This is a genomic window from Kribbella sp. WER1, assembly GCF_054189145.1.
Window position 1 is genome coordinate 5,895,002 of the sequence record NZ_CM135186.1, and the last position, 221,757, is coordinate 6,116,758.

Below are 221,757 nucleotides of genomic sequence, written 5' to 3' on the forward strand. Positions count from 1 at the left end.
ACGCGCATCGCGCCGGCCTGGCCGTCCAGGTCTGGACGTTCCGTGCCGAGCGGCGCTTCCTGCCGACGGCTACCGACTTCCCGACCGAACTGACGCGTTTCGCCGCGTTGGGACTCCAGGGCGTGTTCTCGGACCACCCGGACCAGGCGGTCGCCGTACTGCGTAAACCGGCGCTGAACGTGTAGCAGCGGAGTGACCGCTGCCCGCGATCACTCCGCCCGAGGTGCTGCGCCCGCCAGCGGCGCAGTCGTCCTCACGCCGCCGGCGGCTTGTTGTTGGTGTCGTCGTAGATGCGGGAGGCGATGTCCTGCTCGGTGGTGTCCTGGTGGTTCTGGTTCACCGACTGCTGGACGTTCTGCCAGACGGCCTTGCCGTCGGACTCGGGGATCACGATCCAGGCGACCGCGTAACCGATCATGGCGGCGCCACCGGTGATCAGCGTCAGGCCGACCCAGCCGAGACGGACCAGGGTCACGTCGATGTTCAGGTACTCGGCGATGCCGCCGGAGACACCGGACAGCATCCGCTGGTTGGCGGAACGCCGGAGGACCTTGCCGGAGAGGTTCTGGAACGGTGCGTTGGAGTTCGTCATGGCTCTACTCTCCCGCCCGGGCACCTCCGCGCACATCAGGATCGGTACCGACCGGCCCCTGACCCGACCCCGACGACTTTCGTGGAACCCCGCCCGTCCGCCAGCCTGTCTCTAAGGGTGAGGAGGGGGAATGGACGAGTTCACCGAGTACGTCACCGCCCGCTGGCCGACGCTGGTCCGGTCGGCGGTCCTCCTCGGCTGTACGCCGTCCGAGGCCGAAGACCTCGTGCAGTCCGCGCTGGAGCGCTGCCTGCTCAAGTGGAACCGGGTACGCGTCGCCGAGGACCGGGACGCGTACGTACACCGCGTACTGGTCAACTGCTTCCGCTCCTCCCGCAGACGCCGCTGGCACGGCGAACTGCCGTCAGAAACGCTCCCCGAGAGCACAGGCGCCGACCAGACCACAAACGTCGACGACACCGACGCCGTAATGCGCGCACTGGACGCCCTGCCCGGTGACCAGCGCACGGCCGTCGTACTGCGCTACTACGCGCACCTGAGCGAACAACAAATGGCCGCCGTCCTCGGAGTAGCCGCCGGCACCGTCAAAAGCCGCCTCTCCCGCGCCGTGAAGGCCCTGTCCCAGGACCCCCACCTGGCAGAACTGCGAGCACCCCAATGACCAACCTGACCGACCTCCTGGAACGCACAGCCACCAAAACGCCCGTAGGCCCACCCCCACTGGAAGCCCTGCACGCCGGCGTCAAACGCAGACGACGCCGCACGGCGACCCTCATGGGAGCCACCTTCGCAGTCGCCGGCACCGTCATCAGCACGGCCACGCTCCTCACCGCGCCTCCACACACCCCACCGGCCGCCGCGCCCCCGACCCGTCTGGTGGGTCTCGGACACGTAGCCATCGCCGTACCAGCCGATTGGCCGCGGAACCGGAGCGCGTGCGGTACGCCGCTGGAGAACACCGTGCAGGTCGACGACCCGAGCATGACGCGCGAATGCCTTGTCGGCCGGCCGCACGACGTGGACAGCGTCCAGGTGAGTGACGCACCCATTGTGGGCTTCCAAGCCGACGAGAAGCTCGTCATCGACGGTGTGCAGGCTGAGCGCCAGCGGACGAGCTGTCTCGACAGCGCGATCGGCAGCAGCGTGTGCACGGGTGCGGTGGGTGTCCCGTCTCTGGGGGTCTGGTTCCGCGCGGAGTCCTCGACCAGCGCGGACGTCGTCGACCGGTTGCTCGCCCGGATCCGGATCGTGCCGGACCAGGCCGGCGTACCGAGCCCGTGGTCGGTGACCGGCCCGCCGACGGGGCCGCTCGTGGACGGCTACCTGCCGCGGCTCATCGCCGTTGGGCTGAAGTTCCAGATCAAGCAGGTGAAGTCGCCGAGCTATCCGTCCGGCACGCTGCTCGGGGTGTCACCCGCGGCGGGCACGATGCTGCCGATGGGAACGACGGTCGTGGTGTCTGTTGCGAAGTAAAGAACTGTCGGTGCGGGCGCCTAGCGTCTGGGGGTATGGATGCGGCGGCGGTGGTGAAGGTGATGGCGGGGTTGCCGGGGGCCGAGGAGCAGGAGGGGTGGGCGGGGCAGCCGGTGTTCAAGGTGCGGAACAAGAGCTTCGCGTACCTGTCCGAGGACCAGACCCGGATGCACCTCAAGGTGGCGCGGGAGGAGCAGGAGGCGCTGGTGGCCGAGGACCCGGCGGTGTTCACGGCGTCCTGGGGCGATACCTGGGTGCTCGTCGAGCTCGGGCCGGCCGATGCCGAGGAGATCGGTGAACTGATCACGGAGGCATGGCGGCTGAGCGCTCCGAAGTACCTGGTCGCGCAGCTCGGCAGTTGACGGTCGGCTTGCACTCGTTTGGGGCGAGTGCTAATACTTGGTTAGCACTCCAAGGGCGAGAGTGATAAGTGCTCGTGCCCGGCCGGGTGTGCAAGAAGACGGCCTCGATGAGGTGCCTGGTCGCGACGGGACATGAGCGTCGCGGGTCTTGGTGCCGTCCGTCGCGGGCATCGGAGCCGGCTGAACCACAAAGACTCGACGCGGGAGGACTCGCGGAGAATGCCCAAGCTGATTGCTTTCGATGAAGAGGCGCGCCGCGGTCTCGAGCGGGGGATGAACACCCTCGCCGATGCCGTCAAGGTGACGCTCGGCCCGAAGGGCCGCAACGTCGTGCTGGAGAAGAAGTGGGGCGCACCCACGATCACCAACGACGGCGTCTCCATCGCCAAGGAGATCGAGCTCGAGGACCCGTACGAGAAGATCGGGGCCGAGCTCGTCAAGGAAGTTGCCAAGAAGACCGACGACGTCGCGGGTGACGGTACGACGACCGCCACCGTGCTGGCCCAGGCCCTCGTCCGTGAGGGGCTGCGCAACGTCGCCGCCGGCGCCAACCCGATGGGCCTGAAGAAGGGCATCGAGAAGGCCACCGAGGCGGTCAGCGAGCAGCTGCTGTCGCTGGCCAAGGACGTCGAGACCCGGGAGCAGATCGCCTCCACGGCCTCGATCTCCGCCGCCGACACCCAGGTCGGCCAGATCATCGCCGAGGCGATGGACAAGGTCGGCAAGGAAGGCGTCATCACCGTCGAGGAGAGCAACACCTTCGGCCTCGAGCTCGAGCTCACCGAGGGTATGCGCTTCGACAAGGGCTACATCTCGCCGTACTTCGTGACCGACACCGACCGGATGGAGGCCGTCCTCGACGACCCGTACATCCTGGTCGTGAACAGCAAGATCGGCAGCATCAAGGACCTGGTCCCGGTGCTGGAGAAGGTCATGCAGACCGGCAAGCCGCTGGCGATCATCGCCGAGGACGTCGAGGGCGAGGCCCTGGCGACCCTGGTCGTGAACAAGATCAAGGGCACCTTCAAGGCCGTCGCCGTCAAGGCGCCGGGCTTCGGTGACCGCCGCAAGGCCATGCTGGTCGACATCGCGGTGCTGACCGGCGGTGAGGTCATCTCCGAGGAGGTCGGCCTGAAGCTGGACACCGTCGACCTGGAGCTGCTCGGCCAGGCCCGCAAGATCGTCGTCACCAAGGACGAGACGACCATCGTCGAGGGCTCGGGCGACGCCGACCAGATCACCGGCCGGGTGAACCAGATCCGCGCCGAGATCGAGAAGTCGGACTCCGACTACGACCGCGAGAAGCTGCAGGAGCGTCTGGCCAAGCTGGCCGGCGGTGTTGCGGTCATCAAGGTCGGCGCGGCCACCGAGGTCGAGCTGAAGGAGCGCAAGCACCGCATCGAGGACGCCGTTCGGAACGCGAAGGCGGCCGTCGAGGAGGGCATCGTCGCCGGTGGTGGCGTCGCGCTGCTGCAGGCGTCGGTTGCGGCGTTCGAGAAGCTGGAGCTCGAGGGTGACGAGGCGACCGGTGCGCAGATCGTGCGCCAGGCCGTCGAGGCGCCGCTGAAGCAGATCGCCGTGAACGCCGGCCTCGAGGGTGGCGTCGTGGTGGAGAAGGTCCGCAACCTCGAGCCGGGTCACGGTCTGAACGCCGCGACCGGTGAGTACGTGGACCTGATCAAGACCGGCATCATCGACCCGGCCAAGGTGACGCGCTCGGCGCTGCAGAACGCGGCGTCCATCGCGGCTCTGTTCCTCACCACCGAGGCCGTCATCGCCGACAAGCCGGAGAAGGCCGCGGCCGCTCCGGGCGGCGCGCCCGACATGGGCGGCATGGACTTCTGATCCAGTAGTCCGGCAGCACACGCAGTACACGCAGTACCCAGAGGTCCCGGGCCGAGGCCCGGGACCTTCTGCGTTCCCGCATACCTCGCCACACGAGGGGATATCCCCTGGACGTGTGGGTTCTCCCCTCTAATACCAGGGGAGAACCCACAACGGGAGGGGATATCCCCTCCCACGCCGACGGCGGGTTGGGCGGTGGGGCGGTGGGGCGGGTAGTACCTGGTGGTTAGGTGCCGGTGAGTAGGTGGTGGGCTAGGAGGGGGGAGAAGGTTCGGGTGGGGAGGGTGGGGGTTAGGCCGCAGGGGCCGTCGGACTGGCCGGGGGTGCGGAGCCAGAGCTGGAGGTCTACCGGGGCTGCCCCCGGGCCAGGGGGCGTGCCCAGTTTGCGGGCGGGCGGGTTGCAGGAGCTGCCGTCGGAGCCGTTGCCGTTGCGGCTGGTGTCGACGACGTAGTGGGCGCCGCCGCCGAGAGCTGCCAGGATCTCGGTGCCGCGGGTGATCGACTGCTCGGTGGTGAAGTAGTTCGCGGTGTTCAGCGCGAACCCGCGGATCTTCCCGACGTCCGCGAGCCGCAGCCGGCGGGCGATCTCCTTCGCGTCACCCGACGTCACGTTCCCGGCGTCCAGGTACGTCCAGGTGTTCGGGTTCTTCGCCGCCAGCACGCCGACGGCGTACTTCAGCAGCGCGATCCGCGCATTCCACTCCGACCTCGGGTAGCAGTCGAGCCGGGCGAGCGCGTCCGGCTCCAGCACCACGACCGCGGGCCGGGTCCCGATCCCGTCCGACACCGCCGAGATCCAGGTCCGGTACGCCGTGTCCGACGCGGCCCCGCCGCCGATCCCGCACTGCCGGCCCGGCAGGTTGTCCGTGACCAGCACCGGCAGCTTGTCCGCCTTCGCGGCGGCCGTCGTGTACGTCGTGACGTCCGCCCGCACGTCTCCGCTCCACGCGCCGATCCAGCGAGCCGACGGCTGACCGGCGATCTTCGACGCGAGCGCGGTGTCCTCGGGGTGCCGGCGGGCGTACGCCGCCGCGTCCGAGGCCGGGTCGACGTACAGGCCGTGGGTCAGGGTGAGCGGGTCGCCGGTCGCTTCGGCCAGCCCGGACGCGGGCCGGCCGAAGGCGAGCAGCGCGGCGGTCAGCAGCAGGCCGGCGGCCACGGGACCGAGAGGGTGTCTTGGAGCTCTGCGCCTACTGCGCGGCACTCGGCGGGCACCTCGCCGCACTGGAGGAAAGGGCACGATGCTCCGCATCGAACCCTTCCCTCCAGCACGCCGAGGCACTCCGCCGAGCACCTGCTCGCTACGGCGCAGAGCTCCAAGACACCCTCTGAGAGTCGGCATCGTGAACAATCCTCCAGATCACTCAACGTGCCGACCACATTACCGTCAGCTGTTCTCGTCGACCTCGCAGAACGAGGAGTAGTGGTCGCTCGTGTAGTAGACGTGCACCGGGGTGGTCTTCGCGCCGCCGCCGATCAGCCGGCGGGCGCCGCGGTCGGGGGAGCCAGGTGTGATCACGGTGTACTCGTGGTAGTAGCCGGACGACTCGGACGGGAGGATGCCCTCCCGGTTCGAGAAGACGGTGCCGTCCTGCTTGTACGGGAACGGCCCGCCGGAGTGGATCAGCTTGAGGGTGTCGCCGGCCTGCGACGGCAACGAGCTGAGTGCGCAGGTGTTGATCGTGGAGGGGGCGGTTGGGGCGGCGTACGCCGTGGACCCGAGGACAGCGGTGGATGCCAGGGTCACGGCAGCGATGAGGGTTCTCATGCCCGGTTCTTTCCCCGCCGCGGCGACGCCGGTACATCCCAGCTGTGAATAACAGGTGGACTATGACCTCGCCGGGCCTCTAGAGTCTGGCCCGGCGAGTGAGTCCCCGATGCGGAAAGGAGCGACCGATGAACACACTGATCTGTTTCCCGGCGCGTCCCGACCGCTCACACAGCTCGCACTGAGCGGAGCGCGCCTCCTGCTGGAGGTTTTGTGAACATCCGCACCACCGTCGAGTCCGACCTCGACACCATCCTTGCTCTGATCGAGCAGAAGTCCGTGAACACCGTCACCACCGAGCGGTACCGCGAGTACGTTGCCGCCGGCTACTACCGGCACGACTGGACCTGGGTCGCCGAGGAGAACGGCGAGATCCGGGCGCTGGCGATCTGGTGGGGCGTCCCGGACGAGCAGCACCCGTACAGCATCGACGGCCTGTACTACGCCGGCGACGGCGACCCGGTGCCTGTCTGGACCGACTTGCTGAAGCACGCGGTCGCGTCCCGCCCGGACGGCCAGGAGCCGCCGGAGTACCACTTCTTCCTGGACAGCGACTGGGAGGACAACCCGGACGTGGTCGCGGCGCTCGAGCCGCGGTCCGAAGCGGCGGCCGCGGTCGGGATGACCAGCGTCACCGACCGGCTGCGGTACGAGTGGAAGCCGGCGTACGGCCTGCCGCCACGGTCGACCCGGCTGCGGTTCGAGCCGGCCGGCGACGAGGCGTTCGTCGACGTGTTCATGCGGGTCAGCGAGGGCAGCCTGGACGCCGCGACCGCCCGGGAGATCGCGCGGCTGGGCGTCGAACAAGCGGCCCGCGAAGAGCTCGCGATGTACAAGTCGATGCCGGGCGACCGGGACCTGTGGCGGGTCGCGTACGTCCGGGGCGGTGGGGCGGGGAAGGAATCGAGCGGAGCCGACGAGCTCGTCGGATTCGCGATGCCGTCGGCGAACGCGGGCGGGCCGGTCGTCGGGTACCTGGGCGTCGTGCCGGAGCACCGCGGGCGCGGGCTGAGCGACGACCTGCTCGCGGAGATCACCCATCTGCTCGCGGAGACCGGCGCCGAGCAGATCCGCGCCGACACGGACTTCGGGAACGTGCCGATGGCGAACAGTTTCGAGCGCCTCGGGTACCGGAAGTTCGCCGTCCGCCGGGTGCTGTCGTTCCCGGAGAACTGATCGGCGCGAGCTAGAGACGTGCCGGGCGGAGATCCCTATGCTCCCTGACATGTCAGGAGGGTTGGGGAGCCGCGATGCGTGACATCGCGTTGATCCTGCATGTCTTCGCGGGTGTCGTCGCCGTACCGTTCGGCCCGTTGGCGGTCGCGCTCACGTTGCGCCGCCGCGGGCTGAACTGGGCCGGCGAGGTCTACCACTGGGCGATCGCGCTGGTCTGCCTGACCGCGCTGGTGATGGTGCCGTACGACTGGGGCCGGCTCTGGTACTTCTGGCCGATCACGGTCGCGTCGTACCTGTTCGTGTACTTCGGCCAGCGCGCGGCCGAGGCGCCCGGCGGGCTCTGGTATCGCGGGGTGCTGCGCGGGTACGGCGGCGGGTGGATCGCGCTGTGGACGGCGATCGCGATCGTGGGGCTACCCGAGCAGCCGTGGGCGTGGGTGATCCCGATCGTGGCCGGGACGGCGCTGATCGAGTGGCTGTGCGTCCACCCGGCGAAGGGCTGGACCCGGCGGGTCCAGCCCGACGGCTAGGTGGTGTCTGGCAATTCCCCGCCTACTGCGGGGCACCCGGCACGGCGCGGAATTACCAGACACCACCTAGGCCTGGCCGGCCAGCTCTTCCGGGGTGGCCTTGCGGACGACGAGGCGGGTCCAGGCGCCGACGTAGATGCGGTCGTCCGGGTTCAGCTCCTGGCGCTGGCCGGGGACGATCGGCGTCTCCGGCAGCGGGCCGGCCGCGGAGGCGACGTACGTTCCGTTGGAGGACTGCAGGTCCTCGACCCACCAGCGCTGGCCGTCCGTGGTCAGCTGGGCCTGCCGGCGGCTCACGCCGGTGTCGTCGCCGCAGTCGACCTCGGGGGAGATACCGCGGCTACGGGACGGGCGGCCGATCAGCAGGCTCTTCTCGACGAGCGGGATGACCGCAGGGAGGCCGGGGGACGGGCAGGGGTCCTCGCTTTGCTGCACGGCGTACCAGTCGGGGTCGACCCAGCGCTCTACTACCCACTCGGCGGTTGCTGCCGGAGCAGGAGGGGGCGTGGGCGCCGGCCCGGTCGGTAGGTCGAGGGACGAGGCCGGCCGGGGCATCGTCCCGGTGGTGAAGTCGTAACCGCAGCTCTCACAGAACAGGGCGTCCGCCGACGCGGGCTCCGAACAGTTCGGACAGTTCTGACCAGCCGGAGCCGCTGCTGGAGCTTCAGGCGCAGCAGGGGCCGCCGGAGCAGCAGGAGTTGCTGCCGCGGCCTCCGGTGCGGTCATGGGGAGACCGCAGACGTCGCAGTAGTCGGTGGAGGTGCTGGGGTGTCCGCTGGGACAGTTCACGGTCATTTGCGTACCCGGGTCGTCTTGGTGGAGGCCGTGTCGAGGGCCATCTCGTCGGCTTTCTCGACGGTGCGCTTGAGCCGCACCGTACCCGTTTCCTGGTCGTCGATGTCGACAACCTTCCGCAACCGGGTGGTCGCCTCCTCGTTCCCCGTCTGCGCGGCGAGCTGCACCGCACGCCCCAGCTTGGTGGTCGCGGTCGCCGTGTCACCGGCAGCCTTCGCCGACAGCCCGTCCTGGATCGCCTGCGCCAGCTCGGTCTGGCCGGTGTAGTGCGCGACCTCCGGGCTGATCCGCGTGGTGAGCGCGTCGTCCGCCGACCACAGCGCTTTCACCAGGCCCTGCGCGACGGTCTGGTCGCCCAGCACCAGCTGGACCCGCGCCGCGAGTTGCTCCTGCCCGACCGCCTTCGCGGCCAGCCGGATCGCCACGTGGTAGTCCCGCGACTCGTCACCCCAGGACCCGGTCGGGTACGACCCGGTCAGCGGGTTGACCGCCGTACGCCGCGACGTCAGGTCCTCGACCGTCGGCGCGACCTGCCGGACGAACAGCACCTCGGCGCCCTGCGGCGCCCAGACCCGCAGGTCGGCCTGGGCGACACCGCGGCTCATCGCGTTCTGGATGATCTTCGAGAACTCGGCGGCCAGCTGGTCCGGCGCCGGGATGATGTCGACGGTACCGAGCAGCGCCTGCGCGATCCGCCGTACCTCGTCCACCTGCCACGCCACGCCGACGCCGCGGGTGTCGCACTGGAACTGCCCGGTGACCGACTCGATCGCCTGGGTCAGCGCCTCCGGCGTCTCGTGCTGGTTCTCGCCGTCGGTGAGCAGGATCGCGTGCTTCTGCGACAGCGAGGGCACGGTCGCGAACACCCGCGACGCCAGCCGCAGCCAGGTCCCCATCGCGGTCCCGCCGTCGGCGTAGAACCGGGACACGGCGTCCTTGGCGGCCTGCCGGGTGTACGGGTCCATCCTGACCATCACCGGCTCCGCGGACGGCGGGAACGCCAGCTGCGCGCGGTCGTTGCCGGAGATCACCGCGAACCACACCCCGTCGAGGATCTGGTCGAGCGCGGTCTGCGCGGCGTACGCGGCGGCCTGGACGCCGTCGCGGCCCATCGAGCCGGAGGTGTCGACGATGATGATCTCGCCCGCGTCGCCGCTCCCGGACTGCCCGGCCGCACCGGCCCCGGCGCAGGTCACGGTGACGATGGCGTGTACGTCGGTCCCGCCGTCCGGCAGGAACTCGTTCTGGTAGACGGTGGCGGTGAAGTCGGCCATCTCGGGTTCCTCCCTCAAACGCGCGCGAGCGCGACGGTGATGTTGTCCTGGCCACCCTGGGCGTTGGCCCAGTCGACCAGGGCGGACGCGGTGGCCTTCGGCTCGCCGTTGTTGTCCGCAGCTGTCTGACGTACGAGGGCGGCCAGCGGTGCCGCCTCGGAGCAGTAGTTCCACAGGCCGTCCGAGCAGACCAGCAGCCAGCCCGGCCCGTCGACCTCGAGGGTCGTGGTCCGCGGCGTGTGGTCCGGCGCGTCCTTGCCGAGCCAGCGGGTGATCGCGTGCGCGTGCGGCCCGGACTCGGCCTCCTCGCGGGAGATGCCGGTGGCGATCAGCTCGGCGGCCCACGAGTCGTCGGTGGTCAGCCCGACCGGTTCGCCGGCGTCCGGGAACCAGTACGCCCGGCTGTCGCCGACGTTGCCCGCGACCAGCAGCCCGTCCTCGACGACCGCGGCCACGAACGTGCAGGACGCCGGGTTCGGGCTGTCCGGACTGGTGCTGTCGAGTACGGCGTCACTCGCCGCGTCGGCCGCCGCCTTCAGCCGGGCCCCGATCGCCCCGGCCCGCGACGTCTCGGTCCCGATCCCGTGCGCGTGATCGGCGACGAGGACCTCGAGCGCCGCCCGGGCCGCGGCCAGCGAGGCGACGTCGGAGTCCAGCGAGGAGCTGACGCCGTCGCACACCACGAGCAGCCCGCGGCTGCCCGGTTCGGGGTCCGCGCCGAGCGCCATCGCGTCCTCGTTCCGGCTGTGCCGGATGCCGCGGTCGCAGACGCCGGCCACCCAGGACGCGGGCTGCTCGGCGAAGTGGTCCCGCGGCTTCGCGGCCTTGGTCCCGCAGGTCTCGCAGTACCCGTCGGCGCCGACCGTGCCGCCGCAGGACGCGCACGGCCCGACCGGGCCGCCGTCCAGGCTGCCCACGGCCGTGATCTCCACGGTGGGTTCGGTGTCGGTGTCCAGCGCCGGTGTCCCGGGCGCGGCGGCCGCCGGCGTACCCGGCTTCAGCTCGGCGCCGCAGGCCTCGCAGAACAGGTCGGTCTCGGCCACCGGTCCGCCGCAGCTGGGGCAGGCCGTGTCGGTCGTACTCGTCATCGCAGCGTCCATCCTCGAACCTCGTTGGCCTGGTCGACCAGGGCGATCCGTTCCGTCCGGTTCTGCGCCTGCCCGGCCAGCAGCCGGTAGGTGGCCTCGAGCCCGTCCCGTAGGGACGCCTCGGTGGCTGCCCGCCCGTCGATCCGCAGGGCTTCCTGCGGACCGCTCTGCTGGACCTCGGTCAGCGCGGTCCGGAACACGTTCGCGGCCAGGTTGGCCCGGTCCGCCGGGTCGATGGTCAGCGTCGCGATGCTGTTCATCGCCTCGGCGAGCGCGGGAAGGCCACGCCCCGATCCTGCCAGGAGTCCGGCTCGCTGGCGACGCGCCCTGACGTACTCGCCGCTGGTCCGCGGCACCAGGTCGAGCGCGGTGAGCGCTCCGTCGAGGTCGCCGCGCTGGGTCCGGATGTTGGCCAGACCGAACGCGGACGGTGCGATGTAGTTGGCATCGGTACGGGCGCAGGCCAGGTAGAGGCCCTCGGCAACGTTGAACTCGCCGCTGTGCTCACAGGCGATCGCGAGCGCGAGTTTCGGCGCCAGCTCGCCCGGCACCTGGCCGTAGACGGCGTTGAACGCGGACTGCGCGCCCTTGAAGTCTCCACGGGCCATCCCGACCAGCCCGGACATCCAGACCGCGCGCCACTCCCACGGGTCCGCCGTGAGCAGGTCGTTCACCGCGGTGTCGACCATGTCGTACCGCTCCGGGCCGACCTCCAGCGCGGCCTGGGCGATCTCCAGCAATGTCTGCGCCGACTGCTCCGGCGCGTCGACCAGCAGCTCCAGCCGCTTGATCGGATCCGGCACGCTGACAGTTTTCAGCCAGCCGGCCATCTTGTCGCCCTCGTCCGGCGCCAGCGACGGCAGCTGCTGCCACGGTGCTGCAGCATCGCCCAGCCCGCCGGCCTTGTCGCCGGGAGACCCGAAGAGCAACGACGACGCCGAGTGCTGCGCCGCCTTCACGCCCTGCTTCTCCGCAACGACCTCACGCAGTACGCCGAGGAGCTGCACGCGGAACTCGTCCGCCGACTGGAAACGGTCCGCCGGGGACGGCGCGCACGCCTTCGCCAGGAGCCGGTACACCGAGTCGTACTGCTGGAACAGCGGGACCTCGTCCACCGGCGGCAGCGACGCGACGTACCGGCTCTGGTACCCGCGGAACTCCATCGCGAGCACGCACAGCGTCCGGCCGAGCGTGTAGATGTCGGACGCCACCGACGTACCGACCTCGGCCACCTCGGGCGCCTGGAAACCGACCGTTCCGTAGATCGCCGAGTCCAGGTCGTCGATCCGCCGGACGCCGCCGAGGTCGATCAGCTTCACCGCGTCGCCGACCTGGATGATGTTGTCCGGCTTGAAGTCGCAATACACCAGTCCGAGGTCGTGCAGGTACGAGAACGCCGGCAGGATCTCCAGCATGTACGCGATCGCCTGGTCGATCGGGAGCGCGTCGTACCGGCCGTTGTTCGCGGCCATCCGCTCCTTGAGCAGGGTCTTCAGCGACGTGCCGCCGACGTACTCCATCACGATGTAGCCGGCGCCGTCATGGGTGACGAAGTTGTAGATCTCGACGATCAGCGGGTGCTCGACGCGGGCCAGGAACTGCTGCTCGGCGATCGCCGCGGCGACCGCGTCCGGGTCCTCGGAGTTCAGCAGGCCCTTCAGGACCACCCAGCGGTTCGACACGTTCTGGTCCTGGGCCAGGTAGATCCAGCCGAACCCGCCGTGCGCCAGGCAGCCGCGGACCAGGTACTGGCCGCCGACCAGGTCGCCGTCCTGCAGCTTCGGCGCGAACGAGAACCGGCTGCGGCACTTCGGGCAGAACCCCTCGGTCCGGCCCGGCTGCCCGTTGCGGGCGCGGCCGACCGGGTTGCCGCAGCTCGGGCAGTTCCGCCGGTCCTCCGGGACCATCGGGTTCGCCAGGATCGCCTTGCTCGCGTCGATCGCCGGGATCGACGGGACATTCGTCAGCCCGGCGCCGAGGCGGGCGCCGCGCAGCCGGGTGGACGACGTACCGAGTTTGCGGGTCAGCTTCGAACCGGCCTGGGCGGCGCGGGCCGAGCCGAGCGGCGTGGACGCCAGCCGGTTGGACGCGCGGGAGACGGTCGACACCGAGCTGATCGGATCCGGGTCGTCGGCGGGCGCCGTACCGGACGAGGCAGCGGGGGACCCGCAGACGTCGCAGTAGCCGTCGGCGTACGTGCCGGTGCAGCCCGGCTGGGTGCACGCGCCCGTGGCCGGTGCCGCCGCGGGGCTGCTGGGCGCGGCGGGGGAGCCGCAGACGTCGCAGTACCCGTCCACGATCGAGCCGGTACAGCCCGGCTGGGTGCAGGTCGTCATTTCGTTCCCTCCAGGTAGGCCTGGTAGGCCGCTACCAACGCACCGAGCCGCGGCAGATCCACCGGCTCGGCGTCGAGCACGGCGCGGCCGCGCCGGTACAGCTCGGCGAGATCTTCGTTGCCCGCGGCAACACTTGCCGCCTTCACCTGATAGGCGTCCAGCAGCTGGCTCAGCTCGCTCCGGCGTTCCAGCGCGGCGCCGTACGCCGCCTGCGCCTGCCCGAGCGCCCGCCGTACCGCATCCAGCCGGGTCAGGTACTGCGCGAGCTCGGCCGGCGTGTTCGGCACCGGACCGAGCGCGGTCACATCCGGTACGGCGAGCCGCGGGGCCGGGGCGACCGTCCGGACGGCCTTGTCCGCGAGCGCGCGCACCGCCGTCCCCTGGGCCTCGAGCTCACCCCGCACCGTCCGGGCGCGGGCCACGTCCGCGGCGCGCTCCTTACGGGTCGCGGCGCCGACGATCAGGTCCCGCTCGGCCTTCGCGGTGTCCAGCTCCAGCGGGCCGATCATGCCGCCGATGTCCGCGCCCCGTTTGTTGCGGTCGGCAAGGTCCGTCAGCCGGCGGTCCAGGTCGTGGTGCTTCGCGAGCGCGTCGTTGCGGGCTCCTGCCGGCTCCTGCTTGACCAGGTCGCTGATCCGCTCCACCTGGGCGCGCAGCTCCCGCAGCCGCGCGGCCAGGTCGGCGTCCGCGGGGTCGAGCGCCAGCTTCGCGCGCAGGCTGGACGCGAGCGCGTCCGACAGCTTGCATGCCTCAGGCAACGACACCGCGAGCGAACCACCCGCGGCGCCGGCATCCAGCCCACCCCAGACCAGCGACGAGATCCGCTCGATCTCCTGCTGCCCGACACGTCCCGAGTCCCAGGTCACCAGGATCAGCTCGTACCGATCCGAGACCGCCTTCCAGACCGTCATACTGAGCACGACGTCCGAGCTCAGCGCATCACCGTCCGGCGAATGCAGCGCAGCCTGATCCAACTCATCCAGCTCCGCCTTCCGCCGATCCCGCCACTCCCCGAGCGCACCGAGATAGCCGAGCAGCTCGGTCGCCGAAACCCCACTCCCGACCTTCCCCGGCGCCGCCGGCGCCGAGACCGTCGGCGTACGCACCGTCATTGGTGCACCGGAACGCGGCCGTAGACCGGCGTCGGCGCAGCCTTCAACGGACCGAGGTCCGGCGCGAGCCACGTGTTGTACGACGTCATCCAGCTGCCGTCGGCCTTGATCTGCGCGAGGACGCCGTTCACGAACTGGACGAACTCGGGGTGCGTCAGCGAGATCCCGAGGCCGTACGGTTCGTCGCTGAACCGCTCCTTGAGCACCTTCGCGTACGGATCCTGCGCGGCGTCACCGGCCAGCACCGTGTCGTCACCGCTGATGCCCGCCGCCTTACCCTGCTGGAACAGCACCAGGCAGCCGGTGTCGGTGTCGGCGGTGACCGGGATGACCTGCGGGTTCTTCTTCTTGAGGTTCTCCAGGCTGGTGGATCCGGCCGGCGCGCAGATCTTCTGGCCGCTCAGGTCCGCGACCTTCGTCGCCTTCGAGTCCAGCTGGACGAGCGTCTTCTGACCGGAGCGGTAGTACTCCGCGGAGAACGCGATCTGGCCCCAGCGCTCGCAGTTGATCGTCATGTTCCGGGCGACGATGTCGACCGGGTTCTTGGTGTCGCGCAATGACGGGATCCGGGCCGGGCTGGAGATCACCCGCAGCTCGAGGTGGCCCTTCCAGGTACCGAAGATCGCAGTGGCGACGGCCTTGACCATGTCGATGTCGAAGCCCTCGATCTGCCCGCTGATCGGGTTCCGGGCGCCGAGGTGCAGGCTGTCCGCGGACACGCCCGCGATCAGCCGGCCGCGGTCCTGGATCGCCCGCATGTAGGTGCTCGCCGGCATCTGCATCGGAGCCGGCTGGCTCGCGAGCGGGTTGTACGACGCCAACGGGTCCTTGCCGTCGGAGCACCCCTGGTCGGTCGTACTAGCAGGCGCCGTGGCGGTGGACTCCGTCGGCTCCGCCGGGAGCTGGGTGGCTGCGTAGTTGCCGGAGCTGCAGGCGGTCAGTAGGAGGGCCGCGGTGGCGGCGAGTGGGATCAGCTTCTTCATCGGTACTCCTCCAGGCGCTGCGACATGCCCCAGGCGACCAGCAGGGCGGCGGCGATGCCGATCGGTACGCCGAGCCAGCCGATCGGCGGGAGGCCGTTGCGGGCGTCCTTCAGCTTGGACTGCACCGCCGTACTGGCGTCCTGCAGGTGGGCTGCCGACGTCTTGTCGAAGGTGTCGAAGGTCTTGATCGAGTTCGGGGAGGCCACGCTGCCGACCGCGTAGCTGACGGCGGTGTCCCAGTCGCCGCTGTCGTCCTTGGCGCGGACCTGCTGGTGCACGGCCTGGTACTGCTGCCAGGACGCCGGCAGCGCCGAGTCGTTGCCGCCGAGCTTGCCGAGCTGGTCGCGGACCTGGCCGGCCGCGGCGGTGTACGCCTTGTCGAACTCCTCGCCGGAACCGCGGGCGATCAGCGTCAGGCTCTCGTTCGAGCGGGCGTCGTACGCGGCGATCCGGGCGCGGGACAGGGCCAGCGTTCGCTCGTACTCCGAGTTGCGGGTGTCCTTCGCGGAGCTGGACGCGCCGGCCAGGGCGATGCCGCCGACCGCGGTGGTGAGCAGTACGAGAGCGGCGCCCGCGGCGATCGGGACGTTCAGGTAGCGGTGTGTACGGCGGGCGAGCCAGCGCAGCGTGACGCCGAAGACGACCAGGCTGAGCAGACCGCCGACGAGCACCCAGATCGTGCCGTAGCTGATCCCGTCGAACTCGGTGTCGACACGCTTCTCGTTCGCCTCGACCAGCGCCTTCACCAACGGCAGCGAGTCGTCCTGGAGGACGGAGTTCGCGTCCTTCAGGTACTGCGAGCCGATCGGCAGGCCCTGGCGGTTGTTCGCGCGGGCCTGCTCGATCAGGCCTTCGTACGTGATCAAGGTCTTGTTGAGGGCGCCCAGGACGTCACGGTCCGCGGGCTGCGCGGTCGCGGCCTCGGCGATCAGCCCGGCGGCCGCGGCGAGCGAGTCGACGAAGTGCTGGCGCTGCGCCGGCGGTTCGAGACCGCCGACCAGGAAGGCGTTGGTGGCGTCGGCGTTCGCGCTGACCAGGTTGGTGTGGATCGCCTGGATCCGGACCAACTGGGCCGCGTTCGCCTGCGCGCGGTCGAGGGCGCCGTCGGACTGGCTGAACCCCTGCGCCGCCGCGAGCCCGAACACCACGCTCATCGCCGCGGCGAGCAGCAGGAACGCGCGCATCCGGCCCGGCGTACCGGCGAACCACTTCGCGATCGCACCGCGGCGGTTCGCGGCCGGGGCGGCCGGTGCCTGCTGGGGTACGTTCGCGGCCGGGCCCGGCGACCAGGTCGCGGGCGGCGCACTCTGCGTCTGTGTCACGCCTGTTCTCCTTGCTCGTTCGGGTCCTCGTCAGGGTCCTCGTCGGGCGCCTCGGTGAGGTCCGCGGCGAGGATCTGACGCAGTTCGTCGGTGGTCGGTGCCGTGACGTCGCGGAGCCGCCAGGCCTGCCGGCCGATCGCGGCCTCCAGTACGTTGCGCGCGAACCGGCCGTTGCCGAACGAACTGTCCCGCGCCGTCCCCGCGAGGATCGCCTGGAACTCGTCCAGCGCCTCCGGCACCAGCTCGTAGTCCGCGGCGTCGGCGAGTCCGGTGAGGATGTCGGTGAGCTCGGTGTCGCTGTAGTTCTCGAACTCGATCGTGGTCCGGAACCTGCTCGCCAGGCCGGGGTTCGCGGCGATGAACGCCTGCATCGGTTCGGGGTACCCGGCGACGATCACGACCAGGTCGTCGCGCCGGTCCTCCATCTCCTTCACCAGCGTGTCGACGGCTTCTCGCCCGTACTGGTCGGCGCCTGTCCCCGTGACATCAGCGCCCGAGGTCAGGCTGTACGCCTCGTCGATGAAGAGCACGCCACCGGCCGCGGACTCGACCACCTCGGCGGTCTTCGTCGCCGTCTGCCCGAGATACCCGGCGACCAGCTCCGACCGGTCCACCTCGACGAGTTGCCCCTTCGAGAGCAAGCCGAGCGCCTTGTAGATCCCACTCACCAGCCGCGCGACCGTCGTCTTCCCCGTCCCCGGATTCCCCACGAACACCAGGTGCCGGGTGATCGTCGCATTCTTCAGCCCGGCCTCGGCCCGCAGCTTCTCCACCCGCAGCACAGCAACCTGCCGATGCACTTCCTGCTTGACCCGAGCCAACCCCGTCAGCCCATCAAGCTCCCCCAGCAGTTCCTCCACCGACCGAGCCGGCTCCACCTCAACAGCAGCACTGGCAGCAACCCCCACCACACCCGCAGCGCCCGGGCCTGCAGCGTCCGCATCCGCGGCGCCCGAGCCCGCGGCGCCGGAGCCCGCTCGGCCGGCCGGTGTGCTACTCCTCAGGTCGGCCGTCGGCTTCGCCGACGTAAGTGGTGTTGACAGCGTGCGCACGCCTGCGGCTTGCAGTTGTGCGGCAGCTGCAACCGACGCGTTTCCTACCACCCGCATCGTCGGCTCGCCCAACCCGCAAGCCGCCGACGCCAGCTCCGCGAGCGCCTCGGCGTACGCCGTCTGCTCCACCGACCCGCTCGCGATCAGCTCCGTGAGTACTGCGGTCGGCGCACCACGCCACCGCCGTCCACGAACAGCAGCATCGAAGAAGTCCTGCGTCGTACCGCCCGGGACCGCCTTGCCCCAATCCGCGGCCGCGCCCGGCGCCGACTCAGCCAGCGCAGCTGCCAACGCGAGTCCCTCCGACCGAGCGGTTTCCTCGGCGACGCCGGCGCGAGCGGCGACGGTGAGCAGCGACGACAGCGCCTCCGGTAGTCCCCCCGTGCCGCTCATGAGCCTCCTCGTCCAGGTGGTGGTGCCAGTGGTCCGGCCGGTCCGGGATCCGGCGGCGGGGTCGACTCGGTCGGGCCGAGCGCCAAGCCTCCGCCGGTGGAGCCGGTGCCGAACTTCTCCTGCAGGAACCTGCCATGCGTGATCAGCGCCGCCGCGTCCGCCCGGTTCACCGCGTCGAACACCTTGTCCATCGTCGCCGCCAAGAGGTCCAACTGGTCGATGAGCAACATCAGCGAGGTCTTGCCGCGATCGACCGGCCGGGTGTCGGCCCACTGCCGCGGCAGTCGCAGGTACCCGCCGATCGCGTCCGGCAGGTAGTCCGTGCACGTCGCCATCACGGAGTACGCCTGCGCGCTCCCACCGAGGTTCCCGAGCCGCGGAATCGTCTCCCGTACGACCCGAACCACCCGCCCGACCCGCGACGCGACCACAGCCGGTACGGCGCCGCCGGCGACCAGTTGCTCGACCCGGACCAGCGCCGCCAGCAGGTCGTCGTTCGTCGGCGGACCGGGCACCGGGGCAGGCTCGGGCTCCTCCTTGCGACCGGTCAGCCGCGCAAAGAAGTCACCGAGCGCCATACGTCCCCCGTCCTCAGGCGTCGATCAGCGACCGAGGTTGAGGTCGAGGCTGCCGTGTACGACCTGCTGGTTCTGCTGCGCGACCCGGTCGAGGTACGAACGCGACTTGGTCACCTCGTTCTCCAGCGTGCCGATCGTCGCCGCCATGTTGTCCAGCGCCTCGCCCTTGAACGTGTCGATCGCGTCCATGGTCGCGTAGATGTTCGCGAACGCGGCCTGCAGTTGCGGCAGTCCGATGGTGGCGGACGCGGCCTGCTGCTGGATCGCGACCGAGTTGTCCTTGAGCATCTGCGACGTGCGCTCGATCATCCCGCTGGTGGTGCTGTTCAGCGCGGTGATCTGGTCCAGCACGAGCTTCTGGTTGCCGAGCGCCTGCGCGACGATGACGGCCGTCCGCAGCGCCGACACGGTGGTGGTCGACGCGCGGTCGACGCCCTTGATCAGCTCGATGTTGTTCTTGATCACGATGTCGATCGCCAGGTAGTTCTGGATCGACACGGCCAGCTGGGTGAGCAGGTCCTGGTGCTTCTGCCGGACGTAGAACAGCACGTCCTCGCGGAACGCCTTCGCCTTCTCCGGGTTCGTCGCCTCGAGCTCGGCGATCGCCGCGGACAGCCGCGCGTCCAGGCGCTCGGCGACGTACACGTACTGGTTCAGCCGGGTCATCGCGTCCCAGAGCTGCTGCTTCTCCAGGTTCAGCGCGGCGTTGTCCTTGCCGAGCTCGTCCTGGCCGTTGCGCAGGCTGTGCAGGATGCCCTCGAGGTGACTCTGCGCGCTCTGGTACTTGCGGAAGTAGTCCTCGATCTTGTCGCCGAACGGGATCATCCCGAGCAGCTTCTTCGGCCCGGTCGCTTCCTTCGGGTCCAGGTCCTCGACCGTACGGCGCAGTTCGAGCAGCGTCTTGCCGACCGTCGAACCCTCCGACAGGCCGCCGCTCTGCAGCGCCCGCACCGGCGACTGCAGCAGCCGGTTCGAACTCTCGGCGGCGGACCGGATGTCGACGTCGCCCATACTCCGCACGTCACTGGCCTTGGTGGCGAACTCCGGCGACCGCGGCTCGGCCGCCATCAACCCGGTCAGGAACGCATCCACCTTGCTGTCCAGCCCCGGCAACGCGGCCGGGTCGACGGCCGGCGCCATCGTCGGCGCGGCGGTCTCGGCGACCGGCTGTGACGGCGGCGGCGCGGTCAGTATCAATCCCGGCGCGGTGGCCGTCGGCGGCTGCAACGGTGCCGCGGCAGCAGGCTGAGCGGCAGCGGTGTTGTCGGCTTCAGTCATCGTGTTCCCCTCCGGAAGACGCCCCTGGTACTCCCGTGACGCGCGCCCAATCTAGTCGGTTCCGGGCCGATCTTGTGCTGTCGTTGCGTAGTCGTTGCCGGGTCAGCAAGGTGTGTGCCAGACGCCGCGAGGCGATATCCGTGGTTGGGCGAGCACTGGTAGTCCAGGGAGCGCCTGTCCGAGCTGCCACTTTTCCAGATTTTTCCATTTCTTCTGGGGTTGACCTAACGCTGAGTAATCCTCAGACTAAAAGGCTCGCCACGGAACGGCGGGCCTCGGCGGTCGGCGCCGTCCGGGCGGATCGTTTCGTGGAGGGGGAGAAGTTTGTCTGGATCAATCGATGACGCGCGCCTCAATCTGGTGCGGGCCAAAGCGAACGATTGGGCGGCCAGCCTGATCGATCTTGGCCATCGCAATACTCTGCTGCACTTTCGCGATACCAAGACGGCAAGTCTGGACCTATCTGCGGCGAGTCCGCAGCAGCTCCGGTTACTGCTGACAGGTTCGTCGGTCAACTTGCGTGGTTTGTTCGGAGAACCGGACGATCACCGCGACGCTTGTACGCGGGCGAGAAACCTGAAGCGTCGGATCGTGGCGCTGGAGGAGGAACAGGGTATTCAGGCCGGCCGAATCGCGCACGGCCTGATCAAGGTCTCGGCACAGAGTCGGGGTGCTGCGAGGGTTGCCTCCTCGCTCCGAGCGCCATTGTTGTTGCGGGCCGTCGAGATCCAGGCAAAGACGGTGAGCGAGAGCGACTACAGCCTTCGCGCCGGTGATGAGGTCGAAGTCAACCCGGTGCTGCTCTATGCCTTGGTCAGTGAGCATGGCGCCGAGCTCGATCTGGATGTTTTTACTGACGAGCTGAATGGTGCGCTGGCAGCGAACGAGGACCCCGCTGAACAGCTGGAGGCTGTCTTCGCACGACTCCAGAGCGTCCTTGGCGCGCAAGACATCGTGGCGGATCTGGAAGCACGAGTCACCATCGGGCTGTTCAGCTACGAGAAGCTTCCGATGGTGCAGGACCTGCAACGCTCCACTGAGTTGCTGGCGCAGAACGCCGTCATCGCGTCGCTCGCGGGCGACAAGGGTGCCGAACAGGAACTTCTTGTCGAAGGACGATCGGCCTCCGCCGTCGATATCGATCGCATCGAGCCGATGGATGAAGTACTCGTGCAGGATGCCGATTCCTCACAGGAGCTGGCCATCGCAGCTGCGCTTGCTGGCCAGAACGTGCTGATTGAAGGCCCACCGGGTACAGGCAAGAGTCAAACCATTGCGAACATCATCGCTGCTGCTGCATGGCGCGGTCTCAAGGTCCTCTTTGTCGCCGAGAAACGCGCGGCGATCGAGGCAGTAACGCAGCGACTTGCTGACGTCGACCTCGACAACCTGGTCCTGGACCTGCATCAACAGAAGCTGAACAAGCGTCAGCTCGCACAGCAGCTGACACAGAGCCTCGATCGTGCAGCTACCGAGTTGCCGGTTCAGATCGAAGGTCTTGCGTCCGAGTACGCGGGACGCCGGAGTCGGATCATCGCCTACAGCGATGAGTTGCACTCCGTACGCCAGCCATGGGGAATGTCGGCGTATCAAGTCCTGGAGGCATCGTTCACCATCGAACAAGGCGCTGAGACCCGAATCCGGTTTCGCAGCCGGGACCTCCGTGCGCTGGATCGGGAGACGGTCAAGGCAGTCACGCAGGAACTCCGAGACTTCGTCGACTCAGGAGGTGCGCGCGTCTTCCGCGGGGAGTCGCCGTGGTCACACGCGACCGTTCGTACCAACGATGACATCCGGACGGTCCTGGCGGAGCTCGACGAGTTGAATGGCTCGACGCTTCGGCGAAGCACCGATGACATGGAGTGGCTGCTGCGCGAGACGGGCCTGGCCAAGCCGACGTCAATCGCCGAATGGGAGGAGGTTCTGGACCTTCTCGGTGGCATCTCCGAGGCCGTATCGGAGTTCGGCGAGGACATCTTCCAAGAGGACCTGGACTCGCTCTATCTGGCCACAGCAGATCGTGCGGTCCGCAAAGCTGAAGGAGTTCGCATGCCATTCGGTATGCGAAGGAAGCTGATCAAGGCCGTCCGGGTGCGGTCGAGGCGCGGAATCACGAAGCGACGCGACCTGAACAGAGAAATACTGCTGCTTCGTAGCCGGCGTGATCTTTGGCTTCGACTGTCGACCGACCAACGTGCGCCGATGAGTGTCCATGGGCTTGCAGACATCACGACGCACTACCGGACACTTCGAACTCAGCTCGCCGCGGTCGCGTTGTGCACGCGGCTCGACGATCTTGAACAGCGTCCCGCCGAGCACGTAGGGAACACACTCGACGAACTCGATGAAGATCGGGACACGCTGTGGCAGATGCCCAAGCTGACGGGTCTCAAGCAGAAGTTCGGGCAGCTCGGGTTGAGCCGCCTGCTCGACGAGATCATCCAGTCGGACGCGGACGCTGATCAGGCGGCGGCGACGCTGCGGTTCGCCTGGATACGGTCACTGATGGATGAATTCAAGCTTGAGTCACAGGCACTTCGTGACTTCGTGGCCAAGAATCACAGCCGATCTGTTGCTGAATTCGGAGCAATGGACGTCTCTCTCCGAGACGCGGCGCCTCGGCGGATCCGCCGAGAGGTGGCCCGTCGGCTGAGCGAAGCGTGCGATGCGTATCCGGAGCAGAGCCAAACCGTGCGCAAGCAGGCCGCCCGCAAGACCGGTCACATGCCGCTGCGTCGGCTGGTCGAGACCGCACCGGACGTACTCCTCGCCGTGCGGCCGTGCTGGGCAATGTCGCCGTTACTCGTCAGCAAGACTTTGCCGGCCGCTTGCCTATTCGACATCGTCATCTTCGACGAGGCAAGCCAGATCCTGCCCCAGGACGCGGTCACGTCGATTGTTCGCGGTCGCAAGATCGTGGTGGCTGGTGACGATCGGCAGCTCCCGCCGTCGATGTACTTCCAGCGCATGCTGTCCGGGACCGAGGACGACGATGAGGAAGACGACGCAGGCGATCTCGGCAAGTATGAGTCCATCCTCGCCCGTCTGAGCAGTCTGCTCACGGATCGGCACATGTTGAAGTGGCACTACAGGAGTAGGGACGAGCGGCTCATCAGCTTCTCCAACAAGGAGATCTACGGTGGTGAGCTGGTCACCTTCCCGGGGACGCTCGAAGGCCCACCGATCACCTTGGACCTGGTAAATGGGATCGCTCAGCCTGGACAGGACGGTTCGGCGCCGGCTGAGGTTGCAAAGGTTGTCGAACGGATCGTTGAACACGCGCAGCAGCGTCCGGACGAAAGCCTCGGCGTCATCGCTATGAGCCAGCGGCACGCTGACAGGATCGAGATGGCGCTACGTGCGGCGCTGCGAGAGCGGCCTGAGCTCGAGGGCTTCTTCGGCGACAACGGCGGCGCATCGCGGCGCTTCTTCATCAAGAACCTCGAACGAGTACAGGGCGACGAGCGAGACTCGATCATCCTGTCTGTTGGCTACCCGCGCCGGGCAGACGGTCGGGTGTCGCGTAACTTCGGGCCATTGAACCAAGAGGGCGGCCAAAGGCGACTCAATGTCGCCGTGACCCGGGCGAAGCGTCGGATGACGGTAGTGTCATCGTTCTCGGCAGCTGACCTCGAGCCCAGGCTGGACCCTACGGGTGCAGAGCTGCTGCGGCGCTTCCTCGACTTCGCCGAGCACGGCGGTGACCTCGCAAAAGTGGGTCGTCTCTTCGAGACTGGACTGAACGGATTCGAGGACAGCGTTCGGCGGGCATTGATCGAGTCCGAGGTTCCGGTCTACCCGCAGTGGGGGTTCTCTGAGGGTTACCGGATCGACTTCGCACTCGGAGATCCTGACCAACCGGGACGTCTGGTCCTCGCCCTGGAGACGGACGGGGAGCGGTATCACCACGCCCACAGCGCGCGCGATCGGGATAGGCTGCGGCAGTCCCATCTCGAGAATCTGGGCTGGCGGTTTCATCGGCTTTGGTCGACGGCATGGTTCACCGACCCAGATGGTGAGCTCGAACGGATCCTGGAGGCCTGGCGGATCGCGCTCAAGGAGCCAGCCTCGGCAACGGAGACGGTGGATCCGGCCGCGGTCGAGGGGTCGCACGAGTCGATTGGTACTGACCGGCCGGCGCCGATCGAAGTGCGACAGGCACCCAAGCCACGTATCCGACCTGGTTACAAGATCAGCGAATACACGGATCGGGAGCTGACGGCGCTGTTTCGATGGCTGCTGTCGGACGAGTTGTATCTCACGAAGGACGCGCGTCTCGAGCAAGGGCTGCGCGAGCTCGGATTTCAGCGGCGGGGCAAGGTAATCGTCGATCGGCTGACCCGAGCGTTGGAGATAGTCATGGCGGAGAAGGGGGGCAGCAAGTGACGCGGCGGATGCTGGACGACCGGACCATTGAGCGGCTGGCCAAGATCATCGTTGACCAGGATGGACCGTACAACCGGCGCGGATATGAGCTGGAGGGGCTGCTGCGACGCGCGGCCTGGACAGACCCCCCGGAGTACGACGGATCGCAGCGAGTACTCTGGCTCGCAGACCAGATGTCGAACCGAAACGGCACTCTCGACGTCGAGCACCTCATTTGCCGAGTGTGCGACCCCATCGAATACGACGGCGGTGCCGCCGTGGCGAAGGACTTCCTGGATCAGGTCAACAGCGTTCTTCGGGCGGAACAGCTCGTTGTGACTCTCGTCGGTCAGCGCCCGGTCCTCGCTGGGTTGTCGGCGAGCGACGGGGCACCGATGTTCAGCGAGCCGGAGGATCTCGAACGACGGCTCGTGGCGCTCGTTAAGGACGAGGCGGCCCGGACGATGTTGTCACGTCGGCTTGCGGAGACCAGGATCTGTGAAGCCAACGGGGCGTATACTTTTGCAATCATCGGTATCGGCAGCATGGTTGAGGGAATTCTGTTCGCCATTCTGCTGGAGCGCGACGCCGAGTTCCGCGCTGGTAAGGCACTCGGACGCGATCGGAAACCAGTTCGGCTGGATTTCGCATCGCTGGACTTTCTCATCAACCGAGCTCATGCGATGGGTTTCCTGCAATTCGACGCGACGAAGTTCATGCACAACGTCCGTGATTTCCGAAACTTCATCCATCCACGTAAGGAGTTGGCTGAGCAGCCCGACTTCGATCGAGACAGCGTGATGCTCTGTTGGGGTCCCGTCCGGGCGTTGCTTAACGACCTGGAGGAGAGGCTGCTCGGCACAGAATCGGCAGTCTCCAGCTGAGGGTGTTGCTCGCGGGACGTACGCTACGGGATACGTTCCGCGAGCAGCGCTAGCTGCGGCGGTAACTAACGAAGTCGAAGCCGTCGTGGGGTTCGCGGGCTGTCTCGGTCCAGTCCTGCGGGGTGAGGGCCGGGAACATGACGTCGCCGGTGGGGGATTGATGGACCTCGGTGAGTTCGAGGCGGTGGGCGTACGGGAGTGCCTGGCGGTAGATGTCGCCGCCGCCGGCGACGTGCAGGGTGCCGTCGTACTTCAGGGCGTCCTCGAGGGTGTGGGCGACCTCGACGCCGTCCGCGGACCAGTCGGGCTGGCGGGTGACGACCACGGTGCGGCGGCCCGGGAGCGGGCGGCCGATCGAGTCGTACGTCTTGCGGCCCATCACGAGCGTGTGGCCGAGGGTCAGCTGCCTGAAGTGCTGCAGGTCCTCCCGGATCCGCCAGGGCAGGTCGTTGTCCCGCCCGATCACACCGTTTTCTCCGACCGCCGCGATGAGGATGACACTCATACCGCGATGGGCGCCTTGATCCAAGGGTGCGGATCGTAGTTCTCGAGTTCGACGTCCTCGATCTCGTACTCATCAATCGCGCCACGGCGATTGAGCTTCAGGGTCGGCAGGGGGCGCGGCTCGCGTGAGAGCTGCAGCTCGACCTGATCCAGGTGATTCAGATAGATGTGGGCATCGCCCATCGTGTGCACGAACTCGCCGACGTCGAGGCCTGTCTGCTGAGCGATCATGTGGGTCAACAGAGCATAGGAAGCGATGTTGAACGGAACGCCCAGGAATATATCGGCCGAGCGCTGGTACAACTGGCACGACAGGCGGCCATCAGCCACATAGAATTGGAACAGCGTGTGGCAGGGAGGGAGCGCCATGTCGTTGACGTCAGCAACATTCCATGCGCTTACGATGTGCCGCCGCGAGTCCGGATTAGTCTTGATTGACTCAATGACAGCTGAGATTTGGTCTATCGAGCCGCCGTCTGGTGTCGGCCAGGAGCGCCATTGGTGGCCGTAGACGGGTCCAAGATCACCGCAATGATCTGCCCACTCGTCCCAGATCCCGATCCCACGCTCTTGAAGCCAGTGGACGTTGGTGTCGCCCCTGAGGAACCAAATTAGCTCACCGACAACTGACTTGAGCTGTAGCTTCTTGGTCGTGACCGCAGGGAAACCATCGCTCAGGTCGTACCTTGCCTGGTAGCCGAACACACTGAGCGTGCCTGTTCCTGTGCGGTCCGTCTTCTTGGTGCCCTTGGCTCGCACGAACTCCAATAAGTCAAGATACTGGCGCACGCTGCGAGGCTAGCAGGTGGCGAGTCAAGTTCCGCACAGGCTGGCCGCTTGACGGTACGCGTCGTCGCAATCAACAACCTTGTTGGATCGCTCGGCGCTCGTAGAGCGTCAGGTACCGGACAAGATGAGCCTCCGTCGGGGGTCGAACGTCGCTGCCAGTCATCTCGTCGTGGACTTGGTGGTTTGAAAGACTGGCCGCGTGGACTTTGAACAGGTGTTGACGCTCGTCATTCGGGTCGAGAAGAGTGCACGGCCGGCGCAGACGGATGCGTTGGAGACGGCGGCTCGTGCGGTGCTGGCGATCCTTGCGGATGAGCGTTCGTACGGTGCAGGCGAGTGGGCCGCGGCGATGGCGGCCTGGCAGGACAACCGCATCCGCAAGATCACCAAACGTGCCCGGGGTGCCGAATGGCGCCGAGCCGAAGCTCTTCCAGGCATCACGATCACCGGTCACGGGTCCGGAGGCGAGACCGCCGAGGTGCGAGTGTTTCCGCCTACCGGGGTGGATGAGGTGCCGGTGGACCTGTTCAAGTTGCAGGTGAGCGGGACGGACTTCGAGGACACGGAGGAACCTCCGCCGGTGGAGGCCGGCCTACCCGTGCTGTGGGTCAACCCTGCGCTGGAGATGTCCAGCGGCAAGGCGATGGCGCAGGTCGGTCACGCGGCGCAGCTGGCCTGGTGGGTGCTCTCGGACGACGCGCGCAAGGAATGGCAGTCAGCCGACTTCGCCCTGGCTGTCCGCACGGCCACTCCGGCCCAGTGGGCGGAGCTGCTGACCACCGACCTCCCGGTAGTCCAGGACGCCGGCTTCACCGAGATCGCCCCCGGCTCGAAGACCGTGATCGCGGACCACCCTCAGCTCAAGCGGTAGTGCAGGTGGGTGACCCGGTCACCCTCGACGACGCGCGGATTGTCGAGCAGGACGTGCGGACCGACGTAGTCGCCGAAGAACTTCACGCCGGTACCGAAGACCACCGGCACCAGGTTGTACGCGATCTCGTCGACCAGGCCGGCGGCGATCGCCTGGCCGGTGATGTTGCCGCCGGTGATCACCACGTCCCGGTCGCCGGCGTGCTCCCTCGCGCGGGCGATCGTCTCCTCGACACCGTTGACGAACGTGAACGGCGCCTCCGGGAACGGCCAGTCCGTCGGCGGCTCGTGCGTGACGACGAACACGTGGTCGCCGACCGACGGCACTCCCTCCCAGCCGTTCGTGAGGTCGAACAGGTGCCGCCCGATCACGCACGACCGGACGTTCGGCCACGTCGACGTGATGTAGTCCGCGCTCGCCTGTGTCACCCGGAACGGCCGCCCGGGATCGGAGCCGTACACCTCGACGGTGCCGTTGTCGTACCAGTCGAACAGCGCCCCGACCTGGTCCCCGGGGTCCGCGACGTACCCGTCCAGCGACACCACCGCGGTCGCAATAACGTTGCCCATGGCTACTTCACCACCCGGTACGTGAGGTGTTGCGCGGCCGGTGTCGACACCGCGTCGATCAGCTCCACCGCGAACCCGGCGGACGGCTCCGCCGGCCACAGGGGCGTACCCGCACCCAGTACGACGGGAGCGACGTGCAGCCGCAGTACGTCGGCCAGTCCGTCCGCGAGCACCGCGTGGCAGATCTGCCCGCCGCCCATCACCACCACGTCCTTGCCGCCGGCAACCTCCTGCGCCTGCGTGACCGCCGCGGCCGGGCTGCCGACGAAGTGGAAGCGGTCGCCGAGCCGGGGGTTCGCGGGCGGATTGTGGGTGACCACGAACACCGGCGGGTTGATCTCGCCCGTCGGCTTCGCGCCGTACCCGAGCTCGTCGTTCCACCCGTCCGGAGCGTCGATCACGTCGAAGAGGTTCCGTCCCTGCACGACCGCGCCGCTGGCGGTGAACGCCGCGTCCAGGACGGCCTGGTCCGCGTCGGTGCCGTGGAAGACCCACGCGTGCACGGGCTCGCCGCCGTCACCGAGGCCGTTGCCGACGCCGGCATTCGGCCCGGTCACGTACCCGTCCAGCGACACCGAGATGTCGACGACCACCTGGCCCATGATCAGGCCTCCTTCGCGAGTAGTTCGGCGAGCCGGTCCATCGAGTCGTTGACGCCGTCGGCCATGCCGTACTCGATCGACTGGTCGCGGGCCTCGATCGACGGGAACACTGACCGCTGGTGCAGCCGGACGCCCTTCTCGGTCGGCTCGAGCTGCATCTTCTCGATGCAGACCTCACCGGGAGCGCCTTCCCACTCGAAGGTCTGGATGACCAGCTTGTCCTGTTCCACGGTGTGGAAAACCCCGCGGAAAGCGTATTCGCCGTTCGCGTCGCGGTGGATGTAGCGGTACTTGCCGCCGGGCCGTACGTCGTACTCCTCGATGGTCGCCTCGAGGTCGCGCGGGCCGAGCCACTGGGCGACCAGGTCGGCGTCGGTCATGATCCGGAACAGCTGCGCCGGGGTGGCCTCGAAGTCCCTGGTGATCTCGACGAACGGAGTACCTGCGGGGGTGTTGATCGTGGTGCCGCTCATTGTCCTTGCTCCTTGAGTAGTTCTTCGATCCGACGGAAACGGCGTTCTGTTTCGAGGCGGTACTCGTCGATCCAGCTTGTGAGTGCCTCGAGCGCGGCCGGCACCAGGTGGCACGGGCGGCGCTGGCCGTCCCGGGTCCGGGTGATCAGCCCGGCGGCCTCGAGCACCTGGATGTGCCGTGATACCGCCTGCTTGGTGATCGGGAACGGCTCGGCCAGCTCGTTCACCGTGGCCGGGCCGCGCGACAGCCGCGCGATCATCGCCCGCCGGACCGGATCCGCGAGCGCCGCGAACGACCGGTCGAGCTGATCTTCGTCAACCGCCATCTTTATCAACCGTTCCCTTGATCAACCGATACGTTGACTATAGGAGCGGAGCGCGGCCCACGTCAAGGAGTGCTCAGATCGTTTCGAAGCCCGCCATCATCGCCATGTCCTCGTGCTCGAGGTTGTGGCAGTGGATCAGGTACTTGCCCTTGTGTGCGCTGAACCGGACCAGCACCTCGACCACCTCGGCCGGCCGGATGTCCACGGTGTCCTTCCACCCGTGGTCGTACTCCGAGAGCTTGCGCTTCCCGCCCCGGGTGAGTACCTGGAACGGCGCGAGATGGACATGCACGGGATGGTGTACGTCGGTCACGAACGTCCAGATCTCGTACTGGTCGAGCTTCACCTGCGCCTGCATCACCTTGGGGTCGAAGGCCTTCCCGTTGATCGTCCAGCCGCGGTGGCCGCCGGCGTCGCCGCGCCGGAACCGCCACTCGCGCCGGACCACGCCGCTCGGCTGGGGCGTCACGGCGTACGACGAGAGCGTCGCCGGGATGCGGGTGTCGTCGACGGCCCTGCGGGCGATCTTGAAGCGCATGACGTTCGCGTTGCCGTCGAGCTTGTTGACGACCGTGACCTCGTCGCCCGGCCGGTATTGCGAGAAGTCCACGATCACGTCGAACCGCTCGGCCGGCGCGATCACCAGCGTGGCGTGCTCGATCGGCTTGTCGAGCAGGCCGCCGTCGCTGCCGATCTGCACGAACGTCGCGGGGCCCTTGTCGAAGGCGAGCTCGTACCGGCGGGCGTTCGCGGCGTTCAGGATCCGGAAGCGGTACCGGACCGCGTCGACCTCGTGCACCGGCCACGGGGCGCCGTTCACCAGCGTGACGTCCGCGACGACACCTTCCATGTACGCCGGCTCGACGCCCGGGCCGTCCTTCAGCGCCGGGTACAGAAAGGAGCCGTCGGCATCGAACGCACGGTCCGCGATCACCAGCGGGACCTCCCGATCGCCCTTCGGCAGCGGGAGGTTCTCCTCCTCGGCGTCCCGGACGATGTGCAGCCCGAACAGGCCGTGGTAGACCCGCGGGGCGGTGTAGTCCATCGTGTGGTCGTGATACCAGAGGGTCGCGGCGCGCTGGGCGTTCGGGTACGTGTACGTCCGCTTGCCCATGGTCATGTCGCCGCCCGTCATCATGTGGCCCTCGTGGCCGCCGTTCGTGGGCATGATCAGGTCGAGCGGCCAGCCGTCGCTCGGCGCGGGCGTATGGCCGCCGTGCAGGTGGACGACGGTGGACACGTCGAGCTGGTTGACCTGCTCGATCACGGTGGTCCGGCCGCTGCGGACGTCGAACGTCGGCCCGGGCAGCAGGCCGTCGTACCCCATGATCTGGGTCTTCAGGCCGGGCAGGATCTCCAGGTCCGCGGTGCGCTGGACGACCTGGTAGTAGTCGGCCTTCGCGTCCGAGCGCAGCGGCTTCTTGACCGGCGGGATCGGCAGTGGGACCTGGAACGGTGCGGGGAGTTTCGCCTTGCTGCGCAGGAGTTCTCCGGCCTGTGCCGGGCTCGCCTCCTGGCCGCAGCTGGTCAGGGTGAGCGCGGCGCCGGCGCCCCCGGTGACGGCCAGGAAGCCGCGGCGGGACATGGTCATTTCTTCGCCTCCTGGCGGTTCTGGCGGGCGGACCTGCGGAAGGACCAGACCGTCATCCACAGCACGGTGCCGACGATCGCCGTACCGAGCGGGATGTGGACGGCGAAGTTCTGCAGGTAGCCGTAGGTGAGCTGGACGAACTCGGCGATCATCAGGACCGGCGAGAGGATCGCGGGCCAGATCCGGCCGCGGCCGGCCAGCGTGTAGCAGGCGGCGACGATGCTCTGGGTGAACGCGATCATCCAGACCGATCCGCCGATCGTGGCGTGGAAGTTTGTCATCGCGTCGACGTTGCCGGACAGGAAGTAGCCGGCCGCGATCGGCTGCGCGACGATCAGGATCGCGTGCAGGACCAGGACGATCCGCAGGAGCCACAGGCTGACCCGCGGGCGGCGGACGGTGGTCGGCGGTGGTTCGACGACGGTCATGCCGGCCTCCGGTTGATCCAGAAGGCGAACGCCACGATGCTCGCGACCAGCGCGACGCCGAGCGGGATATGAATCGCGAGCTGCCGGCTGTACCCCATCGCCGGCTGCACGACCTCGCCGGCCACGATCAGCAGACTGACCGCGGGCGCCACCCAGCGGCCGCCGGCCCGCCACCAGAACGTTGCTGCCAGCAACTGCACGAGTCCGGCGGCGACCAGCACCTCGGCGGTGTGCTCGTGCATCCGGATGCCGAGCGGCGTGCCGTTCAGGTACACCCCCGCAAACACCGGCTGCAGGCAGACCAGCACCGCATGCAACCCGGCCGCACTCCGCAGTGCGTAGAGAACCTTCATGTAGACAGACAATAGTAGTCTGGCTACATGTAGATCAATCAGGTATCTCCCGGAGGGGTCAGGTCAGGCCTCCCAGGGGTGCGACCGTGATGCCGGCGCGTTCGCAGACCCAGTGCGGGTCGGGGCCGAGCTCGGGCTCGATCCGGAGCTCGTGGTCGTGCAGGTCGTCGCACGCCGTACAGCGCGGCCAGCGGGTGCCGGAGTCGACGAGGCGGTCCTGGACGTCCTGCGCGACCAGGCCGGCGATGTGCTCGGCGCCGTCCGGCCACTGGTCCAGCCACCACTGACGACCGGCGACGGCGTCCTCCAGCAGTGACACCATCACAGCGTCGTCGAAGCCGCGCGCGGCGAGATCGTGCAGCACCAGCGCCCGCGCCGTCAGCAATACCCCAGGCTCACTCATCACCCCCAGCCTGCCAGACCCCACCGACAACCCATCCCCGCCGAAGCGGTCTTTGAGCACCCACCAACCAGTTTTCTGCGGTGGAAATGGTTGGTGGGGGCTCAAAGTGATGGGGTCAGCTGCAGGTGGGGGTGGGGTCGATGCGGTCGGCGAGGCGGACCTCGCGTTCGGCGGCGGCACGGAGTACAGCGCCGATGCGGGCGCGGACCGGCGTCCGCGGTGCGTCGTACGGTTGCTGGGGAGCGTTCGGGAGGGCCGACTGGCTGAGGCTGCGGGCGTTGTCGACCGCGGTGTTGCCGGCGATGAAGTAGGTCATGGTGCTGCTCCCTCCTGAGAGCGTGGTCGATCGCCCCGGGAACCTCGTGGTTCCGGGGGGAAATGTGTGGTTGTCAGCGCCGCGGAGCCGGTCCGCTGCTGGAGCGGACGATCAGCTGGGTCGGCATCAGTTGCTGCCGCTCGGTGGTCGCCGGGTCCAGCAGGATCCGGCCGACCGCGCGGCCCTTGTCCTTGATCGGCTGCCGGACCGTCGTCAGCCCGGCGGCCGCGGCGGCCGGGATGTCGTCGAACCCGGCCAGCGTCAGATCGCGACCCGGGGCCAGCCCCCGGACCTTCATCGCCTCCAGCGCGCCGAGTGCCTGGACGTCGCTGAGCCCGACGATCGCGGTCGGCCGGTCCTGCGAGTCCAGCACGTACTCCGCGCCGCGCAGCCCGGAGGCGATCGCGTTGTGCCCGCCGGAGACGATCCGCAGCCGCGCGTCCGGCATCGCCTTCTGCAGGCCGCGGATCCGCAGCTCGCAGTCGGTGTACCCGACCTCGTCGACGGTCAGCTCCATCGGCCGCCCGCCGGCCGCCTGCGCGTTGTCGACCAGTACGACGACGTCGCGGTGGCCGAGCCGGGCCAGGTGCTCGCCCAGTTGCGCGGCCGCCTCGACCTCGTCGATCGCGACCCAGGACAGGTCCGGGTGGTCGCCCCGGTCGGTCGACACCGCGGGGATGCCGCGGTTCGCGAGGATCTCCAGCGCCGGGTGGCCGCCCGGTACGCAGAAGATCGCGGCCGCGTCGATCGCCGCCTGCTGGACGGCGTTGCTGCCGCCGGCGATGTCGGTCGAGCTGAGCGGCATCAGCAGCAGGCTGGTCGAGAACTCCTCGGCGACCTCCGCGAGCCCGGCGAGGAAGCCGACCGCGTACGGGTCCGAGAAGGCGTAGGCGAGCTTGTCGGTGAACAGCACCCCGACCGCGCCGGCCTTCCCGCTCCGCAGGGCGCGGGCGGAGGCGTCGGGTCCGGCGTACCCGAGCTCCTGGGCCGTCGTCAGGATCCGCTCGCGGAGCGCGGCGGACAGCTGGTCCGGCTTGTTGTAGGCGTTCGAGACCGTCGACGGCGACACGCCCACGGCCTTCGCCACGGTCTTCAACGTCACCCCGGCCATCTCCGCACACCTCTTCTGGATCGTTCTTCTAAATCGTTCTAGAAAAACGATACAGAAGCCCTCCGGAGAGTGCAACCGCAATACTGCGAGATGATGGCGCGCATGGGTTCGTTGCTGGAGATCATCGCGTTGCACCCGGCAGACGCGGAGGCGGCGCAGGAGGGTGGGGCGGACCGGCTGGAGCTGTGCGCCTCGATGGAGGCGGACGGGTTGTGCCCGTCGGTGTCGACGGTGAGCGCGATCCGCCGCGTCACCGACCTGCCGTTGCGGGTGATGCTGCGGCTGGAGAATTCGTTCACCACCGACGGCGCCGGCCTGAACCGGCTGACCGCGATGGCGCAGTCCTTCCTGTCCGCGGGCGCCGACGGGTTCGTGCTGGGGTTCCTGACCCCGGACAACCAGGTCGACGCCGAGTCCGTCGGCCAGCTGGTCAGCACCTTCCCCGGTACGCCGTGGACGTTCCACCGGGCGATCGACGCCGTACTGGAGCAGCAGCCCGCCTGGCGGGCGCTCCGGTCCCTGCCCGGGCTGGACTGCGTACTGACCGCGGGTTCGTCGATCAGCGTCAGCCACGGGCTGGACGACCTGTGCAAGCTCGCCAAGGAGGACCCGGCCGTGGCCGGCGTGATGATGGCGGGCGGCGGCCTGCAGCCGGAACATGTCCCGTGGCTGTACCAGTCCGGCGTACGCCGTTTCCACGTCGGTACGTCGGTCCGTCAGGACGGGTCGTGGACGAAGGCGTACGTGAACTCCCGCTTCGTCCGCTCGTGGCGCAACCTGCTCGACGCCCAGGACGCCCGCGAATGATCTTGATCGACCCGCCCGCCTGGCCGGCCTGGAACCGGATCTGGTCGCACCTGGTCAGTGACGAGTCCTACGAGGAGCTGCACGCGTTCGCGAAGGCCGCGGGCATCCCGGCGCGCGGCTTCGACCGGGACCACTACGACGTGCCCAGCGACCGGTACGACGACCTGGTTGCGGCCGGCGCCGTACCGGTCTCCAGCCGGGAGCTGGTCGAGCGGCTGATCGCGTCCGGGCTCAGACACAGGAAACGGCCCTCAACGGATTGAGGGCCGTTCCTGATCAGTCGAGCAGTTCGGTCACGGTGCCGGCGGCGACCGTGTGGCCGCCTTCGCGGACCGCGAAGCCGAGGCCGACGTCCATCGCGACCGCCTTCTCCAGCTCCACGCCGAGCTCGATCGTGTCGCCGGGCATCACCAGGGCGATCTCACCCAGGTCGATCCCGCCGGACACGTCCGTGGTCCGGAAGTAGAACTGCGGCCGGTAGTCCGCGGCGAACGGCGTGTGCCGGCCACCTTCGGCGGTGGACAGCGCGTGCAGGTTCGCCCGGAACTTCCGGTGCGGTTGCACGCTGCCCGGCAGCGCCACCACCTGGCCGCGACGGACCTCGTCGCGCTTCACGCCCCGCAGCAGCACGGCCGCGTTGTCGCCCGCGTCCGCGGACTCCAGCGACTTGCCGAACGTCTCCAGACCGATCGCCGTACTGGTCACCGTCGGGCCGAGGCCGACCACCTCGACCTGGTCGCCGAGCTTCAGCGAACCGCGCTCGACGGCACCGGTGACGACGGTGCCACGACCGCTGATCGTGAGCACGTTCTCGATCGGCATCAGGAACGGCTCGCCGAGCTCACGGTCCGGTACCGGCACGTAGTCGTCGATCGCGTCCAGCAGCTCGCCGATCGCGGCGGTCCACCGCGGGTCGCCTTCCAGCGCCTTCAGCCCGGAGACCCGCACGACCGGTACGTCGTCGCCCGGGAAGCCGTACTCCGACAGGAGTTCGCGGACCTCCAGCTCGACCAGGTCGAGCAGCTCCGGGTCGTCGACGGTGTCGGCCTTGTTCAGCGCGACCACCAGGTACGGCACGCCCACCCGGCGCGCGAGCAGGACGTGCTCCCGCGTCTGCGGCATGGCGCCGTCCTGCGCGGAGACGACCAGGATCGCGGCGTCCACCTGGGCGGCACCGGTGATCATGTTCTTCACGTAGTCGGCGTGCCCGGGCATGTCGACGTGCGCGTAGTGCCGGGTCGCGGTCTCGTACTCGACGTGCGAGATGTTGATCGTGATCCCGCGCTGCAGCTCCTCCGGTGCCCGGTCGATGCCGTCGAAGGCGACGTACCGGTTCACGTTCGGGTCGCGCTCGGCGAGCACCTTGGTGATCGCGGCGGTCAGGGTCGTCTTGCCGTGGTCGACGTGACCCATCGTGCCGATGTTGAGGTGCGGCTTGGTCCGCACGAACTGGCTCTTGGCCATGAGTTTTCCTTTGCTGTACAGAAGATTCGGGTGAGAGCCAGGACCCTCCGGCAAGCCCGCACAGCGCTGTCACCGCGTGAGGGGGCCGGTCAGAGCCACCCTCCTCCGCGGGTCCTGCTCAGCAGGAGGAGGGTCGGCTTCGGGCTGAATCGACTGCGGCAGCCCGCGTGGGAGCGCCTGGCAGGCACTGGCCTGACAGGTCGAACTCGAGAACCACGCGGAACATGAGCATCACGGTAGATATCAACCGTGCCCGGGGCAACAGAATTCCCGGGGGTCAGTTGAGGGCGAAGAGCCTGGTGCCGTCGGAGAAGATCGGGCGGGCGGCGGCCACCGTGACGGCCGGCTTGTCGCAGGTGACGACCTCGGACTTGGCGACCGCCTGGGCGTTGGGGCCGGCCAGGATCGGCCGGGGCTGGATGCCGTTGGACCCGATCAGCACCGGCGAACAGCGCCCGTCGGCCTGCGGCATCAGCGTGACGACCCGCCCGTCCGGCAGCAGCCCGAACCCGTCCCGCGGGTACTCGGGGTGCTGCAGCTTCGGCGGGACCTGCAGCAGGTGGTGCCACTGCGGCGTACCGTCGGCGGGGCTCGACGCGGACACGTCGTACGTCTGGGGCTGTCCTGAGTCGTTGCCGGTGCGGCAGGTGATCAGGACGAGGGACGCGTGCGTGGCGGCGAGTTGTGAGTCGCAGGACGACGAGCCGAGTCGCGGGCGTGGTGTGCCGGGGACGGGCGACGTCCAGAGCAGGTTGCCGGTGCTGGTGTCCACGGACCACTGGTAGAGCGTGCCGCCGGCCGCACCGGTCCAGAGCAGCCCGGAGACCTCACGGGTGTCCGGTACCGAGACCAGCTCGCCGACCCACGTCGACGGGTCCAGTTCGGCGCTCAGGTCGATCCGGGAGCCCAGGTTGACCTCCCACTTCTGGGCACCGGTCTTGAGGTCCAGCCCGCGTACGACGGCTCCGTTGCCGCCACAGGCGTCCACGACGACGGCCTGGTCGCCGACGAGCGCGCCCTGCGTCACGTTGCAGCGCACCTGCGCCCGCCAGTGCGTCGGGCTGCTCACGCCGTGCGAGACGACGTAGTTGCCTTCCGCCACCAGGAGCTGGTCCGAGTCGACGGCCAGCGCCGTACCGTCCGAGTCGACCTCGGTCAGCACCTTCCCGCTCACGGCGTCCAGTACGGCGTACGTCGGTAGTTTGACGCCAGTGGGTTCCTGCGAGCGTGGGAGGTGTGCGGCGACGACCTGGCCGTCCGACGAAACCACCAGGCCGCGGGAGCCGCTGGACGCAGCGTCCTGTACGTCGGCCCGCGAATACCGCCAGCGGATCTGGCCCGTGGCCGCGTCGGACATCACGACACCGTCCGAACGCAGCTCCGCGACGCCGCCCGCCGTACCGGTGATGGCACCCGTTGCCGGGACCTCCCGGCTCCAGGCGAGCGTCCCGTCGAGCTGTACCGGCTGTTGCGTCGGCTGGATCGTTGTGGTCGTGCTGACCGTGTTGGCGGTCTCCAGCCGTGCCTGCACGAAAGGCTCGCCGGCCGAGACCACGACCCACGCCAGCAACGCTCCACAGACAACCGTGGCACCAATGCCCACCCAACGCGGTGGTGCTTGCGCGTACGCCGGTGCAAGGCGCAGCCGTAGCGCCAGCGCCAGCAACGCACCGGCGAGTACTAGCGCCGCGGACGCGATCAGCAGGTACGGCCAGCGCTCCGACATCGCCGCACCGGGCTGAGCAGCCGGCCAGCGCCACCAGCACACGCCGACCGCGATCAGCCCGACGGCCGCGAAGACGATCGCCGGGACGGTCACCAGCCGCCGCTGCGTCCGGCGGAACCACGCACAGGTCAGGGCGGCCGCAACCGCCGTACCGGCGATCGGGGCCCAGACCGGGAAGCCGCTGACGTCGTTCGGCTCGGCCGGCCACTTGGCCGCCGCTCCGAGACCGCGGCCGAGCAGCACCGAGGACGCGACCACCGCGCCGAGGGCGGCGCCGAAGTAGACGACCGGGATCAGCCCGCCGATCGGCCGGGCTGCCCTAGGGCCCAGGGCTTCGACCTCCCGCGTGAGGTTCTCCCGGGCCGATCTCTCCCATTCCTCGTGACCCCTGGGGGTCGCGTACAGCCGGGTCTCGCTGAGCGCCTGCAGGAACGCCATCCGCCCGCGGGCGAAGTCCCGGTCGGCGACATGGTGGTACTCCTGCCGGATCCCGGCGGCGTACTCGTCGTACCGGGCCTGCGGCAGGCTCAGGATCCGCAGGTCGGCGTCGCACAGCACGGCGCCGTTGCGGTCGTCCGCGGCGCAGTCGTGCTTGGCGGTCAGCCGGACCAGCCGCCCGATCTCCGCGACCCGGTCGGCGTTCACGCCGTACGCCGCGAGTTCGAGCTCGGCGAGCTGGGCCGACACCTCCTCGTTCTCGCCGGGGTCGGCCTGCGGGTCGTAGATCGCGTCGTGGAACCAGGCCGCCAGCCGGACGGTGTCCGCGTCGTCGGCGTACTCGGCCAGCTCGTCGATCGTCGCCAGCACCTCGGTCAGGTGTTGCCGGTCGTGATAATGCCGATGTTGCTCTGCGTAACGAGCCAGCAGATCGTCGCCCAACGGCTGCGCGTGCGGCAGCAGGCGATTCCACTGGTCGCGCAGGTCCATGGCTATGGAGTCTGGCACCCGTTGGGAGTCCGGACGGACGGATCCCGGGATCCCGAATCGGTCCGTGGCCAAAGGGTTATCGGCTTGTCACCTGACCCCCCGGAAGTGCGGTACAGGTCACACTCCGAGGTCGCTGACGTGGGGGTTGCCACCCATTGACTACGTGGAGTCACTAGCGCAGGGCGATCACCGTGTTCGGGCCTGATGTCAGCACGAGGTTGCCGACGGCCCGCGGGTCGCGGCTGCAGACGATGCCGGTCGGTAGCCGGACCTGGCGGAAGCCGGCGCTGTTGATCACATTCGCGACGCAGCCGGTGCCCAGGCGGCTGAGCGACACCACACGGCCGTCGGCGGTCACCGTGACCTTCGCCCGCGGGCTGACCGGGGCCACCGTCTGCCAGGCGGTCAGGCCGGTGTTCGCGTCGATCGCGGTGACCACGGTCCGGCGGCTCTCCACAGTGCTCGCCCCGGGGCAGTCAACGACGATCAGGTACTTCCCGGCGGCGTTCAGCAGCGTGCGGCACGCCCAGTTCTTCGGGACGTCCCAACGCCACCGGATGTCGCCCGTACTCGGCTCGATCGCGGTCAGCGCCACGGGTACGTCGGTGTCGCCGCCGGGCTCGGCCACGACGACCAGGCCGGCCACGACCACCGGGCGCCGGTAGCTGTCCGGTGCGGTCTTGGTCCACAGCTGCCGGCCCGTTTGGACGTCCAACGCGGTCATCTCGTCCGGCTGCTCGTCACAGGTGTGGCTGACGAAGGCCAGCACCGTTTCGGCCGTGGCGATCGCGCCGAGGTCCGTGCAGCTGCCGGACTCGTACGTCCAGCGCTCGTGCCCGTCCGGGTCGACGCCGTGCAGCTTTCCGCTGCGTTCGCCGATCAGGAGCGGTTGGGGCTGCTGGACGAACCTGTCCCGCGTCCGGCCCGGCCACGCGGCCTCACGGCGGCCCGTGTTCGCGTTGAGCAGCAGGTACCCGATGTCGGCGAACTGGGCGAGCACGTACTCGCCGTTGCCGGTGGACGTGATGACGGGCTTCTCGTCGGAGTCGGAGCGGCTGTAACGCCAGCGCAGGGCGCCCGTGGCCGCGTCGAGCATCTCGACCACGCCGTCCGGGCGGGGGATCGCCACGCCGTACCGGGTGCCGATCGCCTCGTCCGCGCCGGTGCCGGCGACCGACTCGCTCACCCAGGCGACCGTTCCGTTCAGTACGGACGGGCTGGCCCGGCCGGCGTCCTGTGGTGAGCCTTCGAGGCGTTCGTTGGACGAGAGCACGTAGTTGCGTGACAGCGGCTGGATGATCAGCAGCAGTACGAGAGCGACAGCAGCGGGTACGGCGAGCCAAGCGAGCTGCTGGCCCAGGTTGCGCGCTGGGAGGTAACGGGCAGTCCGGGTACGGAGTAGGGAAGCCACCAATGCGGCCGCGCTCGCTATGAGCAGCAGGAGCAGGGCTGAGATCAGCAGCGGCACCCGGAGGCCTACGCCCGTGGCTGCGTTGGTTCTAGGTATCTGCGCCCAACCGACGAGCAATCCGGTCACCGCGATGGCCAGTACGGCGCCTGCGATCAGCCGGGCGCGCTGGCTGGCGCTTCGGGCGCAACGGAACAGCACAGGTGCGCTGAAGAACGAAAGCGCGGCTAGAGCGACCGTAGGCCAGCCAACCTCATCGTCCGCAGCTGGGATCTGCCAGGACGCACCAGACGCGGCAATCGCGACCACGGCGGCCGCTACTGCGCCGAACGTCGCCGTAGCCGTCAGCCCGGCCTGCTGCCATCCACGCCAGGGCGCGGGTAGCTCGCTGTCCAGTCCGGCGAGCTCTGACTCCAGGTTGAGCCGTGCGACCTGGCCGAGCCGTTGCCGCGCCAGCTGGGTGCGGTACAGGTGCCCGTCGAGCAGGTCGCGGACGTCGTCGTACCGGTGCTCCAGCGCGGCCTTCCGCTCGGCCGCGTCCCGGCGTACCTCGGCCGTGTGCACGGCGTACCGGGTCGGGTCGGAGGCGAGGATGGCGTTCACAGCATCGAGCAGTACGTCGCCGTTCGCGTCCCGGCGGGGTGGCGCGTAGGAGTCGGGCGGCGGCGCGGCGAGGTCGCCGGTCAGGCGGATCAGCCGGGCGACCTCGGCGATCCGGATCGACGGTACGCCGTACTGCGGCAGCAGTTGTTCGGCCAGCCGGGCCGACGCCTCGGCGTCCTCGGGCGGCGTGCCGCCGGGTTCGTGGACGGCCCGGTGGAACCAGGCCGCGAGCCGGACGCTCGTCGGGTCGGTGGAGAGCTGGATCAGCGAGTCCAGCGCGGTCAGGACGATGGTCAGGTACTGGTCGCGGTACGCGCGGCGGGTGCGGTCGACGTACCTGGCCACCAGGTCGTCGGCCAGCGAGGCAGACCCAGGCAGCAGGTCGTCCCAGCGCGCCCGGATTTCCACCACCGCTTCAGTCTGCCAGCCGCACTACTGCAACCAGCCCACGATCAGCCCACCGCCACCTTGCGGTTGGTTACTGCTTGGCTGACAGCACCCCGGTGAGCAGGCCCGGATACAGGTCCTCGAGGTCGCCGCGACGCAGCAGGCTGACCCGGCGGGTGCCATCGGTGTGAGTGGAGATCACCCCGGCCTCGCGGAGGATCTTCAGGTGGTGGGCCCGGGTGGAGGCGGTGACCGGGAGCTCGATCTCGCCGCAGCAGACGCCGGCCGGGTGGTCGGCGAGCGCCCGGACGATGGTCAGCCGAACCGGCTCGCCCAACGCCTGCAGAACCGCCTCGACGCGGATCTCGTCCCGCTCCGGCTGCGGGAGGACTTTGGTGGCCATGCGTCCATAGTACGACGCCTGTCGAAGTTCGATGATCTTCGTAGTACGATGGCCGTCGAACTAATGAACCTCTCCGGAAGGTCCTCAGATGTCCGCACGGATCAAGATCCTGGCTGGTGATCCAGCCAGGATCTACCTGCTCGGCGCCGGCGCGTTCGCGGTCGGCACCAGCGCGTACGTCGTGTCCGGGGTGCTGCCCGACGTCAGCTCCGAGCTGCACGTCTCGCTGACCGCCGCGGGCCAGCTGGCCACCGCGTTCTCGCTGTCGTACGCGATCGGTGCGCCGATCCTGTCCACCCTGACCGGCCGGTGGGAGCGCCGTACCCTCCTGATCGCCGCACTGGTCCTGGCCGCGCTCGGCAACCTGATCGCCGCGCTGGCCGACACTTACTCGCTCCTGATCGTCGGACGCGTCGTGGCCGCCTTCGGAGCCGCTGTGTACACCCCGGCGGCCACCCTCTTCGCCACCAGCCTGCTGCCGCCCGCGGAGCGCGGTAGGGCAGTGGCCATCGTCTTCGGCGGACTCACGTTCGCCCTGGTGCTCGGCGTACCGGCTGGCACGCTGCTGGGTCCGTCGCTCGGCTACAAGGGCGTCTTCGCGCTGATCACCGCGGTCGCCGTCCTGGTCGCCATCGCCGAGCGGGCCGCGCTGCCGAAGGCCGACGCCGCGCCCGTGGTCAGCCTGCGTGAACGCTTCGCCGGGGTGACCGACCGGCGCGTGCAGATCGTGCTGGCGATGACGGTGCTCGCAGTGCTGGCCGCTTTCAGCGTTTACATCTACATCGTCCCGCTGCTCAAGCACACGGCTGGTCTCACCGGCAGCGTCACCGGTCTGTTGCTCCTGCTGTACGGCGTAGGCGCTGTCGTCGGCAACTTTGTCGGCGGACGCATCACGGACCGGTTCGGCAGCCTCCCAACGCTGGTCGTTCTGATGCTGGGCATCACGGCCGTGCTCGCAACGCTCGACCTGACACTGACGACGACAGCCGGGGCCGGTGTCGCGCTGGTGGTCTGGGGGATGCTGACGTGGGCGTTCAACCCACCGATCCAGAACCTGCTGCTGGAACTGGGTGGCGGCCTGCTGATCTCGCTCAACGCCTCAGCCATCTACCTAGGCGCCGGCTTGTCCGCCGTGGTCGGCGGACTGGTCATCCAAGCCCTGGGCGTCGGCTACCTGCCCGTACTCGCCTCCGCGCTGTCGCTGGTAGTACTAGGCCTGGTCTACGTGCTCTGGCGCGACCCTTCACTGCGACGGGTGGAGCAGCTCGAGCGTGAGGATGACCTGTACGTCACGGCCTCAGCCGACTAGTACCTCAGGCAGGTCTTCGCTGTGTACGACGACCAGTGAGGTGACGGCACGCGTCAGGCAGACGTACAGGCGTCGGAGGCCGGTCCGCTCGTCGGCCTCGCCGGACACGATGCCGGCCGGCTCCACCAGGACGACGTGGTCGAACTCGAGGCCCTTGGCCAGTGACGCCGGCACGACGTCCAGGTGCGCGTCGACGTCGTCTTCGTCGCCCAGCACCGAGAAAGCCATGCCCTGCAAGGCTTTCCGGGTCGCCGGGACCAGGGCGTCCGGGACGATCAGCCCGATCGAGCCGAGCCGCTCGGACGACTCCTGGACGCCGGTAACCGCGGCAGCGAGGCTGTCCGGTACGCGGGTGATCGTCAGCTCACCGCGGGCACGCCGTACGGCGGTCGGCGGCTTGAGGTGTGGGGCGATCGTGGGGAGCAGCCGGGCGGCGTACTCGATCACCTGACCCGGGACGCGGAAGCCCGCGGTCAGCTCCTCGGTGTGGGCGCTGGTCTTGCCCAAATGGGTCAGGGCCTCGTCCCAGGACGGTGTCGCCCACGGTGTGGTGCCCTGGGCGATGTCACCGAGTACGGTCATCGATCCGGTCGAGCACCGGCGGCCAACGGCGCGTAGCTGCATCGCGGACAGGTCCTGGGCCTCGTCCAGCACCACGTGGCCGAGGGACGGCGTACGGTCCACCAGGTCCGCGATCTCGTCGATCAAGGTGGCATCGGCAACGGACCACTTGGCCGCCCCGGGGGAACGCGGCACCTTCTCCCAGATCAGCAACGCCTGCTCGTCGGCGGTCAGGATGCCGTCCGCGTGCTCGGCCAGCAGCTCCGGCTCGGTGAACAGGCGGTACAGCAGCTTGGCCGGATCCACCGCCGGCCACAGGGCCTCGGCGTACTGCTTCACCGGGCGGCTCCGGGCGACCGAGTCCTGCACGCGGTCGTCCGGCGAGTCACCGGCCGCCTCCATCCGGAGCAGCACCGCATGGGCCAGTCGTTGCGGCAGCATCGCCCGGCCGGCGCCGTACCGGATGCCGCGCGTCCGGAGCTCGTCGACGAGCTCTTCGGCCTGGTACGTCGCCACCCGCCAGCGGTGTGCGCCCCGCGGTACGACGAGCGCGTCCTCGGGCCGCCGTACATGCGCCCAGACCGCGCGGTGCAGGACCCCGGCCATCCGGGCGTCGCCCTTGAGGACGTCGACCGGCGCCGGACCCGGCCCGGAGATCTTGACCCGGGCAACCATCTCCTCGACGGTCGTCTGCTTCGCCTCGATCTCGCCGAGGGCCGGGAGGACGTCGCCGATGTAGCGCAGGAAGCTCGCGTTCGGGCCGACCACGAGGACACCGGCGCGGCTGAGCTGGTCACGGTATGCGTACAGCAGGTACGCCGCGCGGTGCAGGCCGACGGCGGTCTTTCCGGTACCAGGCGCGCCCTGGACGCAGATCGTCTCGTCGACACCGGCCCGGACGATGACGTCCTGCTCCGGCTGGATCGTGGCGACGATGTCGCGCATCGGGCCGGAGCGGGGCCGCTCGATCTCGGCGTCCAGGATGTCGCTGTGCTGCTCGGGAGCGTCCCCCGAGGCCAGGTCCTCGTCCTCGAACGCGGTCATCTCGCCGTGCGTGAACCCGAACCGGCGGCGGACGCCGACCCCCATCGGCTCGGTCTTGCTGGCCCGGTAGAACGGCACTGAGATGTCCGCCCGCCAGTCCACCACCAGCGGCTCGCCGAGCGCGTCGTTCACGTGCCGGCGGCCGATGTGGAACGTCTCCGGGGCCGGCTCGAGGTAGTCCAGCCGGCCGAAGAACAGCGGTACGTCGGGGTCGTCCTCCAGTTCCTTCATCCGCTGGAAGATCGCGGCCTGCAGGAACTCCTGGTTGACCCGGTCCGCGCTGTGGATCTCCAGCGAGCCGGTCTTCTCCCGCATCAGCGCCAGCGCGGCCCGGGAGGTCTTCAGGTAGTCCTGCTCCGCCTGAAGCGTGTCGGACGTGTCTGCGGGCATGCTGGAACCTCCGGCGAGTGTGGGGAGCCCAGCCACGTTACTTGACCACTCTGCGCCACGGAACCGAATTAAGAGGGCGTCCGATCACCCCTTCACCGCGCCGGTCAACACCCCCTTCGCGAAGTGGCGTTGCAGGAACGGGTAGATGATCAGGATTGGGACGATCGACACCACCAGGATCGCCATCTGGATGGATGCCTGCGGCGGCAGCAGTTCGGTGCCGAGTTCGGCGCTGCCCAGCTGGGTGTCGTTGATGACGTACGTCCGCAGTACCAGCTGCAACGGCCACAGCTTGGAGTCGTTCAGGTACAGCAGCGCGGAGAAGAACGCGTTCCAGTACGCCACCGCGTAGAACAGCCCGATCACCGACAGTACGGCCTTGGACAGCGGCAGCACGATGTACGAGAACGTCTTCAGCTCACCCGCGCCGTCGATCCGGGCGCTCTCGGTGATCTCGCCCGGCAGGTTCATGAAGAACGCCCGCAGGACGACCACGTTGAACGCGCTGATCATCGTCGGCACGATCAGCGCCCAGATGCTGTCCAGCAGCCCGACACCCTTCACCGTCAGGTACAGCGGGATGATGCCGGGGGAGAACAGCATGCTGAACAGTACGACCAGCAGAATCGGCCGGCCCGCCGAGAACCCCGGCCGGGACAGCGCGTAGGCGAGCAGACACGACACGGTCAGGCTGAGCAGCGTGCCGACGACCGTCACGAAGATGCTGACCAGCAGCGCCCGGGTCACCACGCCGCCGGCGAACAGCGACTCGTACGCCCGGAAGTTCACCGACTTCGGCAGCAGCACCAGCCCGCCGGACTCGTTGATCTGCTTGTTCGGCGCGACGCTGGTCGAGATCACCCCGACGAACGGGACGATCACGACCGCGCAGAAGACCAGCAGCACCAGGCCCTTGAAGGCCCGCATCGGCCAGCCGGGCATCGGTACGCCCTGAACGATCCGCCGGCTCATTTCTGGTACACCCCTTGCTCGCCGAAGATATGCGCCACCTTGTTCGCGGTGAGCACGAGGATGACGCCGACGATGCCCTTCACCAGGCCGACCGCCGCCGCGACGCCCCAGGCACCACCCAGCACGCCGTTGTTGTAGACGTAGGTGTCCAGTACCTCGCTGACGTCCCGCCCGACCGCCTGCTGCTGCAGGACGATCTGCTCGAACCCGACCGTGAGCGAGTCGCCGAGCCGCAGGATGAACAGCAGGATGATGATCCCGCGCAGCCCCGGCAGCGTGACGTGCCAGAGCTGCCGCATCCGGGACGCGCCGTCCACGCTCGCCGCCTCGTACAGCTGCGAGTCGATCTGGGACAGCGCGGCCAGGAACAGGATCGTCGCCCAGCCGGTGTCCTTCCAGATGATCTGCGATGTCAGCAGCACGTGGAACAACTCGGAGTTCCCGATGATGCTGACCGTCGCCAGGTCGTGCGAGCGCAGGTAGTTGTTCAGCAGGCCGCTGCCGCCGAGCATCTGCTGGAACAGCGCGACCACGATCACCCAGGACATGAAGTGCGGCAGGTACAGGATGCTCTGCGCGATCCGCTTGATCCGCTCGGAGAACAGCGAGTTCAGCAGCAGCGCGAGCAGGATCGGCGCCGGGAACACGAAGATCGACTGCAGGCTGGTGAGGATCAGCGTGTTCTTCAGCGCCCGCAGGAACGCCGGGTCGCCGTTGAAGATCACGCTGAAGTTCTCCCAGCCCGACCAGTCACTGCCGCCGATCCCGAGGAACGGCTGGTAGTCCTTGAACGCGATCACGTTCCCCAGCAACGGCACGTAGTGGAACGCGATGATCAGCGCGACACCGGGCAGCGCGAACAGCAGCAGCACCCGGTCCCGCAGCAGCCGCCGCCCGAGACTCAACCGCTGCGGCGGCTTCGAGGCACGGTGCAACATCACTTCCCGCCCGCCGTGGCGAACGCGTCCTGCAGCTCCCCGCGGATCTTCTCACCGCCGGAGGACATGTACGTCTTGACGCCCGCGGCCCAGTCCGACACGGGCTTCTTCCCCTGGACGATCTGGTTCTCCAGGTCGTTCATCGCCTTGACCAGCTGCGCGGACTTCTTCGACGACGTGTCGGAGTACAGGCCGTACGACGCGTCGTACACGAGCCGGTCCGCGACCTTCTGCTGGATCGCGTGCTGCTTCTGCGGTACGTCGGGCTTGCCGGCCCAGTAGAGCGCCAGCGTGGAGTCGCTGATGTACTGCAGGCCGATGCCGGTCTCGACGGTACCGACCTTCGTCGGGACCGGGTCGGTGCCCTGCAGCGTGTAGTGCCGCCCGGCCACGCCGTACTTGCGGAACAGGTACTCCTCGGTGCCGAACGGCGCCGCCATCCAGTTCGCGATCTTCAGCAGCGTGTCCGGCGAGTGCTTGCTGTCCTTGTTGAACGACGTCACGTTGTTCAGCGCCGCACCCATCCACGGCTTGCCCTCACCGCCGGAGAATCCCGGTACGTCGAGCATGTTCACGCCGAACGCCGGGCCGGCCGTGTTGTCGCTGTAGTACTGGTTCCACGCGACGAAGCTGTCGTAGTCGAACGCCGCGATGCCGCCGTTGAACCACTGCTTCCGGGCGCTCGCCTTGTCGTTGAACGCGTCCGGGTTGACGACGCCGGCGGCAACCATCTTGCGGGCCGCCTCGAGCGCCTCGGTGTTCGCGTCCGCCTCGTACACCGAGGTGAACTTTCCGCCGTCCTGCGCCCAGTTGTTGGGCAGACCAAGCATCATCCGGATGTACGACAGCGGGACCCGGGTCCACGCCCAGCGGTTGTCCTTCGCCGAGGTCATCTCCCTGCACAGGTCGAAGAACTCCTGGAAGTTCTTCGGAGCCGGGTCGTTGATGCCCTTCGCGGCCAGCAGGTCGGTGCGGTACAGCGGCAGCGACGTCCGGGACATGCCGCGCGGCACCGGAACGCCGTAGATCGCGCCGTTGAAGACGCAGCCCTTCCAGTACTCGGTCGGGATGTTGGCCAGGAACGGGTACTTCTTCGCGGCGTCGCCGGACAGGTGCTCGGTCAGGTCCATGCACTTGGACTTCACCAGGCCGGGGATCTGCGGGGTGTCGGTCGGGATGTTCAGGATGTCCGGCAGGTCGCCGCCCGCGATCCGGGTCGCGAACTTGTCCTTGTACTCGTCGTTCGAGGCCATGCTGATCTGCAGCTCGGACCCGAGGCGCTTGTTCACCTCCTGCCAGAACTGGTTCTGGCCGGTGGCCGGCGGGATCGCGCCGGGGATGTTCGTCATGAACGTGATCGGCTTGCCGTCGCCGGGGGCGTCGGTGATCGCCTTCACCGGGTTCGCCGGGTACTTCAGGAACCCGTCGAGCACCACGTCGGTGCCGGGCAGGTCCGGCTTCACCTCGCCGTACTTCACGTACGTCGGCAGCTTCACGGCCGCGTTCGCCGCGGCGGTGGTCTTCTTGTCGGACGCGCACCCCGCCAGCAGCGGCGTACCCGTGACCGCGACAGCGGCGGCGGCCAGACCGCCACCGAGGAAACTTCTTCTGCTGACCGGCATGAGGCCTCACTTCCATCGGAGGGCCACACCATGACATAGTACGTCCTATGTCTTCAAGAGTCGGCGCTTCGGAAATCTTCGATCCGGCGGGCAGCGGGTACCACACGTTCCGCATCCCGGCGGTGCTGGCGCGTGGCGACGTCGTCCTGGCGTTCTGCGAGGGACGGCTGCACGGGTCCGGCGACGCGGGCGAGATCGAGGTCGTACTGCGGCGCTCGCTCGACGGCGGCCGGACCTGGCTGCCGCTGCAGGTGGTGTCCGCCGCGCCCGGCAAGACCTGCGGGAACCCGGTGCCGCTGATCGACCCGGGCACCGGCGACCTCGTCCTCGTGACCGTGCAGAACGGCGCGGACGCGGTCGAGATGTCGCTTGCCCGCGGCACCGATCCGGTCGACGGCCGGCGGGTGTTCGTGCAGCGCTCGCCGGACGACGGTGCCTCGTGGTCGCCCGTCGTGGAGATCACCGCGCAGGTGAAGCCGGACGACTGGGGCTGGTACGCGACCGGGCCCTGTCACGGGATCACCTTGCGGACCGGGCGGCTCGTCGTACCGGCGAACCACTCGTTCGTCCCGTCGGCGCCGGTCGAGGACCTGATCCGGCTGAACGGCGGGCACTGCATCTACAGCGACGACGGCGGGTTCACCTGGTCGGTCGGTTTCGTGGACCGCAACGACGGCGCCGAGATCAACGCGAACGAGACCGCCGTCGCCGAGCTGCCCGACGGGCGGCTGTACTTCAACGCCCGCAACCACCAGGGCACCGGCCCCGCCCGCGTGCACGCCTGGTCGGCGGACGGCGGCCGCACCCTGGACGCGCCGTACGCCGGGATCCCCGAGATCACCGCGCCCGGGATCCAGGGCAGCGTGCTGTGCCTGCCGGACGGGAGGCTGCTGCTGTCCACCCCGGTGAACCCGACGTCCCGCCGGGAACTGACCGTTTTCGTCAGCGCCGACGCCGGGGCGTCCTGGAAGCCGGAGCTGGTCGTGCACGAGGGCATGGCCGGGTACTCCGATCTCGTGCTGCTCCCGGACGGTGCCGTCGGCATCTTCTACGAGGCCGGTGAGACCTCCTCGTTCGCGACCTTGCGCTTCGCCACATTCGCCCTTTAGAGGTTGGAGTTGTTTTGACCGAGTCCGCCCAGTTGACCGGCGTCGTACCGCCGCTAGTCACCCCGCTCACGCCCGAGTACGACGTCGACACCGCATCGCTCGCCCGGCTGATCCAGTACCAGCTGGCCGGGGGTGTGAACGGGATCTTCGTCCTCGGCACCTCCGGCGAGGGAACGTTCCTGACGGACGAGCAGCGCCAGCTCGTACTGGAGACGACCGTCGCCGAGGTGGCCGGTCAGGTGCCGGTCCTGGCCGGGGTCATCGACACCTCCACCAACCGCGTCGCCGCGCACGTCTCGGCCGCCTTGAAGGCCGGCGTGGACGGGCTGGTCGCCACGGCTCCGTTCTACGCCGCCACGCATCCCGCCGAGATCGAACGCCACTTCGTGCGGCTCAAGGCGCTGGCGGAGGACACGCCGCTCTACGCCTACGACATCCCGCCGCGGGCCGGCACGAAGCTACCCGCCTCCCTCGTCACCTCGCTGGGCGAACAGGGCGTGATCGCCGGAGTGAAGGATTCGTCCGGGCAGGAGACCTCGCTCCGTGAGCTCGTCATCTCCCGTCGCGAGAAGCAGCTGAACGGCTTCACGATCATGACCGGGTCCGAGGTGACGGTCGACTCGTCGCTGGCTTTCGGCGTCGACGGCGTCGTACCTGGGCTCGGCAACGTCGACCCCGCCGGCTACGTGCGGCTGTATAAGGCGGCCGTCGCCGGGGAGGCCGCGGCGGCGCGCGAGGAGCAGGATCGGCTGTTCCGGCTGTTCGACATCATCAAGGTCCCGGACCGCTCCCGGATGGGCGCGAGTTCGTCGGCGTTGGGTGCGTTCAAGGCGGGCCTCTACCTGTTGGGTGTGATCGACTGCCCGGTCACGGCGTACCCCTGTATTCCTTTGAGCGACACGGAGATCGAGGCGATCCGGCCGCTGCTGGACCGGGCCGGATTAGACTGAGCGGTCCAACCAAGGGAGGCCGGCAGTGACAACGGGTGGGCTCAGCCGGGCACGCGGTGCGGCAGGGAACCAGTCCTTCATCCGGGACGCGATGAAGTCGTACATTCTGGAGCGCGGCCTGAAGGCGGGTGACCCGCTGCCGAACGAGCAGGACCTGATGGCCCAGCTCGGCGTCGGCCGGCACCCGCTCCGCGAAGCGATGAAGGCCCTGCAGGCCGTCGGCATCATCGAGATCCGGCACGGCTACGGCACGTACGTCGGCGAGGTGAACCTGCAGTCGCTGGAGGACGGCCTGGCCTTCCGCATGTCCCAGTCGATGGCCGGCGACCTCCGCGACGTCCAGAACGTCCTGGAGGTCCGCCAGGCCATCGAGGTAGGCCTCGCCGACGACGTCGTCGACCATTTCAAACAGCACGGGTACGAAACCCTCGAGCCCATCGTCGAACGCATGGAAGCCCAAGCTGCCGAAGGCAACTACTTCCCCGACGAGGACTGGGCCTTCCACCAGGCCCTCTACGAGCCCCTCGGCAACGCCCTCGTCATCGACCTACTCTCCGTCTTCTGGCGAACCTTCGCCCAGGTAGACGCCCGCCTCCCCGGCGCCCGCTACACCCCCTCCGACGCCGCCGCCTGGCACCGAGACCTCCTCAGAGCCCTCGAATCCGGCAACCCCACCACCTACGCCACCTCGATGAAGTCCCACTTCAACGGCATCCACACCCGCCTAGGCGAATAGTCCGTTCTGGAACGCCAGCCGCTCGTCCGCGCCCGCCGCCAAACCGTCGAGCACGTCGTCGAGCTGCAGGAACACCTCCCACGCGGTACCACCGATCCGCTCGACGACCAGCTGCTCCAGGTCAGGCACGCGCTTCGCTTTCCACACCTTGTCGGCGAGGCTGACCAGAAGATCCTCGAGCGGGGACTCGGCGCTCCAACTACCGTGCGACCCGGCGAACCGCGCCAGGTGCGGCGGTACGCCGGCCTCGAGCAGCAACTGCTCGCCGACGGCCTCGTGGAGATGTCCTGGCGCGGACAACTCCTCCGGGTGCCGCACCTTGCCGATGTCGTGGGTGGCCGCGCCGAAGCGGACCGCGGTCGCGTCGAACGTGATCGTCGGGTACGCCGTGCCGAGCCAATCGGTCAGCTCGCACGCGACGTCGTGCACCAACTGCAGGTGCGCCACCAGACGTGGCGGTGCCTGCAGTTGGTGCAGTAGATCTGTCGCCTCAGCAGGAAGTTGCCTCAGGCGAAGGGGTTCTCGGCGTCGGCTGATCCCCTCTCCTCCTTCTTTCCTTTGTTTTGGGGTCAGGTGAAGAGGTTTTCGGCGTCGGCTGATCCCCTCCCCTCCTTCTTTCCTTTGCTTTGCGGTTAGGCGAAGAGGTTTTCGGCGTCGACGATTGTGTAGGCGTAGCCTTGTTCGGCGAGGAAGCGTTGGCGGTGGGCGGCGAATTCGGCGTCGATGGTGTCTCGGGCGACGATGGAGTAGAAGCGGGCGGTGCGGCCGTCGCCCTTGGGGCGGAGGACCCGGCCCAGGCGTTGGGCTTCTTCCTGGCGGGAGCCGAAGGTGCCGGAGACCTGGATGGCGACCGACGCTTCGGGCAGGTCGATGGAGAAGTTGGCGACCTTGCTGACCACCAGGCGGGTGATTTCGCCGTGCCGGAACGCGTCGAAGAGGCGCTGGCGTTCGCGGACGGTGGTTTCGCCTTTGATCACGGGGCATTCGAGGCGTTCGCCGAGCTCGTCGAGCTGGTCGATGTACTGGCCGATGACCAGCAGCGGTTCGCCGGCGTGGTGTTCGGCGATCCGGCGTACCAGCTTGGACTTCGCGGGGGTGGAGGCCGCGAGGCGGTAGCGGTCCTCGGGCTCGGCGGTCGCGTAGACGAAGCGCTCGGTCTGCTCCAGGTCGACGCGGACCTCGATGCAGTCCGCGGGCGCGATCCAGCCCTGGGCCTCGATGTCCTTCCACGGGGCGTCGTACCGCTTCGGGCCGATCAGCGAGAAGACGTCGCCCTCGCGGCCGTCCTCGCGGACCAGCGTCGCGGTCAGCCCGAGGCGCCGGCGGGTCTGCAGGTCCGCGGTCATCCGGAAGATCGGCGCGGGCAGCAGGTGCACCTCGTCGTACACGATCAGGCCCCAGTCGCGCGCGTCGAACAGCTCCAGGTGCGTGTAGACACCCTTCCGCCGCGTCGTCATCACCTGGTACGTCGCGATCGTGACCGGCCGGATCTCCTTGCGCGCACCGGAGTATTCGCCGATCTCGTCCTCGGTCAGCGTCGTACGGCGTAGGAGCTCGTCCTTCCACTGCCGCGCGGACACCGTGTTCGTGACCAGGATCAGGGTGGTCGCGGACGCCTGCGCCATCGCGGCCGCGCCGACGATCGTCTTGCCGGCGCCACACGGCAGTACGACGACACCGGAGCCGCCGTGCCAGAACGAGTCGGTCGCCTGCTCCTGGTACGGGCGGAGGTCCCACCCGTCCTTCACCAGGCCGATCTGGTGCGCCTCACCGTCGACGTACCCGGCCAGGTCCTCTGCGGGCCAGCCGAGCTTCAGCAGGGTCTGCTTGAGGTGACCGCGCTCCGACGGGTGCACGAGGACGGTGTCGTCGTCGATGCGTTCACCCAGCATCGGCTTGACCTTGTTGGAGCGCAGCACCTCCTCCAGCACCGGACGGTCGGTCGTAACCAGCACCAGCCCGTGCTGCGGGTGCTTCTCCAGCCGCAGGCGCCCGTACCGATCCAGAGTCTCGGCGATGTCGACCAGGAGCGAGTGGGGGACCGGGTAGCGGCTGTAGCGCAGCAGAACGTCGATCACCTGCTCCGCGTCATGCCCGGCAGCCCGCGCGTTCCACAGCCCGAGCGGCGTCAGCCGGTACGTGTGCACGTGCTCCGGCGCCCGCTCCAACTCGGCGAACGGCGCAATCGCCTTCCGACACTCGTTGGCGTCCGCATGCGCCGTCTCCAACAACAAGGTCTTGTCCGACTGCACGATCAGAGGACCGTCCGTCACCACAGCTCCCATCCACGACACCCGACCCTCCATTGTGCCTGTTCCTGCCAAATACCGTCCGAGCGTGACCGGATGGGGTGGTTGCTGGCCGCTCTGGGGCCACCGAGGCCAACAACACCCAACTGCACACTCAGTCGAAGAACCTCCGCAACCTGGGGCTGTAGGCGACGGCATCCACCTGCTGCTCGATCGGCCAGCTCGCCTGGACCGTGGTCGCGTCCGTCGGCGCTTGGAAGCGGCGTTTGACCCGCTGGATGACGTCGTCGGCCAGCTTGTGCCGTTCACTATCGGCAGTGGCGCGGCGTGAGGTGAGCAGCGGCTCGTCGGCGGCCAGGTAAACGAGGTGGTGCTCCATGCCTTGAGCGCTGGCGAAGGCCTGCCAGCGTTCGCGGTCCCGGTTGGTCGGGTTGACCCAGCTGAGGACCACTAGCGCGACACCGTCAACCAGATGCTGACCGATGCGTGCCTCGGCCTGGCGGATGGTTTCCGGCCATTCGGCGAACGGTACGCCGTCCTCGATGCGGAAGCCTCGTTCGCGGTTGATGTGGTCCAGCTCGACGACCGCGGCGCCTTTCTGTTCCAAGGCGCGTGCGAGGGTCGTCTTACCGCTGTAGGGCAGTCCGGTCAGGATCAGCAGTAGCGCGGGCACTTTTTACTCCACGGGTCGGGCGGCGGAGATTCTGTGGAGGGCGTAGGTGCGGGGGGATTCGGTGTTGTCGTCGTACGCCGTTAGCCAGCCGTCGGCTACTCGGGCTGGTTCTACGATGCGTTCGGAGGCGTGGCCGTTGTGGTCTACGTAGGAGATCCAGGTGCGGGTGTGGGCTTCGGCGGCGTTGGTCAGGGTGGCTATGGTTTCGGCGGGGGCGGCCGGTTCGGTCAGGTCTTCGTCGCCGGGGCGTTCGGCGGCTATGCGGTCGCCGGTGCGGACCTTTTCGATGACGGCTTTGACCTGGTCGTCGGTGAGGTCGAACGCGCTCTCGTTGAAGTCCCGGCTGGTACGTCGGCGTGGCGCCTCACCCCGGCGCGGCGTGCCGGTCACGTGCAGTGCGCCGTCGAACGTCTCCGCGAGCGGTGCCAGGCCGGCGTCCCGGAGGCGGCTGAGCACCATGTCCGGCGGCGACGGCGACACCACGACCGTCGGCGCCAGCCGGCGGAAACGCACGCCGGGGAGGTTCGAGCTGAGCAGCTGCGTCAGTACGTCCTCGTCGTCACACCGCAGGTACGTCGATGCCGTCCCGAGCCGCAGTACGCCGTGCCGCCGCGCCACGTCGTCGATCAGGTACGCCAGCGGCTGCGGCACCGGAGTACGCGAGTGTTCGGCCAGCCACGCATGCAACTGCTCCGCCGTACGTCCGAGGTCGAAAGCGCGCCGCACCGAGCTGTCGCTGAACCGGTAGACGCCGGCACCGCCGTCCGACTCCACGTCGGCCATGGCTGACAGCTCGTCCTGCACGGACCGCACCAGCGGACCAGGAGCGACCGCAGTGAGGTCGGCCTGCAACAACACCTCGGACACCGGCTCCGGCATCAGCGGGCTGATCGCTTCGGCCAGCTCGTCAGCCGTCGGCTCTGCACCGAGCAACGGCTGCGCGTGCTTCGCCAACGAGCCCAAACCGGTCAGCCCGAGCAGGGCGGCCTCGGACACGCTCCACTCGACCAGCTCGTCCCGGAACTGCCCGCCACGCCGGGGGCGGTGCCAAGCCACCCACGTCACCACGGTCTCCGGCGCAGGCGCAATACCCGTGCCCGCCTCGGCCAATGCCTGCAACGCCAGCAGCCGGATCTCCGGAGCCAGCAACCGCTCCAGGTCCGGGGCCAGCGCGTTGATCAGCCGCTCGCGGGCCGTCGCAGTACTGCCCGTGCTGTCGCGTCGTCCGATCAGCCCGATCGCCCTGAGCCCGTTGAACCACGCGACGACCAGCCGCGCCCACCGATGCGCCAGGTCGAGCTCCAGCCAGTCGTCGTACGCACTGGTCGGCAGCCACAGCTCACTGGTACCTACTTCGACAGCAGCGACCAGCCCAGCCGCATACGCCATTTCCAGCACAGCAGCAGCCGTGTGCTCTTCGGCACCGATCTTCCCGGCCAGACTGCGCAGCTCACGCACCCCAACGCCACCAGTACGCAGCACAGGCGGCGGTTCCGTCCCGAGCTGCTCCAACGCACGATCCACCAGCCGCACCAGGTCCAACGCAGCACCAGCCGCCGCACGGTCCGCGATCATGGCCGACACCTTCTTGCCGTCCAACGGCGGCGGCACCGGCCGGGTCGAGGCCAGCACCCGCCCGCCCCGCAGATGCAGCCCGATCTGCCGCGGCAGTACGACGGTGTTCGCGTCCTTCGGTACGACGAGCCCGCGCGCCAGCAGCCGCTCGACCGGTGTCCGCGCGGACGCGATCGTGACCGGCCGGTCCGCCTTCTCCACCGAACCCGTGGGCGGACCCCACGTCAGCTTCTCCAGTACGGCGCGCGCGTCCGGTCCGGCGTCCTCGATCAGCTGATCCAGGTCGCCGAAGTGCCGGGTGGTACTCGGACCGAGCCCGGCCGGTGTCGGACCGAGCAGTTCGTGCACCGCCCGGATCGGCCGCAGGTCGTCCTCCGTGCCCCACACCAGCGCCAGGTCCAGCAGCTCGGCGACCCGCGGCTGGACGACGTCGGCCGACTGCCCGACGCCCTGCGCGAGCGCGTCCAGGCCGACCGGTTCGGGCAGCGCCGACAGCGCCTCCAGCAGGTCCACGCCGAACTCGTCCAGCCGGTTGATCGCCCGCGCCGCCGACGCGTTGCTGGTCGCCCGGGCCGCCAGTTGCCCGGTGTCCGCGGGGATCGGCAGCGCCAGGTCCGGCCGCCGGCGGAGCAGCTCGCCGAGCGCGGCGTCGCCCCAGCCCCGCAGCGCCTCGGCGAGGGTACGGGGGCGGGTCGGCTCGGTGGTGCTCATCCTTCCAAAGGTACGGGATCCGCGCGGAGGTCGGTCAGGATCCGGGTCACCGTCTCGTCGAGCGCGCTGTCCGGGCCGATCACGGTCTGCTCGACGCCGTCCAGCAGGTCGCGTTCGCGGTACCACTCCTGCATCATCGCGGCGTCGACGCCGGGCATGTCCCGGGTCCCGTGCCGTACGACGGTCTCCGCGAACGGGATGTCGAAGTAGTAGTGCAGCGTGGTCCCGCGGTGCTCGGCGGTCAGCTGCCGGAGCATGTCGCCGTACCGGCCGGCGTTCATGATGCCCTCGAGGACCACGTCGTACCCGTGGTCCAGGGCGTAGCGGGCGTTCACGTCGATCAGGCCGATGTTCACACCGCCCGGTACGTCGTGCTCGCGCAGCAGGATGCGGCGCAGGTGGTCCTGCTCGACCCACGCCGTACCGCGGCCGAGGCGCTCCTGGAGCGTACGGGCGGTGGTGGTCTTGCCGGAGCCCGAGTTGCCACGCAGTACGACGAGGCGGGTGCTCGGGCTCCCGGTCACTCTGCTGCCCCGGTGTGGCCGATCCGATGGAAGCCGACGCGCTCGTAGACCGCAGCCACCGCGTCGTCCTCGGCCGAGAGCAGTACGAGGTCCACGCCGTTGTCCAGGGCGTGCTGCACGAGTGTCGTCGTCACCGCGGCGGCCAGACCGCGTCGCCGCATCGCGGGGAGCGTGCCGACGCCGACGATCTCCGAGACCGAGCCAACTGGCTGGTGAGTACCAGCAGCGACCAGGCCGTCGTCCGTGAACGCTCCAGCGCCGACTGACACGCCACGGCCGATCCGGTCGCGTAGCGTCGCCACCATCTCGTCCGCGAGCTCAGCAGCCGCGGTGTCCCGCTCTGCAGGCCCTGCGTTGCCAACTGCCGTACCAGACTCGCCGAAGGCCAGGTTGACGACAGCCCGTGCCTGGCGGACTACGTTCTCGTCAGCAGACAGGACCTCGCAGCGCGCATCAGCCACGGCAGGACGGAAGTCAGCACGCTCCAGGACCAGCAACGGGTGCTGGACGACCTCGAGCCCGGCAGCCGCCGCAGCGTCTCCTAGCGACGGGCAGGTCTCGACGACCCACTCGAAGCTCAGCGGGATCTCCAGCTCGGCGCAGCGCTTCCGCACGAGCTCGACGTCGCTAGGCTCGATCGTGACGCCGCTACCGGGGACAGGGCGCGCGTAGTACGGCCAGATCGTCGTACTACGGAACAAGGTGAACGGACCGACCTGCTCGGCGTCCGCTCCGGACAGCGGTACGGCGTGGAGGTAGTCGTCGACTCTGGTAATCATCGCGAAGCAGTGAACCACCCGGACCGGTCACTCGCCAACGGTTATGTCGAAATCCCGCGGCCGTCTCCGACGTACCGTCCGACAGCAGCCAAGGAGGAACAGATGGAGCATGTGAAGTCAGCGGACGGTACGGCGATCGCGTACGACCGCGTGGGCACCGGGAGCCCGGTCATCCTGGTCGGAGGCGCCCTGTGCGACCGGAACTCACACGGCCCGCTGGCCGAGGCGTTGGCGGACGAGTACGACGTCGTCACGTACGACCGTCGCGGCCGCGGTGACTCCGGCGACACGGCGCCGTACGACGTCCAGCGAGAGGTGGAGGACATCGCCGCACTGCTGACGGCGACCGGTGGTCCGACCGCCATCTACGGGCACTCGTCCGGCGCGGGTCTCGCGGCGATCGCGGCGACCGAGCTGCCGTTCCGCAAGATCGTCCTGCACGAGCCGCCGTACGGTCCCGACGGCGCCGACGCGTCCGACGACGGCGCGCAGGTGATCGAGTCGATCCGCGCCGGCCGGAACCAGGAAGCCGTGGAGCGGTTCCTGCGGATGACGGGCCTGCCGCAGGAGGTGGCGCGCCAGGTCGCCGCCACGCCGGGGCTGGCCGACCTGGCGCCGACGCTTCCGCACGACTTCGCGGTGATGGGCCACGGCCTCGATCAGGGCTCCGGTACGCCGGTCGCCCTGCTGCACAAGGTCACCCCGGATACGCTCGTCCTCGCCGGGACCGCGACCGCGCCGTTCATGATCGACGCCGCACACCGCGTCGCCGACCTCCTGCCGAACGGCAGCTACGCGGACCTCCCCGGCCAGCAGCACGCCGTACCACCCGAGGCTCTGGCCCCGGTCGTCGCCGAATTCCTCAGACGATGACCTCGATCGAGCCCCCAGCCTCGGCGAGATCGGGTCCGAGCGCGCAGGCCGGCGTGTAAGCACCCCGCCGGCCTTCGCCGCGGGCCAGGCGTACGGCGGTCTCGGCGGCCGCGCGCGTGGTGAAGTCCATCGCGTCGTCGGCCCGCAGCCACGCCTCCCGCGTCGTACCGTCCGCCCATCGCACGACCGCATGCCCCCACGAGTGCTCGCGCGGACGCGGCGCGGGCTTGAACTCCAGCGCCGCCATCCGCCGTACGGCGAACCGCTGCAGCGCCGGGATCTTCAGCAGCGCCCCGCCTGCCGGGAGGATCGCGCGAACCAGCGGCGCCGTCGGCAGCAACCCGGTCGTCGCGACGACGTCCGGCGCCCCGCTCGCGAGGTGTGCCGCCAGCAACTCGCCGGTCGGGCCGGCCGCGGACTTCGCCGTCTGACCGTCCGGCAGCGCGTGCGTCCGGGGATCCGCAGCCAGCCGCGCCGGGACCAGAACACCACCCTCGTAGCGCCGGCCGCCGGTCGTCAGCCCCGACACGATCGACTGCGCGAGCGCCTCGCCCAGCTGCCCCGCGGTGATCGCGACCGACGGCAACGCGTCGACCCGGACCTCGACCGGTGCCGGCCGATCCGCGCACAGCCAGGCCACCACGGCCTCCGTCCCGAGGACGCCGAACCCGGCGCCGGTGACGAACGTACTGCCGCCCGCCACCGCCTCGTCGTGCAACGCCAGCAGCCGCGGCATCGCGACCAGATCGTTGGCCAGGTCAACGTAATGCCCGCCCGGCAGACAGGCGCGCGCGATCGGGACCGCGGTCTCGGCGTACCCGCCGATGGTGTTTACCACCACCGCCGGCCGCGCGGCGGCGATCGCGGCGGCCGGATCGGCGGTAGCGACCACCTCGGCGTCGCCGAGCCCGAGGTCCGCGGCGGTCTTCCGGAGCCGCTCCGCACTGCGCCCGACCAGCACCGGCGTACCCCCGCGTGCCGCCACCTGCCGCGCGATCTCCCGCCCGGTCCGGCCGGTCGCGCCCAGAATCCAGATCATCCGAAGCTCCTTATGTCTCACAGTGTCATCACTCACGATAACACTCTGAGACATCACTCTTGCTAGACTGCCCGGATGGCGCGATGGGACCCCGGTGCGGAGCAGCGGCTAAGGAAGGCCGCGCTCGAGCTGTACGCCGCGCATGGGTACGACGCGGTCACCGTCAACCAGATCGCCGAGCACGCCGGCCTGACCCGGCGCTCGTACTTCCGCTACTTCCCGGACAAGCGCGAGGTCCTGTTCGCCGGCTCCGAACGGCTGCCGGCCGCGGTACTCGACGCGCTCCGGGCCGTCGACGCGGACATCCGCCCGTGGCCCGCCGTACTGCAGGCCGCCGTCGCCGTCGGCGAACTCCTCGCCGAGCTGGCCGAGGACACCGAGGTACGCCGGGCCGTGATCGCCGCGAGCCCCGAACTGCAGGAGCGCGAGCGGACCAAGCTCGCCTCGGTCACCGCGGCGTTACGCGACGGGCTCGCCGAGCGCGGGTTGCAGGCCGAGGACGCGACGCTGCTCGCGCAGGTCGGGTCGGCCGTGTTCCAGAACGCGTTCAGCCGGTGGATCGACGGCGGCGGGCAGCAGCCGTTCCGGTCCTGCCTGGACGCGGTCGTCGGGTCACTCGGCCGAGAGCTCGACGACTAGGCACGGCCCGCCGTCGAAGGCTCCGCCGTCGATGCCCAGCACCAGGCCGTCGGCGTACAGGTGCGGGCCGGTCAGGAACTCCGGGTCGATGTGCAGCTGGTCGGCGATGATGCTGTGGCCGTGCACGATCCGCCGACCGCCGAGGTGCTGCAGCATGATCCGCGCGACCTCCGGGCCGCTGTCGCCGCGGAACGCGTACCGCGAGGTCATCCGGCGCCAGATCTCCCACCACACCTCGATGTCGTCGGTGTGCAGCTCGGCGCGGGCCGCCGCGTTGATCTGGTCCAGCGAGTCGCCCCACTCGACGTACTCCGCGGTGTCGGAGTGCATCAGCAGCTGGTCCGCGTCCAGGCCCAGGAATGGCTGGTCGAGCAGCCAGGCGACGTCGTCGTCGGTGAGCAGTTCCTGGTCGCGGTCCTGGCCACCGTTCAGCGCCCAGGAACGCTCGAAGCTGCGCAGTGTGATGCCGTCGTGCGGGACGAACGTGTCGCCGAACTTGTGCATCCCGAGCGCGAGGATCTCGTGGTTGCCGAGCAGCATCCGCACCGCGCCGTCCGGCGCCTGGCCGATCAGCTCGCGGACATAGCGCAGTACGCCGATGCCGTCCGGGCCGCGGTCGAAGAAGTCGCCGAGGAACCACAGCCGGGCGTCCGTACCGGCCCAGTTGCCGTCGGCATCGGTGAGCCCGGCCGCGTGCAGCGCGGGCTTGAGCTTCTCCAGGTGGCCGTGGACATCGCTCACGGCGAACACCCGGGTCACCTCAGCCTCGCACGGTCAGCACGATCAGTACGACGTTGAGGGCCGTGACGGCGGTGGCTACCAGGCATGCGGTGAGAGTAGTCGCCCGGCGGTTGACGAGGTTGCCCATGACGCGCCGGGATGCGGTCAATCTCACCAACGGCCAGAGCGCGCACGGGATGCCGAAGCTCAGCACCACCTGCGAAATCACCAGCGCCCGGCTCGGGTCGATGCCGATCGCAAGCACCAGCAGCGCGGGCGCCAGCGTCACCAGCCGGCGGACGCCGAGCGGGACGCGACGCTGCCAGAACCCGTCCAGGATCACGGATCCGGCGTACGTCCCGACCGAGGAGGACGCGAATCCGCTGGCCAGCAGGGCGAGCGCGAACAGCAGCGCCGGAAGCTGGCCGATCCGCTCGCCGATCGCGCGGTGCGCCGCATCCAGCGAATCCGCACCTGTGCCCTTCAGGGCAGCCGCCGCCAGTACGACCATCGCCAGGTTGACCGCGCCGGCCAGTGCCATCGCGACGGCGACGTCCAGCCGGGTCGCCCGCAGGACCCGGGATTTGCCGTCCGCGGAGCGGATCGACTTCCAGTGCCGGTCCGTGACCAGCGCGCCGTGCAGCCAGATCGCGTGCGGCATCACGGTCGCGCCGAGCATCCCGGCCGCCAGGACGAGCGACTGCGTGCCGTCCAGCCGCGGCACCAGACCGCCGACCACGCCGCTCGCCGACGGGCCGGCCTGTGCCGTCGAGACCACGAAACCGAGCAGTACGACGGCGAGCAGGCCGATGATCGCGGCCTCGAACGGGCGCTGCCCGCGCTTCGACTGATAGATCAGCAGACCGAACGAGACCGCGCCGGTGATCACGCCACCGATCAGCAGCGGGATGTGGAACAGCAGATTCAGCGCGATCGCCCCACCGACCACCTCGGCCAGGTCGGTCGCCAGCGCGACAATCTCGGCCTGCGCCCACAGACCGGTCGAGGTCGAACGCTTGAAGTGGTCACGACACAGCTGGGGGAGCGTCCGCCCCGTCGCGATGCTCGCCTTGGCCGCCAGGTACTGCACCAGGACGGCCATCAGGTTCGCGCCGACGACCACCCAGCAGAGCAGATACCCGTACGAGGCGCCGGCCGCGATGTTGGTCGCGAAGTTGCCCGGATCGACGTACGCAACCGCCGCGACGAACGCCGGCCCGAGCAACAAAAGCCCAGACCGACTCAGTTGCCGCCGCAGCGGCGCCGGTGCGTACATGAAAGCAGTCTCCCTGACCGCACCCCACGCGCAACCCCTGTGCCCGATTTGAGACGCCCGCTACGCCCAGGCGAAGTGCACGTCCAGCGAAACCTCGAGACTGGTGTCGCCGGGCGTGAGGTGGATTTCGGACTCGAACGCGGCCTTGGCCGCCAGCGCGACACCGCGTGCCGGGTGCTGACTGTACGTCTCCGCGACCGAGGTGACGGCGCCGAGCGAGTAGCCGGCCAGCCCGGCGAGTTCCGCGGCCTTCTCGCGCGCCTGCTGGAACGCGAGCTCCCGGGCCCGGGTCAGCAGCGCGGCCTTGTCCTCGACGTCGAAGCGGATCGAATGCAGGTTCAGGCCGTTGCCTGCAGCATCCACCGCGGCGTTCAGCAGCCGGCCGAACCCGGTCAGGTCCCGCGTTGTCACCGTCAGCAGGTGCGCACCCCGGAACGTCCGTGGCCGTCCCGGCTCCTGGTACTCCTGCGAGACCTCCACCTCGGTGGTCCTGATCGCAGAAGCAGCCACGCCCTGCGCACGCAGGGTGGCCGTCACCGCATCCGTCAGCTCCGCCACCCGCACCACGGCCGCAGCAACATCCGGCGCCGAGTGCTCGACCGCCAGCGACATCCGCAACACGTCCGGCTCCGCACTGGCCTGCCCGGACCCGACAACCCGCACCCCAGTCTTCATAACCGCCAGTCTGGCATTGGGGTCAACTTGCGCGGCGGATGATGCGGGCGGGGATGTCGTGGAGGTGGCAGAGGGAGAGCAATGCTGTGCCGTCGATCAGCTGGAGGGGTTTGCCGTTGGCGAACTGGTAGCTGGTCGGGCCGAAGCCGGAGGTGGTGATGAGGATGCCCTTGGTGGCGCCGGCGTCGACGACGGTGCCGAAGAGGTCTCGGACGGCGCTTGGGGGGACTGTGCGGGTCCAGAGCTTGGCCTGGACGACGAACTTGCCGCCGGTGATCGGGCGTGGGTCGTACGCGACGCAGTCGATGCCGCCGTCGGTACCGCGGCGGAACAGTCTGGTTTCCAGGCCCATCCGGGTCAGCAGGTTGTGGACCAGGTGCTCGAAGGACTCGGGGCTGAGATCGAGCAGGTTCGGCCGGGCGTCGATCTCGCTGATCACGTCGACGGCCTCGACGATCCGCGGGTCGGTCAAGTCGAACTCCAGGACCGGTTCGACCGGCTGCAGCTCTTCCGGGTGCCGGGAGACCTCAGCCGCGAAGTAGTGCCGCACGCAGGCCACCGGGTCGAGCTGGTCGAGTACGAGCGCCTGGTACTGCTCCCGGGTCGCCCGTAGCGTGATGAGGCACGGTCGTACGGTCTGGCCGGTCGTGAGGTCTACCGACTCCACCATGCCGTTGAACACGACCGTTTCGACCACGCCGTACCGGTCGCTGCCGAAGACGAGGTGGAGCGCCCGCAACGCCAGCTGGGCGACCAACTGCTGGTACAGCCGCCGTAGCTCGGCAGGGTCTCGCGGAACGGCCTGTACGGCGTCCAACGAGCGGTCATAGCGGTACGACGCCTCGGCAGGTACGACGGTGACGTCAGGCAGGTCCCATTCGACCGCGAGCAGCGTCGACTCGGGCACGTACCCGACCTTGCGGCGCCGCGGGAAGTCCAGCGGCTCCGGGTGGCTGTCGAGCGCCTTCGTGAAGTACCGGGTCACGGCTGCGCGGTCCCGGTTTTCCACGGCGCGTTCGTACGCGTCGATCCGCGCATGCTGTTCCGCGGTCGCCTCGTCGAGTCGGCGTTGGCGTTCGACCTGCTCGCGCAGGGCCTTGGCGACCCGCTCGCGGCGGGTCTCCTCGGCGGCCCGGTGCCGTTCGATCGCCTCGGCGAACCGGTCCTCCGCGTCGGCGAGCCGGCGCGCGAACCGGCGTTCGGCGCCCCACCAGCGGAACGTTCCCGGCGGGTGGGGCACGAACGCATCCCAGACAGGTCCGGGATGCGCCTCGAGATCGGCCGGCGACACGGTCGGGGGTGCCCGCCGCGGCGCCCGTTTCAGGGTCTGCAGATCGGTGCCGTGGACATCGACGGCGAGTGCACCGGCCAGGATGTTCTCCAGTGCCTGGACGTGTTCCCGCACCGCAGCGGTACGTTGCGCCGCCTCGGCTGTGCGCCCGGGCGGACGGTCGCTGCGGGCATGACCTTCGGCAGATCGGCCCATCGCCTCACACCTCTCCACTCCAATGTAACGGTCCAACCACGCTCCGCGACCGAATATGACGGAGAGTTGGAGAGGACATTGCTTGCCGTCCACCCCGCGTTTCCTGCCGCACGTGCACTTGCAGGGGCTTTCGAGTCAGGTGACGATGACAAATATGAGCTTGCCTTCGTACGCATCCGGGGTGTCCGAGGTTCCGTTGCTGGGTGAGACGATCGGGCAGAACCTGAGACGGACCATCAGCGAGTACGGCGACCACGAAGCGCTCGTGGAGGTCCAGACCGGTAGACGCTGGACGTACGACGAGTTCGGTGCGGAGGTCGAACTCGTCGCGCGCGGCCTGCTGGCGCGGGGGATCGCGCAGGGCGACCGGGTCGGCATCTGGGCGCCGAACCAGGCCGAGTGGACGATCACGCAGTACGCCACCGCGCTGATCGGCGCGATCCTGGTGAACATCAACCCGGCGTACCGCACCCACGAACTGTCCTACGCGCTGAACCAGTCCGGCGTCCGGATGCTCGTCTCCGCGACCGAGTTCAAGACCAGCAACTACCGCGCGATGGTCGAGGAAGTGCGACCGAACTGCCCGTCGCTGGAGGAGACGATCTACCTCGGCACCGGCGACTGGGACGCGCTCCGCGACGACGCCTCCCGGATCACCGTCGACGCGCTGAACGCCCGCGAGGCCGAGCTGTCCTTCGACGACCCGATCAACATCCAGTACACCAGCGGGACCACAGGCTTCCCGAAGGGCGCCACGCTCAGCCACCACAACATCCTGAACAACGGCTTCTTCGTCACCGAGACGATCGCGTTCACCGCCGACGACCGGCTCTGCATCCCGGTCCCCTTCTACCACTGCTTCGGCATGGTCATGGGCAACCTCGGCTGCACCACGCACGGCGCGTGCATGGTGATCCCGGGCCCGGCGTTCGACCCGGCCGCGACGCTGCAGGCCGTGCAGGACGAGCGGTGCACGGGGCTGTACGGCGTACCGACGATGTTCATCGCGGAGCTCGGGCTGGCCGACTTCGCGGAGTACGACCTGACCTCGCTGCGGACCGGCGTGATGGCCGGGTCGCCGTGCCCGGTCGAGGTGATGAAGCGCTGCGTCGCGGACATGCACATGGCCGAGGTCGCGATCTGTTACGGGATGACCGAGACGTCGCCGGTGTCCACGCAGACCCGCCGCGACGACGACCTGGACCGCCGTACGTCGACCGTCGGCCGGGTGATGCCGCACGTCGAGGTGAAGCTGGTCGACCCGGCGACCGGCCTGGTCGTCGAGCGCGGCGAACCGGGGGAGCTGTGCACCCGTGGGTACTCGGTGATGCTCGGCTACTGGGACGAGCCGGAGAAGACCGCGGAGGCGATCGACCGGGCGCGCTGGATGCACACCGGCGACCTGGCGACGATGCGCGACGACGGGTACGTGAACATCGTCGGCCGGATCAAGGACATGGTGATCCGCGGCGGCGAGAACGTGTACCCGCGCGAGATCGAGGAGTTCCTGTACACCCATCCGTCGATCGCCGACGTCCAGGTCATTGGTGTCCCCGACGAGCGGTACGGCGAGGAGCTGTGCGCCTGGATCAAGCTGAGGCCGGGCGTGGAGCCGCTGGACGCCGACGCGGTCCGGGCGTTCGCGTCCGGGAAGCTGGCGCACTTCAAGATCCCGCGGTATGTCGTGCTCGTGGACGACTTTCCGATGACGGTCACGGGCAAGATTCGCAAGGTCGAGATGCGGGAGAAGTCCGTCGAACTGCTCGGACTGAACTGACCAGCGCACCGACCCCGAAGGCCGCGCCGAGTACGCAGACGGCGTCCCAGCCGGCCCGTTCGTACAGCGCCGTCGACGCGATCGCGCCGACGGCGCTGCCGAGTGAGTAGAACACCATGTACGCACCGATCAGCCGGCCGCCGGACTCCGGCCGGTAGATCGTGCTCTGGTTGGTGACGTGGATCGCCTGGACGGCGAGATCGAGCAGCACGGCCCCGATCGCCAACCCCACCAGGGAATGCGCCGTCACCAGCCAACTGGTTGCCAATAGCATCGAAGCGCCGACGGTCACGACCGGCCCTCGGCCCCGATCGGCCAACCGCCCCGCCGGACCCGCGGCCAGCGCCCCGGCCGCGCCGATCAATCCGAACGCCCCGATCTCGGTGTGCGACAACCCGCGCTCGCTCAACGGCAACGCGATCGAGGTCCACAACGTGCTGAACGACGCGAAGATGAAGAACGCCCGCGCCGCGCTCTCCCGGAACACGCGCTCCCGCAACAGCCCGACCGTCGACGCCAGCAATTCCCGGTACCGCACTCGCGCCCGGGGTTGAGGGGCAGAGCGAACGAACAAGAACGTGATCGCCAGGCAGGCAGCACACGCGATCAGGTACGTGGCTCGCCAGTTGAGTAGGTCGGTCAAGACGCCCGACACGGTCCGCGCCAGCAGGATCCCCAGCACGATCCCGGTGGTGATCGTCCCGACCGTACGTCCACGCCGACTGCTGAGCGCGGCGCCGTACGCGACGAGCGATTGCGTGACAACGGCGAGCGCGCCGACGGACGCCAACCCGAGCAGGAGCATGACCGCGTTCTGCGCCAGCCCGGTGACGAGCAGCGCGACGGCGAGCAACGTGAACTGCAGGCGGATCAGCCGGCGCCGGTCCATCACGTCGCCCAGCGGCACCAGGAAGAACAGCCCGAGTGCGTACCCCGCCTGCGTCACCGTCACGAACAGCCCGACCGTCGAAGGCGGAATCCCGAGGTCGCCGCCGATCGTGACCAGCAGCGGCTGGGCGGCGTACACGGTCGCGACCGCGATGCCCGCGGCGACGGCGAGGACCAGCGGTCGAGCGTGAAATGGTTGCATCTTGCTACCGTAAGAGAAGTTGGTAGCATGTTGCAACCGGGAGGTGTGGAATGGTCAAACGGACCAGGTTCGACGGCGAGAGCTGCCCGGTGGCGCGCTCGGTGGACGCGGTCGGCGACTGGTGGTCGCTGCTGATCGTGCGGGACGCGTTCGACGGCAGCCGCCGGTTCGGCGACTTCCAGCGCAGCCTCGGCGTCGCGAAGAACATCCTCAGTGCCCGCCTCGGCTCGCTCGTCGACAGCGGCATCCTCGACCACACCGACCGCGACTACACCCTGACCGCCAAGGGCGAGGCCCTGTTCCCGGTCATCGTCGCGCTCCGCCAGTGGGGTGAGACGTTCGCCTTCGCCGCGAACGAGCCGCACTCCCAACTACTCGACCGCCGCGACGGCAAGCCTCTCTGCCCGCTCGAGGTGCGTGCTGCCGACGGCCGCCTGGTCGCTCCGGCCGACACCGAGGTGCACAAGGAGCTGCAGCTCGACAGGTAGTGCACCGGCGAGACGCCGCACGCGCGGCGCGGTCACGCACAGGTGCACTACGGGAGGCCGGGTACCTCCTGCCGAGCGGCAGCTCGCAGGTGGTCGGCGAAGGCGCGGATGGAGGGTGACTCCTCGCCGCGGCGCCAGGTGAGGGCGAGGGCCGAGTCCGGGAATCCGGTGAGCGGGATCGTGGTGATGTCGGCGCGGTGGTTGTTCGTGGCGGTGGGTTCGCAAATCAGCATCGCGCCGCGACCGGCGGCGATCAGCGAGAGGCCTTCCTGGAGCGTGGCGACTTCAGGCCCGCGGTGGATCAGCGCACCGCCCGGGGTCTGCGTCGGTGCCTGCGCCTGCCGCCAGTACCCGGGCGCCGGGCCGGAGTACGCGATCAAGGTCTCGCCGGCCAGTTCCTCGGCGTCGACCGCGTCCCGCCCGGCGAGCCGGTGCTGCTTGCACACCGCGAGGGTCTGCGGGTGCTTCGAGAACACCGGTCCGACGACGAGGTCGTCCTCGGCGACCGGGAGCAGTACGACGGCCGCGTCGACCATCCGCCGCCGGAGTCCGCCGAACGGGTCGTTCAGCGGGAGTTCGCAGACGTTGATCAGGCAGTTCGGGTTCCGTGCCTGGAACGCCGACACCGCGCGGAGGATCTGGTCGTTCGCGGCCCCCTGGAACCCGATCCGCAACGTCCCGCGCGCGGCCGCGGCGTACTCGCGGGCGTTCTCGACCACCCGCTCCAGACCGGCGTACGCCGGCCGCAGGGCGGTCAGGAACTCCTTGCCCAACGGGGTCAGCGCCACCCGCCGGCTGGTCCGCTCGAACAGCTGCCCGCCGATCCGCCGCTCCAGGGACTGCAGCAGCTGGCTGACCCGGCTCTGCGACAGGTAGAGCCGTTCCGCCGTGCGTCCGAAGTGCAGCTCGTCGGCAAGGATGAGGAAGCACTCCAGTTCGCGGACGTCGAGTGCCATGCGGTCCTCCGATCGATGGGCCTGACTAATACAAGCATCATCAGATCGTCGTTGTTCCGCACCGGCTTCGAGCCGCTCACTGGTGACATGACAACAATCTGCGCCGACGCGGTCGAGACCCGCGGCTGGGCCGGGTCCGTCACGATGGCTGCCACCGTCTTCGCGGTGGTGACCGCCGAGATGCTTCCGGTCGGTCTGCTGACGCCGATGAGCGAGTCCCTCCACGTGACGGACGGCGCCGCCGGCCTGGCACTGACCGCAACGGGAGTGACCTCCGCACTGGCCGCTCCCGTCCTCCCGCTCCTGCTCGGGAAACTGGATCGCAAAGCTGTGCTGGGTGGACTGATGGTGCTGCTCGCGGCGTCGGCCTTCGCGGCCGCCAGTACGTCGAGCTTCCTCGTGCTGATGGTGACGAGGGTCCTGATGGGCGTCTCGATCGGCGGCGTCTGGCTGCTCACGGTCAGCCTCGCGCGCCGCGTCGTACCCCCGAACGCCGCCGGGCCGGCCACCGCGCTCATCTTCTCCGGCATCGGGATCGCCTCGGTGCTGGGCATCCCGGCGGGCGCGTACGTCGGCGAGCTGGCCGGCTGGCGCTGGGCGTTCGCCGGGGTCGGCATCCTCGCGCTCGCGCTGGCCGTTGCCCTGAGCATCTTCCTGCCGAGCCTCCCGCCGGAGCGGGTCGTCCGGCTGTGCGACGTGCGGGAAGTCCTCAAGCTCCACCAGGTCCGCGTGGGGCTGGTCCTCGTCGCGCTGATCGTGACCGGCCACTTCGCGGCGTACACGTATGTCCGCCCGTTGCTCGAACCGCACATCGCGCCGGCGCTGATCGGTGCCTTCCTGCTCGCGTACGGCGTGGCCGGTGTCGTCGGCAACTTCCTCGTCGGCGCCCTCCGCCCGACCCGTGCGCTGACGGTTGTTGCCGCCGGCATCGCCCTGATGGCGTTGGCCATGCCAATCATTGGTACGACGGCGCTCGGAGCCCTTGCCCTGCTGGTGATCTGGGGCCTCGCGTACGGCGGAACGACGGTCAGCACGCAGGCGTGGGCGCACGCCGCGGCGCCCAGTGCCCCCGAATCATCGTCCGCTGTCCTGGTGGGGGTGTTCAACGGATCGATCGCACTGGGCGCCTTCGCCGGCGGGCAGGTCGCCGACCGCTTCGGTACGGCGACCGTCACCTGGCTCCCCGCGGTCCTCGCGACCGCGGCGTTGGTGGTACTGCTAGCGGACCGCCGCCAGCGCGGCTGAGTCCTCGTCGCCGAAGGTGTCCTCGAGCTTCTCCGGCGAGTAGTCCAGGTCGATCCCGGCGACGTCCGCGCCGACCGCCGACTCGATCGCCCCGAGCCGGCGGGTGGCGCGGTCACCGGCGTACGTCATCAGCGCGGTCGGGTTGATCTCCGCCGGCAGTTCGGGGGAGTTGTCCATCGCCCACTGGATCTGCGTCAGCGCGTGCGGGAGCAGCTCCTCCATCGTGTCGGTGACGACCTTCCAGTTCGACGCGTCGGCGGCGACGTGCCGGCGGCAGGTGAACGTCCCCCAGGCCATGTGCCGGCGCTCGTCGTCACCGATCCGGCGGATCAGCTCCTGCATCCCGGGCAGTACGCCGCGAGCCGTGCAGAGCAGGTTCCACGCGTGGTACCCGGTGAGCGCGAGCGTCCCTTCGACGACATGGTTGTACGTGACCGACGCGCGCACCTGGTTCGACGGGGACGGGTCGTCGGCGAGCGACTTCAGCGCCACCGGCAGTGCCTCGTAGAAGATCGCGCGGTACCCCGGGTTGTTCTCGACGTAGCGGTGCAGGTCCTCGGTGACGCCGACTGCGTCCAGCCAGAGCCGGAAGACCGCGGTGTGCTTGGCCTCCTCGAAACAGAACTGGGTCAGGTACATCTCGTCGCCGAACCGCCCCTCGGCCGACATCGCCTGCAGGAACGGCTGCAGGTCCTCGGTGACCGCCTCCTCGCCGGCGATGAACTGCGAGCAGAGCATCAACGCGTTGTCCTTGTCGTTTGCGCTCAGCTCCTGCCAGTCCTTCGCGTCCTGGCTGAAGTCGATGTCGCGCGGATTCCAGAACTTGCGGTTGCCCTTGTCGAAGAGCCGCAGCGGTAGCGCGTCCCAGTTCAATCCGCCGGCGCGCAGAGAACTGAAGCCCTGCCTGTGCAGATCGTTCATACGTGCAACCTCCGGGATTCGGCCAAGAAGGGAGAGAGGACGCGAGCCAGTTGCGCCGCCACCACCGCGGGGGGAGGGCCCGGGGTGACGATGTGGCTCAGGACGACGCGCAAGGCGACGTCGACGCAGCTGGTCGCGTCCTCCGCGGGAACCTCCGGCCAATGCTCCCTGACATGGGCATCGAGCCGGAGGTGTGCCAGTTCCAGCACCTGCTGTCCCCGTGTCGTCAGCAGCTGACTGGCCTGGTCCGATCCCGGCTGGCTCAGCGCCGCCTTCACCAGCGGGGTCTCCCCGGCCAGCGTGAGCGCCCGCTCGACCGCGGCCCGGAGGCCGTCGATCGGGTCGGACTCCCCGGCAAGCGCCGCGTTCACATCCAGCAGGAACCGCTCGGTCTCGCGCGCCGCGACGGCCTCCAGCACACCCCACTTGTCGCCGAACTCGTTGTACACGGTCTGCCGGGACACCCCGGTCCGACGAGCCACCTCAGCCATCCGGAGCCCGTCGTACCCACCTGTCTCGATGGCATCCTGCGCAGCGTCCAGCAACTCGTCACGAAGGCGGCGTTTGGTCCGATCGGCAAACGAGTCCATGCCGACGAGGGTTTACAAAAATGCTTCCGATGTCAAGAGGTCGAACAGTGTGTCCTCAATTGTCAAGGGCGGAATAGTGCGAGGCGTCGCCGGTCCGCGGCGTACTGCGGACCCCGTCGACGCTCACCGGGACGTCACCGGCGAGCGTGATCCGGTGCAGCCGGCGCGGCAGGTCGTCGTAGTCGGCGACGCCGAAGTGCTGGGTCGCACGGTTGTCCCAGATCGCCAGGTCGCCGGGCTGCCAGTGCCAGCGGACGGTGTTGTCGTTGTTGGTGACACGGTTCTGCAGCAGGTTGAACAGTGCCGTGGTCTCCGCCGAGCTGAGGCCGACGAAGCGCCGTACGAAATGACCGAGCACGAGCGCGCGTTCGCCGGTCTCCGGGTGCACACGGACCACCGGGTGCTCGGTCTCGAACAGCTTCGACTCGAACTGCTTGTGGTGCTCCTCGTACTTGACGTCCACCCCGCCGATCCGCCCCTCGTCGGCGTGGCCGGCGTAGTCGTACACGTTGCTGTGAACCGCCCACAGCCGGTCGACCAGCGCCTGCAGCGCGCGCGGGAGGTTCGCGTACGCCGTGACTGTGTTCGCCCAGGTGGTGTCGCCGCCGTACGCCGGGAGCGTCACCGCTCGGAGCAGGCTGATCGCGGGCACCCGGTCGACGAACGTGGCGTCGGTGTGCCAGCTGTTCGCCTTGCTGAAGTCGGAGTCGATCGGGAGCACGTTCGCGGCGCCGTCGAGGCTCTTCGAGGTCGGGTGCGCGAGCGTGGGCGTTCCGAGCAGCTTCGCGAAGGCGAGCTGCCCGGCATCGTCCAGGTGGTGCTGCTCGCGGAAGAAGATCACCTTGTGCTCGAGCAGCGCGCCCCGGATCGCCGCCACCGTCTCCGGCGCCAGGTCCCCGCCGAGCCGGACGTTGCCGACCACTGCTCCCAGGGCGCCGCCCACCTTGGCGACGGTGATCTCCGGTGCTTGCAGTTGTGCAGTCATGCTGTCGCTCCCTCACGATCGGTGAAGTTCCATAATCCAATCGAATTAGTAGACTTAAGAGCTGTTTCGGGATGTGGGATCAGGTGCGTGACGGGTCACGTAGTGTTGGGGGCGTGTCGACCGCCGCTCTTGAACCTGCCCCTGATACCGCCGACGTGCCGGAGTTGGTGGTCGGGTTCGATCTGGACATGACGTTGATCGACTCGCGGCCGGGGATCCAGGCGGTCTGGGATCTGCTGGCCGCGGAGACCGGCGTGCCGATCGACTCCGACCTGGTGGTCAGCCGGCTCGGGCCGCCGTTGACCTGGGAGATGGCGAACTGGTTCCCGCCCGAGCAGGTCGACGCGATGGTCGCGCGGTACCGCGAGCACTACCCGGCGCACGCGATCTCGGGCAGCCTGCCGTTGCCGGGGGTGGCCGAGTCGCTGGCCGCGATCCGGGCGCTCCGCGGCCGGACGATGGTGGTGTCCGCGAAGTACACGCCGTCCGTCCGCCTGCACCTGGAGCACCTCGGGCTGGACGTCGACGAGCCGGTCGGTGACCTGCACGGCGCCGAGAAGGGTACGGCGCTGCGCGAGCACCAGGCGACGGTCTTCGTCGGCGATCACACCGCGGACATCGACGGCGCGCACGCGGCCGGTGCGGTCGCGGTATCGGTCGCGACCGGGCCGTTCACCGCGGACGAGTTGCGCGCGTACGGCGCTGACGTCGTACTGAACGACCTCACCGAGTTCCCCGCGTGGCTGGAGGAGTACGTGCTCGAGCAGCGGCTCGAGGCGCTCATGCGACGGCTGTCGTCGTACGACAAGATGGTGGTCGCGTTCAGCGGCGGCGCCGACTCGGCGTTCCTGCTGGCGGCCGCGGCGCGGGCGATCGGCCCGGCGAACGTGATCGCGGCGACCGCGGTGTCGCCGTCGCTGCCGGCCGCCGAGCTCGAGCCGGCCGCGCGGTTCGCGGACAGTATCGGCGTCCGGCACGTCACCCCGCACACGCACGAGATGGAGCGCGAGGGGTATCAGGCGAACTCCGGTGCCCGGTGCTACTTCTGCAAGGCCGAGCTGATCGAGACGCTGCAGCCGCTCGCGGACGAGTACGGCATCACCGCGATCGCCACCGGCACGAACGCCGACGACGCGATCGCCGGGTTCCGGCCGGGGATCCGGGCCGCGTTCGAACGCGGGGCGCTGACACCGCTGCGGGACGCCCGGCTGACCAAGGCGCAGATCCGGACCGCGTCGCGCAGCTGGGGCCTGGAGACGTCCGACAAGCCGGCCGCGGCCTGCCTGTCGAGCCGGATCGCGTACGGCATCCGGATCACGCCGAACCTGCTCGTCCGGGTCGACCGCGCCGAGCAGGTGGTACGCGCGAAGCTCTCGTCGTACGCCGTCGAGAACGTCCGCGTCCGCGACCTGGGCGACAGCGCCTCGATCGAGATCGACGCGGCGTTGCTGGACCGCGTCGACCAGCAGGAACTCGTCGACGCGGTGGTCGCGGAAGGGTTCGCGACCGCGCAGGTGGACCCGCGCGGATTCCGCTCCGGGTCGATGAACGAGCGGCTGCCGGAGCCCGAAAAGTACCGAAACCTTTAAGGGGTGCGGGGATGCTGCCGGATCAGGTAGTTTCCCGGAGGCGTGGTTGCGCAGCTTCACGTACGCTTGGTTTTCGATTCCGACTTTGACGACTGAAGAGGTTCCCGTGCCCGTTGGCAAGGTGAAGTGGTATGACTCCGAAAAGGGGTTCGGATTCCTCAGCAAGGAGGAGGGCGGGGACGTCTACGTCCGCGCCGAGGCCTTGCCGTCGGGTGTGACCAACCTGAAGCCGGGGCAGAAGGTGGAATTCGGCGTCGTCGAGGGCCGCAAGGGCGAACAGGCCCTGCAGGTCCGGCTGATCGACCCGCCGCCGTCGGTCGCGAAGGCGATGCGCCCGAAGCCCGAGGAGATGCAGGTCGTCATCGAGGACCTGATCAAACTCCTCGACCGGCTCGGTGAGAACTACCGCCGCGGCCGGCAGCCCGACAACAAGTCCGCCCGCCAGGTCGCGACCGTGCTCCGCGGCGTGGCGGACAAGCTCGACGTCTGAGCTCAGCCCTCCAGCCGATCGATCCGGGACTGGATGCCGTCCAGCACGGTGTCCAGCCCGAACCCGAACTCGGCCGCGTCGAAGTCCCCGGCGTAGCCCTCGTCCGGCGGGACCTCGAGCGTCGCGGCGATGCCCGGAAACCGGTCCGGCGTGGCGAGCATCGTCAGGCGCTGCGTGTAGAGCCGGTCGGCCTCCTGGATGGCGTCCGGCTCGGTCAGCATGTTCGCGGTGAGTTGCGCCGTACCGCGGACGTAGATGTTCACGAGCAGCATCGCGGACAGCCGGTCCTGCGGCGTCAGCGGCGTACCGTCGAACGCCTGCAGGCCGGCCTCCATCCAGTTCAGCTGGTGCGGTGACAGCGGCGGCTCCTGGATCGGGATCTGCAGGATCCACGGGTGCGCACGCAACCCGTCGCGGAACGCCTCCGCCCAGGCGGTGACCTGCTCCCGCCAGCCGCGCCCCGGGACGAACGCGGGCGGGTCGCCGAACGCGTGCTCGAGCATGACGACGTACAGGTCGTCCTTGGCGTCGACGTACCGGTAGAGCGACATCGTGGTGAAGCCGAGCTCGGCCGCCACCTTGCTCATCGAGAGCGCGCCCAGCCCGCCGGCGTCGGCGAGCTTGATCGCGGCGCGCGCGATGTCGCTGATGTGGAACGCCGGCTTGGGGCCGGGCCGGCTCCGGCCTTCGAAACCCCAGAGCTGCTGCAGGACCCTCGGTAGCTCTTCCATGGAGATCACTCTATCTGTTTACAGCATAGACAGTCATGTGTATGGTCTGTGTATGACGCACACAGTGTGCGGCATAGACAGATAACCGGAGGGGTCGTCATGGGTACGAACGAACGGGCGGGACGCAAGGAGTGGATCGCGCTCGGCGTGCTCGCACTGCCGCTGCTGCTGGTCTCGATGGACGTCTCGGTGCTGTACTTCGCGGTCCCGTTCATCAGCGCCGACCTCGGCGTGAACGCGACCGAGCAGCTGTGGATCTTCGACATCTACGGCTTCGTACTCGCCGGCCTGCTGATCACGATGGGCTCGCTCGGCGACCGGATCGGCCGTCGCAAGCTGCTGCTGTTCGGCGCGGTCGGGTTCGGCCTCGCGTCCGTCGCCGCGGCGTACGCGCAGAACCCGGAGCAGCTGATCGCCGCCCGCGCGATCCTCGGCATCGGCGGCGCGACCCTGATGCCGTCGACCCTGGCGCTGATCCGGAACATGTTCCACGACGCCAAGCAGCGGCAGAAGGCGATCGCGTTCTGGAGCGCGGTGATGATGGGCGGGATCACCCTCGGGCCGGTGCTCGGCGGGTTCCTGCTGGAGCACTTCTGGTGGGGCTCGGTGTTCCTGATCAACACTCCCGCGATGGTGCTGCTCGTGGTGCTCGCGCCGGTGCTGCTGCCGGAGTTCAAGGCGCCGGTGCGCGGACGGTTCGACCTGCTCGGCTCGGTGCTGTCGCTGGCCGGCGTACTGCCGGTGATCTGGGGGATCAAGGAGATCGCCGCGCACGGTGTGTCGGCGCTGCCGGTGGTCGCGATCGTCGCCGGGCTGGTGTTCGGGGTGCTGTTCGTACAGCGGCAGCGGACCGCGGAGCACCCGATGGTGGACCTGTCGATGTTCCGGAACCGGGCGTTCAGCGGGTCGCTGGCGGCGAACACCATCGGCACCTTGGCGCTGGTCGGGAACGCCGTCTTCCTCACCCAGTACCTGCAGTTGGTGCACGGGCTGTCGCCGTTGAAGGCCGCGCTGTGGTCGCTGGCGCCGTCGGTGCTCGTCGGCGGTGCGGCTCCGCTCGCGACCGCGCTGGCCGGGAAGTTCGACCGGGCCTACGTGATCGGCGGGGCGTTCGTCCTCGCGGCTTCGGGGTACGGCGTACTCACCCAGGTGCGGGTCGACTCGTCGCTCGCCGTCCCGCTGGTCGGCGCCGGTCTGCTCGCGGCGGGCCTGGTGATGGTGATGACCCTGGTCACCGAGGCCGTCGTCGGCTCGGTCGCCCCCGAGCGCGCCGGGTCCGCGTCCGCGGTGATGGAGACCTGCTCCGAGTTCGGCGGCGCCCTCGGCATCGCGATCCTCGGCTCGATCGGCACCGCCGTCTACCGCTCCGACGTACCGCCCAACCTCCCCGCCGCCGTCACAACCCCTGTCCGCGAAGGCCTCCCCGCCGCCACCGCCGCAGCCGCCCACCTCCCCGCGGAACTGGCCGACACCGTCCTGACCACCGCCCGCCACGCCTTCACCCACAGCATGAACACAGTCGCCCTGGTAGGCGCCATCCTCCTGCTGGCCACCGCAGTAACCACCACCCTCACCCTCCGCAACACCAAGCCGGCCGAAGAGCCTGCGGCCGAGCAGGCTGACCTGGTCCCTGCTCCCTGACGAGGACGGCTAGCGGGGTGGGCGGCGCGGGAGGCCCCGGCGTTTGGGGTGGTGGCGTTCTTCGGTGGGTTCCTCGGACCAGGGGGCCGGGTCTTCGGCGGTGTTCTCGTCTTCTTCCGGTTGGCCGCTCCACCAGCGGCCGACCGGCGGCTCGGGGGGTGGGGTGCCGGTGCGCCACTCGACGGTCGGCTCGTCCTGGGTGTCGGAGCGGCGGGCGCGGTTGGCGCGTTGTTCGGCGACGCTGAGGATGGTCCGGGACGTGCTGTCAGGGTGCTCGTCGTACGTCGGGTGCCGGTGCGGATGGTGCGGGCCGTCCGTACGCGGGCCGCCGAGGCCGCCGGGGCGCAGCGGGCCTTCGGTCGGGCGCGGCGCGGGGCGCATCCGCAGGACCAGGAAGACCACGATCAGCAGGACCCCGGCGAGGAATCCGAACCCGAGCCGCGGGATCAACGGCAGCACGATCCCGCACCCGCCGCCGATCACCCACGCGAGCTGCAGCACCGTCTCCGACCGCGCGAACACCGACGTCCGCACGGACTCCGGGACGTCGCGCTGGATCATCGCGTCCAGCGACAGCTTCCCGAGCGAGCTGCACAACCCGGCCACCAGCCCGAGCGCGACCAGGATCGGCAACCCGTACAGCACCGCGACCGCGACCGCCACGGCGGCGTCCGCGAGCAGCACGACCAGCACCACACCCTCAGGTTTACGGGCCTTGAGCAACGACCCGAGGAGGGTGCCGAGGCTGTTCCCGATCCCGGCCGCGGCGATCACCGCGCCGGCCGCGACCGCGCCCTTCACCCCGCTGATCGGCTGGTCGCGGAGCAGGAACGCCAAATACATGGTGAGGAACCCGGACACGAACCGCAGCCCGAGGTTGCACCGGATCCCGCGCGACACCGCGGCGGTGATCGCGCGCTTGCGGGCGTTCCGCCCCGCCGTACCGGTGACCTCCTCGTCGGCGGGGGAGTCGACCGCGCTCGGCAGCCGGATCGCGAGGACCAGGCCGACGATGTACACCAGCGCCGCCCAGCGCAGCGACCACTGCGGGCCGATCGCGGCGAACGCACCGGCGAGCCCGGCGCCGATCGCGCCGCCGGCGACGCCGGCGAGCGAGATCCGGGAGTTCGCCGTGACCAGCGTGATCTGTTTGGGCAGCAGCCGCGGTACGGCGGACGCGCGGGTGACGCCGTACGCCTTGGAGGCGACGAGGCAGCCGAGGGCCGCCGGGTACAGCCAGACCGAGTTGTGGCTCGTGATCGACGACGCCAACGCCCACACCAGGAACGCGCGGGCGCCGAGCGTCGCGCCGATCGCCCAGCGCCGGCCGTGCCGGAACCGGTCGAGGATCGGCCCGATCAGCGGTGCCATCAACGCGAACGGCGCCATCGTCAGCAGCAGGAACAGCGCGACCCGGTCCCGCGCCTGGTCGCTCGGGACGGTGAAGAACACGGTGCCGGCCAGCGAGACGGCGAACGCGGTGTCACCGGCCGCGTTCACCGCGCCGAGCTCGATCAGCCGCGACAGGCCGGACTCGCCCGCGCCCTGCGCGTTGGTCAGCCCCCGGATCCGCCGCCCGGTCGCCCGCCCGAAGCGCCCGCCGACGGTCGCCGCCTTCTTCGAGGCGGACGCCACTCCTTCGGCGCCGACCTTCGAGGCGTGCCCGACCTTCTTCCCGGCGCTACCGACCTTCTTGCCCGCACTTCCGACGCGTTCCCGCGCCTCTCCCACGCGCTCCCGGCCCGACTTCCCCGGCCCGGGGCCGTGACCGGTCGTCGCTCCGCGATCCTCGCGGGCGTTCGGGTCGGACGGGTCGGGGGAGTGCATGAGACCATCCTGCCTCCTCCCGGGGACAGACCGCAGGCACGGCGCGTACGAAGCCGGTCGCACGGGCGGTTCGGCGTACGGCAGGCGGCATGCGAGAATGGGCGATTGTGACTCCCGTCAAATCGCCCGAACCGGTACGTGCCAAGCCCGACGCCGTCTGCGTCGCGGCGGTCGAACCGGCCCGGGAGGCCGCGATCGCCCAGGCCGGCGGTGCCCAGGCCGGTGCCGCGCAGGTCGGGGAACACCTCGGTCACCTGGTCGAGGGCGAGCGTCTCGTCACGCACTACTTCGCCTCCGCGCACCCCGGGTACCGGGGCTGGCGCTGGGCCGTCACGCTGACCCGCGCGTCCCGGGCCAAGACCGTCACGATCAACGAGGTCGTGATGCTCCCCGGCGACGACGCGGTGGTCGCGCCGCAGTGGGTCCCGTGGTCGGATCGCGTCCAGCCCGGCGACCTGCGCCCCGGCGACCTGTTCCCGACGCTGCCGGACGACCCGCGGCTCGAGCCCGGCTTCACCGACACCGCGGACGCCCCGGAAGAGGTGCTCACGGTCGTCGAGGAGCTCGGCCTCGGACGCGAGCGCGTGCTGTCGCCGATCGGACGCGAGGACGCGGCCGAGCGCTGGTACGCCGGGGACTTCGGGCCGACGTCCGCGATCGCCCAGGCAGTCCCGTACAAGTGCCACTCCTGCGGCTACTGGATCCGCCTCGCCGACAGCCTCGGCCAGGCGTTCGGCGTCTGCGCCAACGAGATGGCCCCGGGCGAGGCCCGCGTCGTCGCGTACGACTACGGCTGCGGCGCCCACTCCGACGCCACCATCGAGAACACCGACCACCCCACCCCCGAACACGCCTTCGACACCACCGGCTACGACACCCTCGAACTGGCTCCGTCCGAGGACTGACCTTTCAGTCTTCGGTGGCGGGGCGGTGGCCGGCTTGGATGGCGGTCCAGCGGCGTTTGCAGTACCAGAGTCCGATCAGGCCGAGGACGAAGCCGGCGACGGGGACCCAGAGCCACCAGTCGAGGCCGTCGTCCTTCAACTGGCCGCGGAAGATCAGCAGGACGACGAACGCGACCACCCAGAGCGCGATCCCGGTGAGGACGCTCGGGATGCCGGACAGGTCGAGCGGCTTGACCTCGGCGTGCACCAGCTCACCGCGGGCGAGCTGGCTCGTCGGGTCGGTGCGCTTCTTGGATGCAGCCTCCTCCGTCACGCCCCTAGCTTAACGGCAACGGTTTGACGTAAGTGCTCGCAACTGCCCGGTAGGAACTGGCACTATGCGGGTCATGAGCTCGCCCCAGGGCACGAAGGCCCGCTCCCTGTCCGGTCCACTCGACTCGTTCTTCAAGATCAGTGACCGCGGTTCCACGCTCGGGCGCGAGGTCCGTGGCGGGCTGGTGACGTTCTTCACGATGGCCTACATCGTGGTGCTGAACCCGCTGATCATCGGCACCGTCAAGGACGGCTCGGGCCAGCTGATCGGTGGCGGCACGGACCCGGCGGTGTCGATCGCCAAGGTCGCGGTCGCGACCGCCTTCGTGGCCGGCGTGCTCACGATCCTGATGGGCGTGGTGGCGAACTTCCCACTCGCCGTGGCCGCCGGACTCGGCCTGAACGCCTACGTGGCCTTCTCGATCGCGGCGCTGAAGGACATGACCTGGGCGGACGCGATGGGCCTGGTCGTACTCGAGGGCCTGGTCATCCTGGTGCTGGTCCTGACCAAGTTCCGGAAGGCCGTCTTCGAGGCGGTCCCACTGCAGCTGAAGGTCGCGATCAGCGTCGGCATCGGCCTGTTCATCGCGTTCGTCGGGCTGGTCGACGCAGGCATCGTACGGCGCCCGGCCGCGCCGAGCGGACCGCCGGTCGAGTTGGGCGTCGGCGGCGAGCTGCGCGGCTGGCCGGTGCTGGTGTTCGTCGTCGGGCTGCTGCTGATCGTCGGGTTGTACGTCCGCAAGGTGAAGGGTGCGATCCTGATCGGGATCGTCTCCGCGACGGTGCTGGCGATCGTCCTGCAGGCGATCTTCGATCTCGGCTCGCGGGCGGAGAAGCCGGGCGGCTGGGGCCTGAACATCCCGGAGCTGCCGCACACGTGGTTCTCGAAGCCGAACCTCGATCTGCTCGGCAAGTTCAGCCTGTTCGGGTCGTTCGAGCGGATCGGCGTGGTCTCGGCACTGCTGATCGTGTTCACCCTGGTGCTGGCCGACTTCTTCGACACCATGGGCACGATGACCGCGATCGGCGCCGAAGCCGGCCTGCTGGACGAGAACGGCATCCCGGTGAACTCGCAGCGGATCCTGATCGTCGACGCGGTCGCGGCCGGGGCCGGTGGTGCCGCGTCGGCCTCGAGCAACACGGCGTTCATCGAGTCGGCCTCGGGCGTCGGCGAGGGCGCGCGGACCGGGCTGGCGAGTGTGGTGACCGGGATCTGCTTCCTGATCTCGATGGTGATCGCGCCGCTGGTGACGCTGGTGCCGTACGAGGCGGCGACGCCGGCGCTGATCCTGGTCGGGTTCCTGATGATGACGCAGGTGAAGGGGATCGACTTCGACGACATCGAGGTCGCGTTCCCGGCGTTCCTGACGATCGTGCTGATGCCGTTCACGTACTCGATCTCGGCCGGCATCGGCGCCGGGTTCGTCTCGTACGTGATCCTGAAGCTGGTCCGCGGCAAGGCCCGCCAGGTGCACCCGCTGATGTGGGTGGTCTCGGCGCTGTTCGTGGTGTACTTCGCGATCGGCCCGCTGACGGACTGGCTAACCTGAGCAGGGTGGACCCGCTCGAGGACTTCCCCGCCCAATCCGCACGCACCGGCCGCTTCACCCACGGCCTGCCCAAGTCCTTCACCCTGGGTGACGAGCACGTGCTGTTCCTCCGGACCACCGGCCCGGAGGACCGCACCAGTTGCCTGTGGCAACTCACGGCGGACGGCGAGGAACAGCTCGTGGTGGCGCCGGAGGACCTCGACGCCGACGGCGCGGTCCCGGACGCGGAGCGGGTACGGCGGGAACGCACCCGCGAGCACGCGTCCGGCATCGTCGGGTACTCGGCCGACCGGACCGCCCGGCAGCTCGTCTTCGCGCTCCAGGGCGTGCTGTACCACCTCGACGGGACGGCCGCGCTGCCCCGCGAGATCTGGACCGCCGGCCGCGTGGTGGATCCGCGGATCGACCCGACCGGCCGCCGGGTCGCGTACGTCACCGGCCGGGAGCTGCACGTCGTCGATCTTGCTGACGGCAACGACCTGGCGTTGGGCGTGGACGACGACCCCGAGGTCGGCTGGGGTCTCGCCGAGCACGAGGCGGCGGAGTCGATGGGCCGCACCCGCGGGCACTGGTGGTCGCCGGACGGGACCAGGTTGCTCGCGGCCCGGGTCGACCTGACCCCGGTGCAGCGCTGGTGGATTGCCGACCCCGCGAACCCGGACCGCCGGCCCCGCGAGGTCGCCTACCCGGCGGCCGGTACGCCGAACGCGATCGTCACGCTGCACGCGTTCGACCTGACCGGCGGCGCGGTCGAGCTGCGCTGGGACCGAGCGGCGTACGAGTACCTGGCATCAGTGACGTGGGACGCGCACGGGCCGCTGCTCGCCGTACAGTCCCGTGATCAGCGCACGCTCCGGATCCTCGCGGGTGATCCCGGCACCGGCGTGACGAAGCTCCTGCACGAGCAGCGAGACCCGGCGTGGGTCGAGCTAATCCCCGGGACGCCGGCCCGGACAGCGTCCGGCAAGCTCGTGCACACCGTCGACGACGGCGACACCCGGCGGCTGACGGTGGACGACGTACCGGTCACGCCGGAGAGTCTGCAGGTGCGCGGGGTCCTCGACGTCACCGGGGAGCAGGTGCTGTTCGAGGCGAGCGACGAGCCGACCGAGAACCACCTCTGGCTGTACGACGGCACGCTCCGCCGGCTCACCGACGAGCCGGGTACGCATACCGCGAGCCGCTCCGGCGACACGTACCTCGTCGAGTCGAGCACCGAGTCCAGCCGGTCGTACGTCGTCCGCCGGACGGGCCGCCCCGACCGCACGATCGAGTCCCGGGCCGCGACACCGGTCGTCACCCCGCGGATCACCTGGCTGCGGGCGGGCGAGCGCGAGCTACGGACCGCCGTACTGCTCCCGTCCTGGTACGAGGGCGGCACGCTCCCGGTGCTGATGGCGCCGTACGCCGGTCCCGCGATGCAACTGGTGATGCGCCGGTCGAGTGCGGCGTTCGCGACCGGGCAGTGGTTCGCGGAGCACGGGTTCGCCGTGGTGATCGCGGACGGCCGCGGTACGCCGGGACGTGGGCCGGCGTGGGAGAAGACCGTGTACCTCGACAACCTGACGGCACCGCTCGAGGACCAGGTGACCGCGCTGCACGCCGCCGCCGAACAGACGGGTGCGCTCGACGTGACCCGCGTCGGCATCCGCGGCTGGAGCTACGGCGGCCTGCTCGCCGCGGCCGCCGTCCTGCTGCGACCGGACGACTTCCATGCCGCCGTCGCCGGCGCCGCACCGGCCGACCAACGGCTCTACGGCACGCACTGGCGCGAACGGTTCCTCGGGCACCCGGACGAGCACCCCGACGTCTACGACCGCCTGTCGCTGATGACGTACGCCGCCGACCTGCGCCGCCCGCTCCTCCTGGTCCACGGCCTCGCCGACGACAACGTCTTCGTGGCGCACACGCTCCGCCTGTCCGCCGCACTGACCGCCGCCGGCCGCCCCCACCAGGTCCTGCCACTGAGCAACGTCACCCACATGGCAGGCAACGCAGCCGCCGCCGGCCTCATGCGCTCGGAGCTGGCGTTCCTGTCGGCGCACCTGAGTCCCGCAGCGCCAGGTACTCCGTCCGCGCGGTGAAGAGGTCGCGGAGTTCGGTGCTGACGTTGTCGAGGAAGTCGGTGCGGAACGTGTTGTCGGTGAGTAGCGCGATCGAGTAGTAGAGGCCGGTGAAGTTCGCGATGCCGACGGCGACCTTGACCAGTGACGCGCTGAGCAGCAGCGGGTGGTGCATCAGCGTGATGTCGTACGACCAGGAGCCGGGGGTGACGCCCCACTGGTCGTAGACGTGCTTGCTGATCGCGAGCATCCCGAAGCCGACGAAGAACAGGCCGACGCCGGCGCTCACGACCAGGACCTGCATCCACTGGCGGATCACCAGATTGATGCTCAGGTTCAGCCGCTGGCTCCGGCGCAGCGGTGGGCCGGAGCCTGCGTCGCGTTCGATCGCGTCGACCTCGCGGGGCAGCCGGATCAGCAGGAACAGCGTGCTGAGGGCGGTGAACGCGACCATCAGCAGCACGATGAACGCGGCAGGCATGGTGCCGAAGACCTGCCACATGTCCGCGGTCACGAACAGCACCAGCGAGAAGACCAGCAGCAGCGGGAGCGCGCGGATCAGGCTCGCGACCGAGTTCCCGAGCTCGGTCGCGAGCCGCCGCAGACCCCAGTACGTCGTCGCGATCAGGCCGTAGCCGACCACGACGTACACCACGCCGATCAGCAGGAGGTTGCCGAAGGCAATGCCGAAGAACTGCCGGATCTGCTCCTGGGTGACCACCGGCAGCAGCGCCGGGAGGAACACGAAGACCGCCAGCTCCGGGATCCCGAAGCGGGTCGGCAACGACCAGAACGGCCGCCCACGGAACCTGTTCAGCAGCCCGAAGCCGACGACCAGCACGATCAGCCCGCCGAGCGCGGCCAGCAGGTTCTGCCACCAGTGCCAGTCGAGCGAGGTGGCGCCGAGCATCTCGATCAGGAACACGACCACGAGCAGCGGCGCGGCCCGGGTGAAGATGTCGTGCGTCGGCGAGAAGTCCTCGATGAACAGCGGCAGCCCCGCCCGCCGGAACCGCTGCTCGTACCGCTCCAGCTGCGCAGTCATGCGCCGAACTCTAGCGGTGCCAGGAATACCAGCCCGTGAACGCGCGTTTTTAGTTAGCAAAGGTAATGAGTTAAGGTAAAGACATGCCCGAAGTCGTAGCCCAGCAGGTGAAGAGTGACGTCGGGCTGGCCAGTGCCCTGCGGTCATCGACGCTGCGCTTGTCCCGGCAGATCCGCCGGCAGCGCGAGCCCGGTCACGACCTCACCGCGAACCAGCTCAGCGTGCTCGGCGCGCTGTCCAAGCACGAGGCGATGACGATCGGCGAGCTGGCCGCCCACGAGCAGGTGAAGCCGCCGTCGATGACGCGGATCGTGACGAACATGGAGGAGGCGGGCCTGGTGGTCCGCCGGCCGCATCCGACCGACAAGCGGCAGATCGTCGTCGAGCTGACCGACCGCGCCGACGAGCTGATCCTGGCCAACCGCCGGCGCCGCGACGAGTGGCTGCAGACCAAACTGAAACAACTGACCCCCGAGGAGCGCGACATCCTGCGCAAAGCAGCACCCGTTCTGGAACGGCTGGCTCGATGAGCCCGACCTTCCGTGCCTTCAAAGTCCGCAACTTCCGTCTCTACGCCTCCGGCGCGATCGTCTCGAACGTCGGCACCTGGATGCAGCGTGTCGCCCAGGACTGGCTGGTCCTGGAGCTGACCCACTCCGGGGCCGCGCTCGGGATCGTCACCGGCCTGCAGTTCCTGCCTGCCCTCCTCCTCGGTCCGTACGCCGGTGTGCTCGCCGACCGGATGCCCAAGCGCCAGCTGCTGACGTACACCCAGATCGCGATGGCCTCCGTTGCCCTGGTTCTCGGCGGCCTCACCGTCGCCGGTGTGGTGCAGCCGTGGCACGTGTTCCTGCTCGCGCTGCTGTTCGGCATCGGGACGGCGTTCGACGCCCCGGCCCGGCAGGCGTTCGTGGTCGAGATGGTCGGCCGCGACGAGCTCGCCAACGCGGTCGGGCTGAACTCGGCGTCGTTCAACGCGGCCCGGCTGCTCGGCCCGGCGCTCGCCGGTGTGCTGATCAGCTGGATCGGCACCGGCCCGGTGATCATGATCAACGCCTTCACGTACTCCGCGGTGATCCTGTCGCTGCGGATGATGCGCGTCTCCGAACTGTTCACGCCGAAGCCCGCGGCCCGCGAGAAGGGCATGATCCGGGACGGCATGCGGTACCTGTGGCGCCGGCCGGAGCTGATGATGGTGCTGGTCACGGTGTTCTTCGCCGGCACCTTCGGGCTGAACTTCCAGATGACGTCGGCGCTGATGGCGACCGAGGCGTTCCACAAGGGCGCGGGGGAGTACGGCCTGCTCGGGTCGGTGCTCGCGATCGGGTCGCTGTCCGGTGCGTTGCTGGCCGCGCGGCGGGTGCGGATCCGGGCCCGGCTGGTGATCGGCGCGGCGATCCTGTTCGGGCTGTTCGAGATCGTCAGCGCGCTGATGCCGACGTACCTGACGTTCGCGCTGGTGCTGCCGCTGGTCGGGCTGACCTCGCTGACCATGCTGACCTCGGCGAACGCGACCATGCAGCTGAGCATCGAGCCGACCATGCGCGGCCGGGTGATGGCGCTGTACATGACGCTGCTGATGGGCGGTACGCCGATCGGCGGCCCGTTCATCGGGTGGGTCGGCCAGGCGATGGGCGCCCGCTGGTCGCTGATCGTCGGCGGCGGGCTGACCGTGGTCGGCGCCGTCGGGTCGGTGCTGTACTTCTCCCGCAAGCGCGGGCTGTCGATCCGCCCGCGGCTGCTCCCGCGCCCGCACCTCGAGGTGCTCCCGCAGACCGAGCTGCTCGGCGAGAAGGCCGCCGTGGACGCGGCCCCGGAGCCGACCAGCCCCCGGGTCGCCTAGGGCCGGATCCGGGTCAGCAGGCGCGCAGCGAAGAACAGTACGTCGAGGTCGGCGCCCCGTGCGCTGACCATCGCGGCCGGGTCGTGCTTCGGCTTCGGGCGGTCGAGCGGCGTCCGGTCGGTGCCGACCCGCAGGTACCCGCGGCCCCACTCCACCTCGAGGATGGTGTCCAGCGGCACCGACCACGGATTCCCGTTCGCCTTCTTCCGGCGCCCGGCGCGGAGCCCGTACGTGAACGTGAGCTGCCCGTTCGCGACCGACAACGTCGTGTCCCGCCCGGTGATCCGGTCCGGAGCGGGCGGCGGCGCGAGCAGCCAGCGTGCGGCCGCGGCCGGTACGTCCCGGCGGGCGAGGGTACGGCGGATCTCGCCGGCGACCTGCTCCGCGGGCGCCGCGTCCACCCCCGGGAAGTCGTACAAGTCGCCGAGGACCTCGACGCCGGTGACGGCGAGCAGCGGATCGGCCCCGTCGCGGAGCGTGAGCCGCAGGCCGCCCGGGTGCTCCGCGGACGCGCCGTACACCTCGACCGACTGCAGCGCCTCGACCGGCAGCACCCGTTCCCGCAGGCGGGTCCGCAATGCCGCGGTCAGCGGATCGAGCCCCGGCTGCGTCCCGTCGTACCGGATCCGGAGGGTCCCGACGCCGTCCCAGACGACCGTGCCGTTCGTGCTCGTCAGCTCACCACCTGCCACCCACCTATCCTCCCTGGTCCGCAGGTCCACCGCAGGTTCTGGGGTGTAACCCGCACAATGGGGTGTGACCACTTACGACCTCGTCGTCATCGGGACCGGCTCCGGGAACACGATCGTGAACCGGCGGTTCGCGGACCGGAAGGTGGCGATCGTCGAGCGCGGGACGTTCGGCGGCACCTGCCTGAACTTCGGCTGCATCCCGACCAAGATGTTCGTGCACGCCGCCGACGTCGCCGCGACCCCCTCGGTGAGCTCGCGGTACGGCGTCGACGAGCAGCTGCTCGGCGTCCGCTGGACCGACGTCCGGGACCGGATCTTCGGACGGATCGACCCGATCTCCGCGGGCGGCTCGGAGTACCGGCATCACAACGCGGACAACGCGAACGTGCACATGTACGACGGCACCGGGCGGTTCACCGGGTTCAAGGAGCTGACGGTCGACAACTTGGACGGGTCGACCAGCGTGTTCAGCGGCGAGCAGTTCGTGATCGCGACCGGCAGCCGGCCGGTGATTCCGCCGATCCCCGGCCTCGAGGAGACCGGGTACCACACCTCGAACACGATCATGCGGCTGGACGAGTTGCCGCGCCGGATCGCGATCATCGGCAGCGGGTTCGTCGCGGCCGAGTTCGCGCACGTGTTCGCGGCGTTCGGCGTCGAGGTGACGATCGTCGCCCGCTCCCAGGAGCTGCTCCGGCACGAGGACGCCGAGGTCGCCGCGCGGTACACCGAGATCGCGCAGGACCTGTACGACGTACGGCTGAACCGCGAGACCGTTCGGGTGCATCGCCGCGACGACGGCTCGATCGCGCTGAAGATGCTGCACCCGGGCGGCGTCGAGGAACTGGTCGTCGACGAGCTCCTGGTCGCGGTCGGCCGGGAACCGAACTCGGACCTGCTGAACCTCGCCGCGACCGGCGTCGACGTCGACAGCGCCGGCCGGGTCGTCGTGGACAAGTACCAGGAGACGAACGTCGAGGGCGTCTACGCGCTCGGCGACGTGACGAACCCGCACCAGCTGAAGCACGTCGCGAACCACGAGGCCCGGGTGGTCAAGCACAACCTGCTGAACCCCGACGACCGGATCGAGGCCGACCACCGGTTCGTCCCGCACGCGGTGTTCAGCTCGCCCCAGATCGCCTCCGTCGGCCTCACCGAACGGGAGGCGCAGGAGCGCGGGATCCCTTATGTGACAGCGATCCAGCGGTACGCCGACATCGCGTACGGCTGGGCGATGGAGGACACCACCGGCTTCGCGAAGGTCATCGCCGACCCGGAGACGGCGCAGATCCTCGGCTGCCACATCATCGGCCCCCAAGCCCCGACGGTGATCCAGCCCGTCATCCAGGCAATGTCCTTCGGCCTCGACGCCTACACCATGGCCCGCAACCAGTACTGGATCCACCCCGCCATGCCAGAACTAATCGAAAACGCCCTCCTGAAGCTCGACATACACCCGGGAGGTTAACCCGTTGTCACCGTCCGCCGAGTCGTGGCAAACGGCCCGCATCCCCTGCACCGAGTCGTGAGAAAAGGCGCCGGAAACCAGCCACAATCCACGACTCGACGAGCATGTGCCGAGCCGTTCGCCACGACTCGGCGTAGTCATGTGCGAGTGCTTCGCCGGTGTAGCGGGTTCGTAGTTCGTGGTACCGCGGCTGCTTGACCGCGCGAGGAGTGCAAGGTAGGAGGTCGCGGAAGATCCGTGCGACGGTGTGCATCCGAAGACCGGGGCGCCCTGCGTCCGCGCCGCCCCGCCGTACCAACGCCGACCAGTACCGGACCTGGACGGGCCTACATCCGAAATGCTGAGATCACCTCGGCGACTGCCTCGATCGTGCTGAGGTCGGGAAGGCTGATCATTACTTCGGAGACGCCGGCTTCGGAGAGTTCGCGGAAGCGGCCTATTTGGTCGTCGATTGTCCCGGCGTTGACGGTTGCGGCGTACTTCTCCGGGTTGACGTTGCGGGGGCGGAGCGTGCGGATCAACTGGTCGAGTTGATTGCGGTCTTTTCCGACGAGTGTTGTCGAGAGGTGCGTCAGCTCGATCGGTTTTGTGAGGTGCTTGGCTCGCTCGCGTACTGCGGCTATGTCGCCGAAGACGTTGACCGCGTCCGCGTAACGGCTTGCGAGGCGGAGAGTTCTGGGGCCGCTGCCGCCGACCAGCACGGGCAGATGTTCTTGCAGGGGACGCGGATAGCAGGTGGTGTCCGGTACGTCGAGCACCTTGCCGTGGAAGGGTTTGTTGCCTGGGCCCCAGAGAACGGGCAGTAGCTGCAACGCGTCCTCCAGCAGGGCATACCGTTCAGCCACCGGTGGAAACCGCCAGCCGTACGCCTTGTGCTCGGCCTCGAACCACGCCAGCCCGACCCCGCACACCGCGCGCCCACCACTCAACACATCGAGCGTCGCCGCGAGCTTCCCGAGATGCCCGACATTTCGGTACGTGATACCCGAAACCAGCGTGCCCAGCCGGGCCCGACCAGTACACGCCACGAGATACCCGAGCGTCGTCCAGCTTTCCAGGAAGTCCTCCCACGCCCGCCCCACCTGCGGAATCTGCCGGAAGTGGTCCATCACGTAGATCGAGTCGAACCCGGCCGCCTCCGCCCGTTCCGCGACCTCGCGCAGCCAGGTCGCCGTCGCCGCCCGGCCGCCGGGATGGGTGTAGCTGCTCAGCTGCAGACCGAACCGCAGCCCGACCGGCGCTTCGGCTTGCCGGACCCGCGCCGCGGTCGACTCCACGAACGCCGTTGGCACCACCCGCGCAGCCGCCGGCGCGAGTACGTCGTCGTACCCCTCATCGGCCAACTCGTCCTTCACCCGCCGCCAGGTGCGGAGCTGAGCCGTCAACGCATCAGCCGGAATTCGCTTCGCCGCCCGCTCCCGGTTCCGCCGCCGGCACTCCTCGGCCGGCGTGTCGAAACCGACGGCAACACAGGCCATCCCCGCCGCACGAGCCGCCGCCAACCATCCCGTCCGCCGCTCGCGGTCCAGTCCCAAGGTGTCGACAACCGTCGTCAGCCCGCGCCGGACTCGCTGCCCCACCACCTCTTCCAGCAAGGCAAAGGCATCCGCACTCGCCGCGATGTCGTCCTCGCCCGAACCGACGAGCGCCCGCAGCCGATCGCTGGACACCACGAGCTCGGCGCCGAAGTGTTCCGCCGCCCACGTCGACTTCCCGGACGCGCCGGGACCGACCAGGATCACCAGACACGGCGACGGCAGCTTGAGCTCCATGAAAAGCAGTTTCCACCACCGATAGCATTTTCCGATGCGATTGTTCGTGGCGGTGGTCCCGCCCAGTGACGTTGTGGAGGATCTGAGTACGTTCGTCGAGCCGCGCCGGGAGCATCCGGACGACGACATCCGATGGGCGACGGACGAGCACTGGCACATCACGTTGGCGTTTCTCGGTGACGTGCCGGACTGGAAGACCGAGGAGCTCGAGGAGCGGCTGGAGCGGGCCGCGGGACGGCAGCGGCCGTTCGCCTTGCAGATCGCCGGCGCCGGCGCGTTCCCCGGCGTACCGGACGCGCGGGTGCTGTACGCCGGGGTCCGCGACGACACCGAATCACTCAAGCACTTGTCGATGACCACCCGAGCCGCGGCGAACCGGGCCGGGGTCGAGGTCGAGGGGCGGAAGTTCACGCCGCACCTGACGCTGGCGCGGCTGCGCCGGCAGCTGGACGTCACCAAGTGGGTGCGGATCTTCGAGAACTACGAGAGCCCGGTGTGGACGGCGGGCAGCCTGCAGCTGATCGAGTCCCGGCTGGGCGAGGGCCCGGGCCACAGTGCGGCGTACGTCACGGTAGGCGAATGGGACTTCTTAGGCTAACCTCATCAAGGTTAGCCGTACCTAAGAAGACGAAGGTCTCCCGCCATGCTCGCGAACTATCTGATCGGACTGCGTGAAGGACTCGAGGCATCACTGGTCGTCAGCATCCTCGCGACGTTCCTGGTCAAGTCCGGGCATCGGGATCGGCTGAAACTGGTCTGGATCGGTGTCGCCACGGCCCTCGCCGTGGCGGCCGCCGCCTGGGGCCTGCTGCAGTTCGTCACCGCGCTGACCGCGAAGTCGTTCACCACCCAGGAGACCGTCGGCGGCGTGATGTCGATCCTCGCGGTCGGCTTCGTCACCTGGATGATCTTCTGGATGCGCAAGGCGTCCCGGAGCATCGCCAAGGAGCTCCGCGACCGGATGGGCCAGGCCCTCGAGGTCGGCTCCCGCGCGGTCGTCATCCTGGCGTTCCTGGCGGTCTTCCGGGAGAGCATCGAGACCGCGTTCATCGTGTACGCGTCGGCCGCCACCGCGACCACCGCCGTACCGCTGATCGGCGTGCTGCTCGGGCTCGGTACCTCGGTGCTGCTCGGGATCGCGATCTACAAGGGTGCGGTGAAGATCAACCTCGCGGTGTTCTTCAAGTGGACCGGGGCGATCCTGGTGCTGGTCGCGGCCGGGATCTTCGCGTACGGCTTCCACGACCTGCAGGAGGCCGGGATCCTGCCCGGGATCGGCCACCTCGCGTTCGACATCTCGCACGTGATCCCGCCGGCCAGCTGGTACGGCGTACTGCTGAAGGGCATCTTCAACTTCAACCCGGCACCGACCGTGCTGGAAGCGACCGCATGGGTCGTCTACCTCGTCCCGGTGCTGTTCCTGTACTTCCGCCCGGTCAAGAGCTCCACCCCGCCTGCTGTGCCGGCGACGACCGCTCACAAAGCGGCCTGAATCTCAGGAGAAACATGTCTGTACTCGGCCGCAAGGCCTCGATCGTCGGTGTCGTCATCGGTCTCGCCGCGCTCAGCGCCTGCGCGAAGAACGAGCCGGCCGCGAAGGACGACGGCACCGGACCGGTGTCGGTGAAGGCGACCGACTCGGGCTGCGACCTGAGCCGCCGCGACGTGAAGTCCGGGACGAGCACGTTCTCGGTGTCGAACGGCGGCAGCAAGATCACCGAGTTCTACGTGTACGCCGACGGCGACCGGGTGATGGGCGAGGTCGAGAACATCGGGCCCGGGCTGAAGCGGGACCTGATCGTCGAGCTGCCGACCGGGAAGTACCAGGCGGTCTGCAAGCCCGGGATGGTCGGCGACGGCATCCGCGGCGACCTGACCGTCACCGGTGACGCGCCCGCGCAGGCCTCCGAGGACGCGCTGCTGAAGCAGGCGACCGAGAGCTACCAGCGGTACGTGAACTCGCAGGCGGTCGCGCTCGAGCAGAAGACGACCGAGTTCGTCACCGCGGTGAAGGCCGGCGACGTCGCGAAGGCGAAGGCGCTGTTCCCGGTGTCGCGGACGTACTGGGAGCGGATCGAGCCGGTCGCGGAGTCGTTCGGCAACCTGGACCCGAAGATCGACGCCCGCGTGAACGACGTGGAGCCCGGCACCGAGTGGACCGGGTACCACCGGATCGAGCAGGCGCTCTGGGTGTCGAACAGCACCAAGGGCATGGAGAAGTACGCCGACCAGCTGCTCACCGACGTGAAGACGGTGGTGGCGAAGGCGAAGGCCGTGAAGTTCAACCCGCTGCAGATGGCGAACGGCGCCAAGGAACTCCTCGACGAGGTCGCCCGCGGCAAGGTCACCGGCGAGGAGGACCGCTACTCGCACACCGACCTGTGGGACTTCCAGGCCAACGTCGAAGGCTCCCAGGCCGCGGTCCAGGCCCTCCGCCCGGCACTCCAGGCCCGCGACGCCGCGCTGGTCACCCAGCTCGACACCAACTTCAAAGCAGTCTTCGCGGCCCTCGACAAGTACCGCACCGGTGACGGCTTCAAGCCCTACAACGCCACCGAACCAGAAAAGAAGGCCCTCGGCGCCGTAGTAGACGGCCTCGCCGAGCCGGTAAGCCAAGTAGCCGGAGTAATCGCCAAGAAATGACAGAGCAGAACACGCCGAACCCGACCAGCGCCAACGGCCCCCAGGGCAAGCAGACAAGACCCAACGAACGCCCGCAGGGCGAGCAGACGGCGTCCGACGAGCGTTCGCAGGGCGGGCAGGCGGTGTCCGACGGACGTTCGCGGGGCGAGCAGGCGGTGTCCCACGGACGCTTGCAGGGTGAGCTGCCGGCGCAGCAGCTGGTTTCGGGGGCTGGCTCGGCTCCTGCATCTTCTCCCGCCGCCGCCCCGGCGGAGCCGGGGCGGCGGCGCGGGTTTTCTCGGAGAGGGTTGTTCGGAGCTGCTGGTGCCGCCGTGGCTACTGGGGTTGCCGGCTACGCCGTGCGCTCGGCTGTGTCCACCCAACCCTCACAGGCGGCGGACAACACCGGGCCGGTTGAGTTTCATGGGGCGCACCAGGCGGGGATCACCACGCCGGTGCAGGACCGCCTGCACTTCGCGGCGTTCGACGTGACGACGACCGACCGGACAGAGCTGATCGCCCTTCTGAAGGAGTGGACCGCCGCGGCCGCGCTCCTCACCGCGGGCCGGGACATCGGCCAGTTCGGCGCGGTCAACGGACCCGACGAGGTCCCGCCGGAGGACACCGGCGAGGCGGTCGGCCTACCGCCCGCACACCTGACGATCACCGTCGGCTTCGGTCCTACCCTGTTCGACAAGCGGTTCGGTCTCGCGGCGAAGCGGCCGAAGGCGCTCGTCGACCTCCCGCACTTCATCGGCGACGACCTCGACCCGGACCGTTCGTACGGCGATATCGCCGTACAGGCCTGCTCCGACGACCCCCAGGTAGCGGTGCACGCGATCCGCAACCTCGCCCGCATCGGCTTCGGCCGTACCGTCGTCCGCTACTCCCAGCTCGGCTTCGGCCGTACGTCGTCCACGTCTCGCGCCCAGGCCACCCCGCGGAACCTGTTCGGTTTCAAGGACGGTACGAACAACCTCAAACTCGAGGACGCCGCCAAGCTCGAGCAGCAGCTCTGGGTACAACCCGAGGACGGCCCCGACTGGATGGTCGGCGGCTCGTACCTGGTGTCGCGCCGGATCCGGATGAACATCGAGATCTGGGACCGTACGTCGCTCGGCGAGCAGGAGGCGGTCATCGGCCGCGGGAAGGGGACCGGCGCCCCGCTCGGCAAGGCGGACGAGTTCGACGCGATCGACTTCGCCGCGAAGAACTCCGACGGCGAACCGAAGGTCCCGGCCGACTCCCACGTCCGCCTGGCGCACCCGGACTTCAACCACGGCGCCGAACTCCTCCGCCGCGGCTACAACTTCGTGGACGGCTCCGACGGCCTCGGCCGCCTGGACGCGGGCCTGTTCTTCCTCGCCTACCAGCGCGACCCGCGCAAACAGTTCATCCCGATCCAGAACCAGCTGGCGAAGAACGACAAGATGAACGAGTACATCCACCATGTGGGCTCCGGCATCTTCGCCTGCCCGCCAGGCGTCACCCCGGGCTCCTACTGGGGCGAGAAACTCTTCAGCTGAAGGAAGTTCAGCACGATGCACGAGAACACCAACACATCGTCCTGATTGAGCAGCTCGGCCCGGGTCCGCACGAGACCGCGATCCGGCTTCGACCGGCTCGGCCGGGCCTCGAGTACTTCGGTGCGCAGCCGCAGTACGTCGCCCGGCCGCACCGGCGCCGGCCACCGGAGTTCGTCGACACCCGGCCCGCCGAGGCTCGCGACCTTCGACAGGTACTGGTCGGCGTACAGCCGCATCATCAATCCGGCCGTGTGCCATCCGCTCGCGATCAGCCCGCCGAACGGCCCGTCGGCCGCCGCCGCGGGGTCGACGTGGAAGTACTGCGGGTCGAACTGCTCGGCGAACTCGATGACGGTGGTCTGGTCGACGGTGATCGTGGCCGGGTGCTCGGCGCGAGCACCCGGCAGGTAGTCCTCGAAGTACATGCGTCCTATTTGACCGCGCCGGCAGTTACACCGGCGACGAAGTGTCGTTGGGCGAGCAGGAAGCCGATGACGACCGGGACGCTGACGACCAGCGCGGCGGCCATGATCTGGTTCCAGTAGATGTTGGTCTGCGTCGAGTACTGCCGCAGGCCGACCGACAGTGTGCGGTTCGCCTCGGTGGTCATCACCGACGCGAACAACACCTCGCCCCACGCGGTCATGAACGAGTAGATCGCCACCGCGATCACCCCGGGCCGCGCGGCCGGCAGGACGACCCGCCAGAGCGCGCCCATCGGACCACACCCGTCCACCAGCGCGGCCTCGTCCAGCTCGCGCGGAATGCTGTCGAAGTACCCGGCCAGCATCCAGATCGAGAACGGCAGGCTGAACGTCAGGTACGTGATGATCAGCCCGAGCCGCGTCCCGACCAGCTGCAGCCCGAACGAGTTGTTGATGTTCACGAAGATCAGGAACAGCGGCAGCAGGAACAGCACGCCCGGGAACATCTGCGTGGACAGCACCGTCGTGGTGAACACCGTCCGCCCGCGGAACTTGAACCGCGACACCGCGAACGCGGCCAGGATCGCGATCGCCACCGAGAACACCGTCGCGGACACCGACACGATCGTCGAGTTCACGAAGTACTTCGCGAGCGGCACCGTCTTCCACATGTCCACGAACGGCGCCAGCGTGAGGTTCGACGGCCACCAGGTGAACGCGCCCTGCACGTCCTTCAACGGCTTCAGCGACGACGTGACCATCACGTACAGCGGCACCAGGACGAACAGCCCGAGCACGGTCAGGGTGACGCCGCGGTAGATCTTGAAACCTCTGGTCTCACGCACGACGTGACCTCCTTCCGGTGACGAGCAGATAGATGCCGGTGACGATCATCAGGAAGATCAGCAGCAGCACGGACATCGCCGCACCGGTGCCGAAGTTCCAGGTCAGGAACGACGCGTTGTAGATGTGGAACGTGATCAGGTCACCCGCCGGCGGCTGCGCCGTACCGAACAGCACGTACGGCGTGTTGAAGTCGCTGAACGTCCACAGGAACAGCACGAGGACGAGGACCAGATTGACCGGTCGCAGCGACGGCAGCGTGATGTTGCGCCACTGCCGGATGTTGCCGGCGCCGTCCACCGACGCGGCCTCGTACAGGTCCCGCGGGATGCTCTGCATACCGGCCATCAGCGTGAGGAACGCGAACGTCCACAGCTTCCACCCGGCCACCGTGATCAGCGCGACCAGTGCGTTCCCGCCGATCAGCCAGAACGTCTTGCCGTCGCTCAGGTGCAGCTGGTGCAGGACGTGGTTCACGGCGCCGGTGTCGCGCTGGAGCATGAAGTTCCAGGTCAGGATTCCGGCGTACGCCGGGAGCGCGTACGGCACCAGGAACAGCGTCCGGACGACGCCGCGCCCGCGGAACTCGGGCTGCAACGCGACCGCCGCCGCCATCCCGAGCACCCACGAGAACGCGACCGTGATCAGCGAGAACGCGATCGTGACGCCGAAGGACTTCAGCAGCCCCTGTCCGACGGCGTTGTTGAAGTCGAGCGCGACCTTGTAGTTGTTCAGCCCGGCGCCGGGCGCGGACGACCAGTTCGCGATGAAGAACTTGGTCAGCTTCACGAAGCTCATCCAGATCCCGACCAGCATCGGGATGATGTGGATGAACAGTTCCAGCAGCACCGCCGGCGCGAGCAACGCGTACGGCAGCCACCGGTTCAGGCCGGGCCGCTGCTCGGGGCGGCTCCGGCGCCTGGTCGGCGCCGGAGTCGCGGTCTCGGTTGCGACGGCCATCGTCAGCTGCTCGCCGCCACCTGGTCTTCAGCGGTCTTGAGGGCCGCCTTCACGTCGTCGGCGCTCACCGTCCCGCCGGTCGCGATCTTGGCGAACATCGAGTTCATCGCCTTGCCGACGGTGCTCTCGAACTGGTCCTCGGCCGGCACCAGCGGCAGCGGCTTGGACTTGGTGTTGTAGATGTCCTGGAAGGTCGCGGCCTCGGCGGCGTCGGTGGTGAAGTTCGGCTTCGCGTCCTTCAGCACCGGCAGCGCCGAGAACGGCTTGTCCAGCGTGCTCTGCGTGGTCGCGTCGGTCATGTACTTGACGAACTTCAGCGCCGCGTCCTTGTGCTTGGTGTTCTTGAACACCGACAGGTTGATACCCGCGACGTGGCTGGCCACCTGCTCGCCACCGGACGGTGCCGGGAACGGTACGACGCCGTACTCGCCGGCCTTCATGCCGTTGGCGACGATCGAGGAGTCCGCGTTGTTCTGGTTGATGACCATCGCGACCTTCTTGGTGGCGAAGTCGTTCACGGACTTGGTGCCGTTGTCGTACTGCGCGTTCGCCGGGTTCGCGACCTTGTCCTTCTGCATCAGGTCGAGGTACCGCAGTACGCCCTGGACGTTGCCGTCACCGGTGAAGGACGGCTTGCCCTCGTTGTTGAACCAGTCGGCCTTGTTCTGCGCGGCGTTGATGAACGCGAAGTGCACGTTCTCGGTGTAGCTGCCGGCCGCCAGCGCCATGCCCCACTGCTTGCCCGGGATGGTCAGCTTCTTGGCGTCGGTGACCATGTCCTCCCAGGTCTTCGGCGGCTGCAGCCCGGCCGCGGCGAACATCGCCTTGTTGTAGTACAGGCCGTACGCCAGACCGTAGAGCGGGACCGAGGTCGGGTCGGTGCCTTCCTTGCCGCCGGTCGCCAGAGCCGTCGGCACGAACTTGTCCTTGCCGCCGATCGCGGTCATCGCGTCGCCGTCGAACGGCAGGAACGCGTCGGTGGCCTGCAGCGAAGCGGCCCAGGTGTTGCCGATGTTGACCACGTCCGGCGCCTGGCCGGAGGTGATGGCGGTCTGGATCCGGGTCTGCAGGTCGTTCCAGCCGATCACCTCGAGGTTGACCTTGATGCCGGTCTCGTCGGTGAACTTCTTCAGGACCGGGGTCAGCACCTCCTTGTCGTTGTCCAGGCTGGTGCCCTGGTTGCTGGCCCAGTAGGTCAGCGTCTGGTCCCCGGAACTGCCGCCGGAGGAGTCGTTCTTGTCGCCACCACCACAGGCGGCGAGGCTGACTCCCATGGCGGTCGCAGCCACCGCGGCTACAAGCGAACGCAGTCTCACGTCGGACTCCCTCGTCCCGTCTCGAGCCCCCGCGGACCTGCGGGGGCGGATCGGCCCCATACTGACCTAACCGGTTAAGTTTCGAAACCCTAACCGGTTCAGTAGAAGCCTGTTCGTTACGAGCTCGTGACCCGCGGAGCCTTCACGCGGGTCCGGAGGACTCCCGGATGCGGAGCTCCCCGGCGGGTGCTTCCTCGTGCAGTTCCTGGCTCCCGGTGATGATCCGGAGCAGCAGGTCGGCCGCCGCGCGGCCGCGTTCCATCGTCTTCTGGTCGACCGCGGTGATCCCCGGTCGCGCCAGCTCGCACAGCGGCGAGTCGTCCCACGCGACCACCGACACCTGCCCGGGCACCGCTGTCCCGAGATCCATCGCGACCCGCAGCGCCGCGACCGCCATCAGGTCGTTCCCGAGCACGATCGCCGTCGGCGGATTCGGCCCGGTCAGCAGTTGCCGCGTGAGTTCGGCCCCGTCGTCGTACCGGTAGCTTCCCTCGAGGTGCCGTACGACGACCCCGCGCCGTACGCCGCCGTCGTACAGCGTCTGCACCCGCGACCGCTCGTGGATGAACGTGAACGGCCCGCTGATGTGCGCGATGTCCGTGTGCCCCAACCCGACCAGGTGATCCAGGATCAGGTCCACCGTCTCCGACGACGAGCTGATCAGCCGCCCGACGGCGTCGTCCGGCTCGTTCGAGCTGACCACCACGCACGGCACCCCGAGTTCCTGCAGCACCGGGATCCGCTGGTCGTCCTCGAGTTCGTCGAACAGGATGAACCCGTCGACCCGCCCCTGCCGCGACCAGCGCCGCAGTACGTCGAGGTCCTCGCCGTGCTCGCCGGTGAGCCGGAGCAGCAGCGACGAGTCGACCTCGTTCAGGTACTGCTCGATGCCGACCAGCGTGCGCATGTAGAACGCTTCGGTGGAGATCAGCGTGGGCTCGCGCGCGATCACGATCCCGATCGTCCGGGTGCGGCTCGCGGACAGCGCGACGGCGGCGGAGTTCGGGTGGAACCCGAGCTCTTCGGCGAGGTCGAGGACCCGTTGCCGGGTCTCCTCGCTGACCCCTGCGCGGCCGTTCAACGCGTACGAGACCGACGCTTTGGAGATGTGCAGCCGGCGGGCGAGATCGCTGATCGTAACCCGGTGGCTGCGGCGCGTGCCGTCCGCGCCGGATCCGCTCGTCGTCATCGCCCGGCCACCCCTCGCGCAGACGGAAAAGTGTTCATGTCAGACCGGAGATTAGCAGCGGCATTTCGGCCCTGGCGTAGCCCGGGAGTTTTGGATAGCGTTTTCCCATGTCGCCGAACGAACCGTTGCGCCTCGATTTCCTGCCCTGGGAGTACAAGCGAACGGCGTCCGCCGCCGACCGCGAGCGCCAGTCCGACCGGCAGTCGCGGCTTGGCGGGTCGGTCACGCTGGCGGCCGACGTGTACGTCGCCGAGACCGCGGCCGTGTACTGCGACGAGCTCCGGATGGGGGAGCGTTCGTACATCGCCGCGCACGCGTACGTCACCGGCCGGATCGCGCTCGGCTCCGACTCGACGATCAACCCGTTCGCCGCGGTCCGCGGCGAGGTGACGATCGGCGACGGCGTCCGGATCGGCGCGCACACGTCGATCCTCGCCTTCAACCACGGCACCGCCCCCGGTATGCCGGTCTTCCAGCAGCCGATCACCGAGCGCGGCATCACGATCGGCGACGACGTCTGGATCGGGTCGAACGTGACGATCCTGGACGGCGTCACGGTCGGACCGCACACGATCATCGGCGCCGGCGCGGTCGTCACGAAGGACATCCCGGCCCACTCGGTCGCGGCCGGCAACCCGGCCCGCGTCCTCCGCTCGCGGACAGGAGCATCCATGTCAGGTGACCTACCCACGCTGCTGACCGCGTTCGCCGCCAAGGCCCGCGCGCAGACCGACGACGTCCTCGCGCGCTGCTGGGACGGCACCCGCTTCGTCGACCGCCCGGGTCTCGACCGCGCGCCGGAGATCCGCCCGTGGTGCGACGCGATCGAGATCGCGGACCTGCTGGTCCGCCGTACCCCGGCCGGCCACACCCGCGACGACCTGGTCCGCCGGCTCCGCGAACACCAGGATCCGGCCACCGGACTGGTACCACCGCAAGACCAGCCGGACGCCGAACTCGCTGTCCTGGAAGGGCCCGCGAGCTACCACATCCTCTGTGTCGGGTACGCGCTCCAGGTCCTCGGGAGCAGCTTCGAGCACCCGATCGACACGTCCTTCGACCTCGCGGACCTGGACAAGTTGCCCTGGGCAAGGAGGGCGTGGTCGGCCGGGTCCGGTGTCGACGCGCTCGGTACGGCGCTGGCGCTCCAGGATGGCGGCGAATCCGGCCATCTCGAGCTGCTGATGGGCTGGCTGCTCACCCACGTCGACCCGTCGACCGGCATGTGGGGTTCGCCGCATCCCGACGACGGACTTCTCCAGGTGGTGAACGGTTTCTACCGCCTCACCCGCGGGACGTACGCGCAGTTCGGCCTGCCGCTGCCGTACCCGGAGCAGGCCGTCGCCACGGTACTTGCGCACAGCAACGACCGGCAGATGTTCACCGGTGACAACTACAACGCCTGCAACGTGCTCGATGTCATCCACCCGTTGTGGCTGGCCCGCAAGCAGACGTCGTACGGCGAGGCCGAGGCGCGTCGCTGGGCCGAGCAGCAACTGCGGGCGATCCTGACCCGCTGGGTCGACGGCGCCGGGTTCGCGTTCGCGCCGGACGGGACCGACGACCGGGCGATCCCGGGCCTGCAGGGGACGGAGATGTGGCTGGCGATCATCTGGCTGCTGTCCGACTACCTCGGCGTGTCCGACGCGCTCGGCTACCGCCCGCGCGGTGTGCACCGGCCGGAGCCCCTCGTCTGAGTCATGCTGGGACGGTGAAAACACCGGAAAGCCCGGACTGGGAGCAGGTGCGCCGCGGCTGGAACCTGTCTGTCGACCAGCACCCGGCCGCGGTCGTGGACGCCGCGGGTCCGGATGATGTCGAGGAGATCGTCAAGTACGCCGCTGCGCACGGCCTGCAGGTCTCCGCCCGGGCCGGCGGGCACGGGGCTACCCCTGCACTCGACGGCACGCTCGTCGTACGCACGGATGCGCTGGACGAGTTGTCGGTCGACGTGACGGCCCGTACTGCGCGGGTGGGTGCCGGTGTGCGGTGGGGAGCGTTGCAGGGCGCGCTTGACGGTACGGACCTCACTGGGCTGCCTGGGTCGTCGGCCAACGTGTCAGTGGTCGGGTACTGCTTGAACGGCGGCTTCTCCTGGTTCTCCCGTCCTTATGGGAGTGGGGCCGGCAGCCTGCGGGCGGTGGAGCTCGTCGACGCGGTTGGGGAGCGTCGGTGGATCGACGACGCTGTTGATCCGGATCTGATGTGGGCGTTGCGTGGCGGCGGGGGGAACTTCGGGGTGGTCACGGCGGTCGAGCTGGATCTCCACCCGGCTCCCGCGATCACGGGTGGTCGGCTGACGTTCCCGATCGAGCAGGCGGGCGCTGTGCTCGCGGCGTACGGTCAGGCGACTCAGGAGGCGCCGGAGAGCGTCACGTTGTGGGCGTACCTCGCGCAGTACCCAACGCCGGCCTGCATGGTCGACGTGATCACGCCTGACGCTTCTGCTGCCGAGCTGGAGCAGGCGTTGGCGCTCGTACGGGCCGCTGGTACTCCTCTGTCCGAGGTGATCGGGCCGTTGCAGCCTAGCGAGGTGGCTGACCTCAACTCGGTGCCTACGCCGCCGCAGGCGCTGTCGTTGATCACCAGTCCGTTCCAGGAGGTCACTCCTGAGCTGATCAGCACACTGCAGTCGTACGCGAAGCCGCCGTTGTTTCAGGTGGTCATCCGGCACCTACGGTCCGGCCAGGGCAGCCGGTACCCGGGAGTGGCAGCCGGCGACCCGTTGGCGCCGTACCTGGTGCTGGCTGTTTCCATTGCGGCGACACCGGATCTGGTCGACGCCGGCCAGAGCGCCCTGCGTGACTTGCAGGAGGCCCTGTCGCCGTGGCGCGTCGGCCAGAAGACACCGACCGGGCTGTCCTCGTGGGGCACCTTGGACGAGTGCTACAGCCAGGACGATCTGGCCAGGCTGCGGGACATCAAGCGCCGGGTCGACCCCGGTGGCAGGTTCGTCGGGAACTTCCGCCTACTCTGACCTCGTGGACCCCCGCACGCGCCGACTGGTGACCTCCCTCGTATTGGCTGCCCTGGTCGCCATCGTCGTGGTGGCTGCCTTCCTCCGGTAACGTCCCGGTATGACCACCACGACCGCCGGTGAACGTTCGTCGTACCTGATGCGGGCCGGGATGGTCCGCAACGTGCGGTCCGGGGAGCACCTGACGACGTTCGTGGTGTCCGCTGTGGCGACGGTGCTGATCACGCGGCTGCTGCTCAGCCTGAGCGGATACCCGCAGATCGGCGGCAAGGGCCTGCACATCGCGCACGTATTACCCGGCGGGCTGCTGATGTTCGTCGCGATCTCGCTGCTGCTCGGGTACGTCGGCCCGGTGGTCCGGCCGGCCGCGGCGACGATCGGCGGGATCGGGTTCGGGTTGTTCATCGACGAGGTCGGGAAGTTCGTCACCTCGGACAACAACTACTTCTACAAGCCGACCGCGGCGATCGTGTACATCGTCTTCGTGCTGATCGTGCTCGGCTTCCGCTTCCTCACCACCCGGCGGCCGATCGACCCGCGCGAGGAGCTCGCGAACGTCATCGACCACGCCGTCGAGGGCGTCGCGGGCGGCCTGTCCCGCCGGCGCCGCGCCGAGGCGGCGGAGCTGCTCGACCAGGTGCCGCGGGAGATCGGCGGACGGCGGGAGACGACCGAGCTGCTCGCCGCCTGCCCGCCGGACGAGGTCGAGCTGGCCGCCCCGGTCGACGCCGCGTGGCAGGCGGTGCAGCGCGGGTTCGAACGGCTGGCCACGCACCCGAAGGCGCCGACGGTCGCGGTCGCCGTACTGGCGATACAGGTGGTCGGTGAGCTCGTCATCGCCGCCGTACTGGGGGACGGACTCAACACGCTTCCGGTGCTCGGCGTCACGGCGGGGAGCTTGCTGTCGGCAACCTTCACGGTGCGTGGTGCGCTGGCGCTGCGGAAGAACAACCGGGCGCGGGCGGTCCGGCTGTTCGAGCTGGCGGTGCTGGTGTCGTTGCTGATGACGCAGGTCTTCCAGTTCGCCGCGACCCAGTTCGCGGCCGCTGGCGGGATGCTGCTCGACCTGGTGATGCTGGGGCTGCTACGGGCTGAGCGGGACCGCATGCGGCGGGCGGTGGACGACAGTACGAAGGCTAAGACGCACCGGCTGCCACCCGAGCCGGATCTGCCGCCGTTCCCGGAGGATCCGTCGGACCCGGTGTAGCTTTCCAGCTCTCGTGCCGGCCGATCAGCACCGGTGACATGGTGGCGATCAGGTAGATCGCCCCGCCGGCCAGCAGCGCGGGCGCCAGGCCGATGCCGGCGATCGCTGCACCGGCCACGACACCTCCCAGCGGTACGCCGGTCCAGCAGACCGCGTTGGACAGCGAGTTCACCCGGCCGAGCAGGTGGCTGGGGATCCGTTCGACCCGGATCGCGCCGAGTACCGGATTAATGAAGCCGGCCCCGATACCGCCCACGGCGTACACCGCCATCAGCGCCCAGACCGGCGCGTCGGTCGCCATCGCCACGAAGCGCGGCGCACCCGCGATCAGGAACGCCAACGTGAACACGAGCTTGCGCGGAATGCGGTCACCGATCGCCGACGCGAGCAGAGCGAACGCCGTTGCTGTCACACCGAACGACGTGAGGATCAGGCTGGTGTGGCCGGGGCCGTAGCCGTGCTCTCTGATCCAGACAGGCAGTAATACTGTGCTGGTCGCTGCGTCGAGCAGGTTGGTGACGGCGATCATCACCACGAGCGGCAGTAGGAGCTTGTCGGTCCGGAGGAAGTGCCAGCCCTCCAGTAGACGCCGTCCGTACGGCTCTTCGTCGGTGACGGGCTGCTTCTCCCGCTTGGGGATCCAGCGGGCGATGAGTACGGCGCAGATCCCGAACGACGCGGCGTCGATCCAGAGCGCGTTGACGGCTCCTACCAGCGTGATCAGTCCGCCGGCCAACGCGTACGCGAAGAAGCCGGCCAGGCGTTCCGTCGTACTCTCCAGGCCTGTCACCCGCTCCAACGGGACCTTGGCGGCGCGGGCGATGTCCGGGATCAGGGTCTCCTTGGCGGAATCACCCGGACCGCGGAGCGCACCGGCGACCGCGACGAGCGCCAGCAGCGTCGGGAAGTGCAGCAGACCGAGGGTGTGCAGGAGAGGTACCAGGGCGACCACACCGGTACTGGCGGTGTCGGCCAGCACGCTGATCCGGCGGGCACCGACCTTGTCGATCAACGGGCCGCCCACGGCCTTCACGACCACGAGCGGAGCCATCTCGGCGAGCGCGACCAGGCCGGTCTTGACGGGCGAACCGGTGGTGATCAGCACGAACCACGGGATGGCGATCGCGCTGACGCGGGTGCCGCAGATCGAGACCACGTTCGCCACCAGGAACGCGATCAGCGGCTTCGACTGCCTCACGGGGTGGCCCTCCTACCGTGTCTCGCGGGGGAACGCCTGGATCTGCACGGTGACCTGCTCGGCACCTTCCGGCAGCGGAGCGGTCAGGTCGTCCGTCTTGTACTTCTCGAGGACCGCCAGCACCTCGTGCATCATCGCGTCGAGCTGGTCGGCCCGCAGATGGAAGAACCAGTCCGACAGCACGCTCGCGTCCCGCCAGTCAGCCGGCATCGTCTGCATCGCGTCGATGAAGCTGAAGATGTTCTCGGTGTAGGACTGCCCGACCCCGTGCAAGAACCCCAGCGCCAGCTCCGGCTCCTGATCCAGCAGCTCGGCCTTGTCGAACTCGGTCCCCTGATGCGCCGCCTTCCACCACCGGTCGCGCGCATTGCCCCGGCTGTCGTCCTCAGCCACCAGCCCCGCCTCCGCCAACTGCCGCAGGTGGTAGCTCGTCGCGCCAGTGTTCACGCCGAGCCGCCCCGCCAGCGTGGTCGCGGTCTGCGGCCCGTACACCCGCAGCAACCCGAGAATCCGGTTCCGCATCGGATGCGCCAGTGCCCGCACCAACTCCCGATCCAACCGAACCGTCCGCGCCGCCTCACCCTTGCTCTGCTCGCTCATGCCCCCGATCGTACGACCGCAAAGCCTCTTTGCAAAGAGCTTTTGCAAACGGATTGTGCAATCAGTTGTCCACAACTTCGAGATCGCCGCTCGCCGGCGTCGCTGGTCACGGCATCTTCTCTGTCGACCACATCCCTGAAGACCCACCGAAAGAGGCTCCACCGATGATGCGCGTGATGCTCGACGATGCCGACTACTGCGACGTCCCCGCCGACCTGATGACCTTCGACGACGGCGCCGTCATCTTCTGGCAGAAAGGCGAGGAAGTGGGCCGCCACCGCCAGTCCCGAATCCGCTCCCTCGAGCCCATCAACCCCCGCTCCATGACCCGCAAGATCCAAAAGGCCCGCCAGTCCGCCCCGAACGCCTTCCGCCAATGGACCCTCGAAGACACCGAAACCCTCACCGACATGTACAACAACGGCGCCTCCCTCGAATCCCTCACCGAAGCCCTCGGCCGCCAGGAGGGCGGCATCATCTCCCGCCTAAGAACCATCGGCATCCTCGAAGAAGACCCCAACCCAAACACCCCACCCACCTAACCCCACCCCCGCGCCCACCAACTCCCCACAATCGCGACGCACCCACGAACCATGGCGCCACCAACCGCCCTCTCCCCACCTCCGCCACCCCGCGCAAACCGGCCCCGACACGAGCCCCCTCCACGCGCTGGCCCCACCACAGATGCAAGGTGCTCGGCGGCGGTGGCCGTCGACTGCTCTCTGGTCGCCTCCGGCCGTACGCGAGGTGGTCCCGTGCGCATGCTCTGGCGAAGCATCTAGCTGTTCGCAGGCAAGGCCACTGCTCCGAGCAGTGGTTCCACCGCGGACGCAAGGTACTCACGGGCGGAGGGTGCCGGCGACTGACTTTCTGGCCGCCTCCGGCACCGTGCGGAAAGCTCTCCCGCGTGCGCGCTCCCGCGAATGCCTGCTGCTTCGCGGCAAACGCCGCTTGTTCAGATGCTGGCCCATCGCGGACGTGGAGCCTGCCGGCGGACGTCTACGGCGAGTGTGCTTCGACCACCTCCGACCGCGCACCGAAGGAGGTACCGCGTGCGGTCCCGGCCAAGCCCCCGCTGGCTCGTGGGCAATGCCGCCTGTCCGGGCGCTGGTTGTCCAGCGGGCGTGGGGTACCCGCGGGTGGAACATGAACCCGTCCGGCCGGATGGACTGGGGGTCGTACCGGACGTGACGATCGCGGACGCGCAGATTGCGGTGACTGTTCTGCGCCGACTTCGGCAGGGCAACTCATCCCCATTCGCGGGCTTTCCCCCGGTGCGCGGGCTTTCGGCGAAGGAACAGCTGGCTGGCCAGGGATGGGGTGGGAGGGCGGCCGCTCGTGGTTGCTCTTCCCCGTGATGGAGGATGCCGACTGTCTACTAACCGCCTCCGGTGCGCGGCTGTTGCTGCCTGGCGGTCGTCGTGAACGACGGCATGGTCCACGGGGCGCGATGAAGGCCGCAGCCTCGACGGCTGGTCTCCCCGTCGTAGTGGGTGCACTAGGCGGACCTCCGGGACTTAGTTGTCGTAGGCAACGGCGCGGTACGTCGCACTCCATGCAGACCTTCTCGGCACCGCGCCGGAGCTGGTCGCGGTCGGATGCGCCGGCGAGGACTCCTCGCCCAGCATCGCGCGGAGGAAGGCCAGCCCGTTCGTGAGATGGGGCATAGGAAGCCGCACGCATTGCGTGCCGCGACCCGCCCAGCCTGGCCCCGTGCGGGCGGTTTTGCATGTGTGCTTGAGCATCACGAGCGCGACGGCGCTGAGCCGTTCTGCGGCCGGGCGTACCCGTCGGACAAGTGGCGGCCGACTTGTAGGAGTTCGGTCGGACGGCTGCGCTCGTCGGCGACGGACGAGGTTGTCGGCGATCGCTCGGAGTGCGCCAGGCGATCGGTGCAGGTTGCGTACGACCGATCGTTCGAGGCCACGTACCACCTGAGTCAACATGCTGACTGTCGAGTGCGGGAGCGACAGTTCGACTCGAGCATGACGCGGCGTTGGTCCTGGGGGATGGACATGCCAACGAGGGCAGTGAGGCCGGAGCGCCGACCCGGAGCACGGACTCGATACGTCGGACACGCCAGCGATCCGCGCGGACACCCCGTGCAAGGAGCCTCGCATTCATCGGCTCGCGGCCCTGAGCATGTCCGACAGTTCGATGAAACAGACGAACGGCGCCCGCGGCGCAGCTGCGTGACTTCGTTCCCCCAGTTCCTGTTCGGTGACGAGAACGCGCATTCCGGGAGACCGCTGCCGCGCGACGGATCCGGCCGCGTACAAGCCCGCCGGCAGCCGCGACTTCGTGAGCGGTCACAGGGCGACCTGTGATTCAGAACCGCGGCCAGCGCTCAGCGCGTACGTCTCCACCTCGACGAACCCGTGCGCCCTCGCCGGGCGATGCGAGGCCTGCGGCATTTGAACAGCTTGGCCGATCGTTGGCCGCAGGGCGGTGGGGCTGCCTGGAGTCGTCAGCCTGTTGGCTCACGATCTGCGGGATCGTTGAGGTCATTCGTTGAGGGCTGGCCGAGAGACACCGGGTGGGTTCCTGTGTGGTCGACCAAGAAGGTGAATCCGTGGGGGCTGGTCCATTCGATGCCGCCGCTGGGCAGGCGGCGGTTGCGCCAGCCGCCGAAGGTCTTGGCGCGGTGGTGGAGTCGTCCTTGCGGGATGAGGTTGTCGACGCTGGTTTGCCCGGTTTGCCCGGTTTGCCCGGCTGGTCCGGCTGGTCCGGCTGGTCCGGTTCGGCTGGGTGGGCGGGTGGGTCCAGGCGGACGGGTTCGGCTGGGGTGGCTGGTCGGGTGTGGGGGTGCGACGCAGGCCGATCGGCTGGTGCTGTCTATTGGGTTGAGGTGAGTTGGGGTGGTGTCTTGCTGGCTGGTGTCTTCCTGGTAGGTGATTGCCGGGGCCGGGTGGTTCTGGGTGGGGTGGGCTGGGGTGAGGGCGCGGCTGTATGGGGTGATGTGGTCCTGGTCCATGCGGGGTGTTGCTTCGGCTGTTCCGTACGGGAACATGTCGACGGGGTGGCGGAGGCGCACGCGTTCGCGGATCCGGTCGGGGATCTCGTAGCTGTGGACGCTGATCTGGTCGTGTAGGTCGATGACCGGTTTGACGGTGATTTGGTCGTGGCCGAGTAGTTCGGTTAGTTGGGTTGCCAGCTGTGGGCCTAGGTTTTCGACTCGGAGTACGCCGGTGCCGGTGGAGAGGGTTTTGTCGGTTAGGTGGACGTAGAGGGTGTGGCGGTTTCGGCGGCTGGTGGGTGTGGCGGGGTTGTTGCTGTAGGCATCGTGTTTGATGGCGGCTAGGCGCGCCTCGAGCGTGTCCGCCAGCGCCAATCGCGTGAAGGCATCTCCGCGATCCAGGCCGCTTGAACTGCGCGCGTGGTCCAGGTCGTCCACCACGGTTGTCTCGTGCAGGTCGCACGAGTCGCCCGGGTCGTGCAGGTAGTCCAGATCGCGCACGTCACCCGGATTGCGTACGTCGCGTACGTCCCCCGCGTCGAGCAGGTCGCCCACCTCGCCCACGTCACCCACCTCGCGTACGTCGCCCGGGTCGTGGAGGTCGCGCGCCTCGCGTACGTCCTCCGGATCGTGTACGTCGCGCAGGTCGCCCACGTCGTGCGGGTCGTCCACGTCGCGCGGGTTGTCCGGGGCGTGGAGGTGGGGAGCAGTTGTCTGCTGGTCGAGGGTTGGGCGTTCAGCTTTGGTTTGGCTGTGCGGGGTGGGTGTGTCAGGCGGGTCGGGTGGGGTGCTCGCGTCGTATGGAGCGGGGTTGTTGTTGGGGCGTTGTGGGTGGGTGGTGGGGCTGGATGGGGTGGTGTGTTTGTGGGTGGTGCCTGCGTGGTCGTGGGTGCGGGCTAGGTGGCGGGCGGCTTGGAGGAGGTTGTGGGCGGCAGTCGGGTCGGCTATCCAGCCGATGGCTTTGGCGCGGCGTTGGTCTAGGGGGTCGGGGTCGCCGAGGGCTTTCAGGGCGTGGGCCAGGTCGTCGATGGTGGCGTCGAAGCGGATGACGTCGCCGGAGGCGGCGCGGATGAAGATGCGTTTGGTGCCGTGGTCGTCGGCGGGGTCGGATTGGGTGATGAAGACGCCGCGGGTTTTGGCGGCGGCTTCGGCGTCGGCCTGGGCCTGGGCGGGGTCGGCTTGCCAGATGGCGGCGGTGACGATTCTTTTCAGGCGGCCGGGGGTGACGGTGTTGACGATGCCGGCGACGCGGCGGTCGACGATGGCGGCGGCTTCGAGGGAGAGGCTGAGGCAGGCGTGGGCGATTTTGCGGGCGCGCCAGGCGATGGCGTTGCCGGACAGGACGGCGGCCCAGACTCTGGGGAGGCGGTGGCGCAGGGCGAGGGCTTCGCCGAGGAGGGACGAGGCGGCACCGGAGGAGAGGCCGAGGACGGCGCCCAGCTCGACGGGGGCGAACTCGGCGACGCCGGGGCAGCCTTCGCCGCCGTAGACGCGGAGGCGTTCGTAGCCGGGCAGCGGTTCGCGGCCGGGCCATTCGACCACGGCGTTGCGGTCGGCGAAGGCGAGGGTGGTGCGGAGGATGCCGACGGCGGCGTGTTCTTGGTCCTGGGCGTACTCGGCTGCCGCGGCGAGCAGGTCCGCGGTGGAGAGGTCGTCCAGGTCGACGTCGAACATGTGTTCTATTGTAGGTCACGGAATGATCACGACCAAATCGGAGATGGGGTACGAATCTCTTATAGGTAAGGAGAATTCCTCTGCTGTGTGGTGTGACGCGGAAGTGATTCACAGTGGGGAGTGGCGGCTGCACATCTTGCTGTCGAGTTCGATGGGCAGGCTCAAACGGGTCGGCCTTCGCCTGTTGATGTGACGCGGGGTGCGGAGCCGCTGGTGGGGCGGGGAGTTCTGAGAGCTGGCGGTGAGTGGGCGAGATCATTTTGTGATCGGGGGTGGGGGTCGGGGACAATGGCGCGGTGCAGCCAGAGGTGTGGTCGGGTGAAGTGCCGGTGGGGGCCGGGGCGTTGGGGGTGGTGCGGGCTGCGCTGCTGGAGCGGGACGGGTTGGTTCGGGGAGTCGGGTCGGGGCGGCGGCGGGGGAGTGTGGCGCCGGGGTTCGTGCGGGTCGAGGTGCGGTACGTCGACCTGAAGGGGGAGCGGTTCCTGCAGGTCACCGAGTTCGACGAGCGGCAGGCGCATACCCGGAACGTGCCGGCGGGCGAGCTCGAGCAGGTGGTCGACGAACTACTGAGCGCCAACTACGGGTCGTGGCATGTCGAGATGACCACCGATACGTTGCGGCTGCGGTACACGAAGAAGGGCAAGGAGCTGCTGCACCGGCAGGAGGACAGCCGGGAGCAGCAGACGAGCCATGACCGGGTGAAGCGGCGGGTGCTGGATCCGGCGGCGCCGTTCCTGGTCGAGCTGGGGATCAGCGATCATCAGGGGCGGGTGAAGCCGTCCCGGCAGGCGAAGTACAAGCAGATCGAGGAGTTCTGCAAGCTGCTGGCGCCGGCGGTCGAGGAGGCGGTCGGGGCGGGGCGGATCGGCACGGACCGGCCGTTGCAGGTGGTGGACCTGGGGTGCGGGAACGCGTACCTGACGCTGGCGGCGTACCACCTGCTGTCTGCGGCCGGGCACGACGTACGGATGACTGGTATCGACCACAATCCGGCGGCCCGGAAGCGGAACACCCGGGTGGTCGAGGCGCTCGGCTGGCAGGAGCACCTGCGGTTCCTGGACGCGACCATCCAGGACGCCGAGCTGGACGTCCGTCCGGACGTCGTGCTGGCGCTGCACGCCTGCGACACGGCGACCGACGACGCGCTCGCTCGGGCCGTCCGTTGGGAGGCCGCGCTGGTTCTCGCGGCCCCTTGCTGCCATCACGACATCCAAAAGCAGCTGAAGAGCGTCACACCACCGGCGCCTTATGCGCTGATGACGAGATATGGCATCGTTCGTGAGCGGTTCGCCGACGTCCTGACGGATAGCCTGCGGGCGGCGGTGCTCCGACAGGTCGGCTACCGGGTGGAGGTTGTGCAGTTCGTGGACAGTCAGCACACGCCGCGCAATCTGCTGCTCCGCGCCGCGCGGACCGGGGCCGAACCGGCCGCGGACCTGCGCGCCGAGTACCAGGCAATGGTCACCGAATGGCAGGTGACGCCGCGCCTGGCGCAGCTGTTGCTCCCCGCGGGTGCTGAGGTGGTCTCGTGAGACAGCTCCGGATCGCCCTCGCGCTGCTGGGTGCGACGCTCCTTGCCCTCGCGGGTGCCGCCCTGCCGACGGCCTCGGCGACCGGTACGGCGGACCAGGCGGACCCGGCGGCGAAGAAGCTGTTCTCGATCAAGGACGACCGGATCAAGCATCCGACCGGGCTGGTCAAGAGCACCAAGCACGCCGGGACGTACTGGGCGGTGAGCAGCTCCGGCGACACCGGGCGGGTGTTCGCGCTGGACACGACCGGCAAGGTGCAGGCGGTGTTCCGGTTCGGCGCGAAGGTCAGCGACGTCGAGGCACTCGGTCTGGACCGGAACGGCACGCTCTACATCGCCGACATCGGCGACGCCAAGCTGAGCCGGGACCAGATCGAGATCTACACGATCCCGGAGCCGGACAGCCTGCAGGACGCGAACGTGAAGTACCACCAGTACGACTTCAAGTACCCCGACGGCGCGCACGACGCCGAGACGCTGCTGATCGACCCGGAGACCAGCCAGCTGTACGTCGTGACCAAGTCGTCCAAGGGCGCCGGCACGATCTACTCCGCGCCCGCCTCGCCGACCCGCCAGGGCACCAACGACCTCACCAAGCTCGCGTCCGCGCCGACCGGCGTGATCACGGACGGTACGTTCCTTCCGGACGGTCAGCGAGCGGTACTGCGGACCTCGACCGACCTCGCGACCGTGGCCTGGGGCGACAACCCGAACGCGATCGCCCGGAGTGCCGCACTGCCGGGCGACGGCGGCAGCATCGCGCTGGGCGCCACCGACGGCACCGTGGTGTTCGCGGCCGACGGCAACAGCCCGGGCGTCTACGAGCTGGCGGTGCCCGCGAAGGCGGCGACCGGCGGGACCAAGACGCCGTCCGCGAGCGCGACGCCGAAGCCCGCGTCGACGACCGACAGCAACAGCTCGGGCAGCTCCGGCAAGAGCCACAACCTGATGTGGATCATCATCGGCGCCGCCCTGTTCGCGCTGATCATCACGATCTTCACGTTCCCCCCGGGCCGCCGCGAACGTCGCGACCGCCAGGCCGAGAACGACCGCCTCACCGGCCAGGGCCCGCCCACCGCGCACCGCCGCCAGAACCACTGACCACACAAAAGCCGCCGGCCCCGCGAGGGGGACCGGCGGCGATGTGCTGAGCGGCTACTTCAGGTTCTCGACCACGTAGTCGATGGCCTGGGTGAGCTTCTCGACGTCGTCCGGGTCGACCGCCGGGAACATCGCCACCCGGAGCTGGTTGCGGCCGAGTTTGCGGTACGGCTCGGTGTCGACGATGCCGTTGGCGCGCAGCGTCTTCGCGACCGCGGCCGCGTCGATCGCGTCGTCCAGGTCGATCGTGCCGATCACCAGCGAGCGGGCGTCCGGGTCGGCGACGTACGGCGTCGCGTACTCCGACTTCTCCGCCCACGTGTACAGCCGGTTGCTGGAGTCGGTCGTCCGGCCGACGCTCCACTCCAGGCCGCCCTGGCCGTTGATCCAGTCGGTCTGCTCGGCCATCAGGAACAGCGTGGCCAGCGACGGCGTGTTGTACGTCTGGTTCTTGCTCGAGTTGTCGATCGCGGTCGCCAGGTCCAGGAACGCCGGGGTCCAGCGGCCGGACGCGGTGATCTCCTCGACGCGCGCCAGCGCCGCCGGGCTGAGCACGGCGATCCACAGGCCGCCGTCCGAGGCGAAGCACTTCTGCGGGGCGAAGTAGTACGCGTCGACCTCGTTGATGTCGACCGGCAGGCCGCCGGCGCCGGAGGTGGCGTCGATCGCGACCAGCGCGCCCTCGTCGGCGCCCTCGACGCGCTTGACCGGGGCCATCACGCCGGTGGAGGTCTCGTTGTGCGGCCACGCGTACAGGTCGACGCCGGCCTCCGCGACCGCGACCGGGCGGGTGCCGGGCTCGGCCTTCACGATCGTCGGCTCGCCGAGGTGCGGCGCCTGCTGGGCGGCCTTGGCGAACTTCGAGGAGAACTCGCCGAAGCTCAGGTGCTGGCTCTTCTCCCGGATCAGCCCGAACGTCGCGACGTCCCAGAACGCGGTCGAACCGCCGTTGCCGAGCACGACCTGGTACCCGTCGGGCAGCTGGAACAGCTCCGCGACACCCTCCTGGACCCGCTTCACCAGGTTCTTCACCGGCGCCTGCCGGTGGGAGGTGCCGAGCAGCTTGGCGCCCTCTGTCGCGAGCGCCGCGACGGCTTCCGGACGGACCTTCGACGGACCCGCGCCGAAGCGGCCGTCAACAGGCTTGAACTCTGCAGGAATCTGAATTTCGCTGGTCACCAGCGCATTCCCTTCGTCGTCTGCATTTCAGAAAGCCGACGACGCTGTCAGCGCGCTCTATCCTCGCACACCGCCCACAACCGACACGCCGGGGTGTCTCATTCGTGCTTGCGGCTCACCGTCTCGGTTCCGGTCAGTACCGCGACCGGCCCGTCCGGGGTGTCGGTCCACTCGCCGCAGGCGCCGCCGCCCTCGGCGACCTCGAGCGGCAGTTCGGTCCCGTCCATTCGCAGCACCGGGTGGTAGTACTGCGCGACCCGCTCCGCCTCGCCCTGGATGTAGTGCCCGATCAGCGCCCGCCGGAACCGGTCGGTGGTGACGTTCGGGTTGCTCCCGTGCACCAGCGCGCCGTGGAAGAACAGCACGTCGCCGGGCTCCATCTCGACCGGGATGGCGGCCTCGGCGGTCGGGAGCGGGACCGTGACGTCGGTGAAGCTGACCGTGGTGTCGGCCTTCTCGGTGCAGAGGATCGGCCAGCGGTGCGAGCCCGGGACGACCTCGAGGCAGCCGTTCGCGACGTCGACGGTGTCGAGTGCCATCCAGGCCGCGATGCAGGTACCGGGGTCGGCCTTCAGATAGAAGTTGTCCTGGTGCAGCGCTTGCCCGCGCGAACCGGCCGGCTTGAAGTAGACCATTGTCTGGACCGCGTACGGCGACCTGCCGAGCAGCTCGGTCATCACCCGGTCGATCCGGGCGTCGGTCAGCCACTGCAGCGACGCGTCGTCCCAGCGGTGCATCTGTGCCATCCGCGGGTACCGCTGCAGCGGGTCCCGGTCGGTCGAGGTGTGGCCGGCGAAGTCGTGGTCGCGCGGGCCGCGCCGGCGGACGTGCATGTAGTGCTCGCGGAGCTGCTCGGCCTCCTTCGCGGAGAACAGCCCGCGGACCAGCGTGTAGCCGATCTGCTCGAACTCTTCCCGGAGGGTGGAGGTGTTGTATGAAACGCTCATGCACGGCTCCCGCGTGTGTGCCTTAGTCTGCCTACAGCTCCTATTTTCCGCTCCGCCTGTTGCTCCGGGCCACGGACGATTCACGCGAGGACTTGAACTTTTGGTGCACCGGATCCAGCTTGAGCAGATGTCGTCGCCGACCTTCTGGCGGTGCGAGCCGAGCTGGTCGTGGACGTCGTGGCCGCTGACCGACCATCTGCTCTGGTGCGTGCTCGACGGCCGCGGGGAGCTGGAGCTCGACGGCCGGCGGCGGGAGCTGCATCCGGGCGTGTGCGCGGTCTTCCGGCCGGGCGACGCGCCGTGCGCGACCCACGACCCGCACCGGCGGCTGCTCGTGTTCGGCATGCACTTCGAGACGGCCGCGACCGCCGCGCCGGATCCGCGGTGGGGCGAGGTGATGGACCGGGAGTTCCTCGGCGTCCTCGCCCGGACCAGCGACGCGTCGTACCGCCGGGGTGATGCGCTCGGACGGCATCAGGCGGAGCTGTGTCTCGAGCAGTTGGTCGCGCTGGTCTGGGACGCCGTCCACCACCCGGGCCGGACCGCGACGGATACCGCCGTCGACGAGATCGCCCGGCAGTTGCGGCAGGATCCGGGGCGTGAGTGGACGGTCCGCGAGATGGCTGGGCGGGCCGCGCTCAGCCGGGCGCAGTTCACCCGGCGCTTCGTCAAACAGTTCGGGATGTCACCGGCGCAGTACCTGATCCAGGCGCGGATCGACCGCGCGCACCAGCTGCTCACCGAGAGCGGCATGACCGTCACCGCGACGGCCGCCGCCCTCGGCTACACCGACGTCCCGTACTTCAGCCGGCAGTACCGGCAACGCACGGGACGGAGTCCCAGCCAGGACCGTCAGGCCCAGCTGGGGTTCCAGCCCTCGATCGAGTCGGCCGGGCGGGAGGCCGGGCCGGAGTAGATCGCGGACGGGCGGATCAGCCGGCCGGTGCGCTTCTGCTCCAGCACGTGGGCGCTCCAGCCGGCCGTCCGCGCACACGTGAACATCGAGGTGAACATCGGCGGCGGCACCTCCGCGAAGTCCAGCACGATCGCCGCCCAGAACTCGACGTTCGTCTCCAGCACCCGATCCGGCCGCCGCTCCCGCAGCTCGGCCAGCGCGGCCTGCTCGAGCGCCTCGGCCACCTCGTACCGCGGGGCGGCCAGCTCACGGGCGGTACGCCGAAGCACCCGGGCGCGCGGGTCCTCGGCGCGGTACACGCGGTGCCCGAAGCCCATCAGCCGCTCGCCCGCGTCCAGCAGACCCTTCACGTATGCGCGGGCGTCGCCGGAACGCTCGACGCCCTCGATCATCGTCAGCACCCGGGCCGGCGCGCCGCCGTGCAGCGGGCCGGACATCGCGCCGACCGCACCGGACAGCGCCGCGGCGACGTCCGCGCCGGTGGACGCGATCACCCGGGCGGTGAACGTGGACGCGTTCATGCCGTGCTCGGCCGCGGACGTCCAGTACGCGTCGACCGCGCGGACGTGCTTCGGGTCCGGCTCGCCGCGCCAGCGGATCATGAACCGCTCGGTGATCGTGGTCGCCTTGTCCACCTCACGCTGCGGCACCATCGGATGCCCGATCCCGCGGGCGGCCTGCGCGACGTACGACAGCGCCATCACGGCCGCCCGGGACAGGTCCTCGCGGGCCTGGGCGTCGTCGATGTCGTACAGCGGCCGCAGGCCCCAGGCGGGTGCGAGCATCGCCAGCGCGGACTGTACGTCGACCCGGATGTCGCCGGTGTGCACCGGCAGCGGGAACGGCTCGGCCGGCGGCAGGCCGGGCGTGAACGCACCGTCGACCAGCAGGCCCCAGACGTTCTCGAACGGCACCCGGCCGACCAGGTCCTCGATGTCCACACCGCGGTAGCGGAGCGCCGAACCTTCCTTGTCCGGCTCGGCGATCTGCGTGTCGAACGCGATCACGCCCTCCAGCCCGTGCTGCACCTCGGTCCTCGGATCAGACATACGACTCCCTCGTCCTCGTGGTCAGGACGCGAACTCACCAGGAGAGTCCGCGTACCTGGGCGCTCAGGCAGCATAGTTCTCCGCGCCGACGAGCGGACAGCAGTGTGACCCGTTCGGCCGGTCGGGGTGGACCGGTAAGAGGTCTAGTCTCGCTCCATGACAAAGCCCCTCCCCGCCCTCGGGCTCGTGATCGGCGTCATCGCTGCCTATGTGGGGCTCAGCGCCGCCTCCTACGCCGCGCCGCGGCTGACGATGCGCATCCAGATATACCGCAACGACTTCGGTCATTCGCTGCCGTGGCTCGCGTTGCTGATCGCGATCGCGGTCGTGCTCGGCCTGCTGATGATGGCCCCGGCGATCGGTGCGGGCGTGACCACCGGCGCCGGCTTGCTGCTGACCGTGGTCGGTCTGGCGGTCGCGCTCGTGCCGATCCAGCAGCTGTTCCACCTGATCAAGCTGTTCGAGTGGCCCGGGTCGAAGTACGGCGGCAGCTACATGCTGTTCGACGGGTCGGTCCTGCTGCTCGGCATACCGTTGCTGCTGGTGGGGATCCGGCGGTGGACACAGGAAGCCAAGCTGTTCAAGGTGTTGCAGGGGCCGCAACAGCCGCAGCAGTGGGGTGGCTACCCGGGCCAGCAGCCGCTGCCGCCACAACACCAGTACCCGCAGCAGCAGCCGCCGCAGTACCCGGGCCAGCAGCCACGTCAGTAGGCTCAGTGCGTGGACCTTGCGGAGATGCGGGAGACGTACGGCCTGGGTGAGCTGCTGGAGAGCCAGGTCGCGGCGGACCCCGTCGTACAGTTCGAGACCTGGCTGGATCAGGCGCGTCAGGCCGGTCTGGCCGAGCCGAATGCGATGGTTCTGGCCACGGCCGACGCCGACGGTCGCCCGTCCGCGCGGACCGTACTGCTGAAGCGTGTCGACGAGCGTGGCTTCGTCTTTTACACCAACCAGCAGTCCCGCAAGGCCGAGGACCTGGCCGCGAACCCGCACTGCGCCCTGGTGTTCCCGTGGCACGCCATGGAGCGCCAGATCCGTGTTGAGGGCACAGTGACCAAGCTGCCGACGGACGAAGTCGACGAGTACTTCGCGAGCCGCCCGCGCGGGTCGCAGCTCGGCGCCTGGGCGTCGCAGCAGAGCCAGCCGGTGGAATCCCGCGAAGAGCTTGACCTGCAGTACGCGTCGTACGAGCGGCAGTGGCCGGAGGGCACCGAGATCTCCACGCCCTACTTCTGGGGCGGCTACCTGGTCACCCCGGAGGCGTTCGAGTTCTGGCAGGGCCGTACCGGCCGGCTGCACGACCGGCTCGCCTACCGGCGGACCAGCTCCTCCTCCTGGGCGCTGTCCAGACTCCAGCCCTGAGGCTCCTCGCGGAACCCGTGCCGCGCCCACCACCGCGCCAGCGGCGCCGGGGCCCACCAGTTCGCGCGGCCGAGCAGCCGCATCGTCGCGGGCACCAGCAACGCCCGCACGATGGTCGCGTCCAGCGCGATCGCGATCACCAGCCCGACGCCGATCATCTTCACGAACACGATGCCCGAGGTCGAGAACGCCGCCACCACGATGATCAGCAGCAACGCCGCGCTGGTGATGATCCCGCCGGTCCGCTGCAGCCCGAGCGCGACCGCCTGGGTGTTGTCGCCGGTCCGGTCGTACTCCTCGCGGATCCGGCTGAGCAGGAACACCTCGTAGTCCATCGACAGCCCGAACAGTACGGCGAACAGCAGCACCGGGTTCGTCGCGTCCAGGAATCCGGCCGGGGTGAAGTGCAGGAACCCGGACAGATGCCCTTCCTGGAAGATCCACACCATCGCCCCGAACGCCGCGGACAACGACAGCACGTTCATCAGCAACGCCTTCGCCGGCAACACAAAGGAGCCGAAGGCAACGAACAGCAGCGCGAACGTGACCAGCACGATGAACCCGGCCATGTACGGCGCCCGCTCCTTCAGTACGTGCAGCAGATCGATGACCGCCGCCGTCTCACCGCCCACCTGCACAGCGGTACCGCCCGGCGCCGGCACTGCCCGTACCCCGCGGACGACGTCCCGCGCCGGCAACTCCTGCCCGGTGTAATGCGTATGGACGACGACCGACGCGACACCGTGCGCATACCCGCCGAGCCGCACGTCCTCCACGTCCCGGACCTGCTTCAGCTGCGCGATGTACGGCGCCAACGCCGCCGACGGATCCGCCGGGGGAGAGTCGAACCGCACCGCCGCGTAGATGTCCGACCCGCCCGCGCCTGGGAAGTCCCGTTGCAGCGTCTCGGTCACGGTCCGCGAGGTCGCGCCGGCCGGCAGCGACCGGTGGTCGACGCCGCCGAGCTGCGCGTTCAGGAACGGGATCCCCAGGACGAGCAGCACCGGGACCAGAACCACGACGTACCGGACCGGCCGCCGCATCACGCTGTGCGCGAGCCGGTACCAGGTGCCGTGTTCGGCAGCAGCCTTGCGGGGCTTGAAGATCCGCAGGTTGTTCACCCGATGACCGAGCACGCCGAGCAGTGCCGGCAGCGCGGTCAGTGCCGCGATCATCGCGATCGCGACCGCCGCGGCACCGCCGTAGGCCATCGACTTCAGGAACATCACCGGGAACAGCACCAGGCTGCTGATCGCGACGCCGACCGTGATCCCGGAGAACGCCACCGTCCGGCCCGCGGTCGCCATCGTCGCGGTCAGCGCGGTCTCGACATCGTTGCCGCGCGCAAGCTCCTCGCGGAACCGGGTGACGATGAACAACGCATAGTCGATGGCCAGCCCGAGCCCGATCATCGTGACGATGTTGATCGAGAAGATCGACACGTCGGTGACCGCGGACAGCCCGCGGAGCAGCACGAACGCGCCGAGGATCGCCAGCGCGCCGACGAACAGCGGCAGCGACGCGGCGACCAGACCACCGAAGACCACCACCAGCAGGACCAGCACGATCGGCGTCGAGATCGACTCGGCCTTCACGATGTCGTGCTCGGTCTGCGTGTTCACCTCGTCGAACACCGCGACCTCGCCGCCGACCTTCGTGTCCAGCCCCTTCGCCTGGGACCGCACCTGATCGGCGATCTTGTGGAACGTGTCGAGCCGGGTCTCCTGCGTCGCACCGGCCAGGGTGAGGACGGCGTACGTGCTGTGCCGGTCCTTCGACACGAACGCCGGCGACTTGGTGCTCCAGTACGTCGCGATGCCGGTCACGTCGGCCGACGGCAGCGCGGACAGGTGCTGCTCGACCGCCTGCCGGAACGCGGGATCGGCGACCGTCTCCGACGGGTTGCGATACAGCACGATCACGTCGGTGCCGGTCCGGCCGACGTTCTGCTCGATGGTCTTGACCGCGTTCGCGGCCTCGGTGTCCGGCGCGTCGAAGCCGCCGTTCGCCAGCGATCCGAACACGCCGGTGCCCCAGGCGAGCCCGAGCACCACGAAAACCCCGGTCAGGGCGAGCACCAGGCGGCGCCGCCGGTACGTGAAGTGGCCGAGCGTCTCGAACACGAACTCTCCCGAAGGGCGTAGATTGAGCGAAAGGCGTCGAGTGAACAGTGTTAACTGTTAACGGTGTTCACTCTAGGCGCCCGACCTGTGCCGATGTCAAGGAGTGTTTTCGCGTGGTGAGCCGGGACCGACGGCGGGCAGCGACGCTGGCGGAGATCAAGGCGGCCGCCCGCCGGCTGCTGGTGTCCGGCGGTACGGCGGCCGTCGGCCTGCGCGCGGTCGCCCGCGAACTCGGCCTCACCCCGCCCGCGCTGTACCGGTACTTCCCGAGCCACGAGGCGCTGATCTCCGCGTTGATCGCGGACCTGTATGACGAGCTCACGACGACGCTGCTCAGCCTGCAGGCGGGTGACATCGACCTGGGCAACCGGCTGTACCTGCTCGCGAACGGGCTGCGGGACTGGGCGCTCGCGCATCCGGCCGAGTTCGGGCTGGTGTTCGGTACCGCCGTACCGAATCCGGAGGACGACGAGCACGAGGTGACGCCCGGGCACCAGGCGGCGATGCGGTTCGGCGGATTGTTCAAGGAACTGGTCGCGCAGATCTGGCACCAGAAACCGTTCCCGCATCCGGCCGACGAGGAACTGGGGACCGCGCTGGTCGAACAGCTGACGGCCGAGTCGGAGCACTTCCACGGGATGCCGGCCGGCGCGATCTACCTGTCGCTGAACTACTGGACGAGGCTCTACGGGCTGATCTGCATGGAGGTCTTCGGCCAGCTCCACTGGGTGCTGCCCGACGCCGCGGCGTACTTCGAGGCCCAGCTCTACGAGATCGGCCAGGCACTCGGCCTGGACTGCCCGGAGCCAGAATAGCTGCGCCCATGAAAAGAAGAGACCCGCGGGCGCTTCCGGAGACATGACCGGGTGGCCGTGCTCAGGGTCAGGCGGACTGTCCTGACTGCCCGCGGGCCCGGTGGCTGGCGTTGAATTGGCCGACCACTTGCCCACTAACTTGTGGTTGGCGGTTAGCCCGCCGCCACCTCACGAGTCCGATAGCAATTCATGCGTTGGACCACCTCCCTTCGCGTGTACTGAGAACTTACTGCCGCCCGCTTCCCCCTTCAACCGCTTTTCGCCCAGGGATGAACCACAATGCTCCCCATGATCAGACTCGGACTGCCGGCGATCCTGCTGCTGATCGGAACCGCCTGGTGGGCATGGGCGTCGTACCGCCGGGCCGCGAACGCGGAGCAGGCGCTGGCCGAGCTGAACGCCGAACACCGGGCGCTGATGCGCGAGGTCAGGGCGCTCGAGCGGGCGGTCGCTGCCGCCGAGCAGGGTCTGCGTACGCTCAGCTCGCATCCATCGGTGCCGCGTGACGTCGCGGTCACCGCCGACCTGACCTTGGCCGACGTACGGCGCATGGTGGAACACAAGGAGACCGACGACTGATGGCAAAACTGGGGAACGCAGCCGCCGCGATCAAGCCCAAGGGCAGCTTGAAGGTGAAGGTGATCGGGGGGCTGGTGGTCGGGGTGATTGCGTTGATCATCCTGTTCAACGTCTTCAACTTCGCGAGCACCGACACGAACCGGATCGGCCTGCACTACGGCGGCGGCATCATCGAGGACAAGAAGTTCAAGTCGGTCATCCCGCCGGGTTCGACGAACAAGATGATCGGCCCGGGTGACACGCTCTACACGTACCCGATCGACCAGCGCTCGTACATCATCGGCGGTGACGGCGCGGACACGGACGCGGCCGACGAGGTCACCGTGGTCAGCAAGGACAACGTGCGGCTGGGCGTCCGGGTGCAGGTGTACTTCACGCTGAACCGCAACAAGGACGTGCTGAAGTCGTTCCACGAGCGCATCGGCCTGAAGACCCAGGCGTACGAGGAGAGCGGCTGGAACGAGATGCTGCAGAGCTACTTCCGGCCGCAGATCGACCGGGCGCTGGCCGCGGTCGCGACCGACTACGGCTGGGCCGAGCTGTACAACAACGAGAAGATGAAGTCGCAGTTCCAGACGGCGGCGGCCAAGGAGTTCACCCGGCTGCTGCCGGCCGCGGTCGGCGGCGACTACTTCTGCGGCCCGGGGTACAACGGCAGCAACGACTGCGGCGAGCTGTCGTTCACGGTGCAGAAGCCGATGCCGCTGGACAAGGGCATCATCGACGGGCTCGAGGCGAAGCAGCGCGCCGAGCTGGCGAAGGCGACCCAGGAGCAGAAGAACCAGCAGGTCCAGGTCGAGCTGCAGTCGGTCCAGCAGCAGGTCAAGCTGCTCGGCGCGAACGGCTACCTGCTGAAGTCCGCGATCGAGTCGGGCAAGATCCAGTTCATGGTCATCCCGCAGAACGGCAACGTCAGCATCCCGGTGCCGACCACCACACAGCAGCCGACCACCCAACCCACGCAACCGGCACGATAGTTCCGTGACCGCGCTGCCGTCCCACCTCGAGCTCGTGCAGGGCGTCGTCGTGCCCAAGCCGGTCGGCGCGCACCCGGTGCTCGACTTCGTCAACACCCGGTCCGAGTGGACCACCCGTGGCCCCGCCCGGACCGAGTGGCTGACGTCGTACGACGCCTTCCTGACCTGGTGCTCGTACGTCGGTCTCGAGGTCGACGGGGACGGAGAGTTGGCGCCGGTGCTCGACTTCCGATCCGACCTGTACGACGTGCTCACCGGACAGGCGACCGATCACACCTTCGCCTCGGCGGCTCGGCTGATCGAAAAGGCGACCGCGCGGAAGCTGGTACAGACAGCGGACGGCCCCGCCTGGGAGCTACCGGAGGACCCGCTGTACGCCGTGGCCGTGCAAGCAGGCGAGCTCCTCACCGGCCGGTCGCTGGAGCACGTCCGGATCTGCCCGTCCTGCGGGTGGCTGTTCCTCGATCCGCGCGGGCGTCGCCGCTGGTGCTCGATGGCGACCTGCGGCAACCGCGCCAAGGTCCGCGCGCACGCCGCCCGGACGCGCTAGTTGAACGCCGCCGGGTCGACCGTGATCCAGGTGTGCTTGGCGCGCGCGAGCACCCGACCGTCGGCGTCGTACAGCGTGCTGGCGGTGAACGTCTTGCGGCCGTCCTCGCCGAGGTAGCGGCCGAGCGCGACGCATTCCTCGCCGACCTGCGGGCGGGCGTCGATGCAGGCCGTCAGCTGGCCGAGGACGGACGGGCGTCCTTCGAGGTCGATCGTCCAGCCGCCCGGGCAGTCCAGCGCCGCCCACAGGAACACCTCGTCGACGAGCCCGTCGGTCCCGAGGTCGGCCGACGGCCGCCACGTGCACGCCGTACGGCCGCTGCCGATCGGTCCGGGCTTGAGCCGCAGGCCGTGCTCGTTCGCGGGTCCGCAGACGAAGCAGGTCGGGAACGGATGGTCCTGCAGCCCGCGGTACGACGCCTCGGCCGCGCGTGCTTCCTCCGGCGCGACCGCGTCGATCGTGGCGTCCGTCAGGAACTCGCTGCCGACCGGCGACGCCTCGGCGACCAGTGCGTCGCCGTCGGTCAGCCGTCCCTCGGACAGCTCGAGGTCGGTCTCCAACGGCGGCGGCATCCGCAGTGTCACCTTGGGCACCTGCGGCCCATCGAGCTGTGCCGCGGTCCCGACCAGGCCGGCGACGTACCCGCCGTTCCCCGATCGCTCCGGCCCCTGGAACCGCCGCTCGACCCGCACCAAAGTCATGGCGCACGACCCTAACCCACTCACAGATTCCACCCGCGTGGGCACGGGCTGTGGTGGAGGTGTGAATGCGGTGGGTGATGGGAAGGAAAGGGGTTCGGGAAATCTGAGGATTTCTCGGGACAACTGAGCTGAGCCCTCCAGTTCAAACGACCGTTTGAACTATGCTGACTGCAGGCTACTGCGCGTGAGCAGGTGGGGTGCCTGCGCGGGCGGTGGCCGGGGGGAAGGAGAACTCTGTGGAAACACCGGTCGAAACGACCAGGGAAAGGCTGCTCAACGTCGCCGAGCAGCGGTTCGGCGAAGGGGGCTACGAGGGGACGTCGCTGCGCGCTATCACGGTGGCGGCGGCCGCGAACATCGCGGCGGTGAACTACCACTTCGGGTCCAAGGAGGCACTGCTGCGCGCGGCCGTGGCCCGGGCGATGACACCGGTCAACGCCGAACGGCGCCGCCGGCTGGACCAGTTGGAGACGGACGGCGAGCCGACGCCCGAGCAACTCATCCGGGCCTTCGTGGAACCAGGGCTGGAGCTGGTCCTGCGCCGGGGCGAGCGCGGCGCGGTGGTCGCCCGGTTCATCGGGCGGATCGCGTTCGACCCGAGCCGGCGGATCCGAGAGCTGTACGCCGCCGAGTCGGACCCGGTCGAGAGCCGGTACCTGGCCGCGCTGCAACGGGCGCTCCCGCAGGCGGCGCCGGACGCGGTCGCCTTCGGGTACCTGAACATGCAGGGCCTGCTCGCCCTGCACCAGTCCCAGGCGCTGTCCCCGCCCCCGGACGCCGGGACCGAGAGCAACCTCGCCGAGAGACTGGTGACGTTCCTGGTGGCCGCGTTCCACCACGGCCTCGGCGGCTAGCAAGTGGTCCTGGGCAGTTTGTCCATGATTTGCTCATGGATGTTCGATTCGGGGGATAACGCTGCATAATGGCGCTCTGTGGACCCCTGTGAAGTCGTGGTTGCCGTCGACCTCGGTGGAACCCGGATGAAGTGCGGCCTGGTCGCCGCCGACGGTGCGGTGCTGCACCGCGAGACCAGGCCGACGCCCCGGGCCGATGCCCGCGACGGCGGTCGCGCCGTGCTCGACGCACTGCTGGAGACCGTCGTCGAGCTCGGCCAGAAGGCGACCGCCGAGGGGCACCGGGTGCGCGCGATCGGTGTCGTCGTCCCGGGTGTGATCGACGCCGAGCACGGCACCGTCGGCGCCGAGAACCTGGAGTGGGTCGGTACGCCGGTCCTCGCCTCGCTGCAGGAGGCCGTGGCGGCGGACGTACCGATCGTGCTGGCCCACGACGTCCGGGCCGGCGGGTACGCCGAGTTCCGCCAGGGCGCTCTCGCCGGGACCACGAACTCGATGTTCCTCCCGCTCGGGACCGGGATCGCGGCCGCGATGATCGTCGACGGCCGGCTGGTCAGCGGCGACGGGTACGCCGGTGAGCTCGGCCACTCGAAGTTCATCCACGGCGACGCCGCCGAGCTCTGCGCCTGCGGCCAGTACGGCTGCCTGGAGACGGTCGCGTCCGCGGCGGCCCTGGCCCGGCGGTACGCCGCCCGTACCGGACGGACCGTGGACGGCGCCCGCGAGGTGATGGAGCTGCTGGCTGCCGGTGACCCGGACGCGGCCCAGGTCTGGCAGGACGCACTGACCGCGCTGGTCGACGCTTTGGTCCTCTACACGACACTGGTCGCACCGACCCGGATCGCCATCGGCGGCGGTCTGATCGGTGCCGGTGAAACGCTGCTGCGGCCGTTGCGCGAAGGTGTGCACGCACGGCTCACGTTCCAGCGCGAGCCGGAGATCGTGGCGGCAGTGCTCGGCGAGGAGGCCGGCATGCTCGGCGCCGCGCAGATGGCCTGGGACCGCGCGCACGAGGAGGCAGCAGCATGACGACGTACCGGGTGGGCCGGGTGGTGACGCCGGACGACGTTCTGGAGAACGCCTGGATCCAGGTGGACGGCGAGGACATCCGCTCGTTCGGCCGCCGGTCCGAGGGGATGCCGGCCGACGGCAAGCGGCCCGAGGACCTCGGCGACGTGACGGTCGTCCCGGGCTTCGTGGACATCCACACGCACGGCGGCGGCGGGTCGACGTACTCGACGACCGATCCGGAGGAGGCGCGCAAGGTCGCGGCCTTCCACGCCGGGCACGGTACGACGACCACGATGGCGAGCCTGGTGACCGGGCCGCTCGACGAGCTGGTCGCGCAGACCGCCTGCCTCGCGGAGCTGATCGAGGACGGCGTGATCGCCGGCGTGCACCTCGAAGGTCCGTTCCTGTCGGAGGCGCGCTGCGGTGCGCACGAGCCGTCACTGCTGCGGCCGCCGCTCAAGGACGACGTCGCGAAGGTGCTCAGCGACGCGGTCAAGATGGTGACGATCGCGCCGGAGCTGGAGAACGGGCTGGACGCGATCCGCCAGGTCGTCGACGCCGGCGCGGTCGCCGCGCTCGGGCACACGGACGCGACGTACGAGCAGATGGTCGCCGGCGCGGACGCCGGCGCGACGGTGGCGACGCACCTGTTCAACGGGATGCGGCCGTTCCACCACCGCGACCCAGGGCCGGTCGGCGCCGCGCTGAACGACGAGCGGCTGCTGCTCGAGGTGATCAACGACGGCATGCACCTGGACCCGCAGGTCGTCCGGGTCGCGCTCGCGGCCGCCGGGGTGAACCGGATCGCGCTGATCACCGACGCCATGGTCGCCACCGGAATGCCGAACGGGCGGTACCTGCTCGGCAGCCTCGAAGTCGACGTCAAGGACGGCCTCGCGACGCTCGCGCACGGCAGCCACTCGATCGCCGGCTCCACGCTGACCATGGACGTCGCGTTCCGGAACGCGGTGACCTCCGGCGTCTCGCTGGTCGACGCGTCGCGGATGGCGTCGACCACCCCGGCGCAGACCTTCGGCTGGTACGACGTCGGCTCGATCGAGACCGGGAAGCGGGCGGACCTGGTGCTGCTCGACCCCGAGTACGCCGTCCAGAAGGTGATGCGGGCGGGTTCGTGGCTGGACTGATCGGAACCGTCACGCTGAACCTCGCGCTGGACATGACGTACGAGGTCGACGAGCTGCGCGTCGGCGGCAGCCACCGGGTGGACCGGATCAGGCGGCGCGCGGGCGGCAAGGGCGTGAACGTCGCCCGGGTCGCCGCGACGCTCGGGCACCAGGCGCTGGTGCTGGGCTTCGTCGGCGGCGTCACCGGCGAGCTGGTCGCGGAGGAGCTGTTCGACGCGGGGCTGACCGCGCTGCTCACCCCGATCGCCGGCGAGACCCGCCGTACCGTTGCCGTCGTCAACGATGTCGACGGGGACGCGACGATCTTCAACGAGGCCGGGCCGCAGGTGACGGCCGACGAGTGGCGGGCGTTCGGGGACCGGATGCCGTGGGGGCGGCTCGGGGTGCTGGCGTGTTCGGGGAGTCTGCCGCCGGGGATCCCGGCCGACGCCTACGCGGAGCTCGCGGTCCGGGCGCGGCATCACGACGTACTGTCGGTGATCGATGCCGGTGGGGATGCGTTGAAGGCTGCCGCGAGTGCGGGTGCCGTCGTGCGGGCGAATGCGTCCGAGCTGCGTGCCGCTGTGGGGGACGTCGAGGTCGAGGAGGGTGCGTCGGAGCTGGTCGCGCTCGGTGCCTCGGCCGCGGTGATCACCGACGGTCCGCGCGGGATGGTTGCTGCCAGCAAGAACGGCGTCAGGCGGGCGTTGCCGGTCGAGACGGTGCGCGGAAACCCTACCGGTGCAGGGGATGCGTGTACCGCGGTCGTCGCGGCTGCCGTTGCGGAAGCGCCGGAGCCGGACTGGTCCGTCGTACTCAAGTCTGCTGTTGCCGCGTCCGCCGCCGCGGTGCTGACGCCTGTTGCCGGAGACATCGATCTGGCTGCCTATCGGCGTTGGCAGCCCCAGGTCATCGTTGATTAAGGAGTTCTCATGCCGTTGGTTTCCGGTGCCGAGGTTGTGTTGGGTGCGGCTAAGGCCGGTCGGGGCGTTGGTGCGTTCAACGTGATCCAGTTGGAGCACGCGACCGCGCTGATCGCGGGCGCCGAGCAGGCCGGTGCTCCGGTGATCCTGCAGATCAGTGAGAACGCGGTGAAGTACCACGGCGCGCTCAAGCCGATCGGTGTCGCCACGCTGGCGGCCGCGGCGGCGGCTTCGGTGCCGGTCGTCGTGCACCTCGACCACGCGATGGACCGCGACCTGGTGACCGAGGCGGTGACCCTCGGATTCACGTCGGTGATGTACGACGGCTCGAAGCTCGAGTACGCCGACAACGTCGCCGCGACGACCGAGGTGACGGCGTACTGCCACGAGCACGGCGTGTTCGTCGAGGCCGAGATCGGCGAGGTCGGCGGCAAGGACGGCGTCCACGCCCCCGGCGCCCGGACCCGCCCCGACGAGGCCCTCGCCTTCGCCGAGGCCACCGGCGTCGACGCCCTCGCGGTAGCGGTCGGCTCCTCGCACGCGATGACCGAACGCACGGCGACGCTCGACTTCGATCTCATCACCCAGCTGAAGGACGCCGTCCCGGTCCCGCTGGTGCTGCACGGCTCGTCCGGCGTGGCCGATGCCGATCTGACCCGGGCGGTCGACGCCGGCATGACCAAGGTCAACATCGCGACGCACCTCAACAACGTCTTCACCGGCGTCGTCCGCGAGGTCCTGGCGGACAACCCGAAGCTGGTCGACACCCGGAAGTACCTCGGCCCGGCCCGTGACGCGGTCGCCGCCGAGGTCGCCCGGTTGCTCGGCGTACTGAAGGCCGTCTAAAGGGTCGCCGCGCCGCGGATCCAGTGCGCGCGGAGGTCGTCGCGGGCGCGCTGGACCTCGGCGCGATCGCTCGGGTCGGGGACCTCGAAGTCGTCGATCAGCCGGGTCAGCGCGAGTTCGAGTGCCGCGACCAGTGCGTCCTCCTCGGACAGGTCGGACTCGGCCACCCCGCGCAGCCCGGCGGCGAGCGCGGTCAGTCCGGTGCGCTCCTGCGCGGTGAACTGGATCCGGAACTCGGCCCGCTCCTTGCCGGCACCACCTCGGCCGTCCACGCCGTACCTCCTCGGTCTTGGTACAGTCATGGTGCAATGCAACGACCGTGTTGCACAAGGGCAAGGGGTCGCGGGTGGACGAGACGCTGCGTACGGCGACCATCGACGTACTGCGGGAGCACGGCTGGAACGGCGTGACGCTCGAGCGGGTCGCGGAGAAGGCCGGCCGCTCCCGGGTCACGCTGTGGCGCCAGGGACTGACCGTCGAGGCGCTGCTGGACTCACTGCTGACCGCCCTGGCCGACGACTACCGGGACACGATGTGGCCGGTGCTGGCCGGCTCGGGCACCGGGCGGGAAGGGCTGATCCGGACGCTCGAGGCGCTGTTCGACGTGATCGACCGGCATCTGCCGTTGATGCTGTCGTCGGACCTGGTCTTCCACCAGGAGCAGGCGCGGAACGGGCCGGTGTCGTTCCTCGACCCCTTCGAGCGGTTCCTGCGCGAGGGTGAGGCGGACGGGACGCTGCATCCGCACGGGCGGGCGAGCGACGTCGCCGAGGTGCTGATGGTGTCGGCGGCATTCACCTACGTCCACATGCGCGGGCGGCACCACTGGTCGCGGTCCCGCGCCCGGCGGCTCACCCTCGACCTGGTGCTCCGCGGCGTCCTCGAGGCCTGAAACATGCCTGTTGCAATTCTTGCAACAGGCATGTTTCATTGAAGACATCATCACCGTCTTGCGCTGGAGATCGTCATGACTCTTCCGTACGCCGAACCCCTGGTCCGCCGCGAGCCGCAGCCGCGGGTGATCCCCGAACCACCCCGCGTCGGTGAACCCGGCGGTCCGCACTGCGGCCTGTGCGGCTGGCTCGCCGACTTCGAGCGCTCCGGACACCGCCCGCCGCTCTGGTACGACGACAACTGGGCCCTGTGCCTCGCCACCGGCGTGACCATCCCCGGCCTCGTCTGGCTGACCAGCCGCACCCACCACGACTCGTTCGCCGATCTCCCCGACGACCTCGCCCGGAGCTACGGCCCGGTCGTCGCCCGCGTCGAACGCGCGATCCTGTCGCTGGGCGACATCGCCCGGGTCCACGTCTACCGCTGGGGCGACGGCAACGCGCACTTCCACGTCTGGTTCTACCCCCGCCCGCTGGGCATGCTCGAAGCCAAACGGGAGATGCTGCCCCTGTGGGCCGAACTCCTCCCCGAGGCCCCGAAGGAGGCTGTCGCCGATGCCGAGGCCAAAATCGCGGCCGCTCTGGCGGAAACGAGCTGATCCACCCGCATCCCCAGCTCCGAGCGGCCTGGCGCGGCGGCTCGGGGTCGGTGATGCGGTGGTGATCGGGCTCGGCTCGATGGTCGGCGCCGGGGTGTTCGCGGTGTGGGCGCCGGCCGCTCGGGCTGCTGGGTCAGGGCTGGTCCTCGGGCTGGTGATCGCGGCGGTGGTTGCTTACTGCAACGCGGTCTCGTCGGCGCAGCTGGCTGCTGTCTATCCGGTGTCGGGTGGGACGTATGTGTATGGCCGGGAGCGCCTGGGGGAGTGGTGGGGATTCGCCGCGGGCTGGTGTTTCGTCATCGGGAAGACTGCGTCGTGTGCGGCGATGGCGTTGACGTTTGCCACCTACGTGGTGCCGAACCATTGGGTTCAGCGGGTGGTGGCGTTGGTTGCTGTCGTTGTGTTGGCGGCGGTCAACTATCGGGGTGTCACGAGAACCGCCCGCCTGACCAGGGTGCTCGTCGCCTGCACTCTCACGGTCCTCGCGATAGTGCTGGTGCTCCTGTACTCCAGTCACCCGACCCACCACACCACCGCGAGCACCTCGGCGTACGGCGTGCTTCAGTCCGCCGGGCTGTTGTTCTTCGCGTTCGCCGGCTACGCGCGGATCGCCACGATGGGCGAGGAGGTCCGCGAGCCCGCGCGCACCATCCCGCGGGCGATCGGCATCGCGCTGGTGATTGCGATCGGCATCTATCTCGCGGTCGCCTTCGCGTTGCTCAGGACGGGCGATCCCGCGTCGACCGCGGCGCCCCTCGCGTCCGCGGTCGACGGGGTCGGTGCGGCCTGGGCGGCCCCGGTGGTTCGGGTCGGTGCCGCACTGGCCAGTCTCGGTGCGCTGCTCGCGTTGATCGCGGGGATCGGCCGTACGTCGCTCGCGATGGCGCGCAACGGCGACCTGCCGCGCCGGCTGGCCGCCGTACACCCCCGCTACCAGGTCCCCCACCACGCCGAGCTCGCTCTCGCCGTGGTGGTCGGGATCCTCGTCCTCACGACGGATCTGCGCGGCGTGATCGGCTTCTCGTCGTTCGGCGTGCTGCTGTACTACGCGATCGCGAACGCCTCCGCGTTCACCCAGCCGGCCGAGCAACGACGCTGGCCGCGGGCCGTCAACGTGCTCGGCCTGACCGGCTGCGTGGTCCTCGCGGTCACGCTGCCGTGGACGTCCGCGGTCGTCGCCGCGGCCGTCCTCGCCGCCGGCCTGCTGGTCCGCCGGTTCACGACAGGTCGCGCCGGATCCGCCAGAAGCTGAACCCGGCCAGCAGCAACCCCAGCAGCAGGAACAGACCGAACTCGCGCCACTGCAGAGCCCAGAAGCTGTTCGCCGCGTAGTACTTGACGTGCTGGCGATAGCCCTCGTCGGCCAGCCGCTGGTAGCAGGCGGCAGCCTTGGCCGACACGCTGCCCGCGGAGGACACCGTGCCGTTCCCCGGGGGCGGCGGACCGCTCGGTGCACAGTCCATCACCCAGTCCGGCAGCGAGCTCACTGCCTTGCCGGACTTGTCGACGGTCCGGTCGTAGAACTTCCAGGCGCCGACCGACCCGGCCGCGACCTCGAGCTGCAGGACCTTGCCGTTCGGCCCGGTCATCCCGAAGCCGCGGATGTTGTCCTGTGTCACGGTGACGTACGCCTGCGTCGGCGCCAGCAGGTGCGGCCGGATCAGCGACGGCGTCAGCACCTCCACGAGGATGACCACGGTCAGCGTGACGGCGAGGGCGACCACGGTACGGCGTACGGCGAGCCCCATCGCGACACCGAAGGCGAACGCGAACGCGACGTACCCGACCGGCACCAGGCCGCGGGCGCCGAACTGCAGCGGGAACAGTCGCGGCGCGTAGACGGTGGAGTCCTGCCCCGCGTTCATCGCGTCGTCGATCGGGGCCGACCACTTGGTGACCGCGAAGCTGAGCAGACCCGCGATACCGACCGCGGCCAGGCCGGTGACGCCGAGCTTGGTCGCGAGCCAGCGCCACCGCGAGATGCTCTGGCTCCACGCCAGCCGGTGGGTGCCGGTCTCCAGTTCGCGGGCGATCAGCGGCGCGCCCCAGAACGCGCCGATCACCGGCGGTACGGCGTACAGCAGCACGATCCCGATCTGGTACAGCATCGGATTCAGCCGCTGGTAGCCGAGGTTCTTGAGGAAGGCCGTGGTCCACCGGTGGTAGTCGTCGGCCAGGCCGGGACCGGTCGCGGCGAGGAAGATCGCGGCGGCGACGACCACCGTCGCGACGACCAGGAACTGGACGCGGAACTGCCGCCAGGTCAGCCAGATCATCGCTGTACCTCCAGCACCGGGCGCTCGGGCTGGACGTCGCGGCCCATGTAGGCCAGTACGAGGTCCTCGAGCGTGAGTTGGGAGACCGTCCAGGCCGGGTCGTGGATCGGCCGGTCGGTGCGGATCAGGTACGTCGACTGCCGGTCGGTGTGGCTGGCGGTGACGACGTCCTGGTCTCGTGGCAGGTCCTTCTGGTCGCGCCGCGGGCCGGTGATCCGGAAGTGCGTGGCGAGCAACGTGTCGATCTCGCCGCTGACCTGGACCCGGGAGTCGACCAGCACGATCAGGTAGTCACACGCCCGTTCCACGTCCGAGACGAGGTGCGAGGACAGGACGACGCTGAGCTCCTGCTCGGCGACCGCCTCCATCAGGTCCTGCAGGAACTCGCGGCGGGCCAGCGGGTCGAGAGCCGCGACCGGCTCGTCGAGGATCAGCAGCTCGGGTCGTTTCGCCAGCCCGAGGGTGAGCGCGAGCTGCGCGCGCTGACCGCCGGACAACCGCCCGGCCCGTTGCTTCGGGTCCAGCTTGAGGCGCTGGACCCGTTGCTGGGCAAGGGATTGGTCCCACGCGGGGTTGAGTCGCGCGCCGAGCTTCAGATGATCCGCGACACTCAGCCGCCCGTACGTCGGCGTGTCCTGCGCGACGTACCCGACCTTCGCCTGCTGCGTCCCCGCCGGCACTCCGAGCACCTCGACGGACCCCGCGGACGGCGACAACATGCCAACAGCAAGATTCAAAAACGTACTCTTGCCGGCCCCGTTCGGCCCGACCAGCCCAACCACATGCCCGGCCGGTACCTCCAGCTCACAATCGGTCAGCGCCCAGCGCCGTCCGTACCGCTTCCCCAACCCCTGAGCTTGCAGAACGGTCATGCTATGTCCTCCTGAGCGGCGGACCGAAAGGTTGTCAGGAACAGCGCCTCGATGCTCTCGTCGTCGAGGCCTGCCTTGCGCGCCTTCGCGAGCCAGCGGCGGAGGTCCTGGCGGAGCGGGCCGTGGGCGGCGAGCGTGTTGTCGGTGAGGGTGCGGGTGACGAACGTGCCGCGACCGGGCCGGGCCTGCACCAGGCCCTCGTGTTCCAGCTCGCGGTACGCCTTGAGCACGGTGTTCGGGTTGATCGCCAGCGCCGCGACGACGTCCTTCACGGTGGGCAGCTGGTCACCCTCGCGCAGCAGACCGAGCCGCAACGCGTTCCGGACCTGCTGCACGATCTGCTGGTACGGCGAGACCCCGGACCGGCCGTCCAGATGGAACTCGATCATCAGTTACCTCATTCATCTAGGTAACTAGCACTATAGAGCTATGGATCAACCGGGCGTCAAGAGCGGATCGCGTCGTACCGGCGCAGCGACTCGCGGCGGGCCTCGCCGTGGTCGACGACCTGGTCCGGGTAACCGTCGGCGCCGCCGTGCTTCCACGGCTCGTGCGCGGCCTTGCCGTCGAGACCCCGCAGTTCGGGCACCCAGCGGCGGACGTACTCGCCCGCCGGGTCGAACTTCAGCCCCTGCGTGACCGGGTTGAAGATCCGGAAGTACGGCGCCGCGTCCGCGCCACAGCCGGCCACCCACTGCCAGTTCAGCGAGTTCGACGCGAGATCGCCGTCCCGGAGCATCTGCATGAACCAGCGCGCGCCGTACTTCCAGTGCACATGCAGGTCCTTGACCAGGAACGACGCGACCACCATCCGCACCCGGTTGTGCATGAATCCGCTGCCGGCCAACTGCCGCATCCCCGCGTCCACGAACGGGAACCCGGTGCGGCCCGCGCGCCAGGCGTCGAACAGCTCGCCCGGTTCGTCGTACTCCATCTTCTCGAACTCGGGCCGCAGCGGCTTCCACGCGGCCTGCGGGTACCGGGCGAGCAGGTCGGCGCAGAACTCCCGCCAGGCGAGCTCCCGGACGTACGCCTTCGCCCCGTCGCTGCGCCGCCGGGTCAGGTCGGCGAGCATCGTCCGCGGGTGGATCTCGCCCCATTTCAACGGGATCGACATCCGCGAGGTGCTGTCGTAGTCGGGCCGGTCACGCTGGTCGTCGTAGTCCGCGACGCCCTCGAGGTACTCGTGCCACCGCTGCAGTACGGGCTCCTCCCCGGCACCTTCGGCCGCGCTCTCGGGCAGGTCCTCGCCGTCGACCCGTACCCACTGCACGTTCGTGGGTGCGGCCACCGGTTGCCGCCAGCCGTGTTCGAGCCACGCCCGGTAGTACGGCGTGAACACCTGGTACGGCCGTCCCTGCTGGTTCAGCACCCGCCCCGGCGCCACGGCGTACGGCGAGCCGGTCCGCACCAGCGGGCACTTCAATGAGGCTTCAACCTCTTGATCCCGTTGCTGTCCGTACGGTGCGTAGTCCGCGCTGATGTGCACACTCGAGGCGCCCACCTCGTCCGCGACCGCCGGTACCACCGCGGCCGGATCGCCCCGCCGGATCACCAGCCGGCCGCCCGTCGCGACGGACAGGCTGCGCAGCGACGCGGCCAGGTGTTCGCGCCGGGGATCGCCGGATCGCTCCCAGAGCAGCGGATCCAGCACGAACAGCCCGAGAACGCGGCCGCCGGCCACCGCGTCGAGCAGCGCCGGGTTGTCGGCCAGCCGCAGATCCCGCCGGAACCACATCAGTGAAGTCATCGCGCTCATCCTCCGCCTGTACCCACGGCAATTGGGTAAGGCTTGCCTGCATAGGTGAGAATGGTTGTCGTGAGCGACCTGATCGATACCACCGAGATGTACCTGCGGACCGTCTACGAGCTCGAAGAAGAAGGCATCGTGCCGCTGCGGGCACGGATCGCCGAGCGGTTGCACCAATCCGGTCCGACGGTCAGCCAGACGGTCGCGCGGATGGAGCGGGACGGTCTGATCAAGGTGGAGGGCGACCGCCACCTGGAGCTCACCGACGTCGGCCGCAAGCAGGCCGTCCGGGTGATGCGCAAGCACCGGCTGGCCGAGCGGCTGCTGGTCGACGTGATCGGGCTCGAGTGGGAGGACGTGCACGCCGAGGCCTGCCGCTGGGAGCACGTGATGAGCGACGCGGTCGAGCTGCGGCTGCTGCAGCTGCTCGGCAACCCGACGGAGTCGCCGTACGGGAACCCGATTCCGGGACTGGAGGAGCTGCAGACCACCAGCCAGGCGAGCGGGATCGAGGACTTCCGGATCGGCGTCGAGCCGCTCGACCAGGTGCTCGACACCGCGACCGGGGAGAGTGTGCGGGTGCTGGTCCGCCGGATCGCCGAGCCGGTGCAGACCGACGACGGCGCGATGGCGGTGCTGCGGAAGGCCGGTGCGCTGCCCGGTCGCGAGGTGGACTCGACGCTGGACGCCGAGGGCGTACTGGTCGGCAGCCGGGAGGCCGGCGGCGTGATCAGCGACGAGACCGCGGGCCACATCTTCGTCAGCCGGGTCTGACCTCAACTCTCTGTTAACGCACTGCACCCGATGCGGTACATCGGGTGTGCTGCCGGTAGCGTCGGGCCGCGATGTCTGAGAATCCTGTCGACTGGCCGCAGTACCTGCGGGAGTTCCATACCGCCACGCCGGGGAGCACCGAGGCGTTGCTGTCCCGCGCGGTAGCGGGCGACCACACGCCGTACCGCTGGCTGGTCCGTGCCGTGTCCGGCGAGGCCCGCCGGATCCTCGACCTGGCCTGCGGCAACGGTCCGGTCGCGCGCGAGCTGTACGGGCGCTGGGTGGTCGGCGTCGACAACAACGAGGCCCAGCTCACGGGCGCGCCGGGCCCGAAGGTGCGGGCGGACGCGGTGCACCTGCCGTTCGCGAACGAGATCTTCGACGTCGTGACCTGCTCGATGGGGCTGATGGTGCTGCAGCCGCTGCCCGAGGTGCTCGCGGAGGCGGCTCGGGTGCTGCGGCGCGGCGGCGTACTGGCCGCGATCGTGCCCGCCGTCCGGCCGCTGCGGCGCGGCGACATCCGGACGCTCAGCGGGCTCACCACGCGGCTGCGGTCGACGCCGCAATTCCCGGCCGGCGGCGAGATCACCGAGCTGAAGGACCAGCTGAAGCACGCCGGGTTCGACGTGATGGAGAGCCAGCGCGAGCGGTACGTGTACATGATCCGCAGCCGCGACGACGCCCTCCGACTCGTGAACGCGCTGTACCTGCCCGGCACGCCCGACGGCCGGCGGGACACCGCGGCCGCCTGGCTCGCGGACCGGGCCGAGGCCAAGGACGGGCTCGAGGTGGCGATCCCGATCCGCCGGATCACCGCGATGCGGACCAAGGTCGCGCTGACTGTCTGAGTCCCGCCGCTGTCGGTAACGTGTGCTTGTGAGTGCGCTGCGCTGGTCCGTCCGGACGCTCGACCGGGCGCTCGACGGTGAGACCGTCTACCGCGAGCTGCTGGCCGCCGAGCCGGTCGCGTACTGGCTCGACGGCAGCCTGACCGACCGGACACCACGGCGCGTGTCGATCCTGGGTACGACGACCTCGGACGTGCTGTCGCGCACCGTGGCCGACGGCGACGTGTTCGCGGAGCTGGACGCCGTGCTCACGGAGCGGTCCGCCGAGCCGCCGGCCGAGCTCGCCGGGCTGTTCTGCGGCGGCTACGTCGGGTACTTCGGGTACGAGCTGAAGGCGCTCACCGGGGGAGCCGCCGCGCACGAGGCGCCGACACCGGACGCGCTGTGGATCTGGGCCGACCGGTTCGTCGTCATCGACCACGACCAGCACCGCACCCACCTGGTCGCGCTCGACGGCGGCGAGGACTGGCTGGACCGCGCCGAACAGGTCGCGTCGGACTGGTGGATGGGGTCGGTGGACGAGCCCGCGATCGCCCGGCTCGACCTCGCGGCGCACCTCGAACAGGACCGGACGACGTACCTGGCCGGCATCGCACGGGTGCTCGCGGAGCTCGAAGCGGGGCAGACGTACGAGGTCAACCTGACGAACCGGGTCCGGCTGCCCGCGGTCCCGGACCCGTTCGAGTTCTTCCGCTGGCAGCGGTCCGCGAACCCGGCGCCGTACGCGGCCTTCCTCAGGTACGGCGACCTCGCGGTGGCCAGCTCGTCGCCGGAGCGGTTCCTGACCGTGGACGCCGACGGGTGGGCCGAGTGCCGCCCGATCAAGGGCACCGCGGCGCGCGACGACGACCCGCTGCAGGACCGGCTTGCCGCGAAGGTGCTGGCCGAGGACGACAAGACCCGCGCCGAGAACCTGATGATCGTCGACCTGATCCGCAACGACCTCGGCCGGGTGAGCGTCCCCGGGACCGTGAACGTCCCGCAGCTGATGGAAGTCGAGAGCTACCGCACCGTGCACCAGCTGGTGACGACGGTCCGCGGGCGGTTGCGTGACGGGGTGAGCGCGGTGGCCGCGGTTCGCGCGTGCTTCCCGCCGGGGTCGATGACCGGGGCGCCGAAGATCCGCACCATGCAGATCATCGACGAGCTGGAGTCGAGTGCGCGCGGCGTGTACTCCGGGGCGCTCGGCTACCTGACCGTCGACGGGCGGGCGGACCTGAGCGTGGTGATCCGGACCGCGGTGCTGACCCCGGACGCGACCGTGATCGGGGCCGGGGGTGCGATCGTGCTCGACTCGGACCCGGTCGCGGAGTACGACGAAATGGTGCTGAAGGCAACGGCTGCCGTCGGCGGATCGGTGGGGAGAACCAATGGGTGAGCTGCTGGTGGCGGATTCGTTTCTGGTTGCCAATGGCAAGGTTCGGGGGCTGGCGCGGCATCGGGAGCGGTTCGTCCGGTCGTGTGCGGCGGCGGGGGTGCCGGCGGAGCGGTTCTGGGACGAGCAGATCGGGCGGTTGCCCGGGTTCGGGCGGTGGTTTCCGCGGTTCGAGTTGCAGGCGTCGGGGGAGCTTGCGGTGCAGCTGCGGCCGGCGCCGCCGACCGGCGGACGGGTGCGCGTCGCGGTGTACGACGGGCCGGACCCGCGGACCGCGCCGCGGGTGAAGGGTCCGGACCTGGAACTACTCGGGAAGCTTCGCGAGGGCGCGCCGGATCGTGCGGACGAGATCCTGCTGCTGGACGCCGACGGGACGGTCCTCGAGGCGGCGTACTCCGCGGTTGCCTGGTGGGAGGACGACGTACTGTACTTCCCGCCGTCCGACCGGCGCCTCCTCCCGTCCGTCACCGCGGCCCTCCTCCGCGAGATCGCCGGCACCCAAGGTGTCGAGGTCTCCGAACGCCCGATCACCCCCGAGGCCCTGCAAGCCACCGACGAAGCCTGGCTCCTGAACGCCCTCCACGGCATCCGCCCCATCCACGCCTGGGGCCCGTCCCCCATAGACCCCCTCCCCAACTCAAACTCCACCCCCTGGCAGTCCTACCTCGACTCCCTAGCCACCCGCCTCCCCTGACCCCCGCCTCCCGCCTTTGGTGGGTTGACGTCCGAGGTGCAGGGTTTGCGCCCGCGATCCAAGACGCAAACCCTGCACCTCGTGGGTAGACCCACGAAAGGCGGGAGGATCGGCTTGCTAAAAGTGATATCACTTTGCTACCTTGGAGCTATTCGAGAGGAGCAAGTGATGACGGATGTCGTGGTGGAGATGCCGGCCCCGAAGGTGACCGAGCGGTCCGGCTGGGAGCGGAACGGGTGGCCGTTCGCCGGCCTCGTGCTGGTGCTGGCGGTGCTCGCCTTCGTGCTGAGCGGCGGCAACGGCTGGATCGTCGGGCTCGGTGTCGCGATCGTCGTCGTCGCGGTGATCGTCGCCGCCGGTCTGACCGCGGTCTCGCCGGGCCGGGCGCGGGTGTTGCAGCTGCTCGGGCAGTACGCCGGGACCGTCCGGACCACCGGTCTGCGCTGGGTGGTGCCGATCGCGACCCGCCGCGAGGTGTCGACCCGGATCCGCAACCACGAGACCGCGGTCGCGAAGGTGAATGACCTCGACGGCAACCCGATCGAGATCGCCGCGGTGGTGGTGTGGCAGGTCGACGACACCGCGCAGGCGATGTTCGAGGTGGACGACTTCGTCGAGTTCGTGGCGATCCAGACCGAGACCGCGGTCCGGCACATCGCGAACAGCTACCCGTACGACGTGCATTCGGAGGAGGAGGTGCTGTCGCTGCGGGACAGTACCGACGAGATCACCGAGAAGCTGTCGGCGGAGATCGGCGCCCGGGTGCATGCGGCCGGGGTGCGGGTGATCGAGTCCCGGATCACGCATCTGGCGTACGCGCCGGAGATCGCCCAGGCGATGCTGCGCCGCCAGCAGGCGGGTGCCGTGGTCGCGGCCCGGCAGCGGATCGTCGAAGGGGCGGTCGGCATGGTCGAGCTGGCGCTGGACCGGCTGTCCGAGCACCAGGTGGTCGAGCTCGACGAGGAGCGCAAGGCGACCATGGTCAGTAACCTGATGGTGGTGCTGTGCGGCGATCGGGACGCGCAGCCGGTCGTCAACACCGGCTCTCTGTACCAGTAAGGCACTCTCGTGCCTGTCGATCGGAAGAAGGTCCTGCTCCGGCTGGATCCCGCGGTGCACGACGCGCTCGCCCGCTGGGCGAACGACGACCTGCGCAGCACGAACGCCCAGATCGAGTACCTGCTTCGTCGCGCCCTGGCCGAGGCCGGCCGGCTTCCGTCCGGCGTGGCCAAGCAACGTCGGCCGGGCCGTCCGTCCAAGGAGGAAGACGATGAGTAGAGCTGTGGTGACGCCGCTGCGGCGGCCGGAACGCTCGACACCGGCCAGGCAGCCCGCCCGACCGCGCAAGACCGTTGCGCTCGGCAACGCGACGGCCCCGGATTCCTTGGCTGCAAGGCTCTTCCTGATCGCGTACGACCCGCAGCGCGGTCGGCTGACGGCGCGCTCGAAGCTCGGCAAGGTCCTGCGGGCCGCCGTCCTGGTCGACCTGCAGCTGACCGGGAACGTCGACGACGACAACGGACGGGCGCGGGTGACGACCGGTCGGGCGCCGGCGGATCCGGTGGCGGCCGCCGTACTGGAGGAGCTCCGGGCGGTCGGCCCGCGCCGGTGGCGGCACTGGATCGATCGGCGCGGCGGTGCGACCGTCCGCCAGGTCCGGGACGACCTGGCCCGCGCGCACCTGATCAAGGTGGAACCGCATCGCGTGCTCGGCATCATCCCGGCCGACCGCATCACCCTCCGGCATCCGCTGGTACGGCGTGAGGTGCTGCGGACCGCGCAGGACACCCTGCGGCCGTCGCGGCTGGTGTCCCGGGTGGATCTGCGCGACGCGTCGGTCGTCGTCCTAGCGGCGACGGCAGATCTGCGGACGGTCGTGACGAAGGATCAGCGCCTGCGCCACAAGGACCGCCTGGCGCAGCTCGCAGTCCGGGTCGGTCCCGTCGTACCGGCGTTGAAGAAGTCGCTCCAGCAGTCCCAGTACTCGGCGGCCGGCTGACCCGGGCCGGTGCTACGGTTCCTCACTCAACCAAAGAACCGAGGGGGTGGGAAGTGGTGTTCGACGACCGGAGCCCGATCTATCTGCAGATCGCCGAGCAGATCAAGAACGACATCGTCAGCGGTGCGCTGGCGGAGGGGGAGCAGGTCATGTCGACCAACCAGTACGCCGCCTTCTACCGGATCAACCCGGCGACCGCGGCCAAGGGGTTCGCGCAGCTGGTCGACGACGGGATCCTGTACAAGCGGCGCGGGATCGGCATGTTCGTCGCCGCGAACGCCCGCGACCTGCTCCGGACCGGCCGCCGGGACTCGTTCTTCGCCGAGGTCGTCGACCCGATGATCCGGGAGGCGAAGGCGATCGGCATCCCGCTGCGGGACATCGTCCAGCGGATCGGCGGTGAGGCCTGATGACCATCGCGCTGACCGTACGGACCGAGGAGCTCTCGGTCGAGTTCGCCGGCGTGCCTGCCCTGGACCGGCTGGACCTGCGGCTCGCGCCGGGGAAGATCCACGGACTGCTCGGCCGGAACGGCTCCGGCAAGAGCACGCTCGCCGCGGTCCTCGCCGGGTTCCGGCGGCCCGACTCCGGCCGGGTGCTGATCGAGGGCGGGGACCTCGGCGCGGCCCAGGAGCCGTACGAGAACGCGGTCGTCACGAGTCGCGTGTGCCTGATCCGCGAGTCCGGCGACGTACCGGACAGCGTGCCGGTGAAGTACGCCGTCCGGCTGACCGCGGCGCTCCGCCCGTACTGGGACGCCGACCTGGCCGCCGAGCTGATGGACCGCTTCGAGATCCCGCTGAACAAGAAGATCCAGAAGCTCTCCCGCGGTAAGAAGTCCGCGCTCGGCGTCGTGCTCGGGCTGGCCAGCCGGGCCCCGCTGACGATCTTCGACGAGAGCTACCTGGGCATGGACGTGCCGTCCCGGAACCTGTTCTACGACATGCTGCTCGCCGACTACACCGAGGTGCCGCGCACGATCGTGCTCTCGACGCACCTGGTCAGCGAGGTCAGCACGATGCTCGAGGAGGTCGTGATCCTCGACAAGGGCCGCCTGGTCACCCAGTCGCCGGTGGACGCGCTCCGCGGCCGCGGAGCCTCGATCGTCGGTCCGGCCGCCGCGGTCGACGAGTTCACCGCCGGGTTCACCGTGCTCGCCGAGGAGCGGCTCGGCGGTACGAAGTCCACGACCGTCCTCGGTGACCTCGACCCGGCCCTGCTCGCCCAGGCGTCCGCGGCCGGCCTCGAGGTCGGCCCGGTCGGCCTGCAGGATCTGTTCGTCCACCTCACGGGAGCCCAGTCATGAGTACGGCGGTGCTGCCGCGCGACGTCACCAACGGCCATCGGCTGAAGCAGGTCGTGCTGTCGATGGCGATCGGGCTCCGGCCGATGCTGACCGGGTACTGGGCCGTGATGGTGTTCGCGCTGTTCCTCGTTGGGCTGCTCATCCAGCTGCTGTCCGGCGGCGTCACCGCGAGCGCGTGGGACTACGGCACCCAGTCGCCGAAGTACTTCTCGATGGCGGTCGGCATCACGGTCACCCCGGCGTACTTCGCGTTGCTGATCTCCCAGGGCATCACCCGGCGCATGTTTTCGGTTGCCGCAGGCATCTATTTGACGGGTGCCGCGGTCGCCACCTCGGTGCTCTGGGTGCTGGTCTACCAGTTGGAGCGCGGGCTGTACGGGTGGCAGGGCTGGCCGGACAAGCTGACCAACGAACACTTGTTCACGAACCCGTCGCAGGCCGGGCTGATCTTCGCGGAGTACTTCCTGCTGATCCTGTCCCACGAGGTGACCGGCTGGCTGCTCGGGATCACGTTCGTCCGGCTCGGGTTCTGGCGTGGGGTGCTGCTGCTCCCGCTGGCGCTGGTCCCGGCCGTCGCGGCCGAGCTGCTGCTGGTCGCGCAGTGGCTGGCCGGCATCCTGCACAACGTCGGGTACCACCGTCCGCCGCTCGCGGTCGCCGTACCGGGCGTCCTCCTGGTCAGCGCGCTCGGCCTGTACGCCGGGTACCGCGTCCTGGAACCGATGGGGGTCAAACCCCCTAAGGGCTAAGAGACGTTATACACAGGGGGTGTGCATAACTCGTCCCGTTTCTGTGGATGACTGGACGATCGCTGTGGACGACCGAATCTGTCGCCGGGAAAGGGTTGTGCCGACCTCGCCGACGGGCGTAGAAATGTCGATACGTTGCTTCTCATCGGGGCAGCGGGTCGAACGGAAACCGAGGGCCCTCGCGGTGGGGATCCCCACCGAGGTAGACCGGTGACGGGGTCTGCCGGCCTCCACGGACCCGCTTCGGGAAGCTGGAGACGTCACTTTCCTTCAGCTGTGCGGGCCCCTCCGACTCATACTCGGAGGGGCCCCACCTTTGTCCCGAACTACTGCAGTGTGATCACCACGGCCGTGTGCGCGCCGCGCGCCGGCACCTGGACCTCGGTCCCGCGGCTGGTGGTGACGAGCTGGTACGCCGCAGCGTGCCCGTTCACCGTCACGCCCCGGACCTTCGCCCCGGACGGGAGCACCGCGCCCGCCGTCAGCGCCGCGCCGACACCCTTCGCCGTCACGTCGGTCGTCAACACCTTGCCTGCAAGGCTCGCGGACACGTCGACCGACCCGCTGCCGACCCGGACGTTGCTACCGGCCACCTTGTGCTGGCCCTCCGGGAGCTGCGGAACGACGGAGATCCGCCCGTGCCCGAGATCCGGGTCGACGCCGAGCTGCTGGTGCACGACCGGCCAGAGGATCCCGTACGTACCCCAGGCCTGCAACGCCATCGAACGGTCGTAGAACGGCCGGCCGATGTTGGCGGGGGAGTCCGGCGACGGCGCGATCTCCGGCATCGCACCCGGCGTCTCCCACACCTTCGGGTCGAGCTGGATCCGCGCGTTGCCGGTGGTGTACACCTGCTGCTGCTTCGTGCCGAGGCGACCGAAGTTGCCCTCCGCAACGGCCATGATCGACGTGTTCAGGCCGAAGATGCTGCGCTCGCTCGGCACCTGCGACACCACGCCGTCACAGCTCGCGCCCGGGTTGCCCTTCGGGTCCGAGGTCGCGCCGGTGCCGGTGTGGAAGAGGCCGAACTCCCCGGTGTAGCAGGGCGTTTCGCGCTGGTCGAGCGCGACGTTCGCGTGCTCCTTCGATGCCAGCGGCGACGTCCCGCCCGGACGGGTCAGCTCCGCCTCCATCGGGGTCACGCCGATCCAGTGCCGCTGGAAGATCGGGGTGTTGTCGTTCGCCGGGTCGGCCCGGTCGTCGATCGAGTCGGCGTACCCCATCGCCTTCGGCACCCACCACTGTGCCTCGAAGCGGGACTCCAGGTCGTTCGCCTTCGCGGTCGCCCACTTCTCGGTCTTGGTGTCGTGCTTGGACGCGGCCAGGTCGGCCAGGTCGCGCAGCCCGCGGGCGAGGTACACGGTGCTGTCGAGCTTCTCCACGCCCATGCCGGCGCGTTCGACGTTGGCCAGGCCCTCGGGCCAGCCGTCGCCGTCCTTGTCGAGGTTCTTGTAGACGTACTGCAGGTTCCGGACGCTGAAGTCGTACATCTCGTCGCGGAACTTGTTGTCGCCGGTCCAGCGCCACAGCAGCGCGACCGTACTCGGGAACTTCACCGTCTCGTCGGTGTTGCCCGCGCTCTGGTTCGAGCCGAAGTACACGTCGCCGGTCGGCGTCACCTCGTGCGCGACCTTGCCGCTGCGCTTGTTCAGGATGTCGCTGACGTCGCGCAGCGCCCGCAGGTGCTCCTTCACGGTGTCGAACTGCCCGGCCGCGACGGCCGCGAACGCGGTGTACTCGCCGTCGGTCGCGAACAGCCACGGGTAGTCCGGGAACCCGGCCCCGAACCATCGGGCGGTCGGCACCGACCCGAGTGCCGCCGGGTAGTCCTTGCCCTCGTTCACGTCCCGGATCTGCAGGTCGTTCGCCTGCTGCACCGAATCGGCCAGGTTCTGCTTGCTCCACTCGACGCTCTGCTGCAGCAGCCGGTCACCAGGAAGGTCCACTGCGGACTGCGCGTCGATCTGCTGCCGTTGCGCGGTCTTTGCCCGCAGCAACAGGTCCGGGTTGCTCAGCGCCTTGCGGTATTCGCCCTGGGCGGCCTTGCTGCCCTGGTCCGACCCGGCCACCGCGAACCAGATCGTCTTCTGCTCGCCGGCCTTCAGCGGTACGTCGTACGTGAGCCCGCCGCCGGTGCCCTTGCCGGTCAGCGAGTCGTCGCAGCGGGCAGGCGTCGTCCCGTCCTTCGGGCAGATCACCGCCGGGCTCTGCGGACCGCGGTGGTTCGGGCCGAGCTGCGTGCTCGTCGGACGCAGGGACGATCCGACGAACGCGGCGAAGTCGTGCGGCTTCGCGTTCGGGTACGACGGGGTGCCCTGCTCGCGGAACCGCAACGCGCCGTCGACGACGTCACCGGTGTCCGGCAGGTTCGAGTCGATCGCGGTCGGGGACGTCCAGTCCCACGGGTACGGCTGCATCAACTCGGAGTGCGCGTCGACGGTCAGCTTGACCGTCTTCGCCGTACCGGAGCGCAGCGTCAGGCCGACCAGGGTGGCACGGACGCCGTCCGGGACGAAGTCGGTACGGCGGACGTCGACGGCGCCGGGGTAGTCGATCCGGCTGTAGCCGTGGCCGCTCGTGTACTTCGCGGCCGGCACCTGCTTGCCGAGCCAGTTCCCGTCGAGGCCGAACCAGATGCCGTCCAGGAGCTTGATCGGCTGCGTCCAGAAGCCGCCCATCTCGCCCCGGACATGCCAGCCGGCCGCCGGGTAGAGGCCGGTCTCGTCGCCCATCGCGTAGGCGCGGTCCCCGACCACCAGCGACCGTCGGTCGGCGAGGCGGGTCGTTTCGGAGAGCTCGGACGGACCGGCCGTTGCTGCGCTTGCGGCAGCCGTGGTGGCCGCGCCTGCGGCGGCGGTGCCGGTGGCTGGGCTCGTTGCGGAGTTGGTGCTGGACGGCCCGGCGAGCGCGGACGCTGAGCCGGCCAGCACTGTCGCAGTGGCGAGCAGCGCGACGCCTACGGCGCGCCGGACCGGCGCGCGCCGGAGCGGTGGTGTGCCACCTCGGCTACTTCGGTTGGTGGGATCGGGAGTCATGGCGGTTCCTCCTTCTCGCGGCGCCCGGGGAATAGCGCCGGAAATCAGCCAGGGGCGGAGCTGCCCCTGATCACCAGTTCGGGCAGCAGCAGCCGTTCGGCCGGCTGCTGGTCGCCGGTGAGGATCGTGATCAGCTCCTCGGCGATCCGGTCCATCGGTTGCCGCAGGCTGGTCAGGCCCGGGGAGACGACCTCGGCGAGCGGCGAGTCGTCGTACCCGACGACGCCGACGTCGGTGCCGGGGACGATCCCGCGGGCGGTGAGTTCACGGAGCGCGCCGAGGGCGAGAACGTCGCTCAAGGCAACGATCCCGTCGAACGCGCGGCCGGAGTCGAGCAGCCGCGCCGTACCGCGGGCGCCCTCCTCGATGCTGTCGGCCCGGCACCGGACGGCCAGCCCGGTGGTCGGTACGCCGTGGTCCTTGCAGGCGGTGCGCCAGCCGGCCAGGCGATCCTCGGCGAGCCCGGACGACTTCGGCCACCCCAGGAAGGCGATCCGGCGGCGGCCGGTCTCGTACAGGTGCCGGACCGCGATCGCGGAACCGGTCGCGCCGTCGACGTCCACCCACGGCCCCGGCTGCAGGGTCTGCTTCCACACCCGCCCGAAGCTCACGAACGGGATGCCCTGCTGCTTCAGCCACCCGTGCCGCGGGTCGTGCGTCTCGGTCTGCGACAGCACGAACCCGTCGACCATCCGGCGAGCGTGCAGATCCTCGTACGTCGGCATGCCGTCGACGCCGGGCGGCGCGGTGAACAGCAGGATGTGCCGGCCGCTGCGTTCGGCGGCGGCGCAGAGGGCGTGCAGGAACTGGTCCATCACCAGGTGCGTCTGGTTCGGCCAGCTGGGCACGCAGTACCCGATCAACTCGACCGCGCTGGTGCGGAGGCTGCGGGCGTTACGATTGGGCCGGTAGTTGAGCAGTTCGATCGAACGGTTGACCCGCTCGAGCGTGTCGGCGCGCAGCCGGTGCGGGGCGTTCAGAGCGTTCGACACGGTCTGAACCGACACTTCGGCGTGGGCAGCCACCTGCTTCAACGTAGCCAAGGTGCCCTCCCGCAGGTTTGAACGTTCAAATCACCCGCAGTCTCTCCCTGACCCCATGCCGCTGTCAACGGTTCAGATTCGCGGCGGTCCTTGGCGCACGATCGCAAGCGTCTCCTCGACCGGCCCCGGCGGGATCCACCGCCCCCACCAGTCGGCACCCGCCGCCGCGAACGCCGCCGGATCCCCACCACTCACCTTCACCTCGACGCCCGGGCCCAGCCCGCGTACGTCGTCCGGCGTGATCTGCTGCGGCGCGTCCGTACTCCCTTTGTACGCACACGATCCACCCCACCGCCGGATCCTGCGCCGTACCGCCGGCACCAACAAGTTGCCCCCGACCCAGATCGGCACCCGAGGCCGCTGCACCGCCCGCGCCGCGAGCCGCACGTTGTCGAGCACGTAGTACTCCCCGCTGAAGCTGACCGTCTCCCCACTCCACAACCGGTCGATCACCTCCAGCCCCTCATCAAGCATCCCCGCCAACACCCGCGGCTCCCGCCGCCCCACGAACGGATCCCCCGGATCACCACTCCCGACCCCGAGCACCATCCGCCCACCCGACAGCTGATCCAGCGCCACCACCTCGGCAGCCACCTTCCACGGATGCCGCCGCGGCAACGGCGTCACCGTCGTACCGATCCGAATCCGCTCCGTCGCCGTCGCGATCGCCGCCAGGCAAACCCACGGGTCGTACGTCGGCAGGCTCGCATCCCCCTGATAAACCAGGTAATCCTCCAAGAACAACCCGTCCCACCCCGCCCCCTCCACCACCCGCCCCAACTCCGCCAACCCCCGCGGATCCCGCCCCACCCCAGCCGCCCCCACCGTCACCAAAAACCTCACCCCACCAACGCTAACCCCCACCCCCGACACCCACCCACCACCTACGCCCGCCACTCACGCGCGGCGCTTACGTCTTCCGTTCACGCGTGGCGCTTACGCCCACCGGCCGACGCGAGCGGATATCCCCGCGTGTTGCTGGTTCCCCCCTTACACCACCGGACAACCGCCAACGCCAACGGATATCCCGCCCGTGCTTCGGCGCGGGCCGTCCGCGCCGGCTGCCTACGCGAGGGGATATCCGCGCGTGTTGCTGGTTCTCCCCCCTCATACCACCGGACAACCGCCAACGCCGACGGATATCCCCGCCCGTACGTTCCCGCCGGAGCCCGCGCCGGCTGCTGACGCCGGGGGGATGTCCGCGCGTGTTGCTGGTTCTCCGCCTTCACACCATCGGTCAACCGGTAACGCCGACGGATATGCGTGTCCGTGCTTGCGCGATGGTGGGTGAGGGGCGGTGTCGGGTCAGGTGGTGTGGCCGCCGGCGATGGTTAGGGTGGTGCCGGTGATGTAGGTCGCGGTGGGGCCGGTGAGGTAGGTGATGGCGGCGGCTATCTCTGTGGGGGTGGCGAAGCGGGGGAGGGCCAGGTCGGCTAGTTGGGGTTGGGCGTGCGGGCCGGTGGCTGGGTTCATGGTGGTGTCGGTGGGGCCGGGGTGGACGACATTCGAGGTGATGTTGCGGGGGCCGAGTTCGCGGGCTAGGGCTTTGCTGAGGCCGGTCAGGGCGGATTTGCTCATTGCGTACAGCGTCATCCCGGGCGACGTCACCCGCTCGGCGGCGCAGCTGCCTACGTGGATGAGGCGGGCGCCGTCGGACAGCAGCGGGACGGCGGCCTGCGTGGTCGCGTAGACGCCGCGCACGTTGACGGCCAGCACCCGATCGAGATCCTCCAGGGAGATGTCTCCGATCGGCGCGATCGCCCCGACGCCTGCGTTGTTGACGAGAATGTCCAACCCGCCAAGGGTTTCCGCGGCCCGTCGTACGCCGTCCGCCGCCGCGGTCGCGTCCCCGGCGTCGACCGCGAACGCGAACCCGCGCCGCCCCAACCCCTCGATCTCCTTCACCACCGTCGCCGCCGCGTCGGCGGATGTGCCGTACGTGATCGCGACATCGGCGCCGCGTTCTGCGAGCGCCACCGCGGTCGCCGCGCCGATCCCGCGGCTGCCGCCGGTCACGAGTGCCTTCTTGCCAAGTAGTTCGTTCATGTTTCAATCTCACCGCCCGGCGATCCCCGAAGCTGGCGAGAATCCGCCACCGGATCCTGCCGTCGCGAATCCGCGAACCCGACCACCACTTCCATGTCGTAAATCCGCTAGTGATTGTCGGTGGCGGCAGGGATGCTGGAGGGCGTGTACGAGTGCAGGGAGCGATGTGTCCGCGCGGTCCAGTCGAAGGACGCGCGGTTCGACGGGTGGTTCTTCACGGCGGTGCTGACCACGCGGATCTATTGCCGGCCGAGCTGCCCGGTGGTGCCGCCGAAGGTCGAGAACATGCGGTTCTACCCGAGCGCGGCCGCCGCCCAGCAGGCCGGGTTCCGCGCCTGCAAGCGGTGCCGGCCGGACGCCAGCCCGGGGTCGCCGGAGTGGAACGACCGGGCCGACCTGGTCGCGCGGGCGATGCGGCTGATCGCGGACGGCGTCGTCGACCGGGACGGCGTACCGGGGCTGGCCGCCCGGCTCGGGTACAGCGTGCGGCAGGTGCAGCGGCAGCTGCTCGCCGAGCTCGGGGCCGGGCCGCTCGCGCTCGCCCGGGCGCAGCGTGCGCAGACCGCGCGGCTGCTGATCGAGACGAGTGAGCTGCAGATGGCGGACGTCGCGTTCGCCGCCGGGTTCTCGAGCGTACGAACGTTCAACGAGACCGTGCAGGAAGTATTCGCGCTCGCTCCGACCGAGCTTCGCCGCCGCGCCCGCCGGGGTACGGCGTCGGCCGCGCCCGGCACGATCTCGCTGCGGCTCCCGTTCCGCGCGCCGTTGACGCCCGACAACCTGTTCGGCCACCTGATCGCGACCGGCGTACCCGGCGTCGAGGAATGGCGCGACGGGCACTACCGCCGGACGTTGCGGCTGCCGCACGGTCACGGTGTCGTCGCGCTCAAGCCGATGCCGGACCACATCGCCTGTCAGCTGTCGCTCACGGACCAGCGGGACCTCGCGATCGCGATCAGCCGGTGCCGCCGGATGCTCGACCTGGACGCGGATCCGGTCGCCGTCGACGATCTGCTCGGTACCGATCCCGTTCTCGCGCCGCTGATCGCGAAGGCGCCCGGCCGGCGGGTTCCGCACACGGTCGACGGCGAGGAGTTCGCCGTCCGCGCGGTGCTCGGTCAGCAGGTGTCGACCGCGGCTGCCCGGACGCACGCGCATCGGCTGGTGGTGCAGCACGGCGAGCCGATCGAGGACGCGGGCGGCGGCCTCACGCACCTGTTCCCGACGATGCAGGCGCTCGCGGAGCTGGACCCGGAGACGCTGGCGTTCCCGAAGTCCCGTCGTACGACGCTGACCACGCTGATCGGCACGCTCGCGAACGGCGACATCGACCTGGGCGCCGGCGCCGACTGGGACGAGGCTCGCGAGCGGTTGTCGGCGCTGCCCGGGATCGGACCGTGGACGGTGGAGTCGATCGCGATGCGGGCGCTCGGCGACCCGGACGCCTTCGTGGCCAGCGACCTCGGGATCCGGTACGCCGCCCGTGACCTAGGCTTGCCCGAGGCCCCCAAACCGCTGACCGACCACGCCCGCGCGTGGCGGCCCTGGCGTGCGTACGCGGTGCAGTACCTGTGGGCCACCGGTGACCATGCGATCAACAAGATCCCCGTGGAGTGAGATGACCGAGCTGACCACCGACCGGCTGCTGCTGCGCAACTGGCGCGAGTCCGACCGTGATCCGTACGCCGCGCTGAACGCCGATCCGGCCGTGATGGAGCACTTCCCGGCGCCGCAGACGCGCGCGCAGAGCGACGGGCTGATCGACCGGAACCGGCCGCTGATCGACGAGCGCGGCTGGGGACTGTGGGCGGTCGAGGTGCGCGAGACCGGGGAGTTCATCGGATTCACCGGGCTGTCGGTGCCGAGTTTCGAGGCGGCGTTCATGCCGGCGGTCGAGATCGGCTGGCGGCTCGCGAAAGGGGCCTGGGGCAACGGTTATGCGAGCGAGGCGGCGCGGGCGGCGCTGGCGCACGGGTTCGGGCCGGGCGGGCTGGGCGAGATCGTCTCGTTCACCGCGACCACGAACCTGCCGTCGCAGCGGGTGATGCAGCGGATCGGGATGGTGCACGACGCGGCCGGCGACTTCGACCACCCGCGGATCGAGGACGGGCACCGGCTCAAGCGGCACGTGTTCTACCGCATCGACCGCGCGCAGTGGGAGTCCACCCGGTGACGTACGCCGTCGTCGGCAGTCCGCTCGGTCCGCTCACGCTGGTGGGGACCGAGGCGGGGGCGTTGACCGGGTTGTACATGGACCGGCAGCTCTACCGTCCAGACGAGAGTGGGTTCGGGGACCGTGACGATGCGGTGCTGCCGGCGGTGGCGGAGCAGTTGGAGGAGTACTTCCACCACGGGCGGACCACGTTCGACGTACCGCTGCAGCTGGTCGGGACGGAGTTCCAGCGGCGGATCTGGGACGCGTTGCAGGACATCCCGTACGGCGAGACCACGACGTACGGCGGGCTCGCGGCCGCGCTCGGGCTGAAGCCGCAGTCGGCGCGGGCGGTCGGGCTCGCGAACGGAAAGAACCCGGTCAGCATCATCGTGCCGTGCCACCGGCTGGTGGGGTCGACCGGCAGCCTGACCGGGTACGGCGGGGGGATCGAGCGGAAGCGGGCGCTGCTCGATCACGAGACCGGCGGAAAACTGCTCAGTTGGTGAGCACTTCTCCGGTGCATGCTGGATCCATGATCGACGAACTGAACTGCGCGGATGCCGGCGAGTGGCGCGACTGGCTGGAGGCGAATGGCCGGCGCGAGCGGTCCGTGTGGCTGGTGGTGCACCGCGACGGGGACGGGCTGGATCTCGCGACGGCGGTCGAGCACGCGTTGTGCTTCGGCTGGATCGACAGCAAGACGATGCGGCGGGACGAGCTGACGACGCACCAGTGCTTCACGCCCCGGAACCCGCGCAGTACGTGGAGCAAGGTGAATCGCGAGCGGGTGGAGCGGCTGGCCGCGGCGGGGTTGATGCGCCCGCCGGGCGAAGAGCTGGTGGCGGAGGCGCGGCGCACCGGGGTGTGGGACCTGCTGGCCGACGCCCAGAACCTGATCGTCCCGCCCGACCTGCGACTCGCCCTGGAGAACGAGCCGCAGGCGGCCGGGAACTTCCGCGCTTTCTCACCGTCCGCCCGCCGCACGATCCTCGAATGGATCACCCTCGCCAAACGCCCGGAGACGAGGGAGCGACGGATCGCGTCGACGGTGGAGAGCGCGGCGAGAGGTGTGCGAATCAGGTAGGAGTGTTGGCCGGGTCCTCCAGCCGTTCCGCGGCGGGGGCTTCCGCGGGGGCCGGCTGTTTGCGGGTGAGGCGACGGGCCAGCGGTTCGGTGTAGCGGGCGGCGACCGGGCCGAGGATGACCAGGATGAGGACGTACGCAGTGGCGAGCGGGCCCAGCTTCGGCTCGACGCCGACCGCGAGGCCGGCGATGACGATCGAGAACTCACCGCGGGCGACCAGGGTCCCGCCGGCGCGCCAGCGGCCGGCCTGGGATATCCCGGCCCGGCGGGCGGCGAACCACCCGGTGGCGACCTTGGTGAGCGCGGTCAGTACGGCGAGACCGAACGCGACCGCCAGCACCGGCGGGATCTTCCGCGGGTCCGTGCTCAACCCGAAGAACACGAAGAACACCGCCGCGAACAGGTCCCGCAACGGGCTCAGCAGGTTCCGCGCGCCGTGGGCGACCTCGCCCGACAACGCGATCCCGACCAGGAACGCCCCGACCGCCGCCGACACCTGCAGCTGCTGCGCGATCCCCGCGACGAGCAGGGTCAGCCCGAGTACGACGAGCAGCAGCATCTCCGGGTTGTCCGACGACACCGCCCGGCTGATCACCCGCCCGTACCGCAGCGCGATGAACAGTACGACGCTCACCGTCCCGAGCGAGATCAGCAACGTCATGCTCCCGCCGGCCAGCCCGACGCCGGCGAGCAGCGCGGTCAGGATCGGCAGGTAGACCGCCATCGACAGGTCCTCGAGGACCAGGATTCCCAGCACCACAGGCGTTTCGCGGTTACCGAGCCGCCCGAGATCGCCGACCACCTTGGCGATCACGCCGGACGACGAGATCCACGTGACACCGGCCAGCGCGACCGCCGCCACCGGGCCCCACCCGAGCAGCAACGCGACCGCCGCACCCGGCAACGCGTTCAGCAGGAAGTCGACGGCCCCCGAGACGTACTGCGTCTTCAACGTGCCGACCAGATCGGACGCGGTGTACTCGAGCCCGAGCAGCAACAGCAGCAGGATGACGCCAATTTCGGCGCCGGTGGCAACGAATTCCTCGCTCGCGGCCAGCGGCAGGATGCCACCGTGCCCGAATGCCAGTCCGGCCAGCAGATACAGGGGAATCGGGGAGAAGCCGAGCCGCCCGGCGATCCGCCCGAGCACGCCCAGGGCAAGGATGACCGCGCCGAGCTCGATCAGGAGCGCGGTGATGTTCTCGTGCATGCTCAGCCCCCCGCGATCAGATCGGCCACCGCGTCCACGCCCTCACGGGTGCCGACCACGACCAGCGTGTCCCCGATCGCGAACCGGAAGTCCGGTGTCGGCGACGGGGTCGCGCCGGTACGGCGGAGGACCGCGACGATCGAGGCACCGGTACGGCTGCGGGCCTGGGTGTCACCGAGCGTGCGCCCGGAGTACGGCGACCGCGCGGTCACCGGCACGTGCTCGGTGACCAGGTCGATCTCGATCTCGCCGCGGACCGGGTCGATCCGCTCCGGGACCAGGAGTTGCGCGAGCGCGGCCGCTTCGCCCTTGCCTAAGGGGACCGACGCCTGGCACTCGTCGTCGTCCTCCGGTTTGTGGAACCCGAGGAATCGGCGGCCGTCGTTGTGCGCCACGACCGAGACGTGTTTCCCGGACTCGGTGACCAGGTCGTAACGGATCCCGATACCGGGCAGCGTCGTCTTGGTCGGGTGGGCCTGGGCGTCCATGAGTACTCCGAATCCATTGGGCGTCGATATAAGGCGTCTGCAATCAATTCTCTCAAACCACACAAGCCATGTGCGGACAAGTGATGTGACATGAGATGCAATCAGGTGCAGTGCAACGAGTTGCATAGGTAGGCTTCGGTCATGGCGCTGGAGCACGCGATCCTGGTCTCGCTGACCGAGCGGGCCGGTTCCGGGTACGAGCTGGCCCGTCGCTTCGACCGCTCGATCGGGTATTTCTGGCCGGCCACGCACCAGCAGATCTACCGGGTGCTGCGGCGGATGGATGACGCCGGCTGGGTACGGCACACCGAGATCACCCAGGATGGCCGCCCCGACAAGAAGGTGTACCGGATCGCCGCGGCCGGCAAGGCGGAGCTGACCCGGTGGCTGGCCGAGCCCGAGGACCCCGCCGTACTGCGGGACGGCCTGGGCGTGAAGCTCCGGGGCGCCTCGGTCGGCGATGTCGGCGTCGTCCTCGCGGAGGTCGAGCGGCACCGGGCGGAGCACGCGGCCCGGCGCGAGGTGTACCGCAGCATCCAGCAGCGCGACTTCCCGAAGCCGGCGACGCTGCACGGCCGCGAACTGCATCAGTACCTCGTACTCCGCGGCGGTATCCGCGCCGAGGAGTCCTTCGTCGCCTGGTGCGACGAGGTGGTCGACGCCCTGCGGAAGGATTCGAAATGACGGCCTACCCGCATCTGCTGGAACCGTTGGACCTCGGCCACGTGGTGCTGCCGAACCGGGTGATCATGGGCTCGATGCACACCGGGCTCGAGGACCGGTTGAGCGACCTGCCCCAGCTGACGGCGTATTTCGCCGAGCGGGCCCGCGGCGGCGTCGGGCTGATGGTGACCGGCGGCTACGCGCCGAACTGGCAGGGCTGGCTGACACCGTTCGGCTCGAAGCTCACGACCAGGCGCCAGGCGTTGAAGCACCGCCAGTTGACCGACGCGGTGCACGCCGAAGGCGGCCGGATCGCCCTGCAGATCCTGCATGCCGGCCGCTACTCGTACCACCCACTCAGCGTCTCCGCCTCCGCACTCAAGGCCCCGATCAACCCGTTCAAACCGCGCGCCCTGTCCGACAGCGGCGTCCTGCGGCAGATCAAGGCGTACGTCGACTGTGCCGCGCTCGCCCGCGAGGCCGGGTACGACGGCGTCGAGATCATGGGTTCCGAGGGGTACTTCATCAACCAGTTCCTGGCCGAGCGGACGAACCGGCGGACCGACCGCTGGGGCGGCAGCCCGGAGAACCGCCGGCGGATCGCGGTCGAGATCGTCCGCCGGACCCGGGAGCGGGTCGGCCAGGACTTTCTGATCATCTACCGGCTGTCGATGGCGGACCTGGTCGACGGCGGTCAGTGCTGGGACGACGTGGTTGCGCTGGGCAAGGAGATCGAGGCGGCCGGCGCGTCGATCATCAACACCGGGATCGGCTGGCACGAGGCGCGGGTGCCGACGATCGTCACGTCCGTACCGCGGGCGGCGTTCACCAGCGTCACCGCCGCGTTCAAGCCGCACGTGAGCATCCCGGTCGTCACGTCGAACCGGATCAACCTGCCGCAGGTCGCCGAGGAGGTACTGGCGCGCGGCGACGCGGATCTGGTCAGTATGGCGCGCCCGTTCCTGGCCGATCCGGAATGGGTGCTGAAGGCAACCACTGACCGGGCGGACGAGATCAACGTCTGCATCGCCTGCAATCAAGCCTGTCTGGACCATGTGTTCGCGAAGAAGAAGGCGAGCTGCATGGTCAATCCGCGGGCGGCCCGCGAGACCGAACTGCAGCTGCTGCCGACCCGCCGGACGAAGAGCGTCGCGGTCGTCGGGGCCGGTCCGGCCGGGCTGGCCGCGGCGGTGACGGCGGCCGAGCGCGGGCATCGGGTGGAGCTGTTCGAGGCGGCGGACGAGATCGGCGGGCAGTTCGGGATCGCGCAACGGATCCCCGGCAAGGAGGAGTTCGCCGAGACGATCCGGTACTACCGGCGGCGGCTCGAACTCACCGGCGTCAAGCTGCACCTCGGGCGCCGCGCGAGCGCCGACGACCTGGCCGGGTACGACGAGATCGTGCTCGCGACCGGCGTCGTACCGCGGGTGCCGGCGATTCCGGGGATCGACCATCCGAAGGTGCTCTCGTACGTCGACGTGGTGCGGGACGGCAAGCCGGTGGGGGAGTCGGTCGCGGTGATCGGGGCCGGTGGGATCGGGGTGGACGTCAGCGAGTTCCTGACCGGCATGTCCCCGGATCTTGAAGCGTGGAAGGCGGAATGGGGTGTCGGGGATCCGACGCAGCTGCCGGGCGGGCTCGCCGTACCGCGGCCGGAGCCGTCGCCGCGGAAGGTGTATCTGCTGCAGCGCAAGGACGGGAAGATCGGCGCCGGGCTCGGGAAGACGACCGGGTGGGTGCACCGGGCGGCGCTGAAGAACAAGCAGGTCGAGCAGTTGCGGGGGGTGAACTACGAACGGATCGACGACGAGGGGCTGCACATCACGTTCGGCCCGAAGCGCGAGAAGCCGCGGGTGCTGGCGGTCGACACTGTGGTGATCTGCGCGGGCCAGGAACCCCTCCGCGAACTGGCCGGCCAGTTGACCGGCCGCCCGGTGCACCTGATCGGTGGCGCCGACGTCGCCGCCGAGGTCGACGCCAAACGCGCCATCGACCAGGCCACCCGTCTGGCCCTCACGCTCTGACCTAGTGGACCTAGTGGACCTAGTGCACCGATCCCGGGGTGCACTAGTGCGCGCTGGCGTTCCGCTCCTTAACTAGTGCACCGTGTACGGCGTACGCGCACTAGTTCGAAGGAGCTTGAGATGAAGACTGTGCTGATTTCCGGTGGCGGGATCGCGGGGCCGGCGGTGGCGTTCTGGTTGCGGCGGTTCGGGTTCGCGCCGACCGTCGTGGAGATCGCGCCGGGGCCGCGGCCGGGTGGGCAGACCGTCGACCTGCGCGGGGTGTCCCGGGTGGTGGCCGAGCGGATGGGGTTGCTGCCGGGCGTCGCCGAGCGGCAGGTGCACGAGCGCGGGCTCGCGTACGTGAAGGCCGACGGACGGACGTCCGCCGCGATGCACATGGAGGCGCTCGACGGCGCCGGACCGGTCGCCGAGATCGAGATCCTCCGCGGCGATCTCGCCGAACTCCTGACCACGGCCGCGAGCGACGTGGAGTTCCGGTACGACGACTCGATCGCGGCGCTGGAGCAGGACGCCGACGGGGTCGAGGTCAGCTTTGCGAGTGGAGCCGACAGACGGTTCGACCTGGTGATCGGCGCGGACGGCGTGCACTCCCGGGTCCGGCGGCTCGCGTTCGGGCCGGAGGACGAGTTCGTGCAGCACCTCGGCGGGTACATGTCGTACTTCACGATCGAGACGCCGGAGGACCTGGACGACTGGATGAAGATCTACACCGCGCCGGGCGGCCGCTGGGTCGCGCTGCGCCCGGACCGGGATATGCGGTACGCGAAGGCGCTGCTGAGCTTCCGGTCGCCGCTCCTCAGCTACGACCGGCGCGACGTCGACGCGCAGAAGAAGCTCGTCCGCGAACGGTTCGAGGGCCTCGGCTGGCACACCCCGCACGTCCTGAAGGGCCTCGACGCGGCCGACGACTTCTACCTCGACACCACCAGCAAGGTCGTCGTACCGGACTGGTCCCGCGGGCGGATCGCGCTGGTCGGTGACGCCGGGTACTGCGGTTCGCCGATGGCCGGCCACGGTACTGCGCTGTCGCTGGTCGGCGCGTACGTCCTGGCGGGGGAGCTGGCCGCGGCGGCGGGCGATCACGCGCGGGCGTTCCCGGCGTACCAGCGGCGGATGCAGGCGTACGTCGCGCAGCGGATGGAGCTGCCGCCGGGCGGGATCAAGATGGCGATGCCGCTGTCCGCGTTCGGGATCGCGTACCGGGACTTCGTGCTGCGGGTGATGACGTCGAAGCCGCTGTCCGGCGCGCTGAAGAAGATGGCGGGCGGTACGCCGGACGCGATCGACCTGCCGGAGTACTCAGTCCAGCGGGGAGACCCACTCCGGGTTGCGGCCGAGGAGGCCGAGTAGCTGGTCGAGGTCGGGGGCCGTGCCGGAGACCTTGACGCTGCGCTCGAACGCGTACCCGGGGCCGCGGTTCGCGTCGGTGTCGGGGATCCGGCGGGCCAGCACGAGGGCCTGCTCGACCATGTCGGGCGGCGGCTTGTACGGGACGTCGATCGCGCGGGCCAGGTCCCAGGCGTGCACGATGCAGTCGAGCTGGTGGAAGGTGAGCGCGATCCGGCGCGGGAACGAGCCGAACTCTCGGACCTCCACCAGCCGGTCCAGCGCGCCGCCGTCCGCGAAGGCGTCCGCGACCTGCACGTTCGAGCGGCGGTAGGCACCGGACGGGTTGTCGGCGAGGCGGCCGCCGTTCCAGGTCCGGAGGGAGGCCGAGCCGTTCAGCGCGGCCGCGGCGAGGCCCTCGTTCTGGCTGACCAGGTGCCGCATCAGCCCGCGCACGGTCCAGTCCGGGCAGGGGGTGGGGAACCAGAGCTGCTCGGTCCGCACCTGCATGACGACTTCCCCGAGCACCGCCCCGGCCCGGCGATCCAGATCCCGGATGTCCATCCGCGCTCCTCCCGTTGCCTTAGTAACGATAAGGCTGGGAGGCTGACTTCGCAGGGAATCGCGCGCGGGTCAGGCTTTGGCGGCGGCCTTGGCTGCTTTCTTGAAGTTCCGGACCTCCTGCAGCGAGGTGGCGTCGGTGACGTCCGCGATCGACCGCCGGGAGCCGCGGTCGCCGTAATTGCCGGCGGCCTCGCGCCAGCCCTTCGGGGCCACGCCGCGCTGCTTGCCGAGCAGCGCCAGGAAGATCTTCGCCTTCTGCTCGCCGAACCCGGGCAGGGCCTTCAGCCGCTTCAGGACCTCGGCGCCGTCGGGCTTCGGGCGGCCGGAGAGCCAGATGTTCGCGACGTCCCCGTCGTACTTCTCGATGATCTCCTGGGCGAGCGCGTGCACCCGGCGGGCCATCGAGCCGCCGTACCGGTGGATGGCCGGTGGGGTGACGCTGAGCTCGACGAACGTCTCCAGGTCGGTGGCGGCGATCTTGTGCAGGTCGAAGCCGTCCATCCGGTTCGCGATCTTCAGCGGGCCGGAGAACGCGTGCTCCATCGGGTACTGCTGGTCCAGCAGCATGCCGACCAGCAAGGCGAACGGGTCGTCGTTGAGCAGTTTGTCGGCGTCCGGATTGCCGGTGAGTTGCAGTTCGCGCAGCATGTTGCCCATCTTTTACCGCCGGGTCCGCCACAGCAAGTAGACGAAGTACGGCGCGCCGATCAGCGCGGTCAGCAGGCCGGCCGGGATCTGGGCCGGGGCGAGGACGGTCCGGCCGATACTGTCCGCGACGCTGACCAGGAGTGCCCCGAGCAACGCGGCGACCGGGAGGATCCGGGCATGCCGGCCGCCGACCAGCGCGCGTGCGGCGTGCGGCGCGACCAGTCCGACGAATCCGACCACCCCGATCGCCGAGACCGCGGCCGCCGTCAGCACCGCGGCGGCGAGCAGCAACGCGAGCCGCGTGCGCTCCAGCCGTACGCCGAGGATCCGCGGTACGTCGTCGTCCAACGCCAGCAGATCCAGCTCTCGCCGCGCATGGACCACAGCGGGAGTGAGAGCTGTCAGTGCTACGGCTACTGGCAGTACTTGCGGAAGCGTTCTGCCATAGGTGCTGCCCGATAGCCAGGTCATCGCCAGGCTCAGGTTCCACGGATCGGTGGCGACGATCAGCAGCGTGATGACCGCGGTGGCCGCCGACGACACCCCGACGCCGATCAGCACCAGCCGGTCCGCGCTGAGCCCGCCCCGCCAGCTGGTCGCGTAGACGATGCCGAAGGTGCCGACCGCCGTGACCGCGGCCACCCCCGAGAGCAGCCAGATGCTTGCGGACGGCAACAGGATCGAGAGTGCCCGGTTCGGCCAGCGGGTTCCGGCAGACGGCCTGCACCGTCGTACCGGCGATCGCCAGGGCGGCACCGCACAGTACGGCGGACAGCACCCGCGGGAAGCGCTGGTCGAGGACGTACGTGATCGCGCGCCCGGACCGGCCGCCCACCCAGTTCACGAGATCGCCCGTGCGCAGGAACGCGTCGCCGGTGAGCAGCGCGCCGACGAGGGCCGCGACCAGCAGGACCACCAACGTGCCGCCGACCACCCAGAACGTACGGCGGGTCCGCAGCGCGCCGCCCGTACCGGCCGGGGAGCGGCTCGCGTCGCGGTGCCGGCGGGCGAGCCAGATCAGCACGACCGCGCCGACGACCATCGTCATGATGCCGGTCGGGATCTCGACACCGGCCTGCCCGCCGAACGCGGCCCGCAGTACGACGTCCGACGCGAGTACGACGAGAACGCCGCAGAGGCCGGACAGCGGGAGCAGGACGCGATGCCGGAGCAGGCCGGGGACGAGCGGGGCGAGCAGCCGGACCACGACCGGGGCGACCAGGCCGACGAAACCGACCGGTCCCGCGACCGTCACGGCCGCCGCGGAGAGCAGGACGGTGACCAGCGTGGTGAGGACGCGGGTCCGGCGGACGTTGACGCCGAGCACCGCGGCCGTGTCGTCGCCGAGCGTGAAGATGTCCAGCTTCGATGCCAGCAGCAACGCGCCGACCGTCCGCGTCGTCGGCGCGCCAGCGGCTGCGGTACGGGTGCCGCCCGTACCCGACGACGTCGCGGACGCTGACACCGTTCGGCGTCGGCCGGGACTGCGACAGCAACGTCACCTTGCGGGCGAAGTCCTTCGCCGACAGGGCGAGCGCGTTGCCGCCGCCGGGGAAGGTGATGCGCCCGGCGTCCGGGTGGTGCAGGCGGCGAGCGCACGCAGCAGCGTCGACTTCCCGCTGCCGTTCGGCCCGACGAGCGCCGTCACCCGGGCCGCCTCGATGTGCAACGAGGCCCCGTCGACGACGTGCCGCCCGTGATACCCGAGCTCGAGCTCGTCGCCCGTCAGCCCCACCTGATCCATGGTGATGAGGATAGCCTTACCTAATCTGATATGTCAGCAAGGGGTCTCCTGATGAGATAGTGCGCGTACGGCGTATGCGCACTAGGGTGGGGTGATGAGCGAGGCGCCGTACCAGGTCATTGCCGCGGAACTGCGACGGCGGATCGAGGCGGGGGAGCTGCTGCCCGGCGACCGGGTGCCGTCCACCCGGGCGCTGACCCGGGACTTCGGGGTCGCGATGGCGACCGCGACCAAGGCGTTGCAGGTCCTCCAGGCCGAGCGGCTCGTGTACGCCGCGCCCGGGGTCGGGACGGTCGTCGGCCCGCCGGCGCGGCGGGTGCCGGCCGCCGTACCGGAGGGGCTGGACCGGGACGAGATCGTCCGGATGGGTGTCGCGATCGCGGACGCCGAAGGGCTCGCGGCGTTGTCGATGCGGCGGATCGCGGCCGAGCTCGGGGTGTCGACGATGGCGCTGTACCGCTACGTCGGCGGCAAGGACGCGCTCGTCGTACAGATGGTGAACGAGGCGATCGGGGAGTTCCCGCTCGGCGAGATCCCGGAGTACTGGCGGGACGCGGTGGCGATGGTGGCGCGCGTGCACTGGGCGGCGTACCGCAGGCATCTGTGGCTGGCGAGCGCGATCAGCCTGAGCCGGCCGCAGTTGGTGCCGCGGCTGCTGCCGCACACGGACGCCGTGCTGGGGGCGTTGCGCGGGTTCGAGAAGGAGGCGGCGCTGTCGACGATGATCAGCCTGTTCGCGTACGTGCGCGGGATCGCGTTGGTGATGGAGTCCGAGGCGCAGGCCGAACAGGACACCGGCGAGACCGCGGACGAGTGGGTCGTGCACCAGAGCGACCAGCTGGCGGCGATGATCGCGGCCGGCGGCCTCGGGGCGTTCCAGGAGCTGCTGGCGGACGGGTTCGAGTACGACTACGACCTGGACCAGCTCTTCGAATTCGGCCTCGGCGTGTTCCTGGATGGGCTCGCGGCCCGGCTACGCTGAGTGGTGACGACTTCTCCGGAGGTGGCGATGGAGCCTGTGTTCGCGCCGGATGTGCCGGCGGGCGTACGCCGGTTGTACGAGCGCAGGCCGGAGTTGTTCGTGGCGGCCGACGCGCCGCGGCCGAAGCGGCAGACGTCGTGGTCGGCGGCGCCCGGGAACACGTTCGGGACGTTGCTGGTGTGGGTCGGGGTGTGTGTCGGCGGGTGGATCCTGGCGCTGATCGTGATGGCCGCGACGCTGCCGACCGCGGTCGCCGCGTGGGGAGCGGTCGCGCTGGCCGGGGTCGCCGTCCTGGCGACCGGCGGGATCCTGGCGAAGTCGATGGTCGAGGACCGCGGCCACAAGGCGGTCCGGAAGCAGCACCGGAAGTACCTGCTGCCGGAGGACTTCGACAGCGAAGCCGGGTGGTTGCTCGGCCGGGCGCAGCGCGCGGTGAAAACGGTGCTGGAGGCAACGGTTACCCGCCGCGGGCTGCTCGACGACGTGAAGAACGAGCTGGTGCTGCCGGAACAGCTGTGGGACATCGCGCAGGTGCTCCGCGAGCAGACGGTCCTGCGAGCGCGCCAGAAGGACATCGCCCGCGGCGCGAAGACAGCTGAGCTGGACGCCGTCCTCGGACCGCAACGCCGCGCGCTGGCGCTGTCCGCCGAGGCGATCAAACGCAAGGTCGACCTCCTCGACCGGTACGCCGACCGCGTCCGCTCCGCCGACGCCGCCCTCCGCGCCGAAGCCGCCCTCGAGGACGGCGACCGCTACATCGAACTCCTCGCCCGCACCGAACCGGCCGGCGACACCGCCGTAGTAGAAGGCTTCACCGACGAAGCCACGTCGTTGAAGGACACCCTCACCCGCTCCATCAACGCCGCAAGAGACGCCGGCCGAACACTGGCCCTGCCGGAGTAGCCCTACGGGCCGGGCCAGTGCGGGATGGCAGTCCGGTCCACCGCGCCGGCCTCCGAAGTTCACGGAGTGGGCGGGGCGTCTTCTCGTTCTGCGCTGGTAGGTGCTTGGTTGTCAGTTCTTGGTGAGTAACTCCTCTTCCTGGTCGGGTGTCAGGCCGATGGTCAGCTCAGGTTTGCCGCGGGCGTTGTCCCAGTGCAGGACGTCTTCGACTGTGGTGCGGAGGGGGGTGACCGGCATGCCGGCTTCGTGGGACTTGGTGGGGTTTCGGCGGCGTTCGCCCCATTCGGCTTCGGGGTCGATCAAGGGGAAGCGGGGTGGGACGGCGTCGCGGGGGACCGGGACGATGTCGACGGTGGTGCCGGAGAGGTCAGCGGCGGTCTGGATGAGTTCGGCGATGGTGGAGTCGGGGCCGACCGCGTTGTACGCGCCGGACCGGCCGTCCGTGATCAAGCGGGTGATGAGGCGAGCCACGTCGCGGCTGTCCACCAGCTGCAGCGGCGCCTCCGGCTTGGTCGGAAGCGCTACCCGTCCACCGCGCGCACCACGCCGGATCCAGTACAGCGCCGTACCGGACGAGTCCCCGGGTCCCGTCACGCGGCCGGGCCGGATCAGCGTCGCGCGGTCGCCGTACCGCTCGACGACGTCGTCCTCGCACGCGACCTTGCACGGCCCGTACGTGTCGTTCGTCAGTACGTCGGCATCCCGCAGCGGCTCCCGCCGCGGCGCCGTCTCGTCGGTCCCGGCCGGGAGATCCCGCACGTACACCGCGTGGCTCGACACGAACACGTACCGCCCGACCCGATCCCCGAGCACGTCCATCGCCTGGTCGACGTCGCGGGACCGGAACCCGCTCAGGTCCACCACCGCGTCCCACTCGCCCGACTTCAGCGCCGAGTAGTCCCCGCTCGCCCGGTCGCCGACCAGTTGCGTGACGCCGGGCGGCAGCGGCGTACCGCTCACCCCTCGGCTGAACGACGCGACCTCCGCGCCCTGCGCCAATGCGTCGTCAACGACCGCACGCCCGACAAACCCGTTCCCGCCCAGAATCAGAATCCGCACAACCGCCCAACTTAGCCCCGCGCCGCCCGCTCCGCGACCGGATTGATCGACAACCGAACAGCGCTGTAACACGTCTGAACAGGTGAAGAGGCGGTCCATACCGCACACTGGGAGTGAGGTGCGGAACGGGGACAGGGGAGCCGATGGGGAGTGCGCGCGCGACGGCGAGGCGGCCGCGGTCGATGCCGAAGTTGCTGGGGTTCACCCTGCTGGGCGCAGTGCTTCCAGGACTCGGACTGATCGTCGGCGGGCGCCGCAAGCTCGGTGCGTTCGTACTCACGGTGTTCCTGGCGCTGGTCGGCGTCGCGGCGTACGTCGGGCTGACCCGGCGCGACGAGGTGATCGCGGCGGCCGTCGTACCGAGCCGGCTGCTGATCACGTCGGTGCTGATCGCGTTCCTCGCGTTCCTGTGGATCATCGTGATCGTCGGCTCGCACCGGTCGTTGCGGCCGGCAACGGGAGGGACCGGCGGGCGGGTGGCCGGCGCGTTGTTCGTCGGCGTGCTGTGCTTCGCGATCGCGGCGCCGGCGGCGGTCGGCGTACAGACGGTGCTCGCGCAGCGGACGCTGGTGCAGGACGTGTTCCAGTCCCAGGGCGAGAGCAAGAGCGCCACCCGGCCGACCACCGTCAACGTGAAGGACCCGTGGGAGGACCGGCCGCGGCTGAACCTGCTGCTGCTCGGCGGTGACGACGCGCCGAGCCGCGAAGGCGTCCGCACCGACACGGTGATCGTCGCGAGCATCGACACCAAGACCGGGAACACCTCGCTGATCTCGATGCCGCGGAACCTGACGTTCATGCCGTTCCCGGCGGACTCGCCGCTGCACAAGTTCTACCCGGACGGGTTCGGCAAGGAAGGGCTGAGCCTGGACGGGCGGCTCGAGTGGATGCTGACCGCGATGTACCAGAACATCCCGGACGCGCACCCCGGCATCCTCGGACCGTCGGACAACGAAGGCGCCGACGTGGTGAAGCAGTCCGTCGGCGAGGCGACCGGGCTGGACATCGACTACTACCTGCAGGTCAACCTGCAGAGCTTCCCGGAGATCGTCGACGCCCTCGGCGGCATCACCGTGAACGTCAACGAGCGCGTCGCGATGGGCGGCATCAGCAGCTCACACATCCCCCCGAAGGAGTGGATCGAGCCAGGCCCGCGGCAGCACCTGGACGGCCGGCACGCGCTGTGGTTCGCCCGCGGCCGGTACGGCGCCGACGACGACCAGCGGCAGGTGCGCCAGCGGTGCGTGATCAAGGCGATCGTGGACGCGGCCGACCCGCAGACGCTGGTCACGAAGTACAAGGCAATCGCGAAGGCCGGCCAGCACCTGCTCCGCACCGACATCCCGCAGGAGCTGCTGCCCGCGATGGTGGAGCTCGCGCTGAAGGTGAAGTCGGCAACGGTCTCGAACGTGACACTCGACTCCGAGAAGCTCCGCCTCAAGTACCTCCACCCCGACTACCAGGCCCTCCGCCAAACAGTCCAGACCGCCATCGACTCCACCCCCGCCCCGGCCACCACTCCGGTCACTCCGGTAGCCCCCACCCGCAAACCCACCACCACAACCTCCACCCCGCCGCCTGGTCCCACCCAGAACCTCGCCGACGCCTGCGCCTACAACCCGTCGGGCGACCAGCCGAACTGACGCCGAGCGGACTACCCGTCCGTGGGGATCGGGCGGTCGAAGAGGGCTTCGGCTACCGCGGACAGGTGGGGGAGGAGGTCCTGTTCGGTGGCCTTGGTGAGGGTGGGGGTGCCGACGGCGGTGCGGAGGATACCGATGCCGAGGAGCCAGGCGGCGAACAGTTCGGTGCGGAGGTTCTTGTCGGGGGTGCCGTCGGCGAGGGTGGAGAGGACGTCGAGGTAGCCGTCGCAGACCTGTTGGCGGAGGCGGGTCTTGGTGTCCTCGTGGCCGGCCGAGCGGAGCATCGCGATCAGTGGGTGTTCACCGGCGTACTCGGACCAGTCCTCGAACACCAGCTGCCGCAGCAGCTTCGCGGGCAAGTCCTCAACCGGACCGTCCGGCAGTACGACGGGCGCGGATGAGGTCGCCATCGCCTCGGTGAACAGGCCGGACTTCGACCCGAAGTACCGGAACACCAGCGCCGGATCGACGCCGACGTCCCCGGCCACGTCACGGACGCTCGTGCCGTCGTACCCGTCCCGCGCGAACCGCAGCCGGGCGCAGTCCAGCAACCCCGCCCGGGTCGCCTCGCGGTCCCGTTTGTGCGCCATCCGCCCTCCGAGTCATCGACCGTTGACATGTTACCTGTCCGGCTCTACGGTCTAAGTCACCGATCGATGACTTGGGGGACGAGTTGATGAAGAACGTCGTGGTGGCCGGCGGTACGACCGGCATGGGCCGCGAGATCGCCCTGCACTACCTGCGTCGCGGCGCCCGCGTGACGGTGATCGGCAGTACGCCGTCCCGCGGCGCCGAGTTCCTCCGCGACGCCCCGGGCGACGCGCACTTCCTGCACGCCGACCTGCTCTCGATCGCCGAGAACCACCGCGTGATCAAGGAGGTCACCGCTCGCCACGAGACCCTCGACGCGCTCGTGCTCACCGCGATGCTCCCGTTCGTCAGGCGCCGGGAGACCGTCGACGGCCTCGAGGGCACGTTCATGCTCTACTACCTGAGCCGCTTCATCCTCAGCTACGGCCTGACCGGCTTGCTCGAGCGCGGCGAGACCCCGATCATCACGAACCTCGGCGCCACCGGCATCACCAAGGGCGCGGTCAACTGGGACGACCTGCAGTTCACGAAGAAGTACAGCGTGGTGCGGGCGACGATGAGCGGCGGCCGCGCGAACGACCTGCTCGCCGTCCACTACCTCCAGAACCACACGGACGGCCGGACGAAGTACTTCGGGGTCCAGCCGCCGTACACGCGGAGCGGTACGAATCACCTCCCGCAACCGCTGCGGACCGTCGCGCGCGCCCTCGCCGCGGTCAAGGCGAAGCCGCCGGTCGACAGCGTGCGGGACACGCTCGCCGTCATGGACGACCAGCCGGACGAACGTCTGATCCTGCGCGCGGTCGGCGTACCGGTCGATCCGGGTCTGAGGACGTTCGACCCGGCCGACGCCCGCCGGCTCTACCAACTCACCAGAGAAATGTTCTGACGGCGGGTGTCGATCCGGTCGGGGTCCGCTCGACGTGAGAGTAAGGATCGAGCCAGACGACGAGGAGCAGCGATGCGTTTCATGATCATCAACAAGGCGGATGTCGACAGCGAGGCCGGGAAGTTGCCGTCGGCGGAGCTTGCCGAAGGGGTCGGGCAGGTTGTCGAGGACCTGTCGAAGGCCGGCGTACTGCTGTTCGCCGAGGGGGTGCACCGGAGTTCGCTGGGTGCCCGGGTGCGGGTCGACGGCGGCAAGCGAACCGTGACGGACGGGCCGTTCGCGGAGACGAAGGAGCTGGTCGGCGGCATCATCGTCGTCGAGGTGCGCAACCGGGACGAGGCGATCGAGTGGGCGGCCCGGCTGGCCGCGGCGCTGCAGGGCGAGGTCGAGGTACGGCGGGTCGTCGAGGAGGCCGACTTCGGCCCGGATTCGGACGTGTTCGCGGGCTGATGTCCATTTCTGCCCCTCCCGTCCGTGGGAGGGGCATGAGCACATACGAGGTAACCGACGCAGAGCTGTACTACGAAGTGCGCGGCAGCGGCCCGCTGGTCGCGCTGGTCGGCGCACCGATGGACGCGGACGCATTCGCCCCGCTGGCCGACCTGCTCGCCTCCGACCACACCGTCCTCACCCTGGACCCGCGCGGCGTGAAGCGCAGCACGCTGGCTCCGGGCGGTACGTCGCGCCCGGAGCAGCGCGCCGACGACCTGGCTGCGCTGATCCGGCACGTCGACGCGGGGCCGGCCGACGTACTGGGATCGAGCGGCGGAGCGGTCACCGCGCTGGCGCTGGCGCAGTACCACCCGGAGGCCGTACGGACGGTGATCGCGCACGAGCCGCCGCTCGACCGGTTGCTGCCGGACGCGGAGGAGCTGCTCGCGCAGTCCGAGAAGCTGATGGCCGACTACCTGGCCGGGGACGTGGTCGGCGCCTGGCAGCAGTTCTTCCGGCTGGCGAACATCTTCCTGCCCGACGAGGTGGCCGAGCAGATGTTCGGCGGCGACCGGGATCCGCAGGAGGTGGCGGCCGAGCGGTTCTGGTTCGGGCACGAGATGCGCGAGACCATCACCTGGCTCCCGGACCTGGACCGGCTCCGCGCGGCCGACGTCGTGGTCGGCATCGGCGCGGACTCCACCGGCCAGCTCTGCGACCGTACGTCGGGCGCGCTGGCCGACCGGCTGGGTGTGGAACCGACCCGTTTTCCCGGCGGTCACACCGGGTTCGCGGAGGCGCCGGAACCGTTCGCGGTGGCGCTCCGTGCGGTGCTGGCGGCCCGAGGTGAGACTCGCCCGTAGGCTGCTGGGGAGAGTATGTGAAGCTGGAGGGGTCCGGTGGGTACGCAGGGGTGTGATCGCGGTCGTACCGGGCACCGGTCCGAGTGCCGCGTCGCCCGCGTGGCTACTTGACCTCAACCGTGGTTGAAGTTTCAAGCTGGTGTCGCTGACCGAGGACATCGGAGAGATATCGGCCCCCGCGGGGCCCTGACGAAGGAGCAGAGTTGACCACGTACACGCTTCCCGACCTCCCCTACGATTACAGCGCCCTGGCGCCGAGCATCGCCGGCGAGATCATGGAGCTGCACCACGACAAGCACCACGCGACCTACGTGAAGGGTCTGAACGACACCCTCGACAAGCTGGCCGAGGCCCGCGACAAGGGTGACTTCGGCGCCATCGTCGGGCTGGAGAAGACGCTGGCCTTCAACCTCGGTGGGCACGTCAACCACTCGATCTTCTGGAAGAACCTGTCCCCGGACGGCGGCGACAAGCCGGACGGCGAGCTGGGCGCGGCGATCGACGAGTTCTTCGGCTCGTTCGACTCCTTCCAGGCGAACTTCACCGCGAGCGCGACCACCATCCAGGGCTCCGGCTGGGCGATCCTCGGCTGGGACGCGCTGGGCGGCAAGCTGCTGATCCACCAGCTGTACGACCAGCAGGGCAACCTGCCGGCCGGGCAGATCCCGATCGCCATGCTGGACATGTGGGAGCACGCGTTCTACCTGCAGTACAAGAACGTGAAGCCCGACTACGTCAAGGCGTGGTGGAACGTCGTCAACTGGGCCGACGCGCAGGCCCGCTTCGACGCGGCCCGTTCCGGCGCGAGCGCGCTGATCGCCGGCGCCTGAGACACCCCGTAGTACGACGAAGGGCGCCCGGCTCCGGCCGGGCGCCCTTCGTGCTGTCAGCCACAGAAGTCCGCGATCACCGGGGCGATCGCGGCCGTCTTGATCATGTGGTTCTGGCCCGGTACCTCGGTGTGCGCCGAGCCCGGGACCGCGTCCGCGAGGGCCTGGTTCGACGCCTTCATCCAGCCGGGGCTCTTGCCGCCGTTCACGACCAGGACGGGCTGGTCGATCGGCGCCCACTGGGTCGCGTCCATCGGTTCGCCGAAGCAGTTCCCGCCGACCACCTGCGCGTCGTACGGCAGCGTGTGCGCGATCGCCCGCATGTTCTTCCATGCCGGCATCAGCTTCATCATCGTGACCAGGATCCCGGGCAGCCCGATGCCCTTGGTGAAGAAGTACCTGATCGCGTCGTCGGGTCCGAGCGCGGTCAGGTCCGCGACCCAGCTGCGCGGGATCTGCTTGCGGCTGTCGTCGACGACGTACGGCGGCTCGAACGCGACCAGCTTCTCGACCGGCAGCCCGGCCGCGGTCGCCCGGAGCGCGAGCGCCGCGCCGGACGAGGAACCGTAGACGGACGCCGATCCGCCGGCCGCCTCGATCACCGCGGCCAGGTCCTCGATCTCGCGGTCCACGGCGTACACGTCGCCGTCCCCGGAGTCGCCGCGGCCGCGGCGGTCGTAGTTGTAGACGGTGAACCGGTCGGCGAGCGCCTCGGCGAGCTCGGGCATCGGGCCCTGCGCGCGGGAGCAGAGCGCGCCGTCGACGAGGACCAGCGCGGGTCCGCTGCCCCGCCGGTCGTAGGCGATCGTGGTGCCGTCCTTGGAAATCACGGTGAACATGTCGTCCTCCTGTACGAGTCGGTCATTCACCCGTGCGTCGAAAGGGTCCGGGCGCCGATCGACAGCATGTGACCTAGATCACTCAGCAGGCGGCGGCGCGCTCGAGCAGCAGCTTCCGCTCGCGCTCGTTGCGGGTCAGCGCGGCCGCCTTCTCGAACTCGGCGCGGGCCTCGTCCAGGCGGCCGAGCTTGAACAGCAGGTCGCCGCGGACACTCGGCAGCAGGTGGTAGTCCTTCAGCGACGGGTCGTCGGCGAGCAGGTCGACCGCCTGCAGTCCGCGTTCGGGGCCGAACGCCATCGAGATCGCGACCGCCTGGTTGAGCTCGATCACCGGCGAGGGCGTGACCTGCGCGAGGACGGCGTACAGGCCGGCGATCCGGGCCCAGTCGGTGTCGTCCGGGTCGGCGGCCCGGGCGTGGCAGGCGGCGATCGCGGCCTGCAGCAGGTACGGGCCGGGCGGCTTCTCCAGGGCCCAGGCGCGTTCGATGCCCTCGAGTCCGCGGCGGATCAGCAGCCGGTCCCAGCGGCGGCGGTCCTGCTCGAGCAGCAGCACGGGCTCGCCGTCCGGACCGGTCCGGGCGCTCGCGCGGGAGGACTGCAGCTCCATCAGCGCGAGCAGGCCGAGTACTTCGGGTTCGGTCGGCATCAGCTCGACGAGCAGCCGGCCGAGGCGCATCGCCTCGTTGCAGAGCGCCGGGCGCATCCAGTCGTCGCCGGCGGTCGCGGAGTACCCCTCGTTGTAGATCAGGTACACGACCTCGAGCACGGACTGCAGCCGGTCGAGCAGTTCCGGCCCGGACGGCACCTCGAACTCGACGCCCGCCTTCGCCAGGTTCCGCTTGGCCCGGACGATCCGCTGCGCGATCGTCGCCTCCGGGGCGAGGAACGCGCGGGCGATCTCGTCGGTCTTCAGGCCACCGAGCAGCTTGAGTGTCAGTGACACACGGGCGTCCGTCGTCAGCACCGGGTGGCACGCGGTGAACACGAGCCGGAGCAGGTCGTCCTCGATGTGGTCCTCGAGGATCGCCTCCACGTCGTCCTCGACCGAGTCGCCGTCGATCTCCAGCTCGTGCCCCATCTCGGCGAGCTTGCGCTGGTACGTCTCCTTCCGCCGGATCAGGTCGATCGCCCGGCGCTTCGCGATCGCCATCAGCCAGGCACCCGGATTCTTCGGTACGCCGGACTCCGGCCACTGCTCCAACGCCGCCACCAGCGCGTCCTGCGCCAGCTCCTCGGCCAGCCCGACGTCCCGGACGATCCGCGCCACCCCCGCGACAATCCGCGCCGACTCGATCCGCCAGACCGCGTCGACGGCCCCCTGCGCCTCGGTTACCGTCACCCGCCGATAGTAGACAGGTTGGTGGGTGGGGGCGGTCCGCCAGGCCATCACAATCGGTCGCCCCTGCGGGGCTCAGGCGGGAGGCGGCCGAGGTCTCGGCAGTTGTGATGGCCTGGGTGTCCGTCTACTCGAGGCGCCAGAGGGTGGTGGTTTCGCCTGTTCGTGCTCGGCGGTGCCGCGGCCTCACCTCCCGCCGACCGGCCACCCGTAGCCCACCGTCGCGAATCAGCTCGGCCACCTCATCCCGGCCGCGAAGGCCGAACTGTTCCGCCAGGCTTGAGAGGACCAGCCACACCTCGCCTCCCGGGCGGAGGTGCTCGCGGGCGGTCCGCAGGAAGTCGCGGAGCATTCGGCCGTCTTCGTCGTACACCGCCTGGTAGAGCAGCGTGAGCGGCTTCGCGGGGATCCATGGTGGATTGCAGACGATCAGATCCGCCTGACCTGACGGGAACAGATCGGTCTGCTGCACCTCGGCGTCGGTCCGAAGGCGTCGCAGGTTCGCGCGGGCGCAGGCGACCGCGCGCGGGTTGTTGTCTGTGGCAACCACCCGGCGGATCCCCCGCCGGGCGAGTAACGCCGCGAGCAACCCGGTGCCTGTCCCGATGTCGAACGCCGTAGTGCGGATGGATCCGCTCGCCGAGCGCCGGTACGTACACCCCGCGGAGGCGGAGTTGGTGCGCACCGATCACGCCCAGCAGTTCCCGCAGCGGTACCCAGCGCGCTGTGCCGGGTACGCCGTACGCCTCGTGGCAGGCGGCTCATACGTCGGGTGCCCGGCGCAACGTGATGCGGTGATCGTCCAGCGGGATCAGCAGCGCGTTGAGTACGCGGACCCGGTCCGCCTGGTGCCGCCGTTGCTCGTGGAACGAGCCGTCGCGCGGAGATGGAGTCGTCGACATGCATGGGTCGTCCCTGCCGGTGTGAAGTGACAATGGGCAGCACGGCTCGACCCCGACGCCGGAGTGGCGCGGGGGGAGCGGACGACGGAGTTAGAGAACTACTGCCGCATGTCTGGGCGAGGTCACCGCATCACTGTAGACAGGAACGCGGTCGTCCGCTCCTGCTCCTCCGCGGTCCCGACCGGCGCGAGCATCGCGTCGGTCGCTCCGGCGTCCCGGATACGCCCGAGTTGTCTGCCGATCGCCGCCTCGTCGCCGGCCAGCAGTACGCCGGCCGGCCCGTCGACACCTTCCCGTTCGAACATCGCCCGGTACTCCGGGACCTGTCCCGCCAGCGCGAACTCCGCCGCGAACCGCGCGCGTACGGCGTCCTCGGCGGACGTCAGGCACACAGCAAACCCTGCCACGACCCGCGGTATCCGACTCCCGGCAGCCCGCGTGATGGCCGGCACGACGTGGTTGCTGAGTGCCCGAGGTCCGGTCATCCAGGTGACCGTCCCGTCGGCGAGCTCACCCGCGACCTTCAGCATCACCGGCCCCAACGCCGCCACCAGGACCGAGGGGCGGTCCTCCGACGGCGGGGTGAGTTGGGCAACGGCTGTGTAGTACGTGCCGTGGTGGTCGACTGGCTCGCCTCGGAGTAGCGGGCGGAGGACTTCGAGGTACTCGCGGAGGCGGGTGGCCGGGTGGTCCGTGGGGAGGCCGTACATGGTGCCGACCATTCGGGCGATGCCGGCGCCGATGCCGAGGGTCAGGCGGCCGTCGACCGCGGCCTGGGTGGTGAGGGCCTGGCGGGCCAGGAGGAGCGGGTGGCGTTGGGGGAACGGGACGACCGCCGTGCCCAGCTCTGTCCCGACCGGGCCGACAGTGGCGAGGGTGGTCAGGGCGTCCCAGCCGATGCCGTCCGAGATCCACGCGGACCGGACGCCGGCCGCGGCCGCCGCACGGATCTGGCGGGTGATGTCGGGGAGTGGGGCCGGGCCGCGGACGTCGCCGAAGGCCATACCGATGTGCATGGGATCTCCTCATAAGTGGGGTACCACCCCGGTTATCTCCGGTACGATATGGGGGCCCACCCCAGTTACGCAAGGAAGCCCGAGATGCGAGCCGATGCCCAGCGCAACCGCGACCGCCTGGTGGCCGTCGCGGCCGACGTGATCGGGGAGCGTGGCGCGGATGCTTCGCTGGAGGAGATCGCGCGCCGCGCCGGCGTCGGCTCGGCGACGCTGCACCGGCACTTCGGCGGCCGGATCGCGCTGCTGGAGGCGGTCTTCCGGAGCAGTATCGACGCGGTCTGCGCGCAGGCGACCGAGCTGCTCGACGACCCGGATCCCCTGCGGGCGTTGACAACCTGGCTGCACGCGGTGGTCGCGCACGCCACCGGCAGCCGCGGTCTGGCGACGGCGCTCGTGATGAGCGGCGACTGCGGTTCGGACGCGCACGCCCGCCTGCTGGCCGCCGGCCGGAAGCTGCTCGACCGCGCTCAGGCCGCGGGCGCCGTACCGCGGGAGACGCGGATCGAGGACCTGCTGAAGCTCGCGAACGGCATCTCACTGGCCAGCGGCGACGACCCCGATCAGGCGGCCCGACTGCTCACTCTGGCAATCCGGGGGATAGCACCGCCACGCACCGAATAGACTTCGTGACCGGAAACCCCCAGACGAACGCATGAGGTTTGCTGTGCTCACCATGCAGGACGCGCTGCTCGCGCTGACGAAGTACTGGACCGACCGGGGCTGCATGGTCGTGCAGCCGTTCAACACCGAGGTCGGTGCCGGGACGCTGAACCCGGCGACCATCCTGCGGGTGCTCGGTCCCGAGCCGTGGCGGGTGGCGTACGTCGAGCCGAGTGTCCGGCCGGACGACAGCCGGTACGGGGAGAACCCGAACCGGCTGCAGACGCACACCCAGTTCCAGGTGGTGCTGAAGCCGGACCCGGGCAACCCGCAGGAGCTGTTCCTGGACAGCCTCGAGGCGCTCGGGATCGACATCGACGCGCACGACGTGCGGTTCGTCGAGGACAACTGGGCGAACCCGGCGACCGGCTCCTGGGGGCTCGGCTGGGAGGTCTGGCTGGACGGCCTGGAGATCACCCAGTTCACGTACTTCCAGCAGGCCGGCGGGATGACGCTGGACCCGGTGTCGGTGGAGATCACCTACGGCATCGAGCGGATCATGATGGCGCTGCAGGGCGTCTCGCACTTCAAGGAGATCGCCTACGCGCCGGGCATCTCGTACGGCGAGGCGTTCGGCCAGGCCGAGTACGAGATGAGCCGGTACTACCTCGACGACGCGGACGTGGAGTCGCAGAAGCGGCTGTTCGAGGAGTACGCGAACGAAGCCCGCCGGATGATCGACGACCGGCTCCCGGTGCCCGCGCATATCCAGGTCCTGCGGTGTTCGCACACGTTCAACGTCCTCGACGCCCGCGGCGCCGTGAGTACGACGGAGCGCGCGAAGGCGTTCGGCCGGATGCGGACGCTGGCCCGCGAGGTGTCGCGGCTGTGGGCGGAACGCCGCGAGGAGCTGGAGCACCCGCTGGGGCTCGCGGAGCTCCCGCCGGCGGCGCCGGAGCCGACCGAGTTCCCGGCGATCAACGGCACCCGGCAGCTGACGTTCGAGATCGGCACCGAGGAGATGCCGCCGTCGGAGGTCACCAAGACCGTCGCCGCGGTGCAGGCCGCGCTGGAGGAGAAGCTGGCCGCGACCCGGCTCGAGCACGGCAAGATCACGACGTACGCGACGCCGCGCCGGGTGGTCGCGTTCGTGGCCTCGGTGCATGCGGGCGAGCCGGATGCGGAGCGGGTGGTGCGCGGTCCGAAGAAGGCGGCCGCGTACGACGCCGACGGCAACCTGACGAAGGCCGCCGCCGGGTTCGCCCGCGGGCAGAAGGTCGACGAGAGCGAGCTGCACGACCTGGACGTCGACGGCGTCGAGTACGTCGCGGTCACCAAGCCGGACCCGGGTCGCGGTGCGGCCGAGGTGCTTAGCGGCGTACTCAGCGAGATCGTTGCGGGCCTGCGCTCGGACAAGAACATGCGCTGGAACGACGCCAAGCTGTCCTTCACCCGGCCGATCCGCTGGCTGGTCGCGCTGCTCGGTGACGAGATCGTCCCGGTCTCCGTCTCCAGCCTGGCCGCCGGCCGTACGACGCGGGTGCACCGGACCGCGGCACAGCCGAAGGTCGAGATCGCGGCCGCCGAGGGCTACCTGGACCTGCTCCGGATCCACGGTATCGAGGCCGACCCGGCGCGCCGCCGGGCGACGATCGTCGAGGCGGCGGCCGACCTGTCCGCGAAGGTGCAGGGCACGGTCGACGTCGAGGGCGAGGCCGCGCTGGTCGACCAGATCGTCAACCTGATCGAGGAGCCGACGCCGATCCTGGGCGGGTTCGCGCCGGAGTACCTGGATCTGCCGAGCGAGATCCTGACGACCGTGATGCGCAAGCACCAGCGGTACCTGCCGGTGCGCGACCATGACGGCAAGCTGCTCCCGCACTTCGTTGCCGTGGCCAACGGTTCGGTGAACGAGGACGTCGTCCGGGCGGGCAACGAGGCGGTACTGCGGGCCCGGTACGAGGATGCTGCGTTCTTCTGGCGGGCCGACCTGGACACGCCGCTGGAGTCGATGAAGGGCGAGCTGGAGAAGCTGGCCTTCGAGGAGCGGCTCGGCTCGATGGCCGACCGGGCGGGGCGGATCGGGCGGATCGCCCTGAAGCTGGCGGACCAGGTCGAGTTGGACGGCGACGAGCTGACCACGGTGAAGCGGGCGGCCGAGCTGGCGAAGTTCGACCTCGGCTCGCAGATGGTCGTCGAGCTGACCAGCCTGGCCGGCACGATGGCCCGCGAGTACGCCAAGCGCGCGGGCGAGAGCGACGCGGTCGCGCAGGCGCTGTACGACATGGAGCTTCCGCGGTCGGCCGGTGACCCGGTCCCGTCGACGACTCCGGGTGCGCTGCTGGCGCTGGCGGACCGTTTCGACCTGCTGGCCGGGTTGTTCGGCATCGGTGCGAAGCCGACCGGTAGCTCGGACCCGTTCGCGCTCCGGCGGGCCGCGGCCGGGGTGGTTGCGATCCTGCGTGAGCACCCGGAGCTGCGGGCGATCACGTTGCCGGTCGGGCTGCGGGCGGCCGCGGACGAGATCGGTGCCCAGGGCATCGACGTACCGGCGGAGTCGCTCGACGAGGTCGCCGACTTCACCGTACGGCGCTACGAGCAGCAGCTGCTCGATCGCGGCGACGACCACCTGCAGGTGGCGGCGGTGTTGCCGCTGGCAACTGCTCCGGCGGCCGCGGATGAGACTTTGAAGGCGCTGCAGGAGCTGGTTGGCAACAGCGACTTCGCCGGTCTGGTCGCGGTACTGCAACGGGTCCGGCGGATCGTGCCGGATGGTACCGAGGCGGAGTACGACCCGGCGAAGCTCACCGAGCCGGCTGAGGTCACGCTGCACGAGATCGTCCAGAAGATCGGGCAGGCCCCGACGGGCTTGTCCGAGTTCGTCGCCGCGACGTCCGTCCTGGTCGAGCCGGTGAACGCGTTCTTCGACGAGATCCTGGTGATGGCCAAGGAGCCGGACGTCCGGGCAGCTCGCCTCGGCCTGCTCGCCACGATCAGCAAACTGGCCGCCCCGGTCCTCGACTGGCAGGCCCTCGGCACGAGCCTGAGCCCGTCGGAATGAACGCAGAACAGGTTGCCGCCAGAGCCGAGCGCATCGCGCCGGCTCTGCGCGAGCACCTGTTGCTGACACCGTTCGTGCGGTACGACGTGGTCAGCGAGGACGTCGGTGCGGACGTCCTCGTGAAGTGTGAGCATCAGCAGCGGACCGGGTCGTTCAAGGCCCGGGGCGCGATGGCGAAGGTGCTGACGCTGACCGACGAGCAGCGGGCGGCGGGCGTGGTGACTGCTTCTACCGGTAACCACGGCCTCGGCGTCGGCAACGCGCTGGCGACGCTCGGCGGGCACGGCATCGTCTACCTGCCGGAGAACGCCGCGCCCGGCAAGGTCGCCGCCCTCCGACGGCTCGGCCTGGAGTTGCGGGCCGAGGGCAACGACACGGGCGTGCTGGAGACGAAGGCCCGCGCGTACGCCGCGGAGCACGGCCTCACGTACGTCCCGCCGTACAACGACCCGGAGATCGTCGCCGGCCAGGGTACCGTCGGCGTCGAGATCCTCGAGCAGCTCGCCGGACAACCGCTGGACGCGGCCGTGGTCGCAGTCGGTGGCGGCGGCCTGATCAGCGGCGTCGCCGCAGTACTCAAGAAGCACCTGCCGGACATCAAGGTGTACGGCGCCCAGCCGGCCGCCGACGACGCGATGGCGGCGTCCGTTCGGGCCGGGGAGATCGTCCAGGTCGACGCCGGCGAGACCTTGTCGGACGGTACGGCGGGCAGCGTCGAGCCGGGGAGTATCACGTTCGGCCTGTGCCGCGAGCTCGTCGACGACTGGGTGCTGGTCTCCGAGGACGCGATCCGGGACGCGCTGCGCCTGGTCATCGACACCGAGCACCAGCTGATCGAGGGCGCGGCGGCGCTGGCGTTCGCGGCCGCGCGGGAACGGCGTACCGAGCTGGCCGGCCGGCGGGTCGCGGTGGTGTCCTGCGGCGGCAACATGTCGTCGTCGACCTTGGCGCGCGCCCTTGCGTGAGCTCGTCGTGCTCGGGACCGGCAGCCAGGTGCCGTCCCGGGAGCGGACGCAGAACGGGTACTTCCTGCGCTGGGACGACGAGGGGTTCCTGTTCGACCCGGGCGAGGGTACGCAGCGGCAGATGATCTTCGCCGGGGTGTCGGCGGGGGCGATCACCCGGCTGTGCGTGACGCACTTCCACGGTGACCACTGCCTCGGACTGCCCGGGGTCGTGCAGCGGCTGTCGCTGGACGGCGTACCGCATCCGGTGCATGCGCACTACCCGGCGTCGGGGCAGCCGTACTTCGACCGGTTGCGGTACGCCGCGTCGTTCTTCGAGCGGGCCGAGCTGCTGGAGGAGCCGGTGGCGGAGGACGGGCTGCTGGCGGTCGGGTCGTTCGGGCAGTTGTGGGCGCGCCGGCTGGAGCATTCGATCGAGTCGTTCGGGTACCGGCTGGTCGAGCCGGACGGACGGCGGATGCTGCCCGGGCGGCTCGCGGAGTACGGCGTGACCGGGCCGGACGTCGGGCGGCTGCAGCGGGCCGGGTCGATCGAGGTGGGTGGGCGGACCGTGCGGGTCGAGGACGTCAGCGAGGTACGGCGAGGGCAGCGGTTCGCGTTCGTGATGGACACCCGGCTGTGCGCGAACGTACTGCGGCTGGCCGAGGACGCCGATCTGCTGGTGATCGAGTCGACGTACCTGTCGGGCGAGGCGGAGCTGGCCCGCCGGTTCGGGCATCTGACCGCGCGGCAGGCGGCCCGGGTGGCGGCCGAGTGCGGCGTCCGGAAGCTGGTGCTGACGCATTTCTCGCAGCGCTACCTGGAGCCGGAACGGTTCCACGATGAGGCGGCGAAGGAGTTCTCGGGCGAGGTCGTCGTGGCGTCGGATCTCAGCAGAATCTCAGTTCCAACCCGTCGCTAGCGAACAGTTCGTTACGGCCGGGCGAACACGCCTGAACCGGGAGGACGGCATCATCGGCCGGGATTAGCATTGCCCGCGAATGTAACGGCCGACTCTCAGGAGCAACCTCTCGTGCGCACTCCCCGTCCAGTTCCGGCGGCCGTGGCGTTGGTTGTTCTGGGAGCAGCGGCAGGCGTGACGGTCTGGCGTCCCTGGGAAGGCGCGGACGCGGCCGGCGGCCCGAGTGGGATCAGCGTGTCGCGTAGCCAATGCGGCCAGGGTTGGCCGGACCCACGGACCGGGCGCCAGGTGCTGACCGTGCACAACACCGGGGACGCACCGGCCGAGGTCGACGTGGTCGAGGTCGGGAGCCAGAAGGTGTACGGCGAGGTCGAGGGCCTCGGGCCGAACACGAGCGCGCAGCTCGACGTCCAGCTCGGCGCCGGGAAGTACGCGATCCGCTGCCTGATCGAGGACACCGACGCGATCACCGGCCCGACCGTCACGGTCAGCGGCGACGGGCAGGGCGGACCGGCCGTCGTACCGGTGACGAAGAACGACATGCTGCCGCTGGTGAAGAAGTACGAGGCCGGTGTCGCCCAAGGTGTCGCGGGCCTGGTGACGAAGACCGACAAGCTGCGCGCGGACGTGGACGCCGGTGACCTGGCCGCGGCCCGGACCGACTGGCTGACGGCGCACCTGGCCTACAACTCGCTCGGTGCGGCGTACGGCGCGTTCGGCGACTTCGCCGACAAGATCGACGGCTCCGACGCCGGGTTCCATCCGCTGGAGAAAGGCCTGTGGCACAACGCATCCGCCGCGGTCCTGAAGCCGATCGCGGACCAGCTGGCCGCCGACGTCCACGGCCTGCAGAAGGACCTGCCCAACCAGCAGGTCGATCCGAACGACCTCGGCCTGCGCGCCCACGAGATCCTGGAGAACACGCTCCAGTTCGAGCTCACCGGCGAGAACGACCAGGGCAGCGGTACGTCGCTGAACACCGCGCTCGCGAACCTGAACGGTACGGCGAACGTGCTGGCCGTCCTCGACCCGGTCCTCAAGCCCCGGTACGCCGACCTGCCGCAGGTGCAGAAGTGGGAGGCCCGGGTGCGAGCGCTCCTGGTCGCGCACCAGAACACGCCGGTCGGCAAGCTGGACCACACGACCCGGCAGCAGCTGAACGGCGCGGTCGGCGAACTCCTGGAGAAGCTCGCGCCCGTCGCCGCGATCTGCGACGTACGGAGGACCGGATGAGCGGGTTCGACCGGCGGGCCTTCCTGCGTGGGACGTTGGCCGGGGCCGGTGCGGCCGCGGTGGCCGGGGTGACGTTGAACGCGGACGCGGCGGTGCCGGCGTCGGTGGCGTTCCACGGCGTACATCAGGCCGGCATCGTCACACCCCAGCAGAAGCAGGCGATCTTCGCGTCGTTCGACGTGATCGCGGCGGACAAGGGCGAGCTGACCGACCTGTTCCGGACGTTGACCGAGCGGGCGCGGCTGCTCACGACCGGCGGAGCCCTGCCCCCGTTGGGGATCACCGCGCCGCCGGCCGACTCCGGCGTCCTCGGGCCGGACATGCCGGGCGACGACCTGACGGTCACTGTCGGCGTCGGCGCTTCGCTGTTCGACGCGCGGTACGGTCTCGCGAAGCTGAAGCCGGCGAAGCTCACCGCGATGAAGGAGTTCCCGAACGACAGCCTCGACGAGGCCTTGTGCCACGGGGATCTGAGCCTGCAGCTGTGCGCGTCCGACGCCGACATCGTGCTGCACGCGCTGCGCGACATCGCCCGGCACACGCGCGGCGCGATGCAGCTGCGCTGGCGGGTCGACGGCTTCCAAAGCCCGCCGCGGCCGGCCGGTACGCCGCGCAACCTGATGGGCTTCAAGGACGGCATCGTCAAGCCGGCGTCCGCCGACCACGACAAGCTCGTGTGGGTCGGCAAGGGCAACGGCGAGCCCGCCTGGACCGAGGGCGGCAGCTACCAGGTGCTGCGGCAGATCCGGATGCTCGTCGAGTTCTGGGACCGGGTGTCGGTCGGCGAGCAGGAGAACATGTTCGGCCGCCGCCGGGACACCGGTGCGCCGCTGGACGGCAACAGCGAGACCGACGTGCCGGACTACGCGGCCGACCCGACCGGCGGGGCGATCCCGCTGACCAGCCACATCCGCAAGGCGAACCCGCGGACGCCGGACACCGCGTCCAGCCAGTTCCTGCGGCGTGGCTACAACTACGACAAGGGCACCGACGTGGTCGGTGACCTGGACATGGGCCTGCTGTTCTGCGCCTACCAGCAGGACATCGCCCGGCAGTTCGAGGCTGTCCAGACCCGGCTGACCGACGAGCCGCTCGTCGACTACATCCGGCCGGTCGGTGGCGGCTATTTCTTCACGCTTCCCGGTGTACGGGACGGCAACGACCACTTCGGGCGGTCGTTGCTCGCATGAGGTACTCAGCATGAGTCATCCAGGAGGAGAAGGCATGCGCGCAAGACTCCCTGTCGCCGCCACGGCCGTTGCGGCCGCGACGGGCTTGTTGCTGGCCGCCTGTGGCGCGCCCGGCGCCGCCCAGCAGGTGACCAACGCCGGTGCGGCGTTCACCGCGGCCGACGCCGCGTCGTACCACCCGGCGGGGACCACCACGCCGATCAAGCACGTGGTGGTGATCTTCGGCGAGAACATCTCGTTCGACCACTACTTCGGCACCTACCCGAAGGCGGCCAACACCGACGGCACGCCGTTCACCGCCGCCCGGCACACGCCGAAGGTCAACGGCCTGTCCGGCAAGCTGCTGACGAACAACCCGAACGCGTACAACCCCAAGCGGCTGGCGCCGTCGCAGGCACTGACCTGCGACCAGAACCACGGCTACTCTGCCGAGCAGAAGGCCGCGAACGGCGGCAAGAACGACAAGTTCGTCGAGTACACCGAGACCGACAAGTGCACCGGGCAGCCCGTCCTGTTCGGTGAGCCGGGCCTGGTGATGGACTACTACGACGGCAACACCGTCACCGCGATGTGGAACTACGCCCAGCACTACGCGATGAGCGACAACTCGTTCGACACCGTGTACGGACCGTCGACCCCGGGCGCGCTGAACCTGATCTCCGGGCAGACCCACGGCGGCCAGGCGTACGACCCGAAGACCGGGCAGCCGACCACCGACGCGTACGCCGTCCAGTCGCCGGACAAGAACGGCATCGGGACAATCACCAACGACCCAGACCCGATCTACGACGACTGCTCGAACAACAACGGCAAGTCCTCGAACAACCTGGCCGGCATGCACGGGCAGAACATCGGTGACCTGCTGAACAAGCAGAACGTCACCTGGGGCTGGTTCCAGGGCGGCTTCAAGCCGACCACGACCACCAACGGCAAGGCCGTCTGCGGCTCGACGCACACCAACATCGGCGGCAACGCGGCGACCGACTACAGCCCGCACCACGAGCCCTTCCAGTACTACAAGTCGACCGCGAACCCGAAGCACCTGCCGCCGTCGTCGGTGGCCGCGATCGGCCACACCGACCAGGCCAACCACCAGTACGACACGTCGGACTTCGACGCGGCGCTGGCGGCGAACAACCTTCCGGCGGTCAGCTTCCTGAAGGCCGGCGAGTACCAGGACGGTCACGCCGGGTACTCCGACCCGCTGGACGAGCAGGCGTTCGTCGTCAAGGAGATCAACGCGCTGCAGAAGTCGCCGGAGTGGAAGTCGACCGCGGTCGTCCTCGCCTACGACGACTCCGACGGCTGGTACGACCACGTGAAGTCCCCGATCGTGAACGGCTCGAACGACGCCGCCCTCGACCAGGCCGCGCTGTGCGGCACCAAGCACGTCGCCGGCGGGTACGCCGACCGCTGCGGCTACGGCCCGCGGCTGCCGCTGCTGGTCGTCTCGCCGTACGCGAAGACCAACCACGTCGACCACGCGCTGACCGACCAGACCTCGGTCCTGAAGTTCATCGAGGACAACTGGCGGACCGGCCGGATCGGTGACCACTCGTTCGACGAGCGGGCCGGCAGCCTGAACAGCATGTTCAGCTGGTGGTCGCACCCGAACACCAAGCAGCTGATCCTCGACCCGAAGACCGGCGCCGTCGTCAGCTAAGCGCTTCCCCGAATGCCCTGGTCGGCGAGGAAGTCGTCGATCAGGGCATTCACTTGTTCTGGGGACTCCAACGCCGCCAGGTGCGCCGATTGTTCGAGCACGACGAAGCGCGCCCCCGGGATCGAATCGGCCATCTCCTCGGTCTCCGCAACCGGGAACGTCGCGTCCTCGGCACCCGCGACGACCAGCACCGGAGTGCGGATCTTCCCGAACAACGCTCGCTGGTCCGGGCGGTTCGGGACCACACTGGTGACCGCGTGCATGCCTGACCGAACGTTCACTGCGGCGGCCAGTTCGTTGACCTTGGCAACGACGTCGGGCTTGTCGCGTTTGGCCGTCGGCCCGAGGAACGCGTCCCGGACCGGGCCTTTGAGCGGCCCACGGATCCCACCCAGCAGCCGGGCCGCCTGCACGAGGACGCCGTACTCCGCCTTCTGTCTGAGACCGGCCGGTGACGCCGTCGCGTTCATCAGCACGGCGACGCCGATCCGGTCCGGGTGCAGCGCGGCGAACGTACCGCCGATCATCCCGCCCCAGCTGTTGCCGATGACATGCACCGTGTCGGCCTGCAGTTCGTCGACGATCTGAAGGATCACCTCGGCGCACTGCTCGAAGGTGAAGGGCCCCGCCAGCGGTTCGCTCGCGCCGTGCCCCGGCGGATCCACGAGGATCACCTGGAAGCGGTCCTTGAAGTGCGCGGCCTGCGCCGACCAGACAGTGCCGTCCATCAGGAGGCTCGGCCAGCAGAGCATCGCGGGGCCCGACCCGTCGACGCGCAACCGGATCCGGCCCAGCACGGTCCCGACGTACCGATCCATGCCTGAACGGTACTGGTCAGGGCTGCGGAATCGCGGCGTTGAGGCGCGTCGTCAGCGCACGGATCGCGTCGATCAGCTCCGGCGGGTCCTGGACCTCGAACGGCAGGCCGAGGATGCCGAGGTACGCCGCGATCTGGTCGAGTCCGTGCGCGCCGGTCTCGACCAGCGTGGTGGTCTCGTCGATCGCGGTCACCGAGGCGACGTTCGGGCCGTACCGGTCGGCGACCTCCGCGGCGGACGCGTGCACCAGGATCCGCGCCTGGTAGCGGTAGCCGCCGTACGCGACGCCGCGGTTCGTACTGTTCAGCTCCGGTACTTCGCGGGGCGTGAACCGCGGGCCGGTCGGGGTCCGCGGCTCCAGCCGGTCGACGCGGAACGTGCGCCAGTCCTCACGGTCGAGGTCCCACGCGACCAGGTACCACCGCCGCCCGGTGTGCACCAGGCGGTGCGGCTCGGTGCTGCGGGTGGTCGCCGTACCGTCGTGGTTGCGGTAGTCGAAGCGCAGCCGGTAGTGGTCGCGGCAGGCGGCGGCGACGGCCAGCAGTACGTCGGGCTGGACGGACGGGCCGCCCGCGGGCGTGACAGCGACCTGCTGGAGGAGTTCGATCCGGTACCGCAGGCGGGACGGCAGGACCTGCTCCAGCTTGGTCAGGGCGCGGACGGACGCCTCCTCGGTGCCCGCGACGGTGCCGTTGGCCGCGGCGCGCAGACCGACCGCGACGGCGACCGCCTCCTCGTCGTCGAGCAGCAGCGGCGGGAGCGCGGCACCGGCGCCGAGGCGGTAGCCGGCCACGCCCGGTACGGCGTCGACCGGGTAGCCGAGGTTGCGCAGCTTGTCGACGTCCCGGCGGACGGTCCGGACGCCGACGCCGAGCTCACCGGCCAGGGCGGCACCGCTCCACTCCTTGGGCTGCTGCAGGAGGCTCAGGAGCTTGAGCAGTCGTGCGGACGTTTCGATCATTCTCTGATTCTCGCAGCTGGTTAGGACCGGAGATGTCCTAACCAGGCAGGAGAGTAGAGCCATGATCAAGGAATTCAGCATCGACATCCCGCAGAGCACGCTCGACGACCTCGCCGCCAAGCTGGCGAGTGCCCGGTTCCCCGCACCGCTGCCCGGCGACGACTGGACCACCGGCGTCCCGGTGTCCTGGCTGTCGTCGCTGGTCGAGTACTGGCGGACGTCGTACGACTGGCGGGCGGCGGAGGAGGAGCTGAACGCGTACCCGCAGTACCTCGCCGAGATCGACGGGCAGCGGATCCACTTCATCCACGTCCGGTCGGCAGAGCCGAACGCGTTGCCGCTGCTGCTGACGCACGGCTGGCCCGGGTCGATCGTCGAGTTCCTGGACCTGATCGGGCCGCTGACCGACCCAGTGGCGCACGGCGGGCAGGCGTCGGACGCGTTCCATGTGGTGATTCCGGCGCTGCCCGGGTTCGGGTTCTCCGGGCCGACCGTGGACGACAACTGGACGTTCGAACGGATCGCGCGGGCGTGGGTGGCGCTGATGGCGGAGCTCGGGTACGAGAAGTACGGCGTCCAGGGTGGGGACCTCGGCGGATCGGTGTCGCCGGAGGTCGGGCGGGTGGCGCCGGCGGCCGTCGTCGGCGTACACACGAACGGCGGCACGAACCTGCCGCCGCTGCAGATCTCCGACGAGGAGCTGCAGACGCTGACGCCGCTCGAACAGGACAAGATGGCGCGGATCGCGCAGTTCATGAAGGACGAGTTCGGCTACATCTCGATCCAGTCGACCCGGCCACAGACGCTCGGCTACGGACTGGTGGACTCACCGGTCGCGCAGCTGGCCTGGATCATGGACAAGTTCAACGCCTGGACCTGGCCGGGCGATGTGTTGCCGGAGGCAATCATCGGCAAGGACCGGCTGCTCACCAACGTGATGCTGTACTGGCTGACCGGCACCGGCGGGACCGCGGCGTACATCGGGTACGCGCAGCCGCGGTCGTGGGCGCCGCGGCCGAACTCCGGTGTGCCGACCGCGGTGCTCGCCACCGCCCACGACGTCGCGATCCGCCGCTACTGCGAGACCTCCAACACCATCACCCGCTGGACCGACCTCGACCACGGCGGCCACTTCGCCGCCCTCGAGATCCCCGAGGAACTGATCACCGACGTCCGCGAGTTCTTCCACGACCTGCGGGGCTGAGAGGCCCCGGCGCGCTCAGCTGAAGTCTGTCGACCTGGTCAGGTCGGCCCACGCCGCCGCCTCCTCGGCCCGCGACCGCGACGAGCTCTCCGCGAGCGCGAGTGCGTCGCTGCCGAGGAGCAGGCGGAGCGGCGGGTTCTCCAGTTCGACGACCTGCAGGATCGCGCTCGCGGCTCGTGCCGGGTCGCCCGGCTGCTTGCCGTCGGTCTCCAGCCGCCGCCGGTGCATCTCGCCGACCGTCTCCTCGTAGTCCGGGTGCACCTCGTGCAGCTGCATCGACGAGCCGCCCCAGTCGGTCCGGAACCCGCCCGGCTCCACGATCGTCACCTTCACCCCGAACGGCCGGACCTCGTTGTTCAGCACCTCCGAGAAACCCTCGACCGCGAACTTCGCCGTCTGGTAAGCGCCCATCCCCGGCGTCCCACCGGCCCGTCCGCCGATCGACGAGAACTGCAGGAAGTGCCCGCTGCGCTGCTCCCGGAGCACCGGCAGCGCCGCCTTCGTCACGTTCACCACCCCGAACAGGTTCGTCTCGACCTGTGCCCGGAAGTCCGCGTCAGCCATCTCCTCGATCGCCGCACTGTTCGCGTAGCCCGCGTTGTTCGCCACCACGTCCAGCCAGCCGAACTCCTCGACGGCCGTCCGGACGGCGGCCCGCGCGGCGTCGGCGTCCGTCACGTCGAGCGCCACCGCCCGGAGTTGTTCGCCGTACTTCGTGACCAGATCGTCGAGCTGTTCGGGCTTGCGGGCGGTCGCGACAACGCGATCGCCGGCCGCCAGCACCGCCTCGGTCAACGCCCGCCCCAGCCCGCGCGAACTCCCGGTGATCAGCCACACCTTGCTCATCTCTGCGTCCTAACTAACCAGTTGGTTGGATCTGATCTCCATCTAACCAACCGGTTGGTTATAAATCAACCAACCGGTTGGTTGGTAGGCTGCGACGCATGGAACGCAACGCAGACCGGACCCGCGCCCGCATCCTGGAGGCCGCCACCGAGGAGTTCGCCGCCCGCGGCATCGGCGGTGCGCGGATCAACCGGATCGCCGAGGTGGCCGGCTGCAACAAGGCGATGCTGTACGCGTACTACGGCAACAAGGACGAGCTGTTCGACGCGGTGTTCAGCGCGTCACTGGACAAGTACCTCGACGAGGTCGGGTTCGACGTGGACGACCTGCCGGCCTACGCGGGGAAGGTGTTCGACTACTTCGAGGACCATCCGGACCGGCTGCGGCTGTCGGTCTGGTACCGGCTGGAGCGGCCGGACGGGCGTCCGCTGGAGGCGATCATCGCGGTCAACCAGCGCCGGCTGGAGGAACTGCAGCGGGGGATGCGGCGACGGAGCGTGTCCAGGCGGTTCACCCCGGTGAGCCTGCTGTCGCTGATCCAGGCGATCGCGACCAGCTGGTCGTCGATGAACCCGGAGTACGGCGCGGAGCTCCCGGCGGCGAAGGTGCGGCGCACGGCGGTGGTGACCGCCGTGGAGCGGATTCTCAGCTAACTCATTGGTTCAGCCGATGGAGTTCTCAGTCTGGCGCGGTCTACTCGTATCAGAGGGAATTGGGCCGAGGAGGGCGACAGCAATGAACGAGAGCGCTGGACCGGGACCGTACAACGGTGGGCAGGCGCCGTACGGCGGACAGGGTGGGCACCAGCAGTACCCACAGGGGCCGTACCAGCAAGGGCCGTACCAGCAGGGCCCGTACCAGCCGGGTGCGCAGTACCAGCAGGCCGTGAACGGGCCGCAGTACCAGCCCGGGCCGTACGGTCCGCAGTACCCGTTCGGTGCGCCGCCGCAGCCGCCGAAGAAGCACCGGCGCCGGCTGCTCGGTGCCGGGGCGCTCGGGCTGGCCGCGGTGCTCGTCGCCGGATCGGTTGCCTGGGGCATCGACCAGCGGGCCGACGGGCACAACTCGGAGCTGTCGCAGAAGGCGTTCGACGCCTCGTCCGTCGCGGCGAGCATCTCGCCCGGGCTGGTCGACGTGAACACCGTGCTCGGGTACGAGAATGCGCGGGCGGCGGGCACCGGGATCGTGCTCACCTCCGACGGCGAGGTACTCACCAACCACCACGTGATCGAGGGCGCGACGTCCATCACGGTCACCGACATCGGCAACGGGAAGACCTACACGGCCGGCGTCGTCGGGTACGACGAGGCGCACGACATCGCCGTACTGAAGCTGAAGGACGCGTCCGGGCTGCAGACCGCGAAGACCGGGAACTCCGACCAGGTCAAGCTCGGCGACCAGGTCGTCGGGGTCGGGAACGCGGGCGGCGCCGGCGGTACGCCGAGCTACGCGGCCGGCAAGGTCACCGGGCTGAACCAGGCGATCACCGCGACCGACCAGAACGGGCAGGACCCGGAGAACCTCACGGGCCTGATCCAGACCGACGCGAACATCCAGGCCGGCGACTCCGGCGGCCCGCTGGTGAACTCCGGCGGCCAGGTGGTCGGTGTCGACGTGGCCGGCAACGGCGGCAGCAACGGCGGGCAGGGGCGTCCGGGGCAGAGCTCGGTGTCGACCGCTCAGGCCGCCACCGCGACGCTCGCCGCGTGGGGCGACGGGAACGGCAACGGCAACGGGAACGGTGACGGGTTCCCGTTCGGCAACGGCAACGGTTACGGCAATGGTTATGGAAATGGGTACGGGAACGGGAACGGCTCGGGCGACGGGTCCGGGAACAGCGACGGGTCGGGGAACGGGAACGGCTCGGGGAGCGGGACCGGGACGACGACCGAGGGGTACGCGATCCCGATCAACCAGGCGCTCGACATCGCCAAGCAGATCGAGAACGGGAAGTCTTCCACGTCGGTGCACATCGGCGACTCGGCGATGCTCGGGGTCTCGGTCGTGACCAGCACCGGTACCACCGGCGCGGTCGTCGGCGACGTACTCTCGACCGGCAACGCGAGCGCAGCCGGCATCACCGCCGGCGACGTGATCACCTCGTTCGCCGGTCACACGGTCGAGTCGCCCGACGCGCTGTCCGCGCTGCTCAACAAGCAACACCCGGGCGACAAGGTCGAGGTCGGCTGGACCGACCAGAACGGCCAGACCCACAAGGCCACCGTCCAACTCATCCAAGGCCCGGTCCGCTAGGCCCAGCGCACCCCCTCGCTCCCAGCGGACCGCCGATCGGACCCGCCGCTCCTCCTCCCCCTCGGAGCGCCGGGTCCGATCACTTGTGTCCGTCGAGTCGTGGAACGAGGTCGCGTTTTCTCGCCGAACTCCACGACTCGGCGAAGCCGGCGCGAACCATCCGCCACGAGTCGGCGTGCGTCAGGTGAGCGCGTCGAGGAAGTGCGGGTGTGCCGGCGCCCAGCCGAGGCTGCGTGCGCGGGCGTTCGAGCCCCCGCGAGCCCACGGCGTGCGCGTGGATCCGCCCGGCGCCGCCGAGGCCGACCCGCCGGATAGCGCCGGCACGGCCGACCCGCCGGACGGTGCCGGTACGGGCGACGGCCCGGGTGGTGCTGGTGTGGGCGACGGTCCCGGCGGTGCTGGTGCGGGAGCGCCTACGGAGTCGGCGAACGCCGGGGCCCAGGTGGAGGCGGGGAGGGGGTGGTTGTCGACGATGTTCAGCGGGCCTGAGGGCCAGGTGAGGGCTTCGAGGGCGGCTTGGGCGGCGTCTTCGACGTGCAGGAAGCTGGTGATGTCGGGGCCGGTGGGGAGTGGGGTGGTCGCCATCAGGCCGCCTTTGGTGTACCAGGTGCCGGGGCCGTAGAGCAGGCCGTAACGCAGGGCGACCCACTCCGGGGCCTCCGCGGTGATCGTCTCCAGCGTGGCGACGGCGTCGACCGTGGCACGGCGGGCCTCGTCGGTGGAGCGGACGTCCAGCGGCGTGGACTCGTCGGCCGGCGTGGAACCGGGCTCGTAGGCCCACGCGATGCTCTGCGCGACCACCCGGCGTACTCCGGCCGCGAGCGCGGCGTCCACCAGGTTGCGGGTGCCTTCGCGCCGGATCCGGCTGTTCGCGGCGAAGTCCCGCGTCCCGAGGTCCGTCAACTGGTGGATCACCACCTCCGGCCGCGCCGCGGCCACCAGTTCGTGCAACCCGTCCCGGTCGTACACGTCCCCGGCCACCCACCCCGGGCTGTTCCCGCCCCGCCGGCTGAGCGCGGTCACTTGGTGGCCTCCGGCAACGAGGAGCGGAACCAGCAGCCGGCCGACGGCGCCGGACGCACCGGCCACGAAGATCCTCATGCGCACCACGGTAGGGAATCCACCGCCGCGACCCCTGGTCCAATCGGTGAGCGGTTTCCCGGTCCATTTCCGCCGCGGTGAACAAGCGTTTACGATTCCTGAGTAAACAGCAGTTCACCCCTGTGAGGATCCGCTTGCCTGCCCGTCCCCGCCTGATTCTGTCCGCGCTCGCGTTCTGTGGTGTGCTGGTCTCGGTCAGTCAGACCATCGTCGTCCCGCTGCTCCCGTCCCTGCCCGCGATCACCCACAGCCCCGCGTCCGACGTCAGTTGGCTGATCACCGTCACGCTGCTGACCGGCGCGGTCTTCACCCCGCTGCTCGGCCGGGCCGGCGACATGTACGGCAAGCGCCGCGTACTGCTGATCGCGCTCTGCTCGATGGTCGTCGGCTCGCTGCTCTGCGCGACCAGCTCGAACCTGACCGTGCTGATCGTCGGTCGCGCGTTCCAGGGCGCCGCGGTCGCCGTCGTCCCGCTCGGGATCAGCATCCTGCGCGACGAGTTGCCGCCGCGCCGGGTGATCCCGGCGATCGCGATCATGAGCTCGACGCTCGGCATCGGCGCCGCGTTCGGTATCCCGGCCGCGACGCTCGTGGTCCAGTACGCGAACTGGCACACGATGTTCTGGATCAACCTCGGTCTCGGCCTGCTGGACATCGTCCTGGTGCTGCTGATCGTCCCGGAGTCCGCGGTCCGCAGTAGCGGGCGGTTCGACGTGGTCGGCGCGCTCGGGCTGAGTGCCTTCCTGGTCTGCCTGCTGCTCGCGGTCTCGAAGAGCAGCACCTGGAGTACGCCGGCCCTCGTCGGGCTGTACGCCGTCGCGGTGCTGCTGGTCCCGCTGTGGGGGTGGTACGAGCTGCGCACGATCAGCCCGCTCGTCGACCTGCGGGTGTCGGCGCGGCCCGCCGTACTGTTCACCAATCTGAGCGCGTTGCTGATCGGCTTCGCGTTCTACGCCAACTCGCTCTCCACGGCGCAGCTGGTGCAGGAGCCGAAGTGGACGGGGTACGGGCTGGGCGAACCGATCGTGGTCAGCGGACTGTGCCTGCTCCCGGGTGGTGTCGCGATGGTGCTGCTGTCGCCGGTGTCCGCCCGGATCTCCACCGCGAAGGGACCCCGGTTCACGCTGGGGATCGCGTCGGTGATCATGGCGGCCGGGTACGTCGTACGCCTGTTCACCAGCGGCAGCGTCGCCGGGATCGTGGTCGGCGCGACCGTGGTCAGTGCGGGAACGGCCGTGGCGTACTCGGCACTTCCGGCGCTGATCATGCATGCTGTGCCGGTGACCGAAACCGCCGCGGCGAACGGCCTCAACACGCTCATGCGCACGATCGGGCAGGCGATCTGCAGCACGATCGTCGCGACCGTCCTGGCGAACGTGACGATCTCCGAGGCCGGAAAGATCGCGCCCGCGCTGTCGGCGTACCTGATCGTGTTCGTGATCGCGGGGATCGCGGCCGCGGTCGCCGCCGGGCTGGTGCTGTTGATCCCGGTCCGCCGCCCGGAGCCGGCGTACGAGGTGACGACGCCGTGACCGATCCCGGGCGTCCGTCGATCCTCCGGGCCGCCCGGAAGGCGTTCGCGCGGGAGTCGTACGAGAAGGTCACGCTCCGCGGAGTGGCCGCGGACGCGGGCGTCAGCGCGGCACTGATCGTGAAGTACTTCGGCAGCAAGGAAGCGCTGTTCGAGCAGGTCGCGGACTTCAGCGAGGCGGCGCAGCTGCTGCTCGCGGCCCCGAACGAGCGGCTCGGCGAGCACGCCGTCCGGACCATCGTCGAGTACCGGCGCGAGAACGATCAGGACCTGCTGGTCCGGGTCGTGTTCGCGGCCGGCAAGGGCGACGAGCGGGCGCAGATCCGCGAGCACTTCCGCGACCAGGTGACGCGTGCCTTCGTGGCCCGGCTGACCGGTCCCGACGCCGCGCTCCGCGGCGCGCTGATCACCGCGCACCTCGTCGGCCTGGGCGCGCTGCTGGCGCTGGACAAGACCGGCCCGACCGCGGCCGCGAGCCCGGAGACGATCGCCGCCCTCTACGCTCCGGCGATCCAGCAGCTCATCCACTGATTGAACATCCGTCCTAGAATGTGGACGGAGGACTTGGCGGACGATGTGACGCCACTAACATGGAGCATCCAGGCCGAGAGGCGCTGCAACGGGCTCAGGTCCGCCACGCTCGACCTGGGTATCGACTGCAAGGGCGCCTCCGGAGAGTTTCTTCTGGAGGGGTTGGCAGATGAGTGAAGCCGCGCTGCGGGAGCTGCTGGATCAGCGGATCGCGGTCCTCGACGGCGCGTGGGGCACGATGCTGCAGGGCGCGAAGCTGCAGACCGCCGACTATCAGGGCGATCGCTTCGGCGGGCACACGCACGACGTCACCGGTGACCCGGACCTGCTGAACCTGACGCGTCCGGACGTGATCCTCGACGTCCACCGGCAGTACCTGGCCGCCGGCGCCGACATCACCACCACGAACACGTTCACCGCGACCAGCATCGGCCAGGCCGACTACGGCCTGCAGGAGTACGTCCACGAGATGAACGTGGCCGGTGCGCGCCTGGCCCGGCAGGCCGCCGACGAGTGTGAAGGCCGGAAGTTCGTCGCCGGGTCGATCGGCCCGCTGAACGTGACGCTCTCGCTGAGCCCACGTGTCGAGGACCCGTCGTACCGCGCGGTGTCGTTCGAGCAGGTGAAGGACGCGTACGCCGGGCAGATCGCGGCGCTCGCCGAGGGCGGCGTCGACCTGCTGCTGATCGAGACGATCTTCGACACGATGAACGCGAAGGCGGCCGTCGCCGCGGCCCGCGAGGTCGCGCCGGAGCTGCCGTTGTGGATCTCGGTGACGATCGTCGACCTGAGCGGCCGGACGCTGTCCGGGCAGACCGTCGAGGCGTTCTGGAGCTCGGTCGAGCACGCGAAGCCACTGGTCGTCGGCGTGAACTGCTCGCTCGGCGCCGCCGAGATGCGCCCGCACGTCGCCGACCTCGCCCGGTTCGCGGACACCTACGTCGCCTCGCACCCGAACGCCGGCCTTCCGAACGCCTTCGGCGGGTACGACGAGACGCCCGAGCAGACGGCCGCGATGCTCGAGGAGTTCGCGCAGTCCGGCCTGGTGAACGTCGTCGGCGGCTGCTGCGGTACGACGCCCGCGCACATCGAGCGGATCGCGCAGGCGGTCGAGAAGCTGCCGCCGCGGACCGTCGTACCGGCCGATCACACCACCCGGTTCTCCGGGCTGGAGCCGTTCAAGATCGGCGCGGACACCGGGTTCGTGATGATCGGTGAGCGGACCAACGTGACCGGGTCGGCGAAGTTCCGCCGGCTGATCGAGGGCGACGACCACCAGGCCGCGGTCGACGTGGCACTGGAGCAGGTCCGCGGCGGCGCGAACCTGCTGGACGTGAACATGGACGCCGACCTGCTGGACAGCGAGCAGGCGATGACCACGTTCCTGAACCTGATCGCGACCGAGCCCGAGGTGGCCCGGATCCCGATCATGGTCGACAGCTCGAAGTGGTCGGTGCTGGAGACCGGGCTGAAACACGTGCAGGGCAAGGGCGTCGTGAACTCGATCAGCCTGAAGGAGGGCGAGGAGCAGTTCCTCGACCACGCCCGGCAGATCATGAGCTACGGCGCCGGCGCGGTGGTGATGGCGTTCGACGAGCAGGGGCAGGCGGACACCGTCGAGCGCAAGGTGCAGATCTGCGGGCGGGCGTACGACCTGCTGACCGGGATCGGCTTCCCGGCCGAGGACATCATCTTCGACCCGAACGTGCTCGCGGTCGCGACCGGGATGTCCGAGCACAACGCGTACGCGAAGAACTTCATCGACGCGCTGCCGTTGATCAAGCAGCGCTGTCCGGGTGTGCACATCAGCGGCGGCATCTCGAACCTGTCGTTCTCGTTCCGCGGCAACGACGTCGTCCGCGAGGCGATGCACTCGGCGTTCCTGTACCACGCGGGCAAGGTCGGACTGGACATGGGCATCGTGAACGCCGGCCAGCTGGCGGTCTACGAGGACATCCCGAAGGACCTGCTGGAGCTGGTCGAGGACGTGATCTTCGACCGCCGCGACGACGCCACCGACCGGCTGGTCGAGTTCGCGGAAACCGTGAAGGGCAAGGGGAAACAGCGCGAGGTCGACCTGTCCTGGCGCGAGGGCACGGTCGAGGAGCGGCTGTCGCACGCGCTCGTGCACGGCATCGTCGACTACATCGAGGCCGACACCGAGGAGGCGCGGCAGCAGCTGCCACGGCCGCTCGAGGTGATCGAGGGCCCGTTGATGGACGGGATGAAGATCGTCGGCGACCTGTTCGGCGCGGGCAAGATGTTCCTGCCCCAGGTGGTGAAGAGCGCGCGGGTGATGAAGCGGTCGGTCGCGTACCTCGAGCCGTTCATGGAGGAGGAGAAGGAGCAGGCCCGGCGTGAGGGTCGCGCGGAGCTGGTGCGCGGCCAGGGCAAGGTCGTGCTCGCGACCGTGAAGGGCGACGTCCACGACATCGGCAAGAACATCGTCGGGGTGGTGCTCGGCTGCAACAACTACGAGGTGATCGACCTCGGCGTGATGGTGCCCGCGGCAAGGATCCTCGACACGGCCGTTGCCGAAGGCGCCGATGCGGTCGGCCTGTCCGGCCTGATCACGCCGTCGCTGGACGAGATGGTGTCGGTGGCGACCGAGATGCAGCGCCGCGGGCTGAAGCTGCCGTTGCTGATCGGCGGTGCGACGACGTCGAAGCAGCACACCGCGGTCCGGATCGCCCCGGCGTACGAGAACACCACCGTGCACGTGCTGGACGCGTCCCGGGTGGTCGGTGTGGTGTCCGACCTGCTCGACGACGACCGCGCCGAACAGCTTGCCAAGAGCAACAGTATCGAGCAGGAGCGGCTCCGCGAGCAGCACGCGAACAAGCAGCGCGCGCCGATGCTGACCCTGGCCGAGGCGCGGGCGAACAAGGAGCCGGTGGAGTACGGCGAGCTGCCGGTGCCGGCGTTCACCGGGCTGAAGCGGGTGTCGCCGTCGATCGAGACGCTGCGCGCGATGGTCGACTGGCAGTTCCTGTTCCTGGCCTGGGAACTGAAGGGCAAGTACCCGGCGATCCTCGAGCAGCCGGTGGCGCGCGAGCTGTTCGACGACGCGAACACATTGCTGGACGAGATCATCGCGAACGGTTCGTTCACTGCCGAAGGTGTGTACGGGTTCTGGCCGGCGCACAGCGAGGGCGACGACATCGTGCTGGACGGGCTCGACCGGTCGTTCCCGATGCTGCGGCAGCAGACCGAGAAGCCGGCCGGGCGGGCCAACCGCTGCCTGGCCGACTACATCGCGCCGGCCGGCGACCACCTCGGCGGGTTCGGGGTCGCGATCCACGGCGCCGAGACGCTGGCGAAGTCGTACGAGGACCGCAACGACGACTACAAGGCGATCATGGTGAAGGCGCTGGCCGACCGGCTGGCGGAGGCGTTCGCGGAGTGGATCCACCTGGAGGCTCGGAAGGCCTGGTTCGAGCCGGACGCGCAGCCGGTGCTGGAGGACCTGCACGCGGAGCGGTTCCGCGGGATCCGGCCGGCCCTCGGGTACCCGGCGAGCCCGGACCACACCGAGAAGCAGGACCTGTTCGAGCTGCTCGAGGCGGAGCAGCTCGGGCTCGGGCTGACCGAGTCGTACGCGATGACGCCGGCCGCGGCGGTCAGCGGCCTGATCTTCGCGAGCCCGGCCGCGCGCTACTTCAGTGTCGGCCGCCTTGGCCGCGACCAGATCGCAGACTACGCAGTACGGCGCGGACTCCCGACGGACGAGGTTGAGCGCTGGCTCCGTCCGAATCTGGCGTACGACCCGGAGTAGGCGACCCCAGCGCCGGGTCCTTGGCCAGGCCGGCGGCCCGGTCGCCGGCCGGACCGGGCCGTCCTTCGGTCGTCTGCCGGACGGCCGCGGCCAGCTTCCGGGTCGCGACGGTGGCCGGCGACTCCGGCGTACCGCTACCGGGGTTGCGAGCGTCGACCGCGGACTTGAACTGGGTGCGGAGCCGGTCGCCGAGGACCACCCGCTCGTCGCGGGTCAGTTTGCCGCCGCCGGGCAGCTTGCCGACCAGGGCAGCCCAGCGGTAGTCGGGCTTCATCCGGATCAGGTCCTCGCACGTGCCGACGTACGTCGGTTCCTCGCCGTTCTGGCGGGCGATCTCGGTGAGGACGTCGCGGGTGGCGTCGGCGGCCGGGCCGCGGCCGTGGTAGTCGAAGTGCGGCTCCGGGACGTCCGCGGGCGACATCAGCCCGGCGGAGTCGCTGCTCTGCCAGACGTGCTGCAGCCGCTCCTGCGTCCAGACGTCGGCGAGGCCGCCGTTGAGGTCGGCGTCCGCCTGGACGACCGGGTGGAAGTCGGCCAGCGGAGTGAGCAGGCCGGTCGCCTGGGACGCCACGTAGCCGGTCGCCTCGACCAGCGTGTCCCAGCGCTCCTGGTGCTGTTCCGGGGTCGGCTGTTCCGGGGGTTGCTGGATCGCGTCGACGTGTTCGCGGAGCATGAACAGGTAGTACTGCGCGCCGTTCATCCCGGACTCCGATGTCGTCACGCTCGGCATCCGGTCGCCGTCGCGGACCATCACCTCGCCGTCCCAGCGCGTGTCCACGCCGTTCGGCCCGGCGACGCCGACGATCGACTCCGCCCAGGCACTCGCCGGGGAGTCGTAGGGGAGCAGCTCGGCCATGGTTCTCCTGCCAGATCTCGACGGCACCCGGAGCAAGCGTAGGTTGCCGCGAGGGCCACTAGGCTGAGGAAATGAGCGTCAGGCCTGCAACCGCTGCGGACGCCGGGGCGATCGCCGCGATCTGGTACGCCGGCTGGCGCGACGGGCACCTCGGGCACGTGCCGGAGGCGCTGGTCGCCGTACGCACCGAGGAGTCGTTCGGGACCCGCGCCGCGGAACGGATCGCGGACGCCACGGTCGCCGTCGTCGGGGACGTGGTCGCCGGATTCGTGATCGTGGTGAACGATGAAGTCGAGCAGGTGTACGTCGGCGGCGCGCACCGCGGGTCCGGGATCGCCGGGACGCTGCTCGCCGAGGCGGAACGGCAGGTCCGGGCGAACGGGTACGGCGAGGCCTGGCTGGCCGTCGCCACCGGGAACGCGCGCGCCCGCCGGTTCTACGAGCGCCAGGGCTGGACCGACCGCGGCCCGTTCGACTACCCGGCGGTGGTCGGTCGCGGAACGTTGCCGGTGCCGTGTCACCGCTACGTGAAAGCGGTCTGATCCGCAGGATTCCCCTTGTCCCGCGGCCGGGCGGGCCGGAACGGGGTTAGCGTGCCCTGGCAAGCATTCCCGTTCTGAAGAGGTCACCCATGGCATTCCGTTCCTGGCGCCGGCCGTCCCGGCGGATGGTCCTGACCAGCGTCGCCGCGGTCGCGATGACGTCGGTCGTCGGCGGGGTCGCGTACTCGGCCGGCGTCGCCACCCAGCAGCCGGCCATCCAGACGTCGACGCCGCGCAGCGAGAACCAGGTCACCAACCTCGACGTCCTGCGGCAGCAGCTCCGCAACTACTACGGCGACCCGCTCGGCACCGGCACGTTCGGCGCGGACAGCAACTACGCCAAGGAGGCCCGCTCGGTGGCGGCCGCCGGGACCCGCTGGATCTCCGTCCCGCACCACACCCGCAAGACGAAGGCGATCCTCCTCGACGTCGACGACACCGCGCTCGCCACCTGGAACTACGAGCTGGCCAGCAACTGGGCGTACAACCCGGCGACCAACGCGGACTACGTGCTGAACCAGAGGTTCCCGGCCGTGCCCGGCATGGTGGATATGGTGAAGACCGCCGAGCGCGAGGGGTACGCGATCTTCTTCCTGACCGGCCGCGGCGCCGCGCAGGAGCAGGCCACGCTGGGCAACCTGACCGCGGACGGCGTCGGCGTGGACGCCGGCTTCCCGAAGCCGACGACGCTGAGCAACGGCGAGGACGGCCTGTTCACCAAGCCGGCCGTCGCCGACTACCCGGACTACCTGAAGCAGGCCTGCGCCGCCGACCCGAACGGCTCGTGTACGACGATCCACTACAAGTCGGCCACCCGCGCGCACATCGAGTCCCTCGGCTACGAGATCGTCGCCAACTTCGGCGACCAGTTCTCCGACCTCAAGGGCGGTTACGCCGACCGCACGTTCAAGCTGCCGAACCCGAACTACTACCTGCCCTAATCCCTAGGGGCGCGGCAGGACGCCGTACAGCAAGGTCCGCAAGCCGCCGGCGAGGGACGGCTCGAAGGCCATCCGGATCGCCTCCAGCGACGGGTCGGCCTCGTAGGCGGCGAGGATCGCGGGGACGGGGTGGGAGTGGCTCCAGATCGCACCGGCGAGCAGACTGCCGGTGGCGATGAACTGGCCCGCCCCGTCCGCGCCGAGCTCCGGCAGCAGTGCGGCCACGGCCGCGATCATCTGCTCGTAACTGACCGCGGCGGCGCGCTTGAACGCCAGCGCCGTCTCGGTCGTGATGTTCCGCTCCAGCACCGCCGCCTGCGCACTGATCAGGTCGCAGAGCACCGGCCGCTTCGTCAGCGTGCCGACGACGGCGGTGACCAGCTGCTCCGCGCGGTCCTCGCGCGGCAGCCCCGGTGAGATCTCGGACAGCGCCGCCGACAGGTCCGCCACCCACTCCGTCAGCTGACTGCTCGACAGCTCGAGCAGGACGGCCTCGCGGGAGTCGAAGTACTTCAGCACGTTCGACTTCGCCAGGCCGACGCGCCGGCTCAGCTCGTTCAGGCTGAGATCCGCGACCGGCATCTCGGTCAGCATCGTGGCCGCGGTCGCGAGGATCGCCCGCCGCCGCTCGGCCCGCTGCTCCGCGCTCCGGGCGCGCTGGAAAGTCATGCCGCCCAGTCTACAGACCGACGGTCTGTTGTTATCGCACCATCGGTCTGATAACGTCGGTGCCGTAACAGACCATCAGTCTCTTATGGAGCGTGCAGCATGTACGACGTCCCCGACCAGACCGGCAAACTCGTTGTCGTGACCGGTGCCAACAGCGGCACCGGCAAGGAGGCCACCAAGCGCCTCGCCGCCGCCGGCGCCCGCGTGGTGATGGCGGTCCGTACTCCGGCCAAGGGCGAGGCGGCCCGCGCCGAGATCCTCGCCGAGCACCAGGACGCCCGGCTCGAGGTCCGCCGGATCGACCTCGCCGACCTCGACTCGGTGCGGGAGTTCGCCGAGCAACTCGCGGCCGACGAGCCGCACCTGGACGTGCTGGTGAACAACGCCGGCGTGATGACCCCGCCGAGCCGGTTCGGGACCAAGGACGGGTTCGAGCTGCAGTTCGGGTCGAACTACCTCGGCCCGTTCGCGCTCACGGTCCAGTTGCTGCCGCTGCTCCTGGCCGCCCCGGCTCCGCGGATCGCGACCATGTCCAGCGGGGCGGCGTACTTCGGCCGGATCGACTTCGACGACCTGCAGTGGCAGACGCGGCGGTACCGGCGGACAGCGTCGTACGCGCAGTCCAAGCTCGCCGACCTGATCCTGAGCAACCACCTCGCGAAGCTGTCGGACGAGCGCGGCTGGAGTCTGGTCAGCGTCGCGGCGCACCCCGGGTACACGCGCACCAACCTGCAGACGGCAGGTGCCGCGCTCGGCCGGGAGCGTCCGTCGACGGTGAACCGGCTGATGATGCGCTACAACCCGCTGCCGAAGCAGGACGTGGAGACCGGTACTGAGCCGCTGCTGTTCGCGGCCACCGACGCCACGGCCAGGTCGGGGGAGTATTACGGTCCCGACGGCGTCTTCGGGCTGGTCGGGAAGACCACTCTGGTCCGGAACCCGAAGACCGCCACCGACCCGGCCACCAACGCTCGCCTGTGGCAGGTCTCCGAGACCCTGACGGGAGTCGCGTTGCCCTCTATGCTCCAGAAGTGAGCGAGTGGTCCAGTGGGGGAATCTACGAGTCTTACGTCGGCCGTTGGAGCCGTCTGGTCGCGTCCGAGTTCATCGGCTGGCTGGATCAACCGCCGGGGCAGCGTTGGCTGGACGTCGGCTGCGGTACCGGCGCCCTGACCAGCACCATCCTCGCGGCGGCGGATCCGGCCGCGGTACTCGGCGTCGATCCGTCCGAGGGGTTCATCGAGTACGCGCAACAGACCGTCGACGATCCGCGGGCCGCGTTCGAGGTGCGGTCCGCGGCCGAGCTGCCGGATGGCCCGTACGACGTGGTCGTCGCCGGGCTGGTGCTGAACTTCGTCCCGAAACGGGTCGAGGCGCTGCGCCGGATGCGCGAGATCGGCGACACGGTCGCCGTCTACGTCTGGGACTACGCGGGCGGGATGCAGCTGATGCGGTACTTCTTCGATGCGATGACCGAGATCCGCCCGCAGGACCGCGAGGTCGACGAGGGCCGCCGGTTCCCGTTCTGCACGGCCGAAGGCCTGGAACGGCTGTTCGGCGAGGCCGGATACCCGGACGTGCGGACGCGGGAGATCGTCGTACCGACGGTGTTCGCGTCGTTCGACGACTACTGGCAACCGTTCCTCGGCGGCCAGGGCGTCGCACCGGCATACCTCCGCAGCCTGCCCGTCACCGACCAGGAGGCCCTCCGAGAGGCCGTACACGAACGCCTACCGATCGCCCCAGACGGCTCCATCAGACTGACCGCCCGCGCGTGGGCTGCCGCGGGTTGACCATGTCAAAACTCGGCGTTCGGCTCCGTCTTGTTGGTGAGAGGAGAGCGCCGATGAAGTTTCTGCTGATCCTGCAGGGGGTTGGGGATCCGGGGTTGCCGCGGGACGAGTTCGAGCGGGCCGCCGGGGGTGCCGGGGAGCTGGTAGCCGGGGAGTTGCTTGCTGATCCGCAGTTGGCGGTTCGGCTGCCGGCCGGTGAGCCCTCCGGTATCGACGGGTATTACGTGATCGACGTCGAGGATCGAGAGCGTGCCGTCGAGCTCGCCCGGCTGCTGCCGGATGCGCGCGCCGGCGGCCGCTCTGTCGAGATCCGCGCGTTGATGCACGCGGCCGGTGAGGACCTCTAGACCACGTCGAACCACAGGCTGGTCGCCAGCGGCGTCTCCGTGACGCTTCGGCGTTCCAGCCGGACCGTCCGGCCGCCCGGGTGGTCGAACAGCCGCGTCCCGTCGCCGAGCATCACGGGGGCGTACAGCACCAGGACCTCGTCGAGTTCGCCCGCCTCGATGCACTGCTTGGCGATGCTCGCGCCCATCACGTTGACGTACCGGTCCCCGGCCGACTCCTTCGCCAACGCCAGCGCCTTCGCGAAATCGTCGACGTACATCAGACCAGGTCGCGCCGGGGCCGGGCGGTGCGTGACGACGTACTCCGGGCCGTCGAAGCCGCCGCCGAACGCCTCGCCCTCGTTCGGCTCGCCCTTGTGCGGGTCGTCGCCGTCGTGCGTGCGGCGGCCGACCAGGATCGCGCCGATCCGCGGCACCAGCTCGTCGACCTCCGGGTTCGGGCCGAGGTACGGGCGCATCCACTGCATGTCGCCGCCCGGTCCGGTGATGAAGCCGTCCACCGACAACGTCACGGAGTACAGCACCTTCGCCATGGTCGTTTCCTCTCGTTCGGGATGGTGCCTGTTGAGACGAGCGGCGGGCGGAAAACTCATCGCTATTCGGTCCGGACCGGTCCATGATGGCGGGTACATGACAACTCGGACGGACTGGATCGAAGTAGCGTGCGACGAGTCGGGGTTCTCCGGAACCAACCTGCTCGACCCCGCCTCGCCCGTCATCACGCATGCCAGCGTCGTCCTCGACGTGTCCGCGGCCGCCGACGTGATCGCCGTCCTGCGGACCAGCCTGCGCCGGAGTTCGGAGTACAAGTCCAACCAGCTCCTGCGCCCCGAGCAGCGGCCCGCTCTCGAGTGGTTGCTGACCACCCTGCGCGGGCAGGCGCATGTGCACGCGATCGACAAGACCGCGTACGTCGCCGCCCGCGTGTTCGAGCTGTTCACCGAGGAGCCGACGTACGGCGCGGGCACCAGCCTCGGATCGGACCACACGGAGGATGCCGTGGCGCTCCGGCACCGGACCGGGTTCCTGGCGGCATTCGTCGAGCTGACCCGGACGAAACGGGTGCGGCTGATGGATCATGCGGCCGTCGACCGGTTCTTCGCGACGATGCCGGCCGACGTACCGTCGTTGCGGGCGGTGACCCGGGCCCGGGTCGAGGCGGTCATGCAGCGGCTGATCGACGAGGACCCGGAGCTCCCGCCGCCGCTGGAGCCGTTGGTCCCGGCGCTCGCCGAGACGGTCCTGTACTGGAGTGCCGGCGGGCGTTCGGTCGCCGTCGTGCACGACGAGCAGAGCGCGTTGACACCCAGCCGGGTGGAACGGGTCGGCGCCTTCCTCGCGGCGGAGGTGCAGCCGGCGCCGCTGCGGTCGTTCGTGCAGGTCGACTCGCGGGAGGACCCGCGGGTCCAGGTCGCCGACTTCCTGGCGGGGATCGCGCGTCGCCGGAAGCCGGACCTCGAGGAACTGCTGGAGCCCTACACCTGCGCGGCTTCCTGAGCTTCGACGAAGTCCTCCCAGGTGTGCGTTCCGACCGTCGCGCCGGACAACGTCAGGTTGCCGCCCGCGCGGTACACCTTGCCCGCCTTGCCCGGGACGCGGACCGGCAGCGACAGCCGATGCTTGCCGGTGGCCCGTAGATAGTCGTGGGCCAGCTCCGGCAACGTGTAGACCTTCGGCCCGACCAGGTCGGCGACCAGGCCCTGCGGCTCGCCGAGGACGAGCTCGGCCAGCCGTGCGGCCACGTCCCGGCCGTCGACCGGCTGGAACCGGATCCCGCCCGGCATCGGCATCACCGGCAGCTTCGCCATCGCCTGCACCGTCGTCCAGGCGAACTCGTGCAGCTGCGCGACCCGCAGTACGGTCGACGGGATCTTGGCGTTGCGGACGGCCTGTTCGGCGCCGAGCTTGGACTTGAAGTAGCCGAACGGCAGCTGGTCGACCGCGGTCACCGAGATGTGCACGAGGTGCCCGACCTTCGCCCGCTCGGCCGCCGCGACCAGGTTGGCGGTGGTGGTCTCGTCGCCCTTGGGTGCCCCGGCCAGGTGGAGTACGACGTCGACGCCGTCCAGTGCCGCGTCGAGTCCGTCGCCGGTCAGCAGGTCCACGGCCAGGTACTCGACACCGTCGCCGCGGTCGCTCGCGTGCCGGCTGAGGACGCGGACCCTGCACCCGGCCGCCTGCAGCAGCGGCACGACCTGCCGGCCGATCCGTCCGGTACCGCCGGTCACCAGCACTGTGCTCATGATTTCCGCTCCGTTCTCGGGGTTCTGTAGCGCTGACGGAGCCCGGTGGGGCGAGTGTGACCGGATGTGAGCTGGAATACATCCAGGCAAAATGTCGAGGGCCTGTCGATGCCTCCGACGTCCGGGGTGAATCGGCACAAACAGGAGGTTCTGAGATGAAGTACGTGGTCCTGATCCACTCCAACCCGCAACCGTGGGGACACCCGACGATCGACTTCACCGAGGTCGGCCGCGCGATCCCGGCCGCGGAGCGCGAGACGATGGGCAAGGAGTTCGACGCGCTGCTGGCCGAGCTGTCGAAGTCCGGGGAACTGGTCAGCGGGCTGGCGCTGGACGCGCCGTCGACGACCCGGACCTACCGCTGGGAGGGCAAGAAGCCGGTCAGCACCGACGGGCCGTACGCCGAGTCGAAGGAGCAGCTCGCCGGGTTCTTCGTGCTCGACTGCGCGACCCGGGCGCGGGCCGAGGAGCTGGCGGCGCAGTTCGCCGGTCCGGGCGACGTGATCGAACTGCGTCCGGAGATGGAGTTCTGACCGCGCTTGCGGACAGTTCTGCGCGGATGTGACGTACGACGGATTTTTCGAGTGACGTACGCCGTACCGCGGGCGTGGGCGGTCCCATTAACCTTGTGGACTTACCGAGAGTCAGGGGTACGTCGTGACGACTGTCTTGCTGATGGGGCCGCCCGGAGCGGGTAAGGGCACGCACGCGGGCCATCTGGCCGGACATCTCGGCGTACCGGTGATCTCGACCGGCGATCTCTTCCGGCGCAACATCGCGGACGGCACCGAGCTCGGTCGCACCGCGAAGCGCTACCTCGACGCGGGGGAGTACGTGCCCGACGAGGTCACCAACGACATGGTCCGCGACCGGCTCGCGGCGCCCGACGCCCGTCCTGGCTTCGTCCTGGACGGGTACCCGCGCACCCTCGACCAGGCCGGCGTCCTGGACGGCATCCTCAGCGGGCAAGGCCGTTCGCTGGACGCGGCCGTGGTGCTGAAGGTCCCGGTCGACGCGCTCGTCGGCCGGCTGCTGAAGCGCGCCGAGATCGAGCACCGCTCGGACGACACCGAGGACGTCATCCGCCGGCGCTTCGAGGTGTACCACGAGCAGACCGCGCCGCTGCTGAAGTTCTACTCCGCCCGCGGTATCGACCACGAGGTCGACGCCGCGCCGGACATCGACACGGTGCGCGCGCACGTCCGGCGGGTCGCCGTCCAGCTCAAGCCGGCTGCGTAGGGAACAAACGGCGGTCCGGCGCCGGTTGTTGCTGGATATGCATGGTGAGTACAAGGTCCCGGGCGGGAAACTCGTCGTCGCGGACCTCGACGTGGTGGACGACCGGGTGCGGTCGGCGCAGATCTCCGGTGACTTCTTCCTCGAACCGGACGACGCGCTCGAGCGGATCAACGGGGCGCTCGCCGGGCTTCAGGTCGACACGGCCGCGGCACAGATCGCGGCCCGGGTGCGGGGCGTGCTCGGCGACGGCGTCGAGATGCTCGGGTTCTCGCCCGAGGCCGTCGCGGTCGCCGTACGGCGGGCTCTGACCGGGGCGACCGGGTGGCGGGACCACGAGTGGGAGTTCGTGCACGACGTACCGCGGGAGCCTGCCCTGCAGATGGCGCTCGACGAAGTACTGACCGAGCAGGTCGGTGCGGGGGAGCGGCCGCCGACGCTGCGGGTGTGGGAGTGGGCGTCGAACGCGGTCATCATCGGCAGCTTCCAGTCCGTGCGCAACGAGGTCGACCTGGACGGCGCGGCCCGGCACGACGTCACCGTCGTACGCCGGATCAGCGGCGGCGGGGCGATGTTCGTGGAGCCGGGGAACACCATCACGTACTCGCTGTACGTGCCGGAGTCGCTGGTGTCCGGGCTGTCGTTCGTCGAGTCGTACGCGTTCCTCGACGACTGGGTCATTGGCGCGCTCAACGATCTCGGGATCGCGGCGACGTACCAGCCGATCAACGACATCACCTCGCCGGCCGGGAAGATCGCGGGCGCGGCGCAGAAGCGGTTCGCGGGTGGGGCGGTGCTGCATCACGTGACGATGGCGTACGACATGGACGCGTCGAAGATGGTCCAGGTACTGCGGATCGGCCGCGAGAAGCTGTCCGACAAGGGGACGACGAGCGCGAACAAGCGGGTCGACCCGTTGCGGAGCCAGACCGGGATGGAGCGCGCCGACGTGATCTCGCGGATGGTCGGGACGTTCCGGAACCGCTACGGGCTGACGGACGGGACGATCTCCGCCGGCACGGTCGCGCTCGCGGAGGAGCGGGTGACGGCGAAGTTCGGCACCGAGGAGTGGCTCACTCGGGTGCCGTGATCGGGACGGCGTTGCCGCTGACGCGGATGCGGGGGTCGTCCGGGCGGACCTCTACCGTGATCAGGCTCGGGCGGCCCAGGTCGTCGCCCTGGTGCAGGGTGATGGTCGGCCGGTCGCGGCCGAGCTCGCGCAGGTACGCGCCGAACGCGGCCGCCGCGGCACCGGTCGCCGGATCCTCGACGACACCGCCGACCGGGAACGGGTCGCGCACGTGGAAGACAGCCGGCGACTCCTGCCAGACGAGCTGCAGCGTGGTCAGGTCCCGCTTGAGCATGTACGCGAGCAGCCCGTCGAAGTCGTAGTCCAGCTCGGCCAGCCGCTGCCGGGACGACGTCCCCAGCACCAGATGCCGGGCACCGGCGTACGCGATCCGCGGTGGCAGATCGGGGTCGAGCTCGTCCGCGGACCAGCGCAGGATCTCCAGCACGTCGTCGACCCCATCGACCTTCTCCACAGCCGGCTCGACACTCGTGAGAGTCGCCCGCAGTTCTGCGTCGACAGTCACCGGGACCAGCCCGGCCTGGGTCGAGAAGACGATCTCACCCGGGCCGTTCCGCTCGGCAAGCGCAACCGCCGTCGCGACGGTCGCATGCCCGCAGAACGGCACCTCGGCCTTGGGCGAGAAGTACCGCACCGGCTGGACGCCGTCGGTCGCGGTCGTGAGGAACGCAGTCTCGGAGTACCCGACCTCCGCCGCAATCGCCTACATGGCAGCGTCGTCGAGCCCGTTGGCGTCGAGCACCACCCCCGCCGGGTTGCCCCCGGCCGGGTCGGAGGTGAAGGCCGCATACCGCAGTACCGTCGTCATACGCCCATCAAATCACCGCGTCCAGTCCAGTTGCGGCTCCGGAATCCGCAGCGATCGTCCGTACTCCTTCGCGCCCTCCCGCGCGGCGTCGTCGCCGCGGGCGTAGCGGAACACCCGCCCCGGGAACACGACGAAGCTCTCCGCCGCGTCGTGGAAGTCGGCGTACCACCCGGGCCTGTCCAGCGCCCCCGCCAGTACGTCGGCGAGCTCGGCGCCGCGCTCCACCGAGAACTCCAGCAACGACCACACCTCGGGCTGATCGGCAGACGTCCCCTCGACCGCCAGCCGGCGGATCTTCCGCACGGTGAGCGGGATATCCGTCAGCGCCGACCCCACCTGGAGGCTCTCCAGAATCAAGACACCGTCGTACATACCGGCGACCCTACGAGGTGCCGCCGACAATTGCGGCTATGGAGATCGGGTACGTCATCTTGTACGTGGAGGACCTGTCGGTGTCGGTGGGGTTCTACCGGGACGTGGTGGGGCTCGCGTACAAGTTCACCGACGCCGGGTATGCGGAGTTCGACGCGGGTGGGCTGCGGTTCGGGTTGTACGAGCGGCGGCGTGCGGAATGGCTGACCGGGCGCGAGGTGCGGCCGGGGGCGGGTGGTGAAGTGGTGGTGCGGGTTGCGGACGTGGACGCGTGTGTCGCGCGGGTGCGGAGTGCGGGCGTGGACGTGCTGAGCGGGCCTGCGGACCGTCCGTGGGGACATCGGACGGTCCACGTCGCCGACCCGGACGGGTTCGTCGTGGAGTTCGCGGAGGAGATCCCGCGGGCTCGTCAGCGGCGGTAGTGCTGCCAGCGGCCGCGGGAGATGCCGCTGAGCATGATGACCCAGAAGACTCCCCAGAGCAGCCACGGAGCGGCGAACGCGACCGAGGAGATCACGAGGGCGAACATCAGGAACGGCGCCAGCATCAGGAACGCCGGCGGCGGCCCTGGCCGGCGCATCGGCGGACCCGCCTGCACCGGCTGCAACGCACCGGACCGCGGCAGCTCGTCGAACAGCTCCTCGAACTCGTCGGCGTACCGCGCCTTCGTCGCTCGGTCACTCCGCTCCTCGAACTCCGCCTGCGTCAACCGCCCGGCCACGAAGTGCTCACTGAGCATCGCAACCGCCTGATCCCGCTCCACATCCCCAACCCGCACCCGTTTCCGGGGCACCTCGCCGGATTGCGGCCCGGCGTCCCAGGCGTCGTCCCGCGACCCGTCGGCACCTTCCCGCGAGCTGGGCCTGTTCCATCCGGTCTCGTCCTGCTGGTTGTTCGTGCGGGGATCGCTCCACGCGGTGGCTCGCCAGTCGCCGGACCAGCCGCGGGCGTGCCAGTCGCCGCCCCAGTTGTGCTGCCGGGCGCGGTTCGGGGGGTTGTCGAACCACCCGTTCCACCCCTCGTCCCAGTTCGCCCCGTACCCCTGCCAGTCGCGCCGCCGGCGGCCGGCGGGACCGCCTCGGCGCCGGCGGTCACGGTCCGCGGAGCTCATGACGGCTCCTGCTCGCCGTCGTCGCCGGTCTCCGCGAGGATCCCGTACAGCTTGCGCCGCAGCTCCACGACCGCCTCCCGCGCCTTCGCCTGCTGCTCCGGCGTCCCGCTCGCGAGCACCTGCCACATCGCGGTCGCGACCTGCCCGAACAGCGGCTTGAACCCGTTCTCGTCGTCGGCGGGCGGCGCGCTCATCGCCTCCCACGGCGCGGACACCTCGTCCTGGTGCTCCGCGACGTACGTGCGGCCCTCGTCGGTCAGCCGGAACGTCCGCCGCCCGACCTCCGCGTCCGCGGTCACCAGCCCCTCGTCCTCGAGCTGCTGCAGCGTCGGGTAGATCGAGCCGGGGCTCGGCTTCCACCCGCCACCGCTGCGCTCGGCGATCTCCTGGATGATGCCGTACCCGTTCATCGGCTGCTCGGCGAGCACCGCCAGGATCGCGGCCCGGACGTCGCCGCGCCGCGCCTTCGGCCCCCGCCAGCGCGGCGGCGGACCCCACGGCGGCGCGAACATCGGCCCGCCGCCGAACATCCCCCACTGCGGCCCGAACCCCTGGTGCCCACGGTGTCCCTGGTGCGTCCGGCGGCCGCTCATCGCCGCGCGCAACTCGTCCTTGATGTCGTCGAAGGCGGCACAGTTCCGCCCGACCTCCCGCTCGAACTTCCGCACGAAGTCCTGCCACGGGAACCCCGCCGCGTACGCCGATCCGGTCATCTCGACCACCCGTCCCTCACGAAAGTGATTGCGATAGTTCGACGATATATCGCGAACCATCGCAACCCAAGGGAGTCACCGGGTGAAGCTGAGGTCCTTCACGGTCGCGTTCAGGACGACCGCGTTGTCCTGAACGGAGACCTGCGTGAGCTGCGCGTTGTACGGCAGCTTCGGGAGTTCGATCCCGCCGGCCAGGCTCTTCAGAGCGGCCGGAAGCGAACCGGACTGGTCCGCGAGCTGGAGTGCGATCTTGCCGTCCTGCAGCTGCGGCGTCACCGGCACGTCGAGGTTGAGCCCGTTACCGGTGTACTTCAGATGTAGCTTGCTGCCGACCGACTCCACGGACAGTCCCTGGATGTTCGTGGTCTTCACGGCCAACCGGCCGAGCTCGCGCGGCGAGAATCTCACCTGCATGTCGGTGGTGCCGACGGTGACCGTGCCGCTCTGGCCGAACAGCAGCGACCGCGGTACGTGCACGTTCTTCATGTCGACGGTCAGGTTCTCACCCGGGATCTTCGCGAACGCCGGCTTCCCCATCGTCAGCGTGACCTTGGAGAAGTCCTGTTTGATCAGCTGCGGGAGGAACCCGAACCCGCCGATCTTCGCGGAGACGTCGGCGGACCGCACCTGATACTTGGCCGCTTCCTTCTGCGCCATCGACGCGAGCTGGTTCTGTGCGACGACGGCCGCGATCCGGTCGACGGCGACCAGTAGCACCACCAGCACAATCAGCGTCACGACGAGCCGCCGCAATCCCCGGCCCTGCCTGCTAGGACTCATGACTGACCTTCCCGATCATTTCCCGGAGCGCGTCGTCGGTCGGCGCCGCTTCGATGCCGAAGGCAACCGTAGCCGCGGTCGAGTCGACCACGAACGGCCGCTGCCACTGGTACTGCATCTCCACCATCTCCCGCGCGGCCGGATCGACCAACCCGGCTAGCCGGAGTACCGCCGCCGGCATCGCGGCGACCCGCGCCGGCGGTGCACCCGCCAGTACGGCGGCCCGCGTCGCGAGCTGGTTCACCGACAACGGCTCCGGTGTCGGTACGTGCCAGGCGCGGCCCCACGCGGTCTCGTCGCCGGCGACCGCGATCAGCGTCCGCGCGACGTCACCGACGTACGTCCAGCTGTGCGGCGCGTCGAGGTCGCCCGGCAGCATCCCGCGCTTGCCCGCGACCACCTTCGGCAGCACGGTCACGCTGAACGGCGACACCGCGCCGGCGCCCAGGTAGTCGGACCCGCGGACCTCGGCGGTCCGGATCCGTCCCGCCTCGTGCGCGGCCAGCGCGTCGGTCCACAGCTGCGCCCGGACCCGGCCCTTGCGGGTGTTCGGCCGCAACGGAAGGTCCTCGGTCATCGGCGTGTCGACCGGGCCGTACCCGTACAGGTTCCCGGTGGTGACCAGCACCGCCCCGGACGCCTCCGCCGCCGCGATCAGCGCGGCACCGAGCGGCGGCCACTCCGTCGTCCACTTGTTGTACGCCGGTCCCGCGCACGAGTAGATCGCCGTGGCGCCGTCGACGTACGACGTCAACCCGGCCTTGGCATCCGCCGCGACCAGCTCGGCCCCGTCAGGCCCCGCACCGGATCGGGTGATCACCCGGACCCGCTCGCCGCGCGCCAGCAGGAGCCGCGCAACGACACTCCCGACAGCACCCGCACCCACTACGACCTGCACACGCTTCCCTTCCAGCCGGACAAGCCCACACAGTACCGATCAAACAGCCTGCGTATCGGCGCCAGCTGAAGGTCTTCTCAGCTAGACCGCTCCCGCACCGTCGCCGGCCACCGATCCGCGATCCACTCGCTCCAACTCCCGAACCCCTCCGGCGGTTCCCCGACCGGGTCACTCCCGTCCAGCTCACCCGCTGTCGGTACGTCGCACCGCGCGGCCCACTCGGCCAGCTCCGCCTCCGAAATCGGCCACGTGTCCTCCGGCCGCTCCGCCAACCGCCGCTCGAGCCGCTCCCGCTGCACGTCCACCGGCACCTCGAAGTACCGCACCACCACCCCCGCCCCCACATCGGCCGCCGCCTGCCGCAACGCGTCCCGCTCCTCCCGGCTCCACAACCCGAAGTCGATCACCACATCCACCCCGAGCTCCAACCCCCGCAACCCGATCCCGATCAACCGCCCCTCGACCACATCCGACGCCGCCTCCGGGTTCTCGTCCCCGTACAACGCCTTCATCCATTCGTCCTTGGTCAACCGAAGCGCCCCCACCCGCACCTCGACCTCCCGTGCATACGTCGTCTTCCCGGTCCCGGGCAACCCAACCGTCAGATACAGCGTCGGCTTCTTCATCACAGCGATTCTGACTTAGTCGTCGGTCGCGCTGCGTTCCCGGCGCATCTCGTCGAGCATCTGCTGGGTGAACGGGTCCTCCTTGGCCCACTCGTCGAGGCTGAACGGCTTGCTTCCCGGTGCGGGGAAGGAGCCGTAGCTGCGGACCGTCGGATCGTCGATCACGCCCGGCGACGGCTCGTCGTCGCCGCGCATCATGCGGTACTGCTGCGTCGACATCACGACCAGCACAGGTTCGGCAGCCGTACCCACGAGAACCGGAGGCCCGAAGGTGCCCTGGCGCATAGCCTCCACCATGGCCGGCAGCTGCCGGAACAGTACCTCCGGGGCGACGACTTCCCGGTACTTGCCCAGGGTGTCCTCGCCACGGAGGTCGTCGTACTGGTCGTAGCTCGCGATGACGGCCTCGGGTACGCCGCCGTCCCCGAACGCGAACGCGTGCGTCATCCGCTGGATCACGCCGGTGATGTCAGCGGCAACCTCCGCAACGGAAGGCAGATCGGGGTACGGCGAAGTGGACATGCCCACTATGGTATTCGTCGCCGACGGGGCTTACTCGGCGCCGAAGGAGCTGAGTTCCTCTCGTTCTTGGGGGGTGAGTTCGCGGGGGACTTCGCCGTGGTCGAGTTTGGTGCGTTGGACGCGGTGGCGGATGTCGTCGACGATCTCGGGGTTGGCGAGGGTGGAGACGTCGCCGACGTCGGCGAAGTTGGAGATGCCGGCGATCACGCGGCGCATGATCTTGCCGGATCGTGTCTTCGGCATGTCGGAGACGATCCAGACGTGCTTCGGCCGGGCGATCTTGCCGATCTCGCGGTCGATGGCCGCGGACACCTTGTCCTCGACGGCCTTGCCGGGTTGCAGGCCGGGCTTCAGCGAGACGTACATCTCGACCACCCTCCCGCGGTCCTCGTCGACCACGGGGACCGCGGCGGCCTCGGCGATCTCCTCGACGGTCAGGCAGGCAGATTCCAGTTCCTTGGTGCCGAGGCGGTGGCCGGCGACGTTGATCACGTCGTCGACGCGGCCGAGGATCCGGAAGTACCCGTCGTCGGCCTGCACCGCGCCGTCGCCGGCGAAGTACGGCCAGTCGTGCCAGTCCGTGCTCTCCGGGTCCCGGCAGTACTTGCGGTAGTACGTGTCGACGAAGCGCTCCGGCTGGTGCCAGATCCCCTGGAAGACGCCCGGCCACGGGTTGCGGATGCAGATGTTGCCGGCCCGCCCGCTGCCCGGTTCGACCGTCTTGCCGTCCTCGTCGTAGATCACCGGGAAGATGCCCAGGGCACCCGGTCCGCAGCTGCCCGGTTTCATCGGTTGCAGTGCCGGCAGCGTGCTGCCGAGGAAGCCGCCGGTCTCGGTCTGCCACCAGGTGTCGACGATCGCGGCCTCGCCCTTGCCGACGACCTGGTGGTACCAGCGCCAGACCTCCGGTTCGATGGGCTCACCAACGGTTGTCATGTGTTTGAAGTGATAGTCGTACTTCGCCGGCTCGTCCGGCCCGAGCTTGCGCAGCATCCGGATGGTGGTCGGCGCGGTGTGGAAGATGTCGACGTGCAACTGCTCGGCGATCCGCCAGCAACGCCCGGCATCCGGGTACGTCGGCGCACCCTCGTACAGCACACTCGTCGTACCCAGCGCCAGCGGGCCGTAGACGATGTACGAGTGCCCGGTGATCCACCCGATGTCGGCGCAGCACCAGTAGGTGTCCTCAGGATGGATGTCCTGGTAGTACTTCGACGTACCGGCCACGTACGCGAGATAGCCGCCGGTGGAGTGCTCGCAGCCCTTCGGCCGGCCCGTGGTGCCGCTCGTGTACATCAGGAACAGCGGGGCCTCCGCCGGCATCGGTACGGGTGCGACGACCCGGCCCTGGTAGTCGGCGAGGATGTCGTCGACGAAGACGTCCCGGCCGCTGATCATCGGCGTCTCCGAGCTGTACTTGCCCGGATAGCGACGGAACACCAGGACCTTGTCGACCTCCTGACCCAGCCGGGCGGCCTCGGCGACGGCCTCGTCGGCCTTCACCTTGTGGTCGATCAGCTGCCCGCCGCGGTGGTAGGCGTCCATCGTGACCAGGACCCTGCTCCCGGAGTCGGCGATCCGTCCGCCGCACGCAGTCCCGCTGAACCCGCCGAACACCTCGGAATGGATCACGCCGAGCCGGGCGCACGCCAGCATCGCGACGGGCAGCTCCGGCACCATCGGCATGTGGAAGGTGACCCGGTCACCGGTTTTGAGTCCGCAGTACTCACTCAGTAGCGCAGCGAACTCGTTGACCTGCCGGTAGAGCTCTTGGTACGTCAGGACAACCGTCTGCCCGTCCTCGGGCTCAGGAACCCAGATGAACGCCGCTTTGTTGCGGTCGGCCTCCAAATGCCGGTCGACGCAGTTGTAGCACGCGTTCAGCTTCCCGCCCACGAACCACTTCCAGAACGGCGGATGGCTGGTGTCCAGCAGCGTGTGCCAGTACGAGTCCCACGTGAGCAACTCGGCGTACTCGGCGAAACACTCGGGGAACCGGTCCTCCGCGAACCGCTCGAGGATCGACGGGTCCGAAGCGTTGGCCTGGCCAATGAACTTCGGCGACGGCGAGAAGTAGCCCTCCTCCCGCCAATGCACCGCGATCTGTGCCTCGGAGAGCGGAACCTCGTTGTCGATATTCACTTGTCTCAACCCCTCCCGCACTCAGCGATGCGGTGCCGGTGAGAGTGGGAACACCGGCAGCAGAGTGCGTTTCCAGGTGAAGTTGGTGACGGCGGCGAACGACGCGTACCAGGCCACCACGGCGGTCACCAGGCCGAGCCAGCCGCCGACCTTCGTCACGGTCGCCGAGGTGGCGAACTCCCCGATCGTCAGGAACAGGAACGTCAGCGTCAGGAACACGAAGACGCCCAGTACGGCGGCGTTGACCCGCGCCGCGGCCACCGTCATGTAGGCCGTGAAGATCGTCCACACCAGCAAGAACAACCCGGTCGCGGTGGACGCGTTCGCCCCCAGCCCGGGCAGCACGAACTTCACGTACGCGGCGAACGACAACCAGAACGCCCCGAACGACGTGAACGCCAGCGCACCGAACGTGTTGCCCTTCCGGAACTCCCACATGCCGGCCATGAACTGGCCGAGACCTCCGTAGAAGAGGGCGAGCGGCAGCACCACGGCTTCGAGCGTGGTGTTGCTGATCAGCTTGGCGTTGAACACGCTGAGGACGAACGTCGTCATCGCGAACCCGGCCAGTCCCAACGGTGCCGGATCGGCAATGCCGGCCCCCGGCTCGATCTGCTGCGGGGCCGGCGCTTCGACAGCCGTTCCCTGCGCTTGTACAGCTGCACCTTTCTCAGTGTCTGCCATGACAAACTCCTTCTCGCGGATCACCGGCACTACGCGCGCCATCCTTGAGTGACGTACATCTCAGCGTAGTTCGATTTCGCGAGAAACCACGCGCCGGTCGGAGCGATCAGACAGGCGTGGGCCGTGCGCAGCGCGCGCACCAGTTCGCCGGCGCCGGCGAGGTTCCGGCGCAGTACCGGCAGTAGTACCGGCGCGCCCACCAGACGACCGACACCACCGGAACGGTGACCGTGAGTACCAGACCCGCCGCCAGCAGGGCCGGAACCGCGAGCTGATCACCGAGAGCGACCAGGGCCACCCCGATCATCACCCCGAAGGCCAGCACGAGCACCGCATGCAGCGACGCGACCCCACCGAGTCGCATCCTGGCGAGCCGGTGGTCGAGTCCCGGGTCCTCGCTGCGCAGCGCACGCTCCAGCGCGCCCAGTTTCCGTTGTTCGTCGTCGCTCAGTTTCACAGGGGTTCTCCTCACAGCAGCGCTGGTGCCCCCGGCAGGATTCGAACCTGCGACGCACGGTTTAGGAAACCGACGCTCTATCCCCTGAGCTACGGGGGCGCACGCGGGGACAGCTTAGCGGAGGTGGAGGGGGTCAGCCGGTCAGGGCGGTGACGCCCAGGTGGCCGGCGATCGAGTTGTAGCGCTCGGCGTACAGCGTGGTGCAGCGGGAGGCGGCGCAGCCGGCGCCGGCGAAGGTGATGCCGCGGATGGTGGCGCCGCTGCTGCCGCGGCGGGAGTAGACCGGTCCGCCGGAGTCGCCGCCGATGATCGCGACCAGGCCGCCGCGGGTGGCGCGGATGACGTACGTCGTGCAGCCGTCGGTGTCGCAGTAGCTGGCTGACGTCGAGCGGACCGTCAGGTTGCACACCGACGTACTGAAGCTCCCGGACTGGCAGACGACCGTGCCGACGCCGGGGTCGCCGCCGCCGGTGACGGTACGGGTCTTGACGGTGTCCCCAGGCCCGTCCGTCCAGATCTTCGCGCCGTACGAGCTGCCCGTGACGAGCGACTGGTCGTAGTCCGGGTAGTTCGTCCGGACCGTGGTGGTGCCGTAGTAGTTCGTGCCGGACTGCCACACCGTCCCCGGTGCGCCACAGTGCCCGGCGGTGACCGAGCCGCGCTGACCGTTCGACCGGCGTACGACGGAGAACCCGGCCGAGCAGTTCTTCGCCGCGGAGGTGATGCGCGCGCCGCCCCAGTGCCCGCCCTTCGGGGTGTCGCTGAGCCGCGAGGTCCGGGCGAGCGAACCAGCCACCAGTTGTACGCCGGACACGTCGCGGAGGCCCGCGAGTGCGGCGGGGGAGGTGGTCGCCTGGTCGTACTCGACGACGACGTTCTCGCTGGACGGGTCGAGGTCGGCGGAGAACGTCGTACGGGCGGCGTCCCCGGACCACGCGCGCTTGCCGATCGTCCGCCAGGTGTCGGCGATCGCCTCGGCCGAACGGCAGCTGCGCTCCACCTTGACCATCTGCTTGCCGGCCGTCGGCAGGTTCCGGGCCATGGCGGACTGGTACTTCTTCGTGTCCAGGTGCGCGGAGTCGACCACGACCTCGTACCCGGTGGTGGCCGAGCCGACCACGCCGACGACGCCCTGGCTGAGCCCGTACGGCAGGCCGGACGTCGGGCGGCCGGTCGCGTCGAGCGGCTCGAGAGAACGGATCGCGGTCGTGATGCCGTCGCCGAGCGACTCGCCCAGCGGGCGGGCGTCGGATGCGGACGTCGGTTGCGCGAGCCGCGTCGCCTCGGTCGAGCTCACACTCGGCCGGGCGTGGGAGCAGGCCGCGGCGCCTGTCACCGCGCCCTGGGAGGGGGCGGTGAGAGCGACTGCGAAGAGTGAGACGGAGCCGAGTGTGACCAGCGGGACGGTAACGGAGAGTCGCACGAAGCTCCCAACGTCGGTGAACCAACCACTAGATGGTCCGGTCAGGAACTCCGTTCCGTCAAGTGGTGGTCACCGTCCGCGAGCAGATTTGACTACCGTGCGCGAGCGTAACTCGCAAGTTGAGCGCCGTCGGCGGCGAAGAACTGCAGCGTGTCGCCGCTCACCGCGATCCGCTTGGCCGACGTCAGGACGCCGGTGTGCGGCACGTTGTCGCACCCGATCATGTGCTGCGGCCCGACCGTCGCACTGAACGCGCCGCGCTGGCCGATGCTGTAGGTCCCCTGCAGGCCGTTGCAGCCGTCCGAACCACTCCAGGTGCCGTCTGCCTTGAAAACCAGCACCGGGTCATCCGGCCGGGCCTGCTTGAGCGCCTTGAAGCCTGCCATCTGCTGCACGCGCCAGGTGCCGGACACAGTCTGCGCGGTCACCGCCTGCGCGGACGGCGAGGTCGCGGCCGGTTGTGGGCCGCCGGCGACCGGCGTCTGGGTGGGCTTGTTCTGCGAACCGGCCAGCCCGAAGACGGCCACGGCGACCGCGGCCACCGCGACAGCGGCCGCGCCGGTGCCGATCCAGGTACGGCGCTGTGCGCGCCGGGCGCCGGTGGTGGCGCGCTCGGTCAGGCCCGCGGTCTGCGGCACGCTCGCCGCGGCGCGTTCGAAAGTGCCTCGGAGGTCGTCCTCGAGATCGGTGTTGCCCACTTCAACCCCTCAGGTGACGCGGTCGGACGTTCTGGATTTCCGCAGCGAGGCGAGCGCTCGGCTCGTGGTCGCGCGGACGGAGGACGGCTTGATGCCGAGCAGGTCGGCGATCGTCTGGTCGTCGAGGTCCTGGTAGTAGCGCAGGACCAGCACGACCCGCTCCCGGGCGGACAGCGTGGTCAGCGCCTGCCACAGGTCGTCGGAGTTCGCGATGCCGGCAGCGTGGTCGGGCACCGTGTGCTGCGGGTCCAGGTCGGCCGTCGGGGCCTCGGTGAACGAGCGCCGACGGGTCATCGACAGGTACTCGTTCACCAGGATCCGGCGGACGTAGTGGTGCGGGTCGTCCGCGTTGCGCACCTTCCGCCACTTGCGGAACGCCTGCATCAACGCGATCTGGGCCAGGTCCTCCGCCCGTTGGTAGTCGCCGGAGACGGTGAACCCGAGCCGCACCAGTTCCTGTCCGCGGGCGGACACGTACTCCTCGAACTCCACTCGCCACTCCCTGGCTGGGCGTACAACTCCTCACACCTATTAGACGCATCGAGTCGTGCGGCTGCTGCAACCTTTCCCGCACAGTTCGATCTCTAGTGCAGCAGGAACGTGCGGACCGCTTGCTTCCCTCGTGGATCACGCTGGACGCTGTGGCCGCTGCCTGGGATGACGACCAGCTGTGCCGCGCGGGCGTGGGCCTGTTCCCATCTGGACCAGTCCAGTGGGCAGAACAGGTCGTTGCTCCCGTGCAGGATCAGCGTCCGCGGCAACAGCTCCTGCGCCGTTGGGTACGTCGACACCCGGGCAGTCGGCCACCGAAGGCAGCCCTGGATCATCAGCTGCTCCCGGGCGGTCGTCACGTCGTACGGGTAGAGCTTCTTCGGGTCCAAGCGTCGTACGGCGTCGTCGAGCGCCGCCTGGCGGTCCGGCTTGCCTGACCACGGGAAGCGGAGGTCGGAGCACAGGGTGGCCAGGTGGAGTCCCGCGGAGAGCTGGTCGTACGGCAGGCCCTTGCTGGTCGTCCGTTGGATCAGCTCCTTCACCGTGGACTCGTCACCGTTGCGTGCTGCGTGGAACGCGGCCGGGATCCCCTGGAGCGTCGGGTTGACGGAGTTGAGGCTCGAGACGGACAGCATCTCCATCAGGTCGGTGCCACTCACGCCGTGCCGCACCAGCCAGGCCAGATCCGTCGCGCACTCCTGGCAGACCGCGCTTGTAGCCGCCATCTGATCGACGCCCAGCGGGTCGAAGCCCTTGTGCGGTACGACGGAGTCCAGCACGAGCGCCTGCACGCGGCCCGGGTACTTCAAGCCGTAATGCTCCGCCGTGAAGCTCCCGTACGACGTGCCGTCGAGCGTCAGCCGATCCACCTTGAGGGTCTGGCGCAGCTGCTCGATGTCGTCGACGGTGTCGGGCGTGCCGTAGTACCCGGCGTTGGAGCCGAGCTGCTTCGCGCACTGGTCGACCGCTTCGGCCGGTGGGGTGAGGAAGTCGGAGCCGCCGACTGTCTCCTGGAGAGCAGCGCAATTGATGCCACCGGCTCCGGTACCGCGCTGGTCGAACATGACGAGCCGGTACTCACGTAGTACATCTGGATCCACGTTGTTCCGCAGCACCGGCAGGAGCGGTACGCCGGGCTGCCCCGGGCCGCCGGTGAGCAGCAGGAGTACGCCGCGCGGAGCGTCGACGTTGTCCGCCGCGATCACCGGGAGGTCGAGCGCCGGCCCGTCGGGGCGCGAGCGGTCGAGCGGGACGTGCAGCGACGTACACGTGAAACCTTCGACGCAGGACGTCTTCGCCGGCTGCGGGCTCGAACACGCGGTGCAGGCCAGGAGCACCGCGCAGAGCAGCCGGATCGTTCGCATCTGCCCAGTATCGGCACGAGAGCTGCAGCCGTGAACGCCGCAGACCTGCCCCGCGGGTCAACCTTGACAGGGACCCGCGAGGCAGGCGCGGCTCGACCCCTCCCGGACGGCTTCGGGGTGCACGTCCGGGACGGGGTCAGCGCAGGCCGAGCGACTTGATCAGCTCGGGTGTCACCTGACGGGCCGCCGGCAGCACGCCGGGCTTGCCCTGCCCTTCGAAGGAGGTTGCCACCAGGCGGCGGCAGCCGTAGGCCTCGGCGGTGAACGACAGCACGCCGCGGTCGTTGCCGGTGAACCGCAGGACGTAGGTCGGGCCGAGTTCCTTGGTGCAGATGCTCGGCTTCTTCGCGACGGGTTTCGCCGCGTTCACCAGCGCGAACAGTTCGGTGGCCTGCTTGCCGGTGCGCTTCGTGGTGACGGTCGCGTAGTTCTGCCCGGTCGCCTGGGCGTCGTACTGGCAGATCGTCACACTCACCGGGACGAACTTCGAGGTGGCCGCGCCCTCGCCCCAGACCACCTTCTCGGTCGCGGTGCGGACGGCGGTGATCGTGTTCGGGCAGTCCGTGCTCGGGGTGCCGGTGGGGGTGGGGCTCGGGGTCGCCGACGGGCTGTCGGTGGGTTGGGCAGTGGGCTGGGCGGCGGGCGGGGACGAGGCGTTCTCGGTGCCGCAGGCGGCGGCGATTCCGAGCACAGCCACGACGAGCGTCGCACCGATCAGGCCCCGTGTCCGTTGTGCACTCACGACTCGGTCCTTCCGGGTTGGCAGGGGCAACATGATGGTGGACCGGAGTCTCACCCGGCGTGCCGGAACATCACGGCGGCGCGTCTATCCGGTCACGCCGGAGGATCGATCCGCAACCGAGGCACAGCTGTAACCTTCGCGCACTGGCCGCGCCGCCGACCCCGTACAAGCTGCCGGTGTCCCCGTGCGCACCTAGGATGCTGTCTCGTGGGTAGGAAGAAGGCGAACGCGGAGGCCGCCGCGCAGCAGGAGTGGGAGCTCGGGATCGACTGGGCGCGCTGGCTGCTCGACGGCAACGTCCCGCAACCGCTCCGGGTGTTCGGCGTCGTCCTGGAGCCGAACGAGCAGGCCTACCTCCAGACGACCGCGCAGTACTCGCGGCTCTACGGCGGGAACGGGCGCTACACGACCAGCGGCGGGTTCTTCATCGGCAAGCCCGGGATGGTGCTCGGCATGATGGCGGCCAACGCCGCCGTGAACGCGAGCCGCAAGGCTGCCGCCAAGCGGGACATGCAGGCCTCCTGGCGGGACGTCCAGGAGCTGCCGGTGCTGGCCACCAATCTGCGGCTGATGTGTCACCTGCCGACCAAGGGCTGGATGAGCTTCTACTACAGCGCCGTCCAGGAGTTCTACCCCGATACGGCGAACTGGACGATCACGTTCGGCTTCCAGAACGCCGTACCGCTGCGGATCGGCGGCCTGTCCACGCCGACGCTGGCGGTGCTGGCGGCCTGGTGCGTGCACGGCAACGGCCGCTGGCACGGCGAGCCCGGGATCGCGCCGCTCGTCCAGGCCGCGCTGACCCCGCGCGGGCCCGTCACCCCGGACGAGGTCCCGTACGACGCGACCGCCGAGATCCCGGACGAGCGACCCGCCGACACCGGCAACTACTCGACCGGGAACGCGCACGAGAACCTGATCCGCTCGAAACTCAATCCCGAAGACCGCCGCTGACTCGGTAATCTGGATGCATGACGAGCCCGTACGAGGACGACGAGCCGCTGCTGCCCGACCAGACCCGCGACGACGACCCGCGCACCTGGGGCGACAACGACTTCGGCAGTGACGACGACGATCGCATCCTGAACGAGGTTCCGCCGCACCACGGATGACGACCTCGGTGCTTCTCGTCCATGGCGGCCTGTGGGACGCCATGGACGCCGATGCCTTCTGGGATACGCCGGGCATCACCGCCGCCCTGACCGCCGCGCTCGATCCGGACGGGTCCGGGCAGGTGGAGGTGCTCGCGCCCGATCGGCCGCCGCGGGCCGCCGGATGGGACCAGGAGGCCGCCGCGCTCGGTGAACACCTGGCGAAACGTTCCGGTCCGGTGCGAATCGTTGGTGCCTCCAATGGGTGTACGGCCGCTGTCCTGCTGGCGGCGAGGTTTCCGGAACGTGTCGACCGGCTACTGCTGGCCTGGCCGGCCACCGGCGACGACCCGGCCGGGAACGAGCGCGCCCGGACCGGAATGATGAACCGCGGCTGTCCGGCCGATGTCGCGGACGGGCTGCTCACGGGTGGAATTCTGCGCGGGGTCAGAGATCCGGAGCTGGCGGCGCTGGCCCGGATCCGGGTGGCGGTGTTGCCGTCGGTGCCGGAGAATCCGTCGCATCAGCGGAAGACGGTCGACGCGTTGCTGTGCTCGATCCGGGGGAGTCGCGAGCTGACCGGGTGTGCGGAACCGCCGACACCTGGATTCCCGCCGTTCCTGGATCAGCTGGTGCGAACGATCGTGGAGTTCGTCAACTGAGGGGAAGAGCGTGGAGCTTCGGGGGTTCGACGACGGGTACGGGGTCCAGGTCGCGGGCTGGGCCGTGGACGAGAAGGAAGTCGCATTGCTGTCCGGACGGGTGGCCTACCCGTTCCCGGAGGAACTGCGAGAACGCTGGCGGACGGGTGACGCGGACATCCACTCCTATCTGTTGTTCGACGGCGATCGGCCGGTCGGGTACGGCGAGGTGTGGCTGGACGACGAGGAGGACGAGGTCGAGCTGGCCCGGATCATCGTGGACCCGGCGGTTCGCGGCCGCGGCTTAGGCGGCGAGCTCGTCCGGGCACTGCTCGGACCGGCGCTGGACGCCGGCTACTCGGAGGTGTTCCTGCGGGTCCGCCCGGAGAACGCCCCGGCGATCCGCGCGTACCACCGCAGCGGCTTCGTCGACGTGCCGGCCGGGCTGATGGAGGAGTGGAACGACGGCCAGCCGGTCCCGTACCGCTGGATGCGGTACGCCGGTGAGCAGGTGAGCGCCGGCGAGCTCAGGGGCTGAGGATGGTGCACCCACCTGCCTGCGGCAGCTGTTAGTGGTCCTGCCGGTTGGCGCGCAGCAGATCCCGAATCTCGGTCAGCAGCTCCTGGTCCGGGGTGAGCGCCGCGGCCTCCTCCTCGGGCTCCAGCCCGCGCTTGCGCCGCTCGTTCAGCTTGTTGAGCGGCATCACGATGAAGAAGTACACGGCCGCGGCGACGAACAGAAAGTTCAGCGCCGCCTGCACGATGACGCCGATGTGGAACTCGGCACCGTTGATCTTGAAGAAGAACAGCTTGGAGGCGTCGGCCTTGCCGAAGATCGCCGCGACCAACGGGTTGATGAAGTTCTCCACGACGGCCGTGACGATCGTGCCGAACGCTGCTCCGATGACGACGGCGACCGCTAGGTCGACGACGTTGCCGCGCATGATGAATTCCTTGAAGCCCTTGAGCATTGTGGTGCCTCCACGAAGCGGGTGGTTGTACCCGGACAAGGTAGGACCGCAAGGTCGCCCAGGCGAGGGACCGCGCCGCACGGCCACGCATCGTGCTGTCACCTGCTCACACTGTGATCATCCGGTGTCCGGCGCCAGCGCCACGGTGATGCGGGAATTCGTACTGGCCTGGGCCAGTCGGGTGGCTACGTCGGGCGCGGTCGCGACCACGATCAGCGCCCCCGAGGTACTCGCGCGGGGTGTCGGCAGCGCCACCACGGGCACGGAGCGGGCGATGAGT

Annotated in this window: 222 protein-coding genes, 1 tRNA gene and 2 pseudogenes (2 of these 225 only partly in view); 106 read left to right on the top strand and 119 right to left on the bottom strand. The window is 69.5% G+C overall.

Features of this window, described 5'->3' with window-relative positions:
- A protein-coding gene (locus ACXJJ3_RS28685; RefSeq protein ID WP_458164943.1) for a glycerophosphodiester phosphodiesterase family protein crosses the window boundary here: on the top strand, positions 1–185 show its final stretch. 781 nt of this gene lie to the left of the window's left edge; the window shows 185 of its 966 coding nt (coding positions 782–966); the start codon falls outside the window, past its left edge; it ends in the stop codon at positions 183–185.
- A 68-nt stretch (positions 186–253) separates the two neighbouring features.
- Here the strand turns inward: ACXJJ3_RS28685 and ACXJJ3_RS28690 are convergent, their stop codons facing one another.
- A complete protein-coding gene (locus tag ACXJJ3_RS28690) occupies positions 254–592 on the bottom strand; it encodes a PspC domain-containing protein (RefSeq protein ID WP_458164944.1) in 339 nt (112 codons plus the stop codon).
- A 130-nt stretch (positions 593–722) separates the two neighbouring features.
- Here ACXJJ3_RS28690 and ACXJJ3_RS28695 point away from each other — a divergent pair, with 130 nt between their 5' ends.
- The 4 genes from ACXJJ3_RS28695 (at position 723) to groL (ending at position 4,233) form a co-directional block, all read left to right on the top strand.
- Positions 723–1,214 carry a SigE family RNA polymerase sigma factor gene (locus ACXJJ3_RS28695; protein ID WP_458164945.1) on the top strand — a complete coding sequence of 164 codons (492 nt, stop codon included), beginning with the start codon at positions 723–725 and terminating at the stop codon, positions 1,212–1,214.
- 113 nt (positions 1,215–1,327) lie between these two features.
- The gene (locus ACXJJ3_RS28700; RefSeq protein WP_458164946.1) at positions 1,328–2,026 is read left to right on the top strand and encodes a PASTA domain-containing protein; all 699 of its coding nucleotides are present in this window, start codon (positions 1,328–1,330) and stop codon (positions 2,024–2,026) included.
- A 35-nt stretch (positions 2,027–2,061) separates the two neighbouring features.
- Positions 2,062–2,388 (top strand): MmcQ/YjbR family DNA-binding protein, encoded by a 327-nt coding sequence (locus ACXJJ3_RS28705; protein WP_458164947.1) that lies wholly within the window; start codon positions 2,062–2,064, stop codon positions 2,386–2,388.
- 219 nt (positions 2,389–2,607) lie between these two features.
- The gene (groL, locus tag ACXJJ3_RS28710; protein WP_458164948.1) at positions 2,608–4,233 is read left to right on the top strand and encodes a chaperonin GroEL; all 1,626 of its coding nucleotides are present in this window, start codon (positions 2,608–2,610) and stop codon (positions 4,231–4,233) included.
- A 226-nt stretch (positions 4,234–4,459) separates the two neighbouring features.
- On the opposite strand, the gene ACXJJ3_RS28715 is transcribed toward groL, so the two are convergent.
- Both ACXJJ3_RS28715 and ACXJJ3_RS28720 read right to left on the bottom strand, forming a co-directional pair.
- Positions 4,460–5,392 carry a glycoside hydrolase family 6 protein gene (locus ACXJJ3_RS28715; protein ID WP_458164949.1) on the bottom strand — a complete coding sequence of 311 codons (933 nt, stop codon included), beginning with the start codon at positions 5,390–5,392 and terminating at the stop codon, positions 4,460–4,462.
- 228 nt (positions 5,393–5,620) lie between these two features.
- Positions 5,621–6,001, bottom strand: coding sequence for a ribonuclease domain-containing protein (locus ACXJJ3_RS28720; RefSeq protein WP_458164950.1), 381 nt, complete (start codon positions 5,999–6,001; stop codon positions 5,621–5,623).
- A 213-nt stretch (positions 6,002–6,214) separates the two neighbouring features.
- On the opposite strand from ACXJJ3_RS28720, the gene ACXJJ3_RS28725 reads away from it, so the two are divergent.
- A complete protein-coding gene (locus ACXJJ3_RS28725) occupies positions 6,215–7,177 on the top strand; it encodes a GNAT family N-acetyltransferase (RefSeq protein WP_458164951.1) in 963 nt (320 codons plus the stop codon).
- 74 nt (positions 7,178–7,251) lie between these two features.
- Positions 7,252–7,707, top strand: a complete 456-nt coding sequence (locus ACXJJ3_RS28730) for a hypothetical protein (protein WP_458164952.1) — start codon at positions 7,252–7,254, stop codon at positions 7,705–7,707.
- Between the two features lie 66 nt (positions 7,708–7,773).
- Here the strand turns inward: ACXJJ3_RS28730 and ACXJJ3_RS28735 are convergent, their stop codons facing one another.
- From ACXJJ3_RS28735 to ACXJJ3_RS28780, 10 genes are all read right to left on the bottom strand, one after another.
- Positions 7,774–8,262 carry an FHA domain-containing protein gene (locus tag ACXJJ3_RS28735; RefSeq protein WP_458164953.1) on the bottom strand — a complete coding sequence of 163 codons (489 nt, stop codon included), beginning with the start codon at positions 8,260–8,262 and terminating at the stop codon, positions 7,774–7,776.
- A 236-nt stretch (positions 8,263–8,498) separates the two neighbouring features.
- Entirely contained in the window at positions 8,499–9,776 is a 1,278-nt protein-coding gene (locus ACXJJ3_RS28740) for a VWA domain-containing protein (RefSeq protein WP_458164954.1), read from the bottom strand.
- Positions 9,777–9,790: 14 nt separating this feature from the next.
- Positions 9,791–10,876, bottom strand: coding sequence for a PP2C family protein-serine/threonine phosphatase (locus ACXJJ3_RS28745; RefSeq protein WP_458164955.1), 1,086 nt, complete (start codon positions 10,874–10,876; stop codon positions 9,791–9,793).
- Positions 10,861–13,200: a tetratricopeptide repeat protein gene (locus ACXJJ3_RS28750; RefSeq protein ID WP_458164956.1), complete on the bottom strand. Its 2,340-nt coding sequence runs from the start codon at positions 13,198–13,200 to the stop codon at positions 10,861–10,863. Before ACXJJ3_RS28750 ends, ACXJJ3_RS28745 begins: the two co-directional genes overlap by 16 nt.
- Positions 13,197–14,312, bottom strand: a complete 1,116-nt coding sequence (locus ACXJJ3_RS28755; protein WP_458164957.1) for a hypothetical protein — start codon at positions 14,310–14,312, stop codon at positions 13,197–13,199. Before ACXJJ3_RS28755 ends, ACXJJ3_RS28750 begins: the two co-directional genes overlap by 4 nt.
- On the bottom strand, positions 14,309–15,295 hold the full coding sequence (locus ACXJJ3_RS28760) for a glutamate ABC transporter substrate-binding protein (protein WP_458164958.1): 987 nt from the start codon (positions 15,293–15,295) through the stop codon (positions 14,309–14,311). The genes ACXJJ3_RS28755 and ACXJJ3_RS28760 overlap by 4 nt, the downstream gene beginning before the upstream one ends.
- Complete coding sequence (locus ACXJJ3_RS28765; RefSeq protein ID WP_458164959.1) at positions 15,292–16,617, bottom strand: hypothetical protein; 1,326 nt, start codon at positions 16,615–16,617, stop codon at positions 15,292–15,294. The genes ACXJJ3_RS28760 and ACXJJ3_RS28765 overlap by 4 nt, the downstream gene beginning before the upstream one ends.
- Positions 16,614–18,062, bottom strand: a complete 1,449-nt coding sequence (locus tag ACXJJ3_RS28770; protein ID WP_458164960.1) for an AAA family ATPase — start codon at positions 18,060–18,062, stop codon at positions 16,614–16,616. Before ACXJJ3_RS28770 ends, ACXJJ3_RS28765 begins: the two co-directional genes overlap by 4 nt.
- Positions 18,059–18,640, bottom strand: coding sequence for a hypothetical protein (locus ACXJJ3_RS28775; protein WP_458164961.1), 582 nt, complete (start codon positions 18,638–18,640; stop codon positions 18,059–18,061). The genes ACXJJ3_RS28770 and ACXJJ3_RS28775 overlap by 4 nt, the downstream gene beginning before the upstream one ends.
- 24 nt (positions 18,641–18,664) lie before the next feature.
- Positions 18,665–19,918, bottom strand: coding sequence for a toxic anion resistance protein (locus ACXJJ3_RS28780; protein ID WP_458164962.1), 1,254 nt, complete (start codon positions 19,916–19,918; stop codon positions 18,665–18,667).
- A gap of 324 nt (positions 19,919–20,242) precedes the next feature.
- Between ACXJJ3_RS28780 and ACXJJ3_RS28785 the strand changes: the two genes are divergently transcribed.
- Both ACXJJ3_RS28785 and ACXJJ3_RS28790 read left to right on the top strand, forming a co-directional pair.
- A complete protein-coding gene (locus ACXJJ3_RS28785) occupies positions 20,243–24,304 on the top strand; it encodes an AAA domain-containing protein (protein ID WP_458164963.1) in 4,062 nt (1,353 codons plus the stop codon).
- Positions 24,301–25,167, top strand: a complete 867-nt coding sequence (locus ACXJJ3_RS28790; RefSeq protein WP_458164964.1) for a hypothetical protein — start codon at positions 24,301–24,303, stop codon at positions 25,165–25,167. Before ACXJJ3_RS28785 ends, ACXJJ3_RS28790 begins: the two co-directional genes overlap by 4 nt.
- Positions 25,168–25,216: 49 nt before the next feature.
- Here the strand turns inward: ACXJJ3_RS28790 and ACXJJ3_RS28795 are convergent, their stop codons facing one another.
- Positions 25,217–25,672, bottom strand: a complete 456-nt coding sequence (locus tag ACXJJ3_RS28795) for a dihydrofolate reductase (RefSeq protein WP_458164965.1) — start codon at positions 25,670–25,672, stop codon at positions 25,217–25,219.
- Positions 25,669–26,460 carry a thymidylate synthase gene (locus tag ACXJJ3_RS28800; protein ID WP_380198112.1) on the bottom strand — a complete coding sequence of 264 codons (792 nt, stop codon included), beginning with the start codon at positions 26,458–26,460 and terminating at the stop codon, positions 25,669–25,671. Before ACXJJ3_RS28800 ends, ACXJJ3_RS28795 begins: the two co-directional genes overlap by 4 nt.
- A gap of 199 nt (positions 26,461–26,659) precedes the next feature.
- Here ACXJJ3_RS28800 and ACXJJ3_RS28805 point away from each other — a divergent pair, with 199 nt between their 5' ends.
- Positions 26,660–27,331 (top strand): peptidyl-tRNA hydrolase, encoded by a 672-nt coding sequence (locus ACXJJ3_RS28805; RefSeq protein ID WP_458164966.1) that lies wholly within the window; start codon positions 26,660–26,662, stop codon positions 27,329–27,331.
- On the opposite strand, the gene ACXJJ3_RS28810 is transcribed toward ACXJJ3_RS28805, so the two are convergent.
- The 10 genes from ACXJJ3_RS28810 to ACXJJ3_RS28855 all read right to left on the bottom strand — a co-directional run bounded on the left by ACXJJ3_RS28810 (position 27,316) and on the right by ACXJJ3_RS28855 (position 33,503).
- Positions 27,316–27,900 carry a dihydrofolate reductase family protein gene (locus ACXJJ3_RS28810; RefSeq protein ID WP_458164967.1) on the bottom strand — a complete coding sequence of 195 codons (585 nt, stop codon included), beginning with the start codon at positions 27,898–27,900 and terminating at the stop codon, positions 27,316–27,318. The genes ACXJJ3_RS28805 and ACXJJ3_RS28810 overlap by 16 nt on opposite strands.
- 2 nt (positions 27,901–27,902) lie before the next feature.
- Entirely contained in the window at positions 27,903–28,502 is a 600-nt protein-coding gene (locus ACXJJ3_RS28815) for a dihydrofolate reductase family protein (RefSeq protein ID WP_458164969.1), read from the bottom strand.
- Between the two features lie 2 nt (positions 28,503–28,504).
- Positions 28,505–28,975, bottom strand: coding sequence for an SRPBCC domain-containing protein (locus ACXJJ3_RS28820; RefSeq protein ID WP_458164970.1), 471 nt, complete (start codon positions 28,973–28,975; stop codon positions 28,505–28,507).
- On the bottom strand, positions 28,972–29,301 hold the full coding sequence (locus ACXJJ3_RS28825) for an ArsR/SmtB family transcription factor (RefSeq protein ID WP_458164971.1): 330 nt from the start codon (positions 29,299–29,301) through the stop codon (positions 28,972–28,974). Before ACXJJ3_RS28825 ends, ACXJJ3_RS28820 begins: the two co-directional genes overlap by 4 nt.
- Before the next feature lie 73 nt (positions 29,302–29,374).
- Positions 29,375–30,892 carry a multicopper oxidase domain-containing protein gene (locus ACXJJ3_RS28830; protein ID WP_458164972.1) on the bottom strand — a complete coding sequence of 506 codons (1,518 nt, stop codon included), beginning with the start codon at positions 30,890–30,892 and terminating at the stop codon, positions 29,375–29,377.
- Positions 30,889–31,320 (bottom strand): hypothetical protein, encoded by a 432-nt coding sequence (locus ACXJJ3_RS28835; RefSeq protein ID WP_458164973.1) that lies wholly within the window; start codon positions 31,318–31,320, stop codon positions 30,889–30,891. The genes ACXJJ3_RS28830 and ACXJJ3_RS28835 overlap by 4 nt, the downstream gene beginning before the upstream one ends.
- Positions 31,317–31,673 (bottom strand): hypothetical protein, encoded by a 357-nt coding sequence (locus ACXJJ3_RS28840; protein ID WP_458164974.1) that lies wholly within the window; start codon positions 31,671–31,673, stop codon positions 31,317–31,319. The genes ACXJJ3_RS28835 and ACXJJ3_RS28840 overlap by 4 nt, the downstream gene beginning before the upstream one ends.
- 58 nt (positions 31,674–31,731) lie before the next feature.
- Positions 31,732–32,076, bottom strand: a complete 345-nt coding sequence (locus ACXJJ3_RS28845; RefSeq protein ID WP_458164975.1) for a hypothetical protein — start codon at positions 32,074–32,076, stop codon at positions 31,732–31,734.
- A gap of 115 nt (positions 32,077–32,191) precedes the next feature.
- Complete coding sequence (locus ACXJJ3_RS28850) at positions 32,192–32,392, bottom strand: hypothetical protein (RefSeq protein ID WP_458164976.1); 201 nt, start codon at positions 32,390–32,392, stop codon at positions 32,192–32,194.
- A gap of 73 nt (positions 32,393–32,465) precedes the next feature.
- Complete coding sequence (locus tag ACXJJ3_RS28855; RefSeq protein WP_458164977.1) at positions 32,466–33,503, bottom strand: LacI family DNA-binding transcriptional regulator; 1,038 nt, start codon at positions 33,501–33,503, stop codon at positions 32,466–32,468.
- Positions 33,504–33,605: 102 nt separating this feature from the next.
- On the opposite strand from ACXJJ3_RS28855, the gene ACXJJ3_RS28860 reads away from it, so the two are divergent.
- Both ACXJJ3_RS28860 and ACXJJ3_RS28865 read left to right on the top strand, forming a co-directional pair.
- Positions 33,606–34,310 carry a copper homeostasis protein CutC gene (locus tag ACXJJ3_RS28860; protein WP_458164978.1) on the top strand — a complete coding sequence of 235 codons (705 nt, stop codon included), beginning with the start codon at positions 33,606–33,608 and terminating at the stop codon, positions 34,308–34,310.
- Positions 34,307–34,573, top strand: coding sequence for a DUF4031 domain-containing protein (locus tag ACXJJ3_RS28865; RefSeq protein ID WP_458164979.1), 267 nt, complete (start codon positions 34,307–34,309; stop codon positions 34,571–34,573). The genes ACXJJ3_RS28860 and ACXJJ3_RS28865 overlap by 4 nt, the downstream gene beginning before the upstream one ends.
- 13 nt (positions 34,574–34,586) lie before the next feature.
- On the opposite strand, the gene tuf is transcribed toward ACXJJ3_RS28865, so the two are convergent.
- The 4 genes from tuf to ACXJJ3_RS28885 all read right to left on the bottom strand — a co-directional run bounded on the left by tuf (position 34,587) and on the right by ACXJJ3_RS28885 (position 41,228).
- Complete coding sequence (gene tuf, locus ACXJJ3_RS28870) at positions 34,587–35,774, bottom strand: elongation factor Tu (protein ID WP_458164980.1); 1,188 nt, start codon at positions 35,772–35,774, stop codon at positions 34,587–34,589.
- Positions 35,775–36,051: 277 nt separating this feature from the next.
- Positions 36,052–38,427, bottom strand: coding sequence for a hypothetical protein (locus ACXJJ3_RS28875; protein WP_458164981.1), 2,376 nt, complete (start codon positions 38,425–38,427; stop codon positions 36,052–36,054).
- Positions 38,428–38,599: 172 nt separating this feature from the next.
- On the bottom strand, positions 38,600–40,849 hold the full coding sequence (locus ACXJJ3_RS28880) for an outer membrane protein assembly factor BamB family protein (protein WP_458164982.1): 2,250 nt from the start codon (positions 40,847–40,849) through the stop codon (positions 38,600–38,602).
- Positions 40,850–40,916: 67 nt separating this feature from the next.
- A complete protein-coding gene (locus ACXJJ3_RS28885) occupies positions 40,917–41,228 on the bottom strand; it encodes an ArsR/SmtB family transcription factor (RefSeq protein WP_458164983.1) in 312 nt (103 codons plus the stop codon).
- A gap of 88 nt (positions 41,229–41,316) precedes the next feature.
- Between ACXJJ3_RS28885 and ACXJJ3_RS28890 the strand changes: the two genes are divergently transcribed.
- Complete coding sequence (locus tag ACXJJ3_RS28890) at positions 41,317–42,537, top strand: MFS transporter (RefSeq protein ID WP_458164984.1); 1,221 nt, start codon at positions 41,317–41,319, stop codon at positions 42,535–42,537.
- On the opposite strand, the gene ACXJJ3_RS28895 is transcribed toward ACXJJ3_RS28890, so the two are convergent.
- From ACXJJ3_RS28895 to ACXJJ3_RS28910, 4 genes are all read right to left on the bottom strand, one after another.
- Complete coding sequence (locus ACXJJ3_RS28895) at positions 42,526–44,532, bottom strand: HelD family protein (protein ID WP_458164985.1); 2,007 nt, start codon at positions 44,530–44,532, stop codon at positions 42,526–42,528. The genes ACXJJ3_RS28890 and ACXJJ3_RS28895 overlap by 12 nt on opposite strands.
- An 84-nt stretch (positions 44,533–44,616) precedes the next feature.
- Complete coding sequence (locus ACXJJ3_RS28900) at positions 44,617–45,504, bottom strand: carbohydrate ABC transporter permease (protein ID WP_458164986.1); 888 nt, start codon at positions 45,502–45,504, stop codon at positions 44,617–44,619.
- Entirely contained in the window at positions 45,501–46,442 is a 942-nt protein-coding gene (locus ACXJJ3_RS28905; protein ID WP_458164987.1) for an ABC transporter permease, read from the bottom strand. The genes ACXJJ3_RS28900 and ACXJJ3_RS28905 overlap by 4 nt, the downstream gene beginning before the upstream one ends.
- On the bottom strand, positions 46,442–48,064 hold the full coding sequence (locus tag ACXJJ3_RS28910; protein ID WP_458164988.1) for an extracellular solute-binding protein: 1,623 nt from the start codon (positions 48,062–48,064) through the stop codon (positions 46,442–46,444). Before ACXJJ3_RS28910 ends, ACXJJ3_RS28905 begins: the two co-directional genes overlap by 1 nt.
- Before the next feature lie 47 nt (positions 48,065–48,111).
- On the opposite strand from ACXJJ3_RS28910, the gene ACXJJ3_RS28915 reads away from it, so the two are divergent.
- From ACXJJ3_RS28915 to ACXJJ3_RS28925, 3 genes are read left to right on the top strand one after another with little or no spacing between them, the layout of a single operon-like run.
- On the top strand, positions 48,112–49,173 hold the full coding sequence (locus ACXJJ3_RS28915) for a sialidase family protein (RefSeq protein ID WP_458164989.1): 1,062 nt from the start codon (positions 48,112–48,114) through the stop codon (positions 49,171–49,173).
- Positions 49,174–49,187: 14 nt separating this feature from the next.
- Positions 49,188–50,123, top strand: coding sequence for a dihydrodipicolinate synthase family protein (locus ACXJJ3_RS28920; protein ID WP_458164990.1), 936 nt, complete (start codon positions 49,188–49,190; stop codon positions 50,121–50,123).
- 25 nt (positions 50,124–50,148) lie between these two features.
- A complete protein-coding gene (locus ACXJJ3_RS28925; RefSeq protein ID WP_458164991.1) occupies positions 50,149–50,859 on the top strand; it encodes a FadR/GntR family transcriptional regulator in 711 nt (236 codons plus the stop codon).
- Here the strand turns inward: ACXJJ3_RS28925 and ACXJJ3_RS28930 are convergent.
- From ACXJJ3_RS28930 to ACXJJ3_RS28955, 6 genes are all read right to left on the bottom strand, one after another.
- A complete protein-coding gene (locus ACXJJ3_RS28930) occupies positions 50,848–51,306 on the bottom strand; it encodes an HD domain-containing protein (RefSeq protein WP_458164992.1) in 459 nt (152 codons plus the stop codon). The genes ACXJJ3_RS28925 and ACXJJ3_RS28930 overlap by 12 nt on opposite strands.
- A 185-nt stretch (positions 51,307–51,491) precedes the next feature.
- On the bottom strand, positions 51,492–53,132 hold the full coding sequence (locus ACXJJ3_RS28935; protein WP_458164993.1) for a DNA repair helicase XPB: 1,641 nt from the start codon (positions 53,130–53,132) through the stop codon (positions 51,492–51,494).
- Between the two features lie 130 nt (positions 53,133–53,262).
- Positions 53,263–53,781: an AAA family ATPase gene (locus tag ACXJJ3_RS28940; protein ID WP_458164994.1), complete on the bottom strand. Its 519-nt coding sequence runs from the start codon at positions 53,779–53,781 to the stop codon at positions 53,263–53,265.
- A 3-nt stretch (positions 53,782–53,784) separates the two neighbouring features.
- The gene (locus ACXJJ3_RS28945) at positions 53,785–56,067 is read right to left on the bottom strand and encodes a helicase-associated domain-containing protein (protein ID WP_458164995.1); all 2,283 of its coding nucleotides are present in this window, start codon (positions 56,065–56,067) and stop codon (positions 53,785–53,787) included.
- On the bottom strand, positions 56,064–56,591 hold the full coding sequence (locus ACXJJ3_RS28950) for a kinase (RefSeq protein WP_458164996.1): 528 nt from the start codon (positions 56,589–56,591) through the stop codon (positions 56,064–56,066). Before ACXJJ3_RS28950 ends, ACXJJ3_RS28945 begins: the two co-directional genes overlap by 4 nt.
- Positions 56,588–57,370 carry a GNAT family N-acetyltransferase gene (locus tag ACXJJ3_RS28955; RefSeq protein WP_458164997.1) on the bottom strand — a complete coding sequence of 261 codons (783 nt, stop codon included), beginning with the start codon at positions 57,368–57,370 and terminating at the stop codon, positions 56,588–56,590. Before ACXJJ3_RS28955 ends, ACXJJ3_RS28950 begins: the two co-directional genes overlap by 4 nt.
- A 102-nt stretch (positions 57,371–57,472) precedes the next feature.
- On the opposite strand from ACXJJ3_RS28955, the gene ACXJJ3_RS28960 reads away from it, so the two are divergent.
- Positions 57,473–58,243, top strand: a complete 771-nt coding sequence (locus ACXJJ3_RS28960) for an alpha/beta fold hydrolase (RefSeq protein ID WP_458164998.1) — start codon at positions 57,473–57,475, stop codon at positions 58,241–58,243.
- Here ACXJJ3_RS28960 and ACXJJ3_RS28965 read toward each other — a convergent pair.
- Positions 58,233–59,282 carry a hypothetical protein gene (locus ACXJJ3_RS28965; protein ID WP_458164999.1) on the bottom strand — a complete coding sequence of 350 codons (1,050 nt, stop codon included), beginning with the start codon at positions 59,280–59,282 and terminating at the stop codon, positions 58,233–58,235. The genes ACXJJ3_RS28960 and ACXJJ3_RS28965 overlap by 11 nt on opposite strands.
- Positions 59,283–59,357: 75 nt before the next feature.
- Between ACXJJ3_RS28965 and ACXJJ3_RS28970 the strand changes: the two genes are divergently transcribed.
- The gene (locus ACXJJ3_RS28970) at positions 59,358–59,921 is read left to right on the top strand and encodes a TetR/AcrR family transcriptional regulator (protein WP_458165000.1); all 564 of its coding nucleotides are present in this window, start codon (positions 59,358–59,360) and stop codon (positions 59,919–59,921) included.
- Here the strand turns inward: ACXJJ3_RS28970 and ACXJJ3_RS28975 are convergent.
- The 4 genes from ACXJJ3_RS28975 to ACXJJ3_RS28990 are packed head-to-tail and all read right to left on the bottom strand — an operon-like array spanning position 59,895 to position 64,078.
- Positions 59,895–60,662, bottom strand: coding sequence for a metallophosphoesterase (locus ACXJJ3_RS28975; RefSeq protein WP_458165001.1), 768 nt, complete (start codon positions 60,660–60,662; stop codon positions 59,895–59,897). The genes ACXJJ3_RS28970 and ACXJJ3_RS28975 overlap by 27 nt on opposite strands.
- A gap of 19 nt (positions 60,663–60,681) precedes the next feature.
- On the bottom strand, positions 60,682–61,917 hold the full coding sequence (locus ACXJJ3_RS28980) for an Nramp family divalent metal transporter (RefSeq protein WP_458165002.1): 1,236 nt from the start codon (positions 61,915–61,917) through the stop codon (positions 60,682–60,684).
- A 60-nt stretch (positions 61,918–61,977) separates the two neighbouring features.
- The gene (locus ACXJJ3_RS28985; protein WP_458165003.1) at positions 61,978–62,592 is read right to left on the bottom strand and encodes an SIMPL domain-containing protein; all 615 of its coding nucleotides are present in this window, start codon (positions 62,590–62,592) and stop codon (positions 61,978–61,980) included.
- 22 nt (positions 62,593–62,614) lie between these two features.
- Positions 62,615–64,078 carry a restriction endonuclease gene (locus ACXJJ3_RS28990; protein ID WP_458165004.1) on the bottom strand — a complete coding sequence of 488 codons (1,464 nt, stop codon included), beginning with the start codon at positions 64,076–64,078 and terminating at the stop codon, positions 62,615–62,617.
- Positions 64,079–64,232: 154 nt separating this feature from the next.
- Here ACXJJ3_RS28990 and ACXJJ3_RS28995 point away from each other — a divergent pair, with 154 nt between their 5' ends.
- Entirely contained in the window at positions 64,233–65,855 is a 1,623-nt protein-coding gene (locus ACXJJ3_RS28995) for an AMP-binding protein (protein ID WP_458165005.1), read from the top strand.
- Here the strand turns inward: ACXJJ3_RS28995 and ACXJJ3_RS29000 are convergent.
- A complete protein-coding gene (locus ACXJJ3_RS29000; protein WP_458165006.1) occupies positions 65,791–66,945 on the bottom strand; it encodes an MFS transporter in 1,155 nt (384 codons plus the stop codon). The two genes, ACXJJ3_RS28995 and ACXJJ3_RS29000, sit on opposite strands and share 65 nt — an antisense overlap.
- 50 nt (positions 66,946–66,995) lie before the next feature.
- On the opposite strand from ACXJJ3_RS29000, the gene ACXJJ3_RS29005 reads away from it, so the two are divergent.
- A complete protein-coding gene (locus ACXJJ3_RS29005) occupies positions 66,996–67,433 on the top strand; it encodes a winged helix-turn-helix transcriptional regulator (RefSeq protein ID WP_458165007.1) in 438 nt (145 codons plus the stop codon).
- Between the two features lie 47 nt (positions 67,434–67,480).
- Here ACXJJ3_RS29005 and ACXJJ3_RS29010 read toward each other — a convergent pair whose 3' ends face one another.
- Complete coding sequence (locus tag ACXJJ3_RS29010) at positions 67,481–68,389, bottom strand: LysR family transcriptional regulator (RefSeq protein WP_458165008.1); 909 nt, start codon at positions 68,387–68,389, stop codon at positions 67,481–67,483.
- An 87-nt stretch (positions 68,390–68,476) separates the two neighbouring features.
- Between ACXJJ3_RS29010 and ACXJJ3_RS29015 the strand changes: the two genes are divergently transcribed.
- A complete protein-coding gene (locus ACXJJ3_RS29015) occupies positions 68,477–69,634 on the top strand; it encodes an MFS transporter (RefSeq protein ID WP_458165009.1) in 1,158 nt (385 codons plus the stop codon).
- Here ACXJJ3_RS29015 and ACXJJ3_RS29020 read toward each other — a convergent pair.
- Genes ACXJJ3_RS29020 through ACXJJ3_RS29030 form a run of 3 tightly spaced genes read right to left on the bottom strand, consistent with a single transcriptional unit; the run spans position 69,608 to position 72,130 of the window.
- On the bottom strand, positions 69,608–70,555 hold the full coding sequence (locus ACXJJ3_RS29020; protein WP_458165010.1) for a R2-like ligand-binding oxidase: 948 nt from the start codon (positions 70,553–70,555) through the stop codon (positions 69,608–69,610). The genes ACXJJ3_RS29015 and ACXJJ3_RS29020 overlap by 27 nt on opposite strands.
- On the bottom strand, positions 70,552–71,145 hold the full coding sequence (locus ACXJJ3_RS29025) for a TetR family transcriptional regulator (RefSeq protein ID WP_458165011.1): 594 nt from the start codon (positions 71,143–71,145) through the stop codon (positions 70,552–70,554). The genes ACXJJ3_RS29020 and ACXJJ3_RS29025 overlap by 4 nt, the downstream gene beginning before the upstream one ends.
- Before the next feature lie 55 nt (positions 71,146–71,200).
- On the bottom strand, positions 71,201–72,130 hold the full coding sequence (locus ACXJJ3_RS29030; protein ID WP_458165012.1) for a TauD/TfdA dioxygenase family protein: 930 nt from the start codon (positions 72,128–72,130) through the stop codon (positions 71,201–71,203).
- A gap of 155 nt (positions 72,131–72,285) precedes the next feature.
- On the opposite strand from ACXJJ3_RS29030, the gene larE reads away from it, so the two are divergent.
- Entirely contained in the window at positions 72,286–73,719 is a 1,434-nt protein-coding gene (larE, locus tag ACXJJ3_RS29035; RefSeq protein WP_458165013.1) for an ATP-dependent sacrificial sulfur transferase LarE, read from the top strand.
- 106 nt (positions 73,720–73,825) lie between these two features.
- Complete coding sequence (locus ACXJJ3_RS29040; RefSeq protein ID WP_325038649.1) at positions 73,826–74,209, top strand: cold-shock protein; 384 nt, start codon at positions 73,826–73,828, stop codon at positions 74,207–74,209.
- A gap of 2 nt (positions 74,210–74,211) precedes the next feature.
- On the opposite strand, the gene ACXJJ3_RS29045 is transcribed toward ACXJJ3_RS29040, so the two are convergent.
- A complete protein-coding gene (locus ACXJJ3_RS29045) occupies positions 74,212–74,940 on the bottom strand; it encodes a TetR/AcrR family transcriptional regulator (protein ID WP_458165014.1) in 729 nt (242 codons plus the stop codon).
- A gap of 99 nt (positions 74,941–75,039) precedes the next feature.
- On the opposite strand from ACXJJ3_RS29045, the gene ACXJJ3_RS29050 reads away from it, so the two are divergent.
- Positions 75,040–76,581, top strand: a complete 1,542-nt coding sequence (locus tag ACXJJ3_RS29050) for an MFS transporter (protein ID WP_458165015.1) — start codon at positions 75,040–75,042, stop codon at positions 76,579–76,581.
- 9 nt (positions 76,582–76,590) lie between these two features.
- Here ACXJJ3_RS29050 and ACXJJ3_RS29055 read toward each other — a convergent pair whose 3' ends face one another.
- Positions 76,591–78,408 carry an MFS transporter gene (locus tag ACXJJ3_RS29055; protein WP_458165016.1) on the bottom strand — a complete coding sequence of 606 codons (1,818 nt, stop codon included), beginning with the start codon at positions 78,406–78,408 and terminating at the stop codon, positions 76,591–76,593.
- Between the two features lie 107 nt (positions 78,409–78,515).
- Here ACXJJ3_RS29055 and ACXJJ3_RS29060 point away from each other — a divergent pair, with 107 nt between their 5' ends.
- Positions 78,516–79,313, top strand: a complete 798-nt coding sequence (locus ACXJJ3_RS29060; RefSeq protein ID WP_458165017.1) for a DUF3027 domain-containing protein — start codon at positions 78,516–78,518, stop codon at positions 79,311–79,313.
- A gap of 4 nt (positions 79,314–79,317) precedes the next feature.
- On the opposite strand, the gene ACXJJ3_RS29065 is transcribed toward ACXJJ3_RS29060, so the two are convergent.
- A complete protein-coding gene (locus ACXJJ3_RS29065; RefSeq protein WP_458165018.1) occupies positions 79,318–79,626 on the bottom strand; it encodes a DUF2530 domain-containing protein in 309 nt (102 codons plus the stop codon).
- A 73-nt stretch (positions 79,627–79,699) separates the two neighbouring features.
- Between ACXJJ3_RS29065 and ACXJJ3_RS29070 the strand changes: the two genes are divergently transcribed.
- Both ACXJJ3_RS29070 and ACXJJ3_RS29075 read left to right on the top strand, forming a co-directional pair.
- Positions 79,700–81,175, top strand: a complete 1,476-nt coding sequence (locus ACXJJ3_RS29070) for an NCS2 family permease (protein WP_458165019.1) — start codon at positions 79,700–79,702, stop codon at positions 81,173–81,175.
- Between the two features lie 5 nt (positions 81,176–81,180).
- The gene (locus tag ACXJJ3_RS29075) at positions 81,181–83,259 is read left to right on the top strand and encodes a prolyl oligopeptidase family serine peptidase (protein WP_458165020.1); all 2,079 of its coding nucleotides are present in this window, start codon (positions 81,181–81,183) and stop codon (positions 83,257–83,259) included.
- On the opposite strand, the gene ACXJJ3_RS29080 is transcribed toward ACXJJ3_RS29075, so the two are convergent.
- On the bottom strand, positions 83,186–84,283 hold the full coding sequence (locus ACXJJ3_RS29080) for a hypothetical protein (RefSeq protein ID WP_458165021.1): 1,098 nt from the start codon (positions 84,281–84,283) through the stop codon (positions 83,186–83,188). The genes ACXJJ3_RS29075 and ACXJJ3_RS29080 overlap by 74 nt on opposite strands.
- A gap of 83 nt (positions 84,284–84,366) precedes the next feature.
- On the opposite strand from ACXJJ3_RS29080, the gene ACXJJ3_RS29085 reads away from it, so the two are divergent.
- Positions 84,367–84,813: a MarR family winged helix-turn-helix transcriptional regulator gene (locus ACXJJ3_RS29085; protein ID WP_458165022.1), complete on the top strand. Its 447-nt coding sequence runs from the start codon at positions 84,367–84,369 to the stop codon at positions 84,811–84,813.
- On the top strand, positions 84,810–86,126 hold the full coding sequence (locus tag ACXJJ3_RS29090; protein WP_458165023.1) for an MFS transporter: 1,317 nt from the start codon (positions 84,810–84,812) through the stop codon (positions 86,124–86,126). Before ACXJJ3_RS29085 ends, ACXJJ3_RS29090 begins: the two co-directional genes overlap by 4 nt.
- Here ACXJJ3_RS29090 and ACXJJ3_RS29095 read toward each other — a convergent pair.
- Positions 86,123–86,818 carry a DUF4429 domain-containing protein gene (locus ACXJJ3_RS29095; protein ID WP_458165024.1) on the bottom strand — a complete coding sequence of 232 codons (696 nt, stop codon included), beginning with the start codon at positions 86,816–86,818 and terminating at the stop codon, positions 86,123–86,125. The genes ACXJJ3_RS29090 and ACXJJ3_RS29095 overlap by 4 nt on opposite strands.
- 64 nt (positions 86,819–86,882) lie before the next feature.
- On the opposite strand from ACXJJ3_RS29095, the gene ACXJJ3_RS29100 reads away from it, so the two are divergent.
- Positions 86,883–88,286, top strand: coding sequence for a mycothione reductase (locus ACXJJ3_RS29100; protein ID WP_458165025.1), 1,404 nt, complete (start codon positions 86,883–86,885; stop codon positions 88,284–88,286).
- A gap of 326 nt (positions 88,287–88,612) precedes the next feature.
- On the opposite strand, the gene ACXJJ3_RS29105 is transcribed toward ACXJJ3_RS29100, so the two are convergent.
- Positions 88,613–90,058: an LLM class flavin-dependent oxidoreductase gene (locus ACXJJ3_RS29105; RefSeq protein ID WP_458165026.1), complete on the bottom strand. Its 1,446-nt coding sequence runs from the start codon at positions 90,056–90,058 to the stop codon at positions 88,613–88,615.
- A gap of 34 nt (positions 90,059–90,092) precedes the next feature.
- Between ACXJJ3_RS29105 and thpR the strand changes: the two genes are divergently transcribed.
- From thpR to efeB (ACXJJ3_RS29125), 4 genes are read left to right on the top strand one after another with little or no spacing between them, the layout of a single operon-like run.
- Positions 90,093–90,656 (top strand): RNA 2',3'-cyclic phosphodiesterase, encoded by a 564-nt coding sequence (gene thpR, locus ACXJJ3_RS29110; protein WP_458165027.1) that lies wholly within the window; start codon positions 90,093–90,095, stop codon positions 90,654–90,656.
- Between the two features lie 45 nt (positions 90,657–90,701).
- Positions 90,702–91,550 (top strand): iron uptake transporter permease EfeU, encoded by an 849-nt coding sequence (efeU, locus tag ACXJJ3_RS29115; protein WP_458165028.1) that lies wholly within the window; start codon positions 90,702–90,704, stop codon positions 91,548–91,550.
- 14 nt (positions 91,551–91,564) lie between these two features.
- Entirely contained in the window at positions 91,565–92,701 is a 1,137-nt protein-coding gene (efeO, locus tag ACXJJ3_RS29120) for an iron uptake system protein EfeO (RefSeq protein ID WP_458165029.1), read from the top strand.
- Entirely contained in the window at positions 92,698–94,206 is a 1,509-nt protein-coding gene (gene efeB / locus ACXJJ3_RS29125) for an iron uptake transporter deferrochelatase/peroxidase subunit (protein ID WP_458165030.1), read from the top strand. Before efeO ends, efeB (ACXJJ3_RS29125) begins: the two co-directional genes overlap by 4 nt.
- Here the strand turns inward: efeB (ACXJJ3_RS29125) and ACXJJ3_RS29130 are convergent.
- The 5 genes from ACXJJ3_RS29130 to ACXJJ3_RS29150 all read right to left on the bottom strand — a co-directional run bounded on the left by ACXJJ3_RS29130 (position 94,179) and on the right by ACXJJ3_RS29150 (position 98,939).
- Positions 94,179–94,631: a MaoC family dehydratase gene (locus ACXJJ3_RS29130; RefSeq protein ID WP_458165031.1), complete on the bottom strand. Its 453-nt coding sequence runs from the start codon at positions 94,629–94,631 to the stop codon at positions 94,179–94,181. The two genes, efeB (ACXJJ3_RS29125) and ACXJJ3_RS29130, sit on opposite strands and share 28 nt — an antisense overlap.
- A 5-nt stretch (positions 94,632–94,636) precedes the next feature.
- Positions 94,637–95,476 (bottom strand): carbohydrate ABC transporter permease, encoded by an 840-nt coding sequence (locus tag ACXJJ3_RS29135; protein ID WP_380198257.1) that lies wholly within the window; start codon positions 95,474–95,476, stop codon positions 94,637–94,639.
- Positions 95,469–96,434 (bottom strand): carbohydrate ABC transporter permease, encoded by a 966-nt coding sequence (locus ACXJJ3_RS29140; protein WP_458165032.1) that lies wholly within the window; start codon positions 96,432–96,434, stop codon positions 95,469–95,471. The genes ACXJJ3_RS29135 and ACXJJ3_RS29140 overlap by 8 nt, the downstream gene beginning before the upstream one ends.
- Positions 96,435–96,436: 2 nt before the next feature.
- Positions 96,437–97,750: an ABC transporter substrate-binding protein gene (locus ACXJJ3_RS29145; RefSeq protein ID WP_458165033.1), complete on the bottom strand. Its 1,314-nt coding sequence runs from the start codon at positions 97,748–97,750 to the stop codon at positions 96,437–96,439.
- 142 nt (positions 97,751–97,892) lie between these two features.
- Complete coding sequence (locus ACXJJ3_RS29150) at positions 97,893–98,939, bottom strand: LacI family DNA-binding transcriptional regulator (protein ID WP_458165034.1); 1,047 nt, start codon at positions 98,937–98,939, stop codon at positions 97,893–97,895.
- A gap of 107 nt (positions 98,940–99,046) precedes the next feature.
- Here ACXJJ3_RS29150 and ACXJJ3_RS29155 point away from each other — a divergent pair, with 107 nt between their 5' ends.
- From ACXJJ3_RS29155 to ACXJJ3_RS29165, 3 genes are all read left to right on the top strand, one after another.
- Positions 99,047–100,636 carry an acyltransferase gene (locus ACXJJ3_RS29155; protein ID WP_458165035.1) on the top strand — a complete coding sequence of 530 codons (1,590 nt, stop codon included), beginning with the start codon at positions 99,047–99,049 and terminating at the stop codon, positions 100,634–100,636.
- 14 nt (positions 100,637–100,650) lie between these two features.
- Positions 100,651–101,916 (top strand): FAD-binding oxidoreductase, encoded by a 1,266-nt coding sequence (locus ACXJJ3_RS29160; RefSeq protein WP_458165036.1) that lies wholly within the window; start codon positions 100,651–100,653, stop codon positions 101,914–101,916.
- Positions 101,917–102,016: 100 nt separating this feature from the next.
- Positions 102,017–103,123 (top strand): hypothetical protein, encoded by a 1,107-nt coding sequence (locus ACXJJ3_RS29165; protein WP_458165037.1) that lies wholly within the window; start codon positions 102,017–102,019, stop codon positions 103,121–103,123.
- On the opposite strand, the gene ACXJJ3_RS29170 is transcribed toward ACXJJ3_RS29165, so the two are convergent.
- Positions 103,053–104,321: an MFS transporter gene (locus tag ACXJJ3_RS29170; RefSeq protein WP_458165038.1), complete on the bottom strand. Its 1,269-nt coding sequence runs from the start codon at positions 104,319–104,321 to the stop codon at positions 103,053–103,055. The genes ACXJJ3_RS29165 and ACXJJ3_RS29170 overlap by 71 nt on opposite strands.
- Before the next feature lie 12 nt (positions 104,322–104,333).
- Complete coding sequence (locus ACXJJ3_RS29175; protein WP_458165039.1) at positions 104,334–104,921, bottom strand: helix-turn-helix domain-containing protein; 588 nt, start codon at positions 104,919–104,921, stop codon at positions 104,334–104,336.
- A 164-nt stretch (positions 104,922–105,085) separates the two neighbouring features.
- Here ACXJJ3_RS29175 and ACXJJ3_RS29180 point away from each other — a divergent pair, with 164 nt between their 5' ends.
- Entirely contained in the window at positions 105,086–105,463 is a 378-nt protein-coding gene (locus tag ACXJJ3_RS29180; protein WP_458165040.1) for a hypothetical protein, read from the top strand.
- Positions 105,464–106,438: 975 nt separating this feature from the next.
- On the opposite strand, the gene ACXJJ3_RS29185 is transcribed toward ACXJJ3_RS29180, so the two are convergent.
- Both ACXJJ3_RS29185 and ACXJJ3_RS29190 read right to left on the bottom strand, forming a co-directional pair.
- On the bottom strand, positions 106,439–106,588 hold the full coding sequence (locus tag ACXJJ3_RS29185; protein WP_458165041.1) for a hypothetical protein: 150 nt from the start codon (positions 106,586–106,588) through the stop codon (positions 106,439–106,441).
- Between the two features lie 800 nt (positions 106,589–107,388).
- Positions 107,389–109,551: a DUF222 domain-containing protein gene (locus ACXJJ3_RS29190; RefSeq protein WP_458165043.1), complete on the bottom strand. Its 2,163-nt coding sequence runs from the start codon at positions 109,549–109,551 to the stop codon at positions 107,389–107,391.
- Positions 109,552–109,847: 296 nt separating this feature from the next.
- On the opposite strand from ACXJJ3_RS29190, the gene ACXJJ3_RS29195 reads away from it, so the two are divergent.
- Together ACXJJ3_RS29195 and ACXJJ3_RS29200 are read left to right on the top strand one after the other, a co-directional pair.
- Positions 109,848–111,083 (top strand): class I SAM-dependent methyltransferase, encoded by a 1,236-nt coding sequence (locus ACXJJ3_RS29195; protein ID WP_458165044.1) that lies wholly within the window; start codon positions 109,848–109,850, stop codon positions 111,081–111,083.
- On the top strand, positions 111,080–112,183 hold the full coding sequence (locus tag ACXJJ3_RS29200; protein WP_458165045.1) for a hypothetical protein: 1,104 nt from the start codon (positions 111,080–111,082) through the stop codon (positions 112,181–112,183). The genes ACXJJ3_RS29195 and ACXJJ3_RS29200 overlap by 4 nt, the downstream gene beginning before the upstream one ends.
- Before the next feature lie 54 nt (positions 112,184–112,237).
- Here the strand turns inward: ACXJJ3_RS29200 and serC are convergent, their stop codons facing one another.
- Both serC and ACXJJ3_RS29210 read right to left on the bottom strand, forming a co-directional pair.
- A complete protein-coding gene (gene serC / locus ACXJJ3_RS29205) occupies positions 112,238–113,362 on the bottom strand; it encodes a phosphoserine transaminase (protein ID WP_458165046.1) in 1,125 nt (374 codons plus the stop codon).
- A gap of 98 nt (positions 113,363–113,460) precedes the next feature.
- Positions 113,461–114,309, bottom strand: a complete 849-nt coding sequence (locus tag ACXJJ3_RS29210) for a phytanoyl-CoA dioxygenase family protein (RefSeq protein ID WP_458165047.1) — start codon at positions 114,307–114,309, stop codon at positions 113,461–113,463.
- A gap of 127 nt (positions 114,310–114,436) precedes the next feature.
- On the opposite strand from ACXJJ3_RS29210, the gene ACXJJ3_RS29215 reads away from it, so the two are divergent.
- Positions 114,437–115,225: a helix-turn-helix domain-containing protein gene (locus ACXJJ3_RS29215; protein WP_458165048.1), complete on the top strand. Its 789-nt coding sequence runs from the start codon at positions 114,437–114,439 to the stop codon at positions 115,223–115,225.
- Here the strand turns inward: ACXJJ3_RS29215 and ACXJJ3_RS29220 are convergent.
- Entirely contained in the window at positions 115,162–116,274 is a 1,113-nt protein-coding gene (locus ACXJJ3_RS29220; RefSeq protein WP_458165049.1) for a citrate synthase 2, read from the bottom strand. The genes ACXJJ3_RS29215 and ACXJJ3_RS29220 overlap by 64 nt on opposite strands.
- Before the next feature lie 156 nt (positions 116,275–116,430).
- Between ACXJJ3_RS29220 and ACXJJ3_RS29225 the strand changes: the two genes are divergently transcribed.
- Together ACXJJ3_RS29225 and pdxH are read left to right on the top strand one after the other, a co-directional pair.
- Positions 116,431–116,985: a hypothetical protein gene (locus tag ACXJJ3_RS29225; RefSeq protein WP_458165050.1), complete on the top strand. Its 555-nt coding sequence runs from the start codon at positions 116,431–116,433 to the stop codon at positions 116,983–116,985.
- Between the two features lie 9 nt (positions 116,986–116,994).
- Complete coding sequence (gene pdxH / locus ACXJJ3_RS29230; RefSeq protein ID WP_458165051.1) at positions 116,995–117,636, top strand: pyridoxamine 5'-phosphate oxidase; 642 nt, start codon at positions 116,995–116,997, stop codon at positions 117,634–117,636.
- Here pdxH and ACXJJ3_RS29235 read toward each other — a convergent pair.
- Positions 117,585–119,759, bottom strand: a complete 2,175-nt coding sequence (locus ACXJJ3_RS29235; RefSeq protein WP_458165052.1) for an MMPL family transporter — start codon at positions 119,757–119,759, stop codon at positions 117,585–117,587. The genes pdxH and ACXJJ3_RS29235 overlap by 52 nt on opposite strands.
- A 113-nt stretch (positions 119,760–119,872) precedes the next feature.
- On the opposite strand from ACXJJ3_RS29235, the gene ACXJJ3_RS29240 reads away from it, so the two are divergent.
- The 4 genes from ACXJJ3_RS29240 to ACXJJ3_RS29255 all read left to right on the top strand — a co-directional run bounded on the left by ACXJJ3_RS29240 (position 119,873) and on the right by ACXJJ3_RS29255 (position 122,680).
- A complete protein-coding gene (locus tag ACXJJ3_RS29240; protein ID WP_458165053.1) occupies positions 119,873–120,574 on the top strand; it encodes a TetR/AcrR family transcriptional regulator in 702 nt (233 codons plus the stop codon).
- A gap of 288 nt (positions 120,575–120,862) precedes the next feature.
- Positions 120,863–121,153, top strand: a complete 291-nt coding sequence (locus tag ACXJJ3_RS29245) for a hypothetical protein (RefSeq protein ID WP_458165054.1) — start codon at positions 120,863–120,865, stop codon at positions 121,151–121,153.
- Complete coding sequence (locus tag ACXJJ3_RS29250) at positions 121,153–122,130, top strand: SPFH domain-containing protein (protein ID WP_458165055.1); 978 nt, start codon at positions 121,153–121,155, stop codon at positions 122,128–122,130. Before ACXJJ3_RS29245 ends, ACXJJ3_RS29250 begins: the two co-directional genes overlap by 1 nt.
- 4 nt (positions 122,131–122,134) lie before the next feature.
- On the top strand, positions 122,135–122,680 hold the full coding sequence (locus ACXJJ3_RS29255) for a CGNR zinc finger domain-containing protein (protein ID WP_458165056.1): 546 nt from the start codon (positions 122,135–122,137) through the stop codon (positions 122,678–122,680).
- On the opposite strand, the gene ACXJJ3_RS29260 is transcribed toward ACXJJ3_RS29255, so the two are convergent.
- On the bottom strand, positions 122,677–123,381 hold the full coding sequence (locus ACXJJ3_RS29260; RefSeq protein WP_458165057.1) for a hypothetical protein: 705 nt from the start codon (positions 123,379–123,381) through the stop codon (positions 122,677–122,679). The two genes, ACXJJ3_RS29255 and ACXJJ3_RS29260, sit on opposite strands and share 4 nt — an antisense overlap.
- 236 nt (positions 123,382–123,617) lie before the next feature.
- On the opposite strand from ACXJJ3_RS29260, the gene ACXJJ3_RS29265 reads away from it, so the two are divergent.
- The 5 genes from ACXJJ3_RS29265 to ACXJJ3_RS29285 all read left to right on the top strand — a co-directional run bounded on the left by ACXJJ3_RS29265 (position 123,618) and on the right by ACXJJ3_RS29285 (position 128,139).
- Complete coding sequence (locus ACXJJ3_RS29265; protein ID WP_458165058.1) at positions 123,618–124,235, top strand: TetR/AcrR family transcriptional regulator; 618 nt, start codon at positions 123,618–123,620, stop codon at positions 124,233–124,235.
- Positions 124,236–124,313: 78 nt separating this feature from the next.
- Positions 124,314–125,264, top strand: a complete 951-nt coding sequence (locus tag ACXJJ3_RS29270) for an ROK family protein (protein WP_458165059.1) — start codon at positions 124,314–124,316, stop codon at positions 125,262–125,264.
- Complete coding sequence (gene nagA, locus ACXJJ3_RS29275; protein ID WP_458165060.1) at positions 125,261–126,391, top strand: N-acetylglucosamine-6-phosphate deacetylase; 1,131 nt, start codon at positions 125,261–125,263, stop codon at positions 126,389–126,391. Before ACXJJ3_RS29270 ends, nagA begins: the two co-directional genes overlap by 4 nt.
- The gene (locus ACXJJ3_RS29280) at positions 126,379–127,293 is read left to right on the top strand and encodes a 1-phosphofructokinase family hexose kinase (RefSeq protein ID WP_458165061.1); all 915 of its coding nucleotides are present in this window, start codon (positions 126,379–126,381) and stop codon (positions 127,291–127,293) included. The genes nagA and ACXJJ3_RS29280 overlap by 13 nt, the downstream gene beginning before the upstream one ends.
- Before the next feature lie 9 nt (positions 127,294–127,302).
- A complete protein-coding gene (locus ACXJJ3_RS29285; protein WP_458165062.1) occupies positions 127,303–128,139 on the top strand; it encodes a class II fructose-bisphosphate aldolase in 837 nt (278 codons plus the stop codon).
- Here the strand turns inward: ACXJJ3_RS29285 and ACXJJ3_RS29290 are convergent.
- Positions 128,136–128,411, bottom strand: a complete 276-nt coding sequence (locus tag ACXJJ3_RS29290; RefSeq protein ID WP_458165063.1) for a hypothetical protein — start codon at positions 128,409–128,411, stop codon at positions 128,136–128,138. The genes ACXJJ3_RS29285 and ACXJJ3_RS29290 overlap by 4 nt on opposite strands.
- Before the next feature lie 74 nt (positions 128,412–128,485).
- Between ACXJJ3_RS29290 and ACXJJ3_RS29295 the strand changes: the two genes are divergently transcribed.
- The 3 genes from ACXJJ3_RS29295 (at position 128,486) to ACXJJ3_RS29305 (ending at position 130,883) form a co-directional block, all read left to right on the top strand.
- Entirely contained in the window at positions 128,486–129,031 is a 546-nt protein-coding gene (locus ACXJJ3_RS29295) for a TetR/AcrR family transcriptional regulator (RefSeq protein WP_458165064.1), read from the top strand.
- Positions 129,032–129,106: 75 nt separating this feature from the next.
- Positions 129,107–129,631: a hypothetical protein gene (locus ACXJJ3_RS29300; protein ID WP_458165065.1), complete on the top strand. Its 525-nt coding sequence runs from the start codon at positions 129,107–129,109 to the stop codon at positions 129,629–129,631.
- Complete coding sequence (locus ACXJJ3_RS29305; protein WP_458165066.1) at positions 129,588–130,883, top strand: APC family permease; 1,296 nt, start codon at positions 129,588–129,590, stop codon at positions 130,881–130,883. The genes ACXJJ3_RS29300 and ACXJJ3_RS29305 overlap by 44 nt, the downstream gene beginning before the upstream one ends.
- Here the strand turns inward: ACXJJ3_RS29305 and ACXJJ3_RS29310 are convergent.
- The 4 genes from ACXJJ3_RS29310 to ACXJJ3_RS29325 are packed head-to-tail and all read right to left on the bottom strand — an operon-like array spanning position 130,849 to position 134,529.
- Positions 130,849–131,907: an ABC transporter permease gene (locus tag ACXJJ3_RS29310; RefSeq protein WP_458165067.1), complete on the bottom strand. Its 1,059-nt coding sequence runs from the start codon at positions 131,905–131,907 to the stop codon at positions 130,849–130,851. The genes ACXJJ3_RS29305 and ACXJJ3_RS29310 overlap by 35 nt on opposite strands.
- Positions 131,904–132,779 (bottom strand): ABC transporter ATP-binding protein, encoded by an 876-nt coding sequence (locus tag ACXJJ3_RS29315; protein ID WP_458165068.1) that lies wholly within the window; start codon positions 132,777–132,779, stop codon positions 131,904–131,906. The genes ACXJJ3_RS29310 and ACXJJ3_RS29315 overlap by 4 nt, the downstream gene beginning before the upstream one ends.
- Positions 132,776–133,168 carry a GntR family transcriptional regulator gene (locus ACXJJ3_RS29320; protein WP_165549724.1) on the bottom strand — a complete coding sequence of 131 codons (393 nt, stop codon included), beginning with the start codon at positions 133,166–133,168 and terminating at the stop codon, positions 132,776–132,778. The genes ACXJJ3_RS29315 and ACXJJ3_RS29320 overlap by 4 nt, the downstream gene beginning before the upstream one ends.
- Before the next feature lie 56 nt (positions 133,169–133,224).
- On the bottom strand, positions 133,225–134,529 hold the full coding sequence (locus tag ACXJJ3_RS29325) for a cryptochrome/photolyase family protein (RefSeq protein ID WP_458165069.1): 1,305 nt from the start codon (positions 134,527–134,529) through the stop codon (positions 133,225–133,227).
- Between the two features lie 60 nt (positions 134,530–134,589).
- Here ACXJJ3_RS29325 and ACXJJ3_RS29330 point away from each other — a divergent pair, with 60 nt between their 5' ends.
- The 10 genes from ACXJJ3_RS29330 (at position 134,590) to ACXJJ3_RS29375 (ending at position 142,274) form a co-directional block, all read left to right on the top strand.
- Complete coding sequence (locus ACXJJ3_RS29330) at positions 134,590–135,303, top strand: metal-dependent transcriptional regulator (protein ID WP_458171961.1); 714 nt, start codon at positions 134,590–134,592, stop codon at positions 135,301–135,303.
- 71 nt (positions 135,304–135,374) lie between these two features.
- The gene (locus ACXJJ3_RS29335) at positions 135,375–136,151 is read left to right on the top strand and encodes a class I SAM-dependent methyltransferase (protein ID WP_458165070.1); all 777 of its coding nucleotides are present in this window, start codon (positions 135,375–135,377) and stop codon (positions 136,149–136,151) included.
- A 28-nt stretch (positions 136,152–136,179) separates the two neighbouring features.
- Positions 136,180–137,529, top strand: a complete 1,350-nt coding sequence (gene pabB, locus ACXJJ3_RS29340; protein ID WP_458165071.1) for an aminodeoxychorismate synthase component I — start codon at positions 136,180–136,182, stop codon at positions 137,527–137,529.
- On the top strand, positions 137,522–138,220 hold the full coding sequence (locus tag ACXJJ3_RS29345; RefSeq protein ID WP_458165072.1) for an aminotransferase class IV: 699 nt from the start codon (positions 137,522–137,524) through the stop codon (positions 138,218–138,220). Before pabB ends, ACXJJ3_RS29345 begins: the two co-directional genes overlap by 8 nt.
- Before the next feature lie 168 nt (positions 138,221–138,388).
- Positions 138,389–139,279 (top strand): SPFH domain-containing protein, encoded by an 891-nt coding sequence (locus tag ACXJJ3_RS29350; protein WP_458165073.1) that lies wholly within the window; start codon positions 138,389–138,391, stop codon positions 139,277–139,279.
- Between the two features lie 9 nt (positions 139,280–139,288).
- Positions 139,289–139,498, top strand: a complete 210-nt coding sequence (locus ACXJJ3_RS29355; protein WP_458165074.1) for a hypothetical protein — start codon at positions 139,289–139,291, stop codon at positions 139,496–139,498.
- Positions 139,491–140,219: a GOLPH3/VPS74 family protein gene (locus ACXJJ3_RS29360; RefSeq protein ID WP_458165075.1), complete on the top strand. Its 729-nt coding sequence runs from the start codon at positions 139,491–139,493 to the stop codon at positions 140,217–140,219. The genes ACXJJ3_RS29355 and ACXJJ3_RS29360 overlap by 8 nt, the downstream gene beginning before the upstream one ends.
- A 56-nt stretch (positions 140,220–140,275) precedes the next feature.
- Positions 140,276–140,629: a GntR family transcriptional regulator gene (locus ACXJJ3_RS29365; protein ID WP_458165076.1), complete on the top strand. Its 354-nt coding sequence runs from the start codon at positions 140,276–140,278 to the stop codon at positions 140,627–140,629.
- On the top strand, positions 140,629–141,525 hold the full coding sequence (locus ACXJJ3_RS29370) for an ATP-binding cassette domain-containing protein (protein WP_458165077.1): 897 nt from the start codon (positions 140,629–140,631) through the stop codon (positions 141,523–141,525). The genes ACXJJ3_RS29365 and ACXJJ3_RS29370 overlap by 1 nt, the downstream gene beginning before the upstream one ends.
- Complete coding sequence (locus ACXJJ3_RS29375) at positions 141,522–142,274, top strand: hypothetical protein (protein ID WP_458165078.1); 753 nt, start codon at positions 141,522–141,524, stop codon at positions 142,272–142,274. Before ACXJJ3_RS29370 ends, ACXJJ3_RS29375 begins: the two co-directional genes overlap by 4 nt.
- Before the next feature lie 326 nt (positions 142,275–142,600).
- On the opposite strand, the gene ACXJJ3_RS29380 is transcribed toward ACXJJ3_RS29375, so the two are convergent.
- From ACXJJ3_RS29380 to ACXJJ3_RS29395, 4 genes are all read right to left on the bottom strand, one after another.
- A complete protein-coding gene (locus ACXJJ3_RS29380; protein ID WP_458165079.1) occupies positions 142,601–145,309 on the bottom strand; it encodes a glycogen debranching protein in 2,709 nt (902 codons plus the stop codon).
- A 44-nt stretch (positions 145,310–145,353) separates the two neighbouring features.
- On the bottom strand, positions 145,354–146,334 hold the full coding sequence (locus tag ACXJJ3_RS29385) for a LacI family DNA-binding transcriptional regulator (protein WP_458171962.1): 981 nt from the start codon (positions 146,332–146,334) through the stop codon (positions 145,354–145,356).
- Between the two features lie 90 nt (positions 146,335–146,424).
- Positions 146,425–147,195, bottom strand: a complete 771-nt coding sequence (locus ACXJJ3_RS29390; protein WP_458165080.1) for an LLM class flavin-dependent oxidoreductase — start codon at positions 147,193–147,195, stop codon at positions 146,425–146,427.
- 462 nt (positions 147,196–147,657) lie between these two features.
- Positions 147,658–148,398: an SDR family NAD(P)-dependent oxidoreductase gene (locus tag ACXJJ3_RS29395; RefSeq protein ID WP_458165081.1), complete on the bottom strand. Its 741-nt coding sequence runs from the start codon at positions 148,396–148,398 to the stop codon at positions 147,658–147,660.
- 144 nt (positions 148,399–148,542) lie between these two features.
- Between ACXJJ3_RS29395 and ACXJJ3_RS29400 the strand changes: the two genes are divergently transcribed.
- The 4 genes from ACXJJ3_RS29400 to ACXJJ3_RS29415 are packed head-to-tail and all read left to right on the top strand — an operon-like array spanning position 148,543 to position 151,637.
- Complete coding sequence (locus tag ACXJJ3_RS29400; RefSeq protein WP_458165082.1) at positions 148,543–150,015, top strand: AlkA N-terminal domain-containing protein; 1,473 nt, start codon at positions 148,543–148,545, stop codon at positions 150,013–150,015.
- Position 150,016: 1 nt separating this feature from the next.
- Positions 150,017–150,571 carry a GNAT family N-acetyltransferase gene (locus ACXJJ3_RS29405; protein ID WP_458165083.1) on the top strand — a complete coding sequence of 185 codons (555 nt, stop codon included), beginning with the start codon at positions 150,017–150,019 and terminating at the stop codon, positions 150,569–150,571.
- Positions 150,568–151,059, top strand: coding sequence for a methylated-DNA--[protein]-cysteine S-methyltransferase (locus tag ACXJJ3_RS29410; RefSeq protein WP_458165084.1), 492 nt, complete (start codon positions 150,568–150,570; stop codon positions 151,057–151,059). The genes ACXJJ3_RS29405 and ACXJJ3_RS29410 overlap by 4 nt, the downstream gene beginning before the upstream one ends.
- Before the next feature lie 26 nt (positions 151,060–151,085).
- Positions 151,086–151,637, top strand: coding sequence for a YdeI/OmpD-associated family protein (locus ACXJJ3_RS29415; RefSeq protein WP_458165085.1), 552 nt, complete (start codon positions 151,086–151,088; stop codon positions 151,635–151,637).
- Here ACXJJ3_RS29415 and ACXJJ3_RS29420 read toward each other — a convergent pair.
- Together ACXJJ3_RS29420 and ACXJJ3_RS29425 are read right to left on the bottom strand one after the other, a co-directional pair.
- Positions 151,630–152,847 (bottom strand): cation:proton antiporter, encoded by a 1,218-nt coding sequence (locus ACXJJ3_RS29420; protein WP_458165086.1) that lies wholly within the window; start codon positions 152,845–152,847, stop codon positions 151,630–151,632. The two genes, ACXJJ3_RS29415 and ACXJJ3_RS29420, sit on opposite strands and share 8 nt — an antisense overlap.
- Positions 152,848–152,849: 2 nt before the next feature.
- The gene (locus ACXJJ3_RS29425) at positions 152,850–153,335 is read right to left on the bottom strand and encodes a cation:proton antiporter regulatory subunit (protein ID WP_458165087.1); all 486 of its coding nucleotides are present in this window, start codon (positions 153,333–153,335) and stop codon (positions 152,850–152,852) included.
- Between the two features lie 141 nt (positions 153,336–153,476).
- On the opposite strand from ACXJJ3_RS29425, the gene ACXJJ3_RS29430 reads away from it, so the two are divergent.
- The 3 genes from ACXJJ3_RS29430 (at position 153,477) to ACXJJ3_RS29440 (ending at position 157,375) form a co-directional block, all read left to right on the top strand.
- Entirely contained in the window at positions 153,477–154,019 is a 543-nt protein-coding gene (locus tag ACXJJ3_RS29430; protein ID WP_458165088.1) for a PadR family transcriptional regulator, read from the top strand.
- Positions 154,016–156,022, top strand: a complete 2,007-nt coding sequence (locus ACXJJ3_RS29435; RefSeq protein ID WP_458165089.1) for an oxidoreductase — start codon at positions 154,016–154,018, stop codon at positions 156,020–156,022. The genes ACXJJ3_RS29430 and ACXJJ3_RS29435 overlap by 4 nt, the downstream gene beginning before the upstream one ends.
- Positions 156,023–156,142: 120 nt before the next feature.
- Positions 156,143–157,375, top strand: a complete 1,233-nt coding sequence (locus tag ACXJJ3_RS29440) for an FAD-dependent monooxygenase (protein WP_458165090.1) — start codon at positions 156,143–156,145, stop codon at positions 157,373–157,375.
- Here ACXJJ3_RS29440 and ACXJJ3_RS29445 read toward each other — a convergent pair.
- From ACXJJ3_RS29445 to ACXJJ3_RS29465, 5 genes and pseudogenes are all read right to left on the bottom strand, one after another.
- Positions 157,325–157,915 (bottom strand): TIGR03086 family metal-binding protein, encoded by a 591-nt coding sequence (locus ACXJJ3_RS29445; RefSeq protein ID WP_458165091.1) that lies wholly within the window; start codon positions 157,913–157,915, stop codon positions 157,325–157,327. The two genes, ACXJJ3_RS29440 and ACXJJ3_RS29445, sit on opposite strands and share 51 nt — an antisense overlap.
- 69 nt (positions 157,916–157,984) lie before the next feature.
- The gene (locus ACXJJ3_RS29450; protein WP_458165092.1) at positions 157,985–158,563 is read right to left on the bottom strand and encodes an HhH-GPD-type base excision DNA repair protein; all 579 of its coding nucleotides are present in this window, start codon (positions 158,561–158,563) and stop codon (positions 157,985–157,987) included.
- Positions 158,564–158,575: 12 nt separating this feature from the next.
- Complete coding sequence (locus ACXJJ3_RS29455) at positions 158,576–159,205, bottom strand: iron chelate uptake ABC transporter family permease subunit (RefSeq protein WP_458165093.1); 630 nt, start codon at positions 159,203–159,205, stop codon at positions 158,576–158,578.
- 100 nt (positions 159,206–159,305) lie between these two features.
- Positions 159,306–160,028 (bottom strand): annotated as a pseudogene (locus ACXJJ3_RS29460) (iron chelate uptake ABC transporter family permease subunit); the annotation flags it as partial.
- 33 nt (positions 160,029–160,061) lie between these two features.
- Entirely contained in the window at positions 160,062–160,307 is a 246-nt protein-coding gene (locus tag ACXJJ3_RS29465; protein ID WP_458165094.1) for an ATP-binding cassette domain-containing protein, read from the bottom strand.
- A gap of 94 nt (positions 160,308–160,401) precedes the next feature.
- Here ACXJJ3_RS29465 and ACXJJ3_RS29470 point away from each other — a divergent pair, with 94 nt between their 5' ends.
- On the top strand, positions 160,402–161,289 hold the full coding sequence (locus ACXJJ3_RS29470) for a GntR family transcriptional regulator (protein WP_458165095.1): 888 nt from the start codon (positions 160,402–160,404) through the stop codon (positions 161,287–161,289).
- Positions 161,290–161,316: 27 nt separating this feature from the next.
- Positions 161,317–162,192: a hypothetical protein gene (locus tag ACXJJ3_RS29475; RefSeq protein ID WP_458165096.1), complete on the top strand. Its 876-nt coding sequence runs from the start codon at positions 161,317–161,319 to the stop codon at positions 162,190–162,192.
- 111 nt (positions 162,193–162,303) lie between these two features.
- On the opposite strand, the gene ACXJJ3_RS29480 is transcribed toward ACXJJ3_RS29475, so the two are convergent.
- Positions 162,304–163,251, bottom strand: coding sequence for an NAD-dependent epimerase/dehydratase family protein (locus tag ACXJJ3_RS29480; RefSeq protein ID WP_458165097.1), 948 nt, complete (start codon positions 163,249–163,251; stop codon positions 162,304–162,306).
- A gap of 182 nt (positions 163,252–163,433) precedes the next feature.
- Here ACXJJ3_RS29480 and ACXJJ3_RS29485 point away from each other — a divergent pair, with 182 nt between their 5' ends.
- Entirely contained in the window at positions 163,434–164,894 is a 1,461-nt protein-coding gene (locus tag ACXJJ3_RS29485) for an LCP family protein (RefSeq protein ID WP_458165098.1), read from the top strand.
- Between the two features lie 11 nt (positions 164,895–164,905).
- On the opposite strand, the gene ACXJJ3_RS29490 is transcribed toward ACXJJ3_RS29485, so the two are convergent.
- Positions 164,906–165,484 carry a TetR/AcrR family transcriptional regulator gene (locus ACXJJ3_RS29490; protein ID WP_458165099.1) on the bottom strand — a complete coding sequence of 193 codons (579 nt, stop codon included), beginning with the start codon at positions 165,482–165,484 and terminating at the stop codon, positions 164,906–164,908.
- A gap of 86 nt (positions 165,485–165,570) precedes the next feature.
- Between ACXJJ3_RS29490 and ACXJJ3_RS29495 the strand changes: the two genes are divergently transcribed.
- The 4 genes from ACXJJ3_RS29495 (at position 165,571) to ACXJJ3_RS29510 (ending at position 168,499) form a co-directional block, all read left to right on the top strand.
- Positions 165,571–166,374, top strand: coding sequence for an SDR family NAD(P)-dependent oxidoreductase (locus tag ACXJJ3_RS29495; RefSeq protein ID WP_458165100.1), 804 nt, complete (start codon positions 165,571–165,573; stop codon positions 166,372–166,374).
- A 72-nt stretch (positions 166,375–166,446) separates the two neighbouring features.
- Positions 166,447–166,824, top strand: coding sequence for a YciI family protein (locus tag ACXJJ3_RS29500; protein WP_458165101.1), 378 nt, complete (start codon positions 166,447–166,449; stop codon positions 166,822–166,824).
- A gap of 35 nt (positions 166,825–166,859) precedes the next feature.
- Positions 166,860–167,669, top strand: a complete 810-nt coding sequence (locus ACXJJ3_RS29505; protein ID WP_458165102.1) for an alpha/beta fold hydrolase — start codon at positions 166,860–166,862, stop codon at positions 167,667–167,669.
- 203 nt (positions 167,670–167,872) lie between these two features.
- Positions 167,873–168,499 (top strand): superoxide dismutase, encoded by a 627-nt coding sequence (locus ACXJJ3_RS29510; RefSeq protein WP_458165103.1) that lies wholly within the window; start codon positions 167,873–167,875, stop codon positions 168,497–168,499.
- A gap of 56 nt (positions 168,500–168,555) precedes the next feature.
- On the opposite strand, the gene ACXJJ3_RS29515 is transcribed toward ACXJJ3_RS29510, so the two are convergent.
- The 5 genes from ACXJJ3_RS29515 to ACXJJ3_RS29535 form a co-directional block, all read right to left on the bottom strand.
- Positions 168,556–169,338, bottom strand: coding sequence for an alpha/beta fold hydrolase (locus ACXJJ3_RS29515; protein WP_458165104.1), 783 nt, complete (start codon positions 169,336–169,338; stop codon positions 168,556–168,558).
- Positions 169,339–169,420: 82 nt separating this feature from the next.
- On the bottom strand, positions 169,421–170,677 hold the full coding sequence (locus ACXJJ3_RS29520) for an RNA polymerase sigma factor (RefSeq protein ID WP_458165105.1): 1,257 nt from the start codon (positions 170,675–170,677) through the stop codon (positions 169,421–169,423).
- Positions 170,678–170,801: 124 nt separating this feature from the next.
- Positions 170,802–171,359 carry a methyltransferase gene (locus ACXJJ3_RS29525; protein ID WP_458165106.1) on the bottom strand — a complete coding sequence of 186 codons (558 nt, stop codon included), beginning with the start codon at positions 171,357–171,359 and terminating at the stop codon, positions 170,802–170,804.
- A 76-nt stretch (positions 171,360–171,435) separates the two neighbouring features.
- A complete protein-coding gene (locus ACXJJ3_RS29530) occupies positions 171,436–171,576 on the bottom strand; it encodes a hypothetical protein (protein WP_458165107.1) in 141 nt (46 codons plus the stop codon).
- Positions 171,577–171,698: 122 nt separating this feature from the next.
- Positions 171,699–172,592 (bottom strand): TIGR03564 family F420-dependent LLM class oxidoreductase, encoded by an 894-nt coding sequence (locus ACXJJ3_RS29535; RefSeq protein ID WP_458165108.1) that lies wholly within the window; start codon positions 172,590–172,592, stop codon positions 171,699–171,701.
- A gap of 84 nt (positions 172,593–172,676) precedes the next feature.
- On the opposite strand from ACXJJ3_RS29535, the gene ACXJJ3_RS29540 reads away from it, so the two are divergent.
- From ACXJJ3_RS29540 to ACXJJ3_RS29570, 7 genes are all read left to right on the top strand, one after another.
- Positions 172,677–173,213 (top strand): TetR/AcrR family transcriptional regulator, encoded by a 537-nt coding sequence (locus ACXJJ3_RS29540; RefSeq protein WP_458165109.1) that lies wholly within the window; start codon positions 172,677–172,679, stop codon positions 173,211–173,213.
- Positions 173,214–173,244: 31 nt separating this feature from the next.
- Entirely contained in the window at positions 173,245–176,253 is a 3,009-nt protein-coding gene (locus tag ACXJJ3_RS29545) for a glycine--tRNA ligase (protein ID WP_458165110.1), read from the top strand.
- On the top strand, positions 176,250–177,218 hold the full coding sequence (locus tag ACXJJ3_RS29550) for a pyridoxal-phosphate dependent enzyme (RefSeq protein ID WP_458165111.1): 969 nt from the start codon (positions 176,250–176,252) through the stop codon (positions 177,216–177,218). Before ACXJJ3_RS29545 ends, ACXJJ3_RS29550 begins: the two co-directional genes overlap by 4 nt.
- Entirely contained in the window at positions 177,211–178,119 is a 909-nt protein-coding gene (locus ACXJJ3_RS29555; protein WP_458165112.1) for a ribonuclease Z, read from the top strand. Before ACXJJ3_RS29550 ends, ACXJJ3_RS29555 begins: the two co-directional genes overlap by 8 nt.
- Positions 178,120–178,293: 174 nt before the next feature.
- Positions 178,294–179,352, top strand: coding sequence for an EfeM/EfeO family lipoprotein (locus ACXJJ3_RS29560; RefSeq protein ID WP_458165113.1), 1,059 nt, complete (start codon positions 178,294–178,296; stop codon positions 179,350–179,352).
- Entirely contained in the window at positions 179,349–180,542 is a 1,194-nt protein-coding gene (efeB, locus tag ACXJJ3_RS29565) for an iron uptake transporter deferrochelatase/peroxidase subunit (protein ID WP_458165114.1), read from the top strand. Before ACXJJ3_RS29560 ends, efeB (ACXJJ3_RS29565) begins: the two co-directional genes overlap by 4 nt.
- Positions 180,543–180,576: 34 nt before the next feature.
- Positions 180,577–182,205 carry a phospholipase C gene (locus ACXJJ3_RS29570; protein ID WP_458165115.1) on the top strand — a complete coding sequence of 543 codons (1,629 nt, stop codon included), beginning with the start codon at positions 180,577–180,579 and terminating at the stop codon, positions 182,203–182,205.
- Here ACXJJ3_RS29570 and ACXJJ3_RS29575 read toward each other — a convergent pair.
- Positions 182,202–183,023, bottom strand: coding sequence for an alpha/beta fold hydrolase (locus tag ACXJJ3_RS29575; protein ID WP_458165116.1), 822 nt, complete (start codon positions 183,021–183,023; stop codon positions 182,202–182,204). The genes ACXJJ3_RS29570 and ACXJJ3_RS29575 overlap by 4 nt on opposite strands.
- A gap of 16 nt (positions 183,024–183,039) precedes the next feature.
- Positions 183,040–183,984: a helix-turn-helix transcriptional regulator gene (locus ACXJJ3_RS29580; protein WP_458165117.1), complete on the bottom strand. Its 945-nt coding sequence runs from the start codon at positions 183,982–183,984 to the stop codon at positions 183,040–183,042.
- Positions 183,985–184,045: 61 nt separating this feature from the next.
- Here ACXJJ3_RS29580 and ACXJJ3_RS29585 point away from each other — a divergent pair, with 61 nt between their 5' ends.
- Positions 184,046–185,188, top strand: coding sequence for an epoxide hydrolase family protein (locus ACXJJ3_RS29585; RefSeq protein WP_458165118.1), 1,143 nt, complete (start codon positions 184,046–184,048; stop codon positions 185,186–185,188).
- A 15-nt stretch (positions 185,189–185,203) separates the two neighbouring features.
- Here the strand turns inward: ACXJJ3_RS29585 and ACXJJ3_RS29590 are convergent, their stop codons facing one another.
- Positions 185,204–186,034, bottom strand: a complete 831-nt coding sequence (locus ACXJJ3_RS29590) for an oxidoreductase (RefSeq protein ID WP_458165119.1) — start codon at positions 186,032–186,034, stop codon at positions 185,204–185,206.
- A 98-nt stretch (positions 186,035–186,132) separates the two neighbouring features.
- Between ACXJJ3_RS29590 and ACXJJ3_RS29595 the strand changes: the two genes are divergently transcribed.
- Together ACXJJ3_RS29595 and ACXJJ3_RS29600 are read left to right on the top strand one after the other, a co-directional pair.
- Positions 186,133–186,687 (top strand): TetR family transcriptional regulator, encoded by a 555-nt coding sequence (locus tag ACXJJ3_RS29595; RefSeq protein WP_458165120.1) that lies wholly within the window; start codon positions 186,133–186,135, stop codon positions 186,685–186,687.
- 82 nt (positions 186,688–186,769) lie between these two features.
- Positions 186,770–188,287 carry a S1C family serine protease gene (locus ACXJJ3_RS29600; RefSeq protein ID WP_458165121.1) on the top strand — a complete coding sequence of 506 codons (1,518 nt, stop codon included), beginning with the start codon at positions 186,770–186,772 and terminating at the stop codon, positions 188,285–188,287.
- Positions 188,288–188,467: 180 nt separating this feature from the next.
- Here ACXJJ3_RS29600 and ACXJJ3_RS29605 read toward each other — a convergent pair whose 3' ends face one another.
- Positions 188,468–189,388: an NAD-dependent epimerase/dehydratase family protein gene (locus ACXJJ3_RS29605; protein WP_458165122.1), complete on the bottom strand. Its 921-nt coding sequence runs from the start codon at positions 189,386–189,388 to the stop codon at positions 188,468–188,470.
- 134 nt (positions 189,389–189,522) lie between these two features.
- On the opposite strand from ACXJJ3_RS29605, the gene ACXJJ3_RS29610 reads away from it, so the two are divergent.
- From ACXJJ3_RS29610 to metH, 3 genes are all read left to right on the top strand, one after another.
- Positions 189,523–190,920, top strand: coding sequence for an MFS transporter (locus tag ACXJJ3_RS29610; protein ID WP_458165123.1), 1,398 nt, complete (start codon positions 189,523–189,525; stop codon positions 190,918–190,920).
- On the top strand, positions 190,917–191,450 hold the full coding sequence (locus ACXJJ3_RS29615) for a TetR/AcrR family transcriptional regulator (RefSeq protein ID WP_458165124.1): 534 nt from the start codon (positions 190,917–190,919) through the stop codon (positions 191,448–191,450). Before ACXJJ3_RS29610 ends, ACXJJ3_RS29615 begins: the two co-directional genes overlap by 4 nt.
- A gap of 169 nt (positions 191,451–191,619) precedes the next feature.
- Positions 191,620–195,225 carry a methionine synthase gene (gene metH, locus ACXJJ3_RS29620; protein ID WP_458165125.1) on the top strand — a complete coding sequence of 1,202 codons (3,606 nt, stop codon included), beginning with the start codon at positions 191,620–191,622 and terminating at the stop codon, positions 195,223–195,225.
- Here the strand turns inward: metH and ACXJJ3_RS29625 are convergent.
- Positions 195,110–196,081, bottom strand: coding sequence for a hypothetical protein (locus ACXJJ3_RS29625; RefSeq protein WP_458165126.1), 972 nt, complete (start codon positions 196,079–196,081; stop codon positions 195,110–195,112). The genes metH and ACXJJ3_RS29625 overlap by 116 nt on opposite strands.
- Positions 196,082–196,152: 71 nt before the next feature.
- Here ACXJJ3_RS29625 and ACXJJ3_RS29630 point away from each other — a divergent pair, with 71 nt between their 5' ends.
- Positions 196,153–196,623 (top strand): GNAT family N-acetyltransferase, encoded by a 471-nt coding sequence (locus ACXJJ3_RS29630; RefSeq protein WP_458165127.1) that lies wholly within the window; start codon positions 196,153–196,155, stop codon positions 196,621–196,623.
- Positions 196,624–196,712: 89 nt separating this feature from the next.
- The gene (locus ACXJJ3_RS29635; RefSeq protein ID WP_458165128.1) at positions 196,713–197,564 is read left to right on the top strand and encodes an HAD family acid phosphatase; all 852 of its coding nucleotides are present in this window, start codon (positions 196,713–196,715) and stop codon (positions 197,562–197,564) included.
- 3 nt (positions 197,565–197,567) lie between these two features.
- On the opposite strand, the gene ACXJJ3_RS29640 is transcribed toward ACXJJ3_RS29635, so the two are convergent.
- Positions 197,568–198,233, bottom strand: coding sequence for a TetR family transcriptional regulator (locus tag ACXJJ3_RS29640; RefSeq protein ID WP_458165129.1), 666 nt, complete (start codon positions 198,231–198,233; stop codon positions 197,568–197,570).
- A 99-nt stretch (positions 198,234–198,332) separates the two neighbouring features.
- Here ACXJJ3_RS29640 and ACXJJ3_RS29645 point away from each other — a divergent pair, with 99 nt between their 5' ends.
- The 3 genes from ACXJJ3_RS29645 to ACXJJ3_RS29655 are packed head-to-tail and all read left to right on the top strand — an operon-like array spanning position 198,333 to position 200,373.
- A complete protein-coding gene (locus ACXJJ3_RS29645) occupies positions 198,333–199,268 on the top strand; it encodes an SDR family oxidoreductase (protein WP_458165130.1) in 936 nt (311 codons plus the stop codon).
- Complete coding sequence (locus ACXJJ3_RS29650) at positions 199,265–200,026, top strand: class I SAM-dependent methyltransferase (RefSeq protein ID WP_458165131.1); 762 nt, start codon at positions 199,265–199,267, stop codon at positions 200,024–200,026. Before ACXJJ3_RS29645 ends, ACXJJ3_RS29650 begins: the two co-directional genes overlap by 4 nt.
- Positions 200,027–200,079: 53 nt before the next feature.
- Entirely contained in the window at positions 200,080–200,373 is a 294-nt protein-coding gene (locus tag ACXJJ3_RS29655) for a YciI family protein (RefSeq protein ID WP_458165132.1), read from the top strand.
- Here the strand turns inward: ACXJJ3_RS29655 and ACXJJ3_RS29660 are convergent.
- Positions 200,370–200,906, bottom strand: coding sequence for a dihydrofolate reductase family protein (locus tag ACXJJ3_RS29660; RefSeq protein ID WP_458165133.1), 537 nt, complete (start codon positions 200,904–200,906; stop codon positions 200,370–200,372). The genes ACXJJ3_RS29655 and ACXJJ3_RS29660 overlap by 4 nt on opposite strands.
- A 97-nt stretch (positions 200,907–201,003) precedes the next feature.
- Here ACXJJ3_RS29660 and ACXJJ3_RS29665 point away from each other — a divergent pair, with 97 nt between their 5' ends.
- Positions 201,004–201,870 (top strand): hypothetical protein, encoded by an 867-nt coding sequence (locus ACXJJ3_RS29665; RefSeq protein WP_458165134.1) that lies wholly within the window; start codon positions 201,004–201,006, stop codon positions 201,868–201,870.
- Here ACXJJ3_RS29665 and ACXJJ3_RS29670 read toward each other — a convergent pair.
- Complete coding sequence (locus ACXJJ3_RS29670; protein WP_458165135.1) at positions 201,849–202,616, bottom strand: SDR family oxidoreductase; 768 nt, start codon at positions 202,614–202,616, stop codon at positions 201,849–201,851. The two genes, ACXJJ3_RS29665 and ACXJJ3_RS29670, sit on opposite strands and share 22 nt — an antisense overlap.
- A 155-nt stretch (positions 202,617–202,771) precedes the next feature.
- On the opposite strand from ACXJJ3_RS29670, the gene ACXJJ3_RS29675 reads away from it, so the two are divergent.
- From ACXJJ3_RS29675 to ACXJJ3_RS29685, 3 genes are all read left to right on the top strand, one after another.
- Positions 202,772–203,149: a YciI family protein gene (locus tag ACXJJ3_RS29675; RefSeq protein WP_458165136.1), complete on the top strand. Its 378-nt coding sequence runs from the start codon at positions 202,772–202,774 to the stop codon at positions 203,147–203,149.
- Between the two features lie 124 nt (positions 203,150–203,273).
- Positions 203,274–203,855, top strand: coding sequence for an adenylate kinase (locus ACXJJ3_RS29680; RefSeq protein ID WP_458165137.1), 582 nt, complete (start codon positions 203,274–203,276; stop codon positions 203,853–203,855).
- Positions 203,856–203,892: 37 nt separating this feature from the next.
- Complete coding sequence (locus ACXJJ3_RS29685; protein WP_458165138.1) at positions 203,893–204,942, top strand: lipoate--protein ligase family protein; 1,050 nt, start codon at positions 203,893–203,895, stop codon at positions 204,940–204,942.
- Here the strand turns inward: ACXJJ3_RS29685 and ACXJJ3_RS29690 are convergent.
- A pseudogene (locus ACXJJ3_RS29690) lies at positions 204,926–205,750 on the bottom strand (PhzF family phenazine biosynthesis protein). The gene ACXJJ3_RS29685 and the pseudogene ACXJJ3_RS29690 overlap by 17 nt on opposite strands.
- 12 nt (positions 205,751–205,762) lie before the next feature.
- Complete coding sequence (locus tag ACXJJ3_RS29695; RefSeq protein WP_458165139.1) at positions 205,763–206,122, bottom strand: hypothetical protein; 360 nt, start codon at positions 206,120–206,122, stop codon at positions 205,763–205,765.
- 38 nt (positions 206,123–206,160) lie between these two features.
- Here ACXJJ3_RS29695 and ACXJJ3_RS29700 point away from each other — a divergent pair, with 38 nt between their 5' ends.
- Positions 206,161–206,544 carry a VOC family protein gene (locus tag ACXJJ3_RS29700; RefSeq protein WP_458165140.1) on the top strand — a complete coding sequence of 128 codons (384 nt, stop codon included), beginning with the start codon at positions 206,161–206,163 and terminating at the stop codon, positions 206,542–206,544.
- On the opposite strand, the gene ACXJJ3_RS29705 is transcribed toward ACXJJ3_RS29700, so the two are convergent.
- The 15 genes from ACXJJ3_RS29705 to ACXJJ3_RS29775 all read right to left on the bottom strand — a co-directional run bounded on the left by ACXJJ3_RS29705 (position 206,532) and on the right by ACXJJ3_RS29775 (position 218,774).
- Positions 206,532–207,233, bottom strand: a complete 702-nt coding sequence (locus ACXJJ3_RS29705) for a DUF1707 SHOCT-like domain-containing protein (RefSeq protein ID WP_458165141.1) — start codon at positions 207,231–207,233, stop codon at positions 206,532–206,534. The two genes, ACXJJ3_RS29700 and ACXJJ3_RS29705, sit on opposite strands and share 13 nt — an antisense overlap.
- Complete coding sequence (locus tag ACXJJ3_RS29710) at positions 207,230–207,946, bottom strand: PadR family transcriptional regulator (RefSeq protein WP_458165142.1); 717 nt, start codon at positions 207,944–207,946, stop codon at positions 207,230–207,232. The genes ACXJJ3_RS29705 and ACXJJ3_RS29710 overlap by 4 nt, the downstream gene beginning before the upstream one ends.
- A 75-nt stretch (positions 207,947–208,021) precedes the next feature.
- On the bottom strand, positions 208,022–208,726 hold the full coding sequence (locus ACXJJ3_RS29715) for an LmeA family phospholipid-binding protein (protein WP_458165143.1): 705 nt from the start codon (positions 208,724–208,726) through the stop codon (positions 208,022–208,024).
- Complete coding sequence (locus tag ACXJJ3_RS29720; RefSeq protein ID WP_458165144.1) at positions 208,716–209,624, bottom strand: NAD-dependent epimerase/dehydratase family protein; 909 nt, start codon at positions 209,622–209,624, stop codon at positions 208,716–208,718. The genes ACXJJ3_RS29715 and ACXJJ3_RS29720 overlap by 11 nt, the downstream gene beginning before the upstream one ends.
- Positions 209,625–209,701: 77 nt before the next feature.
- The gene (locus ACXJJ3_RS29725) at positions 209,702–210,250 is read right to left on the bottom strand and encodes an AAA family ATPase (protein WP_458165145.1); all 549 of its coding nucleotides are present in this window, start codon (positions 210,248–210,250) and stop codon (positions 209,702–209,704) included.
- 15 nt (positions 210,251–210,265) lie between these two features.
- Positions 210,266–210,772, bottom strand: a complete 507-nt coding sequence (locus tag ACXJJ3_RS29730; protein WP_458165146.1) for a hypothetical protein — start codon at positions 210,770–210,772, stop codon at positions 210,266–210,268.
- A 30-nt stretch (positions 210,773–210,802) separates the two neighbouring features.
- Positions 210,803–212,914 carry an acetate--CoA ligase gene (gene acs, locus ACXJJ3_RS29735; protein ID WP_458165147.1) on the bottom strand — a complete coding sequence of 704 codons (2,112 nt, stop codon included), beginning with the start codon at positions 212,912–212,914 and terminating at the stop codon, positions 210,803–210,805.
- A gap of 21 nt (positions 212,915–212,935) precedes the next feature.
- Positions 212,936–213,598 (bottom strand): acetate uptake transporter, encoded by a 663-nt coding sequence (locus tag ACXJJ3_RS29740; RefSeq protein WP_458165148.1) that lies wholly within the window; start codon positions 213,596–213,598, stop codon positions 212,936–212,938.
- A 106-nt stretch (positions 213,599–213,704) separates the two neighbouring features.
- A complete protein-coding gene (locus ACXJJ3_RS29745) occupies positions 213,705–214,055 on the bottom strand; it encodes a DUF3040 domain-containing protein (protein WP_458165149.1) in 351 nt (116 codons plus the stop codon).
- Between the two features lie 23 nt (positions 214,056–214,078).
- Positions 214,079–214,154: transfer RNA gene (locus ACXJJ3_RS29750), tRNA-Arg, on the bottom strand.
- 34 nt (positions 214,155–214,188) lie between these two features.
- On the bottom strand, positions 214,189–215,478 hold the full coding sequence (locus tag ACXJJ3_RS29755; protein WP_458165150.1) for a hypothetical protein: 1,290 nt from the start codon (positions 215,476–215,478) through the stop codon (positions 214,189–214,191).
- A gap of 92 nt (positions 215,479–215,570) precedes the next feature.
- Positions 215,571–216,176, bottom strand: coding sequence for an META domain-containing protein (locus tag ACXJJ3_RS29760; protein ID WP_458165151.1), 606 nt, complete (start codon positions 216,174–216,176; stop codon positions 215,571–215,573).
- A 9-nt stretch (positions 216,177–216,185) separates the two neighbouring features.
- A complete protein-coding gene (locus ACXJJ3_RS29765) occupies positions 216,186–216,668 on the bottom strand; it encodes a SigE family RNA polymerase sigma factor (RefSeq protein ID WP_458165152.1) in 483 nt (160 codons plus the stop codon).
- Positions 216,669–216,760: 92 nt separating this feature from the next.
- Positions 216,761–218,032 (bottom strand): alpha/beta fold hydrolase, encoded by a 1,272-nt coding sequence (locus ACXJJ3_RS29770; protein WP_458165153.1) that lies wholly within the window; start codon positions 218,030–218,032, stop codon positions 216,761–216,763.
- Positions 218,033–218,168: 136 nt separating this feature from the next.
- Entirely contained in the window at positions 218,169–218,774 is a 606-nt protein-coding gene (locus ACXJJ3_RS29775) for a hypothetical protein (protein ID WP_458165154.1), read from the bottom strand.
- Between the two features lie 207 nt (positions 218,775–218,981).
- On the opposite strand from ACXJJ3_RS29775, the gene ACXJJ3_RS29780 reads away from it, so the two are divergent.
- The 4 genes from ACXJJ3_RS29780 to ACXJJ3_RS29795 are packed head-to-tail and all read left to right on the top strand — an operon-like array spanning position 218,982 to position 221,044.
- The gene (locus ACXJJ3_RS29780) at positions 218,982–219,728 is read left to right on the top strand and encodes a hypothetical protein (protein ID WP_458165155.1); all 747 of its coding nucleotides are present in this window, start codon (positions 218,982–218,984) and stop codon (positions 219,726–219,728) included.
- A 17-nt stretch (positions 219,729–219,745) separates the two neighbouring features.
- A complete protein-coding gene (locus ACXJJ3_RS29785) occupies positions 219,746–219,886 on the top strand; it encodes a hypothetical protein (RefSeq protein WP_355700801.1) in 141 nt (46 codons plus the stop codon).
- Positions 219,883–220,527 carry an alpha/beta fold hydrolase gene (locus ACXJJ3_RS29790; protein ID WP_458165156.1) on the top strand — a complete coding sequence of 215 codons (645 nt, stop codon included), beginning with the start codon at positions 219,883–219,885 and terminating at the stop codon, positions 220,525–220,527. The genes ACXJJ3_RS29785 and ACXJJ3_RS29790 overlap by 4 nt, the downstream gene beginning before the upstream one ends.
- A 10-nt stretch (positions 220,528–220,537) precedes the next feature.
- A complete protein-coding gene (locus ACXJJ3_RS29795; protein ID WP_458165158.1) occupies positions 220,538–221,044 on the top strand; it encodes a GNAT family N-acetyltransferase in 507 nt (168 codons plus the stop codon).
- Positions 221,045–221,075: 31 nt separating this feature from the next.
- On the opposite strand, the gene mscL is transcribed toward ACXJJ3_RS29795, so the two are convergent.
- Both mscL and ACXJJ3_RS29805 read right to left on the bottom strand, forming a co-directional pair.
- Entirely contained in the window at positions 221,076–221,477 is a 402-nt protein-coding gene (gene mscL, locus ACXJJ3_RS29800) for a large conductance mechanosensitive channel protein MscL (protein ID WP_458165159.1), read from the bottom strand.
- Positions 221,478–221,594: 117 nt separating this feature from the next.
- On the bottom strand, positions 221,595–221,757 hold the end of the coding sequence (locus ACXJJ3_RS29805; protein WP_458165160.1) for an SAF domain-containing protein. It continues 455 nt past the right edge of the window; the window shows 163 of its 618 coding nt (coding positions 456–618); its start codon lies off the right edge, out of view; its stop codon occupies positions 221,595–221,597.

What these genes read in the sequence shown, in the direction of transcription:
- ACXJJ3_RS29165 (WP_458165037.1), top strand. Translation starts at nt 102,017, where the DNA reads ATGACCACCACGACCGCCGGTGAACGTTCGTCGTACCTGATGCGGGCC.
- ACXJJ3_RS28865 (WP_458164979.1), top strand. Translation starts at nt 34,307, where the DNA reads ATGATCTTGATCGACCCGCCCGCCTGGCCGGCCTGGAACCGGATCTGG.
- ACXJJ3_RS29785 (WP_355700801.1), top strand. Translation starts at nt 219,746, where the DNA reads ATGACGAGCCCGTACGAGGACGACGAGCCGCTGCTGCCCGACCAGACC.
- ACXJJ3_RS29635 (WP_458165128.1), top strand. Translation starts at nt 196,713, where the DNA reads ATGGCATTCCGTTCCTGGCGCCGGCCGTCCCGGCGGATGGTCCTGACC.
- ACXJJ3_RS28850 (WP_458164976.1), bottom strand. Translation starts at nt 32,392, where the DNA reads ATGACCTACTTCATCGCCGGCAACACCGCGGTCGACAACGCCCGCAGC.
- ACXJJ3_RS29080 (WP_458165021.1), bottom strand. Translation starts at nt 84,283, where the DNA reads ATGACTGCGCAGCTGGAGCGGTACGAGCAGCGGTTCCGGCGGGCGGGG.
- ACXJJ3_RS28980 (WP_458165002.1), bottom strand. Translation starts at nt 61,917, where the DNA reads ATGTACGCACCGGCGCCGCTGCGGCGGCAACTGAGTCGGTCTGGGCTT.
- ACXJJ3_RS29580 (WP_458165117.1), bottom strand. Translation starts at nt 183,984, where the DNA reads ATGATCGAAACGTCCGCACGACTGCTCAAGCTCCTGAGCCTCCTGCAG.
- ACXJJ3_RS29000 (WP_458165006.1), bottom strand. Translation starts at nt 66,945, where the DNA reads ATGCAACCATTTCACGCTCGACCGCTGGTCCTCGCCGTCGCCGCGGGC.
- ACXJJ3_RS29700 (WP_458165140.1), top strand. Translation starts at nt 206,161, where the DNA reads ATGGAGATCGGGTACGTCATCTTGTACGTGGAGGACCTGTCGGTGTCG.
- ACXJJ3_RS28860 (WP_458164978.1), top strand. Translation starts at nt 33,606, where the DNA reads ATGGGTTCGTTGCTGGAGATCATCGCGTTGCACCCGGCAGACGCGGAG.
- tuf (WP_458164980.1), bottom strand. Translation starts at nt 35,774, where the DNA reads ATGGCCAAGAGCCAGTTCGTGCGGACCAAGCCGCACCTCAACATCGGC.
- ACXJJ3_RS29485 (WP_458165098.1), top strand. Translation starts at nt 163,434, where the DNA reads ATGCCGAAGTTGCTGGGGTTCACCCTGCTGGGCGCAGTGCTTCCAGGA.
- ACXJJ3_RS29325 (WP_458165069.1), bottom strand. Translation starts at nt 134,529, where the DNA reads ATGACTTCACTGATGTGGTTCCGGCGGGATCTGCGGCTGGCCGACAAC.
- ACXJJ3_RS29420 (WP_458165086.1), bottom strand. Translation starts at nt 152,847, where the DNA reads ATGCACGAGAACATCACCGCGCTCCTGATCGAGCTCGGCGCGGTCATC.
- ACXJJ3_RS28945 (WP_458164995.1), bottom strand. Translation starts at nt 56,067, where the DNA reads ATGAGCACCACCGAGCCGACCCGCCCCCGTACCCTCGCCGAGGCGCTG.
- ACXJJ3_RS28995 (WP_458165005.1), top strand. Translation starts at nt 64,233, where the DNA reads ATGAGCTTGCCTTCGTACGCATCCGGGGTGTCCGAGGTTCCGTTGCTG.
- ACXJJ3_RS28735 (WP_458164953.1), bottom strand. Translation starts at nt 8,262, where the DNA reads ATGCCCCGGCCGGCCTCGTCCCTCGACCTACCGACCGGGCCGGCGCCC.
- groL (WP_458164948.1), top strand. Translation starts at nt 2,608, where the DNA reads ATGCCCAAGCTGATTGCTTTCGATGAAGAGGCGCGCCGCGGTCTCGAG.
- ACXJJ3_RS29530 (WP_458165107.1), bottom strand. Translation starts at nt 171,576, where the DNA reads ATGTCGACGACTCCATCTCCGCGCGACGGCTCGTTCCACGAGCAACGG.
- ACXJJ3_RS29335 (WP_458165070.1), top strand. Translation starts at nt 135,375, where the DNA reads ATGTCTGAGAATCCTGTCGACTGGCCGCAGTACCTGCGGGAGTTCCAT.
- ACXJJ3_RS28770 (WP_458164960.1), bottom strand. Translation starts at nt 18,062, where the DNA reads ATGAGCGGCACGGGGGGACTACCGGAGGCGCTGTCGTCGCTGCTCACC.
- ACXJJ3_RS28875 (WP_458164981.1), bottom strand. Translation starts at nt 38,427, where the DNA reads ATGGACCTGCGCGACCAGTGGAATCGCCTGCTGCCGCACGCGCAGCCG.
- ACXJJ3_RS29360 (WP_458165075.1), top strand. Translation starts at nt 139,491, where the DNA reads ATGAGTAGAGCTGTGGTGACGCCGCTGCGGCGGCCGGAACGCTCGACA.
- ACXJJ3_RS29705 (WP_458165141.1), bottom strand. Translation starts at nt 207,233, where the DNA reads ATGAGCTCCGCGGACCGTGACCGCCGGCGCCGAGGCGGTCCCGCCGGC.
- ACXJJ3_RS28740 (WP_458164954.1), bottom strand. Translation starts at nt 9,776, where the DNA reads ATGGCCGACTTCACCGCCACCGTCTACCAGAACGAGTTCCTGCCGGAC.
- ACXJJ3_RS29305 (WP_458165066.1), top strand. Translation starts at nt 129,588, where the DNA reads ATGCCGAGGCCAAAATCGCGGCCGCTCTGGCGGAAACGAGCTGATCCA.
- ACXJJ3_RS29250 (WP_458165055.1), top strand. Translation starts at nt 121,153, where the DNA reads ATGGCAAAACTGGGGAACGCAGCCGCCGCGATCAAGCCCAAGGGCAGC.
- ACXJJ3_RS29465 (WP_458165094.1), bottom strand. Translation starts at nt 160,307, where the DNA reads ATGGATCAGGTGGGGCTGACGGGCGACGAGCTCGAGCTCGGGTATCAC.
- ACXJJ3_RS28820 (WP_458164970.1), bottom strand. Translation starts at nt 28,975, where the DNA reads ATGAGCGGCACCACGATCAACACCCCCGCAGGTACTCCGTTCGTCGAG.
- ACXJJ3_RS29665 (WP_458165134.1), top strand. Translation starts at nt 201,004, where the DNA reads ATGACAACTCGGACGGACTGGATCGAAGTAGCGTGCGACGAGTCGGGG.
- ACXJJ3_RS29315 (WP_458165068.1), bottom strand. Translation starts at nt 132,779, where the DNA reads ATGACCGTTCTGCAAGCTCAGGGGTTGGGGAAGCGGTACGGACGGCGC.
- ACXJJ3_RS29545 (WP_458165110.1), top strand. Translation starts at nt 173,245, where the DNA reads ATGAGGTTTGCTGTGCTCACCATGCAGGACGCGCTGCTCGCGCTGACG.
- ACXJJ3_RS29660 (WP_458165133.1), bottom strand. Translation starts at nt 200,906, where the DNA reads ATGGCGAAGGTGCTGTACTCCGTGACGTTGTCGGTGGACGGCTTCATC.
- ACXJJ3_RS29670 (WP_458165135.1), bottom strand. Translation starts at nt 202,616, where the DNA reads ATGAGCACAGTGCTGGTGACCGGCGGTACCGGACGGATCGGCCGGCAG.
- ACXJJ3_RS29475 (WP_458165096.1), top strand. Translation starts at nt 161,317, where the DNA reads ATGGAGCCTGTGTTCGCGCCGGATGTGCCGGCGGGCGTACGCCGGTTG.
- ACXJJ3_RS28900 (WP_458164986.1), bottom strand. Translation starts at nt 45,504, where the DNA reads ATGAGCCGGCGGATCGTTCAGGGCGTACCGATGCCCGGCTGGCCGATG.
- mscL (WP_458165159.1), bottom strand. Translation starts at nt 221,477, where the DNA reads ATGCTCAAGGGCTTCAAGGAATTCATCATGCGCGGCAACGTCGTCGAC.
- ACXJJ3_RS29005 (WP_458165007.1), top strand. Translation starts at nt 66,996, where the DNA reads ATGGTCAAACGGACCAGGTTCGACGGCGAGAGCTGCCCGGTGGCGCGC.
- ACXJJ3_RS29490 (WP_458165099.1), bottom strand. Translation starts at nt 165,484, where the DNA reads ATGGCGCACAAACGGGACCGCGAGGCGACCCGGGCGGGGTTGCTGGAC.
- ACXJJ3_RS29210 (WP_458165047.1), bottom strand. Translation starts at nt 114,309, where the DNA reads ATGAGCGTTTCATACAACACCTCCACCCTCCGGGAAGAGTTCGAGCAG.
- ACXJJ3_RS29710 (WP_458165142.1), bottom strand. Translation starts at nt 207,946, where the DNA reads ATGACCGGATCGGCGTACGCGGCGGGGTTCCCGTGGCAGGACTTCGTG.
- ACXJJ3_RS29105 (WP_458165026.1), bottom strand. Translation starts at nt 90,058, where the DNA reads ATGGAGCTCAAGCTGCCGTCGCCGTGTCTGGTGATCCTGGTCGGTCCC.
- ACXJJ3_RS28970 (WP_458165000.1), top strand. Translation starts at nt 59,358, where the DNA reads ATGGCGCGATGGGACCCCGGTGCGGAGCAGCGGCTAAGGAAGGCCGCG.
- ACXJJ3_RS29375 (WP_458165078.1), top strand. Translation starts at nt 141,522, where the DNA reads ATGAGTACGGCGGTGCTGCCGCGCGACGTCACCAACGGCCATCGGCTG.
- ACXJJ3_RS29450 (WP_458165092.1), bottom strand. Translation starts at nt 158,563, where the DNA reads ATGCTGCGCGAACTGCAACTCACCGGCAATCCGGACGCCGACAAACTG.
- ACXJJ3_RS28705 (WP_458164947.1), top strand. Translation starts at nt 2,062, where the DNA reads ATGGATGCGGCGGCGGTGGTGAAGGTGATGGCGGGGTTGCCGGGGGCC.
- ACXJJ3_RS29245 (WP_458165054.1), top strand. Translation starts at nt 120,863, where the DNA reads ATGATCAGACTCGGACTGCCGGCGATCCTGCTGCTGATCGGAACCGCC.
- ACXJJ3_RS29425 (WP_458165087.1), bottom strand. Translation starts at nt 153,335, where the DNA reads ATGGACGCCCAGGCCCACCCGACCAAGACGACGCTGCCCGGTATCGGG.
- ACXJJ3_RS28815 (WP_458164969.1), bottom strand. Translation starts at nt 28,502, where the DNA reads ATGGGCCAGGTGGTCGTCGACATCTCGGTGTCGCTGGACGGGTACGTG.
- ACXJJ3_RS28990 (WP_458165004.1), bottom strand. Translation starts at nt 64,078, where the DNA reads ATGGGCCGATCTGCCGAAGGTCATGCCCGCAGCGACCGTCCGCCCGGG.
- ACXJJ3_RS29140 (WP_458165032.1), bottom strand. Translation starts at nt 96,434, where the DNA reads ATGGCCGTCGCAACCGAGACCGCGACTCCGGCGCCGACCAGGCGCCGG.
- ACXJJ3_RS29285 (WP_458165062.1), top strand. Translation starts at nt 127,303, where the DNA reads ATGCCGTTGGTTTCCGGTGCCGAGGTTGTGTTGGGTGCGGCTAAGGCC.
- ACXJJ3_RS28760 (WP_458164958.1), bottom strand. Translation starts at nt 15,295, where the DNA reads ATGAAGAAGCTGATCCCACTCGCCGCCACCGCGGCCCTCCTACTGACC.
- ACXJJ3_RS28855 (WP_458164977.1), bottom strand. Translation starts at nt 33,503, where the DNA reads ATGGCCGGGGTGACGTTGAAGACCGTGGCGAAGGCCGTGGGCGTGTCG.
- ACXJJ3_RS29640 (WP_458165129.1), bottom strand. Translation starts at nt 198,233, where the DNA reads ATGACTTTCCAGCGCGCCCGGAGCGCGGAGCAGCGGGCCGAGCGGCGG.
- ACXJJ3_RS28810 (WP_458164967.1), bottom strand. Translation starts at nt 27,900, where the DNA reads ATGGGCAACGTTATTGCGACCGCGGTGGTGTCGCTGGACGGGTACGTC.
- ACXJJ3_RS28755 (WP_458164957.1), bottom strand. Translation starts at nt 14,312, where the DNA reads ATGACGGTGCGTACGCCGACGGTCTCGGCGCCGGCGGCGCCGGGGAAG.
- ACXJJ3_RS29405 (WP_458165083.1), top strand. Translation starts at nt 150,017, where the DNA reads ATGACCGAGCTGACCACCGACCGGCTGCTGCTGCGCAACTGGCGCGAG.
- ACXJJ3_RS28910 (WP_458164988.1), bottom strand. Translation starts at nt 48,064, where the DNA reads ATGCCGGTCAGCAGAAGAAGTTTCCTCGGTGGCGGTCTGGCCGCCGCC.
- ACXJJ3_RS29330 (WP_458171961.1), top strand. Translation starts at nt 134,590, where the DNA reads ATGGTTGTCGTGAGCGACCTGATCGATACCACCGAGATGTACCTGCGG.
- ACXJJ3_RS28830 (WP_458164972.1), bottom strand. Translation starts at nt 30,892, where the DNA reads ATGACCATGTCCCGCCGCGGCTTCCTGGCCGTCACCGGGGGCGCCGGC.
- ACXJJ3_RS29045 (WP_458165014.1), bottom strand. Translation starts at nt 74,940, where the DNA reads ATGGAAGAGCTACCGAGGGTCCTGCAGCAGCTCTGGGGTTTCGAAGGC.
- ACXJJ3_RS28965 (WP_458164999.1), bottom strand. Translation starts at nt 59,282, where the DNA reads ATGATCTGGATTCTGGGCGCGACCGGCCGGACCGGGCGGGAGATCGCG.
- ACXJJ3_RS29320 (WP_165549724.1), bottom strand. Translation starts at nt 133,168, where the DNA reads ATGATCGAGTTCCATCTGGACGGCCGGTCCGGGGTCTCGCCGTACCAG.
- ACXJJ3_RS29055 (WP_458165016.1), bottom strand. Translation starts at nt 78,408, where the DNA reads ATGCACTCCCCCGACCCGTCCGACCCGAACGCCCGCGAGGATCGCGGA.
- ACXJJ3_RS29310 (WP_458165067.1), bottom strand. Translation starts at nt 131,907, where the DNA reads ATGATCTGGCTGACCTGGCGGCAGTTCCGCGTCCAGTTCCTGGTCGTC.
- ACXJJ3_RS28780 (WP_458164962.1), bottom strand. Translation starts at nt 19,918, where the DNA reads ATGACTGAAGCCGACAACACCGCTGCCGCTCAGCCTGCTGCCGCGGCA.
- ACXJJ3_RS29645 (WP_458165130.1), top strand. Translation starts at nt 198,333, where the DNA reads ATGTACGACGTCCCCGACCAGACCGGCAAACTCGTTGTCGTGACCGGT.
- ACXJJ3_RS28845 (WP_458164975.1), bottom strand. Translation starts at nt 32,076, where the DNA reads ATGAGTGAGCCTGGGGTATTGCTGACGGCGCGGGCGCTGGTGCTGCAC.
- ACXJJ3_RS29625 (WP_458165126.1), bottom strand. Translation starts at nt 196,081, where the DNA reads ATGGCCGAGCTGCTCCCCTACGACTCCCCGGCGAGTGCCTGGGCGGAG.
- ACXJJ3_RS29575 (WP_458165116.1), bottom strand. Translation starts at nt 183,023, where the DNA reads ATGGATCGGTACGTCGGGACCGTGCTGGGCCGGATCCGGTTGCGCGTC.
- ACXJJ3_RS29150 (WP_458165034.1), bottom strand. Translation starts at nt 98,939, where the DNA reads ATGACGACGAGCGGATCCGGCGCGGACGGCACGCGCCGCAGCCACCGG.
- ACXJJ3_RS29070 (WP_458165019.1), top strand. Translation starts at nt 79,700, where the DNA reads ATGAGCTCGCCCCAGGGCACGAAGGCCCGCTCCCTGTCCGGTCCACTC.
- ACXJJ3_RS29260 (WP_458165057.1), bottom strand. Translation starts at nt 123,381, where the DNA reads ATGACTTTGGTGCGGGTCGAGCGGCGGTTCCAGGGGCCGGAGCGATCG.
- metH (WP_458165125.1), top strand. Translation starts at nt 191,620, where the DNA reads ATGAGTGAAGCCGCGCTGCGGGAGCTGCTGGATCAGCGGATCGCGGTC.
- ACXJJ3_RS29730 (WP_458165146.1), bottom strand. Translation starts at nt 210,772, where the DNA reads ATGTCCACTTCGCCGTACCCCGATCTGCCTTCCGTTGCGGAGGTTGCC.
- ACXJJ3_RS29590 (WP_458165119.1), bottom strand. Translation starts at nt 186,034, where the DNA reads ATGAGCAAGGTGTGGCTGATCACCGGGAGTTCGCGCGGGCTGGGGCGG.
- ACXJJ3_RS28795 (WP_458164965.1), bottom strand. Translation starts at nt 25,672, where the DNA reads ATGAGTGTCATCCTCATCGCGGCGGTCGGAGAAAACGGTGTGATCGGG.
- ACXJJ3_RS28890 (WP_458164984.1), top strand. Translation starts at nt 41,317, where the DNA reads ATGTCCGCACGGATCAAGATCCTGGCTGGTGATCCAGCCAGGATCTAC.
- ACXJJ3_RS29675 (WP_458165136.1), top strand. Translation starts at nt 202,772, where the DNA reads ATGAAGTACGTGGTCCTGATCCACTCCAACCCGCAACCGTGGGGACAC.
- ACXJJ3_RS28895 (WP_458164985.1), bottom strand. Translation starts at nt 44,532, where the DNA reads ATGCCCGCAGACACGTCCGACACGCTTCAGGCGGAGCAGGACTACCTG.
- ACXJJ3_RS29550 (WP_458165111.1), top strand. Translation starts at nt 176,250, where the DNA reads ATGAACGCAGAACAGGTTGCCGCCAGAGCCGAGCGCATCGCGCCGGCT.
- ACXJJ3_RS29010 (WP_458165008.1), bottom strand. Translation starts at nt 68,389, where the DNA reads ATGGCACTCGACGTCCGCGAACTGGAGTGCTTCCTCATCCTTGCCGAC.
- ACXJJ3_RS28825 (WP_458164971.1), bottom strand. Translation starts at nt 29,301, where the DNA reads ATGGCGGTTGACGAAGATCAGCTCGACCGGTCGTTCGCGGCGCTCGCG.
- ACXJJ3_RS29090 (WP_458165023.1), top strand. Translation starts at nt 84,810, where the DNA reads ATGAGCCCGACCTTCCGTGCCTTCAAAGTCCGCAACTTCCGTCTCTAC.
- ACXJJ3_RS29370 (WP_458165077.1), top strand. Translation starts at nt 140,629, where the DNA reads ATGACCATCGCGCTGACCGTACGGACCGAGGAGCTCTCGGTCGAGTTC.
- ACXJJ3_RS29025 (WP_458165011.1), bottom strand. Translation starts at nt 71,145, where the DNA reads ATGGACTCGTTTGCCGATCGGACCAAACGCCGCCTTCGTGACGAGTTG.
- ACXJJ3_RS28835 (WP_458164973.1), bottom strand. Translation starts at nt 31,320, where the DNA reads ATGACCGTCGTCGAACCACCGCCGACCACCGTCCGCCGCCCGCGGGTC.
- ACXJJ3_RS29600 (WP_458165121.1), top strand. Translation starts at nt 186,770, where the DNA reads ATGAACGAGAGCGCTGGACCGGGACCGTACAACGGTGGGCAGGCGCCG.
- ACXJJ3_RS29130 (WP_458165031.1), bottom strand. Translation starts at nt 94,631, where the DNA reads ATGTACTTCGAGGACTACCTGCCGGGTGCTCGCGCCGAGCACCCGGCC.
- ACXJJ3_RS29430 (WP_458165088.1), top strand. Translation starts at nt 153,477, where the DNA reads ATGGCGCTGGAGCACGCGATCCTGGTCTCGCTGACCGAGCGGGCCGGT.
- ACXJJ3_RS29215 (WP_458165048.1), top strand. Translation starts at nt 114,437, where the DNA reads ATGTCGTCGCCGACCTTCTGGCGGTGCGAGCCGAGCTGGTCGTGGACG.
- ACXJJ3_RS29435 (WP_458165089.1), top strand. Translation starts at nt 154,016, where the DNA reads ATGACGGCCTACCCGCATCTGCTGGAACCGTTGGACCTCGGCCACGTG.
- ACXJJ3_RS29350 (WP_458165073.1), top strand. Translation starts at nt 138,389, where the DNA reads ATGACGGATGTCGTGGTGGAGATGCCGGCCCCGAAGGTGACCGAGCGG.
- ACXJJ3_RS29220 (WP_458165049.1), bottom strand. Translation starts at nt 116,274, where the DNA reads ATGTCTGATCCGAGGACCGAGGTGCAGCACGGGCTGGAGGGCGTGATC.
- ACXJJ3_RS29050 (WP_458165015.1), top strand. Translation starts at nt 75,040, where the DNA reads ATGGGTACGAACGAACGGGCGGGACGCAAGGAGTGGATCGCGCTCGGC.
- ACXJJ3_RS28915 (WP_458164989.1), top strand. Translation starts at nt 48,112, where the DNA reads ATGTCTTCAAGAGTCGGCGCTTCGGAAATCTTCGATCCGGCGGGCAGC.
- ACXJJ3_RS29495 (WP_458165100.1), top strand. Translation starts at nt 165,571, where the DNA reads ATGAAGAACGTCGTGGTGGCCGGCGGTACGACCGGCATGGGCCGCGAG.
- ACXJJ3_RS29190 (WP_458165043.1), bottom strand. Translation starts at nt 109,551, where the DNA reads ATGTTCGACGTCGACCTGGACGACCTCTCCACCGCGGACCTGCTCGCC.
- ACXJJ3_RS29345 (WP_458165072.1), top strand. Translation starts at nt 137,522, where the DNA reads ATGGGTGAGCTGCTGGTGGCGGATTCGTTTCTGGTTGCCAATGGCAAG.
- ACXJJ3_RS29225 (WP_458165050.1), top strand. Translation starts at nt 116,431, where the DNA reads ATGACAAAGCCCCTCCCCGCCCTCGGGCTCGTGATCGGCGTCATCGCT.
- ACXJJ3_RS28905 (WP_458164987.1), bottom strand. Translation starts at nt 46,442, where the DNA reads ATGTTGCACCGTGCCTCGAAGCCGCCGCAGCGGTTGAGTCTCGGGCGG.
- ACXJJ3_RS28700 (WP_458164946.1), top strand. Translation starts at nt 1,328, where the DNA reads ATGGGAGCCACCTTCGCAGTCGCCGGCACCGTCATCAGCACGGCCACG.
- ACXJJ3_RS28985 (WP_458165003.1), bottom strand. Translation starts at nt 62,592, where the DNA reads ATGAAGACTGGGGTGCGGGTTGTCGGGTCCGGGCAGGCCAGTGCGGAG.
- ACXJJ3_RS29725 (WP_458165145.1), bottom strand. Translation starts at nt 210,250, where the DNA reads ATGAAGAAGCCGACGCTGTATCTGACGGTTGGGTTGCCCGGGACCGGG.
- ACXJJ3_RS28885 (WP_458164983.1), bottom strand. Translation starts at nt 41,228, where the DNA reads ATGGCCACCAAAGTCCTCCCGCAGCCGGAGCGGGACGAGATCCGCGTC.
- ACXJJ3_RS29740 (WP_458165148.1), bottom strand. Translation starts at nt 213,598, where the DNA reads ATGGCAGACACTGAGAAAGGTGCAGCTGTACAAGCGCAGGGAACGGCT.
- ACXJJ3_RS29605 (WP_458165122.1), bottom strand. Translation starts at nt 189,388, where the DNA reads ATGAGGATCTTCGTGGCCGGTGCGTCCGGCGCCGTCGGCCGGCTGCTG.
- ACXJJ3_RS29790 (WP_458165156.1), top strand. Translation starts at nt 219,883, where the DNA reads ATGACGACCTCGGTGCTTCTCGTCCATGGCGGCCTGTGGGACGCCATG.
- nagA (WP_458165060.1), top strand. Translation starts at nt 125,261, where the DNA reads ATGACGACGTACCGGGTGGGCCGGGTGGTGACGCCGGACGACGTTCTG.
- ACXJJ3_RS29695 (WP_458165139.1), bottom strand. Translation starts at nt 206,122, where the DNA reads ATGTACGACGGTGTCTTGATTCTGGAGAGCCTCCAGGTGGGGTCGGCG.
- ACXJJ3_RS29380 (WP_458165079.1), bottom strand. Translation starts at nt 145,309, where the DNA reads ATGACTCCCGATCCCACCAACCGAAGTAGCCGAGGTGGCACACCACCG.
- ACXJJ3_RS29180 (WP_458165040.1), top strand. Translation starts at nt 105,086, where the DNA reads ATGATGCGCGTGATGCTCGACGATGCCGACTACTGCGACGTCCCCGCC.
- ACXJJ3_RS28730 (WP_458164952.1), top strand. Translation starts at nt 7,252, where the DNA reads ATGCGTGACATCGCGTTGATCCTGCATGTCTTCGCGGGTGTCGTCGCC.
- efeB (WP_458165114.1), top strand. Translation starts at nt 179,349, where the DNA reads ATGAGCGGGTTCGACCGGCGGGCCTTCCTGCGTGGGACGTTGGCCGGG.
- ACXJJ3_RS28745 (WP_458164955.1), bottom strand. Translation starts at nt 10,876, where the DNA reads ATGGACGCTGCGATGACGAGTACGACCGACACGGCCTGCCCCAGCTGC.
- ACXJJ3_RS29300 (WP_458165065.1), top strand. Translation starts at nt 129,107, where the DNA reads ATGACTCTTCCGTACGCCGAACCCCTGGTCCGCCGCGAGCCGCAGCCG.
- ACXJJ3_RS28840 (WP_458164974.1), bottom strand. Translation starts at nt 31,673, where the DNA reads ATGAAGGTTCTCTACGCACTGCGGAGTGCGGCCGGGTTGCATGCGGTG.
- ACXJJ3_RS28695 (WP_458164945.1), top strand. Translation starts at nt 723, where the DNA reads ATGGACGAGTTCACCGAGTACGTCACCGCCCGCTGGCCGACGCTGGTC.
- efeB (WP_458165030.1), top strand. Translation starts at nt 92,698, where the DNA reads ATGACAGAGCAGAACACGCCGAACCCGACCAGCGCCAACGGCCCCCAG.
- efeU (WP_458165028.1), top strand. Translation starts at nt 90,702, where the DNA reads ATGCTCGCGAACTATCTGATCGGACTGCGTGAAGGACTCGAGGCATCA.
- ACXJJ3_RS29585 (WP_458165118.1), top strand. Translation starts at nt 184,046, where the DNA reads ATGATCAAGGAATTCAGCATCGACATCCCGCAGAGCACGCTCGACGAC.
- ACXJJ3_RS29395 (WP_458165081.1), bottom strand. Translation starts at nt 148,398, where the DNA reads ATGAACGAACTACTTGGCAAGAAGGCACTCGTGACCGGCGGCAGCCGC.
- ACXJJ3_RS29445 (WP_458165091.1), bottom strand. Translation starts at nt 157,915, where the DNA reads ATGGACATCCGGGATCTGGATCGCCGGGCCGGGGCGGTGCTCGGGGAA.
- ACXJJ3_RS29570 (WP_458165115.1), top strand. Translation starts at nt 180,577, where the DNA reads ATGCGCGCAAGACTCCCTGTCGCCGCCACGGCCGTTGCGGCCGCGACG.
- ACXJJ3_RS28955 (WP_458164997.1), bottom strand. Translation starts at nt 57,370, where the DNA reads ATGATTACCAGAGTCGACGACTACCTCCACGCCGTACCGCTGTCCGGA.
- efeO (WP_458165029.1), top strand. Translation starts at nt 91,565, where the DNA reads ATGTCTGTACTCGGCCGCAAGGCCTCGATCGTCGGTGTCGTCATCGGT.
- ACXJJ3_RS29030 (WP_458165012.1), bottom strand. Translation starts at nt 72,130, where the DNA reads ATGACTGCACAACTGCAAGCACCGGAGATCACCGTCGCCAAGGTGGGC.
- ACXJJ3_RS29185 (WP_458165041.1), bottom strand. Translation starts at nt 106,588, where the DNA reads ATGCCCCATCTCACGAACGGGCTGGCCTTCCTCCGCGCGATGCTGGGC.
- ACXJJ3_RS29655 (WP_458165132.1), top strand. Translation starts at nt 200,080, where the DNA reads ATGAAGTTTCTGCTGATCCTGCAGGGGGTTGGGGATCCGGGGTTGCCG.
- ACXJJ3_RS28750 (WP_458164956.1), bottom strand. Translation starts at nt 13,200, where the DNA reads ATGACGACCTGCACCCAGCCGGGCTGTACCGGCTCGATCGTGGACGGG.
- ACXJJ3_RS28960 (WP_458164998.1), top strand. Translation starts at nt 57,473, where the DNA reads ATGGAGCATGTGAAGTCAGCGGACGGTACGGCGATCGCGTACGACCGC.
- ACXJJ3_RS28720 (WP_458164950.1), bottom strand. Translation starts at nt 6,001, where the DNA reads ATGAGAACCCTCATCGCTGCCGTGACCCTGGCATCCACCGCTGTCCTC.
- ACXJJ3_RS29155 (WP_458165035.1), top strand. Translation starts at nt 99,047, where the DNA reads ATGTCGCCGAACGAACCGTTGCGCCTCGATTTCCTGCCCTGGGAGTAC.
- ACXJJ3_RS29595 (WP_458165120.1), top strand. Translation starts at nt 186,133, where the DNA reads ATGGAACGCAACGCAGACCGGACCCGCGCCCGCATCCTGGAGGCCGCC.
- ACXJJ3_RS29175 (WP_458165039.1), bottom strand. Translation starts at nt 104,921, where the DNA reads ATGAGCGAGCAGAGCAAGGGTGAGGCGGCGCGGACGGTTCGGTTGGAT.
- ACXJJ3_RS29630 (WP_458165127.1), top strand. Translation starts at nt 196,153, where the DNA reads ATGAGCGTCAGGCCTGCAACCGCTGCGGACGCCGGGGCGATCGCCGCG.
- ACXJJ3_RS29515 (WP_458165104.1), bottom strand. Translation starts at nt 169,338, where the DNA reads ATGTTCACCGTGATTTCCAAGGACGGCACCACGATCGCCTACGACCGG.
- ACXJJ3_RS29540 (WP_458165109.1), top strand. Translation starts at nt 172,677, where the DNA reads ATGCGAGCCGATGCCCAGCGCAACCGCGACCGCCTGGTGGCCGTCGCG.
- ACXJJ3_RS28690 (WP_458164944.1), bottom strand. Translation starts at nt 592, where the DNA reads ATGACGAACTCCAACGCACCGTTCCAGAACCTCTCCGGCAAGGTCCTC.
- ACXJJ3_RS29415 (WP_458165085.1), top strand. Translation starts at nt 151,086, where the DNA reads ATGATCGACGAACTGAACTGCGCGGATGCCGGCGAGTGGCGCGACTGG.
- ACXJJ3_RS29685 (WP_458165138.1), top strand. Translation starts at nt 203,893, where the DNA reads ATGCATGGTGAGTACAAGGTCCCGGGCGGGAAACTCGTCGTCGCGGAC.
- ACXJJ3_RS29020 (WP_458165010.1), bottom strand. Translation starts at nt 70,555, where the DNA reads ATGAACGATCTGCACAGGCAGGGCTTCAGTTCTCTGCGCGCCGGCGGA.
- ACXJJ3_RS29440 (WP_458165090.1), top strand. Translation starts at nt 156,143, where the DNA reads ATGAAGACTGTGCTGATTTCCGGTGGCGGGATCGCGGGGCCGGCGGTG.
- ACXJJ3_RS29470 (WP_458165095.1), top strand. Translation starts at nt 160,402, where the DNA reads ATGAGCGAGGCGCCGTACCAGGTCATTGCCGCGGAACTGCGACGGCGG.
- ACXJJ3_RS29770 (WP_458165153.1), bottom strand. Translation starts at nt 218,032, where the DNA reads ATGCGAACGATCCGGCTGCTCTGCGCGGTGCTCCTGGCCTGCACCGCG.
- ACXJJ3_RS29715 (WP_458165143.1), bottom strand. Translation starts at nt 208,726, where the DNA reads ATGAGTCCTAGCAGGCAGGGCCGGGGATTGCGGCGGCTCGTCGTGACG.
- ACXJJ3_RS29505 (WP_458165102.1), top strand. Translation starts at nt 166,860, where the DNA reads ATGAGCACATACGAGGTAACCGACGCAGAGCTGTACTACGAAGTGCGC.
- ACXJJ3_RS29535 (WP_458165108.1), bottom strand. Translation starts at nt 172,592, where the DNA reads ATGCACATCGGTATGGCCTTCGGCGACGTCCGCGGCCCGGCCCCACTC.
- ACXJJ3_RS28775 (WP_458164961.1), bottom strand. Translation starts at nt 18,640, where the DNA reads ATGGCGCTCGGTGACTTCTTTGCGCGGCTGACCGGTCGCAAGGAGGAG.
- thpR (WP_458165027.1), top strand. Translation starts at nt 90,093, where the DNA reads ATGCGATTGTTCGTGGCGGTGGTCCCGCCCAGTGACGTTGTGGAGGAT.
- ACXJJ3_RS29085 (WP_458165022.1), top strand. Translation starts at nt 84,367, where the DNA reads ATGCCCGAAGTCGTAGCCCAGCAGGTGAAGAGTGACGTCGGGCTGGCC.
- ACXJJ3_RS29015 (WP_458165009.1), top strand. Translation starts at nt 68,477, where the DNA reads ATGACAACAATCTGCGCCGACGCGGTCGAGACCCGCGGCTGGGCCGGG.
- ACXJJ3_RS29500 (WP_458165101.1), top strand. Translation starts at nt 166,447, where the DNA reads ATGCGTTTCATGATCATCAACAAGGCGGATGTCGACAGCGAGGCCGGG.